The sequence below is a fragment of the Dyadobacter sp. CY343 genome (genome assembly GCF_021390335.1).
Taxonomy (GTDB): domain Bacteria; phylum Bacteroidota; class Bacteroidia; order Cytophagales; family Spirosomataceae; genus Dyadobacter.
On the sequence record NZ_JAJUXK010000001.1, the window covers coordinates 461,371 to 692,056 of the forward strand.

The 230,686-nt window shown below is 46.2% G+C and carries 190 protein-coding genes and 1 riboswitch (1 of these 191 cut by a window edge); of the genes, 110 read left to right on the plus strand and 80 right to left on the minus strand.

Annotated elements, in window-relative coordinates; genetic code table 11:
- Window positions 1-5: 5 nt before the first annotated feature.
- From LZG94_RS01830 to LZG94_RS01840, 3 genes are all read right to left on the minus strand, one after another.
- A complete protein-coding gene (locus LZG94_RS01830; RefSeq protein WP_233790275.1) occupies window positions 6-908 on the minus strand; it encodes a glycosyltransferase in 903 nt (300 codons plus the stop codon).
- Window positions 908-1,522: a methyltransferase domain-containing protein gene (locus tag LZG94_RS01835; protein ID WP_233790276.1), complete on the minus strand. Its 615-nt coding sequence runs from the start codon at window positions 1,520-1,522 to the stop codon at window positions 908-910. The genes LZG94_RS01830 and LZG94_RS01835 overlap by 1 nt, the downstream gene beginning before the upstream one ends.
- Before the next feature lie 86 nt (window positions 1,523-1,608).
- Window positions 1,609-3,132 carry a lipopolysaccharide biosynthesis protein gene (locus tag LZG94_RS01840; RefSeq protein WP_233790277.1) on the minus strand — a complete coding sequence of 508 codons (1,524 nt, stop codon included), beginning with the start codon at window positions 3,130-3,132 and terminating at the stop codon, window positions 1,609-1,611.
- 51 nt (window positions 3,133-3,183) lie between these two features.
- On the opposite strand from LZG94_RS01840, the gene wecB reads away from it, so the two are divergent.
- Together wecB and LZG94_RS01850 are read left to right on the plus strand one after the other, a co-directional pair.
- The gene (gene wecB, locus LZG94_RS01845; RefSeq protein ID WP_233790278.1) at window positions 3,184-4,284 is read left to right on the plus strand and encodes a non-hydrolyzing UDP-N-acetylglucosamine 2-epimerase; all 1,101 of its coding nucleotides are present in this window, start codon (window positions 3,184-3,186) and stop codon (window positions 4,282-4,284) included.
- Between the two features lie 34 nt (window positions 4,285-4,318).
- Window positions 4,319-4,963 (plus strand): FkbM family methyltransferase, encoded by a 645-nt coding sequence (locus LZG94_RS01850; protein WP_233790279.1) that lies wholly within the window; start codon window positions 4,319-4,321, stop codon window positions 4,961-4,963.
- Between the two features lies 1 nt (window position 4,964).
- Here LZG94_RS01850 and LZG94_RS01855 read toward each other — a convergent pair whose 3' ends face one another.
- Complete coding sequence (locus LZG94_RS01855; protein WP_233790280.1) at window positions 4,965-5,624, minus strand: GNAT family N-acetyltransferase; 660 nt, start codon at window positions 5,622-5,624, stop codon at window positions 4,965-4,967.
- A 565-nt stretch (window positions 5,625-6,189) separates the two neighbouring features.
- Here LZG94_RS01855 and LZG94_RS01860 point away from each other — a divergent pair.
- From LZG94_RS01860 to LZG94_RS01870, 3 genes are all read left to right on the plus strand, one after another.
- Entirely contained in the window at window positions 6,190-6,810 is a 621-nt protein-coding gene (locus LZG94_RS01860; protein ID WP_233790281.1) for a response regulator transcription factor, read from the plus strand.
- A gap of 97 nt (window positions 6,811-6,907) precedes the next feature.
- Window positions 6,908-7,438: an RNA methyltransferase gene (locus LZG94_RS01865; RefSeq protein ID WP_233790282.1), complete on the plus strand. Its 531-nt coding sequence runs from the start codon at window positions 6,908-6,910 to the stop codon at window positions 7,436-7,438.
- A gap of 88 nt (window positions 7,439-7,526) precedes the next feature.
- Entirely contained in the window at window positions 7,527-7,961 is a 435-nt protein-coding gene (locus tag LZG94_RS01870; protein ID WP_233790283.1) for a histone H1/H5 family protein, HCT subfamily, read from the plus strand.
- A 41-nt stretch (window positions 7,962-8,002) separates the two neighbouring features.
- Here the strand turns inward: LZG94_RS01870 and pgeF are convergent, their stop codons facing one another.
- Entirely contained in the window at window positions 8,003-8,779 is a 777-nt protein-coding gene (pgeF, locus tag LZG94_RS01875) for a peptidoglycan editing factor PgeF (RefSeq protein WP_233790284.1), read from the minus strand.
- A 197-nt stretch (window positions 8,780-8,976) separates the two neighbouring features.
- Here pgeF and LZG94_RS01880 point away from each other — a divergent pair, with 197 nt between their 5' ends.
- On the plus strand, window positions 8,977-9,972 hold the full coding sequence (locus tag LZG94_RS01880; protein ID WP_310589844.1) for a glycosyltransferase family 2 protein: 996 nt from the start codon (window positions 8,977-8,979) through the stop codon (window positions 9,970-9,972).
- Window positions 9,973-10,011: 39 nt separating this feature from the next.
- Entirely contained in the window at window positions 10,012-11,241 is a 1,230-nt protein-coding gene (locus tag LZG94_RS01885) for a metallophosphoesterase (protein WP_233790285.1), read from the plus strand.
- Window positions 11,242-11,267: 26 nt separating this feature from the next.
- On the opposite strand, the gene LZG94_RS01890 is transcribed toward LZG94_RS01885, so the two are convergent.
- On the minus strand, window positions 11,268-11,474 hold the full coding sequence (locus tag LZG94_RS01890) for a hypothetical protein (RefSeq protein WP_233790286.1): 207 nt from the start codon (window positions 11,472-11,474) through the stop codon (window positions 11,268-11,270).
- 190 nt (window positions 11,475-11,664) lie between these two features.
- Here LZG94_RS01890 and LZG94_RS01895 point away from each other — a divergent pair, with 190 nt between their 5' ends.
- Window positions 11,665-13,122, plus strand: coding sequence for a gluconokinase (locus tag LZG94_RS01895; protein ID WP_233790287.1), 1,458 nt, complete (start codon window positions 11,665-11,667; stop codon window positions 13,120-13,122).
- Between the two features lie 71 nt (window positions 13,123-13,193).
- Here LZG94_RS01895 and LZG94_RS01900 read toward each other — a convergent pair whose 3' ends face one another.
- The 5 genes from LZG94_RS01900 to LZG94_RS01920 form a co-directional block, all read right to left on the minus strand.
- Window positions 13,194-15,593, minus strand: coding sequence for a TonB-dependent receptor (locus tag LZG94_RS01900; RefSeq protein ID WP_233790288.1), 2,400 nt, complete (start codon window positions 15,591-15,593; stop codon window positions 13,194-13,196).
- Window positions 15,594-15,781: 188 nt separating this feature from the next.
- Window positions 15,782-16,192, minus strand: a complete 411-nt coding sequence (locus LZG94_RS01905) for a cytochrome c (RefSeq protein ID WP_233790289.1) — start codon at window positions 16,190-16,192, stop codon at window positions 15,782-15,784.
- 7 nt (window positions 16,193-16,199) lie between these two features.
- Window positions 16,200-17,369, minus strand: a complete 1,170-nt coding sequence (locus LZG94_RS01910; protein ID WP_233790290.1) for a PQQ-dependent sugar dehydrogenase — start codon at window positions 17,367-17,369, stop codon at window positions 16,200-16,202.
- Window positions 17,370-17,412: 43 nt separating this feature from the next.
- Window positions 17,413-18,426 (minus strand): aldo/keto reductase, encoded by a 1,014-nt coding sequence (locus tag LZG94_RS01915; RefSeq protein ID WP_233790291.1) that lies wholly within the window; start codon window positions 18,424-18,426, stop codon window positions 17,413-17,415.
- A gap of 268 nt (window positions 18,427-18,694) precedes the next feature.
- A complete protein-coding gene (locus LZG94_RS01920; protein ID WP_233790292.1) occupies window positions 18,695-20,977 on the minus strand; it encodes a GH92 family glycosyl hydrolase in 2,283 nt (760 codons plus the stop codon).
- 254 nt (window positions 20,978-21,231) lie between these two features.
- Here LZG94_RS01920 and hslU point away from each other — a divergent pair, with 254 nt between their 5' ends.
- Window positions 21,232-22,626, plus strand: coding sequence for an ATP-dependent protease ATPase subunit HslU (gene hslU / locus LZG94_RS01925; protein WP_233790293.1), 1,395 nt, complete (start codon window positions 21,232-21,234; stop codon window positions 22,624-22,626).
- 88 nt (window positions 22,627-22,714) lie between these two features.
- On the opposite strand, the gene LZG94_RS01930 is transcribed toward hslU, so the two are convergent.
- From LZG94_RS01930 to fmt, 4 genes are all read right to left on the minus strand, one after another.
- Window positions 22,715-23,803 (minus strand): alpha/beta hydrolase, encoded by a 1,089-nt coding sequence (locus LZG94_RS01930; protein WP_233790294.1) that lies wholly within the window; start codon window positions 23,801-23,803, stop codon window positions 22,715-22,717.
- Between the two features lie 42 nt (window positions 23,804-23,845).
- The gene (locus LZG94_RS01935; protein WP_233790295.1) at window positions 23,846-24,346 is read right to left on the minus strand and encodes a dihydrofolate reductase; all 501 of its coding nucleotides are present in this window, start codon (window positions 24,344-24,346) and stop codon (window positions 23,846-23,848) included.
- A 448-nt stretch (window positions 24,347-24,794) separates the two neighbouring features.
- Window positions 24,795-25,256 (minus strand): IS200/IS605 family transposase, encoded by a 462-nt coding sequence (gene tnpA / locus LZG94_RS01940; RefSeq protein WP_233790296.1) that lies wholly within the window; start codon window positions 25,254-25,256, stop codon window positions 24,795-24,797.
- A 46-nt stretch (window positions 25,257-25,302) separates the two neighbouring features.
- On the minus strand, window positions 25,303-26,223 hold the full coding sequence (gene fmt / locus LZG94_RS01945) for a methionyl-tRNA formyltransferase (protein WP_233790297.1): 921 nt from the start codon (window positions 26,221-26,223) through the stop codon (window positions 25,303-25,305).
- A gap of 233 nt (window positions 26,224-26,456) precedes the next feature.
- Between fmt and greA the strand changes: the two genes are divergently transcribed.
- From greA to LZG94_RS01970, 5 genes are all read left to right on the plus strand, one after another.
- On the plus strand, window positions 26,457-26,939 hold the full coding sequence (gene greA, locus LZG94_RS01950; RefSeq protein ID WP_215233795.1) for a transcription elongation factor GreA: 483 nt from the start codon (window positions 26,457-26,459) through the stop codon (window positions 26,937-26,939).
- Between the two features lie 85 nt (window positions 26,940-27,024).
- Window positions 27,025-27,354, plus strand: a complete 330-nt coding sequence (locus LZG94_RS01955) for a hypothetical protein (protein ID WP_233790298.1) — start codon at window positions 27,025-27,027, stop codon at window positions 27,352-27,354.
- Between the two features lie 58 nt (window positions 27,355-27,412).
- Window positions 27,413-28,483 (plus strand): M42 family metallopeptidase, encoded by a 1,071-nt coding sequence (locus LZG94_RS01960; RefSeq protein WP_233790299.1) that lies wholly within the window; start codon window positions 27,413-27,415, stop codon window positions 28,481-28,483.
- Window positions 28,484-28,574: 91 nt separating this feature from the next.
- Window positions 28,575-29,627, plus strand: coding sequence for a PA0069 family radical SAM protein (locus tag LZG94_RS01965; protein ID WP_409013239.1), 1,053 nt, complete (start codon window positions 28,575-28,577; stop codon window positions 29,625-29,627).
- 58 nt (window positions 29,628-29,685) lie between these two features.
- Complete coding sequence (locus tag LZG94_RS01970; RefSeq protein ID WP_233790301.1) at window positions 29,686-30,951, plus strand: exo-beta-N-acetylmuramidase NamZ domain-containing protein; 1,266 nt, start codon at window positions 29,686-29,688, stop codon at window positions 30,949-30,951.
- Here LZG94_RS01970 and LZG94_RS01975 read toward each other — a convergent pair.
- From LZG94_RS01975 to LZG94_RS02005, 7 genes are all read right to left on the minus strand, one after another.
- The gene (locus LZG94_RS01975; protein WP_233790302.1) at window positions 30,942-31,583 is read right to left on the minus strand and encodes a hypothetical protein; all 642 of its coding nucleotides are present in this window, start codon (window positions 31,581-31,583) and stop codon (window positions 30,942-30,944) included. The two genes, LZG94_RS01970 and LZG94_RS01975, sit on opposite strands and share 10 nt — an antisense overlap.
- A 3-nt stretch (window positions 31,584-31,586) precedes the next feature.
- Window positions 31,587-32,630, minus strand: coding sequence for a hypothetical protein (locus LZG94_RS01980; RefSeq protein ID WP_233790303.1), 1,044 nt, complete (start codon window positions 32,628-32,630; stop codon window positions 31,587-31,589).
- A 10-nt stretch (window positions 32,631-32,640) separates the two neighbouring features.
- The gene (locus tag LZG94_RS01985) at window positions 32,641-33,351 is read right to left on the minus strand and encodes an NRDE family protein (protein WP_233790304.1); all 711 of its coding nucleotides are present in this window, start codon (window positions 33,349-33,351) and stop codon (window positions 32,641-32,643) included.
- The gene (locus LZG94_RS01990; RefSeq protein WP_233790305.1) at window positions 33,339-33,824 is read right to left on the minus strand and encodes a DinB family protein; all 486 of its coding nucleotides are present in this window, start codon (window positions 33,822-33,824) and stop codon (window positions 33,339-33,341) included. The genes LZG94_RS01985 and LZG94_RS01990 overlap by 13 nt, the downstream gene beginning before the upstream one ends.
- 433 nt (window positions 33,825-34,257) lie before the next feature.
- Window positions 34,258-34,992, minus strand: a complete 735-nt coding sequence (locus tag LZG94_RS01995) for a LytTR family DNA-binding domain-containing protein (protein WP_215233787.1) — start codon at window positions 34,990-34,992, stop codon at window positions 34,258-34,260.
- Window positions 34,993-35,221: 229 nt separating this feature from the next.
- Complete coding sequence (gene eat, locus LZG94_RS02000; protein ID WP_233790306.1) at window positions 35,222-36,523, minus strand: ethanolamine permease; 1,302 nt, start codon at window positions 36,521-36,523, stop codon at window positions 35,222-35,224.
- Between the two features lie 28 nt (window positions 36,524-36,551).
- The gene (locus LZG94_RS02005) at window positions 36,552-37,334 is read right to left on the minus strand and encodes a phosphatidylinositol-specific phospholipase C/glycerophosphodiester phosphodiesterase family protein (RefSeq protein WP_233790307.1); all 783 of its coding nucleotides are present in this window, start codon (window positions 37,332-37,334) and stop codon (window positions 36,552-36,554) included.
- Window positions 37,335-37,530: 196 nt separating this feature from the next.
- On the opposite strand from LZG94_RS02005, the gene LZG94_RS02010 reads away from it, so the two are divergent.
- On the plus strand, window positions 37,531-39,219 hold the full coding sequence (locus tag LZG94_RS02010) for an amino acid permease (RefSeq protein ID WP_233790308.1): 1,689 nt from the start codon (window positions 37,531-37,533) through the stop codon (window positions 39,217-39,219).
- A gap of 2 nt (window positions 39,220-39,221) precedes the next feature.
- On the opposite strand, the gene LZG94_RS02015 is transcribed toward LZG94_RS02010, so the two are convergent.
- The 3 genes from LZG94_RS02015 to hxpB all read right to left on the minus strand — a co-directional run bounded on the left by LZG94_RS02015 (window position 39,222) and on the right by hxpB (window position 41,792).
- Complete coding sequence (locus LZG94_RS02015; RefSeq protein WP_233790309.1) at window positions 39,222-39,677, minus strand: hypothetical protein; 456 nt, start codon at window positions 39,675-39,677, stop codon at window positions 39,222-39,224.
- 72 nt (window positions 39,678-39,749) lie between these two features.
- A complete protein-coding gene (locus tag LZG94_RS02020) occupies window positions 39,750-41,090 on the minus strand; it encodes a PAS domain-containing sensor histidine kinase (RefSeq protein WP_233790310.1) in 1,341 nt (446 codons plus the stop codon).
- A gap of 27 nt (window positions 41,091-41,117) precedes the next feature.
- On the minus strand, window positions 41,118-41,792 hold the full coding sequence (hxpB, locus tag LZG94_RS02025) for a hexitol phosphatase HxpB (RefSeq protein WP_215233781.1): 675 nt from the start codon (window positions 41,790-41,792) through the stop codon (window positions 41,118-41,120).
- An 89-nt stretch (window positions 41,793-41,881) separates the two neighbouring features.
- Window positions 41,882-41,977, plus strand: a riboswitch (TPP riboswitch).
- 95 nt (window positions 41,978-42,072) lie between these two features.
- On the opposite strand from hxpB, the gene thiM reads away from it, so the two are divergent.
- The 7 genes from thiM to LZG94_RS02060 all read left to right on the plus strand — a co-directional run bounded on the left by thiM (window position 42,073) and on the right by LZG94_RS02060 (window position 49,152).
- A complete protein-coding gene (thiM, locus tag LZG94_RS02030; protein WP_233790311.1) occupies window positions 42,073-42,870 on the plus strand; it encodes a hydroxyethylthiazole kinase in 798 nt (265 codons plus the stop codon).
- Between the two features lie 17 nt (window positions 42,871-42,887).
- Window positions 42,888-43,541 carry a thiamine phosphate synthase gene (gene thiE / locus LZG94_RS02035; RefSeq protein WP_233790312.1) on the plus strand — a complete coding sequence of 218 codons (654 nt, stop codon included), beginning with the start codon at window positions 42,888-42,890 and terminating at the stop codon, window positions 43,539-43,541.
- A 43-nt stretch (window positions 43,542-43,584) separates the two neighbouring features.
- Entirely contained in the window at window positions 43,585-44,403 is an 819-nt protein-coding gene (gene thiD / locus LZG94_RS02040; RefSeq protein ID WP_233790313.1) for a bifunctional hydroxymethylpyrimidine kinase/phosphomethylpyrimidine kinase, read from the plus strand.
- Window positions 44,400-45,050 carry a TenA family protein gene (locus LZG94_RS02045; protein WP_233790314.1) on the plus strand — a complete coding sequence of 217 codons (651 nt, stop codon included), beginning with the start codon at window positions 44,400-44,402 and terminating at the stop codon, window positions 45,048-45,050. Before thiD ends, LZG94_RS02045 begins: the two co-directional genes overlap by 4 nt.
- A gap of 137 nt (window positions 45,051-45,187) precedes the next feature.
- Complete coding sequence (locus LZG94_RS02050) at window positions 45,188-47,506, plus strand: TonB-dependent receptor (protein ID WP_233790315.1); 2,319 nt, start codon at window positions 45,188-45,190, stop codon at window positions 47,504-47,506.
- A 152-nt stretch (window positions 47,507-47,658) separates the two neighbouring features.
- On the plus strand, window positions 47,659-48,153 hold the full coding sequence (locus tag LZG94_RS02055) for a pyridoxamine 5'-phosphate oxidase family protein (RefSeq protein WP_215233775.1): 495 nt from the start codon (window positions 47,659-47,661) through the stop codon (window positions 48,151-48,153).
- An 84-nt stretch (window positions 48,154-48,237) separates the two neighbouring features.
- Entirely contained in the window at window positions 48,238-49,152 is a 915-nt protein-coding gene (locus LZG94_RS02060) for an LEA type 2 family protein (RefSeq protein ID WP_233790316.1), read from the plus strand.
- A gap of 9 nt (window positions 49,153-49,161) precedes the next feature.
- On the opposite strand, the gene LZG94_RS02065 is transcribed toward LZG94_RS02060, so the two are convergent.
- Together LZG94_RS02065 and LZG94_RS02070 are read right to left on the minus strand one after the other, a co-directional pair.
- On the minus strand, window positions 49,162-51,108 hold the full coding sequence (locus tag LZG94_RS02065; protein ID WP_233790317.1) for a glycoside hydrolase family 127 protein: 1,947 nt from the start codon (window positions 51,106-51,108) through the stop codon (window positions 49,162-49,164).
- 104 nt (window positions 51,109-51,212) lie between these two features.
- Window positions 51,213-52,580: a sigma-54 dependent transcriptional regulator gene (locus tag LZG94_RS02070; protein ID WP_233790318.1), complete on the minus strand. Its 1,368-nt coding sequence runs from the start codon at window positions 52,578-52,580 to the stop codon at window positions 51,213-51,215.
- Between the two features lie 478 nt (window positions 52,581-53,058).
- Here LZG94_RS02070 and LZG94_RS02075 point away from each other — a divergent pair, with 478 nt between their 5' ends.
- Entirely contained in the window at window positions 53,059-54,306 is a 1,248-nt protein-coding gene (locus LZG94_RS02075) for an efflux RND transporter periplasmic adaptor subunit (protein WP_215234297.1), read from the plus strand.
- Window positions 54,307-54,386: 80 nt separating this feature from the next.
- Here LZG94_RS02075 and LZG94_RS02080 read toward each other — a convergent pair whose 3' ends face one another.
- Window positions 54,387-54,746 (minus strand): four helix bundle protein, encoded by a 360-nt coding sequence (locus LZG94_RS02080; protein ID WP_233790319.1) that lies wholly within the window; start codon window positions 54,744-54,746, stop codon window positions 54,387-54,389.
- Between the two features lie 89 nt (window positions 54,747-54,835).
- On the opposite strand from LZG94_RS02080, the gene LZG94_RS02085 reads away from it, so the two are divergent.
- The 10 genes from LZG94_RS02085 to LZG94_RS02130 all read left to right on the plus strand — a co-directional run bounded on the left by LZG94_RS02085 (window position 54,836) and on the right by LZG94_RS02130 (window position 71,607).
- Entirely contained in the window at window positions 54,836-55,513 is a 678-nt protein-coding gene (locus tag LZG94_RS02085) for an ABC transporter ATP-binding protein (protein WP_233790320.1), read from the plus strand.
- Between the two features lie 60 nt (window positions 55,514-55,573).
- Window positions 55,574-56,011, plus strand: coding sequence for a hypothetical protein (locus LZG94_RS02090; RefSeq protein ID WP_233790321.1), 438 nt, complete (start codon window positions 55,574-55,576; stop codon window positions 56,009-56,011).
- A gap of 12 nt (window positions 56,012-56,023) precedes the next feature.
- Window positions 56,024-58,453 carry an ABC transporter permease gene (locus LZG94_RS02095; protein WP_233790322.1) on the plus strand — a complete coding sequence of 810 codons (2,430 nt, stop codon included), beginning with the start codon at window positions 56,024-56,026 and terminating at the stop codon, window positions 58,451-58,453.
- Window positions 58,454-58,645: 192 nt separating this feature from the next.
- The gene (locus tag LZG94_RS02100) at window positions 58,646-61,027 is read left to right on the plus strand and encodes an ABC transporter permease (protein ID WP_233790323.1); all 2,382 of its coding nucleotides are present in this window, start codon (window positions 58,646-58,648) and stop codon (window positions 61,025-61,027) included.
- A 66-nt stretch (window positions 61,028-61,093) separates the two neighbouring features.
- Window positions 61,094-61,333, plus strand: coding sequence for a hypothetical protein (locus tag LZG94_RS02105; RefSeq protein WP_233790324.1), 240 nt, complete (start codon window positions 61,094-61,096; stop codon window positions 61,331-61,333).
- The gene (locus LZG94_RS02110) at window positions 61,327-61,638 is read left to right on the plus strand and encodes a type II toxin-antitoxin system RelE/ParE family toxin (RefSeq protein ID WP_233790325.1); all 312 of its coding nucleotides are present in this window, start codon (window positions 61,327-61,329) and stop codon (window positions 61,636-61,638) included. The genes LZG94_RS02105 and LZG94_RS02110 overlap by 7 nt, the downstream gene beginning before the upstream one ends.
- A gap of 178 nt (window positions 61,639-61,816) precedes the next feature.
- Window positions 61,817-64,276, plus strand: coding sequence for an ABC transporter permease (locus LZG94_RS02115; protein WP_233790326.1), 2,460 nt, complete (start codon window positions 61,817-61,819; stop codon window positions 64,274-64,276).
- A 4-nt stretch (window positions 64,277-64,280) separates the two neighbouring features.
- Entirely contained in the window at window positions 64,281-66,695 is a 2,415-nt protein-coding gene (locus LZG94_RS02120; RefSeq protein ID WP_233790327.1) for an ABC transporter permease, read from the plus strand.
- Between the two features lie 42 nt (window positions 66,696-66,737).
- Window positions 66,738-69,152, plus strand: a complete 2,415-nt coding sequence (locus LZG94_RS02125) for an ABC transporter permease (protein ID WP_233790328.1) — start codon at window positions 66,738-66,740, stop codon at window positions 69,150-69,152.
- A 79-nt stretch (window positions 69,153-69,231) separates the two neighbouring features.
- Window positions 69,232-71,607, plus strand: a complete 2,376-nt coding sequence (locus LZG94_RS02130; protein ID WP_233790329.1) for an ABC transporter permease — start codon at window positions 69,232-69,234, stop codon at window positions 71,605-71,607.
- Between the two features lie 2 nt (window positions 71,608-71,609).
- Here LZG94_RS02130 and LZG94_RS26505 read toward each other — a convergent pair whose 3' ends face one another.
- Window positions 71,610-72,005: a type II toxin-antitoxin system VapC family toxin gene (locus tag LZG94_RS26505; RefSeq protein ID WP_409013234.1), complete on the minus strand. Its 396-nt coding sequence runs from the start codon at window positions 72,003-72,005 to the stop codon at window positions 71,610-71,612.
- A complete protein-coding gene (locus tag LZG94_RS02135) occupies window positions 72,006-72,278 on the minus strand; it encodes a DUF2281 domain-containing protein (protein ID WP_233790330.1) in 273 nt (90 codons plus the stop codon).
- A gap of 172 nt (window positions 72,279-72,450) precedes the next feature.
- On the opposite strand from LZG94_RS02135, the gene LZG94_RS02140 reads away from it, so the two are divergent.
- Both LZG94_RS02140 and LZG94_RS02145 read left to right on the plus strand, forming a co-directional pair.
- A complete protein-coding gene (locus LZG94_RS02140) occupies window positions 72,451-72,819 on the plus strand; it encodes a hypothetical protein (protein WP_233790331.1) in 369 nt (122 codons plus the stop codon).
- A 218-nt stretch (window positions 72,820-73,037) separates the two neighbouring features.
- Window positions 73,038-75,479 carry an outer membrane beta-barrel family protein gene (locus LZG94_RS02145; protein ID WP_233790332.1) on the plus strand — a complete coding sequence of 814 codons (2,442 nt, stop codon included), beginning with the start codon at window positions 73,038-73,040 and terminating at the stop codon, window positions 75,477-75,479.
- Window positions 75,480-75,483: 4 nt separating this feature from the next.
- On the opposite strand, the gene LZG94_RS02150 is transcribed toward LZG94_RS02145, so the two are convergent.
- Window positions 75,484-76,692 carry an ATP-binding protein gene (locus LZG94_RS02150; RefSeq protein ID WP_233790333.1) on the minus strand — a complete coding sequence of 403 codons (1,209 nt, stop codon included), beginning with the start codon at window positions 76,690-76,692 and terminating at the stop codon, window positions 75,484-75,486.
- A gap of 261 nt (window positions 76,693-76,953) precedes the next feature.
- On the opposite strand from LZG94_RS02150, the gene LZG94_RS02155 reads away from it, so the two are divergent.
- From LZG94_RS02155 to LZG94_RS02200, 10 genes are all read left to right on the plus strand, one after another.
- A complete protein-coding gene (locus LZG94_RS02155) occupies window positions 76,954-79,365 on the plus strand; it encodes an ABC transporter permease (protein WP_233790334.1) in 2,412 nt (803 codons plus the stop codon).
- 166 nt (window positions 79,366-79,531) lie between these two features.
- Window positions 79,532-81,934: an ABC transporter permease gene (locus LZG94_RS02160; RefSeq protein ID WP_233790335.1), complete on the plus strand. Its 2,403-nt coding sequence runs from the start codon at window positions 79,532-79,534 to the stop codon at window positions 81,932-81,934.
- A gap of 151 nt (window positions 81,935-82,085) precedes the next feature.
- On the plus strand, window positions 82,086-84,470 hold the full coding sequence (locus tag LZG94_RS02165; RefSeq protein ID WP_233790336.1) for an ABC transporter permease: 2,385 nt from the start codon (window positions 82,086-82,088) through the stop codon (window positions 84,468-84,470).
- Between the two features lie 124 nt (window positions 84,471-84,594).
- Window positions 84,595-87,027 (plus strand): ABC transporter permease, encoded by a 2,433-nt coding sequence (locus LZG94_RS02170; RefSeq protein WP_233790337.1) that lies wholly within the window; start codon window positions 84,595-84,597, stop codon window positions 87,025-87,027.
- Between the two features lie 157 nt (window positions 87,028-87,184).
- Window positions 87,185-89,560, plus strand: coding sequence for an ABC transporter permease (locus LZG94_RS02175; protein WP_233790338.1), 2,376 nt, complete (start codon window positions 87,185-87,187; stop codon window positions 89,558-89,560).
- A gap of 46 nt (window positions 89,561-89,606) precedes the next feature.
- Window positions 89,607-91,979 carry an ABC transporter permease gene (locus LZG94_RS02180; protein WP_233790339.1) on the plus strand — a complete coding sequence of 791 codons (2,373 nt, stop codon included), beginning with the start codon at window positions 89,607-89,609 and terminating at the stop codon, window positions 91,977-91,979.
- Between the two features lie 293 nt (window positions 91,980-92,272).
- The gene (locus LZG94_RS02185; protein WP_233790340.1) at window positions 92,273-93,769 is read left to right on the plus strand and encodes a capsule assembly Wzi family protein; all 1,497 of its coding nucleotides are present in this window, start codon (window positions 92,273-92,275) and stop codon (window positions 93,767-93,769) included.
- 167 nt (window positions 93,770-93,936) lie between these two features.
- The gene (locus tag LZG94_RS02190; RefSeq protein ID WP_233790341.1) at window positions 93,937-96,336 is read left to right on the plus strand and encodes an ABC transporter permease; all 2,400 of its coding nucleotides are present in this window, start codon (window positions 93,937-93,939) and stop codon (window positions 96,334-96,336) included.
- Between the two features lie 67 nt (window positions 96,337-96,403).
- Window positions 96,404-96,691 (plus strand): hypothetical protein, encoded by a 288-nt coding sequence (locus tag LZG94_RS02195; RefSeq protein WP_233790342.1) that lies wholly within the window; start codon window positions 96,404-96,406, stop codon window positions 96,689-96,691.
- Window positions 96,692-96,795: 104 nt separating this feature from the next.
- On the plus strand, window positions 96,796-97,998 hold the full coding sequence (locus LZG94_RS02200) for a hypothetical protein (RefSeq protein ID WP_233790343.1): 1,203 nt from the start codon (window positions 96,796-96,798) through the stop codon (window positions 97,996-97,998).
- Between the two features lie 43 nt (window positions 97,999-98,041).
- Here LZG94_RS02200 and LZG94_RS02205 read toward each other — a convergent pair whose 3' ends face one another.
- From LZG94_RS02205 to LZG94_RS02220, 4 genes are all read right to left on the minus strand, one after another.
- Window positions 98,042-98,974: a serine hydrolase gene (locus tag LZG94_RS02205; protein ID WP_233790344.1), complete on the minus strand. Its 933-nt coding sequence runs from the start codon at window positions 98,972-98,974 to the stop codon at window positions 98,042-98,044.
- A 6-nt stretch (window positions 98,975-98,980) separates the two neighbouring features.
- The gene (locus tag LZG94_RS02210) at window positions 98,981-99,898 is read right to left on the minus strand and encodes a carbohydrate-binding family 9-like protein (protein WP_233790345.1); all 918 of its coding nucleotides are present in this window, start codon (window positions 99,896-99,898) and stop codon (window positions 98,981-98,983) included.
- Between the two features lie 65 nt (window positions 99,899-99,963).
- Window positions 99,964-100,434, minus strand: coding sequence for a GNAT family N-acetyltransferase (locus LZG94_RS02215; protein WP_233790346.1), 471 nt, complete (start codon window positions 100,432-100,434; stop codon window positions 99,964-99,966).
- 9 nt (window positions 100,435-100,443) lie between these two features.
- A complete protein-coding gene (locus LZG94_RS02220) occupies window positions 100,444-101,721 on the minus strand; it encodes a hypothetical protein (RefSeq protein WP_233790347.1) in 1,278 nt (425 codons plus the stop codon).
- 235 nt (window positions 101,722-101,956) lie between these two features.
- On the opposite strand from LZG94_RS02220, the gene LZG94_RS02225 reads away from it, so the two are divergent.
- The 3 genes from LZG94_RS02225 (at window position 101,957) to LZG94_RS02235 (ending at window position 106,764) form a co-directional block, all read left to right on the plus strand.
- Window positions 101,957-102,544 carry an RNA polymerase sigma factor gene (locus tag LZG94_RS02225; RefSeq protein ID WP_233790348.1) on the plus strand — a complete coding sequence of 196 codons (588 nt, stop codon included), beginning with the start codon at window positions 101,957-101,959 and terminating at the stop codon, window positions 102,542-102,544.
- A 748-nt stretch (window positions 102,545-103,292) separates the two neighbouring features.
- Window positions 103,293-105,281: a T9SS type A sorting domain-containing protein gene (locus tag LZG94_RS02230; RefSeq protein ID WP_233790349.1), complete on the plus strand. Its 1,989-nt coding sequence runs from the start codon at window positions 103,293-103,295 to the stop codon at window positions 105,279-105,281.
- A 97-nt stretch (window positions 105,282-105,378) separates the two neighbouring features.
- Complete coding sequence (locus LZG94_RS02235; protein WP_233790350.1) at window positions 105,379-106,764, plus strand: GH1 family beta-glucosidase; 1,386 nt, start codon at window positions 105,379-105,381, stop codon at window positions 106,762-106,764.
- 40 nt (window positions 106,765-106,804) lie between these two features.
- On the opposite strand, the gene LZG94_RS02240 is transcribed toward LZG94_RS02235, so the two are convergent.
- Window positions 106,805-107,026, minus strand: a complete 222-nt coding sequence (locus LZG94_RS02240; protein WP_233790351.1) for a hypothetical protein — start codon at window positions 107,024-107,026, stop codon at window positions 106,805-106,807.
- Window positions 107,027-107,253: 227 nt separating this feature from the next.
- Here LZG94_RS02240 and LZG94_RS02245 point away from each other — a divergent pair, with 227 nt between their 5' ends.
- Window positions 107,254-108,294 carry a DUF4097 family beta strand repeat-containing protein gene (locus tag LZG94_RS02245; RefSeq protein WP_215233741.1) on the plus strand — a complete coding sequence of 347 codons (1,041 nt, stop codon included), beginning with the start codon at window positions 107,254-107,256 and terminating at the stop codon, window positions 108,292-108,294.
- A 115-nt stretch (window positions 108,295-108,409) separates the two neighbouring features.
- Complete coding sequence (locus tag LZG94_RS02250; protein WP_233790352.1) at window positions 108,410-109,381, plus strand: ComEA family DNA-binding protein; 972 nt, start codon at window positions 108,410-108,412, stop codon at window positions 109,379-109,381.
- Between the two features lie 6 nt (window positions 109,382-109,387).
- Here the strand turns inward: LZG94_RS02250 and LZG94_RS02255 are convergent, their stop codons facing one another.
- Window positions 109,388-110,158, minus strand: a complete 771-nt coding sequence (locus LZG94_RS02255) for a TIGR00730 family Rossman fold protein (protein ID WP_215233739.1) — start codon at window positions 110,156-110,158, stop codon at window positions 109,388-109,390.
- 127 nt (window positions 110,159-110,285) lie between these two features.
- On the opposite strand from LZG94_RS02255, the gene rpiB reads away from it, so the two are divergent.
- Window positions 110,286-110,717 (plus strand): ribose 5-phosphate isomerase B, encoded by a 432-nt coding sequence (rpiB, locus tag LZG94_RS02260; RefSeq protein WP_215233738.1) that lies wholly within the window; start codon window positions 110,286-110,288, stop codon window positions 110,715-110,717.
- Here the strand turns inward: rpiB and LZG94_RS02265 are convergent.
- Window positions 110,714-112,126 (minus strand): hypothetical protein, encoded by a 1,413-nt coding sequence (locus LZG94_RS02265; protein ID WP_233790353.1) that lies wholly within the window; start codon window positions 112,124-112,126, stop codon window positions 110,714-110,716. The two genes, rpiB and LZG94_RS02265, sit on opposite strands and share 4 nt — an antisense overlap.
- A 204-nt stretch (window positions 112,127-112,330) precedes the next feature.
- Between LZG94_RS02265 and rbfA the strand changes: the two genes are divergently transcribed.
- The 3 genes from rbfA to LZG94_RS02280 are packed head-to-tail and all read left to right on the plus strand — an operon-like array spanning window position 112,331 to window position 116,633.
- Window positions 112,331-112,711 carry a 30S ribosome-binding factor RbfA gene (gene rbfA / locus LZG94_RS02270; protein WP_215233736.1) on the plus strand — a complete coding sequence of 127 codons (381 nt, stop codon included), beginning with the start codon at window positions 112,331-112,333 and terminating at the stop codon, window positions 112,709-112,711.
- Between the two features lie 17 nt (window positions 112,712-112,728).
- A complete protein-coding gene (locus LZG94_RS02275; RefSeq protein WP_233790354.1) occupies window positions 112,729-113,955 on the plus strand; it encodes an FtsX-like permease family protein in 1,227 nt (408 codons plus the stop codon).
- A complete protein-coding gene (locus LZG94_RS02280; protein ID WP_233790355.1) occupies window positions 113,847-116,633 on the plus strand; it encodes a M1 family aminopeptidase in 2,787 nt (928 codons plus the stop codon). The genes LZG94_RS02275 and LZG94_RS02280 overlap by 109 nt, the downstream gene beginning before the upstream one ends.
- An 11-nt stretch (window positions 116,634-116,644) precedes the next feature.
- Here the strand turns inward: LZG94_RS02280 and LZG94_RS02285 are convergent, their stop codons facing one another.
- From LZG94_RS02285 to rplU, 6 genes are all read right to left on the minus strand, one after another.
- Window positions 116,645-117,709, minus strand: coding sequence for a LacI family DNA-binding transcriptional regulator (locus LZG94_RS02285; protein ID WP_233790356.1), 1,065 nt, complete (start codon window positions 117,707-117,709; stop codon window positions 116,645-116,647).
- A 443-nt stretch (window positions 117,710-118,152) separates the two neighbouring features.
- Window positions 118,153-119,205, minus strand: a complete 1,053-nt coding sequence (locus LZG94_RS02290; protein ID WP_233790357.1) for a ferredoxin--NADP reductase — start codon at window positions 119,203-119,205, stop codon at window positions 118,153-118,155.
- Window positions 119,206-119,227: 22 nt separating this feature from the next.
- On the minus strand, window positions 119,228-120,319 hold the full coding sequence (locus LZG94_RS02295) for a hypothetical protein (RefSeq protein ID WP_233790358.1): 1,092 nt from the start codon (window positions 120,317-120,319) through the stop codon (window positions 119,228-119,230).
- 70 nt (window positions 120,320-120,389) lie between these two features.
- On the minus strand, window positions 120,390-120,986 hold the full coding sequence (locus tag LZG94_RS02300) for a NifU family protein (RefSeq protein ID WP_215233731.1): 597 nt from the start codon (window positions 120,984-120,986) through the stop codon (window positions 120,390-120,392).
- 142 nt (window positions 120,987-121,128) lie between these two features.
- Window positions 121,129-121,422 (minus strand): 50S ribosomal protein L27, encoded by a 294-nt coding sequence (gene rpmA / locus LZG94_RS02305; protein ID WP_233790359.1) that lies wholly within the window; start codon window positions 121,420-121,422, stop codon window positions 121,129-121,131.
- A gap of 72 nt (window positions 121,423-121,494) precedes the next feature.
- Window positions 121,495-121,806 (minus strand): 50S ribosomal protein L21, encoded by a 312-nt coding sequence (rplU, locus tag LZG94_RS02310; RefSeq protein ID WP_215233729.1) that lies wholly within the window; start codon window positions 121,804-121,806, stop codon window positions 121,495-121,497.
- Window positions 121,807-122,156: 350 nt separating this feature from the next.
- On the opposite strand from rplU, the gene LZG94_RS02315 reads away from it, so the two are divergent.
- The 6 genes from LZG94_RS02315 to LZG94_RS02340 all read left to right on the plus strand — a co-directional run bounded on the left by LZG94_RS02315 (window position 122,157) and on the right by LZG94_RS02340 (window position 126,333).
- Window positions 122,157-122,807 (plus strand): thioredoxin family protein, encoded by a 651-nt coding sequence (locus tag LZG94_RS02315; RefSeq protein WP_233790360.1) that lies wholly within the window; start codon window positions 122,157-122,159, stop codon window positions 122,805-122,807.
- 25 nt (window positions 122,808-122,832) lie between these two features.
- Complete coding sequence (locus LZG94_RS02320) at window positions 122,833-123,744, plus strand: SMP-30/gluconolactonase/LRE family protein (RefSeq protein WP_233790361.1); 912 nt, start codon at window positions 122,833-122,835, stop codon at window positions 123,742-123,744.
- A gap of 97 nt (window positions 123,745-123,841) precedes the next feature.
- Complete coding sequence (locus LZG94_RS02325; protein ID WP_215233726.1) at window positions 123,842-124,519, plus strand: DUF1361 domain-containing protein; 678 nt, start codon at window positions 123,842-123,844, stop codon at window positions 124,517-124,519.
- Entirely contained in the window at window positions 124,494-124,868 is a 375-nt protein-coding gene (locus LZG94_RS02330) for a diacylglycerol kinase family protein (RefSeq protein WP_233790362.1), read from the plus strand. The genes LZG94_RS02325 and LZG94_RS02330 overlap by 26 nt, the downstream gene beginning before the upstream one ends.
- 34 nt (window positions 124,869-124,902) lie before the next feature.
- Entirely contained in the window at window positions 124,903-126,012 is a 1,110-nt protein-coding gene (locus LZG94_RS26445) for a hypothetical protein (protein ID WP_310589845.1), read from the plus strand.
- Between the two features lie 24 nt (window positions 126,013-126,036).
- Window positions 126,037-126,333, plus strand: coding sequence for a transcriptional regulator (locus LZG94_RS02340; protein ID WP_233790363.1), 297 nt, complete (start codon window positions 126,037-126,039; stop codon window positions 126,331-126,333).
- Between the two features lie 58 nt (window positions 126,334-126,391).
- Here LZG94_RS02340 and LZG94_RS02345 read toward each other — a convergent pair whose 3' ends face one another.
- Window positions 126,392-126,892 carry a DUF2911 domain-containing protein gene (locus LZG94_RS02345; RefSeq protein WP_233790364.1) on the minus strand — a complete coding sequence of 167 codons (501 nt, stop codon included), beginning with the start codon at window positions 126,890-126,892 and terminating at the stop codon, window positions 126,392-126,394.
- Window positions 126,893-127,079: 187 nt separating this feature from the next.
- Here LZG94_RS02345 and recG point away from each other — a divergent pair, with 187 nt between their 5' ends.
- Window positions 127,080-129,200 carry an ATP-dependent DNA helicase RecG gene (recG, locus tag LZG94_RS02350; RefSeq protein ID WP_233790365.1) on the plus strand — a complete coding sequence of 707 codons (2,121 nt, stop codon included), beginning with the start codon at window positions 127,080-127,082 and terminating at the stop codon, window positions 129,198-129,200.
- 2 nt (window positions 129,201-129,202) lie between these two features.
- On the opposite strand, the gene LZG94_RS02355 is transcribed toward recG, so the two are convergent.
- The 8 genes from LZG94_RS02355 to LZG94_RS02390 form a co-directional block, all read right to left on the minus strand.
- A complete protein-coding gene (locus LZG94_RS02355; protein ID WP_233790366.1) occupies window positions 129,203-130,546 on the minus strand; it encodes an FGGY-family carbohydrate kinase in 1,344 nt (447 codons plus the stop codon).
- Window positions 130,547-130,672: 126 nt separating this feature from the next.
- The gene (locus LZG94_RS02360) at window positions 130,673-131,368 is read right to left on the minus strand and encodes a GDSL-type esterase/lipase family protein (protein WP_233790367.1); all 696 of its coding nucleotides are present in this window, start codon (window positions 131,366-131,368) and stop codon (window positions 130,673-130,675) included.
- Window positions 131,369-131,444: 76 nt separating this feature from the next.
- Window positions 131,445-132,140 (minus strand): hypothetical protein, encoded by a 696-nt coding sequence (locus tag LZG94_RS02365; RefSeq protein ID WP_233790368.1) that lies wholly within the window; start codon window positions 132,138-132,140, stop codon window positions 131,445-131,447.
- Window positions 132,141-132,145: 5 nt separating this feature from the next.
- Window positions 132,146-132,826: a hypothetical protein gene (locus LZG94_RS02370; protein WP_233790369.1), complete on the minus strand. Its 681-nt coding sequence runs from the start codon at window positions 132,824-132,826 to the stop codon at window positions 132,146-132,148.
- Window positions 132,827-132,989: 163 nt separating this feature from the next.
- Window positions 132,990-134,300 carry a TolC family protein gene (locus LZG94_RS02375; protein ID WP_233790370.1) on the minus strand — a complete coding sequence of 437 codons (1,311 nt, stop codon included), beginning with the start codon at window positions 134,298-134,300 and terminating at the stop codon, window positions 132,990-132,992.
- Window positions 134,301-134,315: 15 nt separating this feature from the next.
- The gene (locus LZG94_RS02380; protein WP_215233715.1) at window positions 134,316-134,978 is read right to left on the minus strand and encodes an ABC transporter ATP-binding protein; all 663 of its coding nucleotides are present in this window, start codon (window positions 134,976-134,978) and stop codon (window positions 134,316-134,318) included.
- Window positions 134,979-135,245: 267 nt separating this feature from the next.
- Window positions 135,246-136,154, minus strand: coding sequence for a winged helix-turn-helix domain-containing protein (locus tag LZG94_RS02385; protein WP_233790371.1), 909 nt, complete (start codon window positions 136,152-136,154; stop codon window positions 135,246-135,248).
- Window positions 136,155-136,167: 13 nt separating this feature from the next.
- Window positions 136,168-136,416, minus strand: a complete 249-nt coding sequence (locus tag LZG94_RS02390) for a hypothetical protein (RefSeq protein ID WP_233790372.1) — start codon at window positions 136,414-136,416, stop codon at window positions 136,168-136,170.
- A 189-nt stretch (window positions 136,417-136,605) separates the two neighbouring features.
- Here LZG94_RS02390 and LZG94_RS02395 point away from each other — a divergent pair, with 189 nt between their 5' ends.
- The 5 genes from LZG94_RS02395 (at window position 136,606) to LZG94_RS02415 (ending at window position 139,221) form a co-directional block, all read left to right on the plus strand.
- Complete coding sequence (locus LZG94_RS02395) at window positions 136,606-137,850, plus strand: MFS transporter (RefSeq protein ID WP_233790373.1); 1,245 nt, start codon at window positions 136,606-136,608, stop codon at window positions 137,848-137,850.
- A gap of 52 nt (window positions 137,851-137,902) precedes the next feature.
- Window positions 137,903-138,133: a DUF433 domain-containing protein gene (locus LZG94_RS02400; RefSeq protein WP_233790374.1), complete on the plus strand. Its 231-nt coding sequence runs from the start codon at window positions 137,903-137,905 to the stop codon at window positions 138,131-138,133.
- Window positions 138,130-138,474: a DUF5615 family PIN-like protein gene (locus tag LZG94_RS02405; protein ID WP_233790375.1), complete on the plus strand. Its 345-nt coding sequence runs from the start codon at window positions 138,130-138,132 to the stop codon at window positions 138,472-138,474. The genes LZG94_RS02400 and LZG94_RS02405 overlap by 4 nt, the downstream gene beginning before the upstream one ends.
- 101 nt (window positions 138,475-138,575) lie before the next feature.
- A complete protein-coding gene (locus LZG94_RS02410; RefSeq protein WP_233790376.1) occupies window positions 138,576-138,803 on the plus strand; it encodes a hypothetical protein in 228 nt (75 codons plus the stop codon).
- A 4-nt stretch (window positions 138,804-138,807) separates the two neighbouring features.
- The gene (locus tag LZG94_RS02415; protein ID WP_233790377.1) at window positions 138,808-139,221 is read left to right on the plus strand and encodes a putative toxin-antitoxin system toxin component, PIN family; all 414 of its coding nucleotides are present in this window, start codon (window positions 138,808-138,810) and stop codon (window positions 139,219-139,221) included.
- A gap of 6 nt (window positions 139,222-139,227) precedes the next feature.
- Here LZG94_RS02415 and LZG94_RS02420 read toward each other — a convergent pair whose 3' ends face one another.
- Window positions 139,228-141,630, minus strand: coding sequence for an ABC transporter permease (locus tag LZG94_RS02420; RefSeq protein WP_233790378.1), 2,403 nt, complete (start codon window positions 141,628-141,630; stop codon window positions 139,228-139,230).
- Window positions 141,631-141,729: 99 nt separating this feature from the next.
- A complete protein-coding gene (locus LZG94_RS02425; RefSeq protein ID WP_233790379.1) occupies window positions 141,730-144,123 on the minus strand; it encodes an ABC transporter permease in 2,394 nt (797 codons plus the stop codon).
- A 206-nt stretch (window positions 144,124-144,329) separates the two neighbouring features.
- Between LZG94_RS02425 and LZG94_RS02430 the strand changes: the two genes are divergently transcribed.
- A complete protein-coding gene (locus tag LZG94_RS02430) occupies window positions 144,330-145,814 on the plus strand; it encodes a glycine--tRNA ligase (RefSeq protein WP_233790380.1) in 1,485 nt (494 codons plus the stop codon).
- A gap of 72 nt (window positions 145,815-145,886) precedes the next feature.
- On the opposite strand, the gene LZG94_RS02435 is transcribed toward LZG94_RS02430, so the two are convergent.
- On the minus strand, window positions 145,887-146,144 hold the full coding sequence (locus tag LZG94_RS02435; RefSeq protein WP_215233707.1) for a helix-turn-helix domain-containing protein: 258 nt from the start codon (window positions 146,142-146,144) through the stop codon (window positions 145,887-145,889).
- 151 nt (window positions 146,145-146,295) lie between these two features.
- Between LZG94_RS02435 and LZG94_RS02440 the strand changes: the two genes are divergently transcribed.
- A complete protein-coding gene (locus LZG94_RS02440) occupies window positions 146,296-147,771 on the plus strand; it encodes a nicotinate phosphoribosyltransferase (protein WP_233790381.1) in 1,476 nt (491 codons plus the stop codon).
- Between the two features lie 34 nt (window positions 147,772-147,805).
- On the opposite strand, the gene LZG94_RS02445 is transcribed toward LZG94_RS02440, so the two are convergent.
- The 3 genes from LZG94_RS02445 to LZG94_RS02455 form a co-directional block, all read right to left on the minus strand.
- Window positions 147,806-150,616 (minus strand): pitrilysin family protein, encoded by a 2,811-nt coding sequence (locus tag LZG94_RS02445; protein WP_233790382.1) that lies wholly within the window; start codon window positions 150,614-150,616, stop codon window positions 147,806-147,808.
- A 153-nt stretch (window positions 150,617-150,769) separates the two neighbouring features.
- Window positions 150,770-151,486 carry a lipocalin family protein gene (locus LZG94_RS02450; RefSeq protein ID WP_233790383.1) on the minus strand — a complete coding sequence of 239 codons (717 nt, stop codon included), beginning with the start codon at window positions 151,484-151,486 and terminating at the stop codon, window positions 150,770-150,772.
- Between the two features lie 159 nt (window positions 151,487-151,645).
- Window positions 151,646-154,621, minus strand: coding sequence for a DNA polymerase III subunit alpha (locus LZG94_RS02455; protein ID WP_233790384.1), 2,976 nt, complete (start codon window positions 154,619-154,621; stop codon window positions 151,646-151,648).
- A gap of 115 nt (window positions 154,622-154,736) precedes the next feature.
- On the opposite strand from LZG94_RS02455, the gene LZG94_RS02460 reads away from it, so the two are divergent.
- On the plus strand, window positions 154,737-155,036 hold the full coding sequence (locus LZG94_RS02460) for a HigA family addiction module antitoxin (protein ID WP_233790385.1): 300 nt from the start codon (window positions 154,737-154,739) through the stop codon (window positions 155,034-155,036).
- A gap of 8 nt (window positions 155,037-155,044) precedes the next feature.
- Here the strand turns inward: LZG94_RS02460 and dinB are convergent, their stop codons facing one another.
- On the minus strand, window positions 155,045-156,274 hold the full coding sequence (dinB, locus tag LZG94_RS02465; RefSeq protein WP_215233701.1) for a DNA polymerase IV: 1,230 nt from the start codon (window positions 156,272-156,274) through the stop codon (window positions 155,045-155,047).
- A 131-nt stretch (window positions 156,275-156,405) separates the two neighbouring features.
- Here dinB and LZG94_RS02470 point away from each other — a divergent pair, with 131 nt between their 5' ends.
- Window positions 156,406-157,167, plus strand: coding sequence for a LexA family transcriptional regulator (locus LZG94_RS02470; RefSeq protein ID WP_233790386.1), 762 nt, complete (start codon window positions 156,406-156,408; stop codon window positions 157,165-157,167).
- A gap of 1 nt (window position 157,168) precedes the next feature.
- Here the strand turns inward: LZG94_RS02470 and LZG94_RS02475 are convergent, their stop codons facing one another.
- The gene (locus LZG94_RS02475) at window positions 157,169-158,950 is read right to left on the minus strand and encodes an ABC transporter ATP-binding protein (protein ID WP_215233699.1); all 1,782 of its coding nucleotides are present in this window, start codon (window positions 158,948-158,950) and stop codon (window positions 157,169-157,171) included.
- A gap of 229 nt (window positions 158,951-159,179) precedes the next feature.
- Here LZG94_RS02475 and nusB point away from each other — a divergent pair, with 229 nt between their 5' ends.
- From nusB to coaE, 6 genes are all read left to right on the plus strand, one after another.
- Complete coding sequence (nusB, locus tag LZG94_RS02480; RefSeq protein WP_233790387.1) at window positions 159,180-160,346, plus strand: transcription antitermination factor NusB; 1,167 nt, start codon at window positions 159,180-159,182, stop codon at window positions 160,344-160,346.
- Window positions 160,347-160,442: 96 nt separating this feature from the next.
- Window positions 160,443-160,745 carry a YtxH domain-containing protein gene (locus tag LZG94_RS02485; RefSeq protein WP_233790388.1) on the plus strand — a complete coding sequence of 101 codons (303 nt, stop codon included), beginning with the start codon at window positions 160,443-160,445 and terminating at the stop codon, window positions 160,743-160,745.
- A gap of 9 nt (window positions 160,746-160,754) precedes the next feature.
- The gene (locus tag LZG94_RS02490; protein WP_233790389.1) at window positions 160,755-161,192 is read left to right on the plus strand and encodes a DUF1573 domain-containing protein; all 438 of its coding nucleotides are present in this window, start codon (window positions 160,755-160,757) and stop codon (window positions 161,190-161,192) included.
- A gap of 57 nt (window positions 161,193-161,249) precedes the next feature.
- Window positions 161,250-161,552, plus strand: coding sequence for a preprotein translocase subunit YajC (gene yajC / locus LZG94_RS02495; RefSeq protein WP_233790390.1), 303 nt, complete (start codon window positions 161,250-161,252; stop codon window positions 161,550-161,552).
- 11 nt (window positions 161,553-161,563) lie between these two features.
- On the plus strand, window positions 161,564-162,253 hold the full coding sequence (locus LZG94_RS02500; protein ID WP_233790391.1) for a hypothetical protein: 690 nt from the start codon (window positions 161,564-161,566) through the stop codon (window positions 162,251-162,253).
- Window positions 162,254-162,273: 20 nt separating this feature from the next.
- Complete coding sequence (coaE, locus tag LZG94_RS02505; protein WP_233790392.1) at window positions 162,274-162,879, plus strand: dephospho-CoA kinase; 606 nt, start codon at window positions 162,274-162,276, stop codon at window positions 162,877-162,879.
- Here coaE and LZG94_RS02510 read toward each other — a convergent pair.
- From LZG94_RS02510 to LZG94_RS02520, 3 genes are all read right to left on the minus strand, one after another.
- The gene (locus LZG94_RS02510; RefSeq protein ID WP_233790393.1) at window positions 162,876-164,624 is read right to left on the minus strand and encodes a DNA polymerase III subunit gamma/tau; all 1,749 of its coding nucleotides are present in this window, start codon (window positions 164,622-164,624) and stop codon (window positions 162,876-162,878) included. The two genes, coaE and LZG94_RS02510, sit on opposite strands and share 4 nt — an antisense overlap.
- A 35-nt stretch (window positions 164,625-164,659) precedes the next feature.
- A complete protein-coding gene (locus LZG94_RS02515) occupies window positions 164,660-165,484 on the minus strand; it encodes a family 16 glycosylhydrolase (protein ID WP_233790394.1) in 825 nt (274 codons plus the stop codon).
- Window positions 165,485-165,626: 142 nt separating this feature from the next.
- Window positions 165,627-166,064, minus strand: a complete 438-nt coding sequence (locus LZG94_RS02520) for a DUF6934 family protein (RefSeq protein ID WP_233790395.1) — start codon at window positions 166,062-166,064, stop codon at window positions 165,627-165,629.
- A gap of 114 nt (window positions 166,065-166,178) precedes the next feature.
- Between LZG94_RS02520 and LZG94_RS02525 the strand changes: the two genes are divergently transcribed.
- The 6 genes from LZG94_RS02525 (at window position 166,179) to LZG94_RS02550 (ending at window position 175,098) form a co-directional block, all read left to right on the plus strand.
- Window positions 166,179-167,180, plus strand: a complete 1,002-nt coding sequence (locus tag LZG94_RS02525) for a GSCFA domain-containing protein (protein ID WP_233790396.1) — start codon at window positions 166,179-166,181, stop codon at window positions 167,178-167,180.
- Between the two features lie 59 nt (window positions 167,181-167,239).
- A complete protein-coding gene (locus LZG94_RS02530; protein ID WP_233790397.1) occupies window positions 167,240-168,346 on the plus strand; it encodes an Mrp/NBP35 family ATP-binding protein in 1,107 nt (368 codons plus the stop codon).
- Between the two features lie 69 nt (window positions 168,347-168,415).
- Window positions 168,416-168,673 (plus strand): NifU family protein, encoded by a 258-nt coding sequence (locus LZG94_RS02535; RefSeq protein ID WP_215233688.1) that lies wholly within the window; start codon window positions 168,416-168,418, stop codon window positions 168,671-168,673.
- A 114-nt stretch (window positions 168,674-168,787) separates the two neighbouring features.
- A complete protein-coding gene (locus LZG94_RS02540; protein ID WP_233790398.1) occupies window positions 168,788-170,503 on the plus strand; it encodes a D-alanine--D-alanine ligase in 1,716 nt (571 codons plus the stop codon).
- Window positions 170,504-170,614: 111 nt separating this feature from the next.
- A complete protein-coding gene (locus tag LZG94_RS02545; RefSeq protein ID WP_233790399.1) occupies window positions 170,615-173,305 on the plus strand; it encodes an MGH1-like glycoside hydrolase domain-containing protein in 2,691 nt (896 codons plus the stop codon).
- A gap of 29 nt (window positions 173,306-173,334) precedes the next feature.
- Window positions 173,335-175,098, plus strand: a complete 1,764-nt coding sequence (locus LZG94_RS02550) for a phospho-sugar mutase (RefSeq protein ID WP_233790400.1) — start codon at window positions 173,335-173,337, stop codon at window positions 175,096-175,098.
- A gap of 53 nt (window positions 175,099-175,151) precedes the next feature.
- On the opposite strand, the gene LZG94_RS02555 is transcribed toward LZG94_RS02550, so the two are convergent.
- The 5 genes from LZG94_RS02555 to LZG94_RS02575 form a co-directional block, all read right to left on the minus strand.
- The gene (locus tag LZG94_RS02555) at window positions 175,152-175,421 is read right to left on the minus strand and encodes a Txe/YoeB family addiction module toxin (RefSeq protein WP_233790401.1); all 270 of its coding nucleotides are present in this window, start codon (window positions 175,419-175,421) and stop codon (window positions 175,152-175,154) included.
- Complete coding sequence (locus tag LZG94_RS02560) at window positions 175,412-175,609, minus strand: DUF2683 family protein (RefSeq protein ID WP_233790402.1); 198 nt, start codon at window positions 175,607-175,609, stop codon at window positions 175,412-175,414. The genes LZG94_RS02555 and LZG94_RS02560 overlap by 10 nt, the downstream gene beginning before the upstream one ends.
- 91 nt (window positions 175,610-175,700) lie before the next feature.
- A complete protein-coding gene (locus LZG94_RS02565; RefSeq protein ID WP_233790403.1) occupies window positions 175,701-176,552 on the minus strand; it encodes a hypothetical protein in 852 nt (283 codons plus the stop codon).
- A gap of 29 nt (window positions 176,553-176,581) precedes the next feature.
- A complete protein-coding gene (locus LZG94_RS02570; protein WP_233790404.1) occupies window positions 176,582-177,436 on the minus strand; it encodes a M56 family metallopeptidase in 855 nt (284 codons plus the stop codon).
- Window positions 177,437-177,468: 32 nt separating this feature from the next.
- Window positions 177,469-177,837 (minus strand): BlaI/MecI/CopY family transcriptional regulator, encoded by a 369-nt coding sequence (locus tag LZG94_RS02575; RefSeq protein ID WP_215233682.1) that lies wholly within the window; start codon window positions 177,835-177,837, stop codon window positions 177,469-177,471.
- Window positions 177,838-178,030: 193 nt separating this feature from the next.
- Between LZG94_RS02575 and LZG94_RS02580 the strand changes: the two genes are divergently transcribed.
- The 4 genes from LZG94_RS02580 to LZG94_RS02595 all read left to right on the plus strand — a co-directional run bounded on the left by LZG94_RS02580 (window position 178,031) and on the right by LZG94_RS02595 (window position 184,378).
- Complete coding sequence (locus tag LZG94_RS02580; protein ID WP_233790405.1) at window positions 178,031-181,147, plus strand: SusC/RagA family TonB-linked outer membrane protein; 3,117 nt, start codon at window positions 178,031-178,033, stop codon at window positions 181,145-181,147.
- A gap of 4 nt (window positions 181,148-181,151) precedes the next feature.
- A complete protein-coding gene (locus LZG94_RS02585) occupies window positions 181,152-182,579 on the plus strand; it encodes a SusD/RagB family nutrient-binding outer membrane lipoprotein (RefSeq protein ID WP_233790406.1) in 1,428 nt (475 codons plus the stop codon).
- A gap of 27 nt (window positions 182,580-182,606) precedes the next feature.
- Window positions 182,607-183,083, plus strand: a complete 477-nt coding sequence (locus tag LZG94_RS02590; protein ID WP_233790407.1) for a hypothetical protein — start codon at window positions 182,607-182,609, stop codon at window positions 183,081-183,083.
- A 146-nt stretch (window positions 183,084-183,229) separates the two neighbouring features.
- Window positions 183,230-184,378 (plus strand): carboxypeptidase-like regulatory domain-containing protein, encoded by a 1,149-nt coding sequence (locus LZG94_RS02595; RefSeq protein WP_233790408.1) that lies wholly within the window; start codon window positions 183,230-183,232, stop codon window positions 184,376-184,378.
- On the opposite strand, the gene LZG94_RS02600 is transcribed toward LZG94_RS02595, so the two are convergent.
- Window positions 184,379-185,926, minus strand: coding sequence for a VCBS repeat-containing protein (locus tag LZG94_RS02600; RefSeq protein ID WP_233790409.1), 1,548 nt, complete (start codon window positions 185,924-185,926; stop codon window positions 184,379-184,381).
- Window positions 185,927-186,139: 213 nt separating this feature from the next.
- Between LZG94_RS02600 and LZG94_RS02605 the strand changes: the two genes are divergently transcribed.
- The 3 genes from LZG94_RS02605 to LZG94_RS02615 all read left to right on the plus strand — a co-directional run bounded on the left by LZG94_RS02605 (window position 186,140) and on the right by LZG94_RS02615 (window position 194,829).
- Window positions 186,140-189,385 carry a SusC/RagA family TonB-linked outer membrane protein gene (locus LZG94_RS02605; RefSeq protein ID WP_409013235.1) on the plus strand — a complete coding sequence of 1,082 codons (3,246 nt, stop codon included), beginning with the start codon at window positions 186,140-186,142 and terminating at the stop codon, window positions 189,383-189,385.
- Window positions 189,386-189,442: 57 nt separating this feature from the next.
- Window positions 189,443-191,182: a RagB/SusD family nutrient uptake outer membrane protein gene (locus LZG94_RS02610; RefSeq protein ID WP_233790410.1), complete on the plus strand. Its 1,740-nt coding sequence runs from the start codon at window positions 189,443-189,445 to the stop codon at window positions 191,180-191,182.
- Window positions 191,183-191,283: 101 nt separating this feature from the next.
- The gene (locus tag LZG94_RS02615; protein ID WP_233790411.1) at window positions 191,284-194,829 is read left to right on the plus strand and encodes a VCBS repeat-containing protein; all 3,546 of its coding nucleotides are present in this window, start codon (window positions 191,284-191,286) and stop codon (window positions 194,827-194,829) included.
- A 76-nt stretch (window positions 194,830-194,905) separates the two neighbouring features.
- On the opposite strand, the gene LZG94_RS02620 is transcribed toward LZG94_RS02615, so the two are convergent.
- The 5 genes from LZG94_RS02620 to LZG94_RS02640 all read right to left on the minus strand — a co-directional run bounded on the left by LZG94_RS02620 (window position 194,906) and on the right by LZG94_RS02640 (window position 196,868).
- Window positions 194,906-195,307 carry an Hsp20/alpha crystallin family protein gene (locus tag LZG94_RS02620; RefSeq protein WP_233790412.1) on the minus strand — a complete coding sequence of 134 codons (402 nt, stop codon included), beginning with the start codon at window positions 195,305-195,307 and terminating at the stop codon, window positions 194,906-194,908.
- A gap of 31 nt (window positions 195,308-195,338) precedes the next feature.
- Complete coding sequence (locus tag LZG94_RS02625) at window positions 195,339-195,539, minus strand: hypothetical protein (protein WP_233790413.1); 201 nt, start codon at window positions 195,537-195,539, stop codon at window positions 195,339-195,341.
- Window positions 195,540-195,542: 3 nt separating this feature from the next.
- A complete protein-coding gene (locus LZG94_RS02630) occupies window positions 195,543-195,800 on the minus strand; it encodes a hypothetical protein (RefSeq protein ID WP_233790414.1) in 258 nt (85 codons plus the stop codon).
- 127 nt (window positions 195,801-195,927) lie between these two features.
- Window positions 195,928-196,308, minus strand: coding sequence for a hypothetical protein (locus LZG94_RS02635; protein WP_233790415.1), 381 nt, complete (start codon window positions 196,306-196,308; stop codon window positions 195,928-195,930).
- A gap of 11 nt (window positions 196,309-196,319) precedes the next feature.
- Window positions 196,320-196,868, minus strand: coding sequence for an RNA polymerase sigma factor (locus tag LZG94_RS02640; protein WP_233791112.1), 549 nt, complete (start codon window positions 196,866-196,868; stop codon window positions 196,320-196,322).
- 436 nt (window positions 196,869-197,304) lie between these two features.
- On the opposite strand from LZG94_RS02640, the gene LZG94_RS02645 reads away from it, so the two are divergent.
- On the plus strand, window positions 197,305-197,670 hold the full coding sequence (locus tag LZG94_RS02645; RefSeq protein ID WP_215233670.1) for a hypothetical protein: 366 nt from the start codon (window positions 197,305-197,307) through the stop codon (window positions 197,668-197,670).
- Window positions 197,671-197,745: 75 nt separating this feature from the next.
- Here the strand turns inward: LZG94_RS02645 and LZG94_RS02650 are convergent, their stop codons facing one another.
- Window positions 197,746-198,783 carry a Gfo/Idh/MocA family oxidoreductase gene (locus LZG94_RS02650; RefSeq protein ID WP_233790416.1) on the minus strand — a complete coding sequence of 346 codons (1,038 nt, stop codon included), beginning with the start codon at window positions 198,781-198,783 and terminating at the stop codon, window positions 197,746-197,748.
- A gap of 61 nt (window positions 198,784-198,844) precedes the next feature.
- Window positions 198,845-199,798 carry a sugar phosphate isomerase/epimerase gene (locus LZG94_RS02655; protein ID WP_233790417.1) on the minus strand — a complete coding sequence of 318 codons (954 nt, stop codon included), beginning with the start codon at window positions 199,796-199,798 and terminating at the stop codon, window positions 198,845-198,847.
- A gap of 122 nt (window positions 199,799-199,920) precedes the next feature.
- Here LZG94_RS02655 and LZG94_RS02660 point away from each other — a divergent pair, with 122 nt between their 5' ends.
- The 8 genes from LZG94_RS02660 to LZG94_RS02695 all read left to right on the plus strand — a co-directional run bounded on the left by LZG94_RS02660 (window position 199,921) and on the right by LZG94_RS02695 (window position 209,679).
- Window positions 199,921-201,207: a Gfo/Idh/MocA family protein gene (locus tag LZG94_RS02660; protein WP_233790418.1), complete on the plus strand. Its 1,287-nt coding sequence runs from the start codon at window positions 199,921-199,923 to the stop codon at window positions 201,205-201,207.
- 116 nt (window positions 201,208-201,323) lie between these two features.
- A complete protein-coding gene (tsaE, locus tag LZG94_RS02665; protein WP_233790419.1) occupies window positions 201,324-201,755 on the plus strand; it encodes a tRNA (adenosine(37)-N6)-threonylcarbamoyltransferase complex ATPase subunit type 1 TsaE in 432 nt (143 codons plus the stop codon).
- 32 nt (window positions 201,756-201,787) lie between these two features.
- Window positions 201,788-203,014 (plus strand): alanine dehydrogenase, encoded by a 1,227-nt coding sequence (locus LZG94_RS02670; RefSeq protein WP_215233665.1) that lies wholly within the window; start codon window positions 201,788-201,790, stop codon window positions 203,012-203,014.
- Window positions 203,015-203,153: 139 nt separating this feature from the next.
- Window positions 203,154-203,558 carry a hypothetical protein gene (locus tag LZG94_RS02675; RefSeq protein WP_215233664.1) on the plus strand — a complete coding sequence of 135 codons (405 nt, stop codon included), beginning with the start codon at window positions 203,154-203,156 and terminating at the stop codon, window positions 203,556-203,558.
- 142 nt (window positions 203,559-203,700) lie between these two features.
- Window positions 203,701-204,138 (plus strand): hypothetical protein, encoded by a 438-nt coding sequence (locus tag LZG94_RS02680; RefSeq protein WP_215233663.1) that lies wholly within the window; start codon window positions 203,701-203,703, stop codon window positions 204,136-204,138.
- Window positions 204,139-204,290: 152 nt separating this feature from the next.
- Entirely contained in the window at window positions 204,291-205,205 is a 915-nt protein-coding gene (locus tag LZG94_RS02685) for an ABC transporter ATP-binding protein (protein ID WP_215233662.1), read from the plus strand.
- 29 nt (window positions 205,206-205,234) lie between these two features.
- Window positions 205,235-206,560 carry an ABC transporter permease gene (locus LZG94_RS02690; protein WP_215233661.1) on the plus strand — a complete coding sequence of 442 codons (1,326 nt, stop codon included), beginning with the start codon at window positions 205,235-205,237 and terminating at the stop codon, window positions 206,558-206,560.
- A gap of 143 nt (window positions 206,561-206,703) precedes the next feature.
- Entirely contained in the window at window positions 206,704-209,679 is a 2,976-nt protein-coding gene (locus tag LZG94_RS02695) for a DUF2723 domain-containing protein (protein WP_233790420.1), read from the plus strand.
- A gap of 188 nt (window positions 209,680-209,867) precedes the next feature.
- Here the strand turns inward: LZG94_RS02695 and LZG94_RS02700 are convergent, their stop codons facing one another.
- From LZG94_RS02700 to LZG94_RS02710, 3 genes are all read right to left on the minus strand, one after another.
- Window positions 209,868-211,034 carry an endonuclease/exonuclease/phosphatase family protein gene (locus LZG94_RS02700; RefSeq protein ID WP_233790421.1) on the minus strand — a complete coding sequence of 389 codons (1,167 nt, stop codon included), beginning with the start codon at window positions 211,032-211,034 and terminating at the stop codon, window positions 209,868-209,870.
- A gap of 112 nt (window positions 211,035-211,146) precedes the next feature.
- A complete protein-coding gene (gene dnaJ, locus LZG94_RS02705) occupies window positions 211,147-212,313 on the minus strand; it encodes a molecular chaperone DnaJ (RefSeq protein ID WP_215233658.1) in 1,167 nt (388 codons plus the stop codon).
- A gap of 44 nt (window positions 212,314-212,357) precedes the next feature.
- Window positions 212,358-212,990: a nucleotide exchange factor GrpE gene (locus tag LZG94_RS02710; RefSeq protein WP_229254634.1), complete on the minus strand. Its 633-nt coding sequence runs from the start codon at window positions 212,988-212,990 to the stop codon at window positions 212,358-212,360.
- Window positions 212,991-213,101: 111 nt separating this feature from the next.
- Between LZG94_RS02710 and queG the strand changes: the two genes are divergently transcribed.
- From queG to ppk1, 12 genes are all read left to right on the plus strand, one after another.
- A complete protein-coding gene (queG, locus tag LZG94_RS02715; protein ID WP_233790422.1) occupies window positions 213,102-214,049 on the plus strand; it encodes a tRNA epoxyqueuosine(34) reductase QueG in 948 nt (315 codons plus the stop codon).
- A 78-nt stretch (window positions 214,050-214,127) separates the two neighbouring features.
- The gene (locus tag LZG94_RS02720) at window positions 214,128-214,541 is read left to right on the plus strand and encodes a DUF1761 domain-containing protein (RefSeq protein ID WP_215233656.1); all 414 of its coding nucleotides are present in this window, start codon (window positions 214,128-214,130) and stop codon (window positions 214,539-214,541) included.
- A gap of 758 nt (window positions 214,542-215,299) precedes the next feature.
- Window positions 215,300-218,428: a SusC/RagA family TonB-linked outer membrane protein gene (locus tag LZG94_RS02725; protein ID WP_233790423.1), complete on the plus strand. Its 3,129-nt coding sequence runs from the start codon at window positions 215,300-215,302 to the stop codon at window positions 218,426-218,428.
- Between the two features lie 19 nt (window positions 218,429-218,447).
- Window positions 218,448-220,031, plus strand: a complete 1,584-nt coding sequence (locus LZG94_RS02730; RefSeq protein ID WP_233790424.1) for a SusD/RagB family nutrient-binding outer membrane lipoprotein — start codon at window positions 218,448-218,450, stop codon at window positions 220,029-220,031.
- Window positions 220,032-220,160: 129 nt separating this feature from the next.
- Entirely contained in the window at window positions 220,161-220,913 is a 753-nt protein-coding gene (locus tag LZG94_RS02735; protein ID WP_233790425.1) for a hypothetical protein, read from the plus strand.
- 35 nt (window positions 220,914-220,948) lie between these two features.
- Window positions 220,949-221,152 carry a hypothetical protein gene (locus tag LZG94_RS02740; protein WP_233790426.1) on the plus strand — a complete coding sequence of 68 codons (204 nt, stop codon included), beginning with the start codon at window positions 220,949-220,951 and terminating at the stop codon, window positions 221,150-221,152.
- Entirely contained in the window at window positions 221,149-221,598 is a 450-nt protein-coding gene (locus tag LZG94_RS02745; RefSeq protein ID WP_233790427.1) for a PIN domain-containing protein, read from the plus strand. Before LZG94_RS02740 ends, LZG94_RS02745 begins: the two co-directional genes overlap by 4 nt.
- Window positions 221,599-221,811: 213 nt before the next feature.
- Window positions 221,812-222,684, plus strand: a complete 873-nt coding sequence (locus LZG94_RS02750) for a ThuA domain-containing protein (RefSeq protein ID WP_233790428.1) — start codon at window positions 221,812-221,814, stop codon at window positions 222,682-222,684.
- Between the two features lie 44 nt (window positions 222,685-222,728).
- On the plus strand, window positions 222,729-225,902 hold the full coding sequence (locus tag LZG94_RS02755; protein ID WP_233790429.1) for a PVC-type heme-binding CxxCH protein: 3,174 nt from the start codon (window positions 222,729-222,731) through the stop codon (window positions 225,900-225,902).
- A gap of 200 nt (window positions 225,903-226,102) precedes the next feature.
- Window positions 226,103-227,800, plus strand: a complete 1,698-nt coding sequence (locus tag LZG94_RS02760; protein WP_233790430.1) for a hypothetical protein — start codon at window positions 226,103-226,105, stop codon at window positions 227,798-227,800.
- A 197-nt stretch (window positions 227,801-227,997) separates the two neighbouring features.
- Window positions 227,998-229,953: a DNA topoisomerase (ATP-hydrolyzing) subunit B gene (gyrB, locus tag LZG94_RS02765; protein WP_215233648.1), complete on the plus strand. Its 1,956-nt coding sequence runs from the start codon at window positions 227,998-228,000 to the stop codon at window positions 229,951-229,953.
- Between the two features lie 163 nt (window positions 229,954-230,116).
- Window positions 230,117-230,686: the 5' end (the start) of a polyphosphate kinase 1 gene (gene ppk1 / locus LZG94_RS02770; RefSeq protein ID WP_233790431.1), read on the plus strand. It continues 1,740 nt past the right edge of the window; the window shows 570 of its 2,310 coding nt (coding positions 1-570); its start codon is at window positions 230,117-230,119; its stop codon lies off the right edge, out of view.

Sequence of the window (230,686 nt, forward strand, 5' to 3'; positions counted from 1 at the left end):
GGAGGTCAGATTCGGTACTTGACCCAATTTTTTATTTTGACAGAAAAAGGTAAATCATAATACGCCCGGAACAGTCGGATTACGCGCTCGTCGGGCTGAATATCAGGTTTCATTTCAACTTTGCCGGTATTCATTTCGTGCCCGTAACTTCCGGATTTGAAGGTAAAATTAGTGCCGCTCCCGTCTGTTCCAATGTTTTTTATTTTGGAATGAACCGGGTACAAACCGTAAGCTTGCTGCTGCGACTGCGTAAAAGTCCACCGGATCGCCCAGGAATCGATGATACCCCGTTGCTGCTTCACAAGCATTGGCCAAAGGTCATTTCCACCTTTTTCCAGCCTTTCACGAATAGGAGCAACTGTTTCAGAATTTGTCAATTCCTCCGCATTCCAGTCGGCTTTTTTCCATTTTTCCGCCCAGGTACCCCAGCCCCAGGAGCTCGCTCTTGGCGCGAGATAAACGTCGTTTTTATAGTTTATTGGAATTGAAATCGGTGGTGTGTAGGCAGTTACCGTAAATATATCTTTCCGGGAACGGTACACTTGCAGAGCCTCATTCATATAGTCCAGGAAATCGGGCGTAGTGAGCATATCATCTTCGAGCACAATCACTTTTTCGTAACGCGCAATTACCTCGCTTACGCCCTTTATCACAGAAAAAGCAAGCCCCTGATTTGTTTCTGACTCCGTAATATTGATTTTTTTAAAACCGCTTAATTGGGAAATATAAGCCCGTATTTTGTGAATCGCAGCCCGATCCGATTCCTTTTTCGGGCCGTCGGAATAAATGTATAATTCACTCTCCGAAGCCAGGGTATTAGCCTGCAAATGTTCCAGTGTCTGCCGCAAATGCCCGGGCCGGTTGTAGCAGAATAATACGATAGGAGCTAGCGGTTCCGACTGATTCATCAGTTTTTATAAGCGTCAATGATCAGGGAGGTGTAGCCGAGTTTACCGCCTTTGTTGCGGTCGTCGTGATCGGCGGATCGCCTGACCATTCCGTCTTCGGTCCGCCAGGGATTTTTGTGGAACTGACCATTTTCGTCGAAATATTCAAGCGGTTTTACGGTAAAACCGATCTCTTCGAGGAAACCTGACATGATCTGGTAGTTGTACAAAATCTTATGATCGTCGGCGCCTTCGCCGGTCCCGCCGGGCTTGACGTAATTAATGTAGTTTTCGTCTGTATGGTAGCCGTCGGGTACTGCAACTCTCAGAAAGCCGCCGGGTTTCAAATACATATAGCAATGCTTGAAAGCCAGCTTTCCTTCTTCGGGAGTCAAATGTTCCCAAACGTGCTCGGCGAGAATGCGGTCAATGCTGTTTTCTTCAAAGTACTTAGCCCAGTCGCTCTCTTTCAGTAAGTTAAGTGTTTCAATATCAGAGTGTATCCAGCCTTTGTAAACGGAAAACATCGAGCCAACCACCATATTGATCGGCTTGCTACGGTCGTAAGTTGTTAACTGAAACCGGCTGAACGGTTCTTTCAGAAGGCCGGCTACTATTTTTTGTTTTAAAGACATTGATCAGGCTGATATGTAAATACTCCCGGGTTACAGGACGTTTTTACCCAAAGATAATAAACTTAGAATATCCGCTTCAATCCACCTTATTTGTGTCTGAGCAGACTTGTTTTGAAAAACTGCCAGCCCAGATTGAAGCCGGCCGAAATATCCTCCGAAACCTTCCAGACCAGAATTCCGCCGCCAAAAATGGTGGTTACCAATACGGATCTCAACAAAATATCGAATAGTACGGTGCTTAGAACTCTGGAGTCTGTGGGTGCTGGAATAAAATAAACGGACAAATAGGCTACTGCAGCCAAAAAAGCCACTTTTATGGTACCAACCGTAAATGGTTGAATGCCCATTTTATTTTTGATAAAAAACAGTTTCAGAAAATTGTAAGTAATCGTAGAGAATAGCGCAGCGGCGGCAGCTCCGTTATAACCGTATAGCGGGATCAGTAACTGGTTGCTTAACAGTAGCATAACCGTGAAAAATAGCATAAATACGATATCGTACCGATAGAATTTGGAGTTGGTCAATATCTCCGTATTCAGTCCCGTGGCCATATCAAAGATCTTTGAAACGCCCACCATAAACACAACCCATTTTCCCTGCGAGTAAATGTCAGATTTCGGGATCAGTCCGAAGATCGAATCAATATTGCACCAGATACCCAGGAACAGGAAGGTGCCGATAATAAAAAGGTTTAGGGAGGATTTCTTGTAAATATTGTCAATGTGCGCAATGTCATTTTTCGCGTAAGCTTCTGAGATAATCGGCGCGCTGATCATTACGATGCTGTTTCTGGGAATGGAAATAACCAATGCGATCCGCGATGCAATATCAAAAATCGCGGTGTTGCTCAAACCCCCTTCAAATGCCGGAAGCAGCACTTTTTCGATATGCGGAAGTAAAGCTGCACTGGCGCCGCCCAGCAAAACCCAGAGCCCGTAACGGTACATTTCCCGGAATGCGGGATGCTTGATAAAACCGAAATCCAGCGAAGTATAGAGCCTTTTCTGGAAATATAAATAGATCAGCATTGCCGCGATCGCCAGTGCATAACTCAGTACCGTGAGCCAGACCAGCGTATCAAACGAGATGATTTTAAACCCAAAAAGAATAACCAGCAAACTATTCAGCAAACGCAAACCGACCTCACGGATCAGCGAAGGAACTGCAATGCGCAAATTGATGCGGGAATAGGATTCCAATGCCAGTAAATAAACCATCCCTACCGTTAGGGGAATGAAAACGTAATAGTACTTGACCAGCAAAGGAGAATGGTCGAGATATAGGTTTAAATAAAGGGGCTTAAAAAGCAGGTAGAGCGAAACAAATGCAGCGAGCCCTACCAGCGGCGTGACGATAATGAAGGTAAAAAGCTGCCTACGCGACGCATCGTCCTGAAACCGGCTATGGAATCGCACAGCCACCGAGGGTACGCCGAGCAATGCGAAAGACATGTAAATCACCGGGAAAGTGAGCAGGGTAGAAGCATACAAACCCAGCTGCTCCTGCGTCATGAACTGGTTATAGAGGATCAGAATGTTGAAAGTTCCTATGATTACCCCGACGTAGGAAACAATAGAACTTTTTAAACCCTGACGAACAATAATCCCCATTGAGTGAACTTGATTGGATTGCGAAATAAGCCAAAAAGCAGGAGATAGCCTATGAAAATACTGACAGTAGCCGGTGCGCGTCCGAATTTTATAAAAATAGCGCCATTGCACCGCGCTTTCAACGCTTGCGGGGATTTTGTCTCGCGGACAGTACATACCGGTCAACATAGCGACTTTTCAATGTCGGGCATATTTTTCCGCCAGTTGGGATTGCCTGGGCCGGATCATTTCCTCGGCATAGGAGCGGGAACACAAACAGAGCAAATTGCGAAGATTATGCTGGCTTTTGAACGAACTATCAAGAAGGAAAAGCCGGATTTGATAGTTGTTGTCGGCGATGTGAACTCTTCTTTTGCTTGCGCTTTGGTAGCTGCTAAGCTACACATCCCGATAGCGCACGTGGAGGCGGGTCTGCGTTGTGGTGACCGGAAGATGCCGGAGGAAATAAACAGAATATTGATCGATGCGATGGCCGATGTGCATTTTGCAACTGAGTCTGCTGCCGTGGGAAACCTGCTCAATGAGAATATCGATCTGGATCGTATTCATTTGGTAGGAAATGTCATGATCGATTCGCTGTTGTATTACATGCCTGATATTGAAAGGATTACTTTATTGCAAACGCTTGGCATCACCCAGCCCTATCTTTTGCTCACTATGCACCGGCCGCAAAACGTAGATAGCAAGCCGGCACTTGAGAAATTGCTGGATCTGATAAATGCATTGGCTTCCACCCGTCTCGTGATTTTCCCGGTGCATCCCAGAACCCTTAATAATATCAATCATTTCAACTTACTCACAGCATTTAACAATATTAAGAACCTGCGTTTACTGGTGCCTGCGGGCTATTTCGAGTTTGTTCATCTGACCAAAAACGCGGTATTGGTGTTAACTGATTCAGGCGGGGTTCAGGAGGAAACTACATTCTTACGCATTCCATGCATAACCCTGCGTAAGGAAACCGAGCGACCGGTGACGGTTTTGGAAGGGACGAATCATTTAGCAGGAGATTATTCGGTAAAGAAAGTTGTGGCACTAATAGATGGTATTTTGTCAAAACCTCTAAAAGATACCCGAATTCCGTCTGGCTGGGACGGGAATACAGCTACCCGCATTACTGCTATTCTGAGAGAAAAGTACATTAATTCGTAGGTTTGTAGCCGACAATATCCGAGCAGCAATATCAATGTTGAAACAAATTAAAAATAGTGCGTGGGGTTTGCTTAATAAAATGGGCCTGGGCGGCAGCGTTCAACTTTTCATGGGCGGGGCTTTGAAACAATATGGCTGGTTTAAAAGCTATCATACCAAACAGTCTGTCGATGCCAGCGGAAACCCGCTTCCGTGGTATACTTATCCCTTCATACTTTTTCTGAAACCGCGTTTAAAGCCTGAGTTTACCGTTTTTGAATATGGTTCGGGGAATTCTACAATCTGGTATGCCGGGCAGGTTCGGTACATTACTGCGGTGGAACATGAAGCCGGCTGGGTCAAACTGATTGCTCCAAAGCTGCCTGCTAATACTACCCTGCTCGAAAAACCGCTCGGGGACAGTTATATAAAAGCGGTACAGTCAACCGGTGATCTGTACCAAATCATAATCGTCGATGGCCGGAACAGGGTTAAATGCGCCATTTTTGCCTCTGATTTCCTTACTGATGATGGCGTGATCATTCTTGATAACTCTGAAAGAACCTGGTACACACCTGCCAAAGAATACCTCGCGACCAAAGGTTTCAGGCGGCTGGATTTTATCGGAATGACGCCGATTGTAGGTATTGAAACGTGTACGAGCGTTTTTTACAGGGACGGAAATTGTCTTGGTATATAGCTTAGAAGGCCAAATGGTAGGTGACTTTCTCACAAGTTTCAGCCCCCAGGTTGCGTTTGAACCGGCTCAGTGATTCCTTATGGGCTCCTAAATGATCCAGAGAAGTCCCGAGGTCTAATATTTCAAAACCATTCCGCTGACCATATTCATAGATTTTTTGAGTCAGGAAAACGATCGGGCTGAATGCGGCGAAATCCGGCCGGTAGGAAGAGAGGAATGTATACAATATCTTTTCATTAACGCGCACTACGATAACCAGCGCAATGATTTCGTTGTTTTTTGTTGCTGTGAAGGTCAGAAAGTCGTTGGGGAATTGAGTTAGCAACACTTGCAGCTCATTTTCCGAAATAGAAATGTAGTAACCTTTTGTTGTTCTGCATTGAAGCAAAAAGTCATAGCATTGTTTAGCTGTCGGCTGATTTGTCAAACCCGCCTCAAAGCCAGCATTTAAACACTTTTTGAGTCTTCGCTTTTCCGACAAATGTATGCCGCTTAGAAAATCGGAGGGCGTGATAGGAATATGTTGATTTGAAATGGTACATAATTCGCAATTGTCAGTATTATTGTATACGTCATGTAGTACCGTGTGTATGCCGGGGTCGTAGCAAGTAGGAGCGGTTTTGATGGTAAGCTTCTTCCCCGATTGAGTTTTAATCCACATCTTTATAGTATTCAGGAAGAAGGACAGATCGGTATTTGCACAACATTTATACAACTGTATTCCGCCAAACGGAGACCTGGGAGGGGATACCCAGTTGACACCATCCGGTGACGAACAGTGAAATTCTGCTACAACGTCCGGAGAGTCGTTTTGAAGCAAAAAACAGGAGAAAATGGGCTGATCGGTTTGCGTAACAAGGTGTTCGGGCGTGTAATAAAGATAGCGGCCCGGCCGGTAGTCAGCTGCTTCTGGAAAGTGCTTGTCGAATATCAGGACAGTATTTCGACCATCGTCCAAAGAAAATACGGTGCTTTTCCGTAAATCGCGTATAAACAAGTGTGTGTAATTGTAATTGTGAATATAATGGTATACTAATTTGATATTTTTTATGTTTAATACAATGCAGATTGCTATTTTTGTTAATTATTCAAACAGTCCGGATTGAGAGGTTGAGAATAGCACTGGTTGGTAATCAACTCTTTGAGCCCCGCGAGCGACCGCGCAAAGATGAAAGCTTAACATTAATTTAACCAGATTTTTACATTTTATTGGCCCCAGCCCATTCATGAAACACATACTTATTGCCGAAGATCATGCAGTAGTGAGAATCGGTACGAAGCACCTCCTCAAATCCCTTATTCCGGATTCCACAATTTCGGATGTTGATGATTTTGATAAAATCTTGCAGGAGATCGAAGTGAAGTCTTACGATCTGCTGATACTGGATATTAATATTCCGGGCGGAAATACAACCAAAATGGTTGAAACAATCCGCCAGAAATCTCCGGGAACCAGGATATTGATGTTTTCAAGTTACGACGAGCAACTCTACGGACTCATGTACCTGCAAGCAGGTGCCGACGGTTATCTGTCCAAAGACGCTCCCGAAGAAGAATTCAAAACAGCAGTAATGAGCGTTTTGAACAATAAAAAATATATGAGCGAGGATATGCAGCAAATGAATATCAATCGCCTGATCAATCCAAAAGAATACCTGCCGGATCCCATCGTCAGCCTGTCGCCACGCGAAACGGATGTGATGAACTTGCTGAAAGAAGGGTTAGGTACTGCCAAAATCGCCGAAAAACTGAATTTGCAGCTTTCGACTGTGAGTACCTACAAAGCGCGGATTTTTGAAAAGCTTGGTGTAAAGAACATTGTTGAGCTGATCACGAAGATCAAATAACGAATTAGCATGATCAAAAAAGCTCCTGGATATACTTCGGGAGCTTTTTTAGTTTATAGTAGGCCGGAATGCAAGCCGGAAATCGCTTTTTTTAAATATGAGAAAATTAGAAGTAGACGAAATGAACCGCCTCAGTGTCGAGGAATTCAAGGAATCGGAAAAATTTCCTTTTGTAATTGTACTGGATAATATCAGAAGTCTTAATAATGTAGGTTCATTTTTCCGGACCGCGGATGCATTCCGGGCCGGAAAAATTTATTTGTGCGGTTACACCCCGCAGCCGCCCCACCGCGAAATTACAAGAAGCGCACTCGGCGCGGAGCTGGCTGTGAGCTGGGAGAAAGTTGAAGATATCTCAGACCTGATGATCCGATTAAAAAGTGACGGATACCAGATATGGTGCGTGGAGCAAGCTGAGGGAAGTGTCTTATTGCAGCATTTCAAAACCGAGCGTGGCAAACCCTGCGCCTTTGTATTCGGAAATGAAGTAGAAGGAGTTGCCGACCAGGTGATCGCTGCGAGTGACGGTTGTGTGGAGATACCGCAATTCGGGACGAAGCATTCATTTAATGTTTCCGTTTCGGCAGGAATCGTACTTTGGGAGTTTTTGCGGGAAAATATAACATAAATATAACACTGGAAATTTGGTCTTTACCAATTAATAAACGGTAATTGCAGGTTACAGCATTGATCCTTTGTACTAAGAAAATAACCTTATGAAATCCGCTACAAAAAAGTTATCCAGCGAAATTGCCGAAACGATCACAGGTAAAATTGAGGCCGTTTCAGCCGGTTCAAAAAAAATAAAGAAGTCGATTGAAAAAGCGGCTGCGAAGCTTGCTAAGAAGGTCGCTAAGTTCGAAAAGGAAACTTTGAAGAAGAAAGAGAAAGACACAAAGAATGCTGAAAAGAAGATAAAGGGAAAAGGAAAAGACAAGAAAGACGGCAAAAAAGGTAAAGCTGAAAAAACTGAAAAGATCGCGGCGCTCGTTGCAGCTGCATCTTCCAAAGCACCGGTAGCAGCTCCTGCGAAGCCGGTTGTTAACAAAGCAGTTGCCTCAAAATCTGTCGCTCCAAAAACCAGAGTTTCGAAACCAGCGGTTCCTAAACTGGCACCAATCACGCCGGAACCAGTTTCCTCTGAACAATAGTCAATCGAAATAAAGCCAGCCCGCAAGCTGGCTTTATTGTTTTACACCTTCGGGAAATAGCCGATCGTTGCCAGCAGGCGGCCGGTTATGCCATTTTCCAGCCGGTAGGAAAAGTAGTCTTCATTGTGCAGTACCGTGGAATAACGAGATATCTCTATATTTTCCTGCAATAGCCCGGCTGCGAGAAGTTGCTCCCGGTTAGCGTTTTTTAAATCCACAAAAAACTTTCCTTTATTCTCATCCCAGCGCTTGAATGCACTGGTGAAATGCTGCGCCACATCTTCACCTACCTCAAAAGAACATTCATCAATACAGGTACCGACGTACGCGAAACAGTTTTTCGGGTCAGTGCCGAAGGAGCTTTGCATAGCCGCGATCGTTTTACTCACAATTCCACTCACAGTTCCGCGCCAGCCCGCGTGAATGGCCGCCGAAGCCTTATTGACAGCATCAAACACGAGAATAGGCGTACAATCAGCGACCGTTACAGCCAATTGAATACCCGGAACATTTGTTATCAATGCGTCAAAACCTTCAAATCTGTCGGGTGCTTTTACATTGATAATCTCATTTCCATGCACCTGGTGGGATTTGGCGACCTGCTCAAATGGCACGCCTAGCGCCGCGAAGAACAGGTGGTTATTAGCCAGAATATGCGCATGCGAATCTTGCGAGCCGCCCAGATTAAGCGAGTTGAATGGAGCCGGACTTACCCCGCCGTGCCGCGTACTTTCGGCAGCTATCACGTGTTCCAAACCTGCAAATATCGACGGTTTGCGAAACAGTGGTTTTTGATTTGTTGTGCTGAAATCGGTCATTTCTTAATTCGTGTATTTTTTCAAAAGTAGGCTAATAAGCTTTGGAGCGGAAAAGCTGCTGAATTTATTTTACGCAGCAGTGGTTTGAAGATTGGGCCGGAGGATCGTGGGCCGGTAATTGCCGCAAGTAAGCGGACAGCCCGATATTTGTAATAAATGAATAAATTTGCCCCGGGCGAACAGCTTAAAATCAATGCATGAGTGATATGATAAAAGTGAGTGTCTGCGTAGTTACCTATAACCACGAGAAATTTGTAGCTAAAACGCTGGATTCTATATTGATGCAGCAAACTACATTTCCCTTTGAAATTGTGGTGGGCGACGACAACTCCAAAGACAATACTGCCGCGATCCTGAAGGAATATCAGCAGCGTTATCCCGACAAGATCAGGCTGTTGCTTCATCCCAAGAATATGGGGCTGAACGGAAAATACAATGCATTGTCCACATTTGCCGCCGCGAAAGGTGAGTACATTGCGCAATTTGATGGTGACGATTACCTGACTTCCCCGCATAAGCTGCAAAAACAAGTGGAAATGCTCGATGCAAATCCGCATTATTCCGCCTGCTATCATAATGCGCGTGTTATTTTCGACGATAATGCAGCGCCTCCTTACCTGGTAAATTCTCTTGATAAACCTGAGATAACGGTCGACGATCTGATCGGGGAAGATGAATTGTGCTTTATTGCTACTTCCAGTCTGATGTTCAGGAGAGAGGATTTTGCAAAACATCCAGATCCTGAGTGGACTAACCTCTCGACCAGCGGAGATATTCCGCGCAATATCATGCTCGCCACGCGCGGACCGATCGGTTATATTAATGAAGAAATGTCCGTTTATCGGAAAAACAGGGGCGGGGCGAGCTTTGCTGACAACCATTACGGCGCTGATTTCCTTTTTAACCGTATTCAAATGTATTCGAATATTAATAAGGAATTGGGGTATAAATACGATGACCGGATCAAGAAAAATATCTCGGTATATTACTATAAGTTGCTGTTTTCCAGGGAGTACGGTCACACTTACTGGCCGAGGCTGAAATTTGCGCTTAAATATCTTTCCCTCGGCGACCCTGCGCCGGATCGAAGAAAAGAAGTGATCAGGGATTTTATCATTCCCGGCTTTGCAATGAAAATTTACAGCTTTCTTGCTCTCAACCTTTATAATCTGAAATCGAAAGCGAAAGCTTAAAACTTAAAAAGGGCCGCTACTGGCCCTTTGCTTATTCCTATGCCTGAATCTCCAAAAGAACGAGCTGAAAAATACCTTGACCTTGGTCACAGTGAAGCTGAGAACCACGCGAAAACGCAGCTCGAACTGTATGAAAAACGCGTAAAAGATACCGCATCGGCCACGAATGCGATCTCAGAGTTTTTCAAAACCAACCTGATCGATTTTGCTTGGCATTACCTGCGCAGCCGCTTCGGTCCCCGGCACCCTTATCAGGCTTATCCAAGAAATGGCGATACCGGCATTTATAAACTGCAATCCTCCATTCCCAGCCGCACCGAAATCAGCCTCGCTTTGCTGTCCGACTGGGCCAGCGATACGGAGGAGTCTGACAAGATAGCCAACCTGGTTTCCAGGTATACGCCCGATTATTCCATTCATATGGGCGATATTTACTTTGTAGGTACGCCGAAGGAGATCGAGTTAAATTTCACAGCGCCTTACGCTTCCTGGTATTACGGCGCGTCGGGCAGTCTCGCATTGTCGGGTAACCATGAAATGTATTCGAATGGAAATGCTTATTTCCAGCATTTGCTGCCCGCCATGTACGCGATGGAGGGTGAAATCAAGAAAACGCAGCAAGCCGGTTTTTTCTGTCTGGAAAATGACGACTGGCGGATTATTGGGATAGATACCGCCTACACTTCGGTGGGCCGCCCGCTGCTCGAAATCATTTCACCGCCCGATTGCCATTTAAAAAGGGAGCAGGTGGAGTGGCTTCGGGATGTTGTAAAGTTGGGAGATAAAGAAGATAAAAGAGGACTGGTTTTTCTGAGTCACCATCCTTATCTGTCCGCATTCCGGGAAGAATATCCCAAGCCAGGCGCTCAGATCAAGGAATTATTGGGCGAAGCCGACAGGCCGATCGTCTGGATATGGGGACACGATCACCGGCTTGTGATTTATGATATGGTCAAAAATGGCGACGGGCCGGTTGCCTACGGAAGATGTATCGGCCACGGTGGATTGCCGGTTGAAATTAAGCTGCCCGACGCGACTGATATCAAGAAAATTAAATATTACGATACGCGCGTGCGGACTGTAATTAAAAGGCATTCACTGGGTTACAATGGATTTGCAAGGGTATTGATCCAGGGGAAGGAGTTGAAGATCGAGTACCGGGATATTGAAGATACTTGCGTGTATGAAGAAGCCTGGGAGGTTGATAAACAAAATGGCCAGCTCTCCTGGAAAATCAATCACGTGATTCCGGAGCTGGCCATTCAGTAATATCCGGCACGTGGCCGGCAAGCAAATTAGTGATGGTGATCGGCGTCGTGGCTATTATCGCGGTAAAACGCTGCAAATGTGACGATCAGCCCAATTGTTCCTAATATAAATGTGAACAAATCGCCGAATATCGCAAGAATAGCAAATAGGATTACGAATGCTGCAATGTAAACAAAGCTTGATAATTTGGTTGATTCGGTATGTTGCGTTTCAGACATTTCTATATCGGTCATGTAATTGATTCCTTCGCGAAAATAATAATTACTCCTCAGGTTTCAGTTTTTCGGCTCGTTTTTTTAGGTGAAAAGCAGTGAATAGCAATCTGACTTGCAGCTTATTCTAAAATCAATACATTTGTTTTAATAAAATTCGCGGTAAAAAGGGTAGTGTAATCCACCTTTTCCAAGACTAAAATTCGTTCCAATGCCCTATTTGATCGGTTGTGATATCGGCACAACAAATGCAAAATCCGTCGCTTTTGATTCCGTTTCCGGTGATATTCTGGCTTCCCACAGTGAAGGTTATGAAATGAACCATCCTCAGCCCGATTGGAGCGAGGAGGATCCCGAAGAGATATTTCAGGCGGTTTGCAAAACGCTGCAAAAAGTAGTCGAGGAAGTAAAAGATAGCGAGCTGCTCGGCGTGAGTTTCAGCGCGGCTATGCACGCAGTGCTTGCATTGGATAAAAATGGAAAAAAGCTGACAGAACTGGTAATTTGGGCCGATAACCGCAGTTCCAAGATTGCTGTTAAACTACATGCGTCTCAGGTTGGCAAGAAAATATACAACAACAATGGAACGCCCATCCATGCGATGGCGCCGGTTTGTAAACTACTCTGGTTCAAGGAAAATGAACCCGGGCTCTACAAAAAAGCCAGCAAATTCATTGGAATCAAAGAATATGTGATTCATAGATTGACCGGGCAATATCTCGTGGATTATTCTATTGCTTCGGCTACCGGGATGTTCAATATCAGGGAATTGCAGTGGGATACTTATACTTTGAAAAAGCTGGGCTTAAAGTCTGAAAAGCTTTCCAGGGCAGTTTCTCCCTACCATATTGAGAAAGTACCTGCGGGTAACGAAGCAAAATTGCCGGCGGGGACTTCGTTGATCATGGGCGCGAGCGATGGTTGCCTGGCTAATCTGGGCAGCGGCGCAATTCATCCCGGTTCAATGGCCGTCACGATCGGCACCAGTGCAGCTGTGCGGATTTGTTCCAATAAGCCTTATTCTGATCAGTTAATGCAAACTTTCTGCTACGTACTCGACGAGCAAACCTATATAGTTGGCGGGCCTTCCAATAATGGAGCGGTGATTTTTGAGTGGCTTGTTAATACCTTTTATCCGAACGACGAATTCGATACAGTTGTCAAAGAGGCTTCTGAAATTGAACCGGGCGCCGATGGTCTGCTTTTTTATCCGTATTTACTCGGTGAAAGGGCGCCGCTTTGGAGTTCGATGGTCCGGGGCGGCTTTTCGGGGCTCGATATCCGGCATACCCGTGCGCATTTTGCCCGTGCCGTGATGGAAGGTATTATGCTGAATTTGTACAGTATTGGTAAAATTCTACTGGAAATGGGAAAGATCCGGACGATTTATGCAAACGGCGGATTTGCCCGCAGCCCGGCCTGGGTACAGATGCTGGCGGATGTTTTCGGTATTGAAGCAAAATTGAATGAAACCGTCGAAACCGGTGCGGTAGGCGCAGCGATGATGGGATTGAAAGCGCTGGGAGTTTACAATAGCTTCTCCGAACTGTCGTCTTTCACGACGGTAGGACAGGAATTTGACCCTGTCCCATCTGTTCACAAAATATATGATTCGCAGCACGAGCGTTTCAGCAAAGGTGCGCAGCTTATGCTTTCTCACGCGATCTGATCTTTTACATTTAAATACAAAAAATGCCCGACTGATCAGCCCGGGCATTTTTTGTATTGATGCAATTGAACCTAGAACTTGTAAGCAATGCTTAATCTGTAATTTCTCGGAGGCTCAGCCTGCCAGTAATAGGATGTGATCGGGTTACCTGCTTCGGTTGTGAAATTATAGGTACCACCGCTGTACAGGTATTTATCCAAAATATTAAACACATTGAGTGTCAGACGGATTTTGTCTTTTTCCCAAAACACACCACCATCAAGTTTGAAATAATCAGGAAGGTTGTAAGTGTTATCAGTATTGCTCCAAGTAGAAGTGGCGCGGTCGCCCTGGTAAGTGAAACCGCCGGATATTCCAGCACCTTTCAGCGCACCTTTCTGAGCTTTATAGCTCAGCCAGCCATTTGCAGTATGTTTTGCAAAACCCGGCACAGGATCTCCAACTTTGGCTACTTCCACTCCTTCGGTAACCTTGGTTACTTCTGAGTTGGTGTACGCATAATTGGCTGTCAGGTTCAAGCCCGGCCGGATCGTTCCGCGCACGTCGAACTCGATTCCCTGCGCCCTTTTCTGACCTAGTTCTACACTGAAACCTGAGTTTGCAGGACGCGTTGGGTCGCCGGTAAGCTCATTATTTTTAAGGATGCGGTAAAATGCCAGGGTTGTATTCCAGCGTCCGTCCGCCCAATCTCTTTTCAAACCAAATTCTGTATTGTTACCTGTGATCGGCTGCACCTTTTCGCCGCTGCTCAAACGTCCCGATTGCGGCAGGAACGCCTGGTCGTACAGCGCGTAAACTGAAGTGTTTTTAGTAAGTGAAATGCTCAAACCAAGACGGGGAGTAAAATGACTCGCTTTGTCGGGTGCCGCACCCCATTGTGCCTGGCTCAGGTTGGTATATCTTCCAGCAATAGTCAATCGGATCTTGTTGTCAAGGAATCCAAGTTCATCCTGCAAATACAGACCTGTGTACTTCTGGTCCATCAAACCACCTGCCTGTACAGCCCGTGCTTCGAGATTGAGGGTGCGGTCAAATACCGGGTAACCCGCGTTTGGCCTGCCGTAAAATGGAGCCTTAGGATTGAAGAGGCCGCCCAGTGTATCCAATGGAGCCGATTGTGCCCAGTCGGCAAGATATTCTTTTGAACCTACATCAATACCTCCCAAAAGGCGATGTACAACACCTCCCGTGGTTACTTTACCATTCACAAATACCTGTCCAAGCGTCATTTCGCTTTTTGCATCCCAGATACCCACACCACGCTGCATGGTCGCGTCCGGGTTCACCAGCCACGGCCACTGGCTGCTGCCTGCCATTTTGTAGTTCAGGTAAGCCAGCTGACCGGTAATTTTCCAGTCTGCATTGATTTGGTGTTGAAGATTAATAAAAATACTGTGGTCCGTGATCTTGGTCGGGCTAAGTCCCGGAGGCGTCGAGGTGTAATCTCTTGGCAGGGTAGCATATCCCTCTGGCGAGAAAGCGTAGTAAGAACCCACATCCGACATTTTGGCGTATTGCAGCGCGTATTCGGCGGTCAGTTTCGTTTTTTCGTCGATCTGATAAGTGATTACCGGCGCAACGCTGTAACGGTTATTGTATTCATTCGGGCGGAAAGATCCTTTATTTTGGCCTGCCAGGTTGAGGCGATACAGGAATTTCCCGTCTTTGCTGAGCTTACCATCCAGGTCGAGCGTAGCGCGGTACAGGTCGAAACTTCCTATTGTGAAGCTTGCTTCTCCTTTGGTTTCACCGGTTGGTTTTTTGGTAACTACATTATAAAGTCCGCTTGGGTCGCCATTTGCAAGCATAAATCCAGCCGGGCCTTTCACGAACTCAATGTGATCTACAAAACTCATATCCTCAGTCAATGGACCCCAGAATGAGTTTACGATATTAAAACCGTTACGAAAAGCCTGGATCTGCGAACCGCGCATGCTGATATTGGCATACATATCTCCCCAGTGTTCGAGGCGGGTTGCGCCGCTTACATTGCGGATCAACCCATCGCTCATACTGATAATCTGCTGATCTTCAAGTGCTTTTGAAGTTACTACCTGTACATTCTGAGGGGTTTCCAGAATAGGGGTCATCAGTTTCAGGCTGGGGGAGAGGTTTTCATTGCTATATACATTTCCGCCCTTTACGATCACTTCCTGCAATTGATTGGCACTTTCTAAAAGTGTAATAGAAATCTCGGCAGTTTCGCCAGCCAGAATATCAATCGGTTTTTCCAGCGTTTCGGAGCCAACGAAGCTAATAAGCAAAGTATATGCGCCGGCTTTCAGTCGCTCAATTGTGAATTTTCCTTGAGAGTCCGAAATGTCACCCTTCGAAGATCCTTTGATACCCACGGAAACAGATTGGGCCGGCTGCCCGTCAGAACTTAGTATTTGCCCTGTAACTCTGCCCGTTTGCGCAAAGGCAGCGGCAGTTGTCAGCAGCAACAGAAGGAGCGTGTAGATTTTTTTCATTTCTTATGAATTGGACTTTGGAGTTAATAAGCGCGCAAATATGAAACGGGTAATTTTGCGATACAAGTTTTTATTTAGATTTATTTAAAATAACGATGATCAACCGATCGCTCCCAATTATTAAAAGGGCATAAGAAAAGCCGCACAATCCAGGATTGCGCGGCTTTCAAAATTTGCGGGTTGCTATGCTATTTTTTCTCTTCCACAGCCTCGACCATTTTCTCGGTGATCATTTTCTTCTCAGAAGAGTTACCCCAGGAGTTCATGATATAGTTCATCACATCGGCGATCTCGTCATTTCCAAGTCCGGGACTCGGCATCATATTGTCGTATTCAACTCCATTCACTTTAATCTTGCCCATTAAACCGAATTTGACAGCCTTGATCCCGTTTTCCGGATTTTCCATAAAGTAATCAGACTTTGCCAAAGGCGGGAAAGTGGCAGTTACGCCCTCGCCGGTACCCATGTGACAACTGATGCAGTTTTCTGAATAGACCATTTTTCCGCGTTCAATGCTCTTCGCCAGTTCGTCGTCCTGAGTAGGAAAAACAGCGGAGCAAAAGACAATCCCGGAAAGTAAAACCAATATAAGTTTCATGTATTAATTAGCTTTTTGGGCTGATACGCACCACTTTACCCGAATTTTCAAGTACCACATAAATGTTACCGTCCCAGCCCTGGCGTACGTCACGAACGCGGCCGATTTTATCAAAAATCACTTCGCGCTTGGTAACCTTATTTCCCTTAACAGTAAGGTGTTGCAGTTGCATAAACTTCAACGAACCTACTATCAGGTCACCTTTCCAGTCTTTGAATTTATCGCTGGTTACGAAAGTCATTCCGCAAGGTGCGATCGACGGTCTCCAGAAGATCACTGGCTGTTCCAAACCAGCTTTTGCAGTATCTTTTGAAATAATGCTATTGTCATAATCGATACCGTAAGTGATCAGCGGCCAGCCGTAGTTTTTGCCTTTTTCGACAATATTAAGCTCGTCTCCGCCTTGTGGGCCGTGTTCGTGCTCCCAGATCACGCCGGTAGTCGGATGAATAACCATTCCCTGCGGATTACGGTGACCGTAAGTCCAGATCTCAGGTTTCGCGCCAGCCGTCTTCACGAAAGGATTGTCAGTAGGGATCTTTCCGTCTTCAAACAACCGCACCACTTTTCCCTGGTCTTTACTCAGGTTCTGTGAGTTCTCCTTCTGGCCTCTTTCGCCCAGTGAAAGGAATACGTAACCTTTTTTATCAAAAACAATACGTCCGCCGAAATGGACATTTCCTTTTACATTAGGAAGCGCCTTGAACAAATGCTGAATATCAGTCAGCTCTTTGCCTTTCAGTTTTGCGCGCATCAATGCAGTATTTGCACCGCCGTCGTCGCCTTCTTCACCATCTTTCTTAGGAGAAGAATAGCTGATATAGATCCAGCCGTTTGTTTTATAATCCGGGTGCAAGGCAATATCAAGCAAACCACCCTGACCTTTGTACCAAACTTCGGGAATACCTGCAACTGGGGTAGCATCGAGCTTGCCTTTTGAAACTAGGCGCAACTTGCCGCCGCGCTCAGTTACCAGAATATCGCCGTTTGGAAGCAATGCAGAAGCCCACGGCATGGTGAGGCCGGTTGCTACTGTGTCAACTTTCAGGTCGGATTCGGCCAGCAAACTTTTGCCCGGACCATTATTGTAGCTCATTAAGCCCACAGAGGCGGTTAGTAACATCCCTCCCAGCGCGAGCGGAAGGTATTTCTTGAAAACGGAAGAGTTCTTGTTCATAATTTATGGTGAATAAAGCTTGGTTAAAATTTAGAAATGCCCACTATTTAACTAATTCCAGCTCATTTAAGTGTGCTGTGATCGTTTTGATTTCGTCTGCGCTCAATGAAATATCCATTGCCGCAGCGTTTTGTAGAGCCTGTTTGGAATCTCTTGCGCCTGCCAGCGCAATCGTAATGCCCGGTTGCTCGACAGTCCAACGTAACACCAGCTGGCCTAGTGTCGCATTCTTCTCGTCCGCAATCGGTTTTATTTTGTCCAAAAACTCATTAACCCTTTTTAGATTTTCGTCTTTGAAAAAATAAAGAGAAGCGCGGTGATCGTCAGGTGCGAATTGGTGACCAGGTTTCATTTTGCCGGTCAGTAACCCGCGTTCCATTGGACTATATGCCAGAATAGACTTTTCGTGCTCAATGCAATAGGGTACCAGTTCTTTTTCATTTTCCCTTTTCACCATACTATAAGGAACCTGATCCGAAACCAGATTGATGTATTTCGAGGCCTCGCGCATCAGGTTAGCGTCGTAGTTACAGACACCTGCAAAACGCACCTTACCTTGCTCAATCAGCAAACTTACTGCCTCCATTGTCTCCTCGATCGGCGTTGTTTTATCGTGCCAGTGGATCTGGTAAAGGTCGATATAGTCGGTACCCAGTCGTTTCAGGCTGTCTTCGCATTCTTTAATAATGCTGTCTTTCGCGGCATATTTATAAATGTCAATATCCTGACCCTCGTTGTTTTTGCTGTGCATCGCAAAATCGCCGGTCGTCACATCCCAGCGCATTCCATATTTGGTCAGGATCTGGACTTTATCGCGGGAAATATCTTTAATAGCCTCACCCACAATTTCTTCGCTCAATCCCTGCCCGTATACCGGCGCAGTATCAATGGAAGTTACGCCCGCATCGTATGAATCGCGTATCGCTTTCACAGCGTCACTTCGCTCCGAACCTCCCCACATCCATCCCCCGGCAGCCCAGGCGCCGAATGTGATAACAGAAAGTTCAAGATCAGCTTTTTCAGGGTTGTCGGAATTACCTACTTTTCGATATTGCATGGTTGTTGTTGGCTTTTAGCTGTTAGCGTTTAGCTATTAGCTTTTTTAGTTTGATGAAATAAATGTTGTTTGGAACTCATAAATAAACGCAGCAATTACTTTAACAGCTAACAGCTAACAGCTAACAGCTAACAGCTAACAGCTAACAGCTAACAGCTAACAGCTAACAGCTAACAGCTAACAGCTAACAGCTAACAGCTAACAGCTAACAGCTAACAGCTAACAGCTAATAGCTAACAGCTAATAGCTAACAGCTAACAGCTAACAGCTACTTGCTCAAAGAAAACGGCGCGGCTTCTGGCTTGGTTCCCCACGTTTTGGATGGTTTGCTGCCCATATTAAATTGCACTGTGCCGCCTTTTTGAATATCAGCGTGTTCGAGGTACGTATTTCCGTAGCTTTTTCCATTCAGGTTCGCAGCCTGGATGTACATATTCTTGTCGCTGTTCGCCGGGGCTTGTACTACAAATTTCTTGCCATTCTCCATAGTCAGTGTTGCTTTTTTGAAAAGTGGCGAACCGATCACGTATTGCGTGGTCCCCGGCGTGACCGGATAGAAGCCTAGCGAAGAGAAGACGTACCAGGCGGAAGTTTGTCCATTGTCTTCGTCACCACAGTATCCGTCGGGTGTAGGTTGGTACAATCTGCGCATTACTTCTCTCGACCAGTATTGTGCCTTGTCCGGTGCGCCAGCGTAGTTATACAAGTAAATCATGTGCTGGATCGGCTGGTTTCCGTGTGCGTAATTTCCCATATTCATGATCTGCATTTCGCGGATTTCGTGGATCGGGAAACCGTAATAGCTATCGTCGAAGATCGGGGGTAATGTGAAAACGGTATCCAGTTTCTGAACAAAAGCCTCGCGTCCGCCCATTAAACCGATCAAACCTTTTACATCCTGAAAAACGGACCAGGTATAGTGAATGCTGTTTCCTTCGGTAAATGCATCGCCCCATTTGAATGGATTAAAAGGCTTTTGAAACTGTCCGTCTTTGTTTTTGCCGCGCATCCATTTGGTTTCCGGGTCAAAAAGGTTGCGGTAGTTCTGGCTTCTTTTCAGATAAAGATCAACTTCCTTTTGGGGCTTTTTCAATTCTTTGCCCAACTGAGCAATGCAGAAATCTGCGTAAGCGTATTCCAGCGTTCTGGCCGCATTTTCATTGACTTTCACGTCGTAAGGAACATAACCCAGCTCGTTGTAATATTCATGACCAAAACGGCCAACTGAGCTCACCGGGCCAGCATTCTCGGTATTTTTTAAGATCGCTTCGTATAGTTTATTGATGTCGTAGCCGCGGATTCCCTTCACGTAAGAGTCGGCGATGAGCGAAGCGGAATTGGAGCCGATCATACAATCTCTGTGACCCGGACTTGCCCATTCCGGCAGAAAGCCACTTTCATCGTAAGCGTTTGCCAAACCTTCCATGATCTGCCCGTTGAGAGTAGGGTACATTAAGGTAAAGAATGGGAAAACCGCCCGGAATGTATCCCAGAAACCATTGTCTGTAAACATATATCCCGGCCGCACTTCGCCGTTGTACGGACTGTAATGCACTACTTTATTAGCTTTATCAAATTCATAAAACTTCCTCGGAAATAGCAGCACGCGGTAAAGGCAGGAATAAAAAGTGCGGATCTGGTCGATATTGTCGCCTTCGACCTGAATACGGGAAAGCTCCTGGTTCCAGACTTTTTCACCTTTGTCTTTGGTAATATCAAAACTGTCATTACCCAACTCGCGTTGCAGGTTAAGCTCAGCCTGTTCCGGGCTGATAAATGAAGATGCTACTTTCAAACCCACCTTTTCTCCCCGTTTTGTTTTGAAACCGATCACAGCTCCAACGTGGTTTGCTTTCAATTCAAGGGTATCCTTTGCAAGCTGTTTGCCGCGGAATGCGGAGTTGAATGTGAATGCTTTATCAAAAATTAATACAAAATAGTTCTTGAAATTGGCCGGGACGCCGCCGCTGTTTTTGGTGGTATAACCGATGATTTTCCGTTCTCCGGGGATGATTTTCACATAAGACCCTTTATCGAATGCATCAACCAAAACATAGGAACTGTCTGACTCAGGAAATGTGAAGCGGAACTGGGCTGCTCTTTCAGTCGGCGCGATTTCTGTCGTAACGTCATAGTCGGCCAGGTACACCTTATAATAATGCGGCCTGGCAGTCTCTGCTTTGTGCGAAAACCAGCTCGCGCGGCTCTCTTCGTCTATTTTCAATTTTCCTGTGACAGGCATAATGGAGAACTGGCCGTAATCATTTATCCATGGGCTCGGCTGGTGCGTCTGTTTGAAGCCGCGGATCTTCTCAGCATCATACATATAACTCCATCCGTCACCCATTTTTCCGGTCTGCGGCATCCAGAAATTCATGCCCCAGGGTAATGCGATGGCCGGATAAGTATTCCCCGCCGAGAGACTGAACTTCGACTGCGTTCCCATCAGCGGGTTCACGTAATCGACCAGTTTTGGCTTTTCAGCCGTTTGTCCAAATACAATGGAGGTATTTAAAAGAAAAAGTATCAGGTAGAGGCAACTTTTTTTCATTGAGCTGGTATAAAATGATTCAGAAAATGCGTGATCGCGACAAATGTAATGCAAGGTTGTGGAAGAAGAATCAATCGAATCAAGAATTGCAACCGTTTGCGGTATGACATTTTGTACCGGCATAGTTCTTTTCGGAACCGAGGCAGAGTTCCATACTTTCCGGCTTAATCATATCCTAAAAGATCACCGGGACCGTTCCTTATAACAGAACTGGTTTGAAACACATATTATCTTACATATTGATATAAAATACGATGACTGAACACTTAAATCGCCTGACCCCCCGGCAAATCGTTTTTGAGCTTGACCAATACATAATCGGACAAAATGACGCGAAAAGGAATGTCGCGATCGCATTGCGGAACAGGTGGAGAAGAATGAACAGCCCGGCGGACATTCAGAAGGAAATTATTCCAAACAACATATTGATGATCGGCGCCACGGGTGTCGGAAAAACAGAAATAGCCCGTCGGCTTGCTAAAATTGCCGACGCCCCATTTGTAAAAGTGGAGGCTTCGAAATTTACCGAGGTAGGTTACGTGGGTCGCGACGTGGAAAGCATGGTACGCGATCTGGTTGAACAGGCTGTGGGCATGGTGCGGATGCAGAAAAAGGAGGAAGTGAAGATTAAGGCTGAACAGGCCGTGGAAGATATTATTCTCGACGCGTTGATCCCGCCGGTGCACGTATCCGGTACGCCGCGCGTGAAGACCGAGAATGGAAATGACGATATGCCCGATGATGACGGCGAGCTTAATCAAAGGACGAGAGAACGTTTTCGTGAGAAAATCAGGAATGGAGAGTTGGATAGCCGCAAGATTGAAATTGAAGTACAGCAGAATCAAGCACCGAATGTGGGAATGATCGGTGGTGCTGTGGATGATGTTTCGATGATGAATATCCAGGAAATGATCGGTAATATGATGCCGAGACGCGGCAAAAAGCGAAAAGTGACCGTGGAAGAAGCGCGCAAAATCCTGCTTGACGAAGAGGCTTCCAAACTGATCGATATGGATGAGGTGAAGGTAGAGGCGATCAAAAAGGCAGAAAACCTCGGGATTATTTTTATTGATGAAATTGATAAGGTAGCATCGAGCCGCTCAGGCGGAGGCGGCGGCCCCGATGTAAGCCGCGAAGGTGTGCAGCGGGATTTGCTTCCTATTGTGGAAGGCAGTGCGGTAAATACCAAGCACGGCGTAATCAATACCGACCATATTCTTTTTGTAGCCGCAGGTGCATTTCACGTATCAAAACCTTCCGATCTGATTCCCGAGTTACAGGGACGTTTTCCGATTCGTGTTGAGTTGAATAGTCTTACAGAATCAGATTTTTACCAAATTCTGAAAACTCCAAAAAATGCGCTGACCAAGCAATATGAAGCGATGATGGAATCAGAAGGCGTAGAGCTGATCTTCGAAGACGGCGCATTGCGCGAAATGGCTAAAATTGCGTTTGAAGTAAATAGTGAAGTTGAAAATATCGGTGCAAGACGTTTGCAAACCGTTATGAGCCTGCTACTGAACGATTTCATGTTCGATATCCCCGACGTAATCGGCGCAGATTCCCAAATCACCGTCACCGCAGATATGGTAGGAGAGAAGCTCTCGCATTTGGTGAAGAATCGCGATTTGAGTCAGTATATTTTGTAAATGGGAGGATGGAGGAAGGGAGGATGGAGAATGTTTTCTTTCTCCTTTTCTCCTTCCTCCTTCCTCCCTTTATTCCCTTTCCTCCCTTTCAAAAAAACAACCACTTCAAAGCAATCGAAAATTCTTTGCTCCATTGGCTTTCGGAATGTTGTCCTTTTGGGTCGATGCTGGTTTTGATCTGTACGCGGTCGTAGCCAAATCGTTGTGTTTCGAGCGTTTGGGTCAACTTCGTAAAGTTGGCTAGCATGTTCGGGCCTTCTTTTCCGCCAGCGTATAAATAGATCCGTGTTTCGAATGGTTCGAAAAAGTGTATTACATCGAAATAAATGCGTTGGGAAATCCAGAGGGAAGGTGAGAATGCCATGATCCTGCCAAATACCTGAGGGAACATCAATGCCGCATAGATGCTCAGCAAACCTCCCACAGAACTTCCACCTATTCCGGTATTCAACCTGTCGCGTTTCGTACGATACTTTTTATCGATCTGCGGTTTAAGCGTTTCTGAGATAAACCGCAAAAAATGTTCGCCGCGGCCTTTGCCGAGTTTTGTATTGACATAAGGCGAAAATTCTTCAATCCTGTCCTCCTCGGCATGATCAATCGCGACGATGATAACGCCCGATTTACTTTCCTTAGCCAGTTTTTCAAGGCTTTGGTCAATATTCCAGTTACCATATTCGGATCCTTCGCCAAAAAGGTTCTGGGCGTCGGTCATGTAAAGCACAGGAAAGCTCAGGTCGGGTCTGTCGTAATAATCGTGCGGTAGCAGCACCTGTATCTTTCTCGTCCTTCCAAATTGAGGAATTTCGAAATTTTCGGAGACTAGCTCTACGATCGGTGATAGATCAGTTTTTTCCAGAATACCTGTCTGCCAGCGTTTTACAATATCCTGGATCACGTTATCTTTTTCTGGAATACTGCGATTGGCGTAAGGATTGCCAAATTCATCCAGTTCTACCTGGTCCCATCCGCCACGGGTATATTTGTATTCGAGGGGAAAGGTGAGTTCCGCTTCTTCGGGGAATTGAAAAATGTACTGGCCTGGTTCCACTAATGTCATCTGGTATTCTTCCAGATCGGGAAGCCATTTGCAAAAACTTCCGGTGATGTAAACCGGGCGCTTATCAACTGGTGTGGTACTTAGTTCAATGGTGAGTGTTTCAACTTCAATTTGCATTACTTGTAGAGTCACATTTGGGTTACGTCAATGCAAAAGTACTTAATTGTCAGCTCTTCTAGCGTAATTTACAAATTCGAATTTCAAAGAATGCCTTTCGTCGTGCTCGTGCACACTACGCTCGGTCTCCTGCCACTTCTCCGGTTCAGCTATTTGAAAATACGTGTCGCCGTCAATCTCGGTATCTACTTCGGTCACATACAAGCGATCGGCCAGCGGCTGGGCCTGTTTGTATAACTCTCCACCTCCGATCACAAAAACTTCTTCACTCTCAATTTCCGCTGCCAATGCAATAGCCACTTCGAGTGAATGAGCCACAATTATTCCCTCATAATCAAAATCTGGATTTCGGGTAACCACAATCGACGTTCGGCCAGGTAGCGGCTTCCCGATCGATTCAAACGTTTTCCTTCCCATAATCATCGGGTGATTCAACGTCAATTGCTTAAACCGCTTTAAATCGTCCGGCAACCGCCACAACAACTGATTGTCTTTTCCGATAACCCCGTTATTGGATACCGCCACTATGATCGCTATTTCCATTTCTACAAATGTTTCATCCCTCTGGGATTTGCTTTTTCTGTGATTTACCTTTTTTTCTACCGATGTTTTGTCGCGCTGCGACTTTTGTTTTATTTATAAATGATGACATTTCCGAGAAATCGCGTAGCGATGTCAGATCTGTACCCCACCTGCCTGCCACTAAACTTTTCTAAAATCGCGTAGCGATGCAATGTCTGTAAGCCGTAGCGACGCAATGTCTGCACCCCACCTGCCTGCACCTAACCTTTTCTAAAATCGCGTAGCGATGCAATGTCTGTAAGCCGTAGCGACGCAATGTCTGCACCCCACCTGCCTGCCAACTAACCTTTTCTAGAACCGCGTAGCGATGCAATATCTGTAAAGCCGTAGCGATGCAATGTCTGTAAAGCCGTAGCGATGTAATATCTGTCGACGTAGCTGTCCGGCCGGAACTGCCTATCGAAATTTTTTATTTGGGCTTTTCAAAAATGTATGCCTCGTTGTAATCAATTGCGAATTCTTCTAGGATTGTCATGTATTCATCCAAAAATTCGACTTTCCTGTGATGTTCTTTTTGATTTTGAATATAGCGGATCACGTTGTTTACTGCCGATTTACTATACGAAAACACCCCATACCCGATCTGCCACTCAAATCTCGAACCGCAATACTCGCGACTATTGATCCATTGCGATGAATCGGCTTTCACATCCTGCATTAAACTTGCGATACTTTGTGTGGTCTGAAATCCGATAAACATATGAACGTGATCCTCCGTGCCGTTAATCGCGAGCATTTTGTGCTTGTTCTTCTGCACTATGCCCGTGATATACTTGTAAAGGTCGGTTTCCCACGTAGGATCAATCAATGCAGCGCGGTATTTGGGAGTGAAAACGAAATGCAGGTGGACTTGCGAATACGTGTTTGCCATTTTTTAAGAATTATAGTGTGTTAAAATTTCTTCGTTCGACTCAATCTCAGAGCTTATATCCCCGCAGGAAATCCCCGACCGCCATTTTCTTCTTCCCTTCCAATTGTAACACTTCCACTGCAACCCAGCCGTCACCGGTTTTGAAATGCAGAAATGATTTTTGGTCTGTATTAAATTCTCCCGGAGTACCTGCCTCACTCAGATCCAGTACTTTCGTTTTGAAGACTTTGCAGGAAAGCCCGTTCAACGTGGTCCAGGCGGCGGGGTAGGGAGATAAGCCTCGTACGAAATTATGTATTTCGATGGATGTCTTGTTCCAGTCTATTTCGCAGGTTTCACGGAAAATCTTGGGGGCTAGTTTTATCTCTTTGGATTCATCCTGCGGCTCCTGCGGATATTCTCCGGCTTCAATTGCTTTCACCGTTTTCACCACTAGCTTCGCACCTTTTTCCATTAGCCTGTCGTGCAACGTACCCGCATCGTCGTCCTCCGAAATAGGTTCTTTGTCCTGAAAAATGATCTTGCCGGTGTCAATCTCTTTCTCGATAAAAAAAGTGGTCACGCCCGATTCGGTTTCTCCATTGATCACCGCCCAGTTTATCGGCGCTGCGCCACGGTATTGAGGCAGTAGCGAGCTGTGGAGGTTGAATGTACCCCTCGGCGGCATATTCCAGACTACCTCCGGAAGCATACGGAACGCGACTACCACCTGCAAGTCGGCTTGGAACGATTTCAGTTGTTCCAGAAATGCCGGATCGCGTAGTTTTTCAGGTTGTAAGACCGGAATTCCCTGAGATTCTGCATAGATCTTTACCGGGGAAGCAGTCTGTTTCTGACCTCTTCCCGAAGGCTTGTCGGGCACGGTTACTACCGCCACAACATTAGAATTGCTTTCGACCAGACTTTGTAAACTCGGGACCGCAAACTCGGGCGTTCCCATGAAGATTATCCTGAATGTATTTGACATAGTCACTCTACTGCTTTTCACAAATATGGTGTTACCATTCGCAAATATTATTATTTTTGTCGTTCTTAAACGCAAATTATGTTGAAGTCTAAGTTACATAGCAGCCCAAAAGACAAGGTCTTCTAGCCTGATTCTACGAGTGTAGTTACTCTTGTAGAGCGGTCTTTGAGCCGTTCTTTTTTTTTATCTGGAAATCAAAAAAACATTAAGACAAAAAACCAACAATTAAGGTCATGGCTAAAATTTCATACTATACGGAGGAAGGATTAAACAAGCTGAAAAATGAGCTGAATGATATGAAAACCAAAGGCCGCACGGCCATTGCTGCCCAAATTGCAGAGGCCCGTGATAAAGGAGATTTGAGTGAGAATGCTGAATATGACGCGGCAAAAGATGCGCAGGGAATGCATGAAATGAAAATTGCAAAGCTGGAAGAAATCCTTTCAACGGCGCGGGTGATCGACGAATCTTCTATTGACAATTCCCAGGTTTCGGTGCTCTCGAAAGTGAAGATCAGAAACCGGAAAAACGGAATGGAAGTAACATATATATTGGTTTCAGAAGAAGAAGCCGACCTGAAAACTGGTAAAATATCAGTAGGTTCTCCGATCGGGAAAGGTTTGCTGGGTAAAAAGATAGGGGATACAACCGAAATCAAAGTGCCTGCCGGCGTGATGGAATTCGAGGTCCTGGATATAAGTCGTTTCAGCGAATAGATATTGTTTATAAGAAATTTGGATCGTGGGCCGAAGTGGCATTCACGGTCCAATTTTTTTGTTTCAAGGTACATACAACGGCAAAATGAAAATCAAAGGATTCATACTCAGCATTTCGTTTCTCTGGGTGGAAGGTATGGCGATATTTCCTTTTATTTTACTCAAAACCAAAAATCCTGGCCGCTTCCTGATCAACCACGAAAGGATACATTTGAAACAGCAGCTCGAACTCGGGCTGATCCTCTTTTACGCCTGGTACTTCATCGAATATTTAATCCGGCTCGCCCAATACAAAAAACATTATTTAGCCTATCTTCATATTTCGTTTGAACGCGAAGCTTTTCAGCATCAGGCTGATCTTGAATACCTCAACAAGCGTCCATTCTGGGCTTTTTTGAGGTATTTGAAAAGATAAAGAGCATTGGGCGAAGCACTTCAGACAAATCAATTTCAATACATTTTTAAATCGATTTATGGCAGACAAGAACACAGAGTTTCTTTATAAGTATTTAAATAATGCATCCCCAACAGGCTTCGAATCAACAGGTCAGCAGATCTGGCTGGACTATATCAGGCCCTATATTGATGAGGAAATTATTGACACGTACGGTACCGCTGTCGGCGTTATCGGGGCCGGGCAAAATTACAAAGTGGTGATCGAGGCGCATTCGGATGAGATTTCCTGGTTTGTAAATTACATTTCTGACGACGGCTATATTCACGTGCGCCGCAATGGCGGATCCGATGCTGCGATCGCGCCTTCTATGCGCGTTAATCTGCATACTGCAAAAGGGATTGTTAAAGGCGTTTTCGGGTGGCCGGCGATTCACGTACGCGAGGTGGCCAAAGACCAGGTTCCCAAAGTGCACGAGCTTTTTATAGATGTGGGCGCGGCGAAAAAGGATGAGGTTCTTGAAATGGGCATTCACGTTGGGACCGTTGTGACATTTGCAGACGGACTTGACGAACTGAACGAAAAATACTATGTAGGCCGCGCGCTGGATAACAGAATGGGCGGCTACATGATCGCGGAAGTGGCGCGTATGCTGCATGAGAACAATGTGCGTTTGCCTTTTACATTATATGTAGTGAATGCAGTTCAGGAAGAAATTGGATTACGCGGTGCAGAAATGATCGCTCGCCGACTGAAACCCGACCTGGCGATTGTAACCGATGTGACCCACGATACACAGTCTCCGATGTACAATAAAAAGGAGCAGGGCGATTTGAAGGCTGGCAATGGCCCTGTGATCTGCTACGGTCCGGCGGTTCAGAATAATGTGCGTGACCTGCTGATCAGCGTGGCCGACGAAAAGAAGATCCCTTTTCAGCGCCAGGCAGTAAGTCGCTCGACCGGAACTGACACCGATTCGTTCGCCTATTCAACCGAAGGAATTGCATCTGCATTGATCTCATTACCATTGAAATACATGCACACAACGGTAGAAATGGTGCACAAGGAAGATGTGAAAAACGTAATTCAGCTGATGTACGACGTACTTTTGTCGCTTAAAGGCGATGAAGATTTCAGATATATTAAGTAATTTAGATTGCGCTTCCCGGACGAAAGTCCGGGAAGTTTTTAAGACCCATACAACCCATTTTAACATCAACAAATATGAAAATCACTACAAAATGGACAACCGGGCGCGGGGTAGGGGAGCCGCCATCAATCCCCACAACAAATTCTTCAAACAATCCACCGAGTATACTTCCGAGGACTGGCAGCAATGGGAAGACCCTGAGGTAAATCCCAAAACCCAGTTTATTGAAGAAGAATCCAAAACCTTACTAAGCGTTTCCGACAGTCCCGATCTCGGGAACTTCCATTCCGTAAATCCCTACCGGGGCTGCGAGCATGGCTGTATTTACTGTTACGCGCGCAATTCCCACGAGTATCTTGGCTATTCAGCCGGACTTGATTTTGAGACAAAAATCGTAGTCAAAAAGAATGCGCCCCAGCTGCTTGAAAAGCTTTTTAACTCTAAAAAGTGGGAGCCTACCAGCATTCACATTTCGGGGAATACGGATTGCTACCAGCCGGGCGAAAAGAGATACCGCATTACCCGACAGCTGCTGGAAATTTGTCTGCGCTACCGGAACCCGGTTAGTGTGCTGACCAAAAACGCATTGATACTGCGTGATCTCGACCTTTTTGAAAAGCTGGCAAAGCTCAATCTCGTCCACGGCGCTATTTCCATCACATCTTTAAATGAAGACCTGCGGCAAAAGCTTGAACCGAGGACTGTAACCGGAAAACGGCGGTTGCAAGTGGTGAAAGCATTAACCGAAGTCGGGGTACCGATGGGTGTGATGACGGCGCCGATCATTCCCGGATTGAACGACCACGAAATTCCTTCGATCATCGAAGCCGCTGCCGAAAACGGCGCGCTTTGGGCTAATTATACGGTTGTGAGATTGAATGGAGCGATTGGTACTATATTCGACGAATGGGTGCACCACCATTTTCCTGACCGTGCTGCCAAGGTTTTGAACCAGATCAAAGAATGTCACGGCGGGAATGTCAACGATTCGCGTTTCGGGTACAGAATGGTGGGCGAAGGGAATTTTGCGGAGCATATCAGGCAGCTGCACAATCTGGCTTGCCGAAAACATTTCAAAGGTGGAGAAATACCAGAGCTGGATACCACGCAGTTTATGCGGGCGGGGCAAATGCGGCTGTTCTGATTTTTTAATGCCACGAATACACGAATGTAACACGAATGAAAACTTCAATTCCGATATTATGAAACTGTCATTATATGCGTTGTACCTCGCCGCCAACATGCTGCTGTTCAATAATTGCGTCAATACCTCCGCCAGTAAAAATCCGGTATTGACAGGAAATGATACGATCAGCACACCAGGTGCAAATGCGGGCGTGAATGTACCTGTCACCGGCGCGGACCAGATTTCAGAATATATTCCTTATCTGAAAGGGAAAAAAGTGGGAATCGTGATCAACCAAACCTCCATTATCGGCAGCAAACCGATGGTAGATAGTCTGGTGGCACTGGGCGTAAACGTCGTCGCGATTTTCGGCCCGGAGCATGGTTTTCGCGGAACTGCGAGCAATGGCGATAAGGTAAGTGACAGCGTTGACGAGAAAACGGGCATCCCGGCAATTTCACTTTACGGAAAATTGAAGCGACCTACGAATGAACAAATGGCCAAACTGGATGTCATGCTGTTCGATATTCAGGATGTAGGCGCGCGTTTTTACACCTATATCAATACCCTCGGCCACGTAATGGAAGCCTGCGCCGAGAATAATAAGGAAATGCTGATTCTTGACCGGCCTAATCCCAACGGTTTCCTCGTCGACGGGCCGCTATTGGAGGATCATTTGCATTCAGGCATTGGTATGTACCGCATTCCTATTTCCCACGGATTAACGATCGCCGAATTGGCGCAGATGATTAATGGGGAAGGCTGGCTGAAAAACAAGATGCAGTGCAAATTGAAGATCATCAAAATCAACAACTATACGCACGATACTCCGTACACTTTGCCGGTACTGCCCTCGCCGAACTTGAATACGCAGCAGTCGATCATGCTTTATCCGCATATCTGCATGTTTGAAGGAACGATCGTGAGCCAGGGACGAGGTACTTACATGCCATTTACTGTATTGGGTGCGCCGTTACTGAAAGACAAATACGCATTTTCATTTACACCAAAAAGCATAAAAGGAATGAGCGAAACGCCACTGCACCAGGATAAAGCGTGTTTTGGCCTGGATCTCCGGGAATATGATATGAAAGAGATCCGCAAATCCGGGAAGCTGCATCTGGGTTGGCTGATTGAAATGTACAAAGCTTATCCTGACAAAGAGCGCTTTTTCGACAGATCGCAGAGCAAGCAAATGGGCAATTTCGATTTGTTGTCAGGAACTGAAAATTTGAGAAAACAGATCATCGCAGGTACATCGGAAGAAGAAATCAGAAAAAGCTGGGAGCCTGGACTTTCGCAATACAACGAGGCGCGCAAAAAGTACCTTCTTTATCCCTGAACCCGGTATTTCCTGAAAAATTTGAGCGACTGCATGAGCGCGAGCAGGATGAAAATGAGTGAAAAAATGTGCGTCGATAGCCAGGGACTGGCGGTGGAAGTTTTCTGTAATATCTTTTCAAAAACCATTACAAAAAGAAAAACGCCTGTAAATGTGCCTGTCGAAGTACCGAAAATATAGGCATATTTCTTACTGTCTTTTACTTCAATCAACTCGGCATTAACCAGATACAGGTTCCAGCCCAGCCAAAACGGTACTTGAACCAGATTGATGCAATTCAGGAAAATGCCAAGCAGGAACGGGGAATAGCCTGATAAATAATCAGGTATTGCCTTATCTCCGACTGCCTCCTGCCCATTGTAAAACGAAACTGCCAACACCAACATAAACAGGATCGACAAAATTTCGGTACTTTTTGTAAACCGCTTATGCCGGTGAAGCCAGTTTGCAGCTTTCAAAGTGAGCAGGATAAGCAGGAATTCGACGATCACGACACCCAACAAAAACAGGGTGAGGCTGCTCATTCCCTGTGTTTCGTAAATTTTCAGTGCGATTACGTTGATATAACCCAGTGGCAGCGAGCCCACCATACTGACTATAAAACCGACAAGCAAATTTTTCAGATGGACCATTTGCTAAAACCTTTCGAGCTTTTTTACGTGCAATTTATTTTGTCTCAGCATGTCCAGACCTTCCAGAAAAGTCAGGAATCGATGTCCGTTTGCATGGTTGAGTTTGCTGATTTTGAAAAGCATTGAAAAGTGGCGGACGATCTCTTTCCAGGCTGTGAATATGGACTGACCCGGATCGTAAATGTGGGTAGGCTCACTTCCGGCACCATTTAGTTCTATAATAGAGAGATTCTGGCCGTTTTCCAGCTCCTCGATCGTATTGTATTTTAAATCAAGCCGGCCGTAGTAAAAGTGGGGCACTTGCAGGCAAATCCGGTTCAGGACAGCAGTCATTTTTTCGTTGGCCCAGCAAGTCGCATTCACGAAACGGGAGCCGCGGGCGTGATTTCCGTAAGGTACCAGATTGATCCGCTCGCCATCGGCTGGAATTTCCATCAACTTCGTTCCGTACATTTTCTGCAATGCATTCATTTGCAAATGGTAACGCGGATTTTTCTCGATCAATTGGTGAATGGTAGAGCTTCCGTCTCCGGCTACGATCAGAAACTCTTTGGTAACTATTCCCGTAATTTTCCCGGCTTTCTGATCCGGGAAACGTACATAGAAAATCCCTATTTCATTGGGCAGTTCAATATACTCCTGTATTAAAAAATCAAAATCGACCTTCTGAATATAGGCAGCCAGATCATCCTCGTTTTCAAGCTTTTGAACCGCCATTCCGCGCATTCCGATATCCGGCTTGGCGATCATCGGAAATGAAATACCGGAGGCAATGCATTTTTCCCGGATAGCAGCGACCGGTTCTCCGGGCGTGGCGAGAATGGTTTTAGGATAAAATCCGGCGGGTAGCAGATCATAAATCTCTTTCTTCGATTCCATCAAAAATCCTCCATTCCTGATGGAAGGATTGGAGGCATTGAAAAAGAAAAAAGACCTCGCACGCAGCGAATAGTAAAACCAGACAAAGTACATCGGAATATAAACGATCCCGAAAGGCCAGTATTCCCAATGTGTCAATTTATGGAACAGGAGCGAGTACTTTTTCAAAAGAAGCCTGTTAAACAGTTATGAAAGAATGTGACAACTGCTTTTCTTTCAATAAATCGTAGTGAAACATTTCAGCTTGATTATCTTCCACAACAGCCTGGGTTATACTAAATGTTTTTACACCACTATCTCTGTTGATGATCAAACCGTTATCCGGGTTTTCGCGGGCTGTCTGAGAATGGAAATGCCTGATATCTTCCATATCAGCCTCAGGATTTTGTTTTCGGAAATGATCAAACCATTGTACTCTCTGCCGCTGAATATCAGGCGCATATAAGGTACAGGAAGACCAGATATGGTCCCGGTCCGCAGGTAGCTCGACATATTCTTTATTGTATCCATCCCAGCGCAGCTGAAAAAGCGACTGCTGTTGTTTAAGTATGATCGTAAAAGGCTCGATACCCCGCAAGTCATAATTTTCCCACCCGGTGAGCGGGGAAATTTCAGCTATTATATCCAGCAAGACCAGCCCGCGGCTTTTGCGGTATTGCAATGCTCGCTGGTGGGCGAGAAATGCGCCGTTCAACAAAACGGCTACATTTCCCAAATCGTCGGCTGCGAACCACGTGCCGCCCGCTTTCGGGTCTTTTGGAAATGTAATGTGCTTTTGTCCGATCAGGTAAGAAGCGGGTGGCAGCGATGCCGGGCGGTCGCGATGTTCGTCACGGTTCGAGGTCAAAATCGCCTTTTTGCCCCTCGCGACATAAGTTACTGTGCACATTGTCTATATTCGATAGTGGCAGGAGCGAGTCCAAAATTTTCATCAACCTCCACATTATCCATATCCATGACCGCGACCCTGATCAGCGCCTGGTGGTGAATGCAATGTTCAAGGTTATATAGTATCTCCCGGTAATAGTTAGTAGCGATTTTGATCTCCCTACCCGCTACTTTTTGATATAAAGCCAAAAATTTATCAGGCTTGTCAACCGTTTCGCGGATCATTTGAATGCAGCTTCTTGCATAAGAAGGCAGCGTTTCGATAGTAGCATTGCGCTGGCGGCTGTCATAATTGATCTCGCCCCGATCGTACTGAATGAGCAGACATTGAAATACTTCAATAATATGGCGCGTATGCTGCCCGATACTGGACCCGCTCAGTTCGCGGCACGGGAAGTTATATTGCTCGTGCGTGAGTTGACTTAAAAAAGAATCTATTTCGCCTAAGGTATGCCTGACGGATTGGATAAGCATATTGGTGTCAATTTTTAAGGTAAGTGATTTCCCGGCTAAAAAATTATTCCAGCGCCCGGACCTGGCCTGTATCAAAACGAAACATCCCGGGGATAGCTTCCCAGGGATGTTTAATTATTCTCAACGATATTTAATTTAAAGCAAAGTGATTTAGTTTAGGTTATATAATGTGTGCATAATGCAATTTTTTATGCACAAATGCCAATTTTTATCTGATGTACGTATAGCGCAACGAAACAGATTTCTCCAAGTGAAATTCCTGAAAAATAAATTGTGATTCCTTGATTTTTTAGGACAGAAAACAGGCAATTGCCTTAACTAAAAATAGTTCGACAACGCCACTCTCCCAAATTAATGGGGCGAAAGTCAGATTTTCAGGGGTGAAACGGAGAAATCTGTGGGTAAGCGACCAAAAATAGTCGGATAGTCAGTCTTACGAGAATGTTTTCACTTTGCTGAGCAACTCATTCCGGTTATCATTTGTAATAGGAATTTCAATGTCATTGATCATTACATGTACATAATCAATCGCTGTGATCGCTTCCAGGTTGATGATAAATGATTTGTGTACCCGGAAAAACAGATTGGCCGGTAACTGCTGAAGCATGTTTTTCAACGTCTCGCGGATGGTGTATTTTTTACCTCTTGTATGCAGTTCCAGATAGTTATCGTCGCTGCGTATGTACAGGATATCTGAAAGCTGGATCTTGGTGAACATCTGCTTCTCTTTGATAAAAAGCGAATCCTTGATCACCGTCGTATCCTCCTTTTCTTTGCTGCTCGACTCGCCTGCCAATGCGGCCAGCCGATAGTTTTTCAGCGCCAGCTTCACGGCTGTGTAAACAGTAATTTTTTGGAAAGGCTTTTGTAAAAACGCGTGCGGAGCGGATTGCAAGGCTGCATTAACAACCGCAATATCGTCGTGGCTGGAAAGGAACAGGAAGGGAATACCCAGAGTCTCGCGGATATGGTCGGCCAGGTCTATTCCCGTCTGATAGCCATTCAGGTTGATATCAAGTACTGCAAGATGAAAAATCTTGTTGTTCAGCAACTCGATAGCGGTAGGGTAATCGGTAGCAATATCGTTTGCTTCATAACCGAATCCGTTCAAAAGAAATTGAAGGTGCCTGGCTATGATAAAATCGTCTTCGACAATTAGAATATTCATTTTTTTAAAAAATGCGCCCGTTATCGGGCGTTGGACAGTGAACTTAATTAGGATTTACGGTAACTGTCTTAAAAATAGCTAGTACTCAGGTATTTATCGAATTAATAGAGCGCATTGACCAAAAAATTCTATCTCCGCTTTTGAGGGTAGACAAAGATGCAATGAATATGTAGGAATAGCAGGTTAAAATTTATAAGTTTTTCAATAAAAATGCCCTTTTTTTAATTGCTCAATGCGTTTTGTGGCGCCCGGTTGCCAGGAATAGAATTGTAACTATAATAAGCCCCGAGAAGAACCATAGACTTAATACTACATTGTAGTAGACGATGGCGATCAGGCACACGGACGAGAGTAAAAGTGCTACGGCGGGGAAGAAAGGGTAGGCGGGAACCATGAACGGACGTTCCAGTTCCGGTTCTTTTTTTCGGAGCGCAAACAGGGCCGCCATACTGATCATGTACATCACCACCGCACCCAGTGCCGCCAGTATAATAACCTGATCGGTCGTGCCCAGGACCAAAGCGAGACAACCCGCCACTCCCCCGGCGATCAGTGACCAGTGCGGGGTTTGGAAACGACGGTTTACAATGCCGAGAAACGCAGGCAGGTAACCGCTTCTTGCCAATGCATAAATCTGCCGGGAATAGCCGATGATCGTTCCGTGAAAAGAAGCGATCAGTCCGAAAAGTCCGAGGCTCGCAAAAAGTTGCGTCAGGTTATTGTCCCGCCCCAGCACGATACCCAACGCGGCCGGCAGCGGGTAATCGATCTCGCTCAGCGACTGCCAGGGTGCGATGCCGCCGGTCACGATCATCACAGAAAGTGCCAGCACCACGAGTGTGAGAATACCATATATATAGCCTCGCGAAATCGTTCTTTTAGGATCTTCGACTTCCTCGGCCACCATCGCCACGCCTTCGATCGCGAGGTAAAACCAGATCGCAAAGGGCAATGCAGCAAATACACCTGGCCAGCCAAATGGCATCGGGTCTGTCACGAAAGTTGTATATGAAAAGCTGGGCGCTACGATACCGATATAGACCAGTAACTCTCCGACAGCGAGCAAAGTCACGACCAGTGAAAAAAGCGCAGATTCCTTGATACCGAGCAGATTGATCAGGATAAAAATACCATAACACGCGAATGCAACGTGCAATACTTCGAGCGACGGGTACAAAAAATGGGCATAACTGCCCAATGCAAAAGCAATAGCCGGCGGCGTGACGAGAAATTCAATGAGCGTCGCATAACCGGCGATCAGCCCGCCCCACCAGCCAAATGCCCGGTGCGCATAAGCAAATGGCCCGCCAGCATGCGGAATAGAGGTAGTAAGCTCGGTAAAGCTGAAAATGAAAGTGACGTACATCAGCGTTACCACCAACGTCGCGATCAGAAAGCCGATCGTCCCCGAAACGCCCCAGCCGTAATTCCAGCCAAAATATTCACCCGAAATAACCAGTCCGACCGCAATTGCCCAGAGGTGGATCGGCTTTAAAACTTTTTTAAGCGAGGCACTTTGTTCGGAGGACATGCAGGGTTGGGTTAGCGTTACATAATGCTTAGCGGGGCGCCGTTCGCAGGTAATCGCCCATTTCTCTCACTTTGTCTGTATTCAGATAATCAACGCCCATCGACATGAGTGTGCGCCACGAATTGATATTGTCAGGAGTCGCCCATAACCTTACTTTCTTGCCTGAATCGTGGACCTGGCCGATCACTTTTTGTAAAATCTTCTTTTCTTTTTCGGTTAAAGGGCCTTCTCCGTTCCATTTGGAATACTTCTGAAAAGACTGACTGATCAGCCCGATCCTTTTCAGCTGCTCCGGCGTGTAGGTATTTTCGGGGCGGCCATCGAAAAAAATGTAGGAAGGATATTCGCCAAACTGAGCCGGGGCAGGCACGTTACCGCTGATCACGATTTTCACGGAACCCGACGGGGCAAAGATCTGCTTGTGCGGGTCCAGTAATTTCACCAATGCAGCCAGCGTCTCAGGCCCCGATGTTTTCAGATCGATCAGCAATTGTAGCGGCACGTTTTGCTGCGGGTAGATATTGCCACCGTTTTTCTGAGTGTGTTCCAGGATCGGTTGAAGGTATAAGGCCGCAAACGTCCGTTTGCGATTGATCTCTTTCTGATCGTGCGCCACGTACAGGCTGTCGTCTACTAAAAAAAGATCCGCTTCGATAGATCCGAACTGCTGCTCGTAAGCATCAAAAAATGGCTTTTTTCTCGTGTAATCATTATGCGAATGCGCCTGAGCAGTCGTGTATGCTTTGATATTTTGTGTAAAAGCAAGGGGTGCAAAAAGTAATACAAACAGGGTGGTGAAGGTCAATCTCATATCGTTGTTACAGAACAGGTAAGCCCAAATCTGATTGAGAACACAATCTTCTTCGGTTTCATTTATAAAGCAAGAATTTTCTTCGGAAATAGAAGCCCAAATCAAACAAATTTGCAACGGGCTCGGAGATGCGTTGAGAATATCATTATTTTAGCCAAACTTATCGCATTCCTGCACAAGGTAAATCAGCTCCTTCATGAAACAAAATTCTTCTCTATTTCGTAAAAAAACAGTTGAACAAATTCTGAAAGATGCCAATTCCGGCGAGCACGGCGGACTGGCCAAGATACTCGGTGTGCGGGATCTGGTGTCTCTTGGAATAGCTGCAATTGTCGGAGCGGGAATTTTTAGTACGATCGGGCTGGCGAGTTTCAATGGTGGTCCTGCTGTGTCACTGCTTTTCGTTTTCACCGCGATCGCCTGCGTATTCACTGCCTTATCCTACGCACAGTTTGCGAGTACAGTGCCAGTCTCCGGTAGTGCCTACACGTATGCTTATGTTGCCTTCGGAGAGCTTTTTGCCTGGATCATAGGCTGGGCGCTGATTCTCGAATATGCGGTTTCCAATATGGTCGTCGCGATTTCCTGGTCGGAGTACTTTGTAAGTATGCTCAAAGGTTTCGGGATTACATTACCCGGCTGGCTCACGATCAATCAGGAAACAGCGTCGGAAGCATTTGCCAAAATGCAGTCTATGGGCGTGGCGGAGCTTTCTGCCTACGAAAGATTCGCTGCGAATGCGTATGAAACTGCGCCACGGATCGGAGATTTCGCGATTATGCTCAATCTGCCAGCCGGAATCGTAACCCTGCTGATCACTGCATTGGTATATATAGGTATCCGCGAATCCAGGACAGCGAGTAATATCATGGTGGTTTTAAAGATCGGCGTGGTGTTGTTAGTGATCATCGCGGGAGCATTTTACGTAAAGCCAGAAAACTGGACACCCTTTGCACCCAACGGAGCAAAAGGCGTTTTGAGCGGAGTAGCGGCTGTTTTCTTTGCATTTATAGGTTTTGATTCTATTTCCACAACAGCTGAGGAATGTAAAAATCCGCAGCGGGATATGCCCAAAGCGATGATCTACTGTCTGATCATCTGCACAGTTCTATATGTACTGATCACACTTGTATTGACTGGAATGGTCAATTATACAGAATTGAAAGTAAGTGACCCGCTCGCATTCGTTTTCCAGCAAAATGGCCTGGATTTCATGGCAGGCGTCATTTCTGTAAGTTCTGTAATTGCGATTACCAGTGCATTGCTCGTTTACCAATTGGGGCAGCCGAGGATCTGGATGACGATGAGCCGCGACGGTTTGCTGTGGAAACGTTTTTCAAAAATCCACCCCAAATACCAGACTCCCTCTTTTGCTACCATCGTCACAGGCTTTGTGGTAGGTATTCCCGCATTGTTTTTCAAGATGGATTTCTTCGTCGATCTGACTAGCGTAGGTACCTTCTTTGCATTCATCCTGGTGTGCGCTGGTGTACTTTACCTGGATCACAAAGGGATTTCCGCACAGTCCAAATTCCGCGTTCCTTATCTGAATGGAAAGTATCTGGTCGGGATATTGCTAGTTGTTGCGATTATTGGTCTGTCCATATACGGTCAGGAAGTAGTGGCTGAATGGGCTGCATTGTCTGCTGCCGAAATAGTGGAGCACAAGCTGCTTACCATTATTTTCTGGATCACCTGGGCGGTACTGTCAGTGATGAGTTTCAAATACAACTTCTCGATATTACCGGTGGCCGGGATATTGACAAACCTCTACCTGATGACGGAACTGGGCTCTTCCAACTGGCTGATCTTCGCGATCTGGCTGGCGATCGGGTTGGTAATCTATTTCAGCTACGGGTACAAAAGGAGCAAGCTGGCGCAGTAATCTTATAGTTTTTCAACCGAAAGCATAATCCGGCGATCTTCTTTTTTGAGAATATCCGTGGATTTCCGGGCCGGCGTCAGGGACGAAAGTACGAATCTGTATTGCTGTCCGGCAAAGGACTTGAGCACAGTGTCACCCACCATGCGGGGCGCCTCGGTCGAATCTTTGCGGACAAAGCCACATGTTCCCAGGCACATTTCGACGTGTTCGGTAATCCCGCCTTCCGTTGTTACACTCGATAATAGCAAATCGACCAAAGCATAACCTCCCCAGATACAGTTGACATCTTCCGGGCAAAGGCCGTCTGAGAAATCGAAGAAAGTAAGGGTGGCTCTTGGCACATCGTTGATTTCGATCGTTTCCTTGTAGGCAATGCCATTTTCCTTTTTATCAACCGAATTGTTCTTGCAGGAAAAAATGCAGCATATTCCCGAAATGACCAGTAGCAGCTTTTTCATAAGATCTGTTTAATTTCTTTGAAAGACCTGCAAAGGCTGGAAAAGGTTGGAAGTGAATTTTAGTAATATCAACTAAAAAACCAGGGTGAAAGTAGTGCCTTTCCCAACTTCCGAAACCACATTGAGCTGGCCGTTATGCTGTTGTAAAATCTGGCGCGAAAGGCTTAATCCAATACCTGAACCCGTTTTTTTAGTAGTGTAAAATGGGATGAAAATATTCTCAATCGCCTCCGGTTCAATACCGTCTCCATTGTCTGCAACCTCTATCATCACTACATTGTCAGTTTGATAGGCTGATAGCGTAATGAGTCGCTCGGTTTGCGTGGAAAACGATTCGGCGGCATTTTTAACAAGATTGATCAATACCTGCTGGATCTGGCTCGCGTCGGATTTCACGATCAGGTTTTCCGGTTTTACGGACAATTTCCAAAGCACGCCCGACCTGTTCAGATCGGTTTGCAGCAGCTGTAATACTTCCTGTAAAAGCTCGGCTACGTGATTATTTGCTATAACCGGCTTGGGTAATGTGGTAAAATCGCGGTACGCATTCACAAATTGCATCATACCCTTGCTCCTTTTTTCGAGGGTCGATAATGCCTCTTTCAAGTCATTTACAGCCTCCTGATCCGTCGTGGATTTTTCGATATCCTCATTCACGATCAGCCGCATGGTACCTACCAGCGAAACGATCGGCGTCATAGAATTCATGATCTCATGACGCAAAACGCGCGTCAGGTTTTGCCACGATTCCACTTCCTGCTGCTGTAATTCTGTTTGAATATTTTGTAAAACCACAATCCTCACCCACATCCCCCGCAGCTGGATCGCGGCGCCCTGCAATGCAAGCGGCTGGTCGGAAGGTGTGCGGTACAGCTCGCGCACGCCGCTGTTGAGATTCGAAAGCAGCTCGTAAAGTCTTGGGTGCTTGTCTTTTAGCTCGATCAGCTGGTGCAGCCTGTAAATACCCAGCATACGCAAAGCCGCATTATTGATCAGGTTCACCTGCCCGGTACTATCGAACGTGATCAGCCCGGTACCAATATGCTGAACGATGGTATTCAGGTATTGCAGATTCGCCTCTTTCTCCGCCCGCGCCTGCCTGAATGCATGCAAAACTTCATTGAACTGCTGGTTCAATTCCTTGAAAGTCCGGCCCATTTTATTGTCCGAGCGGAAATTGATCGTGAAATCAGAGTACCGGACGGATTCAAGAAAGTAGGTCAGTTTGCGGTTTACATTCGTCACATACTGGTACAGCAGCGACGCCTGCACAAAAATGAATATCGTCCCGAGCACATACACGAGCATTTCGTTGGTATGCCTGGCAGCCAGCCACGCCAATGCGATCACACTTAGGATAATCACAGCTATCCTGATCATGATCATAATACTGAAATGCCGGAGTCCGATCATGGGAGGGTGACGAAGATTAGGAGAGGATTAATTTTCGAGGATATTCTGAGGTACCCCCGACATTTCGCTCAATATATATTTTTCCAGCGAACTGATCTTGTAATGCGCCATATCAAATTTCGGATCTTTGAAAACTTCCGCCGCAGGTACCGATATTGTCACCATTCCCGCTGCGTGCGCCGACCGTAACCCGGCGTGGGAATCTTCAAATGCAATGCATTCTTCCGGTTTCACGCCCAGCTTTTTGGCGGTTGTCAGATACACCGCCGGGTGCGGCTTGGTGAATTCTTCCAGTTCGCCCGAATGCCAGGTATCAAAATATTCAGTGATATTTAACCGTTCTAAAACCCCTTCGATCAGCTCCATGTGCGACGCCGAAGCTACTGCGAGTTTCAAACCTTCGGCTTTCAGCGTTTTCAGTATTTCAATTGCGCCGGGCATAGCAGTTGCGTTGTTCAGGATCAGCTTATGCGCTTTTTCAAGGATCTCTTTTTCCAGCTGTTCAAAACTTGGGGTGTTCCAGGGCTGGATCTGGTGACAAAAATCGAGGAACAGCTTGATAGACAAGCCCGTTGTTTGCAGTTTCAGTTCCTCTGTCAGTTTAAAATTCACTTTTTGCATTACTTCGTTCGCCGCCTGGTGCCACATTGGCTCGGAGTCGATAAGTAATCCGTCCATATCAAATATTGCTGCCTTGATCATTATATGTTGTCCGTAAATAGAAATCTACGCTTTTTGATTAAATGAAATGTTTTTTAATAACTCCTTAAAACTACTACTTTCGCAAATAAGAATGGCTTTGGGGGTGTCCGAAATGCGGACTGAGATTCATACCCTTTGAACCTGACACAGTTGATACTGTTGGAGGAAAAAGCGTGCCGGGAATGTACTACCCGTTCTTTTACTCAATTGCAAAACCAGAAATCAGCCGCCAAAAGCGCCTTGGTTTGTCCGTTCCATCAGTCCGATTAAAAAAATTGATATGGATTTTCATTTAGAACAAAATCTTTCAAACCTTAGGAATACTGTCCCGCTGGTGCATAATATCACCAATTTCGTGGTGATGAACTATACAGCGAATGCTTTGCTGGCCGCAGGAGCTTCGCCGGTAATGGCGCATGCGGTGGAAGAAGTAGAGGAAATGGTGTCGATCGCAGGTGCTTTGGTAGTGAATATAGGAACACTTTCTGCCCCCTGGGTAGCGGGAATGAAGGCGGCGATCGTAGCGGCAGCGCAACTTGGCAAGCCTATTGTCCTCGACCCGGTAGGCGCAGGCGCAACATCTTACCGTAACGAAACGCTGACCGAGCTGCTCGATGTGGCTTCCCCGACGATTATCCGGGGAAATGCGTCCGAAATTCTGGCGCTGGCCGGGGCTAGCGTACAAACGAAAGGCGTGGATAGTACCGCAGCGTCAGATCTGAGCCTCGAAGCTGCCTGGGCGCTGAGCAAGAAATTTGATTGTGTAGTGAGCGTAAGCGGGGCTATTGACGTGATTGTGAGAGGAAATCAAACCGCTTTTGTTTCAAATGGCGTGGCGTTAATGACCAAGGTAACCGGAATGGGCTGCACAGCCACAGCCATTGCCGGCGCGTTTGCAGCAAATGTGGCAGATCCTTTCGAAGCGGCAGTATCGGCAGCGGTGATGATGGGCGTTTGCGGCGAACTGGCTTACCGGAATGCAAAATCTCCCGGCTCTTTCCAGATTGCATTTCTCGATTGCCTGTCCGAAATTACGCCGGCGCACCTGGCAGAACTGGCCAAAATCAGAATATCCTGAAACATTACGATTAGAATATGACAACTCCCGATACGAATATTCAGCTCTACCTCGTAACCAACGAAGCCGCCTGTCTGGGCCGCGACTTGCTCTGGGTGGTTGAAGAAGCAGTGCAGGGAGGTGTTACCATGGTGCAGCTGCGTGAAAAAACGCTTGGTACCCGCGCATTTATAGAAAGAGCCAGGCGACTGAAAGATATCCTGCTGCCTTATCAGGTACCATTGATCATCAACGATCGGGTGGATGTGGCACTGGCGGCAGATGCCGACGGCGTGCATGTGGGACAAAGCGATCTGCCTTTTGAGATATTGAACAAAATGCTGCCGCCGGAGAAAATTATAGGTATTTCGGTTGAAAATGAGCGGGATGTGCTCGAAGCAGAGCAGTGGGACATTTCCTATCTGGGCGTAAGTCCGCTGTTTGAAACTCCCACTAAAACAGATACAAAAGCGCCGTGGGGCCTGGAAGGATTGCGCAGGATAAGCGAGCAAAGTAAACATCAGCTGATCGCAATAGGAGGTATAAATCTGACCAATGCAGGATCAGTGATGCAATATGGCGCGAGCGGGATTGCGGTAGTATCTGCCATTTGCAGCGCCACATCCCCCTACGAAGCCGCTTTCCGCCTGAAATCCATGCTTCAATCCCAGGCTATCAGTGACAACACCTGACAATAAATGACGACTTCTGACCACCCTGACCACTCCAAACACCATGACCCGATATCCAACCGTTCTTACCATCGCAGGCTCCGATAGCGGAGGAGGCGCCGGCATTCAGGCCGATTTGAAGACGATCGCTGCCTTGGGCGCTTACGGGGCTTCGGCCATTACGGCACTTACTGCTCAGAATACGCTGGGCGTGAGTGCAATACATGCAATACCGCCTGCTTTCCTGAAAGCGCAGCTGGAAGCGGTATTCGAAGATATTACCGTGGATGCGGTTAAGATCGGAATGGTTAATACCATTGAAGTGGCGCTTGTGATCTCGGAAATTATTGAAAAGTATAAGCCCGGCTTCGTCGTTTTCGATCCGGTAATGGTTTCTACGAGCGGTTCCCGGCTGATTCAGGAAGAAACAGTTGCTGTTCTATGGGAGGCGCTTTTTTCAAAAGTTAATTTAATAACCCCCAATCTCGACGAGGCGCAGATACTGATCTCGAAACAGATCGAAACGGTGGAAGCCATGAAAGCTGCGGCCGAAGAAATGGTCCGCCGGGGTTGTAATGCGGTTTTGTTAAAAGGCGGACACCTGGTAGGGCCGGTGTTGTCCGATATCTTTGCGCAAAAAAATGAAGATACGCTGATCTTCGAAAGTGAATATATCGAGAGTCCGAACGTGCACGGGACCGGCTGCACATTATCCTCGGCGATCGCATCATTTATTGCAACCGGCTATTCCCTGCCTGAGGCGATCATTTTTTCAAAAGAATACATTTCAGGCGCTATTGAAGCCGGAAAGAATATCACCACAGGAAATGGGCCCGGGCCGCTGAACCATTCATTTTCCCCAGTTCCAATGCAAACAATATGACCAAGTTCACCGACCAGCTCTGGGAGCAGGCACTGCCCATTTACGAAAAAATAAAGCAACACCCTTTTAACCAGGAGCTTAAAGAAGCTACCCTGCCGCTCGAAAAATTCAAATACTATATTTACCAGGATTCACTTTACCTCGCCGACTTTGCCCGCGCACTCGCAATGACCGGGACTAAGGCGGGGAATAGCCACGAACTGCTTGATTTTCTGGAATTTGCTCAAAATGCGATCCTGGTAGAAAGAGCTTTGCATTTGGGTTATTTTAAAGAATATGCGATTGAATTTGATTCGGGAAAGGGTTTAGGCTGTTTCGCATATACCAATTATCTGCTCGCTACGAGCGCATTCGAATCCTATGAAGTTTCAGTAGCCGCACTGCTTCCCTGCTTTTGGATCTACAAACAAGTCGGCGATTACATTTACGCCAATCAAACTACCCCCAATCCTTACCAAAACTGGATAAACGCCTACGCCGGTGAAGATTTCGCCCGCTCGGTACAAAAAGCCCTCGATATCTGCGACCAGTTAGCAGCTTCCGCATCCGAACAAACCCGAAATAAAATGACCGAAGCATACGTAAAAGCAACGGAAATGGAGTATTTGTTCTGGGAAGGAGCATATGAGGGGGCTGTTGGTTTTTAGCTTTTAGCTTTTAGCTGTTAGCCGTTAGCTAATAGCCAATAACCAAAACCTCCTTCCTCCTTCCTCCCTTTCCCCCTTCCTCCCAAAAAAAATTAGGGTAACCCTCAGCTAAGTTGTCAATATCGAAACAACTAGCTATGAAAAATTTATTCTTCACTTTCATTGCCGCCGCGTTGGGCGTTGCGGCTTTTGGTCAACAGCCGACGCAAACTGTAAAAGGTCGGGTAGTGGACACCGAATCACAGCAGCCGGTGATCGGCGCGAATGTAATTATTACTTCTCTCAACCCTATTCTGGGCGGAGTCACCGATACGGAAGGATATTTCCGGATTCCGCAGGTGCCTGTCGGCCGGCATGCAATCAAAATTACTTCCATTGGGTACGACGATGCGTTTCTTCAGGAAATATCGGTAGGCTCGGGTAAAGAGGTGGAACTGAATCTCAAACTGACCGAATCTTTCAGGGCTTTGGACGAAGTGGTGGTGAAAGCGCAAAAAGAAACGGGCGCGCCGCTAAACGATATGGTAAGCGTCAGCGGGCGGTCGTTTACTGTGGATCAGACCAAACGTTTTGCGGCTGCGGTCAACGATCCGGCGCGGATGGCGCTTTCGTTTGCGGGTGTTGCTACTAATGATGATGGTGGTAATCAGATCATTATCCGCGGAAATAGTCCCAAAGGCTTATTGTGGAGAATGGAAGGTGTCGAAATTCCGAACCCCAACCACTTTGCCGCCGAAGGCTCAACTGGCGGGGGCATCAGTGCATTGAGTGCGAATGTGCTCGGCAACTCGGATTTTCTGACCGGCGCATTTCCGGCCGAATATGGCAATGCTACCTCCGGTGTTTTTGATTTGAAACTCAGAAAGGGAAATAATGAAAAACGCGAATATGCATTGCAGGCGGGCGTTTTAGGACTTGATTTCGCTGCCGAGGGGCCGATCGGAGCCAAAGGCGGCGCTTCTTACCTGGCGAATTACAGGTATTCAACTTTGTCAATTTTAAGCAAGATCGGCGTGCAGGTAAGCGGCGACGCGGTGAATGATTTCCAGGATGGTGCATTCAAAGTGTATTTGCCTTATGACGAAAAAGCGGTCGTGTCGGTTTGGGGAATGGGAGGGATCAGTACTACTACGATCAACAATGCGGATACCAAGGAGAAATTCACTTCCAACAGAAGTATCGTGGGCGTAAACTACCTGCGTTACCTCAGCAATAAAGCGTACATGGAAACGATCGTTTCTTACGCGGCGACCAGCCAAAGCGGGGATTTTGTGGATAAAGAAGATGGTACGGCATTTCAGCAAAACTTCATCAACCAGACTTTACGCCTATCCTCCCTGCTTAATTATAAACTGAATGCGCGGAATACGATCCGGGTAGGGGCTATTATTAATCACCTCGATTTCAATCTTTTCGATCAGGATAACGAAGCAGGTTCCTGGGTTAAGAATGTGGATCAGCAGGGAAATACGCAGCTTTTTCAGGCTTACGCACAACTGAAATCACGCCTGTCGCCCGATGTGACCATGAATGTAGGTTTGCATGCGATGCTTTTGGGATTGAATAACCAGCATTCCATTGAGCCGCGTGTTGGTTTAAAATGGGCGGTTGCGCCGAGGTCGACAGTTAGTTTCGGTGCCGGACTGCATAGTAAGACCGAATCTATCTCAACCTATTTTACCCAAATAAAGACCAGCGATGGTAAAGATGAGCTGATCAATAAAAACCTGAAACTGATGAAATCCGCGCATTTGGTAGCAGGATACGAATTCCGGCCGTCGGCTAGCTGGCGGATATTGGCGGAGACTTACTATCAGCATCACTATCATATCCCGATCGGTCCGGCGAATACGACTACCCCATTTCTTTTGCACAATTCGCTGATGAACGAAATCTCCGGATTTGTGAGCGATTCGCTTGTAAGCCAGGGAACGGGCCGGAGCTATGGTTTGGAATTGACAATCGAGAAATCGCTGACCGCGGGCATTTACCTGATGAGCACTACTTCCTTATATCAATCCAAATACACGGGTCGCGACGGGGTGGAACGGGATAGCCGGTTCAATGGTAAGTTTGTGCAGAATTTTCTGGCGGGAAAAGAATGGCGCGTCGGGAAAAATAAGACGAATATTTTTGCGGCGAATATTAAGTTGCTGGCGGCAGGAGGGAATATGTCCACGCCGGTGGATCTGGAAAAATCGCGCGAAAAAGGAAGGACTGAACGTGATTGGTCTAAAAGTTACTCGGAGCAGCTGCCGCATTACTTTCGGGGAGATTTGCGTGTGAGCTACACCAGAAATAAAAAACGCACCGCATCCACGATCTCGCTCGACCTGCAAAACGCGACCAACCGGCTGAATGCATTTGATAAGTATTATGATAAAAAAACAGATCGGATAAAATTGATCACACAAACGGGACTGATACCGGTATTGAATTACCGGCTCGAATTCTAACATGAATTCGCATCCGCGGAATTAAAATGGGAGCCGGAAGTCAGCCAGGATCTGGCCCGCTTTTGAAGCAATATTCGTTTTTCGGATTGGGATGGAATGGTTGTTTTAGCAGTCTTGAAATAGTTGATTTGAAATACAAACTAACGACAATCATGGAAAAGGACTTTGAAAATAAGGATGCGATAAAAAAACTGAAATCGCTGGCTGAAGACATTCGTTTTTGTATGTATACCACTTACAAAAACGGTCGGATCGAATCGCGACCGATGACCACACAACAGATTGATGATGAGGGAAATGTCTGGTTTTTTGCCAGCCGTAACACCGAGCCGGCTTCCAACAATGGAGAAACGGTTACTTTGATTTATTCTGAGCCCAAGAACAACACTTACCTGAGTATTTCCGGAAATGCGGAGCAGGTGAATGATGAGGCGAAAAAAGAAGAACTATGGAGTGTAATGTCCAAAGCCTGGTATCCCGAAGGAAAAGATGATCCCAATCTGGTGATGATCCGGGTCGTAACCGAGGATGCAGCTTACTGGGATGCCACTTCTTCGCAAATGGTCGTTTTCTTCTCGATGATAAAAGCCGCCCTGACCGGTACGACACCCGACGGAGGTGACCACGGAAAGCTGAATCTTTCTTAGGATCAATCACTTATAATAGTAATAAAAGTGGTGACTCGCATTGGCGGGCCGCCACTTTTTGTACTTTGAAATCTAATCCGCTCTATGAAAAATCGTAAACCGCTCATTATTCTCGTCGTTGTTATCGTACTTATTGTTGCTGGTTGGATCGGGTGGAAAGCTTACAGAAAAGACAATGCAAATCCAGTTTCGGGTCTGAAACCACGCGTTGAAATGGGTATCGGGCATATTTCCAATATCACTGACAGTACGATCGATCTTTCCCTGAAATTACTGGTTCACAACCCACTGCCGGTTGAGCTCGGTATCAAGCGCTTCGATTATTTTGTTCAAATGAATGGCGTTACTATTGTGGAGGATGAATATGCGAAACCGCTGCTGATCAAGTCGCGGGATAGTACGGTGGTAAGCATGCCGGCGCAGCTGAAAATCAAGAAATTAAAAGCAGAAGGAGACTCAGAAGCAAAGCAGGGCGAAGACAGTGCCGACTACCATTTCGAAGGTCGTTTTACACTGAATAAACCTTTTTTGGGTAAAGATACAGTTACCCTCGATATGGATAAAAGGCTTCCATTATACAGGCTGCCGAAGGTGGAAATAGTGGATTTCGACCTCACGAAGTTCCGTTTAGGTAAATCCGAAGTAATGTTGCAGTTGAAATTTTCGAACCAAAATCCTTTCCCGGTTCAGTTCGAAGATCCATCTTACGTGGTCAGTCTCGGCACGCAGGAGCGGCTCGCAGAAGGCAGCGTGAAAGGTACCACGAAGGTGAAGGGGAAAAGCAGCGAAATATATCAGATCCCGCTCACCGTGGAAATGGGTAAGCTGCTGAAAGCTGCCGGACAGGTAGTTACGAAAGGAAAGTCGATTCCATTTACTTTATATTTCAAAACTAAACTGGTGTCCGACAATGACATTTTCAAGAAAAGTGATGTCAATGTCATTGTCGCTGGAGAGCTGAAAGATCTCGACACCGTGAAGAAGAACCTGGCGAAGTAAATGCAATATTTACTTCGCTGCGGTGAACCAGACCGTCATTTCGTTCGCGCCGCGGTTTGCCCAGGCGTAATAGGGGATGAGGGTGAGGTTATCCTGTGATTTCAATACATTAATACCTCCCAACAAATCCTTCCTGAATTCGGGTGTAAAGGTTTGATCCGGTGCAATAGCGATCGATAATGCTTTTCCTTTGTTGTCGTGACCTTCCGCGCAATATAAAACCGGCCCGCGCTCAATCGCTACTTTTCCCTGATTGGTCTTGATGTTTTTGCTTGAAATAACCTGACGCACAGGCATATCCAGGTTAACCTCAATTACATCACCCTTTTTCCAGTTACGTTCAATGCGAACGTAGCCTTTATCAACAATCGATTCGATTTTCTTGCCATTTACCAGCAAGGTAACCGGCTTTGGCTGACCAGCAGTGTAGGTATACAGATCCCCGGGAATCGCCTGTCCGGTCGCCCAGCCAGGGATTCTTACAGAAATTGGAAAGGTGCCCGTTTTTTCAGGACTTACCGATATTTTCACTTTGCCTTCCCAGGGATAGTTGGTTTCCTGAGTTAGTTTTATTGCATTGCCATTTACATTCAGCGTCGCTTCATTTCCTGTAAATAAATTGACAAACAGCTCCTTATCTTTTACCGCATAAATATATCCCGGCATTGAAGGAAGGAATCGTGATACATTGCTTGGGCAGCAGGCAGTACCAAACCACGAACTCCGCACAGCGCCGGTTCCTTTTCCGAAGTCATTTTTTCCATCGGAAGCCATTGGATTTACGTAAAAGAATTCATTCCCTTTTACCGACATTCCGCCTAAAAAACCATTGTACAATACCCGCTCAAAAACGTCCAGATATTTGCTCTCTCCTGTATTCAGGTACATTTTGTGGTTCCAAAGCATATTGGCAATTGCCGCGCAGGTTTCCTGGTACGCATTGTCGTTGGGCAATACATAAGCTTTGTCAAATGCCTCTCCATCCTCCCGCGCACCTACTCCGCCTGTAATATATTGCTTTTTGTAAGTAGCGTCCTGCCAGATCGAATCGAGTGCAGTCTGGTATTTTGCATCGTTTTCTACCATCAACATATCTGTGACCGCGGCATACAGGTACTGTGCGCGCACCGCGTGACCTACTGCTTCGCGCTGTCTCACAAATGGAACCTGATCCTGGAAATAGGCTGGTCCGAGTTTGTGCTCGTCAAGAAACAATGTCCGCTTGTCGGAGCGGCCGCGCATCGCGATGAAGAATTTCGAAAGTTCGAGGTACTCCTTTTTTCCGGTCGCGTGGTAAAGGCGGATCAATGCAGTTTCGGTTTCCTCGTGGCCGGGCACTACTACTAATTGTCCAGGTTTTGGCCCAATGGTTTTGACGAGGTGATCCGCGTTTTCGATAGCTATATTCAATAAATTTTTCTTTCCTGTGGCCTGGTAGTGTGCAACAGCCGCTTCATAAAGGTGCCCCACATTGTAGAGCTCGTGGCTTCCGTTTTCGAAAGAATAGCGGTAGGGCCCCGCGATCCAGTCGTAGGAACCGGTGGTGTCTTTGTTGATCGTTCGGATTGTATATAAATAACCGTCGGGCTCCTGGGCTGCGGCGAACAGGGTGATCAGGCTGTCAACATATTTGTCCAGTTTGGGATCAGGGTGATTTTGTAATACGTAAGATGCGCCTTCCACGATTTTGAAAACGTCCGAATCATCAAAGCGGGCGCCCCTGAATTTCCCTTCTTTCAACCCACCTGCAACAGCGAAATTGTCGAACCGGCCCGATTCCTCGCATTGATGCAATGCGTGGGGCAGGGTTACGGTACGGGCGGTTTCAACTCTGTCGTGCCAGAAACCTGTGGTCGTTTTGACGTTCTTTAAAGGAACCGGCGTCATTTTTCCGGTCTGTGCAAATGTGGATATAGAATAAATGGATAGGAGAAAAATCGTAAGGTATTTTGTCATTTTTATGCTTATTGAAGGTAAATCTTCTTTTTGTCTTAAATAAATATACCAGCCCGGGCTGCGGACTGGTACAGGTCATTGTCACGAATTACTTTATTTGTAGCCTACAAACCGTATTTTTCCATTCTTCTGTACAATGCGGCGCGGCTCAGTCCGAGCTCGCGGGCAGCATCGGTAATATTGCCGTTAAACCGCTTCATCGCTTTCAAAATCATCGTTTTTTCCATGTCTTCCAGATCGAAGCCAGTGGCGGTTGTAGGTTGTCCGGCAGAACTTTTCAGGAAAAGATCGTCAGGTTGCAGGGTTTTTTCTTGAGATAAGATGACAGCGCGTTCTACCGCGTGCTGTAATTCCCGGATATTGCCTGGCCAATTGTACTGCTGCATTTTCTTGATCAATGCGCTGCTGATGTCGTTGACCGGCCGGTTGTATTTTTTTGAATATTGTTTGAGATAATAGTCTGCAAGTGCGCTGATATCCTCGGGCCGCTCGCGCAGTGGCGGCAGATCGAGCTCGATGGTATTGATCCTGTAAAGCAGATCCTGGCGGAATGTTTTCTCGGCCACCATTTTTTCGATATTCATATTGGTAGCACAAACGAGCCGCACGTCCAGCGCGATAGGTTTGTTGGAGCCCACGCGCGTTACCCGGCGTTCCTGAATTACTGTCAGCAGTTTCGCCTGCAATGCCAGCGTCAGATTCCCGATCTCGTCGAGAAATATGGTACCTCCTTTTGCTTCCTCAAACCTGCCCGCGCGGTCTTCCTTTGCGTCCGTGAATGCGCCTTTTACGTGTCCGAAAAGTTCGCTTTCGAAAAGTGATTCGCTCAATGCGCCCAGGTCTACCACTACAAAAGGTTTGTCGGCGCGTTTGGAATGCTGGTGAATATGTTTGGCTAACTGCGTTTTACCCGTTCCATTCTCTCCCAAAATCAGCACATTAGCATCGGTACCTGCCACTCTTTCGGAGGTTACCAGCAGCTGGCGCATGATCTCGCTCGTCGCGACGATGGTATCTCCCGAAGTTTTCGCTTTTTTAGGATCTTCTTTCGCTTTTTCCTCCTGAATTACCGCCGGTTTATCTTTCCCGCTTTCCAGTGCAACAGCGATCGTCGCAAGCAGTTTATCGTTTTCCCAGGGTTTGAGTACAAAATCGATAGCCCCGGATTTGATCGCGCGGATCGCCATTTCAATATCTCCATAAGCTGTGATCATGATCACTTTGGCCGCAGGATTAATGTCAAGAATACGGTCCAGCCAGTGAAAACCTTCTCTTCCGCTGTTTACGTCGCGCGTGAAGTTCATATCCAGCAGGATCAGGTTGTAATCGCCGTTGGTTACGAGAAAAGGTAATTTTTGCGGATTTTTTTCGATGTCGACGGCTTTCGCGTGGCGTTTGAGCAGGAGCTTTGCGGCGCTCAATACATCCACATCATCATCTATGATCAAGATTTTAGCTTCGGAGAGTTGCATGATTATTGGGAATTGGCATTTCCGTCGACTGAAGTCGACGGGTATTGATGTTTTGGACTTGACCTTCGACTGAAGTCGACGGGTATTGATTGTTTGACTTGCACTTGACGAAGTCAAGCAGCTCTAATCCATTGCAGTCGACTTCAGTCGACTGATCTTGAATGATTGGAAAGATAGCGGATACAATTTAAAAATTCATTTTCTAAGCCGCCAAAAACTCAGTATTTTCCCCAAAAGCGATGAAAAAATGGCTTGTCCGCCGCCGAACAGAAATGTCCGATAACGAACATTGAAAGCTTATTCTTAATATGTAAGGCGTTTGGTAATCAGTACTTTATAGGCAGAAATCTTCTTTGGCATAGGGATTGGATAATCAGAGGAAACTATAAAGGCGAATTTTTCAAAAGCACATATAATGGAAGTCAGGACACCTAACTCAACAAGCACCAATAACAACGGTTTCTCCGGAGGTTCATCAATGGATAAAATAAAACCAAAGAAATTCTGGACAACCCAGCGTATCGGTATCATCGCCGGCAGCACATTGCTGGTCGCTTTTCTTGTATACCAGTTTTTTTACGCCGACAAGCGCAGCAAGCTGAATGTAGAACAGGATAAACTCACCGTATCAACAGTGAAAACGGGTCGTTTTGATGAATTTATCGTGGTAACCGGTGTCGTTCAGCCACTCAAAACCATTCAGCTGGATGCGATCGTGGGCGGTTATGTGACCGAGAAACTGATCGAAGGCGGTAATATGGTGAAGCAGGGGGACATTCTTTTAAGACTGGAAAACCAAAACCTGAAACTCAGCTTCCTGCAATCAGAAACAGAAGCGAGCCGACTGGTGAATGATCTTCAAAATACTCGCCAGGGACTAAAAATAGCCCGGTTTAACTTGCAAAAAGCATTAAGTGATCTTGATTTTCAATTGGATCAGGCGAAAGATGCACACGATCGGAATGTGAAATTGTACAAGGATAAAGTGATCCCGGAAGCTGATTTTCTTAAAACAAAAAGGGACTATGAAAAGCTGGTACGTCAGCGCGAGATTGAGATAGAATCGCAGAAATACCAGGAAGAAAACTCGAGAATGACCATCACGCAACTGGAAGGAACATTGGCGAATACCCAGAAAAACGTGAGCTTGTGGCGACAAACTTTGGATAACCTGGTTGTAAAAGCGCCGGTTTCAGGCTTGCTATCTTCCATGAATGTTGAAGTCGGCTCGAATATCAATCAGGGTCAAAATATTGGTCAGATCGATGATTTGAATGGTTTTAAAATGCGGGTAAGTGTGGATGAACACTATATTTCACGGATTTTTGCCGGCTTGCAGGGTTCTATGGAATTCAATGGAAAAGATTACGGATTGAAGATCATTAAAATATTCCCCGAGGTACTGAGCGGCCGTTTTGAAGTGGATATGCAGTTTGACAAAGGGGCGCCGGAGCTGATCAAAAGAGGCCAGTCCGCACCGATCCGCCTGCAACTGGGCCAGCCTTCGCAGGCTACATTGCTACCTGTTGGCGGCTTCTTCTCTGAAACTGGCGGTAACTGGGTATACGTAGTCGGCGAAGACGGCAAACGCGCCGCCAAACGCAGCATCACCCTGGGCCGCAAAAACCCCGAATATTTCGAAGTACTGGAAGGATTGAAACCGGGCGAAAAAGTGATTACGAGTTCTTATGAGAATTTTGGGGAGAATGAGGTTTTGGAGTTTTAGGGGAAGGGAGGAAAGGGAGGATGGAGGAAAGGGAGGATGGGTGGATGTAGGAAGGGTGGGAATGAGGAACGTTGAGGGATTTAGAAGCTGGCCTCTCTTGTTTTGATTAGGTTTTGGAGCATTGCAGAAATGATTTGGGTCTTGTTGATTAGTTCGTTTCCTTTTTGCTCTGCGATGATACCAATGCCCATAGCAATATAGATTTGAGTTCTTAGTTCCCCTGATGAGCCTTTTGCAATTCTTAAAAACCGTATAAACTCTTTATTGTAATGACGTTCAAATCCTTCGGCTACATTAGAAGCAATCGATACAGCAGATCGGCACATTTGGTCTTTCAAAGCGAAGTCCCGACAACCTGCAAGCGACTCATACACCAGAATGGACAGTGAAAGGCTGGCTTGCCAGATTTTTAAATCTTCGAATTTTTCAACTTTTGACATACATAAAAAGGAATGGTACAAAGAGCAAGGTAGCCTAAAATTTCCTCCCTTTTCTCCTTCCTCCCTTTCCTCCAAAACAAAAAAAACCAATGATCAAAATTACCAACCTTCATAAGATCTTCTCTACGGAGGAGGTGGAAACTACGGCCCTGAATGGGATTGACATGGATGTCAAAGATGGCGAGTTTGTGGCTATCATGGGACCTTCCGGATGTGGCAAATCTACATTGCTGAATATCCTTGGCCTGCTCGATAACCCGAGTGAAGGGTCTTACGAATTTTATGGCACAGAGGTGGCCAAAATGTCTGAACGCCAGCGTGCGCAGATCCGGAAAGGGAACATCGGTTTTGTATTCCAAAGCTTTAACCTGATCGACGAACTCACTGTTTATGAAAACGTTGAGCTTCCATTGCTTTACCTGAAAACGCCTCCGACCGAGCGTAAGGAAAAAGTAGAAGCGGCATTGGCCCGAATGAATATGATGCACCGCAGAAACCACTTTCCCCAGCAGCTTTCAGGTGGGCAGCAGCAGCGTACTGCCATAGCCCGGGCGGTGGTGGCTACGCCGAAAACAATACTTGCCGATGAACCGACAGGTAACCTCGATTCTAAAAACGGGGAAGAAGTGATGAACCTGCTCAGCCAGCTCAATGCAGCAGGAACAACGATTCTTATGGTAACGCACTCGCCTTACGATGCCGGTTTCGCACACAGAATTGTCAACCTGTTCGACGGAAAAATCGTGACGGAGAAGGTGCATGTTTAGATGGCAATTAGCTAATAGCTAACAGCCCCAAAGCCCTAATTCATTTAGCCAAATTTAACCATGAAAAAGATCCTTACCCTTATGCTGGCGTGCACCAGCGCATTTTCGCTCGCTCAGAAAAAAAGTACGCTGAGCCGCTGTATCGACGGGGACCGCATTACAATGGCGTCGCCAAAACCTATGTTACCCCCCGCTCCGCCAGTTCCTATGGAGCCGGAAGTGTATGCTTCTGTCGATATGACACCGGAAATACCCTGGTCAGGAGATAGCCACGGCAGGACATTTCAAGGACTGGATTCTGCCGGCTACCGCAAACACGTGAAATTCAATCCGCAGACTGGTGAGCTGTTTCTTCAATATCATTTCAAAAAGAATGACGAGGAATTCGTTTACGAAAAAACCGTCAATGCGGCTGAAAAGTCGGATACCGAGCGTCAGCGCATTATCGATCGGTTTGAAAATGAAATAGAATTGCCGGGTAAGGGGATGGAAATGTAACGGGAAGAAACTATGCTTCAGAACTATCTAAAAATCGCGTGGAGGAATCTTCGTAAACATAAGTTCTATTCATTTTTAAACATTTTTGGCCTCTCGCTTGGTCTGGCGAGCTGCCTTCTGATCACGCTTTATGTGATCGACGAGCTGAGTTACGACCGCTCTTTTTCGGATGCTGACCGCATTTACAGGGTAAATTCAGATATCCGTTTTGGCGGGGCAGATATGAAGCTCGCCGTTGCGCCAGATCCGCTGGCTTTTACATTATTGAAAGATTACCCGCAACTGGAAGCTGTTGCGAGATTGCGGGAAGACGGAAGTTACCTCGTGCGCAGGAAAAGCTCGACCGAAAACCTCAGAGAAGACGTCGTAAGCTACGCCGACTCCACGTTTTTCGATGTATTCTCAATTCCCCTCATTGCCGGAGATGCAAAGCGCATTCTCAGAGAACCGTTTACGATGGTCATTTCTGAGCGGCTGGCAAAAAAATATTTCGGCTCCGAAAACCCGATTGGCCAGATCCTGGTGCTGGACAATAACCTCAACTATACAGTTGCGGGCGTAATGGAGAACATTTCCGAGCATTCGCATATGTCGAAACTGAATATGCTGCTGGCAATGACTGTAAACTCCGAGAGCCGGGCAGACAATTGGGGAAGCCACAACTTTCTGACTTACCTGAAACTGAGGAAAGGTGTAAGTGCCGCGCAGTTTGAAAAGAACTTTGAAACCATTCTTCAAAAATATACCGGCTCGTGGGTCAAACAGATCATGGGAGCCACTCTGGATGAAATGCGGAAGTCGGGCAGTTACATTAAATATACCCTCATTCCACTGACCGACATTCACCTGCATTCAGACCGTAAAGCTGAGATCGGTGCGAACAGCAATATTCAATATGTATACATTTTTGCAGTTGTGGCTATTTTCCTTTTGGGAATAGCCTGTGTTAATTTTATGAACCTGGCCACGGCGCGCTCTGCCAATCGTGCCAAGGAAGTAGGAGTTCGTAAGGCGCTGGGATCCAGGCGGTCGTATCTGATGGGACAGTTCCTGACCGAAGCGATCATGCTGAGCTTTTTCTCCCTGCTTTTTGCGATGATATTAGCTTATGCGGCACTTCCTTTATTCAATAATCTGGCTAACAAACAGATCGGGTTTCCATTTGAGAGTGTATCTTTTTGGATGATTGCATTACTCACAGCAGTTGTCGTGGGCGTTCTGGCTGGCAGTTACCCTGCTTTTTTCCTGTCTGCATTCACGCCGCTGAAAGTTTTGCGAGGCGCCGTGGAACAGGATGGGAAAGGGGGATATCTGCGAAATGCGCTGGTCGTATTTCAATTTATGGTTTCGGTCATGCTCATTATTGGCACCGGCGTCATTTATAATCAGCTGAACTATATTCAAACTAAAAAACTGGGCTATTCCAAAGACCAGGTACTGATCATCAAAAATGCTTATGCGCTTGACACCAAGGCCCGCGCATTCAAAGATGAAGTAGCGCAGTTACCCAATGTGCAAAGCAGCACATTAACGAGCTTTTTGCCTACTCCTTCGTCCCGCACAGACAATACATTTTTTCCAGAGGGAGAAATGCAGCAGGAAAAGGGGATCAGTATGCAGCGGTGGGCGGTTGATTATGATTATGTCAAAACGCTTGATCTGAGCATGAAGTCGGGCCGTGGTTTTGAAAAGGAATTTCCATCCGACTCTTCCGGGATCATCATCAATGAAGCTGCCGCTAAAATTCTGGGTTTTAAAGATCCGGTCGGTAAGCGTATCTATGATCTGCTTATGGATTCTACCAATTCAAAGAGAACGTATACTATCCTGGGTGTTGTAAAAGACTTCCATTTTGAGTCACTCAGAAAGAATATCGGAGCGTTAAGTATGGTACTGGATCGCAGTTACGGGTTAGTGGCAATAAGGCTTAAAGCCGCGAACTATCCACAAACCGTCGCGCAGGTGGAGGCATTGTGGAAGCAAATGGCGCCTGGGCAGCCGTTTAACTACCGTTTTATGGACGAAGACTTTGACAACGAATACCGGAGCGAGCAGCGGGTAGGGCAGATATTTATCACATTCGCGGTTATCTCGATTATTATCGGGTGCCTTGGGCTATTTGGCTTGTCGGCCTACACCGCCGAGCGGCGAACCAAGGAGATAGGTGTGCGTAAAGTGCTGGGTGCCAGTGTTTCGAACATTGTCACATTATTATCCAGAGACTTTTTAAAATTAGTACTGATATCAATTATTATCGGCAGCCCGATCGCCTGGTACGCGATGAACACCTGGCTAAAAGATTTTGCCTATCACGTTGAAATTTCGTGGTGGATGTTCGCCGCAGCCGGCCTGCTTTCCATCCTCATCGCATTGCTAACCGTCAGTTTTCAAAGCATCAAAGCCGCACTGACGAATCCGGTGAAGAGTTTGAAAAGTGAGTAGGGGGAGGAAAGGGAGGATGGAGGAAAGGGAGGAAAGGAGGATGGAGGAAGGAGAAAGGAAGAATTTAGCGAAATAAATTATTCTGTGTTAAATTCCGTAGTCTCTCTTTTTTCTTCCATTGTCCGTTCCTCTTTCCTCCCTTTCTCCATCCTCCCTTTCCTCCGTTCCTCCTTCCTCCCAATTTTAAAAACAATGCTAAAAAACTATCTAAAAATCGCGATTCGGACGCTTTGGAAGAATCGGTTGTTTACTGCTATTAATTTTCTGGGTCTGTCGCTTGGGCTGGGCAGTGCTGGTGTGCTGATCCTGTTTATACAGCGCGGGGTCACTTTTGATACCTTCCATGAAAATAATGACCAGATCTATTTTGTGCAGACTGAAACAAAGGGCGAGCGGTATAATGCGACTGTCCACCCGATCATGCAGCAGTTGATCAGGACTTTCCCTGAGATAGAAGCCGGCACGCATTTTCAGGGTTGGAACGATGTGTGGCTCACTTATAAAGGCAAAAATATTCAGGGGAATACCAAATATGTGGATTCCAGTTTCTTCGATATTTTTTCTTTCAAACTAAAATACGGAGACCCTAAAACTGCATTCAAGAGCAGACAATCGATCGTAATTAACCAAAAAATAGCACTGGCACTTTTCGGTGACAACAACCCGGTAGGTGAAACGGTTTCGGTAAGTGATACACTCAATTTCACGGTAACTGGCGTGCTGGACCGTGTTCCCGAAAACTCTTCCATGCAGTTCGAAGTATTAGTGCCGATCTCGCTTTTGGAAGCTAATGAAGGTTTTCGAAGTGGCGCCGACTGGTACAATACCTTTTCCTCGGTGTATCTGAAAATCAAAAAGGGGACGGATATTGCAAAGCTGGAAGCGCAGTTCCCCCAATTTGGAAAAACCCACTTTGATCCCGCCGCAGGTGAGCGGCAACTTCGCATTGAAAAGTTGGAGAACTTCATTCACTATGATAATCCGGGCTTCAAATGGATGATCTACGGAGCAATAGGGATCGTTATTTTTATCCTGCTGATTATCAGCATTAATCTGATCAATCTGAATACTGCAATCGCATTTACGCGGGCAAAAGAAATTGCAGTTCGAAAGGTTACCGGCTCCAACCTAAAGCAGATTCTAGTGCAGTTCTGGACCGAGTCGGCAATTGTTCTGATCGCGTCGCTTGCATTTGCATTGATCCTGGCCGCCTCTTACCTGGTACCCCAGTTCAACGAATTCAGGCAGGGCCGGATGCAGCTCACGTTGAGTTGGGAGCAGGATTACATGACTGTGATCGCGCTTGGCGGTATTATTACGTTTATCGCTCTCATCGCAGGCACTTACCCGGCGGTTTATCTCAATCGGCTGGACTTGCGCGACACGATCAAAGGCAAGCTTTCCAATAAAACGCATTCCCGGAACTGGTCGAGGGGAACGATGATCGTGGCTCAGTTTGTGATCGCTTTCGCACTGGTGATCGGCGCGATCGTGGTGCGTAAGCAGGTGAGTTTTATGCGCGAAGCGAAAACCGGTTTTGATAAGGAGAATGTGGTTGTGGTGCAGTCGGATCTGGAATATAGGGACACAAAATCGGCCTCGATCCAGTTCAAATCCATTTTGAATGAGCTGCGTCAGGATTCGCGGGTGCAAAGCATTGCCACTTCTGCGGTGGTACCTTCCAAGTATTGGAGTAATTACAACACTTATATGGCCGATGGAGCCGCTGGGGCTGAGGTTCGTATCAAACACTCAGGCACGGGGCCGGGCTATTCTAAAACCTACGGAATCAAGATGCTGGAAGGTCGCGATTTTTCGGAAGAGATCGACAAGGACGGGAAAAATCTGCCGGTAGTTATCAACGAATCGGCTATGAAAGCGCTGGGCTGGAAAACGGCTGTCGGGAAGCGTATCAGGCAAAAAAGTAATCCGGAAGTGTACACGATCATCGGTGTGATGCAGGATTTTCATTATCAGGAGTTGAAAGAAAAAATAGAGCCGCTATTGCATTGGTACAATGGCCCCGCCGGATTGAGCAGCTACCTCAGTATCAGGCTGAACGATATCGGACAGGCCAAAAGCGTATTGGCTGGACTCGAAGGTAAAATGAAGAAAATCCCCGCCAGAAAGCCCTTCGGCGCATTTTATATGACTGATGAAATTAGCAGACAGTATAACCATCTCGACGGTATTTGGAAAATGGTCAATTTCGTGGCTATCCTGGCAATTGTGATTGCACTGGCCGGTATTTTTGGCCTGATCACGCTCGCTGCAAATCAGCGCATGAAAGAAGTCGGTATTCGGAAAGTACTCGGTGCGTCGGTTCAGGAAGTTACGTTTTTGCTTGCGAAAGACTTCGTGATCCTTGTACTGATCGGCATTGTAATCGGCGTGCCAGTAGCTTACAGCTTCGAGAGCCGCTATCTGGAAACCTTCACCTACCACACGCGCCTCGGTTGGTTTACTTACTTACTGGTCGGCTGCACGGCACTGTTATTAACATTTCTAACCGTAGGTTTCCAAAGCATCAAAACCGCAGTAATGAATCCGGTTGATAGTTTGAAAAGTGAGTGAGGAAGGGAGTTGGAGATTTAAATTGGTTTTAGTTAAATTGAGTTGTTTTTAACAGACAAACCAGACATGGAGGCACAAACTATTGATTCACAAATATTGAAATATCTTCCTTTGCTGGGGGAAGACGAAAAGCAATCCTTGTTAGGTGTGATCAAATCTTTTTTGAGTCTGAGGAAAGATGGCAAGTCGACAGGAACCGCTTTTATATTAGATTATAACAGAGAACTGGACGAGGCACTGGCAAGAATAAATGAGGGTAATTTCATGACACAGGAAGAAGTTGAAAAGCAGTCAGCGGAATGGTAGACGAAGCTTACACTGTGGTTTGGGATAAAATAGCAGTGAGTCAGTTACGCGAAATCTATCTCTATATTCGAAATAGTTCTTATCAAAACGCAACTTCTGTCAGAGACCAGATAATCGAAAATGTCAGTAAGTTGAAGGCTAATCCGAGAAGATATAATGCGGATAAATTGAGAATCGACTGTAATCCAGATTTTCGGGCATTTGAAACTCAAAAGATCCGAATCTCATACTACATTAACGAAAGCACTAAGACCGTGAATATCATCCGTGTGAGGAGCGTCAGGCAAAAGCCGTTCGATCACTGATATTGATAAATTCATCCAAGTCCAATTGTGAACAAAAGTGTCCGAAAGCGGACACTTTTTTAGGTTAAAAATGGGCTTAAAGAATTGATTTATAGTCAGTTATTGCGGATTAGGTCGGTCTGGTATAATAATTCATTCAGGTTAACTGGATTTGCAAACGACGCTCTATCTATTAGCCATGATCAAAAATTATTTCAAAATCGCTTGGAGAAATCTGCTGAAAAGCAAGATGTTTTCGGGCATTAACGTTTTCGGCTTGTCAGTCGGGATGACGTGCTGCATGTTGCTGCTGCTGTACATTCTCAGCGAAATTTCCTTTGACAGGCACCACGAACACGCCAAAGACCTGTACCTGCTCCGCAGCGAAAACGTGCAGCCTAATGGTGAGAAAATGGATAACCCCCGCGCGCCTTCGCCGTACGCACAGGCCGTAAAAGCAGAGTTCCCCGAAGTGGTTCAGGTAACCCGGCTTTGGCAGAATTTCCTGGAAGATAAGACTTTACTCAAAGTTCAGGGCGAAGGGAACAATGCCAGGGCCTTTTACGAAACCAAAGGTATTCACGTAGATTCTACTTTCTTTGACGTCTTCACTTATGATTTCATCGAAGGCGATGCCAAGACTTCCATGCGCGACCCGCATTCGATCGCATTGTCGGAGGAAGTAGCAAAAAAGCTGTTTGGTAATGAATCCGCGTTGAACCAAACCATTCAGGTAGGGGGCAAAACCGGCAATAACGAGAATTTCAAAGTGACCGGCGTTTTTCGTGACGAGGCAAGGCGCTCGCACATCGATGCACGCTACTTTATCCCTATGCAGGCGGGCTGGGTAGGAACATACCTCCGGGAGTCGGAGCAGAATTTTACCAATAACAATATGTTTTACAGCTATTTGAGACTGCGTCCGGGCACAGATCCCGACAAGTTCAGCAAAAAGCTGCCTGCATTCATCGACAAATACGCCCGCGCCGATCTGAAATTTGCAGGGTATGACAAAAAACTCGCGTTACTGCCGGTAACCGGCATCCATTTGTTCAGCCTGATCGACAACATTGTGACGCCCACCACCAGTACAACTTATCTGTACGTGCTGGCTTCCATTGCGATATTTACACTATTAATAGCCTGCATCAATTTTATGAACCTGGCCACTGCGCGCTCTGCAAAACGGGCGGCGGAAGTGGGAATCCGGAAAGTGTTGGGCGCAGGTAAAAATGGGCTGATCGGCCAGTTCCTGGGGGAATCAATGGTACTTACCTTCGTAGCGCTCGGGCTCGCATTCGTGTTCGTACTGCTATTTTTACCGTTTTTTAATCAGCTGGCAGATAAATCGCTACTGATCAGCGACCTGCTGGATCCAAAGATCATTCTCGCATTTGTAGTACTCGCATTGCTGACCGGCGTTATTTCGGGCAGTTACCCCGCCTTTTATCTTTCACTTTTTAATCCGCTGGATGTGGTGAAAGGTAAGTTCGTCAATTCGGTTTCGGCGACGACTTTGCGGCGGGGTTTGGTTGTGTTTCAATTTGTGATCTCAATCGGTCTGGTTGTGGGCACTTTGGTGATCCAGGAACAGATACGTTTTATGCACGAGCAACCGCTGGGATTTAACAAAGATCAGCAGATCGTGATACCTTTCCGCAGCGACGAATCCCGGAAAACTTATCCCGCATTGCGTAACGAACTTTTACAAAATAACCAGATCACGGCCGCCGCGGGCACTTCTTATTACCCGGGGATCATCAATCCCAGCGACATGAGCGTCTATGTTAGTGGCCGGCCGGTGAAGGAAGACGGACTTGTGAAAACGAACTGGGTTGCGCCGGAATTTATGAGCACGATGGGCTTCAAGCTGGCGGCGGGCAGGATGTTTTCCAGCCAGTTTCCTGCGGATACCAATATGAAAATCGTGGTCAATGAGGCTACGCTGAGGAAATTCAATATCCCGCTCGAAAAGGCGATCGGGCAGAAACTGAGCTTCGACGATCGGTACGATAAACAAACAAAGGGTATTGAGATTATTGGCGTAGTGAAGGATTTTCACTTCCAGGATTTGCACCAAGCCATTGAACCCTATGCATTTTTTCTTCAAAATGAACCCGTTCACAACTATGTGATCGCGCACGTCAATACCAGCGATGTTGCCAAAGTTTTACCTTTTATCGAATCAAAATGGAAGAGGCTGAACCCGGACGAGCCCTTTACTTTCAGTTTCCTGAATGAGGATTTTCAAAGGAATTATACAGCCGACGCCCGCACTTCGCGGATCGTTAATTCATTCACGGTCATTTCAATTCTGATCTCCTGCCTCGGTCTTTTCGGACTGGCGGCATTTGCTGCGCAGCAGCGGATCAAGGAAATAGGGGTCAGGAAGGTGCTGGGGGCTTCTATCGGCAGTATCGTCGGTTTGCTTTCCGGTGATTTTGTTAAACTAATCTGCATTTCAATCATAATCGCCACGCCGCTGACGTGGTATGTAATGGACAAATGGTTGCAGGATTTTGCCTATAAAATCAGTATTCAATGGTGGATGTTTGCGCTGGCGGGCATACTGTCGGTCGTCGTCGCCATGATCACAGTAAGTACCCAGGCTATTAAAGCCGCTATGACAAATCCGGTGAAGTCACTCAAAAGTGAATAGGATCATGAAAAAAAACTACCTTAAAATCGCGCTTCGTAACCTTTGGAAAAATAAGGGTTATGCTATGATCAATATTGTTGGCCTTTCGGTGGCTTTCTGCATTAGTGTCTTTCTGTTTCTCACAGCCTATTTTGTGCTTTCATTTGATAAGTTCCACGCGGATAGAGACCGGATCTTCAAGACCTATTTTTTCGCCAATGAGCCTCAGAAAGCGAGAAAAGCAGGTTCTATGCCGCACCCGCTTACGCCCGCTTTGAAAGCAGAATTCCCTGAAATTGAGGGAGCCGCACGAATTTTAAATGGCGAGTATGTGGTGGTTTACAAAGGCAAATATTTTGATAAGGATATCAAATACACCGACGCTGACTTTCTTAAAATATTCTCTTTTCCCCTTTTAAAAGGCAATGCAGGCTCTGCGCTCAGCGATCTGAGCAATATTGTGATCAGCAGGAATATGGCTGAGAGTATTTTCGGTAAGGAAGATCCGCTGGGCAAGGCGCTTCAGCTGGGGATGGATGCCAATAAGAAGCAATACATCGTCACCGGAGTGCTGGCCGATTTTCCCGAAAACTCTACGATAAAATATGACGCGTTCATCCGTGTGGAAAATGCAGGCGGCTACCAGCGTGAAAAAGACCAGTGGGACGCGCATTCGCACGCGGTCTTTGTGAAATTGAAACCAGGTATCGACAAAGATGCTTTCGAACAAAAACTGAAACCTTTTACCAAAAAATACTTCGCCGAAAGCTTTGCCTCTCTTAAAAAGCAAGGCGCCAAGCCCGACGAGAAGGGAGATATTTTTGCGCTAAGGCTAATGAAACTTACCGACATTCATTTTGATTCAGATATGTCTGGCGGCGCGCCGATCGGGCTGGTGTATGCATTGATGGCGATCGGTACGTTCATTTTGCTGATTGCTAGTTTCAATTTTATCAATCTCAATGTGGCGCGCTCATTTATCCGGGCCCGTGAAGTGGGGGTGCGTAAATCGCTTGGTGCATTGAAGCAGCAGCTATTTTTTCAGATCTGGGGAGAAGCCGGCATCATTTGTCTGGCCGGTTTTCTAGTAGGGATGACGCTGACGATTCTGCTTCTACCTACATTTAACAGCACCTTTCAGTCGAAATTGAACCTTGACTATATTCTGCAGCCGGGCACGATATTGCTCGTTTTCGGCCTCTTTTTGTTCGTAGCGTTGATTGCGGGCGGCTATCCGGCGTGGCAGATGTCGCGGTTCAATGCAGTGGAGGTTTTGAAAGGGAAGGTTTCCATGAAAAAGCCAGGTTTGTTGCGTAACTCGCTCATTGTAGCCCAGTTTACATTATCAAGCCTGCTGATCTGCTGCACGATTATCGCGGTACAGCAGGTGGATCATTTGAAAACACAGCCGCTCGGATTTCAAAAAGAGGAGGTGATCAGTATTCCGGTTGGAAATAAGGTCGACGGTCAGCAGGCATTGCGTCGCCTGCGAAATCACCTGAAAGACGATCCGAGCATACTAAGCATGACGGGCAGCGGTGTAAATCTGGGAATAGGAGCGGATCGCAGTTCGTCCCGGAGTGTCCTCGGATTTACATTCAACGACCGCGAGGTTTCGACGGACTGGCTTCACATTGATTATGATTATCTCAAAACACTCAATATAAAACTACTGGCCGGCCGCGAGTTTGATCCCACGTATTCCACTGATTCGATAGGCCGCGTGATCATTACCGAAAGTATGGCAAAAATGATCGGTGAGAAGGATCCGGTGGGTAAATTCTTCCAGACCGACACGGCGGGTATCAAACATCAGATTATCGGCCTAGTTCCGGATTTCAATCTCTATTCTTCCAAAAACGAGAAGAAGCCGATTACCATGTACATTTCACCGTCGGGCCCGATCAGCTATATTTTCGTGCGGGTGACACCGCAAAGTCTGGCGACTTCGATGGAGAAGTTGAAGGAAGCCTGGAAAGAAATAACCCCGGAATCGGAGTTTACCGGCAGCTTCGTGGATGAGAATACGAACTCCTGGTATCGCGAGGAAGAGCGGCTTTCGAAGGTTTTCAGTCTGGCTTCCGGCGTGGCGATTATGCTGTCCTGTCTAGGCTTATTTGCAGTCGCATTGATCGTGATTGAGCAGCGGACAAAGGAGATCGGTGTTCGTAAAGTGCTGGGAGCGAGTATTTCGAGCCTGGTTCTGGTATTGTCAAAAGATTTCGTAAAGCTCGTAATAGTAGCAATTGTCATCGCCTCGCCTCTGGCCTGGTTTGCTACGCAGGCCTGGTTGGACAATTATCCATACCGGATCGAGATCAACCCGATGATTTTCGTTTTCGTAGGATTGGCAGCAATTGTGCTGGCAGTAGGAACAGTGAGTTTTCAAAGTGTAAAAGCCGCATTGATGAATCCGGTAAAGTCGCTTAAAAGTGAATAGTAGGCATGTAGCTTTTAGCTAACAGCCAAAAACCATCCAGCCATGATCAGAAACTATCTCATTACTTCATTCCGCAACCTGCGCCGGAACTGGAATTTTACAATTATCAATATGACCGGCCTAACACTGGGGCTGACGTGCTGCCTGCTGATCTTCTTTACGGTCAGGTATGAACTCAGCTTTGATACGCATAACAAGCATATTGACAGGGTTTACAGGCTATCGATCCATAATAAGGCGAATGGAGAAAAAGGGTATATGACCGGAATGCCGCTGCCGGTGCTCGCCGCACTCAGAAGTGATTATCCGGAGATAAAAAACCTGGTAACCTACATTTATGGTATCCGCGAGGTACTGGTGACGATCGGCGAGGGAAAGAATCTTAAAAAGCTCACTTCGCCCTCTTATGCATTAGGTTTTGTCGGACCTGAGTACTTTAATCTGCTGGATTATAAGTGGTTAAAAGGCTCTCCGGCTACTTCGCTCAGTAATCCCGGGTCAGTGGTTTTGACGGCAAGTCAGGCGACAAATTATTTTGGTCCCGGGAATGCAATGGGCAAGACGATCCGGGTGGATAACAAAATGAACTTTGTAGTAACCGGTATCATCCAGGATCCGCCGGTAACAAGCAGTTTTCCTTTTACGACGATGCTCTCATTTTCGTCACTCAAAGAATATGGTGCTTTTACGAGCTGGGACGATTGGATAAGTACCTACGGCGGCGGACAAATGTATATGCGGCTTCCTGAGAATATGACCGAGCAGCGTATGGAGCGGAATCTGGCGGATTTGAGTAAAAAATACAGAGATCCGAAAGCTGCGGCCGAGACTGACCTGGTGCTGCTGCCTGTGAAAGACATGCATTTCTTGACGAATATGCAGAATTACGCCGGCCGGACAATCAGCAAAGGAATGATCTGGTCGATGGTATTGGTTGGCATATTTATCCTGATCACTGCGTGCGTCAACTTTATCAATCTGGCTACGGCGCAGGCTTTGAGACGTGCGAAGGAAGTGGGCGTGAGGAAGGTTTTAGGCAGTACGCGCGGGCAGTTGCTGCGTCAATATTTCTCGGAAACAGGTGTACTGACGTTTGTTTCGGTATTGCTGGCACTTGTTCTGGCGCAGATCGCGCTGCCAGGTGTTGCTGAAACCTTGAATATCAGTTCGAAGGGTGTCATGTTTTTCGCTGATCCGTCGATCCTCGTGTTTTTGCTGATCATGGCGGTTGTGACGACTTTCCTGGCCGGTTTTTATCCTGCGCTCGTGGTTTCGGGATACCAGCCGATTCTTGCATTAAAAGGTAAAATGAGGGCTTCTGGCGGCGGTCAGGCGAATTTGAGGAGAGGGTTGATCGTACTTCAATTTACGATTTCGCAGGTTGTGCTGCTGGGTACGCTGATCGCCTACATGCAAATGAAGCATTTCCGGACGATGGATCTTGGGTTTGTGAAAGACGAAATTGTGAATGTGCCTGTACCCGAGCAGAATCCCGGCCAGCTTGAAAAGCTGCGTGCCCAGCTTGAAAATGAGCCTGGTATCAAAAGTATGAGTTTCAGTTCATTTACACCGATGTCCGGTAGTAACTGGCAGACTGCCTTTACCTTTGAAAATGACACGGAACTTCTTGATTTCGAGGTAGTAATGCGGCCAGCCGATACTTCTTATGTGAAAACTTACGGCCTCGCGCTGGTAGCCGGCCGGATGTACCTGCCAGCAGATACGATCCGGGAATATGTGATCAATGAAGCTTTTGTTCAAAAGCTGGGGTTCAAAAATCCGGAAGATATACTTGGTAAAAGGCTTACGATCGGTGGCTCCGATCACAAGTTGCCTATTGTGGGCGTGGTGAAAAATTTCAATACGTATAGCCTGCATCGTGAAATTATTCCGTGTGTGTTGACGAGCCTGCGAAGCAATTACAGCACACTGGGAATGAAGCTGGCAGTGGGAGCAAGTCCGGCGCTGATCAGCAAGATCGAAAATGTATGGTCGGCCACGTTTCCGGATTATTTATTCAAATACACTTTCCTGGATCAGACCTTGAACAGCTTCTATCAAAAAGAGGAGCGTTTGTTCGAACTCTTTAAAATACTGGCCGGTATCGCCATTTTTATCGGCTGCCTCGGGCTGTACGGTGTAGTTGCATTTATGGCGGAATCCCGTACTAAGGAAATGGGAATTCGAAAGGCAGTAGGCGCGTCTGCACTGAATATCTTTGGCTTATTTTCCCTGGATTTTGTCAGGTTGGTGATGGTTGCTCTTGTGATTGCATCGCCGGTTGCGTGGTATTTTATGAGTGAATGGCAGCAGGATTTTACCTATAAAGTAAATGTGAGCTGGTGGATTTATGTACTGGCAGGCATATTTGCGATTGTCGTAGCTATGATCACAGTCAGCTTTCAGAGCATCAAAGCGGCGCTCACTAATCCGGTAACTGCGTTGAGAAGCGAATAAGTTTTTGTGCCTGGCTTTGTGCATGCAACTTCCAGGTAAAAAAACAATCTGTTAGATATGATTTTAAACCCTATTAGCTGTGATCAGGAATTATCTTAAAATTGCCCTCCGGAACCTTTCCAAAAACAAGGTTTACTCTTTTATTAATATCATTGGACTGGCAGTTGGTATTGCTGTCGCCATGCTGATCGGGCTTTGGGTGTGGGACGAATTGTCGTACAATAAATATCATAAAAACTATGACAGGGTAACGCAGGCGTGGATCAACCAGACTTTCAACGGTCAGACGTTCACGGGGACAGCGGTTTCTATCCCGGCTGTAACCGAAATGGCCACGAAATATGGTTCCAATTTCAAATTTACCTCGCTCGCGTCCTGGAATTATGGGCATTTGCTGGCGAATGGAGATAAAAAAATCAATAAAACGGGGATGTTCGCGGAGCCTTCGCTACCGGAAATGCTTTCTTTAAAAATGATCAAAGGCGATTACAGCGCGCTCAAAAATCCCGGTTCCATTATGATTTCAGAGTCCCTCGCCAAATCACTTTTTGGAAACGAGGAAGCGCTCAATAAGACCCTGCAACTAGATATCAAGAAGAATGTCAAGGTAACGGGGATTTATGAAGATATTCCCTTCAACTCTAATTTCCACGAATTGTACCTGATCCTGCCGTGGAACGATTATCTGCAAGCTGAAAATTGGGTGAAATCGGCGCAGCAGGAGTGGGGCAACCACTCGTTTCAGTTTTTCGCACAGGTGGCGGATAACGTCGATATTGCAAAGGCTTCGTTGAAGATCAGGGACGTGGAAATGCCGCACGCGTTTTCCAAAACGGACAAGCCCCAATACTTTTTACATCCGATGAGCCGCTGGCATTTGTATTCCGATTTCAAAAATGGTCAGAATGTAGGAGGCGGTATCCAATTTGTGTGGCTGTTTACGATCATTGGCATTTTCGTACTGCTGCTGGCTTGTATCAACTTCATGAACCTGAGCACGGCGCGTTCGGAGAAGCGCGCGAAAGAAGTGGGGATACGCAAATCGATCGGTTCTTTGCGGAGCCAGCTGGTGTTTCAGTTTCTAAGCGAATCGTTTCTGGTGGTTTGTTTTGCGTTGATCCTGGCCGTTTTATTTGTGCTCATTTGTTTGCCCGCCTTCAATGAATTATCCGGAAAGCAGGTCGAATTTCCATTCCTTTCTCCGCAATTCTGGCTCGCGCTGATCGTTTTTTCGCTGTTCACCGGGTTGGTTTCGGGCAGTTACCCCGCATTCTATCTGTCTTCTTTCAACCCTTTGTCTGTACTTAAAGGGACGTTCAAAGTTGGGAAATGGTCGGCTGTCCCCCGGAAGGTGATGGTGGTGATGCAGTTTACGGTTTCTATTACTTTGATTATTGGTACGATCATCGTTTTTCAGCAAATCCAGCACGCCAAAAGCAGACCGGTCGGGTACGACCGGCAGGGACTATTGCAGATCGATATGTCGCCAAATTTGTATGGAAAATACTACCCGCTGCGCGACGACCTGATGAAAACGGGCGTCGTGCACGAAATGAGCGAATCTTCCAGTCCGACTACCAGTATCAATTCCAATCAGATCGGTTTTGAATGGGACGGAATGGAAGCTGGCTCGATGCCGCTTTTCGGCACGATCGCCTGTACCCACGATTTTGGAAAAACAATAGGGTGGAAAATCATTGACGGACGGGACTTTTCGCGGGATTATTCTACGGATACTTCCGCTTTTGTGCTCAACGAAGCTGCTGTGAAGTTGACTGGAATCAAGGATATTGTCGGCAAAACGATCCGTTACAATAAAAAACCAATGCAGGTAGTGGGTGTGATCAAGGATATGGTGATGCAATCACCGTACGAGCCGGCTGTGCCTACCATTTTTATGCTTAATTATGAATGGGCTAGTCTCATTAATGTCAAGCTGCTGCCCGGCAAGCCGGTTGATCAGGCATTGAAAAAAGTAGAAGCAGTGTTCCGCAAACACGATCAGGATTCGCCTTTTGCATTTAAATTTGCGGATGATGAATACGATGCGAAGTTCAGAGCGGAAGAGCGGATCGGAAAACTGGCGCGGGTATTTGCTGTGCTGGCGATCATTATTTCGTGTCTGGGATTGTTCGGACTTGCCGCATATACAGCAGAGCAACGCACAAAGGAAATCGGTATCCGCAAAGCGCTGGGCGCCAGTGTGGCGCAAATGTGGGCGATGCTGTCCAAGGAGTTTATCTATCTTGTTCTGATATCCTGCGTCCTCGCTTCACCAATCGCCCTGTATTTTCTTAGCGACTGGCTTAAAAGATATGAATACCACATCGAGCTCAGCTGGTTCGTATTCGCAATTTCCGCCTTCACTGCCATTTTAATCACGCTGTTAACTGTCAGTTTTCAGGCTATTAAAGCGGCACTGACGAATCCTGTGAAGTCGCTGAGGAGTGAATGATTTCACCAGATAACCTGGACTATTGTGCTGTAAAAGCGAAATTTCGGGTCTACGGAAATTAATTGGTATCCCTCGGTGATTGCTGTCGCTAGGATCATCCTGTCAAAAGGGTCTTTGTGATTACCAAATATTGGAAGTTTCTGATAAAATATCGTGTGATCTTGTGATATACCAACCGTCGTTATTCGATTAAAAGTTGATTTGGCAATGGTGTCTGCAAGTGAATCAGGTAGTATTAGCTTTCCGATTGTAAGTTTGACTGAAATCTCAAACCAACTTGTCACACTAACATAAACATCGTTATCAACCGCCTCGATAAGACTTTTTGTCTTTCTCGAAAGCTTCGCATTATCTTCTAGAAACCACAATAATGTGTGTGTGTCAAGTAAATATTTCATTTACATATATTCTTTGAATTCATCCAGAGGTTCGTCAAAATCATCTGACATAATTATTTTTCCACTCAATATGCCAGCCACTCGTTTCGTCAGTGGCTGCTCTAATTTTATGTCTTCAAAAAAAGTGACCACAACCTCTGTTTTTTTATTGACAGGCGGGATTTCCATTAGCGTCACCTTACCGTTCTCGAAAATTCCTCTTACAGTGGTTAGCATAGCTTTATTGTTTTGCTGATAATCAAATATACAAAATACTAATAACTGAAATTTCATACGAGCATCGGCAATGGACTAACGGCAGCGTTGAACTTCCCATTCGTCGATAAAAATTACCAGACGGTCTGTTGATTGGTGCAGTTCGCAGATTGGTGGTTAGAGCGCGTTAAACGCACGGGCGAAATCTCCCTCTAACCACCATAAACGAACAAATTAAACATTAGAAACCATGAAAAAGACCATCTTAGCAATCGCAACAATAGTAACATTGACCATCGGAAACGGCTTCGCACAAAGTTACAGAGGACACCAGTCGCCGCGCGAAAACGCCAGAATGGAGAATGCTTACGAGGAGTTCCAGATCAACAAGCTGGACAACATCGTGAAGCTGACCCGCAAGCAGGAAAATCAGATCAAAAGGATCGAGAACAAATATGATCGCCTGGCGCCGCGTAACCAGAGAGCTCACACCTACCAGGGTGCAATGAGATTGGAACAACAAAAACAAAAAGAGATCCTTTCAGTTCTCAACCCGGTGCAGCGCCAGCGCCTATTCGCTTACCAGAATGCGAGCAGAAGAGGTAATTGGAGAGGATAAGTAGTAAAATTTAGCCATGAAAAATACATTAGCCAGGTCGTAGAGATCTGGCTAATTTTTTTGCATTAAGGCAATCTTCTATTCTTTAAATTTCCTTTCAAACCTGCAAATGCACCGCTCATCACGAAACAAGGATATTTCCATATAGTACCTTGCATAACAAAGTACCTTACTATACATTTGTTCTCTGCATCTATTAGCCATAAAAATAAAAAGCCATGAAATCGTTACTATTATTCCTACTGTCGCTCTTACTCTCAGGGTTGATCTGCATTCAGGATTCTTTGGGGCAGTCTGTACTTTCCGGCCGTCAGGTCAGGGGTATTGTCACCGATTCACTGAGCGGCAAGTCGATGGATTTTATCACAGTGAATTTACTGGTAGACAAGGTTATTGCTGTAAAAGCCGATTTCACCAAAGAAGATGGAAGTTTTGTTTTTGACAAATTAAAACCAGCGAACTACACGGTCGCGATCGTGGGAGTAGGCTACGGTGCCAAATTGCTGACCGCCGATCTGAGCGACAGTACCCAATCCGTGATCGATCTGGGCCGCATTAAGCTGAGCCCGAATACCGTTGGATTGAAGGAAGTGACGGTAACGAGTGTGAAACCTATCGTTCAACAGGAAGTCGACCGGATTTCTTATGACTTGCAAGCCGATCCGGAAAGCAAGATTTACAGTGTACTCGATATGATGCGCAAAGTGCCTTACCTGGCGCTCGACGGGGACGATAATATCCAGCTGAAAGGGAATACCGATTTCAAGATCCTGATCAACGGAAAACCTTCGAGTATGATGGAACGGAGCTACAAGGAAGTGCTGAGAAGTATGCCGGCCTCGTCTATCGAGCGCATTGAAGTGATCACTACGCCGCCAGCCAAGTACGATGCCGAGGGGCTTGCCGGGATTATCAATATCATCACCCACCGTAAAATCGACAACGGTTATAATGGTACAATCACCCTCAGCGAGCGGTTTCCGGTAGGCGGCCCGGGCGTGGGAGGTACGTTTGCTGCCAAACTCGGTAAGGTCGGTATGACGGTTTTGTTGGGCGGGAGCCAGTACCGCACACCGTCGACCGTGAATGGGGTGAACCGGAGTACTTTCGGCGAGCGCAATACCAATATGTTTCAGGAAGGATCGTCGCGGTCGGAGAATAACAGCGGCTATGTGGGCTACGAGATCAGTTATGAGATCGATACGCTGAATCTGCTGAGCGCGCAGTTCAATATCAATGGAAGCTATTCGGATGGTTTGGGTTATCAAAGCTCTCGTTTAAGCGGAAACGGTAAAATTCTGGAAGCTTACCGGATCAATAACGACAACAATGGAAATGGAAACGGAATGGATGCGGCGGTCAATTTTCAGCGGACTTCCAAAGCGGATAAAGGCCGGTTGCTGACCCTTTCCTACCGGTATTTTGGATTTAATAATAAACAAAAAAACAACCTGGATATTACTGACCAGGTCAATTTTGAGCTTCCTGATTACCGGCAGGTAAATGACCAGGGATTTTCGGAGCAAACGTTTCAGGTGGATTACGTTTATCCCGTCAAAAAGCTGAGTATTGAAGCAGGTTTAAAGGGGATTATGAGAGATAACCGCAGTGATTTTCAATATGAAACGTTCGATCCGGAAACTGGTCAGTATCTGATCAATAAAGATATGAGCAACAAGTTCAGCAACATTCAAAACGTTTTCGGCGCTTACAATACGTATCAGTACAATCTGAAAAAGTGGTCACTGAAAGCGGGCGTGCGGATTGAGCAAACGATCGTGGATGCAGATTTTATTTCAACCGATTCAAAGGTGCGCCAGAACTATTTTAATGTGATCCCGTCGGTATCGGTGAACCGGAAATTGAAGAACAACAATGCGCTAAATCTGGGTTATTCGCAGCGCATCCAGCGGCCGGGTATTTGGCAGCTGAACCCGTTTATCGACCGATCTAATCCTAGTTTTGAAAGGACCGGGAACCCCAACCTGCGTCCTGCCTTCGTCAATGACATTTCTCTGAATTATAGTTTGAACAAAAAAGTTTCTGTGAATGCAGGCGTGGGCCTCACTGCATTTCGCGATCTGATCTTTGGTGTGGCTGTTTACAATCCTGAAACCAATATCACCCAAACTTCTTTCGAAAACTCAGGTACCGCGCGGCTTATCACGGGGATGCTGAATGCCAATTATCCGATTACCAAAAAATGGAATTTCAGTCTGAATGCGAGGGTGGCGCACGGAAAGGTGAAGGGGACGGTGAATAATATACCGGTTACTAATCAGGGTATTATGTCGCAGGTATCGGCATCGACGGGTTATCGTCTGGAAAAGGATTGGCGGCTCAATGCGAACCTGAACGTAAATGGCCGGAATATCAATTTGCAAGGCACTAATAATGCTATGACCAGCTATTCATTTAGTATCAGCAAGGATATTATGAAAGATAAATTATCGCTTTCTGCCGCCGCCAATAATCCTTTCACGAAGTTCAGGAACTGGCGCAGAGAGACTTACGGCCCTGATTTTAATCAACTTGACTACCGGAGAGATTACTTCCGTACATTCAATTTCAGCCTCAACTACAAATTCGGTAAGCTGAAAGAGGCGATCAAAAAGAACAAAAGAGGAATCCGCAACGACGATGTTCAGAATGGAGGTTAAAGGGTTACTCCGCGAGGAATCGAAAGGCCGGAATTGCTTTTATAACTTTTCCGTCCCTTTCGAATTCTTCGGTTTGGTGTAGTGTAACAATGGTGCCTTCACTTAATTTGAAAAATTCCATTGCTTCAAACAAACCATTCATCTCGCGATCCAGATTATCGGGTGTGAGTTCGTAACAAACTTGTAACAGTTTCTTTGCTGCACCTTTTTGAAAGACCACAAAATCACATTCATTCTTTTCTGAGAAGTAATATATTTCTTTAAAATCCCTGCGTAAATGAAGGAATATCATATTCTCAAATTTTCGACCAAAATCATCAGTAAATGATCCTGAATTGGCATTGATCATACCTGTGTCGGCTGCATATATTTTACGCGGATTAACCAGCTGCTTTCTTGCGGAGTAACTGAATTTTGGGATAAAATGGAACAGATATGTATATTCCAGATGTGACAAATAATCCATGATCGTGCTGGTGGACCCGATTTCGAAAAGCCCTTTGAGCCGGTTGCCGGTAACCAGTTTACCCACATTTGAGACCAGGTACAATGCAAGTCTTTGCAGCGTTTTAACATCACGAACGCCGTAACGAACCGCTATATCGCGGATTAATATGTCTTCGAAAAGGTGATGCAGCACTTCTTCCAATCCTGATTTTACATATTCAGGAAACCCGCCGGTGTGCAGGTATGCCATCACGGCTTCTTCGGAAGGCTGCCACTTTCTGTAATTTATAAATTCAGTGAAAGAAAAAGGGAAAAGCTCTTTTGTAATGTGCCTGCCAGTCAATTTTGTGCCCAGCTCGCGGCTAAGTAACGATGCATTGGAGCCCGTGATTACCACTTTGCAGCCTTCATCGAGTTTTTGCCTGACATAAGTTTCCCAACGATCGATGATCTGTATTTCATCAAAAAAAAGCACATTGGTCTTTGATTCTTTTATGATCGCGTCCAGCCGCGAAAAGTCATTTGGCTCAAAATTGTATAGCCGGGTATCTTCAAAATTCAGGTAAAGTGCTTCGGGGTATTTTTCTTTCAGTAACTGATACAGCAATGTGCTCTTCCCCGAACGCCTGATTCCGGAGACTATCAATGCGTGGGATGTTATATCCGGCAATATAGCCAGCGCACTTCGCCGAAGCCCAAGGTCGAGATCATGGACGTTGGACTTCTGGGCTTCCACTACATTCGCTAGTACAGATTGCAGTATCATAACAGATCTTTTGATACAAAAATATACTTTTGTTCATTAGTATCAAACAATGTTGTTCGTTACTATCGGACAAGTTTGTTTATGGACAGCTGTATATGTAAAATAACCAAGCGAACACTGAACACAAATGTCCGAAATCGAACATTTTATATATCATAACTAGTTGAAAACTTAATAGTTAAGCTAATGGCACAAATTTAGAGCCGGGTTTCTATCACAACCTAACAGCCAAAAGCTAACAGCTATAAGCCGACAGCCGCTATGCTAAAAAACTATCTCAAAATCGCTTTCCGCAGTCTTTGGAAATATAAAACCAATACTTTCATCAGCGTAACCGGACTTGCAATCGGTGTCAGTTGCTTTTTGCTGCTGGCTACTTATGTGCTGCATGAGCTGCGTTATGACCGTTTTCAGCCTGGCTCTGAGAGAATTGCGCGGGTAAACCTGTTTTATCAGTCGGGGGAAGGGGAGTCGGTTTATATTGCGATGACGCCGACTGCGGTCGCGCCGGTTTTTTCAAGGGAATTCAGCGAGATAGAAAGTGCAGCGCGTATTTATCCGTACAGCGCCGACGGTTCCGTTTCTGTTCAATATAACGATCAGTTGTTTAGTGAGCGGAAAGTCGTATTTGCGGATTCTTCGTTTTTCAAAGTTTTTCAATATCCTTTTGTGGAAGGTAACCCCGCTACGGCACTTTCCCAGCCCAATTCGGTGGTGATCGATCAGACTACGGCGACCAAGATCTTCGGAAAGGGCAGTGCGATCGGTAAGTCTGTGAAAATGAACGAGCGCCTGACCCTGCAAGTAACCGGGGTTATTAAAGATGTACCTTCCTATTCTCACCTTAAATTCAATTGGGTCGGTAGTTATAGCACTTTACCCCGCTCCAAAACGGAAGCTTTTGACTCAGCCAATGATTTTTCCTATGTCCTGCTGAAACCCAATGCGGATCTTAAAACATTGCAGGCCAAAGTAGACAGATATGTAAGCAAAAACCTGGCAGACCCACGGAATCCGAGTTTCAAAGTGAGGCTGGAACTCGAACCGTTTCATGCAATTCACCTTTATTCCAAAGCTACAAATGGTACCGAAGCTTCGGGTAACTACAAATACATTTACATTTTATCCGGCATTGCGGTACTGATCCTGCTCATCGCCTGCATTAATTTTATCAACCTGGTAACAGCCCGCTCAGCAGTTCGGGCGCGGGAAGTGGGTGTGCGGAAAGTGATCGGGGCACTGCGTATGCAGCTTTTCGGTCAGCATATATTTGAAAGCGGGATGATCACATTCGTCGCTACGGTTATCGGGTTCCTGATCACCATGCTTACATTGCCCGGCCTCAGCAGCCTTACCGGGAAAGTGCTGGATCTGGGCGTTTGGCCAGCGCTCTCTTTTGAAGTCACGCTATTTGTTCTTTTTCTTGTTATTACAATTTTGTCCGGGGCATATCCGGCTGCGGTTTTGTCTGGTTTCGAGCCGGTTAAGGTATTGAAAGGAACTCCGCTTTCCAGCAATAGCGGCGGCGGGCTGCGCAACTTTCTGGTTGTGTTCCAATTTACGATCTCCATGCTTTTCATTATCGCTACGCTCATTGCCGGTCAGCAGTTGAGATTTATCCAGAATAAAAACCTGGGCATCAATCCCGACCAGATCATTGTGCTGGATATCAATTCGGGTATTTCCAAAAGCAAACTGGCTGCGATGAAAGGCGAGCTGCTCAATAACTCAGCTGTGAAATCGGTCACCGCCTCCTACGATTCGCCGCTGAATGTGCAGGGCGGCTACAACATTACCGCGGCCGACAAGCCCGCAGGTTTTGGAATGAATATCACAGCTATACCAGTCGAAAAAGACTTTGTGCCTACCATGGGAATGACGCTTGTTACAGGCGAGAATTTTAATGAGACCGATATTGTACAAGCCACACAAGACAGTTTTCAGCTGAGGAGCTACGCTTTTATACTGAACGAATCTGCGGTTAAAGGACTTGGCTGGACACCTGCAACTGCAATTGGTAAGATGGTCAATATGAATGGCAGGCAGGGTAAGGTCAAAGGAGTTGCGCAGGATTTTCATTTCAGGTCGCTGCACGAAAAGATCAGTCCGATCGCCATTCTGCCTGAATACGATTTTTTTGGTAAAATGATTGTCAAAGTGACTGGCAGGGGGGCTTCTGAGGCAGTGGAAATACTGGGAAAAAGCTGGGAATCGAATTTTCCTTTGCGGCCATTTGAGTACCATTTCCTGGATCAGGAGTTTGAAGAAATGTACAATGCCGAGAACAAGGTTTCCGCGGTTCTCGAAATATTTTCATTTGTAACAATCCTCATCAGCTGCCTCGGCCTCTTCGCATTGATCGCCTTTATAGCCCAGCAACGAACCAAGGAAATCGGTGTGCGGAAAGTGCTGGGCGCGTCGGTAACAAGTATCGTGATGCTGCTGTCAAGGGATTTTGTCAAACTAATAGTAATTGCCATTATCATCTCGTCGCCCATTGCCTGGTATTTCATGAATGAGTGGCTGAAAGATTTCGCCTACCGCATCGATATCAGCCTGTGGGTTTTCATGGCCGGCGGAGCCATCGCAATACTGATCACATTCATCACAATCAGTTTTCAAACAATTAAAGCAGCGTTAATGAACCCTGTTCAATCGTTGAGATCGGATTGAGGGAGGGAAGGGAGGAAAGGGAGGAAAGGGAGGAAGGAGAAAAGGAGGAAGGATTTTTGCACTCATTTTTTATTTCTCCATCCTCCATCCTCCGTTGCTCCATCCTCCATCCTCCGTTCCTCCATTCCTCCATCCTCCCTTTCCTCCATTCTCCCAAAAAAAAGCCATGCTTCAAAACTATCTCAAAATCTCGCTTCGGAATCTGCTGAAACACAAGGCTTTCAGTATGATCAATATTTCTGGTGTGGCGATCGGGCTTGCCTGCTTTTTGCTGCTGTCGCTATACGTGAAAGATGAACTGAGTTATGACAGGTTCCACACGAATGCGGAGCGGATTTACAGACTTTCGCGAACTTTCATTTCAAAAGATGGTACCGAATCGCTTCGGCTGGGACAAGCCGCGCCGCCGTTTGGCCCATTGATCAAACAGGATTTTCAGGAGGTGGAAGAAGTGGTGAGGCTGCTTGATATAGGTGCGAATCTGAGGTATGGCGAAAAGAATTTTAATGAAGATGATCTCTTCGCAGCCGAGCAGAACATTTTCAAGGTATTCTCTTTTGATGTGAAGCTGGGAAACCCGCAAACTGCGCTCGTCAACCCATTTTCCATCATGTTTTCCAGACCAATGGCGGAAAAGTATTTTGGAAAAGAAAACCCGCTGGGCAAGATCATCAGAATGGATAATCAGCTCGATTACACAGTTACCGGCGTTTTTGAACCACTACCTGCACAATCGCATTTTCATCCCCAATTTCTGGTCTCATTTTCCACTTTGAACGACAGCCGCGTTTATGGCGCGGAAGGTTTGCGGACCAACTGGGGAAACAATTCTTTTTCTACTTTTCTGCTGCTTCCGAAAGGTTACGATGCACAAAAGCTGGTTAAAGCATTTCCGGCTTTTCAAAACAAACATATCGATGCAAACGCGTCGAGTTACTCGCGGCTGGACCTGATGAAACTGACCGATATTCACCTGCATTCGCACCTGGATTCGGAGCTGGAGGCGAACGGAGATATTCAGTATGTGTACCTGTTTTCGGCCATTGCGATGTTTATCCTGCTCATCGCCTGCATTAATTATATGAACCTGGCGACTGCCAAATCTGCAACGCGGGCGAAGGAAGTGGGAATGCGCAAAGTGATCGGCGCGGTGCGTCACCAGCTGGTGCGGCAGTTTCTGAGCGAATCGATGCTGCTGGTCGTCGTGTCCTTGTTTTTTGCAGTCGTGCTGGTTACGCTTTGTCTGCCGCTTTTGAATGAATTTACCCAAAAGCAGCTCTCTTTCAATGCATTGCTTGATCCGGTGTTTCTCTCCATCCTATTGGGAATTACCCTCTTCACCGGGCTGATCGCAGGGAGCTACCCGGCTTTTTTCATGACTTCCTTTCACCCGCTCAGCGTTTTCAAAGGGAAAGTTTCTTCGGCATTAAAAAATGGAAAACTGCGGCAGGTATTGGTGGTAACACAATTCGCGATTGCCGTCGTACTGATCGTGAGCACGACGGTGGTTTATAAGCAAATGCAATATGTGCAAAATTACAAGCTGGGTTATTCCAAAGACCAGGTGCTGCTGCTGCGGGCCGGCGGAGACTCTGCTGTCAATTATGAAAGCATCCGGCAGCAGCTCAAATCCAACAGCAATATCGTGGAAGTTGGCCGCTCCTCGCGCATTCCGTCGGGTAGGCTACTCGATTCCTGGGAAGCTTATGTAATGAAAGGAGATTCGCTGGCGCCCGCAGATATCAATATCAAATCGCTGGGTATAGACGAGGATTTTATCCCTACCTACAAAATTGAAATGGCAGCTGGCCGCAATTTCTCGCGCGATTTTCCTACTGACAAAACGAATGGATTTATCCTCAACGAAACCGCTGTCAAATTACTGGGCTGGAATAATCCCGCGGACGCGATTGGCGCCAGGTTTGGCTATGGGGAAATCCGCGGCCAGATCGTTGGGGTAACAAAAGACTATCATTTTGAATCGCTTCACCAGAAAGTGTCGCCGGTGGTAATGTTTGCGCAGCACGGGCGGCTGGGCTGGATGTCAGTGAAAATTTCAGGAGGAAATCTCAAAAATGCATTGGCGCACGTGGAATCCGTTTGGACCCGCCAGTTTCCGGGAATCCCTTTTTCCTACGAATTCCTCGACCAGCGATTTGGGAACCTGTATGCCCGCGAGCAAACGCAGCAGCTACTTTTTGGGATATTCGCAGGAATAGCGATTTTCATTTCCTGCCTCGGCTTGCTCGGTCTGTCGATGTTCATGGCCGAGATCCGTACCAAAGAAATTGGCGTGCGTAAAGTATTGGGCGCTTCGGTAACAAGCCTTGTCATCATGCTTTCCAACGATTTTCTCAAACTGGTAATAATTGCAATCCTGATCGCATCACCGATTGCCTGGTACGCGATGACCAACTGGTTGCAGGAATTCGCTTATCATACCAGTGTCAATATCGGCGTATTTATCTTCGCCGGCGTAGTCTCAATTGCAATCGCGTTGTTCACGGTGAGTTTCCAAAGTGTCAGGGCGGCACTGATGAATCCTGTGAAGTCTTTGAAGAGTGAGTAGAAAGGCAGGAAAGGGCGGCCCGCGTAGGGAGGATGGAGGAACGGAGGAAAGGGCGGCCCGCGTAGGGAGACAGTCTTTATAAATAGTAGTCTTTAAAACTAAATGCTAAAAGCCGATAGCTAACAGCCAATAGCCAACAGCCAACAACACTATGCTTCTAAATTATCTCAAAATCGCGTTTCGAAATCTTGCTAAAAATAAAACCTATTCGGCGATTAACATTGTCGGGCTTGGGATGGGAATGGCGGTGTCGATCTTGATATTGCTGTTTGTAATGCATGAGTTTAGCTATGATAAATTTCATGAAAGGCACGAGCGGATTTATCGGATTTTGGGCAGGATAAAGATGGGTGAGAGTAGTTTTCAAATGACATCGTTTTCTCCCAAATTCGGACCTTCTCTGAAAGAATCAGCTCCTGAAATAGAAGAATATGTCAGAGTATTACCATCTTTCAATAAGGTTATTATCAGAAATCCGGAAAAAGGTACTGAATCATTTTATGAAGCTAATTTCATATTTGCCGATCCTTCCTTTCTTAAAGTATTCTCATTTAAACTAAAAAACGGAAATCCCGACAAGGTTCTCGACGATCCGAATAAAGTAATCATCTCTGAACGCATTTCGGAAAAATACTTTGGGAATGCCGATCCGGTTGGTAAAGTATTGATGTACGAAAGCAAGCACCTGATGCAGGTTGCTGGTGTTATTGAAAATCCCCCGTCTAATTCTACGATTCAATACGATTTTATAGTTCCTGTTTCCGCCTATCCACGCCTTAATGAAAAGGTGCCGGCAGATTGGGAGAAATCGGATGGCGGAAACTTCACTACTTATCTGCTGATCGATTCGCTGGGCTCGGCGGAAAAGCTGGAAAAAACACAGCTTAGTAACCTGAAATATGCTCGGGGAGAAGTGGACGGAACAATTTCCTATCATCTCGACAAGCTAAGCTCCATCCATTTAGGTAATAATTTCCAGGAAACCGGGAACACTGGTTTGATCTCGATTTTTGCATTGGTGGCTGTATTGATCCTTTGTCTGGCGCTATTCAATTACATGAGCCTTACTACGGCAGGCGCTACCTTGCGGGCAAAAGAAGTGGGTGTTCGTAAGATAATCGGATCTGGTAGATTGGGCTTGATAAAACAATTTTATACGGAATCGGCTCTTATAACAATTGCCGCATTTGCATTGTCATTTATACTGGTATTGCTGCTTAAACAACCGTTTTACGATCTGCTGAATTTGCAGATAGACGATTCGTTTTTGTTCTCGCCTATTTTCGTCATAATACTGATGATTTTACTCCTTTTCACAATTATTGTAACCGGAAGCTATCCCTCACTTGTGCTTTCCGGATTTGTTCCGATTGAAGTATTAAAGGGAAAATTTACAGCTGGCCAGAAGGGTGTTTCTGTAAGAAAGGTGTTGATGGTATTTCAATTTGCAGTCTCCATATCACTGATCATATGCAGCTTGGTTGTAAAAAATCAATTGTCTTTTATGCAAAGCAAAAAATTAGGGCTGTATAAAGATCAGATATTAAATATCCCATTAACGAAAACAGCGGCAAATGGCTTTCACGCGCTAAAAAACCAGATCATCGAACAATCCGGCGTAGAGAATGTAGCTGTTTCTGACGTGGGACTTTTTAAATCTTATAATATGCGTTTTGTCAAACATCAGACCAGTAAGGATGATATTAGTCTCGTTCAAATGACGGTTGATAAAAACTTTGTAAAAACACTAAGTCTGGAATGGAAGATTAAGCCGAATAAGGGAACTTATGAAAATCACAAGTATGTACTACTTAACGAAACAGCTGTTAAAGAGTTGGGTATTAAAGGTAACCCGATAGGTCAGAAGATTGATGAGAGCAATGAAATTGGAGGAGTAATACGAGACTTCAATTTTTCTTCCGTCAAAGATGGCGTTAGAGGGATTGGTTTATTTGTGGTAAATGATACTACTAATCTATTGAAGTTACCGCACGCAAAAGCCATGCTTTACGTGCGCCTCAATCCCAACTCAAATACCCAAAGCAACGTCGAAGCAATTGGCAAAATCTTCAAAAAATACGAATCACAAAAACCTTTTGAATACTACTTTCTCGACGACGCTTTTAATGAAACTTTCAAAACTGAAATGCGTATGTCCGGGATGTTCTCGGCGTTTACCGCAGTTGCGATTTTCATTGCGTGCATGGGACTTTTTGGATTGGTAACATTCACTGCCGAGACGCGGACCAAGGAAATCGGGATCCGTAAAGTACTCGGCGCGTCGGTTGCGGGAATCGTCTCATTGCTCTCTAAGGATTTTCTCAAACTGATCCTGCTTTCCATTCTCCTATCACTCCCTATTGCTTATTATTTTATGGAAAAATGGTTGCAGGATTTCGCCTATCGCATTCAAATCCCAATCTGGATTTACGCGACAGCCAGTGTTGCCGCTATTGTTATCACACTTATCACTATCAGTTTCCAGAGTATCAGAGCCGCATTGATGAATCCGCTGAAATCGTTGAGGAGTGAGTGAAAGGGGGAGGAAGGAGGAAGGAGGAAGGGAGGAAGGGCGGCCCGCGTAGGGAGGAAGGGTTAATTAAATAGTAACATTTTAGAACTAATAGCCAAAAGCTAATGGCTAATAGCCAAAAAACACCATGCTCACAACCCATTTAAAAATCGCTTTGCGCACTTTGTTGCGGTACCGGAATTATACGATCCTGAATGTGATGGGTCTTTCGATCGGGGTGGCGGCTTGTTTGCTGCTGTATGTTGTATATAATTATGAATCTGGTTTCGACCGGTTTCATGCCAAGCAGGACCGGATTTACCGGATCGTGCGGCAAACGCAATACCCTGGCGGACAGATCGATTACACGCCTGGTAACCCGCTTCCTTTTGCGCCTGCATTGAAAGTGGACCTGCCGCAGCTCGAAGAGATCGTTTCCGTATACGGTACCATGGATGCACAGGTGACGGTTTTGGGTAAAAATGCGAACAATCAATCCGCCGATAAGAAATTCAGGGAAGAGGACGATGGGCTGATGACCGAGCCCGCATTCTTCGAACTCTTAGATTTTCCGTGGCTCACCGGTACCAAAGCAGTTTTGAAAGATCCTAATGTAGTAGTTCTCTCGCAACGCAGGGCGGAAAAGTATTTTGGAAGCTGGGAAAATGCAGTGGGTCAGTATTTGAAGATTAATAACAAAACCGTAGTGAAAGTGGGCGGAATTATTGCCAATCCTCCTATTAATACTGATTTTCCGGTCGATATGGTCGCTTCCTATGAAACCAAGCGGCAGCATCCTTTGCTTTTCGGGTTTGGGGATTTTGAAAACTGGGGCTCAACCAGCAGCAATGACCAGCTTTTTGTGCTGTTGCCAGAGAATATGACCGTTGAAACTGTCGACAAGCTGCTCGCCAGGTTTGCCAGCAAGCATTACAATAATAAGGATGATAAAAAGAAGATTTCCCTCTTCCTGAGCCCGCTGGCTGACCTGCATCACGACAGTCGTTTTAATAACTTTTCGGCACATCAAACCAGCCGGACCGTATTGTGGACGCTCGGTGTGATCGGCGTACTGATCATTTTTATGGCCTGCGTCAACTTTGTCAATCTCGCGACCGTGCAATCTGCGCGCCGCTCGATGGAAGTAGGCGTGCGGAAAGTGCTGGGCAGCAGCCGGCGCGAATTGATCAGGCAGTTTTTTAGCGAAACGATCCTGATCGTCAGTTTTTCGGTGGTCCTGGGCGCTGTGATCGCAATGCTGTGTATCCCGCTTCTTGGCAAAATATCACAGGTACCCGCCGAGCTGCCGGTTATTTCTAACCCTCAAATATGGCTGTTTATAATTGGTATCACACTGTTGATCAGCCTAATAGCGGGATCTTACCCGGCGCTAATTATGTCTGGCTTCAAGCCGATCGAGGCGATTAAAAGTAAGGTGACAACCCGCTCGCTGACTGGGATTTCGTTGCAAAAAGCATTGATCATCATTCAGTTTGGCGTGTCGCAGATATTGGTAGTAGGCACGATTGTGACGATTACGCAGATGAATTTCGTGCAAAGTCTCGACCTGGGTTTTGTCAAAGAAAGTGTTTACACGCTGGTTTTGGACGATTCTTATGCGAGTCGGAATCAGGCATTTAAGAATGAATTATTACAAAACCCGGAAATAGAATCTGTCAGTTTCGCGTCTGATGTGCCTTCATCTGACGATAAATGGTCTGGCAACTTCGCATTCGATAACCGCGGCAAAGACGAAGAATTCCAGTTGTTCCAGAAATTCGCCGATGAAGACTATCTTGAAACTTACGGTATACAACTTATAGCGGGTACCGGATTCCGTGCAGGCGACTCCACCAAATCCTGCGTGGTGAACGAAACATTGCTCCGAAAACTGGGAATCCGCGACGCTAATGCAGTAATCGGAAAAAATATCAGAACGGGCGGCAGCGACTGGCGGCCGATCGTGGGTGTTGTGAAAGATTTCAAGTCTAGCTCCGCGCGCGAGGCATTGCAGCCGATCGTGATCATGCCGATGAAAGAGTTTTACTGGCAGGGCGGGATCAAAATTCGCACCCAGAACCTGTCAAAAGCAGTAAGTTATATTGAAAAGGCGCATGCAAAGATATTTCCCGAGGTAGCATTTCAGGGGAAGTTCTTTGACGAAACGATCGAGGATTTTTACAAACAGGAAAAACAAATGAGCCGGCTGTACCAGATCTTCGCCGCGTTATCCATTTTCATCGCTTGCCTCGGATTGTTCGGCCTCGCCACTTTCATGGCGCAGCAGCGGATGAAAGAGATCGGCGTACGAAAAGTGCTCGGCGCGTCGGTTGGCAGCATTATAGGATTATTGTCCAAAGACTTTCTAACACTGGTTTTCATCGCCATCGTGGTCGGCTCGCCGGTCGCCTGGTATTTCATGAATAAGTGGCTGCAAAACTTTGAGTACAAGATCGGTATCAGTTGGTGGATGTTCGCCGCCGGCGCTGTACTGGCGATCATCATCGCATTTATCACAGTCAGTTTCCAGAGTATCAAAGCAGCGTTGATGAATCCGGTCAGGGCTTTGAAATCGGAGTAGGGGCGGCCCGCGTAGGGGGGAGGGGGGAGGAAAGGGAGGAAGGCGGCCCGCGTAGGGAGGAAGGAGGAAGGAGGAAGGAGGAAGGGAGGAAGGAGGGAGGTTTTGCGATAGGGGGCTAGTCGAGCTGATCTTAGATATTAATATTAATACTTAAAATATGATCCGGAACTACTTTAAAATCGCATGGCGGAATTTCCTTCGGAATAAGGCATTTTCGGCTATTAATGTGCTTGGACTTGCTTTTGGCATGGCGGCCAGTTTGCTTATTTTCCTTTGGATCAGCGATGAATGGAGCATTGGAAGAGGGTATCAAAATGCATCACGCATTTACAGGGTGATGGAGCGAGAGTTCACCGACGGGAAGGTGGTGGCTGATGATGATACGCCGGGAATCCTGGCTGACGAACTCAAAAGACAGTTTCCCGAGGTATTATATGCCGCAGGACTTTCCTGGCAGGAGGGGCATTTGCTGAGCCTGAACGAAAAGTCAGAACGTTTTAACGGTTGTTTTGCAGGGAGCGACTGGTTCCATATTTACAGTGTGCCTCTCCTTGCCGGCACGCCGAAAACTGCATTGAGCGCGCCGGGAAGCCTATCTATTTCCCGAAAAGTGGCTGAGCATTACTTCGGTACGCCGGCTGCCGCACTTGGAAAATCCATTCAATTTGATAATTCAAAAAACTACCAGGTTACTGCGGTTTTCGAAAACCTGCCGGCCAGTTCTTCCGACCAATACGATTTCCTGTTAAGCTGGGACCAATTTATTGCGCGCGAACCCTGGCTGAAAGAGTGGACCAATGCGGGGCCGAAAACGAGATTAATGTTGCGTGAGGAATCAGACAGATCAGTGGTGGATGCGGGCCTCAAATGGTTTCTGAAAGGCAGGAATACTGATTTTGGTAAAACATTTCATATTAATCTCTTCCTTCAACCCGAAACCGAGGCTTACCTCTATTCGAACTTCAAAGACGGATACCTGCACGGTGGCCGGATCGATCACGTGAGGTTGCTTGCTGTTGTGGCCGGTTTTCTGCTGCTGATCGCCGTAATTAATTTTATGAACCTGGCAACCGCAAGGGCGGGCCGCAGGGCACGGGAAGTGGGCGTGCGTAAAGTAGTAGGCGCCGGGCGACCTTCGCTGATCGGCCAGTTTATGGGAGAAGCAATGCTGCTCACCTGCCTCGCCATGCTGCTCGCTATTTTGACGATCATTCTTGTACTCCCGTCATTTAATCAATTAACAGACAAAGCATTGGTATTGCCTTTTAAACAGTCTTATTTCTGGGCGATTTTAGTGGTAATGCTTCTTTTTACAGGCATTCTGGCGGGCAGTTATCCGGCATTATTTCTATCTGCTCTCAACCCGCTCAAAACGCTTAAAGGTATGTTGGCTGTACCCGGGAGCAGCTCCGGTGCGCATTTGTTCCGGCGTGGGTTGGTTGTATTCCAGTTTGTAATGTCTATGTTACTCATAGTCAGTACGACGATCGTGTACCAGCAGCTGGAATTTATCCGGAATAAAAATCTGGGATATAATCGTGAAAACCTGATCATTCTTGCGTCAGACGGCGAGCTTCCGAAAAATTACCAGACGTTTAAGCAGGAATTATTGAAAACGACGGGTATCCAGTCTGTTACGAATATGTATACCAATCCGGTAGGCAATGGAAATACGACCGAAGGTATTAAGTGGCCTGGCAAGGATCCGCAGGCGGCAATATCATTCAATAATACGGCGGCAGGCTATGATTTTGCGGAAACTATGAAAGTGAAGTTGATCGATGGCCGCGACTTTTCTCCCGAGTTTGCTTCTGATTCAAGTAATTACCTCATTAATCAAGCCGCTGCGAAAAGGATCGGGTACAAGAATCCGGTTGGACAGCCGCTGACGATGTGGGACAGGCCCGGCAAGATCGTGGGGTTGTTGCAGGATTTTCACTTCAATTCCCTGCACGAACCTATCCGCCCGTTGATTATCCGGCTCGCCCCCGGGCCCTATGGCAATATCCTGATCCGCACCGAGCCGGGGCAGACAGCCCAGGCGCTGGCAAGCTTGGAGCGGCTTTACAAAAAGATCAATCCGAATTTCCCCTTCAAATACAGTTTTGTTGATAGCGATTATGAGTACGTGTATAGGAGCGAAAACATCGTAGGAAAGCTCTCAACGATATTTTCCGGCCTTGCGATATTTATTGCTTGTCTTGGTCTTTTCGGTCTGGCGGCATTCACGGCCGAGCAGCGGATCAAGGAAATTGGGGTCCGCAAAGTGCTGGGTGCCTCAGTAGCCAGTATTGTTGCATTGCTTTCGGGTGATTTCCTCAAACTGGTTTGTGCCGCTATCCTGATCGCTACGCCTGTTTCATGGTTTGTGATGAATGAATGGCTGACTACTTATGCCTACAAGATCGAGATCGGATGGTGGGTATTTGCGCTGGCGGGCATGCTTTCGCTGGGTATTGCGCTCTTCACGATCAGCTTTCAGAGTATTAAGGCGGCATTGATGGACCCGGTGAAAAGCCTTAAAAGTGAATGACGAAAATTTCAATCATTATTGATTTAGTAAGCTGATAAGCAGCAATATGTCTCTAAAAATAACATTGCGGAAGCTGATCAGACAGCGGGTGTATTCGGCCATCAATATCACCGGCCTGGCCGTGGGAATGGCGGGAGCGATCATTATTTTTCAGCTGGTTTCCTTTCACCTTGGTGTAGACGGGTACCATCGCAATGCAGACAGGACCTACCGCGTTGTGGTGGATCTGCATCTTGAAGACGGTCAGGTTGAAAAGGAGCGGGGCTCTGCATTTGTGCTCCACCAGACTTTGAAGAAAGAATTCAGCTACGTGGAAAATGCTGCGTACCTGGCCGGTAAGGAGCTCACACTCGATATTAAAAACGGCAGTCAGTCGACCAAGTATCTTGAAAAAGACCACGTTGCATTTACTAACTCCGATTTCTTCAACATTTTTGATTATCAATGGGTTGAAGGAAATGCAGCTACTCTGAACGCGCCTAACCAGGCGGTAATCACCGAAAGTTATGCACTGAAATATTTCGGAAAGGCAAATCCGGTCGGGCGATTCCTACGCATTGAAAACAAAGAAAATATACGGATTGCGGGCGTGATCCGCGATTATCCGCAACAGACGGATTTTAAGAAAGATCTATTTATTTCTCTTCCTACCATCCGGAAAATCGTTCCGGAATATGGTTACGAGGACTGGGGCTGGATCGACTCGGGACGCGAAACTTACGTGACGCTCCGGTCGGAAAAGGACAAGGAAACCTTTGAAAAGCAGATGCCCGCATTTGCCCAGAAATACTATGGCGCCAACGGGAAGATTTTCCAATATCACTTGCAGCCGCTCTCCGACGTCCATTTCAATATCGATTATAATGGAAAGATCAAATATACCACGATCGCGATCTTGGCTACGGTGGCGCTGCTGATGGTACTGATCGCCTGCTTCAATTTTATCAACCTGTCCACCGCGCAGGCATTCAAGCGGAGTAAGGAAGTGGGTATCCGCAAAGTGCTGGGCGTATCGCAAATGCAGGTCTTCTGGTCTTTTATCCGCGAAACGGCCGTATTGACGCTGGTATCTGCATTGTTTGCGCTCGTACTTTCTATTCTATTCTCTTCAATTCTGAACAACTGGCTCGGGTTACAGATCGAGGTAAATTATGTGGCTGACTATCGCCTTCCTGTTTTTAGTGTTCTGTTGATCTTGCTGATCCTCGTACTGGCGGGCGTATATCCTGCATTGATCGTATCGAATTTCAATCCGCTGAGGGCTATCAAGGGTTTATTAAAAGAAAATAACCGGAACCTGTTTTCTGTGAGAAAGGGACTGGTTGTGGTTCAATTCGGCATTTCATTCGTGCTCATCGCGGTCGCATTGCTGATCATGCTGCAATCCGACTATATCAGTAAAAAGGATCTAGGAATGAACCGCGACCTGATCATGCACGTGCGGTTGCCGGCGGCGGAAACCGATAAGATCGCAGTGATCAGAAACGAGATTGGTGCGTTGAATGAAACGGAACATTTTGCCCTTTTACGCGGCGCGCCTTCTTCCCAGGAAGGTTACGGTGGTAGTGTGAAATTTGAAAACCGGGATTGGGAAAAGTTTGCTGCAAGATCGAAGGTAGCAGATGAAAATTATGTCGCTACTTATGGTTTGAGGCTGGTTGCGGGCAGGAATGTGACGCAATCGGATACAGTTCGTGAACTGCTGGTTAATCAGAAAATGGTGCGGGCACTTGGGTTAAAATCGGCCGAAGAGGCACTGAATAAGAATCTGATGATAGGAGAAATAGGCAAAACCGGTCGTATTGTGGGTGTTTTGGCCGATTTCAATAACACCGATCTCTATTCCGCCATCGAACCGACGGTGATTTTTCAAAGCAAAGCATTTTACCGGTACGCGGCTGTCAAACTCAATCACCTGGAGAAAGCTACCGTCAAAAACATCGCAGCGATCTGGCAGCGGCAGTTTCCTGACCATGTATTTGAATATAGTTTTTTCGATGAGGAGCTGGCCGGTTTCTATAAAAGGGAGGAACTGGCTTCGGGCCTGATTTCCTTATTTGCCGGCGTTTCGGTGTTTTTGTCTTGCCTTGGACTTTTTGGTTTAGCTATATTTTCTATTGAACAACGCACCAAAGAGATCGGGATCCGCAAAGTATTGGGAGCTTCGGTGGCCGGGATCATTGGCCTATTGTCTGCCGATTTCCTGAAGCTGGTCCTCATAGCCGCGGTGATTGCCACTCCGGCCGCCTACTATTTTATGGACAAGTGGTTACAGGATTTTGCTTACAAAGTAGAGATTCAATGGTGGATATTTGCCTCCGCCGGACTCACAGCCGCAACCATCGCCCTGCTCACGATCAGTTTCCAAAGTGTAAAAGCAGCATTGAAAGATCCGGTAAAAAGTTTGAAGAGCGAGTAGGGCAAACGGCTGTTAGCTATTGGCTTTTAGCTATTGGCTGTTAGCTTTTAGCTATTAGCTATTAGCTACTAGCTATTGGCTACTAGCTATGGCTATTGACAATTGGCTATCTTTTTGGAATGATTTGATTTTGCTGATAAATGAAAGAGCGACAGCTAACGGCTAACGGCTAACAGCTAACAGCTAACAGCCAATTCAAAACCTGAGGGAGTAAGCTAGCGTTTTTGCGAAATGCTGCGATAATTATCTGCCGCAAGGTCTTATCTTGCAGTATCTTACTTCATCTTCCGGAAATGCCGTTGCCCAAAACCTTTACGTTTCTTGCTTTACTAATTGTCTGTATTGCTTCCGCCCCTTCCTTCGCTCAGAAAAAGTTGGTCTCAGGCCTGGAAGCGAAAGCAGAAGTGGGAGGACTTGTCTCGTCCAATGAGGACACGCCTTTCTGGCTTCGTACCAATCAGTTTGGTATCATTCCCACCGAATCGCCGGCTGTGATTTTATCGGCAGGAGTTCGTAAACGTTACGTCTTCTTTGATAGCCTCAACAATGAGCGCCGCAAATTCGACTGGAATGCGTCGGTAAATCCTGTTCTCACCTACAACAAAACCAACTCGGCAAAAGTATTGCTTCCCGAAGCCTACGCGAGTGTCCGGTTCAAAAATGTGGAACTGTATGCGGGCAGGAGAATGGAATTAATGGGCCTGGGAGATTCTACGCTCACTTCCGGCTTTTATTCAGGCTCGGGAAATGCCTTGCCAATTCCAAAAATACAGATTGGTACCATTGGGTTTACCCCACTCCGTTTTACCAAAAATTTCGTCGCGATACATGCAGCATTTTCTCACGGCTGGTTTGGTACCAACTACCTCGACGGTGTGCGGCTGCATCAGAAATTTATCTATATCAGGCTGGGAAAGCCTAAGTCTGCGACCAAGTATTATTTTGGTTTAAATCACAATGTACTCTGGGCTGGCGAGGGAGACTATTTAAGAGAAAATCCCACGCTGGCGATCAATGGTAAATTACCTTCCTCCTGGAAATTGTTTCCCAATGTACTTTTAGCTTATACTCCTAAAAACTGGTATGAAAAAAACGGCTATGGCGGATTTGACAGTTACAGACTGGGCAACCACCTGGGAAGCTATGATTTCGGTTTCGAGACAAGAATACGCGGACACAAACTCTTTGTTTATCACCAGCACCCATTTGAAGATGTTTCCAGTATGATTTTCCTCAATCTTCCTGACGGATTATATGGGGTGAACTTGAAACCGGCAAGTACAAATAACACAACCGGTCTCAGAGTTACACACCTTACGCTTGAATTTTTAACTACAAAAGACCAGTCGGGTCCTACATTCTACATTCCCGGCAGCAAATTCCAGGGCGCCGATAATTACTTCAACCATTCGCAATACATTCAGGGCTGGTCTTACCAGGGTAGTGCAATAGGAACTCCTTTTATCGCTCCTGCTGCCGATATGGACCAGAGCAAGTTGAAGAATCCTCGTTTCTATCCCAATACCCGGGTCAACGTGTGGTATGCAGGTGCATTAGGCAAATTGGGTAAAAGCTGGGAATTTGGGCTGCGAGGTTCGTTCAGTCGGAATTTCGGAATGCCGGGCGCCCGCTTCAATCCCGTTCGCAGCCAATTGTCATTAATGGCATCTTCACAGTACCAGTTACCAAAGCTGCAAAAAACGAGCATTATCCTTCGGCTGGGCGGCGATCAGGGCCAGGTTTTCACTGGAAATTTCGGAGGTTACCTCGGGATCAGCAAGCGCTGGTAATCGTGCGTTTATAGCTTTAAGTTATAATGTCCAAAGGTGAACAAAACTTGTCCGCTTTCGGACATTTTTTGTGTTTAAATCAGGTTAATATCCTGTGGATCAGCCGATTGTTTTGGGTGGCATAAATTTGTTATTCCGAGTTTCAACAAGCCTTTCTACTTTCTCCTATGCTGAAAAACTACCTTAAAATCGCCTTTCGAAATATCTGGAAAAACAAGGTTTTTTCAGCCATCAATATAGTCGGGCTTGCCGTGAGCATGGCCGCCTGCATTGTCATTATGCTTTTTGTTTCCTACGAAAAGGGTTTTGATAAAATACACACTAAAAATGTGTATCGCCTCGACGAAGTGCAAAACTACGAGGGCATGGTAGCGCCGCAGAAAGTGGCTCTTTCCATGTTTCCGATGGGGCCGACTTTGAAACAGGATTATCCCGAAGTACTCAATTTCGTTCGTATCAATGCGTGGAACGATATGATGGTCGTACATGACGACAAGAAGGTAGAACTTTCAACGATCCTGTGGGCAGATCAAAGTTTTTTTAACATTTTCGACTTTGAACTGAGCGAAGGCGACAAAGCAAATGTGCTTAAAGAACCAAACAGCGTCGTTTTATCACGCGAAAGTGCTACGCGTATTTTTGGGCAACAAAACCCTGTGGGAAAAACGATCATGCATTACGGCACTGATACCCTCGCGCTCAAAGTGACCGGAATTATGGAAAATGTGCCGGCCAACTCTCACCTGAAATTTGACGCACTATTCTCTTTCAGTACCATCACCCGCCCCGACTATATGGATAACTGGGGTGGAAACTGGGTGGTAACCTACCTCGAACTGGCGAAAGGGACCAACGTAGCCGCCCTTGAAAAGAAATTTCCTTCGTTTTTGAAAAAACACATGAAAGGCGACGGCTGGAAATATTACGAATTGTTCCTGCAACCCATCAAGGATATTCACGCCCGCTCAACCGACATTACGCACGACTATATTAACTATCAGAAATTCGACCAGAAATACACCTATATCTTCTCCATTATCGCAATTATCGTGCTGGTGATCGCCTGCGTGAATTTTATGAATCTTTCTACCGCACGCTCGGCAGGGAGGGCAAAGGAGGTTGGGATCAGGAAATCGATTGGCGCGCAGCGGTTCCAGCTATCCGCCCAGTTTATCGGCGAATCGATTTTGCTGTGTTGTATTTCTCTGATATTGGCGCTGGTACTGGTACAACTCGTGATCTCGCCCGTGGCTAATTTCAGTCAGCGGAAGCTCGAATTTTCGCTATTCTCCAATCCTCTACTGCTTCTTGTCATTCTGGCGGGCACGGTGCTCATCGGAATTTTCTCAGGCTTATATCCCGCCGCATTTCTTTCTTCTTTCGAGCCGATCAAAGTACTGAAAGGGACATTGCGTACCGGAAAAGGCACATTCAGGAATGTTTTGGTGATTACGCAGTTTACAAGTGCAGTGTTTTTGATCATCGCTACTGGCTTTGCAGTCAGACAGTTGCGGTTTATGGTTCATAAAAATCCAGGGTTCGACAAAGAACAGGTAGTGATCGTTCCCCTTAATTCTAAATCGGATAAGAAATACGATGCGCTGAAACAGGAATTACTGGCTACACAGCAATTCACTGCCGTGACCGGCTCGCAGCAGCGGCTCGGAAACAATTTTCACCAGACCGGCATACTTTTTCAGGGAACAGGCCCGGTTAAGTCGATTGCATCGTCGCAGGTCGTGGTGGATGCCGATTACCTGACCTTGTACAAAATCAAACTGGTAGCCGGGCGGAACTTTACCAATAGTGTGGCGGATAACGCAAAAACGTATATCATCAACCAATCGCTCGCTAAAAAACTGCTTGAAGAAGAGCCGACTTTGACAATGCAAACCCTGATCGGAAAGCGTTTTGGATTTGCCGGCATGGATTCGCTGTCGACTATTATCGGGATATCCGAGGATTTCAATTTCAATTCGCTGCACCACAAGGTCGAAACGCTTTGTCTGTTCAATCAGAAAGACTGGGGTTACTCCGAAATGTCGGTGAAAATCAAAGGCGCACAGACGAAAGAGTCGGTTGCCCTGATCAAATCTATCTGGGAAAAGACCGTCCCTGATCAGCCGTTCAGCTATTCATTCCTAGACGAGCATTTTGCAGATCTCTACCGCGCCGATAGTCAGGTGAGTGAAATAGTGGGTATTCTGGCTGGATTGGCCATTCTTATCTCCTGTCTTGGACTGTTCGGGCTTGCCTCTTATTCTGCCGAAAGAAGGTTTAAGGAGATTGGGGTCAGAAAAGTGATGGGCGCATCCATCGCAGGGATTGTCGCATTATTGTCAAGAGATTTTATCCGGCTTGTACTGATATCCATTCTAATCGCCTCGCCGATCGCCTGGTGGGCAGTTGCTACCTGGCTGCGGGATTTTGCTTACCGGATCGATATTGAATGGGGTATTTTCCTGACCGCCGGTTTGCTGGCTATTGCAGTTGCGATGCTCACGATCAGCTTCCAAAGTATCAAGGCGGCGCTGATGAACCCGGTGAAATCGCTGCGATCAGAATAGCACTGACGGTCGCGGCCCTTTCTGTATTCCGGAAATTTTTAGTAATAAACTTTAATAAAACGATCTCATGAGCCACATTGCCATTCCTATTCCACCGCTTCCAGGTAAGCAGGAGATTAAAGTTGAGGTGACTATTAATGGAATCAAACAAAACCTGTTCTATCGGGTAGAGCTGTTTTATTGGGAGGACTGCTCAAACCCCGTAGCTCACCGCGCCGATTGTATCAGTGAAATGCTGTCCCACCACGATCCGGAATGGACAGTCTATTATATCGGAGCGCCTACTGATGAGTTTGTTCCGATCACTTTTGTAAAAAAAGAAAGCAGAAACTTTTTACGGGAAGCTATCGCCTGACAACTACACTACTGAAAATCTATTAAAATCTTTATTTGCATCATTGTTGCATTTTTAATCTTCGGGATTATATTTGCAACATCGATGCATTTAAAGATTTTTTTATGAAAAAGTATTTATTAAAAACAATTTTGATCACCGCCTTCGCGGTAACAGCCTGCGACAAGGACAATGAAAATCCCATTGAACCGGTAGCAGAACAGGAGTTCACCTTCATTCGTATTCTGGTGAACGATGAGCTCACCAACGAACTTTCCCTGATCGATCCGCAGAAGCTTTCTGCCGAAAAGTTTGAAGCTAAATTCCCGAAATCTGCATTATACGGTACTGAGGCCGGTCGTTTTGGTGCGCTGGTGAACGGAGCAAACAATAGTTTGCAACTATTCGATACCGGCCTGGAAGGACACGGCGACCACGTTGACGTGAAAGGTACCCCGAAGTTCGGCGCGCTGATCGGCGACGGTAACCGGCCAACGCATTTCAAAAGCAAAGGCGACGAGATCATCACATTCAATGATGGGGACGGAACTTTGAGCACAGCAGTGCAGGCGGATTTTCACACTGCCGGCGCCAAAATGAAACTGATCAATGCAGGTAATGTGGCGCATCACGGTGCGATGACCAAATTTGATAACGGCAGTTACGCGATCACCGAAAAAGACGGTTCTGTTGCTGGTACGCTGCCCGAGCGTGTTAAAATTATAGACGCTTCCGGCAAGACAATCCACGCCTCGACCATTCAAACCAAAGGAATCCACGGAAATGCAACGAATGGAAAAGTATCCGTTTTTGGCTCGGCTAGCGGGATTCTGGTGGTCGACCAGAGTGGAACCCAGAAGCTGATCCCGCATCCGGCTGATTTCGGAGATGCGTGGTTCGGATCCATATTGGAAGCTGGCGCAGCCGGGAAATTTGTTGGATTTACAGCAGCCAAAGGAGCGTACGTAATTGATATTGAGAAAAGTACCGTCACTCCGGCTGCACAGAGTACGGATATTATGCAGGCAAAAGTGGATTATGCAGGCAAAAACCTGATCGTTCTAATGCATTCCGGCGAAGTCCAGGTAATTGATCTTGTAAGTAATTCTGTGACCACAAAAGGCTCGGTGATTTCGGCGGTAGCGAAAGAAGAAACGCAGAAACCACAGCTGGAAGCGACTGCCAGGTACATTTACATTACCCAACCCAAATCGGGGGAAGTATTGCAGATCAGCACGCAGGATCTTTCCAAAAAGCAAACAATCAAAGTTTCGGCGACGCCTTACCGGCTTGCAATCCTGGGTCTGGAATCCAGCGAGGGACATTGATTTACGCAGCATTCTTTCCGGGGCTTGTTTCCGGAAAGAATGTTCAAAACCAGTACTTATCAGAGCCAGCGGCGGGCGTCCATTTATTTTTCGGTTCGAAATGCTCCCAGATAATCGCCGAAACCTTCCTGATCAGCGCATAGCCTTCATTCTGCCGCTGCCAGCTCTCGTCCTTCTGGTTTTTGGTAGTAATGCAAAAAACATATTCTCCGTGCGGTGCATGCACAACAACTACTTCCGATCTTGACTGGTTTACTGCCCCGTTTTTCGCGGCGGTACTGATATATGGGGGAATTTGGGAAAGCGCCTCTCCGTCCCAGAACTGCATTCCAAGGTAGCGGTACATTCTGGCGCTCACAATCGGGTCGATCGCTTTTCCGGCACGGATCATCGCCACCAGTTCGGCCATTTCCCGCGGCGAGGTCTGTCCCCACCCGTATTTCGCCTGCCCCTCCTTTCGGCCGGGCGTTCTCGAATTCACGCGCGTTATCGCAAATCCACTATTTGAAAGCCATTCATTGATCGCGGCACCGCCGCCTGCCATCGCCTGCAACCAGAGGCTGCCCGTGTTGTCGCTGATGGAGATCATCAGGTGTACGATTTTTGGCAGGGCGATCTTGGTGCTGTCGCGGAAAGAACCTACTATACCGTTGTCGTACTTAAGCGAATCTCGGTAAGTGAGCTCCTGGTCAAACCTGATTTCTCCCTGATGGATCTTATTGAACAGCCCACACAGGATCGGGACTTTGATCATGCTGGCGGTAGGAAATATAGAATCTGCATGGACGGCAGCTACCCGGTTTGTTTTCAGATTTCTCACATAAACACCCACATCGCCGCGAAATCCTTCCAGCGCTTTCTCCAGTTTGGCAGTCAGCTTTTTGTCGGTTTTTGTGTTGCCGATAGCGCCGGGCTGTGCCGCTAGAAAAGCGGGCAGCGCGAGGAAAAGCAGGAGAGACAGGATAATTTGCTTCATATTGACTCAATTTTGCAGTGTTTCAAAACCCTTTGACTTGCTGACCGGCTGCGCTTTAAAGTGCAGGTAACCCCAAAATTCGGGGTAATGCATGTTGATAATGCCCTGTGGCGACCACACCCAGTTGTATTCAGGAATTACTCTATTCGTTTCGGGATCACGTTTCCGCGCATACTTTCCGTCGGTACCAACTGTATGCTGCCAGTTGACACGCGAGAAATTGACCCGCCACTGTGAGCCGTTTTGAGGAATAATAGCAGGGACGTTTTCTGTTGATAGACTCGTAAAGGGAATCGCAATCTCTACGGTCCAACGCTTGTCCCGGTCTGCTGCATTGTTGATGGTACCGTCAATGCTTACAGCCGATTTCAGCCCCGCGATATCCCACTTAATCTGCGCTTTTCCGCCTTTTTTGTATGTTTTTGGTAAAAAAAGATCGAAGATATTGTTGCGTGCGTTGATTTCCAGCTCGTAATAATTTTCAGTATCTCCATCGGGATCTATGAAAACTTCGAAATCATTTTCCAGGTACACGATCTGGTCTTTTTTATCCTGATACGCCCAGATATGCTCCTCTTCGATCACAGCGGCAATGTAGAGATAGTCGCTGTCCCACAACATTTTAGCCCGTGCTAGTTGTGTGGGTTTAGGTTTTTTATCGCCTTCAATATCCTCGAACGGAGTAGTCCACGCAGCTTTTTTCCAGGAAGCCTCACTCAGTTTCCCGTCGATGGTTATTTTTTTATCGGGCTGAAAGCAGATGTAGCTTTTAGGCTGCGGCGGGGCTTGTGCAGAAATTTTTCCAAAAGCAATCAAACAAATGGAAAGCGACAGAAACAGATACCTTATAGGAAGCGAAGTGTAACTGCCGGAAATGTGCTGAAATCGGATTGAATGATAATTTTTCAAGGTCAGGAAGGGCATTTTTTGAATATCCTCAATATAACCCTAACCTGTGAAAATCGAAAAGAAGGCGCTTGAAGTTTGTTTCAGAGTTGCTTTTCGAAATACAATATCCCTTCATACGGATTAAAATTATACGGGGCCGTTTCCATAAAGCCAAATGATTTGTAAAGCTTCACGGCAGCCGGCATTTTAGGTCCGAGCGTATCCAGCTTGACGGTTTTGTAACCCAGCTCCCGCGCTTTTTCGATCAATGCATTCAATAATGCTTTTCCTATTCCCGCTCCCTGAAACCCCGGCTGAATATACATGCGCTTTACTTCGCAGGTAACATCGTTCTCAATCCTGCGCAGACCTGCAACACCAATATATTCGCCCTGTTTTTCAACTAGTAGCAACGCGCCGGTGGGCGGGCCGTACATTTCCGGCAATACCTTTAATTCATCTTCAAAACTCTGGAAAGACAGTGAAAAGTCGAGTGAGGACGCATATTCGTTAAACAACTGTCCGCCGGCGCAGTAATCTTCTTCTGTGGTGGCTTCGTTAATAGTAAACATACTTTTGGTCTAATGCTTTTTCAGCAATTCGCTTGCTCTGGATTGTTTACTTAATAATTCCTCAAAAAGTTTCCACCTGCGCTCCGGCGCGTCGGCCGTTCCTCCCTGCGACTCAATATATTGCTTCACCAGATCCTGTCCATAATTGTAGTTGATCACATAGCTGCGGTATTTTTTGATAAACCGTAAATAGTCGCTCGCGCCCTTGCTGGTAAGCAGGCAGTAATCCGTAAGCCAGCGAAGTGCCTCTTTATCATCCATTTTGCTACTCAGTACACCACGCGCAACTTCGTTTCTTGCATAACCAAGACCAGATTTAATAGATAATACCTTGAAATACGCGCTGGTCCCGGTTGTATCCAGTCCAGCCAGCGGCAGCAGCGTTTTTTTACAAAACACCTCCTGTTCATTCCCCGGAAACGCAACCGAAATACCATAATTCGCGCTGCCTTCCGCAATAAGCGACTGCGGACTGAATAGGGGATAAAGTGAAATCTCGACCCAGCCGCGATCGCGAAAAAGGGTTTTTTCCAGCATTGCATTGTAAACGTGGTGGCCCGGGTAACCCTCGTGGCAAGCCAGGTCTATGGCGCGCTCGATGAATATCGGCTGGCTTATATTAATCTGTATCAGACTGTTATAGTTTCCTTTGTACCAGTTGTAGCCCGACCAGGGTTTGCCTTTCACATATTCAAGCTTGAAACTTTCATTAGCAGGAAGCTGGTAATGCGCCAGCGTTCGCTTGCGCGCCTCCGCAATCGCGGTTTGGAAAACGGTGTCAATCTTATTTTCGGAGATAATAAACCGGCTCGCCAACTGCTGATAGCGTTCAGGCAATGGTCCTTTTCCGGGAAGCAGATGTTCCAGTTTTGCTATCAATTCTTTGAAATGCTGCTCTGTATAGACAGGAGCGGTAGCATCAAAGAGTTCCTTCGATTCCTGTTCAAACGGCGCATTTTCACCTGAAAAAATCCTGATCCGCCTTTCAAATGCAGTTAATTGGGAAGTGAGCCAGTCGGCGCGGGCTTTCGTTGTATCGTTTACCTGGCCGGTGGAAAGTGCTGCGAGCTGTTTTTTAAGGCTATCCGCTTTTGCGAGCAACTGATTTTTGGGAAAAGAATCGGATTTTGAAGCAGCCGGTTTGAGTGAATCCGGACCATAATATGCATCCACAAAGTCACTGTCGTAAACGCCGATTTCTAATCCAAGTCGCACATAGTCCTCAGCTATTTTATTAATAGCCGGGGTATTTTCAGTTTGCTCGTCGGAAGTTGAACATGCGAGCATCAATAACGATAAAAGGACGGGGAGCAGGTTTTTGCAATACATACTTGTAACCGTTTGGTGCTTAAAACATTGTTTCTCAGTCAGTCCCAGGTTGTGGAAAAGCTTCTGACGGATAAATATCCGAAAGTGCGGAATCCCCAATATGCGCTTAAAATACACAAAATTTTAGCGCAAAATACTGGAATGAAATTGATATTCAGAGGCTGTAACCCTAACGAATCGCTGCGCGGTAATTATGACAACGAGGAAAGCCAATGTATTTAAGAAGGCTAAATATGCAGAGCACCAACTGGTTTATCTGCTGAAAAGCAACAATCGGGAGGCATTCGAATTTTTGTACGATAATTATTCACCTTCACTGTACGGGGTTATCCTTAAAGTTGTAAAAAGTGAAGAAACTGCGGCAGACGTTTTGCAGGATACATTCCTCAAAATCTGGAAAAACATCGACACTTACCATTCCGAAAAGGGTACATTGTTCACCTGGATACTGAATGTAGCCCGCAATACGGCAATCGACAAGCTTCGGGTTGAAGTGAAATCGGAAAAGCTGGTCAAGTTGCATTCGATAGACGAAGAAGTATATTCATCCCTGTCATTTTCTCCTGCGCACATTACGATGGACCTCAAATCCATTGTAGAGGGGCTGCTTCCTGAGCGCAGGGCGCTGATTGATCTCGTTTATTTTCAGGGATATACGCATGAGGAAGCCGCAGAATATCTATGCCTGCCGCTCGGCACTGTCAAATCCCGGATTCGCAAGGCATTGCAGGAACTACGGGAAATTTTCGCTGTTCAGAATCTCAATCTGAATGCAGCCTGACTAAAATATCTTGCATTAAACCTTTCGTCCAGGTCACAATCCGCTTCTTATTCTGTTCAAAATTCTGTATATCAGAAAGTTGAAAAACTAAAATTTAAATCGGGTATTGCGCAATAAAACCGTGTAATAGTTGTAGAAGTGGGAATTTCCCGAAAAAAAGATTTGTCGAAATTCTTCAGTGATAAATTAGGGTTCTCCACATTGTATAGTACATAAAAATCCGTGTTAATTACAATGCGGATTTGCATTTCCAGCATGTGTTCTTCGGCCGGTTCCGCCCGTCACGGTTGAAATTATTTTACTCGGAATTATCATACTTATTCTTCGCAAACTGTACTCCCTAATCTGCAATGAGGGGCAACTGGCAGCGACTGTGTATGTTGAGCTCTTAAATCCAGTGAATTAACTCTTATCATAATTACCATTCAATGCTGAGTATATCGGATCGGTGTGAGTATTACATTTGAATAGTTATATCGGTAATTGTAGAGAATAGTTAGAAGTAAGTCAGCTCTTGAAGAGCAATTATATTTATTTAAAATGCTGATTTGTAGCTACTTATTTTTCATTTTTTCACGAAAATAACTTCTATTATTTCTGTAATAATAGTTCAATTTTTGAGGTAAACCTAGTTGAATTTTCATTGTAATATAAAAATAGTGATATTTTTGAACGGATAGCAATGGTACATTTGTCGACATTTTATTGACTCACGTATCAAGCTAACCGATTAAAAATCAATCACGTTATGAAAAACTTTACAGTACTGGTTATGTTATTCCTACTAAACCTGGCGGCAGTAAGCCCCGGGTTTGCTATGACCGGGGGAGACTGCGGTTGTACGGATTCCGAAAATGGCCTGAAAAACGGAAGTTTCGAATCCGGGACTAACAATTGGAGTAAAACTGAGGGGACAGATTTTCAAACTAATAGGTCGTACAATGTATGTGGCGACAAAAACGGTGTGATCAACGGATCTGGTATCGTCTATCAGGTTGTTGATCTCGCAGGAGGCAGCCAGGTGAACCTGTCCGTATATGGAGGAACGCACAATGCGGCTCGTAATCACCAGTTCAAAATCAATTTCTATACAAGTGACAATCGTTTGATAGAAGGAAGAGATAACCGGGTGGAGATCGATATGAATTACCAGGTGACGGATAGCCGGCTCAGACAATACAATGCTTCGATCACTGCTCCCGCCAATGCAGCGAAAGTTGTATTTTCTATCGTATCAGGTGGTGATTATTTCAAATTCGATGTGGCTTGTCTGACGATCACGCCGCCCGCACCATCGGATTGCGGCTGCCCTGACGATCAGAATGCGATTAAAAACGGAAGCTTCGAGTCAGGCACAGACCACTGGTCTAAATCTGAGGGTACCAACTTTATCAGCGAGCCTCCATATAGTGTATGTGGTCACAAAAACGGGTTGATCACTGGTCACGGTACAATTTTTCAGGAAGTGAACGTAACGCAGGGTAGTGTGGTGAACGTAAAAGTTTTCGGCGGCACGCACGATACCGGTCTCAACCACCAGTTTAAGCTTGAATTTTACAACAGCGCTGGTGCATTGGTTGCTATCGAAATTAACGATGATAATACCAGGCAAATGGATTACCGCGTGACCCAGCTGCATAAGTTGCAGGAATATAACCTGTCGGCTACCGCGCCGCTTGGTGCAGTGAAGGTTCGTTTCTCGGTGATTTCGGGTGGTAATTACTTCAAAATAGATGGTGTTTGTATGGGCATTACGCCTCCTCCGACGCCGGTTTGCGAAACTTGCAACAACAACAAGCTGACGAACGCAAGTTTTGAAGAAGATGCAGCTGGCTGGGAAACTACGGGTAACGTAATAGCAAACAATGCGATCGCAAACTGCGGGGAGAAAAGCCTGATCCTGTCCGGCTCGTCAACTTTCCGTCAGGATGTACCTATGCTGCCGACTTACGGCAATACGGTGACGCTTATTTTCTGGGGAGCTGTGCTTGAAGACAGAGACCAAAAAGTTGAGATCGTATTCCTGGACGGTTCTTCGAAAGTATTGGGTACCCTGACGCAGCAAATCGACAAACTGGTCAATTCTAGTCCCTGGGGATTAGAGCGTTACACTTTGAGCGGCGCGGTTCCGCAAGGCACGGAGGTTGTGCGCGTTCAGGGATCTCAGTCGGATAATTACCTGGCCATAGACGGAACCTGTCTTACTTTCGCAGGCCCGCCACTTCCGGTGACATTGGCTTCTTTCAATGCTAAAAAAGAAGGAAATACTGCTTCACTGGTGTGGACAACGACATTTGAAAGCAATTCTGACCACTTTGATGTGCAGCACAGCGGCGATGGGAAAAACTGGAAGGTACTTACCTCTATCCAGGCCCAGGGCGAGAGTGCCGACGATGTTACTTACACCTATACGCACACTAATCCTTTCGCTATCAATCTGTACAGACTCAAAATGGTGGACGCAGACGGTACGTTTGCTTTCAGCGAGATAAAAAGTCTGAATTTCGATGCAGCTGAGCAAATGAATATCTATCCAAATCCTGCCGTAGATCGCATCAAGTTTGAAGGTGCCCAGCAGATCAACAATGTGAAGGTTTACAACCAAAACGGTGTGTTGATCCTGAATACCAAACCGGATGCAGCCAACGAAGTGGATTTGACCAGACTGGTTCAGGGAACCTACTTTGTGAAAGTGAACGATGGCGCAGTAACCCGGAAAATCCTGGTTGTCAGATAGTCAAAATCGAAGGTTCTTATTTGAAAAACCCTTTGTCCTGCTCGGGCAAAGGGTTTTTTATTATATGTTTATACCTTTTAGTAAAACGGGTTACATTTTGGCAGCAGCTACAACGCATATTTCCGGTATTTCAGAACAGGATGAAAGTCAATTTAGCCGCGCCGATTTTGGCGCCGATTTTCAGTGGGGAGTCGCTACTGCTGCCTACCAGATCGAAGGCGCTGTAAATACCGACGGGCGGGGCGACTGTATCTGGGATACTTTTGCAAAAAGAAAAGGGAAGATCAAGTTAGGTCAAGATGCGACCGAAGCCTGCGATTTCTATCATCGATATGAAAGTGACCTGCAACTCGTCAAAGAGTTGGGCTTCAAGCAATTCAGGTTTTCCATTTCCTGGTCACGCATTTTGCCGCAAGGCACCGGCACTGTTAATGAGGCCGGGATTTTATTTTATAATAACCTCATCAATAAATGCCTGGAACTTGGGATAGAGCCCTGGATCACACTTTATCACTGGGATCTGCCGCAGGCGCTGGAAAACCGGGGCGGTTGGATGAACAGGGATATTGTGAGCTGGTTTTCGGAATATACTGCCGTTTGTGCCAAAGCATTCGGCGACCGCGTGCGCTGCTGGATCGTATTAAATGAACCGATGGCGGTAGCCGGGCTGGGTTACACAACCGGCCTTCACGCGCCTGGGAGAAAGGGTATCTGGAATTTTCTCCCAGTAATGCACCACCTTGCATTATGTCAGGCGGAAAGCGGACGTATTCTGCGGGCGGAGGTTACCAATGCATATATTGGAACGGCCGTTTCGTGTTCGTATGTGTATCCGAACAGCAGCAGCACCGCCGACGTGCGGGCCGCAAGACGGGCAGACGCATTGATGAACCGGCTTTTTGTAGAACCTGCATTAGGGCTGGGATATCCTGTCGATGCATTTCCGTTTTTGGCCAAAGTGAAAAGATATATGCAGCCCGGCGATCTGGAAAAGCTCAGATTTGATTTTGACTTTATCGGTTTACAAAACTATTTCAGTGTGGTGGTCAAGCACTCTTACCTCGCTCCGGTTCTGTGGCTGAAAGAAGTACCGGCAAGTTTGCGGAATGTGAAGGTGACGAGTATGGGCTGGGAAATTGATCCTGACGGAATGTTCAAAATCCTGAAACAATTTGCTGCGTACCCGGGTGTACGAGATATTATAGTATCTGAAAACGGGGCTGCTTTTGAGGATATTCGGCGAGAGGACAAAGTAGATGATCCCGATCGCACGGTTTATTTTCAGCAATATTTAAAAGCTATTTTGAGAGCGCGGAAAGAAGGGATTAATGTAAAAGGATATTTCGCCTGGACTTTGATGGACAATTTTGAATGGGCAGAAGGTTACCTTGCGCGATTCGGATTAGTATTTGTAGATTTCAAAACCCAGAAACGCATTGTAAAAAGCTCCGGTCGCTGGTTCAGTCAGTTTTTGAAATCTTAAATGCTAGTGGCTCATCCACAAGTGATTATTAGTTTTAACCTTACAAATTAAGAATGTCCTTCGCTTCCTTTTCCGAATAATAGGGGGCCAGTTCTGCTTCATCAATAATTTCCTGAACCTGCTCGTCTGTAGCGGGTGTCGCTTTTTCCGCATCGACGTGATCCCCGGTTTTGAGCGTGATCAGTCCCCTTTGTTCGAGCGTTTGCAGGATTTTCCATACAAGATCATTATCGGCCTGGTCAACTACTTCAATCTGATACATATTCATTGGGTTAATAATTGGAATAATAGAAGTTCAAAAACCGTACCTGTACCCAATAGTCGCAGCAGTTCTTATTTGCGGTTTGTACCAAATGTCCGTAATTGAACAAGATGTTATATTCAAATGGCTGATAATCAGTATTAAAACTTCTGGCTTTATTCTTTCTAACTATTTCACGCAACCTAACCTTTTATTTAAGCATCATTAAAAAACAAATTCGACCGATCATGAAAACAAGAACTTTACTATTAGCTGCACTGAGCCTGCTGTTGCACACGGCGGTGATTGCCCAGTCCGACGATGAAAAGCCTTACGTTAGCAAGAAATTTACAAATGCATCTTTAAAAGAACTGAAAGTCGAAACATCGGGCGGCTCTATTGCTGTAACAGGCGGCCAAAACGATGGTTTTCGGGTGGATATGTACGTGCGGCCTAATAATTGGAATGGAAAAAAAGAATTGTCGAAAGAGGAGATAGAAGATAGGCTGGAAGATTTCGACATTCTGATCGGGACAGAGGGGAACAGGGTAGTGGCTACCGCAAAGCGTAAAAACGGTGTGAAATGGAATGATAAAAGCGTTTCTATCGGCTTCAAGGTTTTTGCGCCAAGAAATATTGCTACCAATCTTAAAACGAGCGGCGGCAGCATTAAAATCGCTTCATTGACGGGCGAGCAGAATTTTGCTACCAGCGGCGGGAGCTTGAAGGTGGACGATCTGAGCGGGGTGATCCGCGGCCGCACATCCGGCGGGAGCATTGACGTCGCAAATTGCAGGGATGAAATTATCCTGGAAACGAGCGGCGGAAGTATCAAGGCGCTGGAATTGAAAGGAAAAATCGAGCTGAATACCTCCGGTGGCAGCATTCATTTGAATAATATCGACGGGGAAATTATGGCGCATACGAGTGGTGGAAGTGTGAAAGGCGAGAATATCAGCGGCGCGTTGGATACCGGCACTTCGGGCGGTTCTGTGAGGCTGGCCAACGTTTCGGGCAGCATCAAGGCAAGTACGAGCGCAGGGAGTGTGGAAGTGGAGTTGACGAAGCTGGGCAAGTATGTTGATATTTCAAGCTCGGCCGGCAGCGTTCGTGTAACAATGCCGATGGACGCAGGTATGGATCTGAATCTGAGAGGAAATAAGGTGAATATCCCTTTGAGAAATTTCAACGGTCGCGCAGAAAAGGAACATGTAAGCGGAACGATGAATGGCGGCGGAATTCCCGTTACTCTTTCGGCCAGCGCGGGCAGCGTCTACGTCAATCAATAAGTTTTTTGATTACCGGGAAGGCGTCGCGTGCATGCGTGACGCTTTTTTTATTTGCAAAATCTGATACCAAATCAGGGAAGTGACGTCAAAAGAGAAATTCTCACTCTTTTGACTTATGTACAAAAAACTGACAGCGCTTTTCCAGGACTACTTTGGTGTTTCCAAAAAAGAAGCGCGGGGCGCGTTGGCGCTCATTCTAATTTGTGTGGTGCTGATCTGGACACCTTTTGTGTTCCGTCGTTTCATTTTGCCACTAATGCCGCCTTCCACCGAGCCGCTGACCGCGCAGAAGCTGGATAGTATTGTCGCGGGAATTGAGACCGAGAATGCATTGAAGCGTGAAAATGACCGCGGATTTTCGACAAGAAACTTGGAATCGAAAAGTAAAAAACCGGTCAGGCTTTTCCGTTTTGACCCAAATACTGCCTCTGTGGAACAGCTGACGGAACTTGGTATCCCAGCTTTTCTGGCAAAGAGAATTGACAAGTTCAGATCGAAAGGCGGTAAATTCAGGAAGAAGGAAGACCTGCTCAATATTTACTATTTCCCATCCGACCTGTATCAAAAGCTGGAAGGTTACCTAGTACTGCCGGCAAATGAAAATGCGCAAGCCAATACAAAATTTGGTGAAAGTGCAAGAAGACCAAATGCGACCGGAGCTTTACCCAAGTACCGGACACCCACAATAACCGCGTTTGATATTAACACTGCGGACACGACTCAATTGGTAAGGCTCAAAGGTATTGGAACAAAGTTGTCACTAAGAATTTTGAAATTCCGGGATGGACTCGGTGGTTTTCACTCCCAAAATCAGTTTTCTGAGATATTCGGCCTCGATTCGCTGGCATTGGCGGAACTGCACAAGTACGCATCGATCTCGGTGCCGGTTACGAAAATCAATATCAATGTCGCGACGGCGGAGGAACTGGGCAGACACAGCTATCTGAAAAATAAAAAGCTGGTTTCGATCATTATTAATTACCGAAACCAACATGGGAACTACCGGAATAGCGACGATTTGAAAAAGGTAAAAGCGATCGACGAAGAGTTGATCCGGAAACTGGAACCTTACCTTTCGTTCGACTAATACCAATCAAAAGTTCGGTTTCAGCAGGTATTTCGAATAGAAATTGTCAATTACCTGCACCGCCTCGTCGGGCGTATCTACTACGCTGATCAGTTTCATATCTTCCGGATTGATGTTTTTTTCTGTCAGCATCGTTCCTTTGATCCAGTCGAGCAGGCCGGTCCAATACGAGCTGCCCACGAGCACAATAGGAAAGCGGCCGATTTTCTTGGTTTGAATCAGCGTCATCGCTTCGAACAGTTCGTCGAGTGTACCGAAACCGCCGGGCATGACGATAAAACCCTGTGAATATTTGACGAACATCACTTTGCGTACAAAGAAAAAATCGAAGTTGATGCTCTTATCGTGGTCGATGTAAATATTGCTATGCTGTTCAAAAGGCAGTTTAATATTCAACCCGACGGATTTACCGCCCTGCTCGAATGCACCTTTATTACCCGCTTCCATGATACCCGGTCCGCCGCCTGTGATCACACCATATCCGTGACGAACCAGCTTGGCCGCGATTTCCTCGGCTGTTTTATAATGCGGGTTATCAGGCAATGTGCGCGCCGAACCGAAAAGGGAAACGCAGGGGCCAATCTTGGCTAGCTTGTCGAAACCTTCCACAAACTCGGCCATTACCTTGAATATAACCCACGAATCTGCACTTTTTATTTCACTCCAGTTTCTATCTTCAAATGCTTCTTTAATCCTTTTTTCATCTTCCGGAACAGCCGGATTGAGAAGGGATACATCGACTAATTCTGCATTGGTTGGCTTATTTTCTTCACTCATATTCTCTTGCTGCATTTAATTGTTAAATGAGATAGTGGTATTTTTGTAATACTAACGTCCAAAACAGAGAACGTTTTCTACTAACTTTCCGTCCTAAACCAGACGGGCCTTAATTAACAGAAAAGTAATGAGAAAAATTGCTATCGGCTCAGATCACGCCGGATTTCCATATAAAGAACCTATTGTTGAGTGGCTGAATGCTAACGGTTTCGAAACCAAGGATTTCGGGACTTACAGTGCAGATTCTGCCGATTACGCCGATTTCGCGCATCCGGTTGCGAGTGCTGTCGAGAGTGGGGAGTATGAAAAAGGGGTATTGCTGTGCGGAAGCGGTCAGGGCGTTTGCATTACCGCCAATAAGCATCAGGGAATCCGGGCTGCATTGGTTTGGGATTTGCCGCTCGCTGCACTTGCGCGCCAGCATAACGATTCGAATGTGATCTGTTTTCCTGTTCGGTTTATTGAACTGGAAACTGCGCTCGCGAGTCTGGAAGCTTTTTTGGCGACTGAATTTGAAGGCGGCCGCCACCAGACGCGGGTTGATAAAATATCCTGCTAGTTGATTCGCTGATAAATACCTTTCCAGGGGCTGAGCTCGTATTGTTCTTTCAGAGCCGGCACCCTGCTCAACAATTTTGGCATCATATTGACCTTGTCGATCACATAATCGGGCGGGTCTTTCTTGAAATTGTCGTACACGTGGATCACGCTGTCGAAATTGTCGAGATTTCTTAAATCGTAACTGGCGAGCTCCCAGTTGAGGTACGGTGTAGCGGTGAAATTATTCATGTATTCGCCGCTGTGACTGCCCAGTACCAGTATCCTTTTCCCGTTGATCTGCTCGGGAAGGTTAGCCTGCTTTGTCCTCAAATTTTCCAGCTTACCCATTGAAAGACCAGGGATAATGCCCCTCAATCCCTGGTATTGGATCAATATGATCACTGCGCCCATTAATGTGAATTGCAGCTCATCGGCCCAGCTGTTTTTCTTAAAACTTTGAAAATAATGCGTGGCAAAAAATGCGGCAGGCGGTATGAAGATCACAAACTGCATTGGCGCCAAAAACTGCATTAAGGGTATCGTAAAAACGGCTACTATAAACCACAGCGCCATAACCTGCTGAATGCGAGTCTGATAGTTGACAAAGCGCAGGGTAGTGAATATCCGCATAAAACCCATTATTCCAAACCCAAGCGGCAAAAGCAGCGAGGCCAGGAGCGACGAGAAATCGTTGAGGTTATATTGTTTTACCTGAAATACAGAAGTGAGCAGGTTTCTGTTGAGACTTTCCATTCCATTATTTAAATAGAAAAACAGCACGACCATCATCAAAGGAAATATCGAACCGAAAAGACCCAGTAAATGGTGGCGGAATGTAGAGCCGGTGTAAAAAAGCAAAGCCAGAAACGCCCAGACAACAAAAAGGGAAGCTGGCAGATAGAATAGGGTAGCAATACCTACATACAAGCCCATTTCAAAAACCTGCGTAGTAACCTCGCGCCTCACTAGGATTTTTACGATTGAACCAAAAGCAAATAACAAAAAGGTATTCGCCATCAGCATCGGTGAAAGCGTTCCCATATCGAAGGAGATATTGAGAAAAAGCGCATACAGCGCGCCGGGCAGGAAAGTGCGTTCCGGGAAAACTTCCCGTGAATGTATTACGTAGTTGAAATAAAGAATCTGGACCAGTGAAACGGTAATCGCGGCGATCTGGTAGACCCATTGCGTGCGGCCGAAAAGGCTGTCGATGAGCCAGTAGGTAAGTCCCGAAAACGGGCTTACGTTGTCCCACACATCCCGGTAGAGCATAAAGCCGCGCCCCATTTGCTCACCCACCAGCATCCAGCTCAGTTCGGGGATCAATAGGGGAGATCCTCCCAGGAAAAACGGCAGGCGCAGCAGCAGGAAGAATACGACCAGGCTGATCGTCTGATACCTTGCGTTGACTCGGAAAAAACTAAGCAAGAAGTATGCGGATTATGTAACTTACGGGATAACTTTTACGAAATTACAACGCTGTATTCTACAAAAACAAAATAAGTACGGATATTTGTATTTATTGGAAAACGTGGAAGGATGATTTGGGAATGTAAGTTTGCATATCCTAAACTGAGAAGCAGACAAGCCGATAAGTAGCGTGCGAACCCTTCTCCGATAATGAAATAACACATGGAATCGAAAAGACAACAGAAAGTAGGCAGGCAGATACAAAAGGACCTGGGCGAAATTTTCCAGAAAGATGCGCAGCATCTGATCAGCGGGTCGATCGTTACTATCACTGCAGTGCGCGTCACTCCCGACCTGAGTATTGCAAGAGCTTACCTGAGCTTTCTGCCCGAAAAAAATAAGACCATTTTACTGGACACGATCAAGGAGAATACGCGTTTTATCCGTCAGAAACTGGCTGAGCGCGTTCGTCACCAGCTTCGCATTGTTCCACATCTGCAATTTTATATGGACGATACTGCTGAATATGCTGCCAAAATGGAGCTGCTATTCTCGGATATCGTCATACCTCCGCCGACCCCGGACGAGGATGAAGAAAATTAATTTCTAATCTTCCCGTCATGGATCTTTCGTACCGAATCGCTGTTCGATACTTTTTCTCGCGTAATAAAAGAAGTTTTATTAGTCTGATAGCCCGCATTGCGATGGCGGGAGTAGCGGTTGGTACAATGTCGATGGTGGTTGTATTGTCGGTTTTTAATGGAATGGAAGAGCTGAACCGGCGGATCTTCAAGACTTTCGACGCGGATGTGAAAGTAACGCCGGCAGAAGGGAAGCGATTCAATGTGACCGATGGGATGCTCACAACCATAAAAAAGGTAAATGGGATCCGGGGTGTGACGCAAATCATCGAGGATAATGCATTGGCCCGCTACGGAAATCAGCAGACGATTGTGCGTTTGAAAGGTGTGGACAGGAGTTTTGAGGCACTTGGCCGACTGGATACCGCGCTCATCGAAGGTTCGCTGCGATTGACCGGAGCCAACGGAACGCCTTATGCGATCGTTTCGGAAGGTATCAGGAATGCACTTTCAATTGCATTGGAAGATATTACCGTCCCGCTCGAATTTTTATATCCCAGTACGGACAGCAAGCAGCTGAACCTTGCTTCGTCTGATGCATTCAATCACCTTGCATTGCGGCCGGGCGGCGTTTTTTTTATTGAAACCCGCTACGACGATTACGTGATCGCGCCGGTTGCGCTGGTGGATTCGCTCATGCAATACCGCGGCGACCGGTCGGCACTGGAAATCAATATCGCGCCGGGATTTCGGGAACAGGATGTGAGTAAAAAATTAGCCGAAGTGCTTGGCAGTAAATTTGTAGTGAGAGATCGCGACTCTTTGAATGCGGATTTGTTGCGGGCGATCAAAATGGAAAAGCTTTTTGTGGCGGTAACCCTTTCGCTGATTATTTTAGTTGCGGCCATCAATATCTTCTTTTCGCTGAGTATGCTGGCCATTGAAAAGAAAAAGGATGTTTCAATGTTGTATTCGCTCGGTGCGCAACCTGCGCTGATAAAACGGATATTTCTTGCGGAAGGTGCAATTGTGGCACTTTCCGGTGCTGTCGTGGGTCTTTTGGGTGGAGTTTTGATTTGCTGGTTACAGATAAAATATGGTTTCGTTTCAATGGGAATGACAACCTCGCTGGTTGACGCATATCCCGTCAAATTAATATGGGAAGATATACTCTACACAGGCATTATCGTCGTTATGATAACTATGGTGGTATCCTACATTCCAGCCCGCCGCGCCGCAGAAGCGGGATTGATCCTGAAAGTGTAACCAAAGGCTGGGCAGCCAGACATCGTTTATTTAAACCTGACAATTTGATTAACTTACTAGCACACAACCTTAAAGCGGATATGGCCGGTCACAATACCAATGTTTTTCGCCGATTGGTCTTCACCTTTTTCGGATTAATATTTTTACTACCCTTCAACTCGGAAGCTGCCGCCAGCTTTTTTCAATCCGATACCCTTTACAGACGAAATCCCGGCACGGTCACCAAGAAAGGACCCTACCGCCCCGAGCGTACCAAAAAATCGGATATTCTCTACACGCGGCTGGATGTGCAGTTCGACTGGGCGAAGCAGCAGGTACCCGCCTCTGCGATCGTCATGTTCAAGGCGCATTTCAAGCCACAGAATACCCTCGAACTGGACGCGAAAGGATTTGATATCAAAAGTGTTTCACTGCTCGATACAGTAGGTGACTACGGTTCACTCAACTCCGAAGAAATCGCAGCGAAGATTACCAAAAAGCTCAACTTTACGTACGAAGACAAGCGGAAGCTCATCATCAAGCTGGACAAGGATTTTACAAGAAATGATACCCTTTTTGTGAAAATCGATTACGTAGCCAAACCAAACGATGTGCCGCGTAACAAGCCAGACGACAGCCAGACCGACAAAGGATTATATTTCATCAATGCAGATGGTCTCGACGAAGGTAAGCCGCGCCAGATTTGGACGCAGGGCGAGACCGAGGGCAGTTCCTGCTGGTTTCCGACGATCGACTCACCTAACCAAAAGTTCACGCAGGACATTTACATTACTGTTGACAGTACATTCAAAACGCTGTCAAATGGTCTTTTGATCTCGCAAAAAGAAGGTAAAAAAGGAATGCGGACGGATCATTGGAAACAATCGCTGCCGCACGCACCATACCTGACGATGATCGCCGTCGGTGATTTTGTGATAGCCAAAGATATGATGCCGAACGGAATGGAGCTGAGCTATTATGTGGAGCCCAAATACGGCGCTGACGCACACGCGATCTTCGGCCGCACGCCCGAAATGATGGGTTTTTTCTCCAATATCTTCGGTGTAGAATATCCCTGGGAAAAGTACGCGCAGGTCGCTGTGCGGGACTTTGTGGCGGGCGCAATGGAAAATACAACGGCTACCGTGCACGAAGAGGGCGTTCAGAATGATGCTCGCTCACTGGTGGACGGAAACTCGGATGCAGTAATCGCACACGAACTCGCGCATCACTGGTTTGGTGACTATGTTACCTGTGAAGAATGGGGTCAACTGCCTTTGAATGAATCCTTTGCAAATTATTCTGAGTATCTGTGGAGTGAATATAACGACGGGAAATACGAAGCCGATTGGGGTAATTTGCAGGAAATGAAATCGTATTTACTGGAATCGGAAACGAAACAGGTTCCGATGATCCGCTATTTCTATAGGGATCGGGAAAATATGTTCGATAGCCACTCGTATGCAAAAGGCGGCAGGATCCTGCACATGCTCAGATCTTATGTAGGCGACGACGCTTTTTTTGCTTCCCTGAAACATTATCTGCGTAAAAATGCATTTGGAACTACCGAGATCGATGATCTGAGAACTGCATTTGAGCAGGTTACCGGCGAAGACCTTAACTGGTTTTTTGATCAGTGGTTTCACCGGCCGGGCCATCCTTCTCTGAAAATACAACAGGAATACCTTGCGAATGCAAGTAAGGTGGTTTTGAAAATAAAACAGGCGCAGGATACATTGGCTACCACGGTGTACCGGTTGCCGGTGAAGGTAGATGTTTGGGTAAATGGGAAGAAAAATCAATACAATGTCGTGGTCGACAAAGTGAATCAGACACTTGAATTTCCGGCTACAAAAAAACCTGATCTGGTGGTATTTGATTCCGACGCGCAGTTACTGGCTGTGGTTGAGCATGAAAAGAACAGGGTCGAGATGGAATATCAATACCAGCACAGCGACCGTTTTTTGCATAAATATGATGCTTTATCGCAGCTGGAAGGCGCTTTGACGGACACTACCGTCAAGAATATCCTTGAAAAGGCAATGGACGATCCATTCTGGAAATTCCGTCAAATGGCAGTAAGTAACTTCTCGGAATATGCAGGAGCGGGTTTTGTGGATATTGAGAAGAAAATTCAGAGTCTGGCACGAAAAGATCCGCACCCGCAGGTCAGGTCAGAGGCAATTATTACGCTTGCTTCATTCGGGGACAATAATAGTGACTCGATTTTTAAGGAGGCTTTGACGGACAGTTCTTACCAGGTAGTGTCGGTTGCGATCGAGAAATACCTGATGTCGCAGCCAAATGATGCAAGCGAGATCGCAGCTGAGTTTGAGAACTCACCCAACGACGCGATCGTAACTTCTGTCGCAAACTACTACGCCGGCCTGGCACAGCCTGAGCGGTTTAGCTGGTTTCTGGAAAAAATGAAGGCGATGAAACCGACCGACAAATATAATTTCTTGCAGGTTTTTGGTAAGTACCTTATTAAATCCAAACAGGATGTGCAGCGGCTGAGTATTCCTGTGCTGGAAGGTCTGGCCCGCGATAATTCCTCTTATTTTGTTCGTTTCGGAGCATTCCAGGCACTTGGCCTTCTCACCGACATTCAAGGCGTATCTGCACTTAGAAAAGACATTCGCGCAAAAGAAACCGAACCTAAGCTGAAAGAAATGTACAGCCAGTTTGGCGATTTGTAGTAAACCAATTCCTATTGCGGATCGAGGTAGTAGTCCAGATTTTCCTTTGTAATAATATCCAGAGGCAAAAACTTGATCGCGGCAACTTCTTTTTTGAATACCAAATGATTGGCGAGCTGGTGAATACCCCAATAACCCTGACCCAGCGGGTTTTGGTTGATCAGAAAGTGGATCACCTCTTTGTTGAGAAAATGCAGATTACGCTCAACCAGATCGTATCCTACCAGCTTAATATCCTTCAACTTGCGCTTTTCAAGATAAGCAGCTACTTCAAATGCTTTTGAATTAGTAACATAAATCGCATTAAGGTCGGGATATTGCTTCCTGATTTCATCCAGTCCAGCATCGGGGCTGGACCCTTCCGCGAAATGAATTTCCTGACTGACAATATTGAAGTTCTTTTCGCCGCTATGGTGCTTGAAATAGTCTTTAAAACCTTCTTCTTTCGTGATCAAATGCGCCGAGTTCGAAATATCCTCATTGATGTGCGCAACCAGAATAGTACCCGACGATTGCAGCCCAAAACTCAGGATCTTCGCAACAAGCGACCCGCTTCGGTACGAATCCTGGCCAATATAGCACAGTGGATTCACGTGTTCGATCTGCGTATTGAACAGTACATAAGGAATTTCCATTTCAAACCATTCCTTAAAAAACGGAAGTGCCTCTTTATAGAAAACCGGCGCGATAAGTAATCCGTCGGGTTTTTCTGCTGTCACATCCTTCGCGCGGGAGATGAACGACTGGTCGTCGTGCGGGTCAAAATTGAATTGCGTAATGGACACGCCATATTGCCGCAGCTCCTTCTCAGCCTTTTCAAGTCCAATCTTGGGAGCCTGCCAATACGGATCCAGCTCGGGATCAGGGACGAGGACAGCCAGATTGTAGGTTTTCTGCGATTTGAGGGACTGCGCTATAAAATTCGGCTCGTAGTTCAGCTCTTTGATAATACCCAAAATCCGCTCCCTAACATCGTCTGCCACGCGCCCACGGTTATGAAGTACCCGGTCAACTGTTCCTTTGGAGGTTTGTGCCTTTTCAGCTATGTCTTTTATTCTTACAATTTTCTTTTTCACAATCTTTTGGAGGTCATTGCTTTTTGCAAAAGCAAGCAAAAGTAATAATTACCATCACTTGCCAGAATAATACTTACGGAAAGGATAGTCGCGACAATACTATTCGAAGCTTATTTATAATAAATTTTATATCGGTTGATATCTACATCTGTTCTTGTGAAAGGAAAGTTGGCTCTGTTTATTAAATCGTGTACGATAACGTTAAGCAAATTCTAATGCGTGTTCGAACACTTTTTGTGTAAAATTGCTTTGTTAATTTAATTTTCCAACTAATTTTGTAAAACCTTTAAGCAATGAAAGATTATTCTAGTCTTTTAATCTTTCACAGTAGAAATTTCAGTCCTAAAACCACCTTTAACCTTTTCCAGTTTTTTTAATCCAAAGTACCCACTAATCCTAAATCCTGAAAAAGCGTACGCATTGCTGTGTGCGCTTTTTCGATTTTACTGATGCGGGATCTCAATCACCACATCGTCAGTGTCCACGTAGGACGAGCAGGTCAATATCCAGCCTTCCGCAAGATCTTTGTCAGTTAGTACCTCGTTTACGCTCATGTGAACTTTGCCATTCTTGCAAATGCCCGCACAAGTCGAGCAGCGGCCTCCTTTGCAGCTGTAAGGCAACTTAATACCCTGGCTGAGCGCAGCGTCGAGAACAGTGAAATGCGCGGGAACATGCAAGCGGTGCAGCTGCCCGCCAAAGTTTAATAGGATATTGTGCGGATGAGAATCGGGTGGGGGCGGCGGAGGCGAGGTGATCACAAAGTTTTCCTTGCGTATCTGATCTTTCCTGAAACCCATGAAATGCAGCGTGATCTCTGCCGAGCGCATTAAGTCAAACGGCCCGCAAATAAAAAATCGCGCGTCCGTTCTGTCGAATTTCAAAGATTTGGTGACGAGCTGTTCCAGCCGCGTATTGTTGATCCTGCCGCGAATCCCATTCCATTCGTCCGAAGGCTGGCTGTGCACGTGAATTACATGGAACCGTGTGGGGAAATTGTCTTGCCATTTCAGTATCTCATGCGAGAAGAGGGTATCTCTGATATTTCGACTGGCGTAGATCAGCGTGATGTGCGATCTTTCGTCTTTTGTAAGGGCCTGTTTTAAAATAGAAAAAAGGGGCGTAATGCCGCTTCCCGCTCCGATCAAAACTATATCACGTTCAACAGGAAGCGAGTCTTCCAGCACAAACCGGCCGGAAGGTTGCAGTGCGGTAAAAATCTCTCCTTCTTGAACCAAATCAATCCAGAACCTGGAAATCTCTCCGTTCGGGACGCGTTTTATGGTAATTGCTGGAAATTGATCCACCCCGGGCGCGGAGCTCATGGAATAGGAGCGGCGCACCTCGTGTCCGTGCAGGTTGATGAGGAAGGTTAAAAACTGGCCCGCCTGGTACACCAGCGGCTGGCCGTCGGTTCTTTCAAAGACAAAAGTCTTCGCGTCGTTAACCTCGGGGATAATTTGTCGAACCTGTAACGATATGGTTGAATCTGACATTTTTAATACTGCTTTGTTTCTATTACGCATTCACATTTTCGGATATTGCCCACACCGTTTCATATTCAGCCAGCAAGGTCCAGCAATGGGCTTCACACAGCCAGTACATGTGAAAAAGCGGGAGCACCGAAATTTTGTAGAGCAGCGGATTTTCGTAGGCTGTAAGCAGGCCCGCTATAAAAAAAACGAACCCGTCGAAATTTTTGGCAGTGAAATTCTCCACCGGCACGCGCGCGGGCTTTTCTCCCAGCCGGAGCAATGCGGTACTCAGGATCACTTTGTCCATGTCAGAAGTCGTGGTACTCAGCAAATCCTGCGTGTCGCGGATCAGTTTCGCTTTCACAGACTCCAACGCAGGCGGCGAAAACGCAGCGATCAGCCGGGCGACGTGATAGATAATCAGTGGAGTGCGGGGATATTGGTGCGCACAGCGGAAAGGTACCTGGCGATAGCGATCAGTCGCAATAACAGACCGGATATATTCCAGGCTGGCCTCATCGTGTTCATTCAAAGGTAGTTGTGAGTCAAACAAACAGTATAACATATTGCTTAGCACACAAACATCAAACTCTACATACATATTTTTACCAAACCAGGTAGAATACGCTTTCAGTCGCCGGTACTCGGGATAGGTATTGCGGATCCACTGTTTCGCACCATTGGAATGCATCGCCAGCTTCTCTTTCAGCCACACCAGCTCCTCCTTCGAACGCTCCGTAGTAAGGTAAATGAATGCAGTATCGTCAATATCGTCAGGAATGCGGAAATGCTCGTAACGGTGGAAAATATGCCCGTTGGGGAAATGCTTCGAAGGTTTTGTTTTCCAAAAATTATAGGTGTCTAAACCGTCCTTGTTCCTGAAATCGGGATAATTAGCAATGATTTTATTGCAAATGCTGTCTATCAGTTCCTGGGTTTGCGGATCTGCATTTTTACGGATGGATTTCAGTGTGAAACAGCTAATTGCCGAGAAGAAAATCGTCGTATCCGGCCTCTGGTAACCGATCAGCGGATTAGCCCTTTTTGCTGGAAAAATGCCGGGCGGGAAGAACTCGTCGCCTTTGGATTGCAGGCTTTCTATTCGTTCAATAAATCGTTGCAGCAGCGGCTTCATATCCCGAAACTAATAAAAAAATAAAACCCTGTCTCTCGGCAGGGTTTATATAACTATCGTATTTGAATGCTTAAACTCCTTCTGCAACCACTTCTTTTACATCAGGAACCATTCTGGTGAGCAGGTTTTCAATACCTGCTTTCAATGTCAATGTAGAAGACGGGCAGCCGCTGCAAGAGCCTTGCAGCAATACCTTAACCCGGCCAGATTCTTCATCAAATGAATGGAAATTAATAGCGCCTCCGTCAGATTCTACCGCCGGGCGAACATATTGGTCGAGCGCAGCTTTGATCTTCTGAACCGTGTCTGAATCGCGGGAGTCGACGATTACTGTATTTTTATCAATAGTTCTTTGCTCAAAAACAGGATGATTTTCTTCAAAATAGATCTTGATAAATTGCTTTGTATCTCTCAAAACCTCTTCCCACGCAATACTTTCATCCTTAGTGATCGTGATGAAATTGCTCGCTATAAAAACGCGCTTCACGTGTGGGAACTGAAAAAGGTCCGAAGCGAGTGGAGACGCTTTTTCTTCTTCCAAAGCAGCTTCCAGCGAAGGGTAATCAAATGAAAGTCCGTCGGGTACAAGCTCAAAGTTCAGAACGAACTTCATAGAGTTTGGATTCGGGCTTAATTCGGTATATACAAAAACAGGACGTGTTAACATGTCAGTTGAAATAATGGAAATAAGGGATATAATGGACAAACAAGCAAAGTGTGCTTTTGGTTTTGCGGGCGCCGATTTATATAAATGAAAAAACCCGCAAGACACTGGGTCCAACGGGTTTTTTAAATGCTTTCAGCTGAAATTATGCTTCCGCCGTAGCTTCAACAGGAGCAGCAGCAACTGCGATCGGTTCGATGTGAACGTAAGATCTGTTTTCACGGGTTTTGCGGAAAACCACATTACCTGCAACCAATGCAAACAAAGTATGGTCACGACCGATACCTACGTTTTTGCCTGGGTTGTGCTTGGTGCCACGCTGACGAACAAGAATGTTCCCTGCTTTGGCAACCTCACCACCGAATAATTTTACTCCAAGACGCTTGCTTTCTGACTCACGTCCGTTTCTCGAGCTACCTACACCTTTCTTATGTGCCATGATATCTTAACTTTAATTGTTATTTCCTGATTGATTAAACACTGATTTCGTTGCCGAAAAGAAAACGAAGCATTAAGCTACGATATCGTCAATGCTGATTTTGGTCAAATACTGACGGTGACCATTTTTAACCCTGTAACCCTTACGTCTCTTTTTCTTGAAGACGATCACTTTTTCACCTTTAAGGTGTTCAAGAACAGTTGCTTTTACTGAGGCTCCTGCCACCAGGGGCAGTCCTACCTGTACTGTGCCTCCGTTATCAACGAGAAGGACTTTGTCAAATACAAGTGCAGCGTTCACGTCACCTTCAAGCCTATGCGTGAAGATTTCGCGACCCTTTTCAACCTTAAATTGCTGACCTGCGATTTCTACGATTGCGTACATGTTAATAAATTAAGTATTCTGATTTTCTAAAATGAGGTGCAAAGATAATCAGCTAATCACAGAAACACAATCTTTTAGCGAGTTTATTAGGCAGATCTGCCGGTTCTTTTCTGTTTAATTTGAATGCTAAATAGGGAAACGGACGCATTGATTGTCTTTATGTTAAATCTGTGGATCGGCCCGGAAGGCGGCTCGCCCGTTGCGACAGATCCTACTATTATATAATTACGGGGTGGGTAAACGTTTTGTCAAAGCAAAGATTTATTAGCTTAACAAACTTTAACTTCTCAGATTGTTACTTTCATGCCAAAAGTGCGTCTAAGCATAGAATGAATACTAAAACGAACAATATGAAAATTTGTTTATGGGTTTCTCTGATTCTATGTATAGGATTGGTTAATATCTCAAATGCCGGAATAGTGCCCGATCCTGAAAAAAATGAGCTGCTGCAAAGCCAGGGCGGATATCAGATAGGGGATGCGGTTGCCAGTTTCAGGTTGAAGAATACAAATGGCGGAATGGTTTCCCTAGCGGATTACGGCAGTGTGAAAGGTATTATCGTGGTATTCACCAGCAACCATTGTCCTTTTGCGAAAGCTTATGAGGACCGCATTATCGCATTAAATAACAAATTCTCGTCGCAGGGATTTCCTGTCGTCGCCATCAACCCGAGCGATCCGGGCACGCACCCTGACGATGCTTTTGAGAAAATGAAAGAGCGGGCGCTGGCAAAAAATTACAGTTATCCATATCTTGTTGATGATTCGCAGCAGGTTGCAAAGGCATTTGGTGCGAGCAGAATGCCGCAGGTTTTCGTGATCCAGAAAACCGGCGCCAAATTTGTGGTCCGGTATATTGGAATGATAGACGATAATCCGCAGGACGCTGGCGGGGCAACCAAATTTTATGTGGACGAAGCAGTAAGTAATCTGGTCGGCGGAAAACCGGTGGTTACTACCATTACCAAACCGGTGGGCTGCGCGATCAAGTGGAAAAACTAGTAACTGTTTGTTTTCAAATATTCCGATGAATAAATCTCTCCCTCTGCTCATTATCGTGTCGCTGGTAGTTTTGCAATCAGCTTTTGCTCAAACTAAAAGCAAGAAATTTTCTAATGAAGGCGAGTTTACCAGTAATTGCGAAGGCCCGGCGGTAGATAGTGATGGAAATGTGTATGCTGTCAACTTCGCCCGCGACGGTACCATTGCGATCATGAGCAAGAAAGGCAACGCGAGTTTTTTTGTAACACTACCAAAAGGCAGTACGGGCAATGGGATCCGGTTTGCCGACAAGAATACGTTTTTCGTAGCGGATTTTACAGGCCACAATATTCTTAAAGTCGACCTGATTACCAAAGACATTTCGGTGTTTGCGAATGAACCGAAAATGAACCAGCCAAACGATCTGGCGATCACCGCTGGCGGACATATATTCTGCTCCGATCCCAACTGGAAAGACGGAACCGGCCAAATCTGGCACGTTTCACCCGACGGGAAAACCCGGCTTGTGGCTGAAAATATGGGTACCACAAATGGTATCGAGGTCAGTCCGGACGAAAAGAAATTGTACGTAAATGAGAGTGTACAGCGGAATGTGTGGTCATTTGACCTTGCCGCGGACGGTACTTTGACTAACAAAAAGCTGGTGCATCAGTTCGCAGACGGCGGAATGGATGGAATGCGCTGCGATGTAAACGGAAATCTCTACATTGCCCGCCACGGGAAAGGAGAAGTTGCGATACTTTCACCGGAAGGCAAGATTATCCAAACTATTCAGACAATAGGCAAAAAAGTATCCAATATCTGCTTCGGCGGTAAAAATGGTAAAACCTGCTACATTACTTTGCAGGATCGCGGCTGCCTGGAAACCTTCAAAGCGCCTACTGCCGGCCGCGAATGGGCTATGATGAAAGCCTTTGAGCAAAACAACAAAAAATAATCTACGGATTTCAAGAGTTTGCGTGCGTAATGCATGGAGAGTTCACTTTTTGTAACTTACTTTGTATCTCAAAGTACTTTATAAAAATCATTTTTCAATGGAGAAACTGGCTCGCTACCTTCAAAGCAATCAGAAAGTCGCATTGCTTGCATTTGTTTCATTCGCCGCGATGACGCTCCTGCTCATCAGAATGCTGATCCATGACTGGGATTTCATTTTTCTCGCCTGGAATTTGTTCCTTGCCTGGGTACCGCTGATCTTCATCAAAGCAGTCTGGGAAATGGAACGCAGGCAAAACGCACCGTTCTGGCTGCTGATTATCTGTTTGTTTGTCTGGCTATTATTCTTCCCCAATGCGCCCTACATCATCACTGACCTGAAACACCTTCGCGGCATTGCCGACAATATGATCTGGTACGATTCGCTGATGATCTTCACGTTTTCAGTTGCCGGTTTTCTGACTGGCCTGTACAGTATCAGGATAGTGCACCGCATTGTAACAAAACGCTGGAATGAACAACTTGCCTGGGCCTGGATACTGTTCGCGATGATTTTGAGTGGATTCGGCGTATACCTGGGCCGGTACGGAAGGTGGAACAGTTGGGATATTCTGACTCAGCCAGGCTCGCTGCTCCGCGGTATTTTAGAGAGTGCACAGAATCCGCTTGCGATAAAACACACCCTCTCGTTTTCGTTCGTGCTGATGTTATTGTACTTTGCGTTCCACATTTTTGCAGAATTAAAACAAAATGAAAGGACCCGTAGATATCCGTAAAGCGTTGCGGAGCTTCACCTTTGCCGGCGCTGGAATCTTTAATCTGTTCAGGTATGAGAACAATGCGCGGATCCACCTGATTGCCTGCATCGCAGTAGTGATCGCTGGTGTGGGTTTTCACATATCACCGATGGAATGGATCGTGATCGTTATTCAAATCGCATTGGTCTGGGCCGCAGAAGCATTTAATACCTCCATCGAGAAGTTAGCCGACCTGGTATCAGCTGATTATCATCCGGTTATTAAAGTTGTAAAAGATACTGCTGCTGCCGGGGTACTTATCCTGGCAATATCCGCAGTAATAATAGGCGGGATCATTTTCGTGCCAAAAATCATATTATTGTTCTGATTATCAGCCTAGTATTCTATACTTCTAAGCCTTTATGAACTCCAACCAGGACTCATTACATACGCTCCACGAGATCCGCGATTTGATGGAGCGATCTTCCAAATTTCTGTCGCTGAGTGGATTAAGCGGCGTTTTTGCCGGAATTTTCGCATTGATAGGAGCAGGCGCAGCTTACCTGCGCTACAAAACGGACTGGTTCGCAGAGATTTTAAGCCCATTGGGCGCATACCATGGTACTTCCAGAGAAGGTCTGATCGGATTTCTATTCGCCGACGGGCTGATCGTTTTGATACTTTCGCTGACGGTCGGTATTATAATGTCGGTTAGAAAAGGCAAGAAAAGGGGCCTGACGTTGTGGAATGGCAGTTCCAAGAGGTTACTCGTCAGTATGCTGATCCCATTGGGTACCGGCGGGGTATTCTGTCTGGCGATGCTGCATTACGGATTTATCTGGCTGGTATTCCCGGCTACACTCTTGTTTTACGGACTTGCGCTCGTGAATGCGAGCCGATTTACCTACCCGGAGCTATTTTATCTGGGCATGTCGGAAATAGCAATTGGTTGCCTTGCGCTATTTATGACAGGCTATTCACTTGTCTTCTGGGCGATCGGTTTTGGGGTGCTGCATATCGTTTACGGATTAACGATGTATAATAAATATGATAGAGAGAAATCCGGCGGCAAACAAACTTTTGTTAAATGCCTATTGGTATTGATTTTGTTTGGATCGGCTTCGCAGGTGAAAAGTCAGCTCGCGCAGGACAGTGTCACCAGGCAGGCGGTGAAATGGTACGATAGAGAGACCATTTATTTGCGTGGAGGAAATAGTTTTGTTAAAAATAATGTAGTGTACTCGGGACAGCGGGCGCTGGCGAAGGAGTTTCTGGTTTCGGAAAGGGGACTAAATCTTTATTTGAAATCGCGTCGTATCCGTAGTATCGGACTGGTAATATCGCTTGCCGGCTCGGCGGGTTCGGTTATTTCGTTGCTTTCGGGTAGCCGGGACAATTGGAAAACATTTTTTTGGGTATCAGTCGGGACGGGAGTTGTGTCCTCGATCATGACGGTACAGGCGAATAGTCTGCGTGACGAGGCAGTATGGACGCGAAACCGCGATGCAATGCAATTTATGCAGGCTAATTAGTAGCGGAGGAGGGAAACTGTAAATATGGAATGGTTAGAAAAGTTTAATAAAGTTTTTGAAAGTAAGATCAGACTTGGCCTGATGTCGGTACTTGTTGTGAATGATTCTGTCAGTTTTAATGAATTGAAGGACCTTTTACAATTGACCGACGGCAACCTTGCCTCTCACCTGAAAGCGTTGGAGGAGGCTAAATATGTAGTATTCCAGAAGCAGTTTTCCGGCCGGAAGCCACTCACCACCTACAAAGCCACCGACCAGGGACAGAAAGCATTCTCTGAACATTTGCAGGTTTTGGAGAATATGATAAGAGAGAACTTATAGCAAAAAAAACCGGAAGCTGGGCTGGCCAACTTCCGGTTTTTTATTTGTATTAAAATCCTCAGAACTTCACAGGAACTGAAAATCCTTCTTTATCCCACTGAAAATCAACTGAATTGTCTTTCACTGTAAAAGTCAGTTTTTCTTCTGATGTCGGGTATTTCTTAGCAGGTACCGTTACTTTCAAAACATCTTTGCCTTTGTTTTTTTCGTAATCATAAGCGCCTGATTGTTCCAGAACAGAGTTCAGGATAATCGACCATTCTTTTTCGCCAGGTATTGTAAACAGGCTGTAAGTACCAGCTTTTACACTTTTACCAGCAAATGTTCCGTCTTTTTTGAAAGTGATTTCAGTGGATTTGTTTGCTCCAGTCCTCCAAATCTTGTCATATTTTTCAAGGCTTTCGCTACCTTCTTTTCCAAACAGAACGCGGCCCTTTTTAGATGGTTGACCGTAAGCGACACTCACATTTTTGCCTTCGGCTGTAACTCTCGGGCTTTGTGCGCAGGCTGTCGTCAATGCGATCAGGGATACGAAAAGTGCTAAGAATGTTGTTTTCATAAACTTAGATTTTAGTAAATTGAATTAGGTGATTGGGAAACTTAAATTTCAACGAAATACGTAAATCAAATGTTGTTAACCAAGCCGGTCAGTCGAGAAAGTAGCTACATCGTGCGACATTAACTTTGATTAACATATTGCGCCATGTTAATCCGCGTTTTAACGATTTGGCGCTATATTTGAAACAATGACGCCAGACGCTATTTCATCAGTAAGGACACGTTTCTTCGACACCAAGATCGAATTTTTAAAAGGTGTCGGTCCGCAAAAAGCTGCCTTGCTGAACCAGGAACTGGGTATTTTTACATTCGGCGATCTTATTCAGCATTATCCTTTCCGCCACGAAGACCGCACCGTTTTCCATCAGATCTCGCAGTTGAACGAACAGCTTCCGGCCGCCCAGATCAAAGGCAGGCTGCGGGAAATCACTACCGTAGGGGAAGGCAATAAGAAACGTTTGGTAGCCTACTTTTCTGACGGTACCGGCTTGATGGAACTTGTTTGGTTTCAGAGTATTAACTGGTACGAAAAAAGCCTGCGGGCTAATACAGAATATATTGTCTACGGCAAGCCGCTGTCTTTCGGCGGGCGGTGGAGCATTACGCATCCCGATATTGACCTGCTCACAAACGAAAATCAGGGAGGTGGATTCTGGCAGCCCATTTACCCGCTTACAGAGAAATTAAGGCGAAAATTCGTCGACAGCCGCGCGATCAGTAAAATGATGCGGAGCCTGCTCGAAATCTCCCGCTCGCATATCCGGGAGACGCTTCCGGAAGACCTTACCCAGAAGTACCGGCTCATTTCCAAGGCCGATGCCCTCTGGCATTTTCATTTACCAGAAAGTCAGAAATCGCTGCACCAGGCGCAGCGGAGGCTAAAATTTGAAGAGCTCTTTTACAATCAGTTCCGGCTGATCAAGAATAAGCTTTTGCACAAAACCGAATATCCGGGAATGATATTCAGTCACACCAATCTGGTCAAAATATTTTACGATCAGTTCCTTCCTTTCCAGCTTACCAATGCGCAGATCCGGGTACTCCACGAAATTCACGAAGATCTGAAAACGGGCAAGCAGATGAACCGTTTGTTGCAGGGCGACGTAGGTTCCGGAAAAACGATCGTGGCATTTATCAGTATGCTGTTTGCATTGGATAACGATGCACAAGCCTGCTTAATGGCGCCGACGGAAATCCTGGCCGATCAGCATTACCAGGGTTTAAAGAAATTTGCAGAAGTACTCGGTGTTAATATTGGAAAACTCACCGGATCGACCAAAAAGAAGGAAAGAGAAGTTATTCACAGGCAACTGCTCGACGGTTCCATGCAGATTATCGTCGGTACGCACGCGCTACTGGAAGATATTGTACAGTTCAAAAATCTGGGACTTTGCATTATAGATGAGCAGCACCGTTTCGGCGTAGCACAACGCGCCAGGTTGTGGGCCAAAAACAGCCGCATTTACCCGCACATGCTGGTTATGACTGCTACACCAATACCAAGAACGCTCGCGATGACACTCTACGGCGACCTCGATATTTCGGCGATCGATGAACTCCCGGCAGGCAGGAAGCCGATCAAAACGGTGCATAGGTACGACGCGCACCGGACTTCTGTTTTTGGTTTTATCAAAGATGAAATTGCAAAAGGCCGCCAGATCTACATGGTTTATCCATTAATAGAAGAATCCGAAAAAATGGATTTGAAGGATCTGATGGACGGATATGAAAGTGTTTCCAGATCTTTTCCCGATGTCCCGATCAGTATCCTGCACGGAAAAATGAAGTCGCAGGATAAAGACTATGAAATGGGCCGTTTTGTGCGCCATGAAACCAAAATCCTGGTCGCAACGACGGTTATTGAAGTAGGTGTGAATGTGCCGAATGCTTCGGTGATGGTCATTGAAAATGCGGAAAGATTTGGTCTCTCTCAGCTTCACCAGCTCCGCGGTAGGGTGGGCCGGGGCGCCGAGCAATCGTATTGTATTTTAATGACGGATTATAAAATCTCAAAAGATACGAAACTGCGGATCGAGACAATGTGCCGCACCAATGATGGTTTTGAAATAGCGGAGGTTGATCTGCAATTGAGAGGCCCGGGGGATATTTCGGGCACGCAGCAAAGTGGGCTTGTGGATCTTCTGGTAGCTAATCTGGCGCAGGATGGGGAGATATTAAAAGCAGCGCGCCTTTCGGCAGAGGATATTCTGGGAAGAGATCCTGATCTGCTCCAGCCCGCTCATCAGCCCATCAAATTGCATCTCGACAATCTGAAAAAGGAAGAAACGAACTGGAGTAGGATCAGTTAGTATCAGAGAACGATCTCTCTTATTTCGTCAGAAAACTCGAAACTTTGCGGTCTTGTCACGTGCAGAGCCGCGCCGAGCGATGTCGCATAAGGCAGATCCGTGGCGTACACTTTATGGTTAGGATAATGCCGCGCGATCAGTTTGGAGAAGATCTCATTTCTTGCAAATCCTCCATCAATATAAATCGACTGTACATCATTTACACCCACCAGATCAAGCGAAATGAACAGCAGTTCTGTAAGTCCTTTCAATAAATGGTGGTAAGCAATCTCAGCCGAAGCAAATGCGCTCACCTGCCATTCCTGCGTATTCGGTTCGGGGGATGGACCATTTCCGGTCATGCAGGCAGTGTAAAATGGGGGCGTATCCATCGCCAGCAAACTTTCATCGTAGGCTACTCTTTTATAAAAATCACCATCTACCCGGAAATATTCGGCGATTCTTGCAGTCTGAAAATCGTGTTCACGACCCAGGAACAGCCTTGAAGCAGTTACCCCACTTCCTTCCGGCGTGAGATAATTCATGCAATCGCGTTCCAGCTGGTAGGAGGTAAGCGGTTTGGATGCGAAGGAATTAAAGTTAATACACCAGGTACCCGTCGACAAGAGCACAAAAGGCTTCTTAACCGCCATTCTGTATGGAATTAATGCAGACGAACTGTCGTGCAACCCAAATCCCGACTGAATTCCCTTATCGCCGTGGCGGTAAATGAAGGAAGACGAAGCCAGTACCGGCGCCAGTTTTTTGTGAATACCTTCTGCTTTAACCCACTCGTGATAATCCCACATTTCAAAGCTCCAAAGACCTGTGTGACAGCCCAGAGAAGTGTAATCACTCACTTTGCGGCCGGTTAGCAGGTAAAGGATATATTGGGGAAGATGGAGCGTTGTCGCGATTTGTTTGTAGATCTCGGGGCGGGTATGTTTCAGCCAGTAAAGCTGCATACCCGAATTGAGCATTCCCATTGCCGGTGAACCTGTTTGCAGCGAAATTCGCGTCGGGTCTCCGTAAGTACTGTAAAACTCTTTCAGCAGGTCTTCCGGGAAAGGCTTTAAATAGGAATATAGCGGAGTAAGCGGCTTATTGGAAGCGTCGAGATGGACGAGGCTCGCACCGTAACCGGCTACATTGACAGCTTTGATATCGTAAGCAGGATCAGCGAGCAGCTCGGCCCAGCGATCCTGGACCCATTTAGTCAGCAATTCGCAATCCTCTGTCGGGAATCCGTCCTCGTCCGTCGTTTCCGGCAGCGATTCGGCAAATTCCTTTACTATCTCGTACTTTTCATTGAAAAGTACGTACTTTTTGTTAGTCCTTCCAATGTCAAAAACCGCTGTTACTTTCATTATTCAAAGTTGTGTCACTTTTTTACCGGAATGTATTTTTTCGGTTAATATAGTGACTTTACGTTAAAACCAATACCCTTAGTTGTTGTTTGTAAAATGTTTGACATATCCCTCAATATGCGCAAACTAGGCTGTTTTTTGAAGGATCGGTTTAAAAACCTGCGTCCATCTGCGGTAACCTTCTTCGTTCATGTGCAGGCTGTCGCTGGTGAAAATACTGCCGTCGGGGCGGCCATTTTTCAGCATCACCGGCCACACGTCGATATACTTATGATTTTTGTCTGATCTGATAAAATCCTGAATCAGCTTATTAGCCCTGATCACCTCGTCTTTTCTATCCCAGCGGGAAGGCGATGGTTTCAGGGAAACGCCGTAAAGCAATACATCGGGCTGCTTGTCGCGGATCTTTTTGGTAAGTGTTACATAAGCGTCGCGCACCTGTTCCGGCGTTTTCTTTTTCTTGCCGAACATATCGTTTTCGCAATAGATCACGATCGTTTTGGCCTGGTATTTAGTAACAGCGCGGTCGGCATAATGGATAACTTCCGGCAAAGTAGAACCGCCAAAGCCGCGGTTAATGATCGGAAGCGGCGCCAGATCCTTGGCGGCATCCTGCCATTTGGTGAACGAAGAACTTCCTGTAAATACAATCCCACCGGGGGCAGGCATTTTCTCGGCATCCTCTTTCTCAAATTTCAGTATTGCATTTTCAGATCGGTCTACCTTGTAATCAGGCTCCCAGGGAGCGCCAAGGCTGGTATAGTTGGGCTTGTGGCAGGCCGTGAGTCCGACGATGAAAAGGAGCAGGAAGTGTTTTTTCATTCTAACTAAAAAGTGGATATGCCCAAAAAAGGCATATCCACTGCGTTTTTAATGTATTTGCTGCAATTATCTTTTTTTATTTCCCTCCGTAAAAATAACGGAACCCTAACCCTATACTACCGGATGAAAGGTTCGGAGAAAAAGCATAAGTGACCGCATTTCCCGTCGATTTGACGTTCTCACCATTCGGATATTTGTTCTGAAAATTTTCTGTTTCTGAGAACTCGTAGCCAACACTGATCGGGTTCAGAAACGCAAATCCGCCGTATAACGCCCATTTTGGTGATACCCGCCAAACAACCCCGGCGCTAATGCCCGCACTTATGCTGATAGTATTAATTTTGCTTTCGTACACCACCAGATTTTGCTCGACCGCATTGCTATTTTTGAATGCGTACCCCAGGTTCAGGGCCGGGCGTGCATATAATGCAAACTTATCATTCAGTGATTTGTAATATTCTGCAAAACGCTCAATCCCAAAGCTTATATCTCTCAATAGCGTTGGCTCGGGTTGTAACGCGCTATTGCTTGCCGTCGATAACGAATGCGTCAGTCCCCAGCCAAGCGCCCGGTTATCGCGGACAAACTTTCCGACTGAGAGATTGATATAATGGTTATATGCATTAAAACGAGGCGTGTTATCGGTCCGACTTACGCTATTTAAATTGTTAAAAAAGCTTCCGCTGACGAACGATTCCCCTGACTGAAATTGGGCTGTTGCGATATTTGTCAGGAAGATTATGAGCAGAAATGTGAGTATGGAATTTTTCATGGCTATCAGTTTTTAGGGAAGATGTATTTGGCGATACGGAGTGTGATCAGGTTTGGAAAGCTCGTCGATATGCCGGTATTAAGCATAAACACACGTCCCGCATCATCTTTGGAAGGAACGTAATTGGCGCTCAACGAAAGAATATTCGCATAACCTTCAACAGCCCAGCCATTTTTCTTTGAAACATACGCAATACCCGGCTTGATGCTCAAACCATACTGCCAATACTCTCTTTTTTGCGTAACCGGCGTACTGCCCTGCGTTGAAGTTGTTTCTACAGATTGAAATTGTGGCCCTATTTCGCCGTGAAGAAATACGGACCAGTTGCTGCTTCCCAGCGTCTTGTACTGGCGGATAAATGGTAGCAATGCGATCCCCTGAGATAGCTGTGTATTTGTGAGATCGGCGGCTTCATACCTGTAACGATTATATTGCAGGTTGTATCGTACGCCCAGGCCAAGCATGGTACGTTCGCCGATCATTTTTCCGAACTGGATCTCTGGCGCAATGCTTTGCACCCAGTTGCTGGAAGTATTCAGTGCTTCGGCCTTTTCTTTGTCCTTTTTTGTTTGACCTTCGAAACTGATCGTGCCGCCCACATATCCGGTTCCCTTTTGTATTTGTCCATAAACATTCCCTAAGGAGAGCCAGGTCCCCATTAAGGCAAATAGAAGAAGTTGTTTCATGACTGTTGTATTTAGTTAGACGGCGGCAATATACAGATCAATGTGTAACCCCGGAATCATTTAATTTTTTTTAACAAAAACCATAAAAAAAGAGGCGGCCCCAGGAAGACCGCCTCTTAAAAATTACCGATACCAAATTTAACCTAACAAGATTTTGGGGGTCTCAAAACACCCCTTCCCAGTTTCCCTGGCGGTAATATTTTAGCAATTTCTGCTGCATTAAAAAATCATATTGAGCCTGAATAGCATTTGCCTGCGCTTTGCCCAGGTTGGCTTTGGCCAGCGTGTATTCAAAACTGTTTGCTATGCCTGCATTCAGCTTGCTTTCAACGATTGCGAACGAGGCGGTGAGCGATTCTACCTGCTGCTGGGCTGCGATATACCTGTCTGACATTGCACTCAGGTTCAGTACCGCCACTTCGATCGCTTGCCGCAGCGCCTGATTCGTCACATCCAAAGTATTCTGAGCCTGCCGCTCCTGCACTTTGGCCAGCTCCACCCGAGGCCGGGTTACCCACCGACCCATGATCGGGATATTGAGACCGAGACTGATGTAACCATTCCTGGTTGCGTTCAATTGGTTAAAGTAACTCAGATCTTTGTTGGAAGTAGCATAAAACGCCCGCATATTGCCGCCCAGCGAAAGCGAGGGAAAATTGTCTGCTTTGATCGACTTCACCTGAAAAGCGAAACTTTGCCGGTACAATTCTGCACTTTTGATTTCAGGAAATGCCTTGCGTGCGTCTTCATAAAGTGTCAATGCATCCGAGGCGGGAACAACAGCATCTTTGGAAATAAGCGGCTCGAATTGAATATTATCGTCTGGCGGGATATTGATCCTTTGAAACAATGCAAGCCTGGCTGTGCGATAATTGTTCAGTGCCGTCACTTCTGCAAATTTGTCATTCGCCAGCTGCGCCTTGATTTCATAAAGTAAGTTGGCGCCGATCGTACCTGCATTGACCTGCTTCTCAGTCCGGTCTACCTGTTCCTGGGAAGATACTACCAACTGGCTCGCCGCTTCGAGCAGCGCCTTTGTTGCCAGGATATTCACGTATCCCTGCATTAATAATATGGTTTGATTATTCAGGATCGCAGTGCGGTTGGCGAGTGCTGATTCTTTCAGGAGTGTACCCTGGCGGATCTGATTCTGCAATTTGAAGCCCTGAAAAACGGGCATCTGGAAACCCACTCCGAGGATATTGTTAGCATAAACCTCATCTATATACGCATTGGTATATTGGTCGATGCTTCGGCCGACATTGATACTCTGGTCCGCGCCGATGGAGATTTGCGGCAGGATCTGCGACCGCGTTTGCCGCAACTGGGCCTGTGCCGCCTCCGCTTGCAGGTTTCCCGCCTGGTAAGTCAGGTTGTTTTTGATCAAAAGATCCACGCATTGGGACAGAGTGAGCGTGTTCTGCGCCCGGACGAATGCCGGGAGCAGGCAGAGCATTATGATGATACGTTTCATGGCTAATAGGTATTTTCAGGCTAACCAGCCGTCTTTCAGGCGGACAACCCTGTTGCCGTACCCGGCATTCGTTTCTGAATGAGTTACCTGTACAATTGTTACTTTATCTTCCTGATTGAGTTTTTGAAATAATTCCATAATCTCGATCGACTGTTCCGAATGCAGGTTACCGGTCGGTTCGTCGGCGAATATCACTTTCGGATTATGCACAATTGCCCGCGCTACACCTACCAGCTGTTGCTGGCCTCCCGATAACTGGTGAGGGAAAAGGTCCTTTTTGGCGACCATATTAAAACGGTCCAGCAGCTCTGCAACCCGACTTTTCCGCTCCGATGAACCGGTTCCTTTGTATAAAAGCGGCGTTTCGATGTTTTCATAAACCGTCAGCTCGTCGATCAGGTGATAAGCCTGAAACACAAATCCGATATGGTGACGGTGCAGCTCTGTACGTTTCTTTTCCGAAAGTTTCTGAACAGGTTCATCGAGAAAAAGATATTCGCCTTCCGAAGGTTCTTCCAGCAAACCTAGTATATGTAGCAGGGTAGACTTTCCGGAACCCGATGGGCCCATGATCGAAACGAATTCACCTTCTTTAATATGTAAATCAATGTGACGCAAAACGTAGGTTTTGCCAAATCCTGCCGGGTAATACTTTGATATCTTTTCTAGCTTAATCATAAAAGTTTTGGATTTGAGATTTCGGGTTATAATTACGGACAAGCTGTTTGAAAAACAAAATCCGATCACCCGGCATCTCTTATGCCAATCCTATTTTAAAAAGCCTTGCCAAGAATGTAAGGTGTTGATTTTGAATAGGATATTTATTGTTCGCAAGTAGTGACCGTTCAAAAACGTACAAATGTGTACGGTTTCGGACGAAGATGCATAAATCCTGGTCCGCCAAAGGTGGCGTAGCCCGATTTTTAAAAAAGTTTGGAACATAATTCAGGAATGAATTTCCATTTTGTACCCCACCCCATGAATGGCGGAGATTTTGATACTGTTGTCGGTGGCGAGCAGTTTTCTAAGTCTTGACACAAATACATCCACGCTCCGGCCAACCGTAATTCCTTCATCTTCCCAAACCGATTTGAGGATAAAATCACGTTCGAGTACCTGGTTGCGATGGCGCACGAACAAGTCTAGCAGCTTGGCTTCTCGGTAAGTGAGCTGGTGCTGGCTGCCTGAGGTTGTCAATGTGAGATTTTGGCTATTGAAAACCGAATTCCCAAAGCTGGTCTCAAATGCAGAAGTCGGTTTATCTTCGATAGGTAAGGCGCTGCTTTTTCTGGTTCTGGATCGTTTCCAGGCAAATAACCCCAACCCGGCGAGGCCGGTGCCGAAAGGAAATATCCACCAAGCGCTGAAAGGCTCAGCCGCTGCTTTTTGTAGATTAGGCTCAAAACTGACCTGCACGACAAAACAGCCAGCTTTTCCGTCGCGATTTTCGCAGGGCACGCCCCCCGGCTGGTTCAGGTCGAGCATATTATAACCCAGTTGCAGCGCGCCGGTTTCGCAGTTGAAGACCATCACATTATAACTCCGCTCTATCTTTTGAACAGTAAGTGACTGTTTCAGCAGTTCCGGCAACTTCCGGTACTCGGCAAGGTTTTCAATGCGGACAGAAAAGGTATTGGCATCGATCTGGTTTACAGCAGGGATATTGGTCAATGAATCGCCATTTAGCAGCAATAAATGATGCGCAGTGCGGCGCAATGCCAGATTAACGTGCTCAGCAAAACGGATCGATTCATTATTTGCAAAAGCATTTTCTATACCCGACAACAGTACAACCACCGCCCAGATGAATAGGCGTTTTTGCAGGAATTTGAAACTGTTGCCGGATATGTCCATTAGCTGCATTCGATTAGCACTTGTCTTTACCTGATGGATTTTTCTTGTTCAAAGACGGCCCAAACCAGTGGATTGCAGGGTTTACCATATTCGTTTGAACTGAGTCCGCCGCCTTTGCCGGTTCCGCTGCCTTTGTGGGTGTTGCTACCGCTTTTGCTTTCGGTTTGCGGGCTTTCTTATCATCCGCATCGTCCGAAGGCAGCGCCGCAGAAGTGGTTACAACCAGCAAAACCACACAAATAAAACCCCATGCATTTTTCATAATTTCCGATGTTTTAGTGAAGGAAACAAATGTATCCGCCAATGGAGTTTTTGAGGTAAAACCGCTGTAAAACCTTGTTAACGAAATGTAAAAGCGCGTTGATAAGACAAACTTCATTAATTTTCCATTAAAACAGAACATAATACCTACGCTGGCGTGTTAGGTCAGCATAACACCACCACGTCCGATTTGAAAACAGTTTCTTCCCAGGATCCATACGCAGCGCTGCGCTACTCTGATTTTCGTTTTTATATCTCAAATACATTTCTTTTTTCCGCATCGATCCTCATTCAGGAGGTAATCGTAGCCTACGAATTGTATAAAATGACGCACGATCCGCTGGCTTTGGGGCTGGTTGGGCTGGCTGAGGTGATCCCGTTTATTATGACTTCGCTGTTTGGCGGGCATATTGCCGATCAGAAGAACAAGATTACGATCATGCACATTAGTCTGGTTGTAATATTACTGGGATCGGTGATATTATATGCCGCTTTTCAGCCGGGTATTTATAATTCGCTTTCGCAAACGGAGCATTTGATTGTGATCTACTCCGTTTTTGCATTGATTGGTTTTGCAAAAGGGTTTTACTCTCCGGCATCCAGTTCGCTGAAACCGTTTTTGGTACCAAGAGCAATTTACCATAATTCTTCCACTTGGAGCAGTTCCTTTTGGCAGGCGGGCTCCATTACCGGGCCCGCGATCGCCGGATTCCTGTACGCCTACGTCGGACTTACGAACACACTGCTGATCGTGATCGCCAACTTTGTGGTCTGCTGGATATTGTTGGGAATGATCAAAACGCGACCTGAAATGGCCAGGATCACTACTCCTATCATGGAGAGTTTAAAGGAAGGGTTTCGGTTCGTATTTCGCACCAGGATCGTGCTTTACGCGATTTCACTCGATTTGTTCTCCGTGTTATTCGGCGGCGTAGTCGCGCTTTTGCCCGTTTTTGCTGAGGATATTCTGAAAGTCGGGCCGGAAGGGTTGGGGTTACTGCGCGCTGCACCTTCGATCGGCTCGCTGCTCACCATGTTTGCGATGGCCTACTATCCGCCTACGCACAATGCCTGGCGCAATATGCTCATTGCGGTTGCCGGTTTCGGGATATTTACGATCGTTTTTGCATTGTCTGAAAACTTCCTGCTCTCCTGCGGCGCACTTTTCGCGACGGGGGTTTTTGACAGTGTAAGTGTGATTGTGCGACAAACAATCCTTCAAATTTACCCGCCCGATGAAATGCGGGGCCGCGTCGCGGCCGTCAACGGAATGTTCGTCAGCTCCTCCAACGAATTGGGCGCCTTCGAATCCGGCGTCATGGCCAAAGCATTCGGCACCGTACCCTCTGTGGTAATAGGGGGCGTTTTCACGATTGTAGTAGTCACCTGGATCTATTTCCGTTCGAAGGATCTGTTTTCGGTAAGGTTGAGTTAGGGGTTCCGGTTTAATAGTTAAAATGGTATTTTTGTATCTAAACATCACAGCTATGTACATCTACAAAAATATTATTAGTGTGGAAACTGGCAAGAGAAGCGGGAAGCCGTGTATCCGCGAAATGAGGATTACCGTTGAAGATATATTACTTTGGCTGGCGTCAGGTATGTCTTTCGACGACATTATTTCCGATTTCCCTGAACTCACGAAAGAAGATATCAGCACTGCGATGGAATTTTCGGCAAGTAATCAAAAGCGGATTTTCTACGATGTTGCTGCATGAAATTGCTGATCGATCAAAATATTTCGCACAGAATCGTTCAGCAGATTGGTGATGTATTCACATCCATATACCATATCAGAGATTTCAATCTGATCAATGCCGATGATCATGAAATTTTTATTTCCGCCAGGCAAAATGTGTTTGATGCCGTCATAACAATAGATGATGATTTTGTAAAATTGCTAAATCTGTTTTCGTCTCCTCCAAAAATTATTTGGGTGAGAACAGGCAATTGTTCCACGTGGGCTCTTTCTGAAATCCTTATTTCTAAATTTGATTCTATCAAGCTATTTGTAGCGAGCGAAGAATATGTTCTCTACGAGGTCTTCAAACCTGCTTGATTACGCTAACAGCCAACTTGTCGGCGGATTCATTTGAAGAAACGTTTGAAATATATTTTCGCGTTTTTTATTTATATTTCGTTAGAATAAAACACTGAAATATGGTAAGCGAAGCAAAACCAAGCTCTGGCAATAGATTGAGTGATATTCAAATCAGCCTGCTGCGACTATTTGATCAGAATCTTAGTGAGCGCGAAACGATGGAACTCCGTAAAATGATGATGGACTATTTCGACGGCCGGCTTCGCAATGAATTGGATGAGGTGCTGGAAAAGAAGAAATACACGGAAAGTGATTATCATCGAATGCTTTCTGACGATAACTTTTGATCTGGTGATTCGAGTAGTCATTGATACTAATTGCCTGAGAGCCTCAATTCCTCCCAAAAGTCCCTTTTATCAGTTGTATCTGGATTTTACAGCTGGAAAATTTGAATGGTATGTCAGCAATGAGATTCTGCTGGAATACGATGAAATCCTCACTCGTACATATTCTCACAACACCGCTCAATTCGTTCTGTACCAGCTCGCTGTCTCTCCAAATGTGGTTTATTCGGAGCCTGCATTCAGGTGGAATCTGATAGAGAATGATCCTGATGACAACAAATTCTCCGATCTAGCGATCAGTTCAAATTGTGATTACCTGGTAACAAATGATACTGATTTCAATGTGTTCAAAACGTTGCCTTTTCCCCGACTGACAGTAATTGATCTGCAATCCTTCCTGAAAATCACCCGAGAACTTTAAGTACTTTCAATCCGATTTCAAACTCTTCACCGGATTCATTCGCGCAGCTTTATAGGTTTGAATGCAAACCACAAAGCCAATCAATACTGTGAAGCCGAACCCAATTGCTGCGAATGTGACCCAGCCTGGCGTGATGCGGTAGGCGTAGTTTTCTAGCCAGTTTTTCATAACAAAAAATGCGGAAGGGAAAGAAATTAGCGTTCCGATCAGCATGACGATCAGAAATTCTTTCAGGAAAAGCATCACTACACTCATTTCCGAGGCGCCGAGCACTTTGCGGATCCCCAGCTCGCGCGTTCTTCTGGCTACATTCAGCGATACCATTCCTGAAATACCAAGCAATACGATAATAACTGCCAGAATAGTAGCGAGTTGCGAAGCCTTTTTTAGCTGGATTTCTGATTGATATAATTTCTGTAAAGTCTGGTCAATAAAGTTGTATTCAAATGGTGCGTCGGGCATTACTTCGTGCCATTTTTCTTCCAGCGCCGCCATTGAGCTCACCATATCCGAACCCAGGTGGAAAGTAAGAAAACGATACGCATTACCTCCGCGGACGTGAAGAAATGCCAGCGGCTTGATCGCGTTATGCATCGATTCGAAATGAAAGTTAGCTGTAACACCGCTGATCGTGAGCGGCTGAGGGAAAGTGTGGATCCTGATTTGTCTGCCGACTGCTTCACCGGGATTTTTGTAGCCCAATGCTTTTGTCAGTGATTCGTTTACCACAATGCGGTCGGTTTGCGGGGCGATATCTGATTTTTGGAAAAAATCTCCCGCGAGCAGCGGAATACCGTAAGTGCTCGCAAAGTGCTGATCTGTGGCCAGAAACTTAGTATGCGTGGCGCTGGCAGAATCCTGGCCAGCCTGATATACGCCATATTCGGCCCCCGAATTCCCATTTGGTATTTCGTAAGACAGACTTACCGAGCTTACTTCTATCATACGCCCGAACTCACTCCGGATCGCCTCCATTTTGGCCAGTCCCTCCGGTGTCCAGTCGCGCGGCACAGCGACAGTAACGCGCGCATTTTTATTGAAACCCAAACTTTTATTAAAGAAATAATCTACCTGCTGAGAAACGATCGCCGCGGCTGCAAATACGAACAATGCGATCGTGAACTGTACCGCAAGCAGCATTCTGCGAAATCCGATATTTTCCTTTACTGACTTGAATTTTCCCTTCATCGACTCCACAGAAGGTATCGCCGACAGTACAAATGCAGGATAGGAACCAGCGAGCAAGCCTACCAGCAATGCAATAAGCGGTGCAATCAGAAACGACCAGCCCGGAAGTTGCGGCAGCGAAGCAAGTTCCGTACCGATAATATTCCCAAAGTAGCCTCTGGCTAATACATAAAACCCAATAGATAACAGACTAGCAAATGCCGCAAGCAATACAGACTCCGCCAGGAATTGTCCGATGATCTGCTTTTTCAGGCTACCCAATACCTTCCTCACACCAATTTCTTTCAACCGCGATGCAGAGCTGGCGACGGAGATATTAATAAAATTCACAATCGCCATCAGCAATATAAATGCGGTGATAGCTGACAAGGTGTAGATCATTTTTTGAACCAAACCGTTATTCGCCTCCCGATAATAGCTTTTTAGCGGAGTAAGATAGGCGCGCAGGTTGTTACGCAGCTGCGGCGGGGTATTTGTGGCAAGCAATCTGGCGATCGGCTTTTCAAGATCGGCTGGTTTTACGCCTTTTTGAAGTTGAATAAAAGTGAGCATGTACGGGAAATTCCAGTCGTTTTCTGCGCCTTTCCGGCCGTCGAGTGAGCTCAGCGGAATGAAGACTTCACTGGTATTTCCTGACAAATGATTGACAGAGTTGTTGGAAAGATCGTCCATCACGGCAGTTACTTCATATTCCTGTTTGCCGCCGATGAAGTTATGCAGCGTAAGATTTTCACCCACAACATCCGTCTTACCGAAATATTTCAGTGCTTTTGCACGCGTGATCACCACCGCATTCGGCTGTTGCATTGCCGTTTTTGCGTCGCCGTGAAGGAGCGGGAAACCGTACATCGTTAGTAGCGTCGAGTCGCCGGTTTGCACCTCTTCACGGAAATGTTTGTCGCCTTTGGAAACCGCTACCGTAATTCCGTCGTAACGATAATAGCCTGCAACCAGATTGGGATATTCGTCGCGTAAAGCTTTTCCGAGCGGGCCGAGGGTCGCCAGGTCGATCCCCATATCCGGATTTTTCCAGTCACTGCGGATAATGTACTGGTTATCAGCATTCCGCAAGTCAGCATTGACCTTTAACTCTCCATAGATGTAACTCCCCACCAAATAGGTGAAAGTGATCCCGACCGAAAGCCCAAATATGGTCAGTAGTGAATAGAACCTGCGTTTTAGCAAGTTGCGTAATGCAATTTTGAAGTAGTTATGCAGCATCAAATCCCGGTATTAAGTCAGTGCGACAAAAATAGCCGGGATTGATAGAGGTGATTTCGCTTTAACTTTTTTTAACCTCAACCGAACAGTGAGCGCATATTATTCGCTCCGCAAACTTTTGACAGGGTTCATCGTAGCCGACCTTAATGCCTGCGCGCTAACCGTCAATAGCGCGATAATAATCGCGAGTAGTCCGGCTGAGGCGAATATCCACCAGGAGAGGGTTTCTTTATATTGAAAATTTTTCAGCCACTCTGTCATCGCAAAAATGGCGACGGGTGTCCCGATCACGATCGCCACCAGCACCAGTTTGATGAAGTCTTTGGATAACAACAAAACCACACTTTGTACGCTGGCTCCCAATACTTTACGAACCCCAATTTCCTTCGTCCGCGACTCGGCTGCAAATGCGGCGAGCCCGAATAAGCCGAGGCACGCTATCAAAACGGCAAGTACTGCGAATGTAAGCATTACATTTCCCTGGCGCTGCTCCGACCTGTACTGCTGCGCGAAATTTGCATCCAGAAACTGGAATTCCAATGTAGCTTCCGGGTCAAATTCCCTATATGCCTCCCGCATAAATGCCAGGGCTTCTTTCGTTTTGCCTGCGCTGATGCGGACATAAATATTATCGCGGTCCGAAGAGGCAGGCAGTTGTAGTACCAGCGGCTCTATTTTATGTTGTAGTGAATAAATGTGAAAATCATTGACAACTCCCACAATCCGGGCTTCCTTCGTGTTACCCTGTCCATCTATAAAATATTTTAGCCTTTTGCCCACCGGATTTTCCCATCCCTGTTTTTTCACCAAAGATTCATTGACCAGCACTGAGCCAAACCGGTCAGCTTCGGACTCCGAGCTAAAATTTTTGCCGGATGACAGCTTGATTTGCATCGTTTTGAGGAAATCGCTATCGACCGAAAATTTTTGGACCTTCTGTGTGTTTTCTCCCATTTGCCCATTTTCCTTTTCAAAAAACATGCCCGCAGACCCGATATAGTTAGTTCCGATCGAATTGCCGGAAGATGCTGCACTTTCTATCAAAGCACTTGTTAACAGCTTTTGTTTCAGTGCACTTACCTGCGTTCTAACTTCGTCTTTGTCAATATGGAATACCAGTACCTGACTTTTGTTAAACCCGAGATCCTTACTATTTACATAGTGCATTTGCCTGTAAACTACCGCCGAGCAGGCGATCATAACGACAGTCGCCGCAAACTGGAATACGACCAGCGATTTGCGGAAATAGCCGCTGCCGGTTTGGCTGCCGATCTGTCCTTTCAAGGCAGTGACGGGGCGAAATCCTGAAAAGCGCAATGCCGGGTACAAGCCGCTCAAAATACCAACAAGGCTGATAAATGCTATTGCAAAGAGCGCGCTGAACATATTGTTCCGATACCCGATCGATAGTGTTTTTTCGGCCAATGCATTAAACAGTGGCAACGAAATGACGACCAGGAGGTAAGCCACCGCACCCGCGAAAAACGTCATAATCAGCGATTCGGTCAGAAACTGGGCAATCAGCTGTGAGCGTTCCGAACCTATTGCCTTGCGAACGCCTACCTCGCGGATCCTTTTCATTGACCGGGCGGTATACAGGTTTACGTAGTTAATGCAGGCGATCAGGAGGATCAGCGCGGCTATTGCTCCGAATACATAAACGGTATTGATATTACCGTTCGCGCTGATTTCAAATTCGAGGTCCGAGTGCAGGTGAATGGAGGTAAGAGGTTGCAGCTCCATTTGATAGGCCACATTACCCATCTCTTTTTTCAGGTATTTTGGGAAAAAACCGGCAAGTTTCTTTTCAAATTTCTGGCGGTCCGTCCCGTTTTTGAGCAGCATATAAGTATACAGTTCAAATTGCTGCCAGCCTGTTGTGTAATCTTTTGGTAAAGAACGTATCGCGCTGAATTTTAAATGTGAATTCGCAGGCACGTCGTCAATTACCGCGGTGACTACATTGGGATAATCGTTACTGAAAAAAACCGTTTTTCCCACCGCAGACGCAGGGTTTTTGAACAGACGCTCGGCCAGCGTTTTGGTGAGGACAATTTTCTGAGGTTCGCTTAAAGCAGTTTTCGCATTACCATATAATACAGGAAATGTAAAAACGTCGAGGATCGCAGCATCGGCAAAGTAAATATCATTGGCGACGACTTCATTTTTACCATATTTTACCCTGCCGCCGCCTTCCTGGCTGATCCGAACTGTTTTTTCGATTTCGGGATAATCAGTTTGCAGTGCTATGGCGAAGGGCGCAGAGGTGAGCGGAATGTGAAAACTGCTTTCGTCCCAGGAAGCGCGATGTACCACACGGACGATCCTGTCGGCTTTTTCGTGAAATCGGTCGTAGCTCAACTCGTCGGCCACGTACAGCACCATCAGCCAAACCGCCGCCATTCCGATACCCAGTCCGAAGATATTGAGGCCGCTGAAAAGCCTTTGTTTTCCGAAGTTCCGGAAGCTGATTTTAATATAGTTGAGCAGCATGGCAGTTTAGGTTTGTTTGTTCTCGCTGTTTAAAAACGTATGCCAATTCCGGTAGTGATTCACTGTCAGTAAGTTAGCTCTCTAAATATAGATAATTTGTCCGGTTTCGAACATTGGGTTTACGTATGTCCGGTCAAAATACCTAATTTTACCAACTTCCATATTTTGGATGCATTAACAGTAATTTCTCTTTGATTTTTAACTAAATGAACCCATCACCCGCTACCTCTTTACAAGACATCGTAGGGCACGCCAAAGAATACGGCTTCGTTTTTCCTTCTTCTGAAATATACGACGGTTTACAGGCCGTTTATGATTACGGTCAAAATGGTGTAGAGCTTAAAAATAACCTCAAAGCAGCGTGGTGGAAAGCCATGACGCAATTGCACGATAATATCGTGGGCATCGACGCGTCGATTTTCATGCATCCGCTTACCTGGAAAGCTTCCGGTCACGTCGACGGATTTAATGATCCGATGATCGATAACAAGGACTCCAAAAAAAGGTACCGCGCCGATCAGCTGCTGGAAGGCAAGGCTGAACAATATGCAGCCGAAGGTAATGAGGCAAAATCGCAGGAATTGCTGGCAGAAATGGGGCGGCTTTTGAGTGCTGAGGATCTGAATGGTGTACGTGAGCTGATCATTTCTGAAAATATCAAATGTCCGGTTTCAGGTACTGCCAATTGGACGGAAGTACGTCAGTTCAATCTGATGTTCAGTACGCAGGTAGGCTCGGTAGCTGAGGATTCAAACCTGATCTACCTCCGTCCCGAAACTGCGCAGGGTATATTCGTCAACTTCCTGAATGTGCAGAAAAGCGGTCGGATGAAAATTCCTTTCGGTATTGCGCAGATCGGGAAAGCATTCAGAAATGAGATCGTAGCGCGGCAGTTCACCTTCCGTATGCGTGAATTTGAACAAATGGAAATGCAGTTTTTCATCCGCCCCGGCACTGAAATGGCCTGGTACGAGTCGTGGAAAGAAGCCCGGATGAAATTTCATAAAGCGATCGGGTTACCTGCTGAAAAGCTGAAATTCCACGATCACGAGAAGCTGGCGCATTATGCAAATGCAGCCGTAGATATTGAATATCAGTTTCCATTCGGTTTCCGTGAGATGGAAGGTATTCACTCGCGCACCGACTTTGACCTGCGTAACCACCAGGAATTATCGAAGAAAAAGCAGCAGTACTTTGATTCTGACCTGGATGAAAATGGCAAACCTTACGGAAACTACATTCCTTATGTAGTCGAAACTTCGGTAGGAGCAGATCGCCTTTTCCTGGCTGCTTTCTGCAATGCGTACACGGTCGAAACAGTAGGCGAGGGCGAGAACCAGAAAGAACGTACTTATCTGAAATTGCATCCGGCGCTGGCGCCTTTCAAAGTGGCAGTACTTCCATTGGTTAAAAAAGACGGACTGGCTGAAAAAGCGCAAACTATTGCGAATTCGCTTAAATCTTCCTTCAGAACTACTTACGATGATGGTGCGGCAATTGGAAAACGTTATACCCGCCAGGATCTGATCGGTACCCCGTTTTGCATTGCCGTGGATTATCAGACGATGGAAGATGATACCGTTACAATCCGTCACCGCGATACGATGGAGCAGGAGCGGGTTGCGATCAGTGAATTGAAAGAAAAAATTGGCTACCAGGTTTCTATCGAGCGTATTCTGGAAGCGATATAAGTAAATGCATTACAAATGAAAAAGGGCTGATTCACATGGAATCGGCCCTTTTCAGTTTTAACTTGTTGATGTTTAGTCGGAGGTGTGTAATCTCACCAGTTCTTCCGAATTTCCTTTAATCAGGTCTACCGAGTCAACTTCCAGGATTTGCGCGATCTGGATCAGTCTTTCCAGTGTGATTCGCGTGTAAGCAAGCTCGATTTTACTGTAAGCATTTTGTGAAATGCCTAGTTTCATTGCGAGATATTCCTGAGTGTAATCCCTATACTCCCTGATCTTTCGGATGTTCAGTGCCACGGATCGGATCTTAGCCTCTATCGTTTGCTCCATGAAACTCCATTTTTAGTGTCGTTGAAAGTCTGTTCTCGAAACATACGTTCGACAGCGGGCAGAAAGATCAATTTGTGTAGAAAAGTGGAGTTATTTATTAATTTCACAACCTACCAGATAGTCGCTTCACTACAAACTAACACTGACATTGATGATCAATAAATTATATGATACTTCCCTGAGCCTGCTCACCGACCTGTACCAGCTCACTATGGCATACGGATATTGGAAAGCCGGAAAAGCAGAGCAGGAGGCTGTTTTTAACCTTTATTTCAGAAAACATCCCTTTCAGGGCGGGTTCACTATTGCCTGCGGGCTTAATAGTGTGATCGATTACATTCAGGAATTCCGGTTCAGCCCCGAAGACCTGGCCTATATTGGTTCGTTAAAAGGGAATGACGAGAACAAGCTTTTTGAGCCGGGTTTTCTGGATTATCTGGAAAAAATGGAAATGCAATGCAGCATTGACGCAATTCCCGAAGGGACCGTAGTATTTCCAAATGAGCCGCTACTGAGAGTTCAGGGGCCGATACTGCAATGCCAGTTACTCGAAACGCCGCTGTTGAACCTGGTCAATTTTCAGTCACTGATCGCCACAAAAGCGGCCCGGATGCGGCTGGTTGCCAAAGATGATGTGTTGCTGGAGTTCGGTTTGCGACGCGCCCAGGGCCCCGACGGTGGGGTTACTGCCAGCCGTGCTGCCTATATCGGCGGTTTTGATGCAACTTCCAATCTGCTGGCGGGCAAATTGTATGATATTCCGGTGAAAGGAACACACGCGCACAGCTGGGTAATGTCGTTTGATACCGAGCTGGAATCGTTTGAAACCTATTCGCAGCATCTTCCCAATAATGTCACTTTGCTGGTCGATACCTACGATTCGCTGAATGGCGTGCGCAATGCGATCGAAGCGGGGAAATCGTTGCGGGCACGGGGCTACGATCTCGGCGGGATCCGGCTTGATTCCGGTGACCTGGCCTATTTAAGTGTCGAATCAAGAAAGCTATTGGACGAAGCCGGGTTTGAAAAAACGAATATCGTTGCGAGTAACGACCTCGACGAATACATTATGGACAGTCTGAAAATCCAGGGCGCTAAAATCAACGTGTGGGGAATAGGTACCAAGCTGGTGACAGCCTACGACCAGCCGGCCTTGGGAGGTGTGTACAAACTGGCTGCCATTAAAACCAGCAGCGGAGAGTGGGATTACAAACTCAAATTGTCGGAGCAGGCAATCAAGGTTTCGACGCCTGGTATTCAGCAGGTTAGGCGGTTCAGCGATAATAAAGGTTTTGTGTCAGATATGATATTTAATATCGAAAATCCGCTGATCGGTAAGTCGACGATGATCGATCCTTATGATTTTACAAAAAACCGCTCATTTGCAGAGAATACACATTTTGAAGATCTGCTGGTGCCTATTTTCGCAAATGGAAAATTGATTTACAGTCTGCCTTCGATTCATGAAGCGAAAGCGAGGGTACAGGATCAGCTCGCGCATTTTTACAAAGGAATTAAAAGGTTCGTGAATCCGCATACTTATCCGGTTGGGCTGGAAAAGCATTTGTTTGATATGAAAACTGAGCTGATCATGAAGCTGAGACAAAAAGAGCCCGAAGCTTTGTAAGTGCTCCGGGCTCGCTTTAAGGGTGGTATTTTGATTATTTCTTTTCAGGCATCAATACCACTTTGATAAAATTGCCGTCGTCGAAGTACTTTTTGGCGGCGGCTTTTGTACTGGCTACCGTGATCGATTTAAGTAATTTCTCCTGCTGGAAAATTTCGTCCAGATCGTCGCCCAGGAAAGTATTATCGTCCAGGTAATTCAGCCAGAAATTGTTCGTTTTAACTGCCAGCTCCGTTTTGCGCTGCGTTTCAGCCACAAACTTTTCAATGTCTTTCGGATCAGCGCCATTCTTTTTAATCTTCTCGATTTCTTCCTGCGTCCGCTTTACCAGCTTATCCACGTTTTCCGGGGCACATCCAAAACCAATGCTAAACCGATAATGTCCGGTCGGGAATTTATCCGTCGATTCTGAAACGCCCACCCCGTAAACGCCGCTTTCCTCTTCCCGCAAAGCCTCGATCAGCTTGATCTGAAGTACCTCCTGCAATGCTTCGATCTGAATATTATTTTCAGGATTATATTCATATTCTCCGCTTGAAACCAATGTAACGCGGCTTTTTGGCTCTAACCCTTTGTAAATGGTTTTTTCTATTTTTCCTTTCGGCGGGAAGATATTGGGATGTTGGAAGTCATCATTTCGCTCGGTACTAGGCAAGCTTCCCAGGTATTTTTCCAAAAGCGGCTTGATCGCATCCACCTTGAATGCACCTACAAATGTGAATACGAAGTCGGATGCGTCGGAGAAGCGATCCTTATACATTTCGGCGGCGCGATCCAGATTTACTTTGTCCACACTTTCGGGTTTCAAAGGCTGACGTTTCGGGTTATTGCTTGTCAAAACTGCATTCAGCGAGTCAGAATAAACTTTTTCCGGAGTTAAAGTCTTCTGCATATTTTCCAGGTAAGCTTTCTGATTGGCCAGAATTCCTTTCACCAGCTCCGCGTCTTTTCTAGGCGCCGTGAAATATGCATAGATCAATTGCAGCGTAGTTTCGAGGTCTTTTGGATTGGTGCTACCGCCGAACCCTTCGGTTAGTTCGCTGATATAGGGTCCCGCGCTGGCCGTTTTTCCAGCAAGGAATTTCTGCAACTGCGTCTGCGTATAAGGTCCCACGCCGCCTGACTGGATCAGATAACTACTAAAAACACCCGTTTCGCGCTCGTCTGGAAATAATGAATATCCGCCTTTTCCGGTCGCTTTAAGCAGGATTTCGTCGTTTTTAAACTCGGTCGGTTTTAATAATACTTTCACACCATTAGACAATGTAAGCTCCGTCACCCCGAGTTTTTCAAGGGATTTTTCAGCCGTCACCTTACCTGCGACCGGTTCGCTGCTCAACAGCGGCGTATCGAGCACATCATCCACATAAGCCGTCACATCTTTGCCCGCATCTTTGAGCAATGCTCGGATATCAGCCTCTGTCGGCAATGCACCCTTGCTTTGTTCGGGCCCCATTACCACTACTGCGCGGTTTTGGTCGGTTATGTATTTCTTAGCAAGCGCATTGATCTCCGCCAGATTTACACTTTCCAGGTTTTTCCGTACAAATGCATAATACGCTTCAATGCCCATGAAAGGCTTGTCATGCAGGAAATGGTTAAGGTATTCCTGCACATAATTGGCAGATTTGGTCTTGTCGCGCTCCTTATAGTACTGTTCAATGCTATTCAGGAAGTCCTTTTTCGCGCGATCCAGCTCAGGCTGGGTAAATCCGAATTTTTGAACGCGCGCATTCTCTTCCAATAACGCGGTCAATGCAGTTTTCATTGAAGCGGCATCTTTCGAAAGTGCAATGGAAGTGTAGGAATCAAGATTACCCAGAAAGTCGCCATATTCACTTCCCCCGTATAGAAACGGCGGGTTTGGTTTCTGGGTAAGTTCCTGCATACGCTGGCCCATCATCGCATTATACAATTCCTGCGCGAAGTTATTTCGCACGTCCAGCAGGTTTTTCTCCTTGCTGTTAGGTTGTTTGTAAATCAGCTGGATCAGGTTCTGGGGATATTCGGGATCTGTCACGATCGCAACCTGTGTGCTGCCATCGAGCGGAATCTCGTATTTCGTTCTCTTTTTTGCATTAACCGGCGGCTTGATCGAGCTAAATTTCTGAGTGATGATCGCTTCCACTTTGGCTACATCGAAGTCACCAACTGCGATCACCGCCATCAGATCCGGGCGGTACCAGTCCTGGTAAAATGCCTTGATCGTCTCCGGTTTGAAGGATTTCAGGATACTATCTTTACCGATCGGAAGGCGCTCCGCATAGCGCGAATTGTTCAATATCACTTTCAAAAACTTGTCACGCATACGTTGCTGCGCGCCGCGGCCCATGCGCGATTCTTCCAACACCACCCCGCGCTCCTTTTCAATTTCAGCCGGGTCCAGCAATGCGCCGTGTGCCCAGTCTTCCAGAACCTGGATACCCTTTTCAAGCAGCCCGGCAGAGTCGGTAGGTATCGGCAGCATATACACCGTTTCGTCAAATCCGGTGTATGCATTCAAATCCGCCCCAAACCTTACGCCGGTCTTTTGCAGGAAGTTAACCAGTTCATTCTTAGGGAAATTGGTTGTTCCATTGAAGTTCATGTGCTCCATAAAGTGGGCAAGTCCCTGCTGCGCGTCTGTTTCCAGCACCGATCCGGCTTTAACGGCAAGCCTGAGCTCGGCTCGGTTTTTTGGTTCGCTATTCCTTCGGATGTAATAGGTAATTCCGTTTTTCAGTTTGCCTGTTTTGACATTCGGATCAAGCACAACTTTCTGCGAGGCAAGGTTCTGAGCCGAAACAGTGGGAATGAGGTAAATTCCCAGAGCGGCGAAGTACAAAGCCAAAAATGCCTTTTTCATTATTTTTATTTTAAAATTGATAAAATCAAGGATAAACGAAATATATAGTTAAAGATCGCGATTGCAAAGCAGAAGCTGCAAATCTTCAACAAAAAAGCCGGGACGATTCCCGGCAAGTATGAGCTGAATAGTAAATTGCTTAGAATTACAGAATTAAGGACATCTGATTCCTTTAAATGCAAGTCCATTCTTGAAGTTAAGCTTTGATCGGTCCTTGAAAACGGTAACCCCGCGTTTTTGTTTAATATCTCCAAAACCTTCCACCCAACCCGAGCCGTTTTTTAGAAACACCACCTCCCGCGTCGATTCAGAGCCTTCGGACATAAATTTATATTGACCCAGCAAAGTATCTCCCCGCATTTCACCTTCCAGTTTCCCCTTATTCTTATCTTTTTCGTAAAAAGCATAGAAGAGTTCGCCCGTCACTTTCTGGCCTTCTACTTCAATATGCAGGAATGCAGAATCTTTGGCAGCGGTGTAAACAAAGCAATCGTGGGTTTCAAAATCTGCAATATACTTGCTTGGATTCGCCGTTTTTGAATAGCGGACCTGCTTGCCGCGGTTTTCAAGTACCAGCGAACTGTCGCCAGCAGAGACTATTTTCAACGTGTCAGTCACCAGGCTGCCACCTTCTTTGCTTTCATCACTTCCTTTCAGGATCAGGAGGTTATCGACCTTTTCCCAAGAATCGTACCGCTTTGCATTCAGGTTGATGGACGATGCCTGGCCGTCGTCGTGCAATGTAAATCCTTGTTTGTGAATAGGTTGATCTGCTATTTCAGTCACCCAGTTGCCGGTAATTGAAGTTGAATCGTGTGTGCAGTCGAGAAAGAAAATAAAGAGCAGAAATAAGAAAGTGTGTTTCGTCATAACGTTGATGTTGATTGCTACTAATAGTTTTGCGGCACAAACCGGCAAACTCTAAGAGAAACGAAAAAGCGCAATTGTAATTATTCAAAGCCAAGCTATTAATCAATTGCCGGGGACATCAATTGCCGGGGACTTCAGTCCCCGGACAAAATTGATGTGCTATTTCTCTCTTGTAGCCGAGTCCATTCTGGTAATCTCTGTCACATCGACACTGAGAAAGCCAAATTCTTCACTTACAATCCCCCGGATCTTATAAACGCCTTTGACTGAGAAGTTGGATTTAACTTTCACCGACGGGAAATGAACCGTGTCGATAAACTGACCTTCCTGATCCAGAAAAGTCCCGAAATGCATGGTTTCACCGCGGGCAGTGCGCGTATTTTTCACCGCGACCAGGTAACCATATTGCACGATTTCCTGATTCACATACTTATGCAAATCCTTGCTCATCACGCTCGGCGGCAGCGGATATTTCACAAGGTCAAATGGACTGCAAAGCGGATAACCTAGCAACTCAATCTGATCATAAGCGTCGTCGATAGGAGAAGAATGGAAAACCGGAAGCTCGTAATCTTTGATCTCAGACTCAAAAAGCTGCCTTTGCGTCACTTTCACTGGCGTAGTACTGAGCCGAAAATGTGCTTTCCAAAGTAATGTCTTTTTGTCAATCCCGGTAAACCGCAATGCATCGATCCGGATCAGGATCGTGAGCTGTTCGATGGAAATGACTACGCGGTCCAGGAAATCGTTAAGAGAAGTGAAAGGGCCGTCGGTCTGTCGCGCCTGGATGATCCGGTCGATGGTTTTTTCTTCCATTTCATTCAGAAACTGCATTCCGATGTAAATATCCTTACCCTCGATCACCGTTTGCGCCAGACTGTGGTTGACGCAAGGAGGCAGCACGTTTCCACCCAGCATCCTGGCTTCGTGGATATAGAGTTCCTGGCCGTAAAAGCCGCCGCCGTTATTCAATACCGCCACCATAAATTCCAGCGGGAAGTAGGCTTTAAGGAAAAGTGTCTGGTAACTTTCCACCGCATAGGAGGCAGAATGCCCCTTTGCGAATGCATACCCGGCAAAACTGGCAATCTGGTTCCAGATCTCCTGCGTCATGGTCTCATCATAGCCCTTCTCGCGACAGTTCGTGAAATACTTTTTCTTGACCCGCTCAAATTCGTCCCGACCGCGAAATTTTCCACTCATTCCTCGCCGGATTACATCAGCTTCACCCAGATCGAGACCTGCAAAATAATGTGCTACCTTGATCACGTCCTCCTGATACACCATAATCCCGTAAGTATCCTCCATCAGTTCGAGCAACCTGGGATGCGCCTCGCCGCGGCGCTCGGGGTTGCGGTGGCGCAAAATGTACTCCCGCATCATCCCGCTTTTCGCTACGCCCGGGCGGATGATCGAACTTGCCGCCACAAGCCCGAGGTAGTTGTCGACTTCGAGCTTTTTCAGCAACATTCGCATGGCAGGCGATTCCACATAAAAACACCCGATGCATTGCGCCTGCCGGATCAGGTTGTTGATATTCGGGTCTTTCTTGAATTTTTTTACATCGTCAATATCAAATTCCGGTGCGTCGGGCCGGTTGTAACGGATCACTTCCAGCGTTTCTTTGATCTTCGCAAGCCCGCGCTGGCCGAGGATATCGTATTTGTTCAAACCAACATCCTCCGCGATGACCATATCAAACTGCGTAGTCGGAAAGCCTTTCGGCGGCAGGTCGGTTGCAGAAAAATGGTGAATAGGCCGCTCCGAAATCAATATGCCGCCTGCGTGGATACTGAGGTGATTCGGCTGGTTGTTTTTCTGGAAATAATTGGCATAACGAATGACCAGACCTGCATACTGATCGAGCTTTTTCGGATCGTATTTCCCATTGCTGAGTGCTTCAATTTCATAAGCAGGTAAACCAAAAACCTTCCCCAGTTCCCGTACTGCGGCACTATGTTGGAATGTGCTGTAAGTTGCCAAAAGAGCTGCCTGCCCTTTTTTGCCAAATGTGTCAAAAATATACTGGGTAACATCCTCGCGGTCGCGCCATGAAAAATCAATGTCGAAATCAGGCGGGTTTTTGCGGTAAAGGTTCATGAAACGCTCGAAATACAGATCGAGCTCGATCGGATCTACATTGGTGATATTGAGCAGATAAGCGATAATGCTATTCGCGCCGCTCCCTCGCCCGACGTAGTAATAACCTTTCTGCCGGGCATAACTGGTTATCGAATGGTTGACGAGGAAAAAGGGAATGAAGTTTTGTTTTTCAATCAGTTCCAGTTCCATATTGAACCGGTCGAGGATCACGTCATTTACATTCGACCCGTAACGATGCCGCAGCCCGTCGCAGCCGAGCTGGAAAATACGCTGATAATCGTCCTGTTTACTTTCGCCGAATACTTGCAGGTTCTGGTGCTCGCGGTCGTCACCAAACCGGAAGTGAATGCTGCATTCATCTATCAGCTTTTCGGTATTGTAAATGATCCGGTCAAAATCCTTTTGGTTAAAATGATACGTCAGGACTTTTTTAGGCATCATTTGAGCAGCTTCCTCGGCAGTTTCGTCCGCATAGAGTTTACTAAGCATCGTATTCCGGTCAATCGCCCGGAGCAGCCGGTGCGCATTGAAATCCTTTTTATGCCTGAAACTGACCGGCTGTTGGATAACCAGTTTGTCTTTGTGTTTAAATAAAGGTGAAAACTGCAACCTGCTCAGGTCTTTTACTGAGACGCCGATGTATTCGTTTGGTAAAAATAGCTCCTTCCTTTCCTGACGAACCCGTTCAAAGGGGTAAATAAAAACAGTGTTTTCCAGCCACGGTGCATTTGCAGGAAAGTCGGTTTTTGCATTCAAATGCTGCGATAAAAACGTATTCAGAGCCTGGAAACCAGCATTGTTTTTCGCTAATCCTACATATTGCTGCGCAATTCCATTCCTGAAATCGATCCCGACCACAGGTTTCATATCGTATTTCGAGGCGAGCCGGATGAAGTTGAGGCAGCCCGACGTATTGTTAATATCCGTCAGCGCCATGCATCCGTATCCATTTTCCCTTCCCAGACTCAACAATTCCTCCTCCGGTATCGTCCCGTAGCGCAAGCTAAAATAAGAGTGACAGTTGAGTAGCATGATGTTTTGAAAAACTATTGGCTAATTTGCAACCCGGAAAATCGGTCGAATATTTAATCAGTCAATGGCATCGACAATAGATTTAAGAAATTATCGCACTATTATTTTGCTTCAAATGGAAAGACTAGCTAACATACATCCAGGGGAGATTTTGTCGGAAGAATTTTTGATTCCGATGGGCATTACTGCATACAAACTCGCGAAAGATACTGCGATCCCTCAGACGAGGGTGAGCGAGATCATTAAAGGCAGGCGACGGATTACTGCGGATACTGCGCTGAGACTGAGCAAGTACTTTGGCACTACACCAAAATTCTGGCTTGGATTGCAGGATGATTACGATTTGGAAGAAGAGCAGCATTTGATTTTCAATGAGTTGAGTAACATTAAAGCATTGGAACAAAATATAGCCTGAATTCGCATTCACGCATTCCGGTGCGCGGGAATGATTGGGGGATCTCCGTTGAAGGGGTTTCCCATACTGGATATATTGGGGATGCCGAGGGTGGTCGCCCAGCTGAGTATCGAGTTGCCGCGGTCGTCGATCCCGTACTTGTTGCGGATATGATCCATGGCGAGGTAGAGATTCAGGCGCTCTTCTGAATCATCGAACATATTGATCTGGTGATTGCCTGTTACGAGGTCGCTGAAATTGACGCCGACCAGCCGCACCATCATCCGCCGGTTATGCAGCTGGTCGAAAAGCCGCTCAATGTGCGGGATCAAAATATGGTCCGCTGACGTGTACGGAATTTTCGCCTGTTTAGAAAAGGTATTAAAGTCGGAATAGCGGATCTTGACTGAAATGCATGAGGTAAGCTTGTTACCGGTCCGCAACTGGTATGCCAGATTTTCCCCCATAGCCCGGATCATTTCCCGCATCCGCTTTATGTCGCCGGTATCTTTCCCGAATGTCCGCTCATTAGAGATGGATTTGCGTTCGTGGAAAGGCACGATAGGAGAGTTATCGAGCCCATTTGCCCGGTTCCAAAGCACAACGCCATTTTTGCCCAAAACCTGACTCATTACCTGCACAGGCATTTCCTGAATGGTTTTCACATACCTGATTCCCATATTTTGCAGGATTTTGTCCGTTTTCTCACCGACCATCGGGATTTTGTTCACGAGCATCGGCGCCAGAAATGACTTCTCCATTCCCGCGTCCACTTTCCTGTAATTATTCGGCTTGGCTTCTTCGGTAGCCACTTTTGCGACTATTTTATTGGTAGAAAGTCCCAGCGAAATAGGCAGCCCGCTTTCCTTTCGGATCCGCTCGCCCAGGTTTTTCGAAAGCTGGTAGGAGCCCAGAAACTTATCCATTCCTGACAAATCCGCATAAAATTCATCAATACTCGCTTTTTCGAAAACCGGAACTGTTTCACTGATAATCTCCGACACAATTTTGGATTCCTTGGAATAAATACCTGCCTCGCCACGGATCACGATCGCCTCGGGACAAAGCATCCTCGCTGTTTTCATGGGCATACCTGAATGCACGCCGAATGCCCGCGTCTCATAACTACAAGCCGCCACCACGCCCCGATCGCCCGTTCCGCCTACCATCACCGGCTTTTTTTCAAGCCTGCTATCGTGCTTTCTCTCGACTGATACGAAGAAAGTATCCAGGTCAAGGTGTAGTATCGTGCGGTCCATTGCTTGGAATATTTACTGGTTACTGGATTTATTCCAAATATATGGATTGGTTCCAGTATAAAAAAGGAAATATTCCAAAAAAAATGTAGATTTGGAAAAGGATTGATATTGTGCAATTTGACAAGCAGAAAATGCCAGCAGACGAAGAATTCAAACGGTTTAAGCAAATACGCGAAGAGCTCAACCTGACACAGGCGGCTTTTGCCGAGGAGCTGGGAATTAGTTCCACTACGGCTGATATTGAAAGGGGGCGAACCCGAATTCCCGGGCAGGTGGTGAAAGAGCTGCTGAAAAAATACCATATTAACCCGCTCTGGCTTTTTGGCGAGAGTACCCAGAAGTTTCTGCATTCGGACAAACTATCGGTGAACCCGAAAGTGGTGACGGTGGATAATGAGGGAAAGGAGAATATCGTGCTGGTGAATGCAAAGGCGGCGGCAGGTTACCCTAGCAATATCGGGGATGCGCAGTGGTTTGAGAGTCTGCCCGCATTTGGAATTCCGCTTCCTGAATATCGCAATGCCACTTTCAGAGGATTTCAGGTCGATGGGGATAGTATGTCGCCGGTATTGGAATCGGGAGAATGGATCGTGGGTAAGGCGGTGGAAGATATGGAAAATCTAAGCAACCGGCGAATGTATGTGGTCGTGACAGCCGACAGTGTATTAGTCAAGAAAGTGCAGAAAGAAAACCAGTCCGGTTACGTCAATCTTGTCTCCCTTAATCCCGATTATGCCCCGATCCGCATCGATCAGAATGAAATCCGGGAAATGTGGCTGGTGAGCAGCAAGTTATCATTCAACCTGGAAGCGAATACGCAGCAGGTAAGTCTGCAAAGTCTGCACAATGATATGAGGGAATTGAAGGAAGAAATGAAAAAGCTGACCAAATAGGCTACACTTCTTCTGCAATGAGCTGTTTTTCGTAAAGTTCTTTATAAGCTCCGTTCAACTCCATTAAAGCGGCGTGGGTACCTTGTTCGATGATCTTTCCTTCATCCAGTACCACAATTTTATCAGCCAGTTTGGCAGAAGAAACGCGGTGTGAAATGATCACGGACGTGCGCTGATCCATAATCCGCTTCATATTATTGAGGATGATATTCTCAGTATTGGTATCGACGGCCGACAAGCAATCGTCGAGCACGAGAATCTTCGGATCACGTGCGATAGCGCGGGCTATTGAAAGTCGCTGTTTTTGTCCCCCTGAAAGTGTGATACCTCTTTCCCCCAAAACGGTATCGTATCCCTGCGGGAAATCTTTGACATTATTATAGAGATCCGCATCCTTAACCGCCTGCTCAATCCGCTCGAAAGGCATATCCACGGTTCCGAAACGCACATTATTTTGGATTGAATCAGAAAAAAGGAAAACATCCTGCGGAACGTAACCTATCTGACGCCGATACGCGTGCACATCGTAATCTTTCATCGGCACATTATCGACCAGTATCTGGCCGCCGGTAGGATCATACAACCGACAAAGCAAATGCGCGAGCGTACTTTTTCCTGAACCTGTGGTGCCCAGGATCGCAACTGTTTCTCCCGGTTTTATTTCAAGGTCAAAATTTTGAAGTGCCTGAATGCCGGAATCGGGGTAGACGAAATTTACATTCTGAAATCTGATCCCGCCTTCGAGCTGTGTAACCAGGTTTTTCTCGGATACAAGGGTGGTTTTTTCGTTCAAAAATTCATTGATCCTGGTTTGGGAAGAAGCTGCGCGCTGGATTTGACTAGTAGTCCAGCCGAGCGCCATCACCGGCCACGTAAGCATATTGACATACAGAATAAACTCGGTGATATTGCCCGGGGTTAACCTGCCGCTGATGATTTCCTGGCCACCCACATAAATGATCAGTATGTTACTGAAACCGATCAGCATGATGATCACAGGATAAAAAAACGCATCAACCTTTGTCAGATTCAGCGACTTATCTTTAAAAATCTCCGCTTCTTTTTCGAAATTTTCAAAAGAGTGTTTTTCCTGAACGAAAGATTTAATAACCCTGATTCCTGAAAAAGCTTCCTGTACATAGGTCGACAATGCCGAAAGTTGCTTCTGTATTTCCTGCGAGCGTTTCATGATCATACTATTGACCACATAAACACTGATAGAAAGCACAGGCAGCGGTAACAGTACATAAAAGGTAAGCTGCGGACTCACCGAGACCATATAAGTAATCACAAGCACGAAAAGTACGAGGAGGTTAATCCCGTACATCAGCGCCGGACCTACATAGATCCGCACGTTGCTCACATCTTCCGAGATCCGCGCCATGAGATCTCCGGTACTGTGTTTCCTGAAAAAGCTGGCCGGTAGTGTCTGGTAATGCTGGTAAATATCGTTTTTAAGCGCAAACTCAATATGCCGCGACATGACGATGATAGTCTGTCGCACCAGGAACAGGAAAATTCCCTTTAAAAGCGCCATTAAAAGGATCAGCAAGCCGTAGAGCAGAATGCTGAAAGCAAAAATATCATAGATTTCACTTTGCAGTGAAACGCCATTGAAGAGGTAATAGATATCAAGGGTCTCAATAACCAGGTCGAGCGCATATCTGACCAACTGAGCAGGAATAATCCCGAAGAGATTGGAGATAATCGTAAAAAGTATCCCGAGAATGAGATACCATTTATATTTCCATAAGTACTTATTGAGGTACTTTAATGCCTTCACAGGGTAAAGTTTGGGTAAGAAAATGTGGTCTTGCAATAGGCAACATCCTATTTATTCAAAACGTTGCAAAACTAGATGAACGCATTTCATTTTTTCGATTCTGAACAAAATAGTCTAATTTTGCGCTAAATTTTAGACATTCTCGCAAGGGTAAAAGATGTAGCCTTGCTTTATATGAAGAAACGTTCTTTGAATTACAGTACTTTTTTTTCAATTGTTACCCCGGCTTATGCTGAATAGGAGATTACTAAGGACCAAGGCTGTTCAGGCACTTTACGCTCGGCAATTGACTGCTGAGGCAAACCGCCTGCTGGCGCTGGATCACATTGAAGAGGCTTTTCTACCGAATTTGAATTCGATGGAGTTTCAGGATAAGCCGAAGCTGGCCAGCTTGAACAAGATGGCGAATATGGCACTCGACGAGTTTATCAAAAATGGCGAGCTGAGTGCGGATAAGGATCTTCCTGAACAAGTAGTGAGAGTCGCCCGAAGTGCCTATCAGTCTTACGACAGGCAAACCAAAGGTGACGGAGAGAAGCTGGTGCGGAGGGTTTTGAATGAAACTGAGCTGATTTACACCGATTTTATCAGGATACTTTCCATGCTGATCGAATTGTCGCATCAGTCGAAGATCGACCGCGAGAGAAGATATGAAGATCCGGAAGCGCCTTTTCCAAAAAGTTCTGGTCTTAATTCAAACCGCGTTATCCAAGTTTTGACCGGAGATAAGGCGCTGGAAGAAGAGATTATCCGTAGTGGGATCAATTGGAGCAATGAAATGGGCGTGATCCGGAAAACTTACAAGGAAGCGTTGCGGAAAGATGAAACCTACGAAGCTTACTGTCGCGTACCGGAGCATACGCCCGAAGAAGATCAGGCGCTGATCCAGCATATTTTAAGACAGATCATTTTAAAACACGAAGTTCCGCTTGAATACCTTGAACAACGTGATCTCTACTGGGCCGACCACAGCGAACTGATCCGCGGATTGGCTATCAAAACCCTGAAATCAGCTGACAGCGCAGATACTTTTCAACTCGCTCCGTTGACGAAGGATTGGGAAGAAGATAGGGAATTTGTGGAAGAGCTTTGTCGGATCGTGGTTGCTGAAAACGACCAATATGGTGTTTATCTGGAAGATCAATTGAAAAACTGGGAATTGGAAAGGGTAGCTCTCGTGGACCTGATTATTCTGAAAACCGCTTTGGCTGAGCTCATTCATTTCCCTGGTATACCCGTTAAAGTTACGATCAACGAGTTTATCGAAATTGCAAAAAGGTACAGTACCCCAAAAAGTGGTAAGTTTGTGAATGGCGTCCTGGACGTGTTGTCCGTTAAACTTGCCAAAGAAGGCGTGATACGGAAAAGCGGAAGGGGATTGATTGACAATAAGTAGACCCGGAAACAGCCCCGGGGTTTTAAATGGAATAGTTTTTGGAGCTGTCAAACCATAGGAAGCTTTATGGCGACCAACAGCTAAAACAAAGAAATCATGAGTAAAACCAGTAACAGTCTGATTGCATTTTTGACCGGTTGTGTCACAGGTGCTGCATTGGGAATTCTTTATGCACCCGATAAGGGAGAAGTACTCAGAACACAATTAACTTTTCGTTTGTCTAAATACCGCGAAAGACTTCAGGAAGTGGTTCAGGACTTAGTTGATAAAAAAGACCAGCCTGAAAATTTTACCCGTTCCGAAGGCGAAAGAGTAGTGAACGATGCCCGTGAAAAGGCGGAAAAACTACTGGAAGATGTTGACCGCCTGATGGCCCAGATCAAAGGTCAGGCCAGCTAAGCTACCAACATGAAAAAAATATCCGCTTGCATACTATTGGGAATTACACTTTCCTTTTTTAATTGTTCAAATGAAAAAGGAGACAGTGAAAAACAGGCATCTTCAAAAATGCCTGTTTTTGCATTGCTTGACAGTGCTTCCCACGATTTCGGGACAGTTCAGGAAGGTGCGGTAGTGGAGCATGATTTTAAGTTTAAGAATGAGGGAGAATATCCTTTGATCCTGAACAATATTTCTTCTTCCTGCGGCTGTACTACTCCGGAATGGCCAAAAGAGCCGATCGGACCGAATGAAACTTCGAGTATCAAAGTTCGTTTTGACACAAAAAACAAAACGGGCCCGCAAGTGAAAACGATCACAGTTTACGCCAACACTGAGCCGGCATATTCCGAACTCAGGTTGAAAGGGATTGTGAATGCTGCTTCAAAACCAGCAACAGCCAAATAGCCGACTATCTTGGAATGACCGGAATCCGGTTTAAATTTTACTAATCAACCTCTTAATATGAAGCTTTCTCTCTTAGCCCAAGCGGCATCCGACGGTTCACAAACCATGATTTATCAGGTCGTAATGTGGGTCGGTATTATCGGCGTATTTTACTTTTTCATGATCCGCCCGCAGCAAAAGAAGCAAAAAGAACAAAAAGAGCTTCTTACCAATCTTAAAAAGGGCGATCAGGTTGTAACGATCGGTGGAGTTCACGCCAGAATTTACACCGTTGAAGATGCAACCGTAACGCTTGAATTGGATAAGGGAGTGAAATTAACAGTCGATAAATCGGCGATCGCACGCACCATAGCCGGATAAACTAACAGGCCGTGAATCACGTACCACAAAACCAAAACAGAATCAAAACTTTTATTGGATGCTTGCTGGCTGCGTCTTTCTTTTGGCTGATGAATGTGCTGAACACGGAGAATTATTCGATCAAGCTCAATTATCCGCTTGAAATCGAATACGATAATTCGTCTTACGTTCCTATGCAGCCGCTGCCCAGGAGAATTTCGGTGAATGTATCGGGTGATGGATGGAGCCTGCTCCAAAAATCCTGGCTGAATTTCAATGCAAACCCTGTGGTATACAAGGTTTTAAATCCAAATGAAGCCAGCTTTATCAATTCTACGACACTTACGGATCAGGTAACGGAGCTTTTCCCGAACCTGCACGTAAACTACGTGGTAGCTGATACATTCGAGCTGAGTTTCGAACCCAAGATCAGGAAAATAATTCCGATCCGTATCGACAGCGTAGGGATTGATATTAAGCCGGGATACGTGATTTCCAGTGTTATCAACGTGTCGCCGTCGCTTATTTCTGTGGACGGGCCCGTTTCCCTGGTGAAAACTTATCCGGATACAATCCGCATTTCCGTTCCGACTCCGAAGATCCAGGGGAATTACGACGAAAGTCTACCCATTCCGCTTCCCGTTTCCCCTCTGGTGGATGTCAGCCACCGCGACGTATTCGTCAGTTTCGAGGTGGCGCAATTTCTAAATGTTCCTTTATAGTATATCCTAATTTCGACCCCATGTCAGCCCCTCTTCAGATTGGTGTTACCGGTGGAATAGGGTCGGGGAAGAGCGTGGTTTGTGATCTGTTTTCCTGTCTCGGAATTCCGGTTTACAATGCGGATTCTCGTGCTAAATGGTTGACTAACAATGACCAGAAGGTTAGAGCTGACATTATTCAGCTACTCGGTGAGCGCGCGTATAATAGCGAAGGTAAATATGATACTGCGTTCGTGGCCTCCTTGGTTTTTAAGGATGAGATTCTGTTGAAAAAGTTAAATTCAATTGTTCATCCCGCTGTGTTGAAGGATACGGCAGATTGGGTAGGAAGACAAAAAAACGTGCACTACGTGATCAAAGAAGCCGCGATTATGAATAAAGCCGGCGAGAATAATTCGCTTGATTTTGTAATTGTAGTAGAGGCAAATATTGATTTGCGAGTTGCCCGCATATTGAAAAGGGATCGTCGCAGTGAGTCAGATATCAGGGCAATAATTGAGCGGCAGGTGTCGGATGAAGAGAGGAGGCAGGTTGCTGATTTTGTGATCACGAATAATACAAACTCCACATTGATCCCGCAGGTAATGCAGCTGCACAAGAAGTTTTTGAGTATTGGTAAAAATTAAAAATCCACGTCAAGTCCAAGTGCCTGTTTGAGTTCAAGGAGATAGGGGTTTTTCTCAGCCATATAATTGAATTTCTCCGCCGGTGTGTAAGGTAACCGGTTCACTTCCTGAGGTGCTACTCTTGCATTAATATCCAGTTTCGGTGCATCCAGCCTGCTTTTTAAAAATCCGAGCAGATCATAACGTGCATTCTGGATCGCTTCCAGTTGGTGGGCATTGTCCAGCGGGATTTCAATCGTTGAGCCTTCGAGCCTAAATTCCTTTTTCAGTGAAATCTCTTCGGTCGTCGAATTACCTTCTTCTTTTCTTTTTTCTGCAAATTCATACCACAGCCGCTGCAAGTTTTCCAGCGTCAAAGCTTCTTTGCGAATTTGTGTCGCAGGTTCAATTTCCTGCCTGTTCGAAGTAACACTTTCAGCGACGGCACCCACGGGTCGGGTCATTGCCAGGGGAATTGTGTTCTTTAATTTCGACGAAACAACGGTGGGCGTCGAAGGTTGCTGTACGGAAGCTGCTGCATTCCCATTTGAATAAGCAGGAGGAATCTGTTCAGGAGCGGGAGGAAGCTCGTTTTTTACGGGCTCGGGTTCAGGCTCAACTTTTTTTTTTGCCGTTTCATCAACGGCTCCCAGCGAACTTAATTGAAGAATATGTGGCAGGTTCGCCAGTTTGATCAGACAGAGTTCCGCATGCAGCCGCTGGTTTTTTGCTGCTTTATAATTGATATCGCATTGCCCTGTGATACTCAACGCGGATAACAAAAAACTCATATCCGCCGCGGCCGACTGTTCAACATACTTGCGCTCTGCCGATTCCGAAACCTGTAATAACGTGACTGTTGCGGGATCTTTGCAGACCAGCAGGTTGCGAAAATGTTCCAGCAAGCCAACTACGAATAAATGTCCGTCAAAACCCTTTCTCAGAATTTCATCAAATAATATCAGCGATTTTGAAATGCTGCCAGCGAGCAATGCATCTGTGATCTTGAAATAATAATCATAATCCAGAATATGCAGGTTTTCAAGAACAGCCTCGTAAGTAAGTCGGTTGTCGGTCGAAAATGTCACATTGAGGTCGAACATCGAAAGTGCGTCCCGCAAACCGCCGTCCGCTTTCTGTCCGATCAGTTCCAGTGCCTCTTTTTCAGTCGTAATTCCTTCTTTCTGAGCGATATCTGCTAAATGGTAAGCTATATCTTTCGACTGAATGCGATTGAAGTCGAAGATCTGGCACCTTGACAGAATCGTCGGTAATATCTTATGCTTTTCAGTGGTAGCAAGAATGAATATTGCGTAGCCCGGCGGTTCTTCCAGTGTTTTCAGGAATGCATTGAAAGCAGCCTGAGACAACATGTGCACCTCATCAATAATATAGATCTTGTACTTGCCGGTTTGGGGCGGGTAACGTACCTGGTCGATCAGGTTACGGATATCCTCGACGGAGTTGTTGGAAGCTGCGTCGAGTTCATGGATATTGAAGGATGCATTGTTTTGAAAGCTGACGCAGGATTCGCATTCCCCGCACGCTTCCACATCGTCTCCCAGATTTTGACAATTGATCGTTTTCGCCAGAATTCGCGCACATGTGGTTTTTCCGACTCCTCTTGGGCCACAGAATAAAAAGGCCTGCGCCAGGTGATTTGTGCGGATTGCGTTTTTTAAAGTAGTTGTAATGTGTGATTGCCCAACCACCGAATCAAATGTAACCGGGCGGTATTTTCTGGCGGAAACAACAAAATTATCCATGATGCAAGATAACCCTGTGCACTGGATTTTCAAAGCTACTTTTTCTCGCTGAGGGGGTAAAAGCGCACGTAATCGATCTCCATTTTTTGAGGGAAAACGCTGTTATCCACGCCCTTTTGACCACCCCAATTGCCTCCGACCGCAATATTCAAAATAAGGTGAAAAGGTTTGTCAAACGGCCACTCAGCCCATTTGTATCCCGATTCTTTGGGGAATGTGAAGTAAGGTTTGCCGTCAACAAGAATGGTAACCGACTCGGGTGTCCATTCGCAGGCGTAAAGGTGAAATTCCTCCGAAGCCTTTTCGACAATTGTGCTATTGCCTTTATTGGTTTTGATAACGTGATTGAAAGCTTTGGTATGCACATTCCCGTGAACCCGGTTCTGGTCGAAACCCACATGCTCCATGATATCTATCTCTCCATTGTCAGGCCAGCTTTTATTGCCGTAATTATTTTCACTGTAAAGCATCCAGATAGCAGGCCAGGTGCCTCGTCCGGCAGGCAGTTTTGCCTTTACTTCAATCTTACCATACAAAAAGTCACCCTTTCCCTTCGATACCAGCCTCGCCGAACTGTATTCGGCTTTCCCGGATTTCTCCTTTATGGCTGTGATGATCAAGTGGCCATTTTCAACTTTCGCGTTCCCGATCTCATCTGTATAGTTTTGCAGCTCATTGTTTCCCCACCCATGATCTCCGAGCGCGTAAGACCATTTCGCAGCGTCAGGCTTGCCGGCATAATCGAATTCATCCTGCCAGGAAGGAGTTTGGGCGAAGGAGTATGATTTGTCTGATAACGCTGCATCCGGCTGGGAGCAGCATAATAGGAAAACGAGATGAGAGATAGTAATGCAGCTCATCACTTTGAGTTTCGGCCTTTTAATAGCGATTCAAGTTTTGACTTGTCTATTGTTCTGAGTACCGCATTCGCCTCGTCCAGCTTCCTCTGTACGATAGGATTTTTGGATATATCATCCAAATCGACTTTTTTTTGACTCGGTTTCATAGCTTGTTACTGATAATATAGTGATCGTATATATGATTTGGCTGAAAACGCTCAGCGTGCCCTTTCTTAAGTCCTAAAATAAGATATTTTCCAGACAACTCGGTTAGGTTGGTGGATACTGCAATTCGATAAAGCCTCTGCCTTTTTTCTTCGCTTCCAGAAAAAATGACGCTGAAAGCTTTATTTAGCTCAAGAAAGCACTTAACTGTATCATATGTGGTAGCAATAACTTTACGCATATCTTGATTTTTCGTTTCTGACTTATCACAAAGCTCTCCTGAATCAAGCACATCCATTAATGCAAGATTATATAAGTTTTCATTTTCGGTCTCAGTAAACAGGACCACTTTTCGAACGCTTTTGTTTGCACTCACGCTCGTAAATTCGTAACGGTATTCAGTCGGGTTATTGTGAGGGTAAGTTTCGTCCTGCATATTATGGATAGTGTGTATGATCAATTGCTCAAACCTAATCCTTTCTACAATTACGACCACTATGCAATTCTCCAGCGGCTGGATATTACCTTTGTATACCGCATTTGACTTATCATGAGAGAAATAAAGCTTAGTACAGAAGTTGCCATCACCCCTTCCGACTGGAAAATGGATCACCAGTCCAAAATTCTGACTGTCGGCTCGTGCTTTGCCGAGGTACTCGGGACGCAGCTGGAAGGCTATAAATTTGACGTACTGAACAACCCGCTGGGTACTATTTTCAATCCGCTCACCATTTGTAAAACGCTGGATCTGGCGCTGGATGAGAGAGGGCCGGCACCTGAGCTTTTTCTCAAAACACCAGACGATATCTGGCTACACCACGATTTTCATTCGTCCCTCTGGAGCAATAGCCGGAAGGATCTGGAAGTTCAGCTTTCAGGGAAATTAGAGAATTTACGCGCATTCATCACCGAAGCTGATGTGCTTGTGATCACTCTGGGCACTGCCTACGGGTACCGTCACAAAGCAACGAATATGGTGATTGGGAACTGTCATAAGCTGCCTGCTGAGCATTTCATCCGCGAATTATTGCATCCCGATCAGATCAGTATGGCGATGGAACAATTGATCCAGAAGCTGCTGATGTTCCGGCGGAACCTTCGGGTGGTATTGACCATCAGCCCGGTTCGCCACACGAAAGATACTTTGCCGCTAAACCAGGTAAGTAAGTCGACGTTACGGCTGGCCTGCCACCGGCTTGCCGAAAAATACAAGCATATTGCCTACTTCCCTTCCTACGAGATCATGATCGATGAGTTAAGGGATTATAGGTTTTATAAAAGTGACCTGATCCACCCGAACGAACTCGCTGAGGAACATATCTTCCAGATTTTCGCCAGATCGTTCATTTCGCAGGGTTCTGTTGAATTGATGGAGGAATGGGACAAAATCCTGTCTACAATCAATCATCGGCCGTTACATGGATTTACGAAAAGTCATTTAAAATTCCTGAAATCGGTGTGGAGCAAGCTGAACGAAATTTCGCGAAAAATGAATGTCGCAGATGAAATGGAAGAGATAGAAAGGCGAATCGGAGAATTTCCGGTTTTGTAACAAACTCATCAGGGGATTTTTGCGTTGCATAGTATTAGTCAAGGTCCTCAGCCAGTATAATGGGAGAATTTACAATCAATAAAGAAAAAGTATTACAGGCACTGAGCACTGTGGAAGAGCCAGACCTGAAAAAAGATCTTGTGACCCTTGGAATGATCCAGGATATTGAGATCGGAGTGAATCAGGTGCGTTTTACAGTTGTTCTTACTACCCCCGCGTGCCCACTTAAAGAGTTGATCAGGAGAAGTTGCGAGAATGCAATTCATGAGCATTTAAGTCCTGATGTTGAAGTGATTATCAAGCTTACTGCAAACGTCACTACGGCGCGTCAAACCGGCCCGCTGATCCCCGGAGTTAAGAATGTGATTGCTATTTCCTCTGGAAAAGGCGGAGTTGGGAAGTCGACAGTTACGGCCAACCTCGCGATGGCATTGCACCGTTCGGGAGCGAAAGTTGGTATTATCGATGCAGATATCTTTGGCCCGTCCATCCCTGTGATGTTTGGTGTGGAGCATATGCAGCCGACGATTACGCCGAAAGACGGAAAAAATTTCATTAATCCGATCCGTCAGTTTGGTATTAAAATGATGTCGATCGGTTTCCTTACGCCGCCTGATAGTGCGGTAGTATGGCGCGGACCGATGGCGAGCCAGGCATTGAAGCAGTTTTTTGCGGATACAGACTGGGGCGATCTGGATTACCTGCTGATAGATTTACCGCCTGGTACCAGCGATATTCACCTTACCCTCGTGCAGACGGTGCCCGTAACCGGCGCAGTGGTGGTTACTACGCCTCAAAAAGTGGCATTGGCGGATGCTGTAAAGGGTTTGTCCATGTTCCGGCAGCCGCAGATCAATGTTCCGATTTTAGGTATTATTGAGAATATGGCATGGTTTACGCCAGAGGAGCTTCCTGATTCCCAGTATTTCATTTTCGGAAAAGGAGGCGGGCAATCTTTGGCGGATAAATTTGATGTGCCTTTAATAGGGCAGATCCCTCTTGTACAGAGCATTAGGGAAGCAGGGGATGAAGGGAGGCCGGCTGTAATGGACACTAATCCGATCGTAAACGATGCCTTCCGGGATGCCGCAGAGTCACTTGCACAGCAGGTTGCGATCCGGAATGCAAGCAAAAACAAGACGCAGACCGTCGAGATCCAGGTTTGATTTCGGGGCTGATCAGGATTTGATTTTTTGAATATTATCTTGCATCTTAGCAAATACATAATTGAAACAATGGATTCCAAAGAAAAAACAATAGAATTGATCGAGCAGGCACTGGAATCAGTGCGGCCGTATTTGCATGCTGATGGTGGTGATGTGAAGCTGGTGGAGTTGACTGACGATAACATTGTCAAGCTGGAATTGCAGGGATCCTGCCAGAGCTGCCCGATGAGCGCGATGACGTTCCGTGCAGGACTGGAAGAGTCGATCCGTAAAGCGGTTCCGCATGTTAGTAAAGTAGTAGCAGTGAACGTTCCGGCGCTGGCTTAGTTTCGGATCATATAAAACTTAAAAAAGGCAGTTCTTCGCGAGGAGAGCTGCCTTTTTTGCTTCATCCCGATTAGTCCCTTATCTTGCGATCTTTGAATGAAAACCGGAATTACTATGCGTATCGGAATATTTTTTGGAGGCCCTTCACGTGAAAGAGAAATATCATTTGCAGGTGGAAAAACAGCATTTGAGTACCTGGACAAATCTCTTTTCGAGCCGGTACCTGTCTTTGTAGACAGCTTTGGCAGGTTTATATTACTAGAAAAACAACTGATGTATTCCGGCGAGATCCGCGAATTTTATCCTCCGAAAAATATCCAGAAAGCTGGTTTCAAAACATATATAGAATCTTATCCCGAGCTGGCTAGCGAACCTGTCGACAATGAAACGGGCACACTGATCACACCGGAGCAATTCAAAAATTATTTTGACTTTGCATTCCTGGCGATGCACGGGCCTGATTGTGAGGATGGTGCAATACAGGGTTTGCTGGAATGGTACAAAATACCTTACAGCGGACCTGGCTTAATGGGGTCGGCTGTCGGAATCGATAAGATCCTGCAAAATGATATGATCGCCCTGGTGAACGGGCAGGAGAAAAAAAGCTGGACGCTGACTTATAAGAATTGGGTTCCGGAAGAATATGCGCTTCTTTTTCAGGTACTTAAAAAACACCTTGGCCTTCCTCTGGTAATCAAAGCGCCGCATCAGGGCTCTTCGATCGGTGTAGCTATTGTGAAAGACGATTCGCTCAAAGCGTTTATTTCGGCTGTAAACCAATGCTTTTTCCGGATCGAATTGAAAGCTGAAACCTGGAAATCGCTTGATACTGCCGAAAAGCAAGCGTGGGGGCAGAAAGTTGCGAATCTTGATGAAGGTATCGGCTTTCCGGTTGTGCTGTCAGGAAAGACCATTTATCACCCGGCAGATCTTCTTCCTGAGCTGGATAACCATTTCATTGCCGGACATACAATAGCCGTTTTGAGCAGTTCGAATTCGGAAGATCAGGTCCTGGTAGAGGAATTTACAACCGGTCAGGAATTCTCCTGCGGCTGCATTCAGTTTGACGATGGGAAACCGCTTGCATTGCCGCCGAGCGAGGTGATCAAAATGGTACAGGTTTTTGATTTTAATGCAAAATATAAGCCCGGAGCCAGCCGAAAACGCATTCCCGTAGATACTTCACTTGAAAACAACCAGGCTATCCAGAAAGTAATCGCCGAAGTTTTTGAACAGCTGGGAATTAATGTGTGCGTGCGTATTGACGGGTTTCTGACAGAAGAAGGCCGCATTATTCTGCACGATCCGAACACGATTCCAGGTATGTCGCCTACCTCATTTATATTTAAGCAAATGGCCGAGATTGGGCTGAATGTGACGCATGCGCTTACTTACCTGATCCGCCAGTCAATCCGCGAGCGTATCAGGAGTGGGAAAAATACCTGGGCGCTCAGAACTTTGCTGGATGAGTTGGATCAGCGGATCAATACAAATAATGCCATCTCAAAACCGGTGGAATATATTGTTTTTGGCGCAACTGATGAGGAATATATCAATGCCCGCCTGCGTTACGGCAGGTTAAATGCAGAAGGGAAAATTCAGCCCGTACCCGTTTTAAAAGGGAGTGACGGACAATTCTATAAACTCACTAATCCGCTGATGTTCAAGGAATACGTGGCGGATGTAGAAGTGCTGCTTAGTTCTGAACGTCACCCGCTGCTGACTGAGACATCGGAAAAAGCGGACAAGCTGACCAGATTTTATGCAGGTAACGTTTCCTTTAATGTAACCGCCTATCCCGATCTGGCTGCATTGCAAGTGACCGCCTGACACATTCCTGATTTTCAATTTTTAACCGGTTTTTGCTGTTTTTGGAAACCGGTTTTTTAAATTGGGTAGATTTTAAAGTGAAATTCATTCCTTTCGATAATCAACATATTAATGGCAAACGGCGCGGAAAAAGTAAGATTAAGCCTTCAAAAAGATAACAAGGGTTGGAAAAAGTGGGGGCCTTATCTGTCTGAACGCCAATGGGGTACAGTACGAGAGGATTATAGTGGCAATGGTGATGCCTGGAACTATATTACCCACGAAATGGCGCTTTCCAAGGCCTATCGCTGGGGCGAAGACGGGATCGGCGGATTTTCGGACAACAAGCAGCATATATGCCTTTCCTTTGGATTCTGGAATCACAAGGATAAAATCTTGAAAGAAAGGATTTTCGGCCTCACGAACCGCGAATCCAACCACGGCGAGGATGTGAAGGAAATGTACTATTATCTTGATAGCACGCCCACGCATTCGTACACCAAAATGCTTTACAAATATCCTCAGCAGCTTTTTCCATACGACAAGCTGCGTCAGGAAAACGGCCGTCGCGGAAAAGAAGACCAGGAATATGAGATCATGGACACCGGGGTTTTCGAAAACGATGAATATTTTGACATTTTCATTGAGCACGCGAAAGCCGACGAGGAAGATATTCTCATGAAAGTGACGGTTTTTAACCGCGGCCCTGAGGATGCGCCGATCACGGTGCTGCCGACGATCATGTTCCGCAATACCTGGTCGTGGGGTTACGAAGCTTTCAATTACAAACCTATTATGAACGGTATCTCAAACCGTTTGATAGAGGTAACTCACCGCAAACACGGTAAATACAACCTTTACCTGGATAATGCCGACGAGCTGTTGTTTTGTGAAAACGAAACGAATTTCAAAAAGCTTTACGGTACAGCCAATAATACCAGCTACCCGAAAGACGGTATCAACGATTTTATCGTGTCGGGAGGCAAATCCAATACGGTTAATCCCAATCATATTGGTACAAAGGCTTCGGCGCGATTTACACGCACAGTGAAGGCGGGGACCAGTGAGGTTTTTCGTTTACGTTACGTAAATCACGCGATTTCGGAGCCTTTCGGGGGTTTTGAGGATTTATTTGCCAAAAGGATCCGTGAAGCAGACGAATTTTACGATGACCTGCAACGCGACGTTTCCGACGCAGATCTGCGCTCTATTCAGCGCCAGGCTTATGCGGGAATGCTCTGGAGCAAGCAGTTTTACTACTATAATGTATACGAGTGGCTCAAAGGCGACCCAGCGCAGCCGGGTCCGAATCAGGGTCGAAAGTGGGGCAGGAACTCGGGCTGGAAGCATTTATATGCAGCCAATATCATTTCGATGCCCGATAAATGGGAATATCCCTGGTTTGCAGCCTGGGACCTGGCTTTTCACTGCGTACCGCTGGCCAGGGTCGACGCGGATTTTGCGAAAAGGCAACTCGAAATCCTGCTCCGTGAGTATTATATGCACCCGAACGGGCAGATTCCGGCTTATGAATGGAATTTCTCAGATGTAAATCCGCCGGTTCACGGGTGGGCTACGTGGAAAGTTTACGAGATCGACCGTGAACAAAATAATGGGGTAGGGGATATTCAGTTTCTTGAAAAAATATTTCATAAACTGCTGTTGAACTTCACCTGGTGGGTAAATCAGAAGGACGATACCGGAAATAACATATTCAGCGGCGGGTTCCTTGGGCTGGATAATATCGGTGTATTCGACCGGTCTACACCAATGCCTTTCGGGGGCAAGTTGCAGCAGGCCGATGCGACGGGCTGGATGGCGATGTATACCTTGAATATGCTTCGTATCTCGGTCGAAATTTCACTGGTACATCCTGTGTATCAGGATATGGCGTCGAAATTCTTTGAGCACTTCCTGCATATTGCCGGTGCTATGGAATCGATCGGCGGGAAGAATTCTTCGATCAGTCTGTGGGATGAAGAAGATCAGTTTTATTATGATGTGATCCATATTCCGAACGGTCAGAGCATTCTGTTGAAAGTGAGGTCGATAGTCGGTTTGATTCCGCTTTTTGCAGTTGAAATCCTGGATCCTCAAAATTTGGATAAACTGCCTGTATTTAAAAGGCGCGTCGAGTGGGTTTTGGCCAACAGGCCGGATCTGGCGCGGTTGATATCGCGATGGTTTGAATCCGGGAAAGGTGAAAACAGGCTGCTATCTATCTTGCGCGGTCACCGGATGAAAATGATCCTGAAAAGAATGCTGGATGAAAGCGAGTTCCTGTCGGATTACGGCGTGCGCGCATTGTCCAAATACCACGAGGAGAATCCGTATAAATTTTATATCAACGGGGAGGTTTTACAGGTAGATTATACGCCTGCGGAAGCTCTTACAGATATTATGGGTGGAAATTCAAACTGGCGCGGACCTATCTGGTTTCCATTGAATTACCTAATATTCGATTCGCTGATGAAGTTCCATGCTTATTATGGCGAGGATTTTATGGTGGAATATCCCACCAATTCCGGTAATCTGGTCACGATCAAGGAAGCGGCCGTAGGTATCGCCTGCCGCCTGATCGACATTTTCAAGAAGGATACAGAAGGCAACCGCGCAGTATACGGGCACGATCAGAAAATGCAGAAGGACGATAATTTCAACGATCACGTGCTCTTTTACGAGTATTTCCACGGTGATAACGGGCGCGGCTGCGGAGCAAGTCACCAAACTGGCTGGACAGGACTTGTAGCCGAGCTGATCTTGAAAACAGCAAAAGAAACAGTGCGCAAGAGCGAAACGCAGGAAGCTGAGATCATTAAATAAAATCTAAATTAAATATACTTCAACTACTTATGACTGCAAATCTGGAACCGAACGTCAAGGCCAAAATAACCACCTGGCTAGACGGTGATTATGATATCGATACGAAACAATCTATTCAGCAACTGATTGACGAAGGAAATGACACTGAACTGACAGACGCATTCTACAAGGACCTTGAATTCGGAACAGGCGGTTTGCGCGGGCTGATCGGTATTGGCTCAAACAGGATGAACCGCTACACGGTAGGTACTGCCACGCAGGGACTTGCAAATTACCTGAACAAAGCGTTTCCAGGTGAAGAAGTAAAAGTGGCGATTGCGTACGATAGTCGCATTAAATCGGATGAATTCGCGAAGATCATTGCAGATATTTTCTCGGCAAACGGGATCAGCGTGTACCTTTTTGAAGCGCTGAGACCTACTCCTGAGCTTTCTTTTGCAATTCGTTTGCTCGGCTGCAAAAGTGGTGTTGTTGTAACTGCCTCGCACAATCCCAAAGAATATAATGGTTACAAAGCCTATTGGGACGATGGTTCGCAGGTGGTTGCCCCGCACGATACCAACATCATCGGCGAGGTGAATGCGATCCAGTCGATCGATGACGTGAAATTCGATGGCGACGCTTCAAAAATTACAAAAATAGGAGCGGAGGTAGATGAGAAATATATGGATCATATTCTGTCTCTGTCAATTTCAAAAGATGCGTTGGCTCGTCAGAAAGACCTGAAAATAGTTTATACGCCGCTGCACGGTACCGGTGTTACGCTGGTTCCTGCGCTGCTGGCGAAAATGGGTTTTGAAGCTGTGACTGTGATTGAAGAGCAGGCTGAGGCGAAAGGCAATGGTCAGTTCCCGACGGTGGTTTACCCAAATCCTGAGGAAGCGGAAGCAATGTCGAAAGCGGTTGAAAAAGCGAAAGAAATCGATGCAGACCTGGTATTGGGAACCGACCCGGATGCTGATAGGGTTGGTATTGCTGTTAAAAATCACCACGGCGAAATCCAGCTTTTGAATGGAAACCAGACAGCCAGTGTGCTGATCTATTACCTTCTGAATGCATGGAAAGATGCGGGTAAGTTGACCGGAACCCAGTTCGTTTGTAAGACGATCGTGACTACCGACCTGATCGATAAAATGGCGGAAGCTTACGATGTTAAATGTTATAACACATTAACCGGTTTTAAATATATTGCCCAGGTAATCAGGGAAAAAGAGGGTCAGGAGCAGTTTATTGGTGGTGGCGAGGAAAGCTACGGTTACCTGATTGGTGACGCGGTTCGTGACAAGGACGCGATCGCTTCCTGCGCGATGATCGCCGAGCTGACTGCTTACTCGAAAGACAAAGGTCTGAGCCTTTTTGATATGTTAATGGAGATATACAAGCAATTCGGTTTTTATTACGAAGGCTTGATTTCTTTAACCAAAAAAGGAAAAACGGGAGCTGACGAAATCCAGCAGATGATGGCGGATTTTCGTGCAAATCCTCCAAAAACGATTGCCGGCTCGCCTGTGATCAGAATGGACGATTACAAAGCGCTCACAAGCGTTGATTTCACCAGCGGCACTTCGCATTCAATTCCTTCGGGCGAAATGGGTATTGAATCTTCGAATGTACTTCAATTCTTCACCGAGGATGGTACAAAGTTCACGTGCCGCCCGTCGGGCACTGAGCCAAAGATTAAATTCTACGTCGGTGTGCGCGAAGCTTTGGAGAAAAATGAAGATTTCGACAGTGTGTATGCTTCTTTGCAGCAGAAAGTAAAAGCAATAGGAGAAGAGCTGAATCTGAAATAGCATATCTGATTTCTATAAAAGTAACGCGGCCGCCAGATTCCTGGCGGCCGCGTTTAGTAGTGTCCTTTTAAAGATTCAATTTTTATAAATTCATCATTTACCTGATACACTATTCTATGTTCCCGATTTATCCTCCGGGACCAGGACCCTGCCAATTCGTATTTCAGGGCTTCCGGTTTTCCTATTCCATGAAAGGGCGTCTCGATTATTGACCTTATTAATTCCTCAATTTTCTTTTGAATACTCTGGCTGCCGCTTTTCTTCCAATATTGAAGATCTTCCTGCGCTTTGCTTGAAAAAATGAGCTTTCTGCTTATTTCCAAAGATCTTCGACTTCAATAACCTTGTACTCGCCATTTTCAAACTGTTTTCTGCTTTCCTGGATTTTGGCTACAAACTCCGTATCGTAAGATTCAGGCTTTGACACGAAAGTTATTTTCAAAGCTTTTGCGAAAGCTTTCAGCGCTTCCAATTGTTCCTTATTCTCAGGACGAAATACCAGTGTTTCCATAATAGCTAATGTTTACGTAAAGATACTTTAACTGGCAACGTTTGGCAAGATGTCGGGACCAGTGGTATCTCTGTGTTATCCTGTGACGTTATCACCTGGTCGAGACCAATACATACTTCTTCTTCTGCTGGTCCTCGATGATTTCTACTTCCGTGATACTTTTAACAGGAAGTGCATTGAGATCTTCCAGTGTGGTTCGCTGGGCGTCGAGGTATAAATCTGCTCCCTGGTAATCCGATTCGCGGATCACGAATGTGCCTTGTTCGGATTTGCCTATACCCGACCTTTTAAGAATAGCAGGGGCATATTGGCCGTCGAAGGATTGTGGTTTGTACGATGTACTCGAATTCATTCCAACTTCCTTGCTCAGTCTGACTTTAAAGTACTTCATTTCATTTTGCCTGAATAATCCCAACGCTTTTTGATAATCTGCGTCAGTTTCTCGTTGCAGTTGTGCAGGGATTGATAATGATCCGACCCCAATCCCGTTTTTGATCATGTGGCCCGAGTAGCCTTGAATAGGCTTAAAACCTTGTCCGCCCGTAGAGCCTTCCCCCTTTGAACCCTTCGCGGTCACAACAATACCGACGGAAGTAATGAATTGCTGCAATGGATCATATTCTACTTTGTTAACCACAAATTCACCACCGAATTTATTAGCCGCTTTGCGCATCCGGACGAAATCTTCCAGCGCCATCATAGGCGAAACCGACCAGAAAAGTGTGTCATTCCGGATCAAAATACCTCTTACAACTTTTTTATTCTGATCTTCTATAACGGTTTCAGAAGCAGGAATTACAGGCTCATTAATCTTCTCCGGCGCTTTCGCAGCCACTTTTTCGGCGGGTGCCGTCTCCGGAACTTTCTCCTGGATCAGACTTGCGACGATGGGCTTAACAGCCTTTGGCGCCAGCGTAACCAGCTTATGTTTGAAGGGTGCCACAAATGCGGAGGATAAATAAAGTACGGCGATCAGCGCGCCATATTTACCCAGGCTAAGTAATGCGAAGGTTTTCGGTTCATCATTTTAATGCGGTTTTTGAGTAACGATTGTGCAAATGAAGTAGTCAGAGGCAACTCCCTGCCCTGCATTGCGGCAGAGAGCAAACTGTATTGATATTGCTTTTTCCCAATTCCGCCCTCTAATACTGCCCGATCGGCGAGGTATTCAAGATTAGCCTGCACCTGTTTTTGATGATACCATGCGAAGGGATTGAACCAGAGTACAATACGTTGCAATTCGGCGGCTAACAGGTCTATGCTGTGCCATTGAAGCGCATGCTCGGTTTCGTGGGCCACAATATGTTGGAGTTCCTCCCTTGAATGATTTTCAGGATTGATAACTATCCATCGGAAGAAAGAATAGGGCGACTTAATATGCTTATTTCTGACAAAATGGAGCTTCTGGTCACGTTCAATATCCGATTGTGAGAGTAAACGGAATATCCCGCCAACTTGAAACAGAAAGAAAATCGATAGCGCAGTTACGCCAGCAAGGTAGATAAGCAGCATGCATTCCATGATGTCCTGGCTGGAAAGATTCTGTCTGGTCGGCGTTACGAACGTGGGATTATATGGTGCTATCTGCTGCTTTACGGCAGGAAATGCCTCCGCTAGTTTCGGAATAGTCTGATGAAACTCAGTCTGCACTTTAACGGGGCCCCAGTCCGGCATCGGGATCAGAGGCAATGTCCAGGCGGCGATTACATTTAACCAAAGCAATGCCCGGTTCAGTTTGGAGAATGTTTCGAACTGTACCATCCAGCGATAGCCCAGCGTGAGTACGGCCAGCAACAAGCTGACTTTCAAAAGGTAAGGAAATAACATTAGTTGCGGATTAATGGTGGTACATCAATTCTTTACTCTCCTTCTTCAATCATTTTGATAATCTCCCGAAGCTCATCGGGACTCACTTTTTCATTCTTTGCAAAATAGGCGACCAGATCTTTGTAGGAATCATTGAAATAGCTGCCAACCACTTTGTTCAGCACAAAATGGTTTTGATAATCATCCTTTTTTACGACCGGGAAATACTCATAAGTATTCCCAAACTGCCGGTGGTTTACATACCCTTTTTCTTCCAAATTCCGGATAATGGTCGAAAGGGTATTGTAATGCAGCTTAGGCTCAGTGAACAGCGGGAGCATATCTTTCACAAATGCACTTTCCAGGTTCCAGAGCACCTGCATTACCTGTTCTTCCTTATTGGTCAACTTTTGAAATTCCATGTGTCCAAAGTATAAACTATTTTTATAGTTAGCAAACTATTTTTCTAGTAAGTAAAATTTTCGAGGATTTCTTTTAAACAATTCAATACCATTTCATCCCCAATAAGTGACCGCAGGATTATTTACTGGGTATTTAATGTTAATTTTTAAAGAGAGAATATTAAATTACACGTATCTACATAACAAACCTATTATGATGAAAAAGTTACTTCACAATTCGTTGAGCGTCTTCGTGCTCTTCGTCTCGCTTTCCGTGCGAATGGTAAATGCGCAGAACGGAATGGTCACGGGCAGGGTAACCGATCAGGACGGCTCCGAGATTCCGGGAGTGAGCGTGAGTGTAAAAGGTACTTCGGTCGGTACTCCCACCAACGAAAAGGGCGAATATGGTATCTCCGTCACGTCGGGAGGAACGCTCGTTTTTAGCTTTATCGGCTTCAAACGGACCGAAGTGAACGTGACCAGCCAGCCGGTTATCAATGTGACATTACAATCCGAAGCCTCTATTTTGGATGAAGTCGTGGTGACCGCACTCGGGCAAACGCAGGAGAAACGGGCAATTGGTTATTCGGTGCAATCCATTAAATCGGACGAGATCAAAGAGTCGGGCAACCCGAATATGATAGGTGCATTGCAGGGAAAAGTGGCCGGGGCCGTGATCACAGGCTCGGGCGGCGCGCCGGGAGCGGGTGTCAATATCATTTTGCGCGGTATTACCTCACTGAGCGGAAGTGCTGATAACCAGCCGCTTTTCGTGATCGACGGGATTATTATCAGCAACGCCACCACAGCCGGTAACCCGCTGCCAAGTGCAGGCTCGGCTTCTCCGGGTGCTTCCGAGCAATTTGCAAATACGAACAGGGCGGCCGACATCAATCCCGACGATATTGAAAGTATTTCAGTATTAAAAGGTCCGGCCGCGACGGCACTTTATGGATTGCGCGCTTCAAACGGAGCTATTATTATCACTACAAAAAGGGCCAAAACGGGAAAAATGAATGTATCTGTCTCGCTTTCTGGTGGGGTAGATGTGCTTGGGAAGTCGCCTGATATTCAAAAGCGTTTTGTCCAGGGAAGGTTTGGTGAATTTATTTCGCCCACCGAAGTCAGGCAGCGGACTCCCTACCAGTCTTTCGGGCCATCGATCATCGATAATTCCACAGACGAGATCATCGACAATTTCCGGGGATTTTATCAAACCGGCTTTCGTACTAATAATACAGTCACGATCTCAAAAGGAACTGAAAAAGGGAACATTTACTTTTCGGCTGGTAACAATTATCAGCAGGGCATTGTGCCAACTACTGATTTTTCGAGGACTTCGGGAAAGCTGGCGGGAATGTACAAGCTGACCAAGAACTTCTCGGTGTCAGGATCCTTTAATTACATTCGGTCGGGAGGGAAAAGGCCACCGGCGGGCGATAAGTCTATTTTTAGCGCATTGTCCTATTGGCCAAATACTTATGATGTAAATGATTACCTGAATCCTGATGGTTCCTATAAAAACCTGTTGCCCGGCTTTACGGACAATCCACGGTACCTCGTCGAGAAAAGTCCGCGGGTAGATAAGGTCAACCGCTACATCGCGGATCTGACCTTAAACTACGACATAGCGCCCTGGCTGACAGCCAAGTACCAGCTTACTTACGATGCATTTAATGAGCGCCGGTTCCGGCAGGTCGACAGCACTTTCGACGTGGGTACAGCCGTGAAGGGTTTTTTGATCAAAGAATATATTAACTACCGAGAGATCAACTCAAACTTGTATGTTACTGCGACAAAGGCATTCAACGAAAGCTGGACCGGCTCGCTGATGGTCGGTAACTCGGTGGTAGACAGCAAGCGGCCTGATAGCTATTACGAACGCGGCGAAGGCTGGCGGGCACCTTTTACAGATGATATCGGCAGCTACCGAAATCAGCAAACTCGACCCTATTCACCACTTCAATACCGGATTGTCAGCTTTTTCGCAGACGCGAAGTTGAGCTATAAAGATGTGCTTTACCTGAATGCAACGGGCAGAAATGACATTGTTTCAACGCTGCCGGTCGCCAGCAACTCCTTCTTTTATCCTTCATTTAATGCAGGCTATATTTTTACCGAAAACCTCCCCAAAAACAATGTGCTTTCTTACGGGAAACTGCGTGCTTCCTGGGCGCAGGTCGGAAAGGGGACGGATCCTTATGTAATAGGAGCTTATTATGAGATCGCCGATAATTTTCCCTACGGAAATACGGTACCCGGCTTTATCCGCCGCTCCACAACGGCCGCCGATAATCTGAAACCCGAAAGGACCACTTCCATTGAGTTCGGTACTGAGTTGCGTTTTTTCAAAAACCGCCTGATGGTCGACGCAACTTATTTTACGATGGATAGTAAAGATCAGATCGTGCGGGCGCCTGTTTCCAATGTGTCCGGCTACTCTTTCTATTATACCAATATCGGGCTGATCCGGAATAAAGGCGTCGAGCTTTTGCTTTCGTTGAAGCCGGTTCAGACTTCGGCCTTCAACTGGGATATTTCATTAAATTTCACCAAAATGTCGGGCAGAGTCGTGGAAATGCCTGATGAACTGGAAGAGATTTCCTATTTCGACAATGGTAGCCGAGGTGTATTGAAAGTGAGGGAAGGAAGCAAGGTCGGCGACCTGTGGGGGCTCGATTATATGCGCGCGCCCGACGGTCAGAAATTGATCCAGGCAAACGGATTTCCATTAACCAGCTTAATTACAACTCAATACGGAAACGCGCTACCCGACTGGACAGCAGGTTTGACCAACTCTTTCAACTATAAAGGTATTGGCCTATCCTTCCTGATGGAATGGCGGAAAGGCGGGGATGTGGTCGATCTGGGAGAAAGGAATGCATTTCGTGCGGGCTCGATCAAGATCACCGAAAGAAGGTACGAGCAGGTGGTTTTCAAAGGCGTTGTAGAGCAGACATCGGAGGATGGCCCGACTACTTATGTGCCTAATACCAAGGCAGTGGTGCTCGACGATGCTTTTTACAACCCTTCCACGGCGCGCTACATGGGAAATGCGGCCGATTTTAATATTCAGGACGGTTCGTGGATCAGGCTGCGGACGGTGAGCCTGAACTATGCATTGCCGAAAAGTTTGCTGGCCAATTCTGTTTTCGCGGGTGGTGTCCGGTTTACTTTGACAGGTACTAACCTTTTCCTGAATACTCCTTTCCGCGGGTATGATCCTGAGGCGCTTACGTTTGGTTCGGGTACTAACCTGATCGGTTTTGTGGGGCGGAATAACCCGGCCACGAAGAGTTTTCAATTTGGCGTCAATGTTAACTTCTGATTTTATGAAAAATATAAAAAGACTTTTGTCGGTCTGCATCGCAATGCTGCTGCTGACGGGTTGCAATAATTTCCTTGATGTCAATATGGATCCGACTTTAAAGGCGGATGCGACCATGCAGGAGCTGCTGCCGACAGCCCAGTTTTACACCGGCGAGGCCAGCTACCAGCAGGCGTATGTGGCTTGTCAATATGCACAGCAAATAGGGAATGCAATTGGCGAGAATGGGATTGATACCTATGCAGAAACGGACAATACGCTGGGCTGGTCGAATATGTACCTGTATGTGGTTCCGCAGCTGAATGCGATCATTTCAAAAGGGCAGGCTGAAAATGCGCCGGTTTATACCGGAATTGCGAAGGTTTTGATGGCGTACAATCTGGGTATTGCCACAGTGAACTGGGAAAATGTGCCGTATTCACAAGCTGACCAAAAGAACTTTTCTCCCGCCTACGACACCCAGGAGCAGATTTATGCGACTATTCAAAAGCTGCTGGACGAAGGTATTGCAGAGCTTGGCAAGAATACGGGAATGCTGCCCACGACTGATGATCTGGTCTATAATGGCGACGCCGGGAAATGGACCCGATTGGCATATTCACTGAAAGCACGTTACGCAATGCATTTGTCGCGCAAAAACCCGCAACAGGCTGCGCAGGCTGCTGTTACAGCTCTGGAAAAAGGTATGAAAGACAATTCGGACGATTTTCAGCTTCAATACAATTCCAAAAACCTGAACCCGTGGTACAGCCGGGTCGCGATACCGAATACGACGAGTAATTTGTCCGTCACTTTCACGAATACATTTGTTGATCTGATGAATGGGACCGCGCAGGGTATTACAGATCCAAGGTTGTCAAAAGTGATTTCTCTTAAAAATAACCAGACAGTATATTCCGGCGTGATTCCTGGATCGGGCAGCGGCTCCACGGTCGATCTGACTGCCAAAGCCTGGCATTCCAATATCAATTCCCCTTTGGTGATGATGACCTACTCGGAAACTGCAGGTATCAAGGCAGAGGCACTTTTCTTACTGAATGGAGGCACGGCGACTTCTGCGGGAACGTCAGCGGCAGGTTATGGCGCCTATCTGGAAATGATCTCTTCGAATATGAAAAAAGTGGGTGTTACTGATGCGGATATCGCCAAATATCTCGCTTCTGCGCCTGTGAATGTAGGTGCTGCCAAGCTGACCGCAAAGCATATTATTATCGAAAAATTTAAATCCATGCTGCTGATCGGCGATATCTGGACGGACGTGAGGAAATATAATTATCTGGATTTTCCGATGCCATCGAATGTAAATCCCGATCTGGCCGGAAACCGTATTCAGCGAATGCGTTACCCCGATTCGGAGATTACGCGTAACTCTAAAACGGTTCAGGCGAATCAGAAAGATCCGGAAGTACCTATGTGGTGGGTGTCGAAATAATCAGCGTTTTATCAAAAATTGACTGTCATGACTAAAAATATGAGATTGATCTTACTATCGTTTGCAAGTATATTTCTGCTCGCCGGCTGCTACGAAGAGCCGGACTTATTTGACGATCTCCTGACAAGCAACGGGAAAGTAGCACAGATCGCGGTGCTCTGGCTGGGTGATACCAAGGTATATTCGGCGGCGGGCGTCTTGCAGCCCGGGATTACGGTGGACTCTGCGACTACTGTGAATGTCAATATTGAATATACCTCTGAAATAGCGGTGAAAGAGTTCAGGATCTATTCTGCTCCGACTACAACCGGCGCGCAGACACTGGTCACGACGCTGCCGGCCGGTACCCAGAAGTACGATGCCGAATTACGTAATTATGTGATAAAAGTGCCGGTGAAAGCGCCTTTGACCCGAAATGCAAGTGTGGTACTCTTTGCCGAAGTGATTGCCGAGAATAACCTGCCTTCTTCACAGCGGAACGTGACTTTGAAAACAAATCCTTAATATTTCGATTGCATGCCGCCTGCGCGTAACTGATTTGTCGGGTAAGTGCAGGCGGATTTGTTTTTGGTCAAATTAGAAAGCAGTACGATTTGAAGTCGATCTTTGAGTGCTTCACTTTATATTTGACCAAAAGAATAAAACTATAAATGCGGCTGATCTTCTGTGTCGAATATTTGAATGTTTGGAAAAGGGTTGGTTTACCCTGCCTGTTACTGCTGCTGATCACATTTCATGCGATTGCGCAAACAGGTACAGTTACGCTGGTTGGGAAGGTTACAGATGAAAAAACGGGCAAGCCGCTGCCATTTGCCAACGTTTTTATCAATAATTCTTCCATAGGCACCAATGCGGACGAAAACGGAAACTACAAACTGCCTAACCTGACAATCGGTAATCTTGAAATGGCGGTTTCGTTTCTTGGCTATGAAACGATCAAGCAAACGCTGCGTTTCGAGCAGCCGGGTACCAAAACGGTACTGTTCAAATTGAAGGAGGGAATGGAGCTGCAAGGGGTTACTATTTTCGCTAAAAAAGACAAAAAACGGGAGCGGTACCTCAAAATTGTGACACGTGAGCTCCTGGGTACCAACCAGTTCAGTAAGCAATGCAAGCTGATTAATCCGGAAGTACTGCGCATTTCATTGGACGATGACGGGCATTTGACGGCACAAACCAAGAGCCCGCTGATCATCGAAAACCATGCACTCGGCTATCGAATTCACCAGGACCTCGACGATTTCGACTATTTCGCTTCCACGCTTTATTACGGCGGCAGCACCAGATTTGAACTACTTGTGCCGAAAGATAATGCGCAGAAAAAGCTGTGGCGCGCCAATCAGAAAGCTGCTTACCAGGGTTCGCTAAAACATTTGATTGCGAGTATGGTTTCGGATAGCTTGCAGGAGCATGGCTTCAAAGTTTTCCAGGAGATCCCTGACTCGCTCCGCATTTTCAAGAATGTAAGAAGTCAGAATGGGTATAATACGATCAAGAATCATCTGCATACGCGCATTGAGCAGGTGAGGGGAATGCGGCTGGTACAACCCGGCGAACTGGAAACGGAGCGCCTGATCGTGTCGGGTACCCGGCTTGAAATATTTAATATGCAGAAAAAAGGACGTTCGCCGTATTCGGATATGGGCTATTCTTACACGCAAATCAGCTTTCCGAGCGGGTACATGGTGGTGACGCCGCAGGGTTGGGTGGTAATGCCGATGGGCTATCAGATCTCGGGCGAGCTTGGTAAGGATCGTTTCGCTAACCTGCTTCCAGCCGATTGGAAGCGGGAAGACTAGCTACTTCGATTTGGAGATCGTATTATTTTGTAAGATCACAAAAGGCATTTTCACATTCCAGTCCGGCTGTATGCGCTCCTGGTTCAGGAAACCCCTGGAAAAATTTCCCAGTGCAATATCCATATCCCCATCTCCGTCCCAGTCACCTGCGTCCATACAAATCCACCGGCCCATTTTGTCCGGCAACGCGATAAACGGCGCGAAGTTCAGTGGTTTTAGTGGATCACTTTTGAAGTAAAGGAATTTTTCGTAGGGTTTATTTTTAAGATCGGCGAAGAATGCGATGGTGGCCATTTCCACTTTTCCATCCTGGTCGAAATCGGCGGCGACAGCTTTGGTGCAGCCGTTGATCGGGTAGAAAAATGTCTGTTTGAATGTCAGATTCCCGGTATTGGTGAAGACATAAACTCCGTGGTAAGGTTTTAAAATCCTCGAATAATCGCTGTTATCGCCTGCTGTGTAAAGAATATCCTCTTTTCCGTCAGCATTCATATCCATTAACTGAAAGCTGCTGGATCCGTAAACCGGCGGAAACCGAAGGATATTGCGTTCTTCAAATCCGCCTTTTTTGTTATTTAAAAACACCCATATTCCCTCGTCGCCGTGGGCAAAGAGTGCCATAATATCCGGCCAGCCGTCGTTATTGAAGTCGCGTATAGTGGTATGCGTTGCGCCTGGTACCTCTTTCACGACCACTTTCTGGAAAGTGTGATCAGGTAATTGTTTGAGTAAATACAATCCGCCCAGGTTATGGCCAAATGCGCAGACCAGATAATCGGTCAGGTTGTCTTGGTTAAAATCTACTGGTGTCGTTTCAATAGGGCGGATCAGTTCTCTGGAAATTTGAACTATTCCGGCTTGTTTGTCTTTGCTTATTAGTGAAATCTGCCCCCTCGTCTCATCCAGTGCGCGCATTCCGCCCATGGCCGTTATAATGTATTTTCCACTCTTTTCGGCTGAAAAACTGATATTGACAGGTGGTGAAATCAGTTTTTCCAGGAAGGTTTTGTCTAATTTCTGATTATAACTATAAAGTGCTGGCTCACTGGCTGGGCCAACCAGTAATTCCTTTACCAAAGTATCGAATTTGACAACCATCGTACTCGCTATCGCAGAATCTTCCGCTGGTTTTAGCAATTTGAAAAGTTCGTTTTGCAGTGCATTCGGTGCGGTTTGTCCGGGTTTGGTAAGGGAATCGGGCGCCAGGGTTTCGTAATATTTCAGGAGCTTTTGCCAGTCGGGCGAGGAAATAGTCGATTGCTGGCTGTGGAGGTACATATTTCCTTCCAAAACCTCAACACCCAGCCGCTCCGCCATCGCCGGAAGAACGTTTTCCCGCCAGGTAACTTTGTCAAGTAGCTCAGGACCGGGGGTGAGATGACAATTTCCGCAATATTTAGTAGCAAGTTGCTGCCCCTCAGTCAGCAATGTTTCGTCTTTGCTTGGCCCGCAGGAAATAAGTGAAATCACCATTATCAGACAGCCCAAAGCGATTTTCAGATTACCGGCGGATCGGTAACATCCTGTATTCAGGGTAAAAAGCGTCATAAATTTTTATATCAATATCGTACAATGATTTTTGTGAAGATAGGACAGAAAGAGCGTCCGGAACTGGTCGAAAATCGGCTGAACTAACACTATTTTATCCGTTTCTAATACTATTATATATCAAAATAAAAATATCAATGAAAATGGGTCAATAATTTGTGCGAATAATGATAGATTTGATTGCTTAATAAATTATTAACCTAAAAGGAAACTATGAAAAGAATCTACAAGAGCTCCGCATGGGGTGTCTTATTCTGCTTCATGCTAAGTTTTGCAACACTTGCAGTTGCACAAGATCGAAAAGTTACCGGTAAAGTCACAGATGTCGCAGGGGTTGGCATACCCGGCGCAACCGTAGTCGTTAAAGGTACACAGAGCGGCACCAACACAAATGCAGACGGTGAATTCTCGATGAACGTCGCCTCGTCAAATGCCACGCTGATCATCAGCTTCGTAGGGTACAAGACCATGGAAGTACAGGTTGGAAATCAAACTTCGCTCGACATTAAAATGGACGACGACGTTTCGGCACTGGAAGAGGTAATCGTAACAGGTTACTCTGTTGACAGCCGCCGTGAAACAACAGGAGCGGTTTCTACCGTTAAATCAAAGGATTTGACTGCGTCGCCTTCGGGTAACGTGGAACAGCAGCTTCAGGGTCGTGTGGCCGGGGTTACCGTAATCACAAACGGACAGCCAGGTACGACCAGCCAGATCCGTGTGCGTGGTTTTGGTGCTTTCGGGGGTAATGAGCCTTTGTATGTAGTCGATGGAGTCCCGACAGGTTCCACAGATTTTCTTAACCCGGACGACATCGAGTCGACCACCGTACTGAAAGATGCTGCTGCTGCTTCCATTTACGGAGCGCGTGCTGCGAACGGTGTAATTGTTTACACTACCAAAAAAGGAACCAAGAAAGCGAAAAAATTATCTGTCACTTACGATGGACTTTTCGGTATCACAACTCCTGGAAAAGGCCAGCCGATGCTTAATCCACAGGAACAGGCTGAATGGACGTGGCAGGCGATCAGAAATGACGCATTTCAGGGTGATTCACTTCCTAAATTCAACAATGTAGCGAGTGGCCAGTACGGTTCAGGAGATACCCCGGTATTGCCAGACTATATCAACGTAGGCGGTGCGACGGGCGTACGTGGTACTTTGGACCTGGAAGCTGAAAGAAAGAAATACAATGTAAATCCAGCAGCTGGTACTATTTATCAGGTAGTTAAGGCAAACAAGCAAGGTACTGACTGGTACGATGCGATCACCCGCAACGCGCCGCTTCAACGTCACACGCTTGGTTTTTCAGGTGGTGGAGATAACAGCCGCGTTTATGCTGGTTTCAGTATTCAGGATCAAAAAGGTATCCTGGAAAACAACAGCTTCAAACGCTATGCTTTCCGTATCAATTCCGAATTTGATGTGTTGAAAAATCTACGGTTCGGTCAGAATGCACAGTTTACTTACTTGCAGGTACTTGGCTTGAACGGTGGAAGTGGCGGTAGAGGAGTTGCTTCGGAAGAAAATGACATTCTTTCTGCATTCCGTATGCCTTCCATTATTCCTGTTTACGATGAATTCGGCGGGTATGCAGGTACTGCTGCAAAAGGTTTTAACAACCCGAGAAACCCGGTTGCGAGCCGTGACGGTCTGAAAGACAACAATGCATTCGCAGGAAATGGTTTTGGTAACTTCTATGCAGAACTGGATGTGATCCCGGGATTGACATTGAGGTCCAGCATTGGCGGACAATACAGCAATTACGCCAACCGCGGATTTAACAGGTTACAATACGAAAACTCTGAGAACAACTCCGCATTCGGCTACAACGAAGGATCCGGACACCGCTTTTCCTGGACTTTCACAAATACACTTAACTTCAAAAAGCAGCTTGGACTGCACAATGTAGAGGTTTTGTTAGGTCAGGAAGCGTTGAACAGCGGAGTTGGTAAAAATCAGAATTCATCTGGTTTGAATCCTTTTTCCACGGATATCAACTACATTAATATGAACAATGTGGGGTCGAGGATCGTAGGCAGCGATTTCTATAAAGGGGTTAATTTCTATTCCCTTTTTGCAAGAGCTAACTATACGTTCAACGACAAGTATATCCTGACAGGGGTTGTTCGCCGTGACGGATCTTCCAGATTTGGTTCTAACAGCCGTTTCGGGGTATTCCCTGCATTCTCGGCAGCTTGGAGAGTATCTTCTGAGAACTTCATGAAAAGCGTTCCTTTCGTTACCGAGCTGAAAGTTAGGGGTGGATACGGTTTGATGGGTAACTCGAATAACGTGGATCCAAACAATCAGTACAGCCTTTACGGTGCGAGCCTTGGGCAATCTTCCTACGATTTGAATGGTACCAACTCCAGCGCGCTGGAAGGATATTACCGGACCCGTATCGGAAACAAGGATGCGAAATGGGAAACCAGTATCACCAAGAATATCGGTATCGACGCGACTTTGCTGAAAGGCAAGCTGGACATTATCCTCGATTTCTGGCAAAAAGATACCAAAGACCTGTTATTCCAGGTTCCGGTAACTGCTACTGCCGGGTATGATGCCGCTGTTCCTTCTGTGAATGTGGGTAAAATGTCTAACAAAGGTATTGACTTGCAGATCATTACACGTGGCCGCATTACAAATGACCTTGGTTACGAAGTGAATTTCACGGCTGGTATTCTTAAAAACAACATTGAATCCCTGGCTCCTGGAATTGACTATCTGACGGTTAACCCGGATTTCCGCGGCATTAAGCCGATCAGAAACCAGATCGGATATGCGATTTCTTCTTTCTACGGTTACAATGTGGTTGGTCTGTTCAAGGATAGAGCTGAGGTAGATGCTGCCGCAACTCAGGAAGGTGCAGCTCCGGGCCGTTTCCGTTATGAAGATATCAATGGCGACGGTGCGATCAATGCTGACGACCGTACTTATCTTGGCAGCCCGGTTCCTAAATTTACAGGCGGTATCAATCTGCGGTTTACATTCAAAGGTTTTGATCTTGAAACCTACATGTACACATCGGTTGGTAACAAGATTTTCAACGTATCGAAATGGTTCACAGATTTCTATCCTTCATTTACGGGAGCGGCTGTTAGCTCACGTGTGAAAGATTCATGGTTGCCAGACCGTACCAATACTGAAACGCCGATCTTCGAAAGCACTTCTAATTTCAGTACCAACACCCAGTCGAACTCATTTTATGTAGAGGACGGTACTTTCTTCAGAATGCAGAACGTGACACTCGGCTATACGCTGCCAGGTAACCTCCTGAGCAAGATCCGCATGCAAAAAGTTAGGATTTTCGCTTCGACCAATAACCTGTTCACAGTGACCAAATATCAGGGACTTGATCCAGGTGTAGGCGGAAGTGCAGATACCAACTTCGGTATTGACCTTGGTAACTATCCGATTACAAGAAGCTATACAGTTGGAATCAATTTAGGCTTTTAAGAAACAGTGAAAGCAGATTCAGACCAGTTTAGACACATGAATAACATTTCTGAAAATATGGAAAAATTAAAATCAAAGGGAGGTATAGTTCTGTTGGCGCTAGTGATGCTGATTGGCTATTCCTGCAAAGAAAGCTTTTTGGAAATACCAGCTACCGGTCAGCTTGATGAGGGCCAGTTGTCTACCAAAAAGGGAATAGAAGGAGTGCTTGTTTCCGTGTACGGACAGTTGAACGGCCGTGCAAACAGGATGGCGAGCGCAAGTAACTGGGTGTGGGGAAGTATCCGCGGCGGCGACGCAAACAAAGGAACTGACCCAGGCGATTTCAGTGACATCAACCCGATCCAGCGTTTTGAATATCAGACGACGCAGGGTGTTATTGTTGACAAATGGAAGGGTAACTATGAAGGTGTAGCCCGTGCAAACCTGGTTATGAAATTGTTGGGTATTGCGCAGGCCGACGTTACGGACGAGGATAAGAAGAGAATTGGCGGCGAAGCAAGATTTTTGCGCGGCCACTATTACTTCGAACTCAAACGCGGTTTCAATAATACGCCTTATGTAGATGAAACGATGGATTATGGAACCGGAATTGAGAAGGTTTCAAATACATCTGAACTGTGGCCGATGATCGAAGCGGATATGAAATTTGCTTACGAGAACCTGCCTGAAACACAGACTGCTGCGGGAAGGATCAATAAATGGGGTGCTGCTGCATATCTCGCGAAAGTGTATATGTATCAGAAAAAATTTGCCGAGGCAAAAGCACTTTACGACCTGATCATGGCTAGTGGAAAAACGACCAACGGAAAGAAATATGCGCTGGTTCCTCGTTTTCAGGATGCATTTAAAGCTTCAAACGATAATAGTCCGGAGTCTGTTTTTGCGATCCAGGCTGCTGCGAATACGGGAAGTGTTAACAATGCGAACCCTGATTTCGACTTAAACTGGCCTTATAACACAGGCCCGAATGGTCCGGGAAACTGCTGCAGTTTCTTCTCTCCAAGTTTCGAGCTGGTTAACTCATTCCGTACCGATGCGAACGGGCTTCCATTGCTGGACGGTTCTTACAACGTGGGAGCGAATGAAGTGAAATCTGATATGGGTATCAAAAGCAATGCTACATTCGTGCCAGACGCTGGTCGCCTTGACCCACGTTTGGACCATTCAGTAGGTCGCCGCGGTATTCCTTACCTGGACTGGATCAAACACCCGGGTGCTGACTGGATTCGTAACCAGGCTAATGCCGGACCTTATTCGCCTAAAAAATATGCGTATTACAAAGCAGATGTAGGTTCCTTGCAAGACAACAGCTCATGGACACCAGGTTACACTGCGATCAACGTGAATATCATCCGTTTTGCTGATGTGCTGTTAATGGCAGCAGAGGCGGAGATTGAAGTAGGTTCACTCGAAAAAGCGCGCGAGTATACCAATGTCGTTCGCGAAAGAGCTTCGCTGCCTGCCAGCTTTGTGAAAATTGATACATTAAATGCTGCAAACTATGTAATCGGTCTTTACAAAACTCCGTGGGCTTCCAAAGACGATGCGCGTAAAGCTGTTCGGTTTGAAAGAAAATTGGAGCTTTCAGGCGAAGGTCACCGCTTTTTCGACCTCGTTCGCTGGGGTACTGCTGCAACTGAAATCAATGCTTATCTTACCTACGAAGGTAAAAAGCTGAGCGGTGCATTGGGTGGTGCGAAATTTACTCCTAACAAAAACGAGTATCTTCCATTGCCGCAGGAACAGATAGATTTGGTCGGGAAGGATGTACTTATACAGAATCCGGGCTACTAAGAGTAATTAATTTTTAAATTAAAGGAGATGGTATTCATTTGCCATCTCCTTTATTAATTTCGAGTAATCCCTTGCAACAATTTTTACCTCGCTTAACGTCTGTGAAACATTTCCTCCTGGCAACCCTCTTTTCATCCCTTCTGTTAGCTTGCAAAAAAGAGGTCAAAACATTTACCCAGCTCGACCCGGATGGGACCGGCATTTCATTTGCTAACCGCATCGCCGAAAATGATACGATGAACATACTGGCTTTTGAGTATGTGTATAATGGCGGCGGCGTGGCTTTGGGAGATTTTAATAATGATAGTCTTACCGACGTATACTTCACAGGGAATACCGTCGAAAACCGCCTTTATCTCAATAAGGGAGATTTTAAATTTGAAGATATTACAAAACAGGCAGGCGTTGCTCCTAAGAACAAATGGTCTACCGGAGTGGCTTTGGTGGATATTAATAATGATAACCTGCTGGATATTTACGTTTGCGCCTCGGTAAGGGAAGTTGCTGGCGAGCGGGAGAATCTGCTTTATGTAAATCAGGGACTGGATAAAGACAAAGTGCCCGTTTTCAAGGAAATGGGAAAGGAATATGGCATTGCCGACACTACACACACCACCAATGCAGCTTTCTTCGATTATGATAATGACGGAGATCTTGACCTTTTCCTACTGGTCAATGAAATGGACGATAATAATTTTCCCAACAAATACCACAAAAAGATCGTCGACGGCTCGTCGCGCCGGACGGACAGGCTTTACCGGAATGATTGGAATGCCGATTTGAAACACCCTGTTTTTACAAATGTATCCAAGGAAGCAGGTATCCTGATAGAAGGTTATGGACTCGGAGTTAATGTAACCGACGTGAATCAGGACGGTTGGAAGGACATTTACGTGACAAACGACTACCTGACCAACGACCTGCTGTATATCAATAACGGCGACGGAACCTTTACAGACAAGGCGGCCACCTACTTTAAACATACGTCCCATTCTGCGATGGGGAACGATATTGCCGACATTAACAACGACGGGCTCGTGGATGTGATCGCGGTGGATATGATGCCTGCGACCAACAAGCGGAAGAAAATGATGACGCCCGCAAATAGCTACGTCACTTACCAGAATAACGAATTATTCGGTTACCAATATCAGGTTGCGAGGAATACTTTGCAACTGAATCAGGGAGCGCCAGGAACTAGTAAACATCCGGTATTCAGTGAGGTAGGTTTATTGAGCGGCATTGCCGAAACGGATTGGAGCTGGACTCCTATGGTAACGGATTTTGATAATGACGGTTTACGGGATATGATTATTACCAATGGTTTTCCGCGCGATATTACCGACCTGGATTTCATAGCCTACCGGAATGAAGTTTCAAGTGTGATGGAACCGATGATGATGCTGGACTATATTCCGGCGGTGAAATTGAAAAATTTTGCATTCAAAAATGAGGGTAATCTGGGTTTCAGGGACGTGACCGACGCCTGGGGTATTGAAACGCCGGGCTTTTCAAATGGCGCAGCTTACGCGGATCTGGACAATGACGGCGATCTGGATTATGTTGTGAACAATATCAACGATTCTGCGGCTGTTTTCCGAAACAATAGCATCCAGATCAAGGCTGATGAAAGCAATTATTTACGGGTAGGTTTCAAGGGTGACCGGTATAATCAAAAGGGTATTGGTGCGATCGTAGAGATCACTTATGCAAATGGGCAGAAGCAAATAGCCGAAAATTCACCTTACCGCGGGTATTTATCTACTGTTGAGCCGGTTGCGCATTTTGGGTTGGGGAAAGTTAAAACCGTCACCGAACTGAAAGTGACCTGGCCGGGCGGCAATACGCAGATATTGAAGAATATCGCAGCCAATAGGGTTTTGGTATTAAATGAAAAAGATGCAAAAACACCCGCTGAAACAGGCGGGGCGCCAACTGGGAAAACGTTATTTCAGGACATTACCAGCGTGCTGAATGTACCTTTTGTGCACGAGGAAAACGACGTGATCGATTTCAATGTACAAAAGCTGATCCCGCATAAGTTATCCCAATTCGGCCCGTCGCTCGCAGCGGGCGACGTGAATGGTGATGGACTGGACGATATTTTTATCGGCGGGGCCGTGCAGCACAAAGGTCGTTTTCTGATCCAGCAGCCGGGCGGCAAGTTTAAAGTGACCGATCTGCTGCCAGGAATGGACGGATTATCCAAGGATACCGAGGATATGGGCGTGCTGCTTTTCGACGCGGACAACGACAAAGATCTGGATCTGTTTATCGTGAGCGGAAGTTATGAGCTTAACAGGGATTCGCCCGGGCTGCGGAGCATTTTATATATCAATGATGGAAAGGGAAAATTCAGCCTGGACACGCCGGCTTTGCCGCAGCTTTCGATAAATGGTTCGTGCGTAAAAGCGGTGGACTTCGATAAGGACGGTGATCTTGACCTGTTTATAGGCGGCCGGGTTGAGTCGGGCATGTACCCGAAACCCGTTTCCAGCTATATTTTAAGGAATGATACCAAGAATAATGTCGTGAAATTTTCAGATGCAACCGCCGCAGTAGCTCCCGAACTTGTGAATATGGGCCTGGTATGTGACGCGCTCTGGACAGATTTTGACAATGACGGTTGGGTTGACTTAATGGTGGCGGGTGAATGGATGCCCCTGACTTTTCTCAAAAACGAAAAAGGGAAGTTTAAGAAAGTGATTTCCGGCCTGGAAAATAAGAAAGGCTGGTGGGGAAGTCTGGTCGCCGGCGACTTTGATAACGACGGAGATATGGATTATATCGCCGGAAACCTGGGGCTGAATTCACTGAGCCGAGCTTCTGAAACGCGACCGGTAAGTATGTTTGCCAAAGACTTTAACAATGACGGTTACTTTGATGCGATACCGACCGTTTTTTACAAAGCCGAAGACCAAACCTACAAGGAATTTCCATACAATACCCGTGACGATCTTGGTAAGCAGATTATCCAGGTTCGCCAGCGGTTTCAGGAATACAGCAAGTTTGCACAATCTTCACTTTCCGATATTTTAAAACCAGAAGAATTAAAGGACGCGCTGCAAGTAACCGCTAACTGGATGAAAAGCAGCTACGTTGAAAATCAGGGAAATGGAAAGTTTATCATCCGCGAACTGCCGCTGAAAGCACAGTTTGCACCCATTTTCGGTATGGTAGCGGACGATTTTGATCAGGACGGAAATCTGGATGTGATGATTTCAGGTAATGATTATGGTTCCGAAGTATCTGTCGGAAGGTACGATGCTTTTTATGGATTGGTGTTGAAAGGGAAAGGCAATGGGCAATTTGAACCGCTGAGCCACGCACAGAGCGGATATTTGACGAAAGGTAATGCAAAAGCACTGGTACGTTTGAATGCAGGAAATGGAAAGCAAATCACCGCTACTTCACAAAATCGCGATTCGATACGGTTTCACCAGAATATGCTGACTTCCCGGATCGTACAGATTTCTGCAATGGAAACTTCTGCTATTTTGAAACTTAAAAACGGAAAAACCCGGAAAGAAGAGCTGAATTTTGGTTCCTCGTTTTTGTCGCAATCGGCCCACTCGCTTGCATTACCGCCTTATGTGAAAGAAGCGGTTATCGTGGATTCAAAAGGAGCGCAGCGGGTAGTGAAATAATATTATCACACAGGATATTTGATTGGCATCACATTAAAAAGCCTCTTTGCGAAATGCATTGAGGCTTTTACTTATACTAACCAACTCGGATTTCTTTCTCAGGCTTTTCAGAACCCGGAATAATCGGGAGCGTAAGTTGCAGGATCCCGCCCAGATATTCTGCACGGATATTTTCTGAGTCTACGCTTTCGTCGATCAGGAATGTTCGCTCAAAGGAAGCTTTCCCAAATTCGTGACGGATCCAGTTGCGTTTTTCAGCGGCATTTTCTTTCAGTTGATACGCAATACTTAGTTCGTGTCCTTTGATATTGATCTTGAAATCCTCCTTTTCCCTGTCGGGCGCAAAAACGTGCAGTTCGTAGCTGCCTTCGTTTTTAACAATATTCACAGGAACGCGATACCCGCGATTTTCACCTGTAAACCGGCTGTACTGATCGTGGCGCATTCCAAAGCCGCGATTTCCATGTCTGTTACACATATTTTGGTTTGTTTTAAAGTGTCTGATTTATTTAAAATTGGCGCTCAGGCTCCGGTAGCGGCGCTTCCGGTTTCTGATCCTGATTTCTATTTCCCCAATGCCCGTCACAGCGACCGGCATTGAAACGCCCGAATGCGCGGTGGTGAAAACGGTCGCCCAATGCAAAATGCAGGCTGCCCGCCGTGAGCAATGCGACGCTGGCGCCGAGTAATATTCTGCTTCGTCTGTTCATGGTTTAGATTTGTTTTGGTTGTTGATTAAAATGATCGCTCAGCGTTTCCTTGTCGGGATACGGACTGTAACTCTCCTGAAATTGCCGGGGATACTCATACCTGCGCCATTGTCTAAAATGACGTCTCCGCCCGGCCAGACGGAATATCAACCCGATAAACAGAAAGAGAAAGAGTGCTTTGATAAGCAGAAACGGGATCGCGAAAAGCAGGAAACCTGCGAGGATACCTGATAAAATGACTTTTAAAACGGATACGAACATGGCCAGCTGACTTTAGTTGAAACTTGAATTGATATACAAATTGGTGTATACAATCGCTGACGTCGGGATCTGGTTTTTACTTTAAAACTTTTGAAATAAAAAACCCGGCTGTCGGGCCGGGCTGTACTTACATATTCTCTGGCGGCTTTCCGCAACGCCGCCGCATTTCCTGTTTGAAGCGGATTCTGTCTTCCGGCGTCATTTCCTTCCATTTGTTTCGCCAATAGCCAAACCGCGCCCCGCCGCCCGGCATTTCCGCGCTGCCGTTTTTCCAGTTTCCCCAGTTGCGCGGACCTCCGCCCGGCCTGCCGAAATTTCCGAAAAGAATGCGGCAAAGCACCAGCAGACCAACCGCCTGCCAGTAAGTGATGTAGTTAACGTCCAAAAGCGCGGGCAAAATGGCATTCCAGAGCCACCTCACCACCGCCCCGAGCAGGAGTGCTGCAAGAAGCGCGAATAGGGGAAAGAAAAATGCAAGTCGCCGTCGGTCCATACCTCGCTGGTTCATGATTGACAAATTTAATAATTTACAAACTCCCGGTAAACCGTTTCGAGCCGCTCGCGCAAATGCTTGACTGCATATCTTTTCCGGGAAATTAATGTCTTGATATTTTCGCCCGTACGGTCGGCGATTTGTTGAAAAGTCTCGTCTTCCAGCTCATTCCATACAAATACCTGCCGCTGGTTCTCGGGAAGTTCTTCCAATGCAATGGTAAACTGCTCCCAAAACAGCTCTTTCAGGTAGGTGGTTTCAGGTGAGTTATCGTCTGCAAGCAGAATCTCCTTGAAACTGAACTCGCCGTCTTCATCTTCGTAACCATAATCTTCCAGGAAATCGGGCTTTTGTTTCCGGTATTTATCAATGATCCGGTTGCGCGCCACGCGGTACAACCAGCTTCCTACCTGCTCAATCGCCTCGATCTCGGGTACACTGCTCAGCTGGTACCACACATCCTGCAAAATATCCTCCGCATCCTCGTCCGTATTGACCCGCTGACGAATGAAACCCAACAGCTGCTTGCTGTACGCGGTGACGGTTTGAATGATATTTGGCTTTTTCTGCGACAAGACTTTGGATATATGGATATACAGACGGATAGCTGGCGGAATTACTTTAATGTTTTTGCCACGAATGCACGAATGTCCACGAATATTCGTGCGCATTCGTGCATTCGTGGCATTAATAAAGATTTAAGTTTATTCTATTTCTAGAAAAAATGCAAAGGATAAGAATTGCACTATTTAAGTCTATCTGTCAAATTTCGAACGACTTGTTGCACATTTATTATAATCATAGGATTATTCTAATGTTTATAGATAACTACAAAAAGAACTTTTACCAACTCAAAACCAGCCTGTTGACATTGGATAGCATTGTAGTGTACCTTTGAATCATCAAAACAGAAAATAAGAGCAATCGGAATTAGTTTTGAAAGTCAGAGTAGAGTAAAAACATTGAAAATATAAATAGTACAATTTACTATCACATTAAACATTCAAAAAAATGAAAAAGACAATTTTGGCAATCGCAGTTTTGGTGGGAGTATCAACTGCAAATTTTTCGGTAGCTGCTGACAAAGCAAAAGAAGCAAATGCATCTATTGAAGTTGTTGCTGCTGGTGAGCTTAAATTCAAATTGAAATTAGACGGCGTTAAAGAAAGATCTACGGTATCTATCAAAGATTTCAGTGGTACAACAGTTTACAGCACTTCAATCCCTAAGTCTGAAAGCTACACGAAAATTTTTGACCTGTCTAACCTTGCTGACGGATCTTACAGCTTTGTGATCAGCAACGGAAGCGAAGTTTCTACAAAACCTTTCTCTATCTCGACTGAAACCAAACGTCAGGTTACAGCGGTAGTAAAATAATATTAAGATTTGTTGATCAAGTTATTGAAAAGGCAGCCCGGTTTGAGGCTGCCTTTTTTCGTTTAATGCTCGTTATCAGTAATTGAGCACCTTTTTCTCTTCACTGCTCTGAATCGCAAGATCGATTACCCGCGTCGTGCGAAGGATTTCTTCCGGTTTCACGGCCAGCTCTGCATCGTTAACGATCGCGTCGTAAACGTTTTGGTAAAATGAAGCGTAATCTCCGGCTTCGCTTTCGATGATGCCCGTGAACTCATGGCTGTGAAGCTTGCCCCAGCGGTCTTCCGGTTCAACGCCCCAGGGTTGGGTATCCGGTAAAATATCTTTCCGTAAAGTCTCTTCCTGCGGATCCAGGCCGCCTTTTATAAAAGAACCTTTCGTTCCGTGAAGCACATAGCGCAACTTGTTCTCATAGACCATCAGACTTGATTTGACGATCACCAGTTTGTCTTTGTAACCCAATCTGATATCAAAATAATCGTCGATCTCACTATTCGGGCGCACTGCTCTCACATCGGCGGTAACGGTTTCGGGCTCGCCGAACAAAACGAGCGCCTGGTCGATCAAATGCGGGCCGAGGTTGTACAAGTTACCACCCACCGGAACCTTCTTTTCTTTCCAGGATTCGGTGGGTACCACTTCGCGGAAGCGGTCGTAGCGGCTTTCGTATTCGACAATATCACCGAGTTTACCTTCGGCAAGTATTTTTTTGAGCGTTAAAAAATCAGAATCCCAGCGCCTGTTCTGGTAGGCGGTCAATACCAATCCTTTTTCTTCTGCCTTGGCGAAAAGTTGCCTGGCTTCTTCTTCTGTGGCTGCAAAAGGTTTTTCTATTACTACATGTTTCCCATTTTCCAGCGCATCCATCGCGTAGGGAAAGTGGGTTTCGTTGGGGGTGCAAATGAAAACAAGGTCAATCGATTCGTCGCTCAGCAGCTCGTCTACGGATCTTGCATTACCGATCTCGGGATCAAATGCCTGCGCATCGTTTTTAGTTCTTTCAACAACCGTTTTGATTTTAAAGCCGGGGTTGGTACTCAGGAAAGGGGCGTGGAAATACCTTCCCGACAAGCCGAAACCAATTAAACCGACATTCAGGATTTTTGAAGACATAGTTGTATTTAATTATTTTAGACTGAATGCAAATGTAATGCTGGTGACGATAAAACACAGGCTAAGCCTCCGCCCACAGGTCTTTTGCTTTTTGAAGATCCCTTTTCATCGCGTCAAAAACGACTTTTTTGTCAACTGTAATATTGAATGCGCCCTGATCTGCGCCGCCGAGCGGATATTCGAGATGCAGGCTGATCGGTACGTCTATTTGATTGTCTTTCAGTAGTTTAAAGTAGGTTTTAAAATCAACCATTCCTTCTCCGAGCGGTACACTTTTCGGTCCCCATTTTCCATTGTTTTTCTCCCAAATAAAATCTTTGAGCACAATGGTTCGGATACTTGGCTTGATCAGATTGAAGCCGGTTTGCCAGGATAAACCGCCTTCGAGCGTGGCGTGCCGAATATCATATTGAGCGCCCATAGTTTTGGGATTGGCTTTTTGAAGGATTTGCCAGATCTCAAACATCGATGCGCCTACCAGCCTTCCTGCGTGGTTCTGGTAGCAGCCAACAAGGTTCAGCTTCTCATTCAATTTCCCTAATCCCGTCATTTTTTCCTGGTATTGTTCCAAAAGCTGCGGAATGGTTTGCTGCTCGTTGTATTTGTACCAGTTCATCCGGTAGTATTTAAAACCCAGTTTGGACGCAGTTTCCAGCAATTTTTTGTCAATCGGATTGGTCGGATCTTCCACAGCGGTGCAAAACATCAATGGAGAAAATCCCACTTTTTTCATCGCTTCGGCTGCCAGCGGAAGGTCGGTTTCCACTTTTTCAGGCAATACGTGACCTTTCGGGCGTACAGTGAGGTCAATTCCATCAAACCCGATTTCCTTCGCCACTTCCGACATATCCTGGAAATTCAGGAATTGCAGGTGTTTTGAGAAGATATTGATTTTAAGATTTTCCGCTGGCCGGCTCAGTGGCGCGGCTACGGTTTCATTTAGTATTAATGGCGCTGCTGCTCCTGCAACAGCCGTTTTTATCAAAAATTCACGGCGGGAAATAGATGGGATCATGGATTTTTTGGATTAACAAAACAACATAAAACTGCTGGCACTTTACAAAGACGCGCTTTTCAGTAGAAATACTGACTTTCAGCTTTATTTTACTTGGTATCAGGACATTTCGACTAAAAAATATGAATGCAGAAAGTCTAAACAGGAGAGATTTCTTAAAGGCGGGCGCGGTCATTTCGTCTTTCATGATCGTGCCGCGGCACGTTTTAGGAAAAGGTTTTACAGCTCCGAGCGACAAGATCGTTTTCGGATTCATCGGATGCGGTCGGCAGGCGGGCGGGTTGAGAAACCGTTTCACGGCATTGCCCGATGTGCAGGTCGTGGCGGCTTCGGATGTGTACCCGGTCAAGTTGGAAACGTTTGTGGCTCAGGCTAATAAAAGCTATGCAGAGAAAACCGGGAAAGCGGATTATAACGCCATCCAGGGTTTTGCTGATTTCAGGGAGATATTAAACAAAAAGGATATTGACGCTGTCGTAATCGCTTCGCCCGATCACTGGCACGCACCCATGTCAGTAATGGCGGCAAAAGCGGGTAAGGATATTTATTGTGAAAAACCACTTTCGCTGACCGTCAGAGAGGGCAGGGCAATGGTGGACGCGACCCGAAAGAACAAGCGCGTGTTCCAAACCGGCAGTATGCAGCGGTCTGCGCCGGAATTTACGATGGCGGTTCAGCTCGTGAGAAGCGGGGCGATCGGCAAAATCGAGAAAGTATATATTAATGTAGGCGGGCCGCCAAAAGTCTGGGATTTGCAACCGGAAACTGTGCCGGCTGGTCTTGACTGGAAAATGTGGATGGGGCCGAATACCATCGAGCGCCCGTATAATAACCAGCTTGCGCCTGCAATGGATGCGAAATTTTGGCCAGCGTGGCGGAATTATGAAGAATTCGGCGGCGGCGGTATGACCGACTGGGGCGCGCACATGTTTGATATCGCGCAGTGGGGATTAGACATGGACAATAGCGGACCGGTCGAGCTCATTTACTCAGACCCTCAGAAGGGAATGATATTTAAATATGCAAATGGCGCCGAAATGATCCACCGGCCGATGGAAGGAAAGCAGCATTGTCATTTTGTAGGAACGGATGGGGAAGTGTTTGTGGCGAGAGGAGAGCTGAAAACTACGCCGGAAACGCTGAAAGACAAGACTTTTGCAGAGGGTGATTCCAATGTGTATGTGAGTGCCAGTCACTATCAGGATTTTATCAATGCAATTCGCAGCCGCAAGCCGCCGATCTGCGACGTGGAAGTGGGGCATCGGACTGCGTCGGTCTGCAATATCGGGAACATCGCGTACAAGCTGGGCCGGTCGCTGAAATGGGATACTGCCAAAGAAAATTTTATAAAAGATAAAGAGGCGGATCAGCTTTTAGGGAGACCTATGCAGAAAGAGTGGAAAGTGTAGCTGCACCCTAGATATTCAAAAACCGGAGACTCCTTGGGGCTCCGGTTTTTTTGTTTTAACACAACAACACATTTCCGAATGTGCCCCGGTTCTTTCAAAATGTGTATTTTTGTAAAATGAGCAATCTGCCTGTCACGATCCAATTCAGTACCCTCGACGAGCTGGACCAAGTATCTTCCGAGTTGATGAAATTGGGCAGGGATATTCCTGTCTGGCTGTTTGACGGACATATGGGCGCAGGGAAGACCACTTTGATCAAAGCACTTTGCCGGTACCTGAGCGTCACTTCCCACGTGCAGAGCCCGACTTTTTCACTTGTAAATGAATATGCGGCGGGGAAAAACACCATTTATCATTTTGATTTTTACCGTATCAAAGACGAAACCGAAGCGCTGGATATGGGCGTGGAAGAGTATTTCGATTCCGGATCCTATTGCTTCGTGGAGTGGCCGGGAAAAATCGAGTCGCTCTGGCCGGCCAAATATCTGCATCTCAACCTGCGTGCAGAAGAAAGCGGCACCAGAATATTAGAAGTATCAAAGGCATAGAAGGTTATATATAGATTCACTTTCTTCATTCAATGGCGCAACCACAGATTACCGGCTTTGAAGAGCTAGCCAAACAGTCGATTTTGTATCCCCAGGAATCGTTAATGGCTGTTAAAAAGGATCAGAATTCATTGCATATCGGCTTGCCGAAGGAAGTTTCTTTACAGGAAAACAGGATTGCGCTGACGCCTGATGCAGTGGGTATCCTGGTCAGGAACGGGCATGAAGTGTGGGTGGAACGGGACGCGGGCAAAGGGGCTAATTTGTCGGATCATGAATACAGCGAAGCGGGTGCCAAGATCGTCCAAACGCCCGAGGAAGTGTACCAGGCGAAGGTTATCCTCAAAGTGGAGCCTTTGGTAGAAGATGAATTCCGGTATGTAAAATCGGGTACTACATTAATATCAGTTTTGAATCTGCCGGTTCTTGAAAAGAAATATTTTGAAAAACTGAATGAACTTAAAATAACCGGAATAGGCTACGAGCTTATTGAGGATAAAGTGGGCGGCAAGCCTATTATCCGTGCAATGGGCGAGATTGCAGGAAGTACTGTTCTGCTGATCGCCGCGGAGTATTTATCTACTCCAAATGGCGGGAGAGGCATTATCCTGGGTGGTATTACCGGCGTGCCGCCGACCAAGATTGTGATCCTGGGCGCAGGTACCGTTTCCGAATATGCGACGCGCGCTGCGATCAGTGTCGGGGCAGATATCAAGGTTTTTGACAAACATATATACAGGCTCCAGAGACTGAAATATGCGATCGGGCAAAATCTTTACACTTCGATTATTGACTCGGATATTCTGGCTGAAGCGATTGCCAGGGCAGATGTCGTGATAGGCACAATGCGTGCCGAAAATGGACTTAGTCCGCTCGTGGTAACCAAGGAAATGGTGTCGAAAATGAAGCCGGGCTCGGTGATTATCGACGTGAGCATTGACCAGGGTGGATCTTTTGAAACTTCCAGAATGACCACACACAAAAACCCGATTTTCCGCTATAACGACGTGATCCACTATTGCGTCCCGAATATCCCGTCTCGCGTGGCACATACAGCGAGCAATGCATTAAGCAACGTTTTTCTTCCATTTTTACTCCAAACCGGCACAATAGGCGGGATTGAGGAAATGATTTATGCCAACCGATGGTTTATGAAAGGAGTGTATTGTCACAAAGGCACCCTGACCAATTCCCACATTGCCAGAAGCTTCAATATGAGGTACAAGGATCTGACATTACTGCTGGCAGCGAGGATGTAGTTAGTTATTGGCTGTTAGCTATTAGCTGTCGGCTGTTAGCTATTAGCTATTAGCTTTTGGGGAATACTAAGCGAATAGAATTTAATGTACAATATAAAGGCTGATAGCTAACAGCTAAAGGCCAACAGCTAATCAAAAAATGATCAACAACAGTAACGAAAACTCCCTGATGGATGATGCCAATTCTCCGGAATTGAATCGGAAGTTGATGGGAAATATATCTCAGGATTTCATTAAAGTGGCCGATCAACTTAAAGAGGCTTCTTACCAGATCCGCAAACGCGGGTTTTCCGAACATCCGATTTTTGCAGTTACCAATAATGAAGTGGAACTCGGCGCATTACTGATCGATTCGCAGGAGCTATCGAACGTTTTTTCGTACCGCGCTTCCTTTATGCAGGAGTTTGTAGACAGGAAACTGATCGGGGAGGAGTCGGTGCCATTATTTACCGAAAACTTCAAAAACCCCGACGAATACTGCTGCCTTTTTGCATTGATCGGCGAGTTTTCCGGTTTCGTATTTGTTCCTTATCCCGAAGACTGATTAGCGGTTTCCGGTACTTTATCACGGTTTTACGCCGCTAAGTAAACAATAGCGGTAGGTTGCAGAATGTGGCGGTTGGTTTGGGAATAATATGATTAGTTTTAATCACTGTTGTTTAAATAACCATTTCAGATATTACCCTATGGAATCAAAACTACCCCTGGAAAAAGAACTGGAACCTATCTTCCTTGTCAAATTTCCCCCTTTCTCAGAATCCGTTAAAGAGTTTCTGGTACAGTACGGTCCTTATTTCATTCTTGTTCTATCCGTCATCGCGGTTTTCGGCCTGCTTGTCGCTTTTGGTGTAAGCGGCGCGGCGCTTGGAATGGGCGCGGTGGCTCCCGGCATTGGTTTCAACTTTTACCTTAGTATTGCCTTAGGGATAGTTACCCTGATCATGTATCTGATGTCGTTTTCTCCGCTGCGGGCGAGGAAGCGCGCGGGCTGGAACCTGCTTTATTATGCATTATTAATAGGAATAGTGAGTAACCTGATCCAGCTCAGTATCCTAGGTGCGTTGATCGGCGCGGTACTTGGGTTTTGGGTTTTATTTCAAATCAGGGAGAAATACATATACTGACAATATCCGGAGGTACATTTCATCGAGCGAGCGGTTTTCCGCCCGCTTTTTTATTTTGCCACTAATCAGTCAAAATGCGCTTTCTTACTTGTAACTTTAATCATACCCCTCTACTTTGCATATTTGGGGCCTAATCACGGATTTCTCAACTTATGAATATTATTGAAGTCAGGAATGTCACCAAGGAATATTCCAACCATATTGCCCTCGACGACGTGAGCATTTCTATTCCCAGAGGACAGATTTTTGGTCTTCTCGGGCCAAATGGTGCCGGCAAAACTTCGCTGATCCGTATTATCAACCAAATCACAGGTCCGGATAAAGGCGAGATATTATTTGACGGACAAAGGTTGAACGACAGTCATATTTCCAGGATCGGCTACCTGCCAGAGGAACGAGGACTTTATAAAAAAATGAAAGTTGGGGACCAGCTGCTGTACCTGGCACAGCTAAAAGGGTTATCCCAAAAAGAGGCACTTGAAAAGCTGAAAGTCTGGTTTGTTAAATTCGATATTAAAACCTGGTGGGATAAAAGCGTTTCCGATCTCTCCAAAGGAATGCAGCAAAAGGTGCAGTTCGTTTCAACCGTGTTGCACGAGCCCGATCTGATCATTCTCGACGAGCCTTTCTCTGGTTTCGACCCTATTAATGCGAACCTGATCCGCGACGAGATTTTAGAACTGAAACAAAAAGGCAGTACGATCATTTTTTCCACCCACAGAATGGAAACCGTGGAGGAACTTTGTGATCATATTGCATTGATACATAAGTCGAAAAAAGTGCTTGACGGACCGAAAAACGTGATCAAGGAGCAATTCAAGACACATACCTATTTTGTAGAATACCGCGGTTCACTTACCGGTCAGAATGGTTTTTACGAAGTTTCTGCTGAAAAAGAGCTGGAAAACGAATACCGGCGCGCTACCATTCACCTGGAAGAAAACAGGAGTCCGAACGAACTGCTGGCCAGCTTGTTACCTTATGTCGAGATCCGGTCTTTCGGAGAAAATATCCCGAGTATGAGCGAAATCTTCATGCGTTCCGTCAACGAAATACCCGAGGCCTGACCGTCGCTTTATCATCTAAAACCTTCACAATGCGAAATATTTTCCTTGTTATTAAAAGAGAATACCTGGTTAGGGTCAAGAAAAAGTCGTTTCTGATCATGACCCTGCTCGGCCCTTTGCTGTTTGTAGGCTTTTACGCCACGGTGATCTGGGTTGCGATCGGTTCGGTGGATACCAAAACAGTACAGGTACTCGACGAGAGCGGGCTGTTCCGCAATGAATTCAAGGATTCTGAAACGCTCCATTTCGATTTTATCAATGGCAATATAGATTCTGCCAAAACGGATTTCAGGAAAACGGAAGCGAGTGCATTGGTATACATTCCCAAAAACGTGATCAGGGAACCTAAAACGGTGCGGATATACGCTTCTAAAAACGTAAGTCTCGACTTGAAATCGGAGATCGAAAAGGTGATTGAGAAGCAGATTGAAGATATTAAGCTTTCAGAAGCTGGGATTACGCACAAGATTCTCGAAGATTCGCGGGTTAATGTAAGCTCCGAGACGATCAGTCTGAGTGAGGAAGGGGAGAAAAACAGCAGCTCGGCCGCGGCTACCGCGATCGGCGGCGTTTGTGCGTTTCTGATCTATATGTCGGTTTTCATCTATGGAACACAGGTAATGCGCGGGATTACCGAAGAAAAAACGAGCCGCATTGTCGAGGTGATCATTTCTTCCGTAAAACCTTTTCAATTAATGCTGGGTAAAATCATCGGTGTCGCCCTGGTGGGACTGACCCAATTTTTACTCTGGATCATATTAACGGTTGGATTGACCAGCGCCACTTCGGCGATCGTGAGCAGTCAAATGTCAAAGGAATCGCCTCAGGTACAGCAGGAAATCGAGAAAATGCAGAACGGAATGCCGGGAAGGGGAATGCCGGGAAATGCGGTTGAAAATCCGATGGCTGAGATCCTTGGTGCGGTTAACAGCCTGAATATCCCGCTGATCCTGGGCTGTTTCCTTTTTTACTATCTGGGAGGCTATTTATTGTACAGTGCATTGTTTGGCGCGGTGGGGGCGGCCGTGGATAATGACGCGGATACCCAGCAATTTATGCTTCCTATTACGCTGCCGATCATATTCTCATTCGTATTCGCCCAGTTTGTACTCCGCGATCCCGACGGCAGCCTCGCCTTCTGGACATCCATTATCCCGTTTACATCACCGATCATCATGATGGTACGGATACCATTCGGGGTGCCCGCCTGGGAGATCGCCTTGTCGATGGTTTTACTCGTGATCGGTTTTATGGGCACCACCTGGCTTGCGGCGCGTATTTACCGGGTTGGTATCCTGATGTACGGAAAAAAGGTGACCTACAAAGAGCTCGCCAAGTGGATTTTTTACAAATAGTTCTTAACACTTTTTAAGAGACGGAAAATCTTGACCTTGTAGTAAATTTGCTAATTTTGGCCGATCATTGATAAAACTGCTCCAAAAGAGTTACCATCTTTGCATATTTTGCATATAACCTTTTCAAATTTACCGTCTTTCAGATGACCCGTTTTAACCGTTCCAACAACCTTGCGGGTTGGATTGTATTCGCAATAGCATTCATCACATACGCACTTACAGTTGAACGAACCGCCAGTTTTTGGGACTGCGGCGAGTTCATTGCCTGTGCATTTAAATTACAGGTGCCCCATCCTCCGGGAGCACCATTTTTCCTTTTAATAGGCAGGCTGTTCTCACTTTTCGCATTTGGTGATCTTACCAATGTAGCTTATTGGGTCAATATGGTATCTGTACTGAGCAGTGCATTCACCATCCTTTTCCTGTTCTGGACCATTACGCTGCTTGCCCGCAAGTTTGTTGCGAAAACTGAAATTGAAATGACCAATGCCGATACGATCCTGGTGATCGGTGCCGGTTTGATCGGCGCGCTGGCTTATACCTGGTCTGACTCGTTCTGGTTCTCTGCGGTTGAAGCGGAAGTGTACGGAATGTCGTCGTTTTTTACGGCTATCGTAATCTGGGCCGTATTCAAATGGGAGCGTGTGGAAGATCCTGCTGCTGAAAACCGCTGGCTGATCCTGATCGCATACTTGGTAGGACTTTCAATCGGTGTCCATTTGCTGAACCTGGTTACGATCCCGGCGCTTGCACTGGTTTATTATTTCAAGAAATACCCTAAAACAAGCGTTTTTGGCGGTATTATGGCATTTGCAGGCGGATTGGTTATCCTGGGTATTATCAACTCTGGTATCATTCCCGGCTTACCGAGTATTGCGGGTAAATTTGAGATTTTCTTTGTCAACTCACTTGGAATGCCCTATAAATCGGGTGTGATATTCTTCATCATTATCTTTATCGGCGCCCTGATCTGGGGGATCCGCTATTCGCACCAGAAAGGAAATGTGTTGCTGAATACCGGCTTGCTTTCACTTGCTTTTGTATTGATCGGCTATGCCAGTTATCTGATGGTACTGGTTCGTGCAGAATACAATCCGCCTATTAATGAAAACAATCCGAATGACGTACTGAGCTTCGTTTCTTACCTGAAAAGGGAACAGTATGGAAGCCGGCCTTTGCTTTTCGGACCTTCTTTCGTTTCCCGGCCGGTAAGCCAGAAACGCGGTGCACCTATGTACCGGAAGCAGGACGGAAAGTACGTTATCTACGATTACCGACCTGAATACGAATACGAACCAGGCAGCAGCATGCTCCTGCCGCGTATGTACAGCACCCAGCCCGGCCACCCGCAGCTATACCAGCAAATGACCGGCCTGGCCGAAGGCCAAAAACCGACGATGGGGCATAACCTCTCTTTCATGTTTTCCTACCAGATCGGGCACATGTACTGGCGCTATTTCCTCTGGAATTTCGTAGGCCGGGAAAGTGACGAGGAAGGCGCGGGCAATATGCTTCCGTGGGATGCCGGTAAGAAATATCCGGAGCCGATCGCGAACAATAAGGCACACGATAACTTCTTCATGCTGCCGTTTCTGCTCGGTCTTTTTGGCGTGGTGATGATGTATTTCAGGCAAAAACGTGACCTGCTTGTATTGGGACTGTTATTTGTACTGACTGGCGTGGCACTTGTAGTGTACCTCAATTCCCCGCCGACTGAGCCGCGTGAGCGTGATTATATTTACGTGGGTTCGTTCTATATTTTCTGTATCTGGATCGGATTTGGCGTATTGGCTATTGCCGATGCGATCAGCAAGTTTGTTTCAAATGCATCTTCAAGAGCCGCGATTGCGACTGGTGTTGCGCTGGTGGTGCCCGTGATTATGGGCGTAAAAGGTTGGGATAACCACAACCGCAGCCACCGTTACCATTCTGTTGATTTTGCCAAAAATCTCCTTAATTCCTGCGCACCGAATGCGATCCTATTTACGGGCGGGGATAACGATACTTTCCCTTTATGGTATGTTCAGGAAGTGGAAGGTTTCCGTACCGACGTGCGGGTTTGTAACCTGAGCTTACTCGGTACCGACTGGTATATTGACCAGATGAAGCGCAAAACGTATCTGTCGGAGGCGCTGCCTATTTCTTTGGATAAAAACAATTATGCTTTCGGTAAAAATGATATCGTGCCTTTCTATGAAATTCCGAGCGTAAAAAATGGCATTAACCTGAAAGAATATCTTGGGTTGGTGAAACAGGAAAACAAAGCGATCCAGGTTCCGTTGACCAGCGGGGATATGACTTCGATCCTGCCTTCGTCTGTATTATTCCTTCCTGTGAATGCGGAAGCGGTGAAGAAAATGAATATCATCAAATCTGACCTGATACCGTTTGTAAGTGACTCTATCAGCTGGACGATCGGTAAAGGTGATTTGTATAAATCTGATCTGATTATGCTGGATATCATCGCAACCAACGACTGGCAGCGTCCGATTTACTTCTCTTCTACTTTGGGTGGATCGAGTTATCTGAACCTGAAAGAATACATGCAGCTGGAAGGTTACGCCTACCGTTTACTGCCCGTAAAAGTGCCGGGTGCAACCGACGGTTACGTGAATGCAGATGTGATGTACAATAATCTGATGACGAAAATGTCGTGGCGTGAGCTAGATAACCCGAACACGTATTACGATAATACATATCTGGGTTCGCCGGTAGCAACCGCAAGAATTGCGTTTTTAAGATTAGCTGGTCAGCTTTTGGCTGATGGTCGCAAAGATGAAGCTAAGAAAGCGATCGACAAATCATTGGCGACCATGCCGGACAAGAGCATTCCTTATGATCAGTTCTCAGCCAACTTTATCGGACCGTTATTTGATCTAGGTGAAGCTGCACGTGCATTGAAAATCGCGGATACGATGGCACTTCGCGCCGACGAAGTGTTGACGTGGGCCAAAGAAAACGGTACCACCAAGCGCCGCGACAGCAATGTTTACCTGTACATCCTGCAAATCATCGTGCAGGAATGCCGCGAAGCGAAACAGGAAGTCGCTGCTAAAAAATACGAAACGATATTCCAGAAACACCTGGCCGCATTCAATATGTACGGCGGCGGGCAGTAGCACTTCGGCTTCGCTCAGTGTGACAGGGCGACTTGCCTAAGTCTGTCTGAGCGCAGCCAAAGATCACCTACCACACTGTCAGTCTGAGCGCAGCCGAAGATCACCTACCACACTGTCAGTCTGAGCGCAGCCGAAGACCTGTCCGACCGCGCAACCCAAGACCTGTCACCCTGAGCGCAGTCGAAGGGCTAATCCAGCTCGACTTTCACCCAAACCAAACGGTGATCCGAGCTGGATTCTCTTTTTTCTACCAGCTCAGCCAACGGTTCCCCCACTGCGGGCCAGAAAACGCCGCTCTTAATAACCTTAAAGCCTTTTTTGGAAGGAAGTACATAGTCGGCACGCATGCGCCAGAATGCTGTGTGGTTTTTAGCAAATATACTGGAACTGCTATGCTGCGCCCCGCCGCTGCTTGCTGGCGGCATTTCATTGTTGACTTTCGGATGTGCTAATAAAGCACGAATTCCCTCACCAATCGCATTGCCTTCGTCGGGAGAAGCATTCTGATCGCCTAGAATTACGAATGCAGCATCGGCAGCCAGCCCGCCTTTTTTACCCTTATCATCATAAATATAAGCGCCGTCGCTGATGTAATCTTTCCAGAAACGTATCTCATCGTGGTTCCGCTTCCCGTTCCGATCTTCCTCGCCGTCGAAGGAAGGCGGGGTAGGGTGGCTGGCCAGGAAATGGACCGTCTTTTCTCCAACTTGTACTGGGATATCCCAATGCGATTTGGAAGAAAGCGGGAAAAGCGCCCAGGCTTCGGGAGTATACCAGTCGGAACCATCGGCATTCGTCGTTTTCAGCGCGCCGGGCATATCTTTCCATTTAAAATGTTGGAAAGTTCTGACGTTCGCAGTGTCAATTGGAAAGCGCGAAAGTAACACCATTCCGTATTGTCCGGGATAATTCCCAAAGCCCCACGCATCGGCACCATATTGCTCAGCCTTCCCGTTCCTGTCCAGATCGAACGGACTCGGCTGGCCGGTATTGACGGTTGAATAGTAATAATAGGGATAGTCGATTCCTTTTACACCTTCGGAATCGCTTTTTAGGTAATTCCTGATAAATGCGCCTGCGCCTGCATTGCCGTCCTGGATATAGTCAAATTCGTTCAGCAGAATTACATCCGGTCTCACAGTCTTGATAATCTTCGCGATATTCCTGATCTGCTGATTAGTCCCTGACGCAAGTTCTTTTACCAAAACCTGCTCGGAAAGTCCTTTTGTACCTCTTGGAAAGTAATTTTCGGCTTCCATACTCACATTGTAGGTAGCGAAAGTAAGCTCGGCGGATTGCGCCTGCATGATAATCGGGCTGGCAGTAAGCAAAAGTGAAAGGAGTGAATTTTTCATTTATTTAAAAAACGTAATGATTGTCAACGAAGCGTTAATAACTGCTTTATGAATCTGGAAACAAAAAAAGCCGCCTCAGGTTCAGAGGCGGCTTAGTATTTTTTGTATGATATCAATGAAAAAAGTCTTTCATTTTGTCAAAAAAGCCTTTTTCATTCTTGCCCGGCTTAGGCTGGAAGTTTGGTGAGTGACGCAATGCTTCCAAAGTTTCACGCTCGTCAGAAGACAATTGCTGCGGTGTCCACACATTAATATGAACCAGCTGGTCGCCTTTTCCGTAACCGTTGAGGTCTTTAACGCCCTTACCTTTCAAACGAAGGATTTTCCCAGCCTGCGTGCCCGATTCAACGGTAATACGCGCTTTTCCGTCGATCGTCGGTATCTCAACAGAAGTACCCAGCGCTGCGTCGATAAAGCTGAGGTGCATGTCGAAAATGACGTTGTTTCCATCACGTTTCAATAATGGATCCTCTTCTTCTTCGATCACGATCAGCAGGTCGCCTGCCATTCCGCCACGCGTAGGTACATTACCTTTGCCCGACATCGATAGCTGCATTCCTTCTGCCACGCCACCCGGGATATTCAGGGTGATCAGATCGTCCTGCAACAATCTGCCTTCGCCTGCACAGGAGTCGCACCGTTCGCTGATAATCTTCCCGTCGCCGTTACAGGTCGGGCAAGTGCTCGTCGAAACCATCTGGCCCAGCATCGTGCTAACCACTTTACGAACCTGTCCGGTACCGTTACAGCTGTTACAGTTCGTAAGGGAAGTACCGTGTTTCGCGCCATTTCCACCGCAGGTATTGCAGGTTACGTGACGTTTTACTTTAATTTTCTTCTCAACACCATTGGCAACTTCTTCCAGGTTCAGTTTCAGCTTGATCCGCAGATCCGAACCTTTACGAACCCGGCGACCGCCGCCTCCGCCCTGGCGACCGAATATGTCCCCAAACGGACTGCTGTCACCAAATATATCTCCGAATTGAGAGAAGATATCGTCCATCGTGAAACCGCCGCCGCTGAATCCGCCTGCGCCGCCTCCACTCGCTCCACCCACGCCCGCGTGACCAAACTGATCATAGCGTGCACGTTTATTTTCGTCGCTGAGAATGCTGTAAGCCTCCGCTGCTTCCTTAAATTTATCCTCCGCGGTAGGGTCCTCCGGATTTTTATCCGGGTGAAACTTGATTGCAAGCTTTCGGTAAGCTTTCTTAATGTCCTCTGCCGCTGCCTTCCGGTCTACGCCCAGTACCTCGTAATAATCTCTTTTCTTTGCCATTATTTCTTGTAATGTATCATGTAAAGCGGCTGTGCAATCTTGTATCAGGCGCCCACGATCACTTTCGCGTAGCGGATCACCTTATCATTTAAATAGTATCCTTTTTCAATTTCGTCGATTACCTTGCCTTTCAAGTCCTCAGATGGAGCAGGGAACTGTGCGATCGACTCGTGAATTTCAGCATCAAAGGTTGCACCCTTAGATTCCATTGGTTTTAATCCTTTGGATTCCAGCGCTTTGAATAACTTATTGTAGATCAGATCAACACCTTCTTTCAATGCTTCCACATCCGTTGAAGAATCGAATGAAACCTTTGCTCTTTCAAAATCATCCACTATCGGGAGGATCAGCTTCACCGTGTCTGCGCCTGCGCCGGAGATCATTTCCAGTTTTTCCTTTGCAGTTCTTCTACGGAAATTTTCAAAATCGGCGTAAAGGCGAATGTATTTATCCTTCAACTCGGCGATCTCGGTTTTAGCAGCTGCCAACGGATCGGTGTCAGCAATTTCGGAAGGTACTTCACCTGTTATTTCCTGTCCTGCATTGTCCAGCGGGACGGAATTGGAAATTTCATTGTTTTCACCTGTTGCCGTGTTGTCAGTTTCTAATGGCGCATTTTCCTCGTTCATTTCGTAATTTTTGTCTTGATCTATATTAAATTCTTTGTTTTCAGCCATAATTCTTAGCATTAACGTGACTTATGCAATGCCCCATTAAGAGTAAATTATTTTGCCAGAGCTAAATTACTGACAAGATGGCATTTTACAATCAATTTGTAAATTTGCAAGATGACGACCGCAGATTTAGTAAGCCAGGAAAGGAGTGAGTTCGTGAAGAGGAAGGCGACGGAAGTAGGTTTCGACTTCTGCGGGATCTCCAAAGCCGAATTTCTGAGAGACGAAGCGCCGAGGCTGGAAAATTGGCTGAAAAAAGGGCAGAATGGCGCGATGGGCTATATGGCCAACCATTTTGACAAGCGGCTTGATCCGACCAAACTGGTGGAAGGTGCTAAAAGCGTTATTTCCGTACTCCTCAATTATTATCCTGAAAAACGCCTGCCCGAAGGAGACGAAGACCTCAAAATTTCCAAATACGCTTACGGGACAGATTACCATATTGTATTGAAAGAGAAGCTGGCCGCATTAATGCTTGCGATCAGCGAAGAGGTGGGCGAAGTAAATGGACGCGTGTTTACCGATTCGGCGCCGGTGATGGACAAGGTATGGGCTGCAAAAAGCGGACTGGGCTGGGTGGGCAAGCATTCGAACCTGCTGAACCGCGACATGGGCAGTTTCTTCTTTATAGGGGAAATCATTTGCGACCTCGAACTGGCACCCGACGGTCCGGTCCAGGATTATTGCGGAACCTGCACCCGCTGCATCGATGCCTGCCCGACCGATGCGATCACGGAACCGTTCGTGGTAGACGGTAGTAAGTGCATCAGCTACTACACGATCGAACTGAAAGAGGCAATACCGGAGGATGTGCGCGGGAAGTTCGACAACTGGATTTTTGGCTGTGATATCTGCCAGGATGTGTGTCCCTGGAACCGGTTTTCGAAGCCGCATACCACACCCGAATTCAACTTACCGGAAACGGTGGCAGGCTATCAAATGAGCGATTGGCTGGAAATTACGGAGGAAGTGTTCAAAGAAATTTTCAAACGGTCGCCTATAAAAAGGGCCAAATTTGATGGTTTGAGGCGGAATATAGATTTTGTTATATCCTCTAAATAAAAAGCACAACTAATAGGTAATCCTTTTATATTTGGGCTCGGGAGTTCCTTTCGATGGCTGAAAAACACACTCAATATTATGAGAAAACAATCTGTCAATCTTTGGGCCGTGCTGGTGTGCGTAGTGATAGGGCAAGTGATTCCGGCTTTATGGTATGGCGCATTTTCTGATACCTGGATAGCGTTGAACGGATTCACACCGGAGCAGATCAAAGCAGCTACAAGCCCGGCTCCCTATCTTGCAAGTATCGTTTCTTCTTCTTTCACGGCGTATACGATCGCCTGGGTTTTTACTAAAATCCCCGTTAAATCGTCATTCGCCGGTCTTCTGATCGGGCTGCTCTTTGGGGTAGTCTTCGTCTTGCTGGAAACCGTCGTGAAGGATATGTTTTCTTTCAAACCTCTGCTATTATCATTGATCGACGGCGGTGTAAGTGCTATCGTTTATGGTATTACCGGTAGCATCCTTGGTGGCTGGCGCAAATACGAGTAGGCAGCGATTCTGTCTCTTAGCTTTATCTTCTTTTAATACTAGTTCTGGTAATCACCGCATTAATCCGACAGCTTAATCTATGCTGTTTTAGGTGGAGTTTGTATTAACATTGCCTTATTATCACATAATCTATACAAACCATAGATTATGGAGCAGCGTCTTCGAGCACGCAGTTACAATATTCCGTACTTATAAATGTTTCTTCGACAAATAATATTTTACGGCAATGGAAAAGTTCAGGTTTTGATACCTGAAATTGCATTTCAGCCGGAATATTAGTTTAGTGCAATTAAATTTTTCGAAATAAATTGTTAGTGTTGTGAAATACATTTAAATTTCACCGAATTAAAGAATGCCGAATATTCTATAAGGTCGGTATACTTGATAATAAACCCGGATTCTCTCAACAAGAATATTACACAACCTTCCAGTATCCCAGCACGGGTAGCTCACTACGAAGGTTAAACAGAGCAAAATTCACTTACGCCGAATGATAGTCCGTCCAAGAATTCGGTAGAGGAAGAAATTAAAATATTTTAAAATATTGCGCTGCGCATTGCAGGTGAAGATCTTATTTAATCGATTGTTTAACCTCTAATTTGCCAAAGTACCGCTTGCCTATGATTTAATACTCTACGTCCCCTAACAGAATAAGTGCTTTATAGCTAACCACTTTAAGGCTTTCAACGCTTCGATCATCCTTCCGGATGTATGGAGCCTCCATGACAAATTTTTCTTAACATTTAACAACAATCATTATGAAAAGAAAGCAAGAAGTAAAGTGTCCCATGTGGATGAAACTTACTTTTTACCAAATGGTCCTTCTTTCAGCCTCCGTGGGCGCATCGTTTGCTGCACCCATGTCGCTGGGGAACAATCTGAAAGTAACCGTTAAACCACGCCTGAATGTAAAACCTGTTACAGGTAGAGTAACCGACAGCAAAGGCGAGGCTGTGCCGGGGACTACTGTGTTGATCAAAGGAAGCGAAACAGGTACAATCACCGATGCCGAGGGTAAATACACGCTCGACGTTCCGAACGACGGGACGATTCTGGTGTTTTCGTCGATCGGTTTCAATAGCAAAGAAGTTACAGTTGGGGCGCAAAGTACATTGGATGTGGTTCTCGAAACATCCTCTGCTGTGCTTGAAGAAGTAGTGGTAACAGCACTTGGTATCCAGCGCGATAAAAAAGCACTGACTTATGCAACCCAGCAAATAGGCGGTACCGAATTGCGCCAGGCTGCCAATACCAACTTTGTTGATGCCCTTAACGGTAAGGCAGCGGGTATTGATATCAAGGTAAGTAGCTCAGGAGCAGGCGGTTCTACGCGCGCTGTTCTTCGGGGAAATAAATCGTTACAGGGTTCCAGTGAGGCCCTTTATGTAATTGATGGTATTCCTATGGTGAATAACAAAGGCGGGCAGCCGGGTTCTTACGGCGGAACAGATGGAGGAGACGGACTTTCTGCTATCAACCCTGCGGATATCGAGAGTATCAGCATTTTGAGGGGAGCGAATGCGGCTATTCTTTATGGTAGCCAGGGAGCAAATGGTGTTATTTTGATTACAACCAAAAAGGGACAGGAAGGAAAATTGTCTGTGGATTTCAATTCCAGCGCAGTTTTGGAGCAAGTATCCGGTCTTCCTGATTTCCAGTATCGTTATGGTACAGTGGGTGGAGATTACAGCTGGACTCCGGTAGGAACTCCTGAGGTTAAATCAGACAGTTACCAGAAAGATTATATCAAAGATTTCTTCCAGACCGGGGCTACATTTACCAACTCGGTATCAATCACCGGAGGGAATGCGAAGACGAACGTTTATTTTTCTTACGCTAATATTTCGTCCAAAGGTGTAATGCCAACAAACACCTACAATAAGAACAACTTCTCGTTCAGACAAAGCACCAGGCTGCTGAAAGACAAGATCACGATCAGTTCAGGGGTGATTTTATCTGCGGAAACATCCAAAAACCGTCCGGGTGCAGGTTACTACAACAACCCGCTGACGGGACTGTACCTGTTTGCCAGAGATCGTGACTTCAATAGCTTCAAAAATGGGTACTCCGTATTTAACGAAGAACGGAATATGGATAAAATGAACTGGTATTCGACCGAAGAGAAGCAGAACAATCCTTACTGGGAATTGAACAAAAACCCGAAGCTGCAAACGTACAGAAGGATCATCGCCAATATGAAGCTGTCGTACGACATTCTGGAAAACCTGAAATTCGAGGTAAGGGGTAATATCGATTATAATAATGTACTGGACGATAAGCGTTACGCGGCGGGTGGTAACTCGGTGAGCGTGAGCCCGAACGGTACATGGGCTTATAACAAATACACAGATCAGGCAATTTACACAGATGGTATCCTGAGCTACAATACTAATTTTGGAGATTTCAGTGTGAATGCATTGGCTGGTCTCAGCTTCCAGAAAAATACGTATTTCGATGGACTGAGCGTTGCAAACGGTACCGTATCGCTTCAATATCCGAACGTATTCACATTTGCGAACATGCCTTATAACGTGATTTTCAATAATCACCCGGATTATAGCAAAACCGTTAAACAAGGCGCATTTGCTAACTTGTCACTTGGGTTCAAGGATTTCCTCTTTCTGGATCTGGCCGGACGTAATGACTGGGCTTCTACGCTGGCTCTTACCGGAAACCAATCTTACTTTTACCCATCGATCGGTGGATCAGCAGTAATCAGTCAGATGATTGATCTGCCTCAGGCGATTTCATTGCTGAAAGTAAGGGCTTCGTTCTCGCAAACTGCCAACGAGGTACCATATAACAGGGTGCTTCCATTGAGCACCATCGGCGGAGCGGGCGGACCAACGGGTATTGGTGGTATCAACAGACCTACGCAGGTTCCGTTTACCAACCTGAAGCCTGAAAAAATCGTAGCGAATGAATATGGTCTTGAAATGAAATTTTTCAAAAACAGGTTAGGTGCTGATTTTACTTATTACAATGGCGCGAGTACCAATCAGTTCCTTTCGCTTGCAGCTCCGTCGGGCTCAGGATATACGACCTATTTTGTGAATGCAGGAAGGATCGAAAACCATGGATTTGAGTTTACACTGAATGCTGAGCCTTTTCGTACCGACAATTTTAGCTGGAACACGACAGTAAATGCTTCTCAAAACAAAAACAAGATCGTAGAACTGATCACTTCAAACCCTAATTATCAAGTGGGCGGCGACGATGAAGGTTTTGCGTCGATCATCAAAGCGGGTGGTTCTTTCAATGATGTATACATTTTTAAGTTTGCAAGAAACGATGCAGGAGCGATCATTCTGGACAAAAATGGCGTTCCTACCAAAGCTGCCAAGCAGGAACTGGTGGGTAATGTAAACCCTAAGCTTCTTTTGGGATGGACCAACAATGTGAGCTATCGCAACTTTTTCGCAAGCGTTCTCGTAAATGGTAAATTTGGCGGTGTCGCATTCTCCAAAACTGAGGCATTCCTTGATTCTTACGGTGTAAGTGAAAAATCTGCCGAGGCGAGAGATGCGGGAACAATGGCCATTAATGCAGTTACACCTGAGGGTGCAGCGGTTACTTCCATTGCTCCGTACACGTACTACTCTGCGATCGGTGACAGAAACAAGATCATGGAACCTTATGTGTTTTCAAGAACTAATGTCAGACTGGGACAATTTGTAATAGGCTACAACCTGAAAAGCAAAGCTGCAAACCCTGTATTTAGAGATGCTTCTATCTCATTCGTAGGCAGGAACTTGTTCTTCTTCTACAAAAAAGCACCTTTCGATCCGGAACAGGCGATGACTACCAACAATGCGATGCAGTCTACCGACGTGTTCGGTTTGCCCGCAACAAGGTCTTACGGCTTGAACCTAAAGGTTACATTCTAAAAACTCTAAAATCATTGATATGAAAAAAATATTCATTGCCCTGGTATCACTGATCGCGTTCGCGGCGTGTACAGACAATTTTGAAGAGATAAATAAAAACCCGAACCAGATCTCAGACGAGTTGCTGAAGCAGGATTTCAACCTGGTAGGTTCACCGTTTTCCAACATGATCTTCAATCTGAACGGTCACCAGATCGAAGAAGATCTTTGGGCCGACAACTGGATGGGATTCATGGGAACACCTACGGATTTTGTTGGTAATGTAAACAATACCACTTACTACATTCGCTGGAACACCTATTGGGACCGGGTATATGGTAGTGTAATGTCCCCAGCAAAACAGGTGATCCAGCTAGCGGCTGACAATAACCTGCCGCTGTTTGCTACATGGGCTAAATTGATCCGTATTGCTGCAATGTCCAAATTGACGGCTGCGCACGGGCCGGTCATTTATTCTCAATATGGTACTACCGCCAATTCTATTTTGTACGATAAAGAGTCTGAGCTTTACCCGATGTTTTTCAAGCAGCTCGATTCTATCCAGGTTGATCTTGCAGCAAATAAAGAGTACACCGGGTTCAGGAAATTTGACCCGACAGCTTACGCAGGCAGTATTCCGCGGTGGCAGAAAGTGGTTAACTCGCTTCGTTTGAGATTGGCAATGCGCCTTTCAAAAGTAGATCCTGCGCTGGCGAAAACCGAGGGTGAAAAGGCTATGGCTGATCCTGCCGGCTTGATCACGACCAATGCTGACAATTTTATTAATTCCCTGAACGGTGCAAAAATTCCCGTGGCTCAGATTTCTTATGAATGGGATGATACCCGCATGGGTGCGCCGATGGAATCTTTCCTGGTGGGTTTAAAAGATGGCCGGATCTCGCAATTCTATGCACCTATGTCTGCGGCGAACGCTGCGTTGTATAAAGATCATCCAACTGTGCCCTACAAAGGGATCCGCAATGGTGCTTTTATCAAGGCGAAAGCAGATCACGTACCTTTCTCGAAAGTGGCTGAAAGCTTTCAGACTGTCCAAACCAGAAGGAATTTTACGGCGGCCGAAGTTGCTTTTCTGAAAGCGGAGGCTGGACTCAGGGGCTGGGCAGGTGCAGGCGATCCGAAAGCCAATTATGAAAATGGTGTGAGATTGTCATTCGCTGACTGGGGTGCAGGCGGCGTAGATGCTTACCTCGCGGACGCAACGAGCAAGCCGATCAATTACGTTGATCCGATCGATGCCCGTAACAACTTCACTGCCTCTTCCACCATTACCGTGGCCTGGAACAATGCAGATTCGAATGAATTGAAACTGGAAAAGATCATTACCCAGAAATACATCAATACTTTCACCAATACGATGGAAGCGTGGGTGGATTTCAGGAGAACCGGTTATCCGAAAATCCCACATGTCGCCAAAAATGACAGCAATGGAGATTGGGGTGTTATTCCGGCGAATGAATGGATCAAAAGAATGCCTTTTGTGAATGCAGAAAGAAATGGCAATACAGCTGCCGTTGCAGATGCGGTAACCAAAATGGGCACGGGCGCAAAAGATGATATTGCAACGCGGTTGTGGTGGGATACCGGTAAAGTTGCCAACTTCTGACACGCAGCAACTCAGTATTTAACTCATTTTTTAATATGCTTAAAAAGCGGCAGGGGATCCAACTTCCCTTGCCGCTTTTGTATTTATTATGCTACCTGGTAATCGATATTGACCTAAAATTGGATAGTTTTGGCAACACAATTCCTGATGCGCTCAACGATGACCAAAGCACTGATCCTGCTGATTTTGACCCTTACGCTGCCTGTTTTGCATACTTATGCGCAAAATCGGGCGGGTGCGGAGTGGAAAAAAGATAGGGTTGAAGATACGGTGACGGTCAAGGAAAAGGACGCTGAAAAGCATTATGTGCCCACGTGGCAATTCGGGTTGAATGGCGGGTTGGCGAAACGACTTTTCAGGTCGGGAATAATCCCAACTTCGGCAGAGGAAAAATACATTGATGATCTGAAATCGGGTATTTCTTTTGGCGCAAATGCCTCCTACTTTTATTGGAAGCAGATCGGTTTCGGGTTGGTTTTTGATCGGTATCAGAGTAAGGCTACTTCGGAAGACGGCCTGACGGAAAGTGTACTGATCCAGCATTTAAGCGGCGCGGTGAGTTACAGAAGTGTTTTGAAAAGCTTAAAAACTTCCGTGATCAGTTCCTTTATGCTGGGTTACCAGCCTTATCGGAACAAGGCGATAGCAAATGCGGAGCAGCTCACATTTTCCGGAAATACGATGGGGTGGGGGCTGAGTGTTGGCATCGAGCGCAGGCTGGGTAATCGCCTCGCATTAAACCTGACCGGCAGCGCCATGATGGGAGCGATTTACCGAATGAAAAAAGAAACCCCTCTTCACACAACAATCCTGCATTTATCGAAAGATGATCACGTAGATTTATCCAGAGCGTCACTGACATTGGGGCTGCGGTTCTTTTGAGTTATTTTGTTAAATTTGATTAAAACAGATTCATCATGGTAATTGAAAGAACTGACAAAGAAGTAATAATCAGGCTGCCGGCTACTGTTGACATTGAAGATCTTCAGGAGTTCGTTCATTTCGCGCGCTATAAAGAACTTACTTCCAAATTCCGGGTAGACCAAGAGGAAGTTGACGACATGGCGAGCAGTATCAATGCAAGCTGGTGGAAAGAGCACGGCAGCCAGCACAGCAAATGAGGATCGTCGTAGACACTAATATTGTTTTCAGCGGAATATTAAACTCTTCAAGCCGGATTGGCCATATTTTGATTAATTCGAAGAAGCATTTCGAATTTTTTACCTGCAATTTTCTGGAAGCTGAAATATCAAAGCATCAGGGAAAGCTATTAAAGCTTACTAAACTGGAACCTTACGAGTTAGCCGAACTACAAAAACTCGTTACCGCAAACATTATATTCATAAATGAGCAACTCATTCCGCCGGTAGAAATGCTGAGGGCTGAGACACTTTTAATGGATATAGATATCAACGATACGCCGTTTGTTGCCCTCACCAATTACCTCGATTGCAAACTATGGACCGGCGATAAAGTGCTGATCGAAGGGCTTCGCGACAAGGGGTATGAACATACGATCACTACTTCCGAACTTTCTCAATTACTGTCGGAACTCGAAATACGCTGAGGCACTATCCTGTTTTTTGCTTTCAACCAGCAATAACTTGCATGCGTATTTCTAATCAATATTATCACTAAGTAACGGAAAAATTGGATTTGCGAGTCTGATGTAGGGAGGCTGCGGAGTTGGGACAATCTTAAAATTACTGAAAGGTGTGCCGCAACCCGGGTAGTATTCCGTTATTTTGGATTTATAATTCTAAACTCTTAATAGCCTGACATGAATAAATTGCGTACCTGCCGCCTAATATGGCTTCTGATCTGTGCATTATCAATAAATATCTTCTCAAACAGCGTCGCTCAGGCGCAGAAAAAGAAGCCGGTAGTTGTGTTCGTTACTGGCGATCATGAATATAGCGGAGAAGAAACCCTGCCGATCGTAGCAGCAGAGCTGGAAAAAAATTACGGGATGAAAACCATTTTCCTGAAAGCAAAAGACGGTCCTAATGATGAAAAAAATATCCCGGGGCTGGAAGCATTAAAGGATGCGGATCTTGCCATTTTCTATCTCAGATGGAGACAGTTACCAAAGGATCAGCTTGCTCATATTGATGCTTACTTGAAATCCGGGAAACCGTTAATGGGTTTCCGGACAACCACGCACGCATTCAATTTTCCAAAAGGACACGAAAGTGAAAAGTGGAATGCATTTGGAGAGTTTGCATTGAATTCGCCTCCGGGATGGGGCGGCGCAGCCAAGCACACGCACTATGGACACGAAAGCAGCACGGATGTAACCGTAAATCCGGACCAGGCAAATAACCCTATATTGACCGGAGTAACTGGCCCGTTCCACGCCAGATCGTGGCTCTACCGCGTCCTGCCGGATTATCCTACCAAAGGTTCTACATTACTTTTGACAGGTAAAGCTGTGAATGCAGACAAAGAAGCGATTGAAAATCCGGTTGCGTGGACAGGTACCAATTCATTTGGGGCCAAAATTTTCATGACAACCCTTGGGCATCCAGACGATTTTAAACTCGAACCTTTCCAGCGACTGATTATCAATGCAATACACTGGGAGCTCGGTAAGCCGATCCCGAAATGGAAAGGCAAAATGAATATCGACGTGACCTACCGCACCGCAAATTAGTACCCGCATACTTCCTAATCCCAACCTAAGAATTACGAATTAAAATGTCTAAACCCAGGAAAATCAGCGTTCACGTATCGCTTATTGCATTTGGATTGGCGTTGATCGCATTCAGTGCATTCAAATTCAATCAAACCGCTTCCATTGCTATTCAGAAAGGCTCTCACATTGTTTTGCTAGGAAACAATCTGGGCTCCAGAATGATGAATTACGACAACTTTGAGACGGAGCTCCACGTACGTTATCCGCAGAACGAGCTTTTTATCCGCAATATGTGCGACGGCGGCGACACGCCCGGTTTCAGGCCGCATTCGAGCCGCAATTCTCCCTGGGCTTTTCCGGGAGCTGAAAAGTTTCAGACAGAGCTGGCTAATCCGTCACAAAGTGAAGGTCATTTTGATACGCCCGATCAATGGTTAACCCGCCTCAAAGCCGACGTGATCATTGCTTTTTTTGGTTATAATGAATCTTTTCAGGGTAAAGAAGGGCTGGCAAACTACAAGGCTGAGCTGGATGCATTCATCAAATACACATTAACCCAGAAATACAACGGCTCCACGGCACCCAAGCTGGCGATCGTTTCTCCTATCGCATTTGAAGATCTGTCTGGTACTTATGATTTACCCAACGGTAAAAAGGAGAATGAGAACCTGTCCCTCTATTCGAAGGCAATGAAAGAGGTCGCGGACCAGAATAAAGTCTTGTTCGTGGATGCATTTACCCCGTCTCAAAAATGGTATGCAGATACCCAGGAGCCACTTACGATCGACGGTTCGCAGCTGAACGCCGAAGGTTACAAGAAGTTGGGCGTATTGCTGGCTGATCAGGTATTCGGAAAAGCTGCACCAAAAGCACAGGCGAACAGAAAGCTGATCCATGATGCGGTAGACGAGAAAAACTGGATGTGGCACAACGATATCAAGGTCCCGAACGGCGTGCACGTTTATGGCAGAAGGTACAATCCGTTTGGGCCTGACAATTATCCTGCGGAAATAGAGAAGATCCGGGAAATGACGGATATCCGCGACAAGGCGGTGTGGCTGGCAGCTTCAAAAGGACAGAAAACGGATCTGGCCGCAGCGGATAAAAATACAAAGCCGCTTCCTCCGGTTAAGACGAATTTTAACCCGGAAAAAAATGGCAGTCTTGAATACCTCTACGGCAAGGATGCATTAGGTAAATTGAAAGTGCCGGAAGGTTATAAAATCGAGCTTTTCGCTTCGGAGGAGGAGTTCCCGGACCTTGCTAAGCCTATGCAAATGTCTTTCGATAACAAAGGCCGCCTTTGGGTTGCGACCATGCCGAGCTACCCGCACTATAAGCCGGGTGATACCAAGCCTGACGACAAGATTATCATCCTGGAAGATACAAATAACGATGGTAAGGCAGACAAGCAAACGGTTTTTGCCGACGGTCTGCATCTACCGCTGGGTTTCGAGATAGCGCCGGAAGGCGTCTACGTTTCGGCCGGTACCAATTTGAAATTTTTCACCGATACGAATGGCGATGATAAGGCGGATAAAATGGAGATCCTGCTGAGCGGATTCGACGACCATGATACGCACCACAACAGCCACGCATTTACAGTTGATCCATCTGGCGCTATTTACTCCGGCGAGGGTGTTTTCCTGCATACCAATGTGGAAACTTCTTACGGCCCGGTGCGTGCGACCAATGGCGGTTTTTACCGATACGCGCCGCAATTAAAAAAACTGGAACGTACTGCGCAGCTTTCAATTCCCAATCCCTGGGGTATTGCATTTGACGATTGGGGACAGCCGTTTTTTGCCGAAACATCAAGCCCCGATGTGCGCTGGATGATGCCGGGCTCTGTATTGCCGAGATATGGCGAGTCTACGCACAAGTCGGTGCAATTGATTGAAGAAAAACATCGCGTGCGTCCTACTTCCGGCCTTGAATTCGTATCCAGCCGCCATTTTCCCGACGAACTGCAGGGAGATTTCCTGATCAATAACACGATCGGATTTTTAGGAACAAAAGAACATACTTTGGTTGACGACGGGACTGGTTACAAAAGCCGCCACCGCCAGGATCTGGTAGTAAGTGAGGACCGCAACTTCCGACCTGTGGATATGGAGTTTGCGCCCGACGGATCGCTGTATGTGATCGACTGGCACAATATCCTGATCGGCCACATGCAGCACAATGCGCGCGATCCTTTGCGTGACCATTCGCACGGCCGGGTTTACCGCATTACTTACCCTTCCCGCCCGCTGGTTACGCCGGCAAAAGTTGACGGGGCGAGTATTGAGGTGCTTTTGGATAATTTGAAACTGCCTGAATACCGAACCAGATACCGCACCAGAAGAGAGCTTCGAGGTCGTAACGCGACAGAAGTTTTAGCCAAAATGAATACCTGGATCGCCGGCCTGGACAAAAACGATCCAAGATATGAGCACCATTTGCTGGAAGGTTTGTGGGTAAGCTGGGGATTGAATAAAGTGGATCAGAAACTGCTGAAACAACTCCTGAAAGCCAAAGATTACCATGCACGTGCTGCGGCGGTGGAAGTGGTGCGTTACACGGGACACCAGGTGCCTGATCAGGCCGAGTTACTAATGCAGGCTGTAAAAGATGAGAACAGCCGGGTGCGCCTAGTTGCGATTGTGGCTGCTTCGTGGATTGGCAAGGAAAAAGGATTGCCGATCCTGGCCGAAGCCAAAAAAATGCCGCTTGACGATTGGACAATCCACGCTTTTGAGGCAGCAGAGGCACATTTGAAAGGAGAAAATGTTAAAAAAGAAAAAGAGGATGTTGCCAAAACCTCTCTGAAAGGAAACGATCTGATCCTTTTTAATCAGGGAAGGCAGATTTATGCCAAAGAAGGCTATTGCGCAACCTGTCACCAGCCCGATGGAAAAGGGTTGGCCGCAGCCGGATTCCCGCCGCTTAATAATACTAACTGGGTATTGGGAAGCGATGAAAGGCTCATCAAGCTGGCACTGAAAGGTCTGCTGGGGCCGATAGAAGTGAGTGGTAAAAAGTACCCCGGGCAGGTCCCTATGACGCCTTTCGGCGGTCTGCTGAAAGACGACGAGATCGCAGCGGTACTTACTTATGTCAGAAATTCATTTGGCAACAAAGGGGCGGCAATTTCACCTGAAAAAGTGAAGCAGGTACGTGCTGCTACGGAGAGCAAAAAGGATTTTTATTCCCCTGAGCAGCTTTTGAAAGAGCATCCGATGGAGAAGATGTAATAGAATAAAAGAACAGGATTGAGCTAAAACGAGCTGCCGGAAGGCGGCTCGTTTTGCATTTGCAGTGTTTAGTAACCGGCGCTTTAAGAAATGCAGGAAAATTTGAGAATAACTACTAATGGATTATTTTTGCCTGATACCGGCCAGCTGATGGTTATTTCTTCAAGGACCGGAATACTCCTCATCTATTTGTACGGTTTATGCAGCGAATCCTAGCGGTGGCGGTTATTTTCTTTGTAGCATTCATTTTTGTTATTTATAACTACTACTACGCAGTCAATTTTCCATATCAGGACGACTTTCTTCTAATCCAGTTTATCGAAACGATCTCCCAGGGGGGATTAGGTGTCGCCGGCGTTTTGAAAGAAATGTTCAGGACGTTTAACGATCATAAGGCAGCTGTTCCGCGTTTTATTTCATTAATGGAATATTACGCGACGGGCCGGCTCAATTTCCGGTTTTACATTGTCCTGGTCTCCGTCAACCTTATTTACATCTTCTATTTTCTGTACTTACAGTTCAAAAAGTCGAGGCTACCGCTCATTTATTTCCTGCCCGCGCCGTTGTTGTTTTTTCAGCCGCTTTACCACGAAATTTCCAATTGGGCGCTGACAGGAATGCAGCATTCTTACCTTACTGCGTTCACAGTCACTGCAATTATCCTGGTTTCCCGCCGCAGTAACCCAGCATTCTACGGAGCAATGTTCTGCTGTTTCCTGGCCACTTTTACGCACGGAAATGGCATATTATCCTTTCCCGCCATCGTTTTCTATTTTCTGTGTCTAAAGGATTTCAGACGTGCGATCCTGACGACTGTGTTCATGATCACCTGTTTTCTGATCTACATCATAGGCTACGAATCCGGGCAGGCAGGAAGGTTACCGAACGATGTGATCAGCTTCCTGTCCTCACTTTTTGGTTTTATCGGATCGAGTATGTCGCTTTGGTCTCAGCCGATATTATGGTCGGCAGTTTGGGGTATTGTTATGGTGGCGTTCATGGTGTTTATTGTGTTCAAAATTGCGCGCACTTACTTCAATGAGCCTGTGACTATCAAGCCGGGTACTGTCGAATTACTGGCACTCTTCGCTTTTATTTTTGTCACGAGCACAGTGATCGCGATTTTCCGGTCGTGGGCCGGCAGCACTATTGCCAGTCGCTTCCAGATCTATGCGTCACTGGCGACAGTAATCTTCTACCTGATGCTGATCGATTACGCCGCTTTTTTCAGGAAAAAATCAGTACTCACGGTGGTGATCGGACTGAGTTTTTTTTACTGCGCCTATTCGTACTACAAATTCACGGGTATGGTGGCCGGGCAGAAAACGACGTATCTGGCAGATGTATATAACTGGAAGACTAATCGCAATATGTTTTCGGTCGAGAAATCGATCACGCGCAATGCAGATTTTTATCTCACACCGGGCTACGAAAAGGGCTTTTTCCATTTACCAGAACCGGTTGTAAAAAAAGAGCAGCTTGATTCCATGTTTGCCGCCGCTCCCCGCCCAGTAGCGGATTGCGAAATGTATGTGGAGGAATGGCAGATGGAGCGACTTTCAAGAGAGAAGGTCGAGATACTGACCCATTATTACATTTCCAGCATTGTGCTTCCTGCACGTAAAGGACTTTTGGGAGACCGTTTCCTCGTTTTGAAAGACCGGCAGAACGGGCAGCTGCACCTGGCGAATGCCAATCCGAAAGTGGAGGCCAGGGAGAAGATCGTCACGGACGGGACCTACTATAAACCGGGTTTTCACTCATTTTTCCGGAAAGATGATCTCGCTGCCGGAGCTTACGATCTGGGTATCCTGGATGTGAGCGACAAAGCTGAAAAAGCGTTCTTTCTGCTTGATAAATCGTTGCTGGTAACCACCGCGGGACTTACTTTACAGTAGGTGGCGCGGCGATATTTCCCGACTTAATTTACCGTTTGATTACTCAGCTGCAATATTGGTTATTTAATATTTCCAGATGCTCTTGCGACGCGCATTAAATCGCGTCGGAAGGCTGGAATCCTGCGAAAAAAATCGTATCTTTGCATGCTTAAAAGGCCGGAAATTGGCACTTTTTATTCAGGTGAAAAACAAACAATATGTCAAACGAAACAGTGCTTGAAGTGAACAGCTATTCAGCTGAAAATATCCAGGTTCTTGAAGGTTTAGAGGCCGTTCGTAAACGTCCGGCGATGTACATCGGTGATACCGGCTTCAAAGGGGTTCACCATTTAATTTGGGAGGTTGTCGATAACTCCATTGATGAGGCAATGGCCGGCTATTGCGACACGATCAATGTGACGGTTGAGAAAAATAATTCAATTACAGTTCAGGATAATGGTCGCGGGATTCCAACCGGAATGCACCCGAAAGAGAAAAGATCCGCTTTGGAGGTCGTACTGACCGTTTTGCACGCGGGTGGTAAATTTGATAAAGACACTTACAAAGTTTCAGGAGGTTTGCACGGAGTAGGTGTTTCCTGCGTAAATGCACTTTCTATACACCTTCGCGCCGAAGTTCACCGGGAAGGAAAGATATTTGAACAGGAGTTTAGCGAAGGGAAACCTTTGTATGCAGCCAGGGTAATTGGTGACTCTGAAAAAACAGGGACATTTATCCACTTTTTGCCGGATGCAACCATATTCACGGTAACCGAATTCAAGTACGAAACCATCGCGACGCGTTTGCGGGAATTGTCCTATTTGAACAAACGCATCCGCATTACGTTGGAAGACAAGCGTGAGGAGGACGAAGATGGCAAATTCCGTGGGGAAGAATTCTATTCGGAAATCGGTCTGAACGAGTTTGTAACCTACCTGGATGCAACACGCACGCCGCTTATTCCCGAGCCGATCCACATGGAAACGCTGAAAGGAACAGTGCCGGTTGAAGTGGCGATGATGTACAACACCTCTTACAGTGAGAACGTGTTTTCGTATGTTAATAACATCAATACGATCGAAGGCGGAACGCACGTATCGGGCTTCCGGGCTGCGTTGACGAGAACTTTGAAAAATTATGCGGAGAAATCCGGCGTTCTTGCTAAAGAAAAGATAGAGATAAGCGGGGACGATTTCCGCGAGGGACTTACTGCTGTCATTTCTATTAAAGTGCAGGAGCCGCAGTTCGAAGGTCAGACCAAAACCAAGCTGGGTAACTCGGAAGTTACCGGAGTAGTAAGTCAGGTGGTTTCTGAAATGCTGGATACTTACCTCGACGAACACCCAAAGGAAGCGAGGGTAATTATTGAAAAAGTAATCCTGGCCGCCAAAGCACGTATTGCCGCGAAAAAGGCACGTGAGATGGTGCAGCGTAAAAACGTGCTGACAGGCACCGGCTTGCCAGGAAAGCTCTCCGACTGCTCGGAAACCGACCCTAACATATGCGAATTGTACCTGGTCGAAGGGGACTCGGCGGGTGGAACTGCAAAACAGGGCCGTAACCGCGCTTACCAGGCGATATTGCCGCTGCGTGGTAAGATCCTAAATGTGGAAAAAGCACAGGAATACCGCATTTACGAAAACGAAGAGATCAAGAACATGTTCACCGCGATGGGCGTGCAGATCGGAAAAGACGGTGACGAGCGTGCTTTGAATATCGACAAACTGAGGTATCACAAGATTGTGATCATGACGGATGCGGATATTGATGGTAGTCACATTCGTACCCTGATCCTCACATTCTTTTTCAGATATATGAAGATTTTGATCGATCACGGTTATATCTACATTGCCCAGCCACCTTTGTATCTGGTCAAAAAAGGAAAAGAAGAAAGATACTGCTGGACGGAACTGCAGCGCGAAGAAGCGGTAAGGGCGATTGCTGCCGGTCGCGAAGAATCGGTGCATGTGCAGCGGTACAAAGGTTTGGGTGAAATGAATGCAGAGCAGCTTTGGGAAACAACCATGAATCCTGAAAGAAGAAGCTTAAAGCAGGTTTCGATCGAATCGGCGGCTGAGGCGGATCACCTGTTCTCTATGCTGATGGGCGATGAAGTAGCTCCGCGGCGCGATTTTATTGAGAAAAACGCAAAGTATGCACGTGTAGACGTATAGCCTTTGATTCATACCGGATTTCTTGAAACGGGTGGCTGTCAATGGCAGTCATCCGTTTCTTTTTGTTCCAAAATTTAACAGAAACTTCATCCGGGTGGAAACAATAGATTATTTACATTCGTTGGAATTATAGCAAGTTTTTTACATTATTAATATAGATTTTATGTCCGATTCAAGCGACCATACATATAGCAGTGAAAAGAAAGGCAAACTGAACAACCTGCTTGCCTTTTTCAAAAGCACCAAACAAATAGCCCCGACAGAAGAGCACAAGATCGTCAGCTCGACGGAAAAGGTACATACCCAGGTGCAGCAAAGCGATATGATCAGTCGCGACCTGAGCTGGCTTAAATTCAACGACCGGGTACTGGATCAGGCGCTTGATGAAGAGAGAAACCTGTTCGACAGGCTTAAATTCCTGGCCATTACCTCTTCCAATCTCGATGAATTTTTCACTATCCGGGTTGGTAGCCTATATAATTACCTCGATTTCGGCAAAGAGCGTCTCGACTATTCCGGCTTGCGGGAGATACCTTTCAGGAAGGTAATGATGCGCGAGATCCATGAGTTCGTGCGCCGGCAAAATGAATGCTATACCAGCCAGTTGGAGCCGCTATTTACCAAACACGGTTTCAGGATAGTAGGTCTGGATGAAGTGGTGGACGAAGAAAAAATTGCTGTCGAGGAGTATTTTGAGCGTACGGTTTACCCGATGCTCACACCAATGCTCTTC

Excerpts from the sequence above, each read along its gene's own strand:
- LZG94_RS02740 (WP_233790426.1), top strand. The coding sequence starts at position 220,949 with ATGGTAATTGAAAGAACTGACAAAGAAGTAATAATCAGGCTGCCGGCT.
- LZG94_RS01850 (WP_233790279.1), top strand. The coding sequence starts at position 4,319 with ATGTTGAAACAAATTAAAAATAGTGCGTGGGGTTTGCTTAATAAAATG.
- LZG94_RS02065 (WP_233790317.1), bottom strand. The coding sequence starts at position 51,108 with ATGACAAAATACCTTACGATTTTTCTCCTATCCATTTATTCTATATCC.
- LZG94_RS02210 (WP_233790345.1), bottom strand. The coding sequence starts at position 99,898 with ATGCCCTTCCTGACCTTGAAAAATTATCATTCAATCCGATTTCAGCAC.
- LZG94_RS02280 (WP_233790355.1), top strand. The coding sequence starts at position 113,847 with ATGGGAAGATATACTCTACACAGGCATTATCGTCGTTATGATAACTAT.
- LZG94_RS02620 (WP_233790412.1), bottom strand. The coding sequence starts at position 195,307 with ATGTGTAACAGACATGGAAATCGCGGCTTTGGAATGCGCCACGATCAG.
- LZG94_RS02250 (WP_233790352.1), top strand. The coding sequence starts at position 108,410 with ATGTACAAAAAACTGACAGCGCTTTTCCAGGACTACTTTGGTGTTTCC.
- LZG94_RS02530 (WP_233790397.1), top strand. The coding sequence starts at position 167,240 with ATGGGAGAATTTACAATCAATAAAGAAAAAGTATTACAGGCACTGAGC.
- LZG94_RS01835 (WP_233790276.1), bottom strand. The coding sequence starts at position 1,522 with ATGTCTTTAAAACAAAAAATAGTAGCCGGCCTTCTGAAAGAACCGTTC.
- LZG94_RS02090 (WP_233790321.1), top strand. The coding sequence starts at position 55,574 with ATGAAAAAGATCCTTACCCTTATGCTGGCGTGCACCAGCGCATTTTCG.
- hslU (WP_233790293.1), top strand. The coding sequence starts at position 21,232 with ATGACTGAACACTTAAATCGCCTGACCCCCCGGCAAATCGTTTTTGAG.
- LZG94_RS02325 (WP_215233726.1), top strand. The coding sequence starts at position 123,842 with ATGGAGAAACTGGCTCGCTACCTTCAAAGCAATCAGAAAGTCGCATTG.
- LZG94_RS02055 (WP_215233775.1), top strand. The coding sequence starts at position 47,659 with ATGGAAAAGGACTTTGAAAATAAGGATGCGATAAAAAAACTGAAATCG.
- LZG94_RS02625 (WP_233790413.1), bottom strand. The coding sequence starts at position 195,539 with ATGAACAGACGAAGCAGAATATTACTCGGCGCCAGCGTCGCATTGCTC.
- LZG94_RS02010 (WP_233790308.1), top strand. The coding sequence starts at position 37,531 with ATGAAACAAAATTCTTCTCTATTTCGTAAAAAAACAGTTGAACAAATT.
- LZG94_RS02185 (WP_233790340.1), top strand. The coding sequence starts at position 92,273 with ATGCCGTTGCCCAAAACCTTTACGTTTCTTGCTTTACTAATTGTCTGT.
- LZG94_RS02015 (WP_233790309.1), bottom strand. The coding sequence starts at position 39,677 with ATGAAAAAGCTGCTACTGGTCATTTCGGGAATATGCTGCATTTTTTCC.
- LZG94_RS02510 (WP_233790393.1), bottom strand. The coding sequence starts at position 164,624 with ATGGATAATTTTGTTGTTTCCGCCAGAAAATACCGCCCGGTTACATTT.
- LZG94_RS02215 (WP_233790346.1), bottom strand. The coding sequence starts at position 100,434 with ATGTTTACTATTAACGAAGCCACCACAGAAGAAGATTACTGCGCCGGC.
- rplU (WP_215233729.1), bottom strand. The coding sequence starts at position 121,806 with ATGTACGCAATCGTAGAAATCGCAGGTCAGCAATTTAAGGTTGAAAAG.
- LZG94_RS02360 (WP_233790367.1), bottom strand. The coding sequence starts at position 131,368 with ATGAAAAAACACTTCCTGCTCCTTTTCATCGTCGGACTCACGGCCTGC.
- LZG94_RS02095 (WP_233790322.1), top strand. The coding sequence starts at position 56,024 with ATGCTTCAGAACTATCTAAAAATCGCGTGGAGGAATCTTCGTAAACAT.
- LZG94_RS02520 (WP_233790395.1), bottom strand. The coding sequence starts at position 166,064 with ATGCAGGACGAAACTTACCCTCACAATAACCCGACTGAATACCGTTAC.
- LZG94_RS02420 (WP_233790378.1), bottom strand. The coding sequence starts at position 141,630 with ATGCTGCATAACTACTTCAAAATTGCATTACGCAACTTGCTAAAACGC.
- LZG94_RS02060 (WP_233790316.1), top strand. The coding sequence starts at position 48,238 with ATGAAAAATCGTAAACCGCTCATTATTCTCGTCGTTGTTATCGTACTT.
- LZG94_RS02005 (WP_233790307.1), bottom strand. The coding sequence starts at position 37,334 with ATGAGATTGACCTTCACCACCCTGTTTGTATTACTTTTTGCACCCCTT.
- LZG94_RS02365 (WP_233790368.1), bottom strand. The coding sequence starts at position 132,140 with ATGAAAAATTCCATACTCACATTTCTGCTCATAATCTTCCTGACAAAT.
- coaE (WP_233790392.1), top strand. The coding sequence starts at position 162,274 with ATGTCAGCCCCTCTTCAGATTGGTGTTACCGGTGGAATAGGGTCGGGG.
- LZG94_RS02410 (WP_233790376.1), top strand. The coding sequence starts at position 138,576 with ATGGTAAGCGAAGCAAAACCAAGCTCTGGCAATAGATTGAGTGATATT.
- LZG94_RS02145 (WP_233790332.1), top strand. The coding sequence starts at position 73,038 with ATGAAATCGTTACTATTATTCCTACTGTCGCTCTTACTCTCAGGGTTG.
- LZG94_RS02485 (WP_233790388.1), top strand. The coding sequence starts at position 160,443 with ATGAGTAAAACCAGTAACAGTCTGATTGCATTTTTGACCGGTTGTGTC.
- LZG94_RS01985 (WP_233790304.1), bottom strand. The coding sequence starts at position 33,351 with ATGTGCACAGTAACTTATGTCGCGAGGGGCAAAAAGGCGATTTTGACC.
- yajC (WP_233790390.1), top strand. The coding sequence starts at position 161,250 with ATGAAGCTTTCTCTCTTAGCCCAAGCGGCATCCGACGGTTCACAAACC.
- LZG94_RS02590 (WP_233790407.1), top strand. The coding sequence starts at position 182,607 with ATGACTAAAAATATGAGATTGATCTTACTATCGTTTGCAAGTATATTT.
- LZG94_RS01975 (WP_233790302.1), bottom strand. The coding sequence starts at position 31,583 with ATGGTCCATCTGAAAAATTTGCTTGTCGGTTTTATAGTCAGTATGGTG.
- LZG94_RS02400 (WP_233790374.1), top strand. The coding sequence starts at position 137,903 with ATGTACATCTACAAAAATATTATTAGTGTGGAAACTGGCAAGAGAAGC.
- LZG94_RS02375 (WP_233790370.1), bottom strand. The coding sequence starts at position 134,300 with ATGAAACGTATCATCATAATGCTCTGCCTGCTCCCGGCATTCGTCCGG.
- LZG94_RS02750 (WP_233790428.1), top strand. The coding sequence starts at position 221,812 with ATGAATAAATTGCGTACCTGCCGCCTAATATGGCTTCTGATCTGTGCA.
- LZG94_RS01880 (WP_310589844.1), top strand. The coding sequence starts at position 8,977 with ATGAGTGATATGATAAAAGTGAGTGTCTGCGTAGTTACCTATAACCAC.
- LZG94_RS01915 (WP_233790291.1), bottom strand. The coding sequence starts at position 18,426 with ATGCAATATCGAAAAGTAGGTAATTCCGACAACCCTGAAAAAGCTGAT.
- LZG94_RS02525 (WP_233790396.1), top strand. The coding sequence starts at position 166,179 with ATGAGAGAAATAAAGCTTAGTACAGAAGTTGCCATCACCCCTTCCGAC.
- LZG94_RS02675 (WP_215233664.1), top strand. The coding sequence starts at position 203,154 with ATGATCAACAACAGTAACGAAAACTCCCTGATGGATGATGCCAATTCT.
- fmt (WP_233790297.1), bottom strand. The coding sequence starts at position 26,223 with ATGTCAAATACATTCAGGATAATCTTCATGGGAACGCCCGAGTTTGCG.
- thiE (WP_233790312.1), top strand. The coding sequence starts at position 42,888 with ATGACAACTCCCGATACGAATATTCAGCTCTACCTCGTAACCAACGAA.
- LZG94_RS02390 (WP_233790372.1), bottom strand. The coding sequence starts at position 136,416 with ATGAAAAATGCATGGGGTTTTATTTGTGTGGTTTTGCTGGTTGTAACC.
- LZG94_RS02585 (WP_233790406.1), top strand. The coding sequence starts at position 181,152 with ATGAAAAATATAAAAAGACTTTTGTCGGTCTGCATCGCAATGCTGCTG.
- greA (WP_215233795.1), top strand. The coding sequence starts at position 26,457 with ATGGCTAAAATTTCATACTATACGGAGGAAGGATTAAACAAGCTGAAA.
- LZG94_RS02435 (WP_215233707.1), bottom strand. The coding sequence starts at position 146,144 with ATGGAGCAAACGATAGAGGCTAAGATCCGATCCGTGGCACTGAACATC.
- LZG94_RS02385 (WP_233790371.1), bottom strand. The coding sequence starts at position 136,154 with ATGGACATATCCGGCAACAGTTTCAAATTCCTGCAAAAACGCCTATTC.
- LZG94_RS02580 (WP_233790405.1), top strand. The coding sequence starts at position 178,031 with ATGATGAAAAAGTTACTTCACAATTCGTTGAGCGTCTTCGTGCTCTTC.
- LZG94_RS01895 (WP_233790287.1), top strand. The coding sequence starts at position 11,665 with ATGCCCTATTTGATCGGTTGTGATATCGGCACAACAAATGCAAAATCC.
- LZG94_RS01905 (WP_233790289.1), bottom strand. The coding sequence starts at position 16,192 with ATGAAACTTATATTGGTTTTACTTTCCGGGATTGTCTTTTGCTCCGCT.
- LZG94_RS02170 (WP_233790337.1), top strand. The coding sequence starts at position 84,595 with ATGCTCACAACCCATTTAAAAATCGCTTTGCGCACTTTGTTGCGGTAC.
- LZG94_RS02490 (WP_233790389.1), top strand. The coding sequence starts at position 160,755 with ATGAAAAAAATATCCGCTTGCATACTATTGGGAATTACACTTTCCTTT.
- LZG94_RS02655 (WP_233790417.1), bottom strand. The coding sequence starts at position 199,798 with ATGATCCCATCTATTTCCCGCCGTGAATTTTTGATAAAAACGGCTGTT.
- LZG94_RS02380 (WP_215233715.1), bottom strand. The coding sequence starts at position 134,978 with ATGATTAAGCTAGAAAAGATATCAAAGTATTACCCGGCAGGATTTGGC.
- LZG94_RS02600 (WP_233790409.1), bottom strand. The coding sequence starts at position 185,926 with ATGACGCTTTTTACCCTGAATACAGGATGTTACCGATCCGCCGGTAAT.
- LZG94_RS02680 (WP_215233663.1), top strand. The coding sequence starts at position 203,701 with ATGGAATCAAAACTACCCCTGGAAAAAGAACTGGAACCTATCTTCCTT.
- LZG94_RS02190 (WP_233790341.1), top strand. The coding sequence starts at position 93,937 with ATGCTGAAAAACTACCTTAAAATCGCCTTTCGAAATATCTGGAAAAAC.
- LZG94_RS02200 (WP_233790343.1), top strand. The coding sequence starts at position 96,796 with ATGAAAAAGTATTTATTAAAAACAATTTTGATCACCGCCTTCGCGGTA.
- LZG94_RS02115 (WP_233790326.1), top strand. The coding sequence starts at position 61,817 with ATGATCAAAAATTATTTCAAAATCGCTTGGAGAAATCTGCTGAAAAGC.
- LZG94_RS01870 (WP_233790283.1), top strand. The coding sequence starts at position 7,527 with ATGAAATCCGCTACAAAAAAGTTATCCAGCGAAATTGCCGAAACGATC.
- LZG94_RS26445 (WP_310589845.1), top strand. The coding sequence starts at position 124,903 with ATGAACTCCAACCAGGACTCATTACATACGCTCCACGAGATCCGCGAT.
- queG (WP_233790422.1), top strand. The coding sequence starts at position 213,102 with ATGACGACCGCAGATTTAGTAAGCCAGGAAAGGAGTGAGTTCGTGAAG.
- LZG94_RS01840 (WP_233790277.1), bottom strand. The coding sequence starts at position 3,132 with ATGGGGATTATTGTTCGTCAGGGTTTAAAAAGTTCTATTGTTTCCTAC.
- LZG94_RS02660 (WP_233790418.1), top strand. The coding sequence starts at position 199,921 with ATGAATGCAGAAAGTCTAAACAGGAGAGATTTCTTAAAGGCGGGCGCG.
- LZG94_RS02710 (WP_229254634.1), bottom strand. The coding sequence starts at position 212,990 with ATGGCTGAAAACAAAGAATTTAATATAGATCAAGACAAAAATTACGAA.
- LZG94_RS02470 (WP_233790386.1), top strand. The coding sequence starts at position 156,406 with ATGCCAGCAGACGAAGAATTCAAACGGTTTAAGCAAATACGCGAAGAG.
- LZG94_RS02440 (WP_233790381.1), top strand. The coding sequence starts at position 146,296 with ATGATCAATAAATTATATGATACTTCCCTGAGCCTGCTCACCGACCTG.
- LZG94_RS02275 (WP_233790354.1), top strand. The coding sequence starts at position 112,729 with ATGGATCTTTCGTACCGAATCGCTGTTCGATACTTTTTCTCGCGTAAT.
- LZG94_RS01855 (WP_233790280.1), bottom strand. The coding sequence starts at position 5,624 with ATGTGGATTAAAACTCAATCGGGGAAGAAGCTTACCATCAAAACCGCT.
- pgeF (WP_233790284.1), bottom strand. The coding sequence starts at position 8,779 with ATGACCGATTTCAGCACAACAAATCAAAAACCACTGTTTCGCAAACCG.
- LZG94_RS02450 (WP_233790383.1), bottom strand. The coding sequence starts at position 151,486 with ATGACGAAACACACTTTCTTATTTCTGCTCTTTATTTTCTTTCTCGAC.
- LZG94_RS01910 (WP_233790290.1), bottom strand. The coding sequence starts at position 17,369 with ATGAACAAGAACTCTTCCGTTTTCAAGAAATACCTTCCGCTCGCGCTG.
- LZG94_RS01885 (WP_233790285.1), top strand. The coding sequence starts at position 10,012 with ATGCCTGAATCTCCAAAAGAACGAGCTGAAAAATACCTTGACCTTGGT.
- LZG94_RS02340 (WP_233790363.1), top strand. The coding sequence starts at position 126,037 with ATGGAATGGTTAGAAAAGTTTAATAAAGTTTTTGAAAGTAAGATCAGA.
- LZG94_RS02645 (WP_215233670.1), top strand. The coding sequence starts at position 197,305 with ATGAAAAAGACAATTTTGGCAATCGCAGTTTTGGTGGGAGTATCAACT.
- LZG94_RS02755 (WP_233790429.1), top strand. The coding sequence starts at position 222,729 with ATGTCTAAACCCAGGAAAATCAGCGTTCACGTATCGCTTATTGCATTT.
- LZG94_RS01970 (WP_233790301.1), top strand. The coding sequence starts at position 29,686 with ATGAAACTGTCATTATATGCGTTGTACCTCGCCGCCAACATGCTGCTG.
- LZG94_RS02545 (WP_233790399.1), top strand. The coding sequence starts at position 170,615 with ATGGCAAACGGCGCGGAAAAAGTAAGATTAAGCCTTCAAAAAGATAAC.
- thiD (WP_233790313.1), top strand. The coding sequence starts at position 43,585 with ATGACCCGATATCCAACCGTTCTTACCATCGCAGGCTCCGATAGCGGA.
- LZG94_RS02020 (WP_233790310.1), bottom strand. The coding sequence starts at position 41,090 with ATGATCGGACTCCGGCATTTCAGTATTATGATCATGATCAGGATAGCT.
- LZG94_RS02175 (WP_233790338.1), top strand. The coding sequence starts at position 87,185 with ATGATCCGGAACTACTTTAAAATCGCATGGCGGAATTTCCTTCGGAAT.
- tsaE (WP_233790419.1), top strand. The coding sequence starts at position 201,324 with ATGAGCAATCTGCCTGTCACGATCCAATTCAGTACCCTCGACGAGCTG.
- LZG94_RS02330 (WP_233790362.1), top strand. The coding sequence starts at position 124,494 with ATGAAAGGACCCGTAGATATCCGTAAAGCGTTGCGGAGCTTCACCTTT.
- LZG94_RS02515 (WP_233790394.1), bottom strand. The coding sequence starts at position 165,484 with ATGAGCTGCATTACTATCTCTCATCTCGTTTTCCTATTATGCTGCTCC.
- LZG94_RS02595 (WP_233790408.1), top strand. The coding sequence starts at position 183,230 with ATGCGGCTGATCTTCTGTGTCGAATATTTGAATGTTTGGAAAAGGGTT.
- LZG94_RS01935 (WP_233790295.1), bottom strand. The coding sequence starts at position 24,346 with ATGGAAATAGCGATCATAGTGGCGGTATCCAATAACGGGGTTATCGGA.
- LZG94_RS02155 (WP_233790334.1), top strand. The coding sequence starts at position 76,954 with ATGCTAAAAAACTATCTCAAAATCGCTTTCCGCAGTCTTTGGAAATAT.
- LZG94_RS02300 (WP_215233731.1), bottom strand. The coding sequence starts at position 120,986 with ATGTTAACACGTCCTGTTTTTGTATATACCGAATTAAGCCCGAATCCA.
- LZG94_RS02570 (WP_233790404.1), bottom strand. The coding sequence starts at position 177,436 with ATGTTATTTCCTTACCTTTTGAAAGTCAGCTTGTTGCTGGCCGTACTC.
- LZG94_RS02255 (WP_215233739.1), bottom strand. The coding sequence starts at position 110,158 with ATGAGTGAAGAAAATAAGCCAACCAATGCAGAATTAGTCGATGTATCC.
- LZG94_RS02760 (WP_233790430.1), top strand. The coding sequence starts at position 226,103 with ATGCAGCGAATCCTAGCGGTGGCGGTTATTTTCTTTGTAGCATTCATT.
- LZG94_RS02110 (WP_233790325.1), top strand. The coding sequence starts at position 61,327 with ATGGTAGACGAAGCTTACACTGTGGTTTGGGATAAAATAGCAGTGAGT.
- LZG94_RS02140 (WP_233790331.1), top strand. The coding sequence starts at position 72,451 with ATGAAAAAGACCATCTTAGCAATCGCAACAATAGTAACATTGACCATC.
- LZG94_RS02355 (WP_233790366.1), bottom strand. The coding sequence starts at position 130,546 with ATGAAAGTAACAGCGGTTTTTGACATTGGAAGGACTAACAAAAAGTAC.
- LZG94_RS02370 (WP_233790369.1), bottom strand. The coding sequence starts at position 132,826 with ATGAAACAACTTCTTCTATTTGCCTTAATGGGGACCTGGCTCTCCTTA.
- thiM (WP_233790311.1), top strand. The coding sequence starts at position 42,073 with ATGGATTTTCATTTAGAACAAAATCTTTCAAACCTTAGGAATACTGTC.
- recG (WP_233790365.1), top strand. The coding sequence starts at position 127,080 with ATGACGCCAGACGCTATTTCATCAGTAAGGACACGTTTCTTCGACACC.
- LZG94_RS02460 (WP_233790385.1), top strand. The coding sequence starts at position 154,737 with ATGGAAAGACTAGCTAACATACATCCAGGGGAGATTTTGTCGGAAGAA.
- LZG94_RS02245 (WP_215233741.1), top strand. The coding sequence starts at position 107,254 with ATGAAAACAAGAACTTTACTATTAGCTGCACTGAGCCTGCTGTTGCAC.
- LZG94_RS02045 (WP_233790314.1), top strand. The coding sequence starts at position 44,400 with ATGACCAAGTTCACCGACCAGCTCTGGGAGCAGGCACTGCCCATTTAC.
- eat (WP_233790306.1), bottom strand. The coding sequence starts at position 36,523 with ATGTCCTCCGAACAAAGTGCCTCGCTTAAAAAAGTTTTAAAGCCGATC.
- LZG94_RS02690 (WP_215233661.1), top strand. The coding sequence starts at position 205,235 with ATGCGAAATATTTTCCTTGTTATTAAAAGAGAATACCTGGTTAGGGTC.
- LZG94_RS01990 (WP_233790305.1), bottom strand. The coding sequence starts at position 33,824 with ATGCTTATCCAATCCGTCAGGCATACCTTAGGCGAAATAGATTCTTTT.
- LZG94_RS02180 (WP_233790339.1), top strand. The coding sequence starts at position 89,607 with ATGTCTCTAAAAATAACATTGCGGAAGCTGATCAGACAGCGGGTGTAT.
- LZG94_RS01865 (WP_233790282.1), top strand. The coding sequence starts at position 6,908 with ATGAGAAAATTAGAAGTAGACGAAATGAACCGCCTCAGTGTCGAGGAA.
- dinB (WP_215233701.1), bottom strand. The coding sequence starts at position 156,274 with ATGGACCGCACGATACTACACCTTGACCTGGATACTTTCTTCGTATCA.
- LZG94_RS02720 (WP_215233656.1), top strand. The coding sequence starts at position 214,128 with ATGAGAAAACAATCTGTCAATCTTTGGGCCGTGCTGGTGTGCGTAGTG.
- LZG94_RS02085 (WP_233790320.1), top strand. The coding sequence starts at position 54,836 with ATGATCAAAATTACCAACCTTCATAAGATCTTCTCTACGGAGGAGGTG.
- LZG94_RS02135 (WP_233790330.1), bottom strand. The coding sequence starts at position 72,278 with ATGAAATTTCAGTTATTAGTATTTTGTATATTTGATTATCAGCAAAAC.
- LZG94_RS02075 (WP_215234297.1), top strand. The coding sequence starts at position 53,059 with ATGGATAAAATAAAACCAAAGAAATTCTGGACAACCCAGCGTATCGGT.
- LZG94_RS02345 (WP_233790364.1), bottom strand. The coding sequence starts at position 126,892 with ATGAAAACAACATTCTTAGCACTTTTCGTATCCCTGATCGCATTGACG.
- LZG94_RS02165 (WP_233790336.1), top strand. The coding sequence starts at position 82,086 with ATGCTTCTAAATTATCTCAAAATCGCGTTTCGAAATCTTGCTAAAAAT.
- LZG94_RS02160 (WP_233790335.1), top strand. The coding sequence starts at position 79,532 with ATGCTTCAAAACTATCTCAAAATCTCGCTTCGGAATCTGCTGAAACAC.
- LZG94_RS02550 (WP_233790400.1), top strand. The coding sequence starts at position 173,335 with ATGACTGCAAATCTGGAACCGAACGTCAAGGCCAAAATAACCACCTGG.
- LZG94_RS01830 (WP_233790275.1), bottom strand. The coding sequence starts at position 908 with ATGAATCAGTCGGAACCGCTAGCTCCTATCGTATTATTCTGCTACAAC.
- LZG94_RS01960 (WP_233790299.1), top strand. The coding sequence starts at position 27,413 with ATGGCAGACAAGAACACAGAGTTTCTTTATAAGTATTTAAATAATGCA.
- LZG94_RS02670 (WP_215233665.1), top strand. The coding sequence starts at position 201,788 with ATGGCGCAACCACAGATTACCGGCTTTGAAGAGCTAGCCAAACAGTCG.
- LZG94_RS02295 (WP_233790358.1), bottom strand. The coding sequence starts at position 120,319 with ATGAAGCCGCTGCTGCAACGATTTATTGAACGAATAGAAAGCCTGCAA.
- LZG94_RS01860 (WP_233790281.1), top strand. The coding sequence starts at position 6,190 with ATGAAACACATACTTATTGCCGAAGATCATGCAGTAGTGAGAATCGGT.
- LZG94_RS01955 (WP_233790298.1), top strand. The coding sequence starts at position 27,025 with ATGAAAATCAAAGGATTCATACTCAGCATTTCGTTTCTCTGGGTGGAA.
- LZG94_RS01930 (WP_233790294.1), bottom strand. The coding sequence starts at position 23,803 with ATGCAAATTGAAGTTGAAACACTCACCATTGAACTAAGTACCACACCA.
- LZG94_RS02575 (WP_215233682.1), bottom strand. The coding sequence starts at position 177,837 with ATGGAATTTCAAAAGTTGACCAATAAGGAAGAACAGGTAATGCAGGTG.
- LZG94_RS02455 (WP_233790384.1), bottom strand. The coding sequence starts at position 154,621 with ATGCTACTCAACTGTCACTCTTATTTTAGCTTGCGCTACGGGACGATA.
- LZG94_RS02050 (WP_233790315.1), top strand. The coding sequence starts at position 45,188 with ATGAAAAATTTATTCTTCACTTTCATTGCCGCCGCGTTGGGCGTTGCG.
- hxpB (WP_215233781.1), bottom strand. The coding sequence starts at position 41,792 with ATGATCAAGGCAGCAATATTTGATATGGACGGATTACTTATCGACTCC.
- LZG94_RS02240 (WP_233790351.1), bottom strand. The coding sequence starts at position 107,026 with ATGTATCAGATTGAAGTAGTTGACCAGGCCGATAATGATCTTGTATGG.
- LZG94_RS02125 (WP_233790328.1), top strand. The coding sequence starts at position 66,738 with ATGATCAGAAACTATCTCATTACTTCATTCCGCAACCTGCGCCGGAAC.
- LZG94_RS01890 (WP_233790286.1), bottom strand. The coding sequence starts at position 11,474 with ATGACCGATATAGAAATGTCTGAAACGCAACATACCGAATCAACCAAA.
- rpiB (WP_215233738.1), top strand. The coding sequence starts at position 110,286 with ATGAGAAAAATTGCTATCGGCTCAGATCACGCCGGATTTCCATATAAA.
- LZG94_RS02610 (WP_233790410.1), top strand. The coding sequence starts at position 189,443 with ATGGAAAAATTAAAATCAAAGGGAGGTATAGTTCTGTTGGCGCTAGTG.
- LZG94_RS02630 (WP_233790414.1), bottom strand. The coding sequence starts at position 195,800 with ATGTTCGTATCCGTTTTAAAAGTCATTTTATCAGGTATCCTCGCAGGT.
- LZG94_RS02230 (WP_233790349.1), top strand. The coding sequence starts at position 103,293 with ATGAAAAACTTTACAGTACTGGTTATGTTATTCCTACTAAACCTGGCG.
- LZG94_RS02290 (WP_233790357.1), bottom strand. The coding sequence starts at position 119,205 with ATGTCAGATTCAACCATATCGTTACAGGTTCGACAAATTATCCCCGAG.
- LZG94_RS02315 (WP_233790360.1), top strand. The coding sequence starts at position 122,157 with ATGAAAATTTGTTTATGGGTTTCTCTGATTCTATGTATAGGATTGGTT.
- LZG94_RS02685 (WP_215233662.1), top strand. The coding sequence starts at position 204,291 with ATGAATATTATTGAAGTCAGGAATGTCACCAAGGAATATTCCAACCAT.
- LZG94_RS01965 (WP_409013239.1), top strand. The coding sequence starts at position 28,575 with ATGGACAACCGGGCGCGGGGTAGGGGAGCCGCCATCAATCCCCACAAC.
- LZG94_RS02430 (WP_233790380.1), top strand. The coding sequence starts at position 144,330 with ATGAACCCATCACCCGCTACCTCTTTACAAGACATCGTAGGGCACGCC.
- LZG94_RS02730 (WP_233790424.1), top strand. The coding sequence starts at position 218,448 with ATGAAAAAAATATTCATTGCCCTGGTATCACTGATCGCGTTCGCGGCG.
- LZG94_RS01995 (WP_215233787.1), bottom strand. The coding sequence starts at position 34,992 with ATGAATATTCTAATTGTCGAAGACGATTTTATCATAGCCAGGCACCTT.
- gyrB (WP_215233648.1), top strand. The coding sequence starts at position 227,998 with ATGTCAAACGAAACAGTGCTTGAAGTGAACAGCTATTCAGCTGAAAAT.
- LZG94_RS02605 (WP_409013235.1), top strand. The coding sequence starts at position 186,140 with ATGAAAAGAATCTACAAGAGCTCCGCATGGGGTGTCTTATTCTGCTTC.
- rpmA (WP_233790359.1), bottom strand. The coding sequence starts at position 121,422 with ATGGCACATAAGAAAGGTGTAGGTAGCTCGAGAAACGGACGTGAGTCA.
- LZG94_RS26505 (WP_409013234.1), bottom strand. The coding sequence starts at position 72,005 with ATGAAATATTTACTTGACACACACACATTATTGTGGTTTCTAGAAGAT.
- LZG94_RS02320 (WP_233790361.1), top strand. The coding sequence starts at position 122,833 with ATGAATAAATCTCTCCCTCTGCTCATTATCGTGTCGCTGGTAGTTTTG.
- LZG94_RS02635 (WP_233790415.1), bottom strand. The coding sequence starts at position 196,308 with ATGAACCAGCGAGGTATGGACCGACGGCGACTTGCATTTTTCTTTCCC.
- LZG94_RS02540 (WP_233790398.1), top strand. The coding sequence starts at position 168,788 with ATGCGTATCGGAATATTTTTTGGAGGCCCTTCACGTGAAAGAGAAATA.
- LZG94_RS02445 (WP_233790382.1), bottom strand. The coding sequence starts at position 150,616 with ATGAAAAAGGCATTTTTGGCTTTGTACTTCGCCGCTCTGGGAATTTAC.
- wecB (WP_233790278.1), top strand. The coding sequence starts at position 3,184 with ATGAAAATACTGACAGTAGCCGGTGCGCGTCCGAATTTTATAAAAATA.
- LZG94_RS02405 (WP_233790375.1), top strand. The coding sequence starts at position 138,130 with ATGAAATTGCTGATCGATCAAAATATTTCGCACAGAATCGTTCAGCAG.
- LZG94_RS02695 (WP_233790420.1), top strand. The coding sequence starts at position 206,704 with ATGACCCGTTTTAACCGTTCCAACAACCTTGCGGGTTGGATTGTATTC.
- LZG94_RS01900 (WP_233790288.1), bottom strand. The coding sequence starts at position 15,593 with ATGAAAAAAATCTACACGCTCCTTCTGTTGCTGCTGACAACTGCCGCT.
- LZG94_RS02745 (WP_233790427.1), top strand. The coding sequence starts at position 221,149 with ATGAGGATCGTCGTAGACACTAATATTGTTTTCAGCGGAATATTAAAC.
- LZG94_RS02220 (WP_233790347.1), bottom strand. The coding sequence starts at position 101,721 with ATGCTCGCATGTTCAACTTCCGACGAGCAAACTGAAAATACCCCGGCT.
- LZG94_RS02205 (WP_233790344.1), bottom strand. The coding sequence starts at position 98,974 with ATGAAGCAAATTATCCTGTCTCTCCTGCTTTTCCTCGCGCTGCCCGCT.
- LZG94_RS02120 (WP_233790327.1), top strand. The coding sequence starts at position 64,281 with ATGAAAAAAAACTACCTTAAAATCGCGCTTCGTAACCTTTGGAAAAAT.
- LZG94_RS02535 (WP_215233688.1), top strand. The coding sequence starts at position 168,416 with ATGGATTCCAAAGAAAAAACAATAGAATTGATCGAGCAGGCACTGGAA.
- LZG94_RS02070 (WP_233790318.1), bottom strand. The coding sequence starts at position 52,580 with ATGCAACTCTCCGAAGCTAAAATCTTGATCATAGATGATGATGTGGAT.
- dnaJ (WP_215233658.1), bottom strand. The coding sequence starts at position 212,313 with ATGGCAAAGAAAAGAGATTATTACGAGGTACTGGGCGTAGACCGGAAG.
- LZG94_RS02425 (WP_233790379.1), bottom strand. The coding sequence starts at position 144,123 with ATGCTGCTCAACTATATTAAAATCAGCTTCCGGAACTTCGGAAAACAA.
- tnpA (WP_233790296.1), bottom strand. The coding sequence starts at position 25,256 with ATGGCAAACACGTATTCGCAAGTCCACCTGCATTTCGTTTTCACTCCC.
- LZG94_RS02725 (WP_233790423.1), top strand. The coding sequence starts at position 215,300 with ATGAAAAGAAAGCAAGAAGTAAAGTGTCCCATGTGGATGAAACTTACT.
- nusB (WP_233790387.1), top strand. The coding sequence starts at position 159,180 with ATGCTGAATAGGAGATTACTAAGGACCAAGGCTGTTCAGGCACTTTAC.
- LZG94_RS02080 (WP_233790319.1), bottom strand. The coding sequence starts at position 54,746 with ATGTCAAAAGTTGAAAAATTCGAAGATTTAAAAATCTGGCAAGCCAGC.
- LZG94_RS02225 (WP_233790348.1), top strand. The coding sequence starts at position 101,957 with ATGACAACGAGGAAAGCCAATGTATTTAAGAAGGCTAAATATGCAGAG.
- LZG94_RS02100 (WP_233790323.1), top strand. The coding sequence starts at position 58,646 with ATGCTAAAAAACTATCTAAAAATCGCGATTCGGACGCTTTGGAAGAAT.
- LZG94_RS02700 (WP_233790421.1), bottom strand. The coding sequence starts at position 211,034 with ATGAAAAATTCACTCCTTTCACTTTTGCTTACTGCCAGCCCGATTATC.
- LZG94_RS02650 (WP_233790416.1), bottom strand. The coding sequence starts at position 198,783 with ATGTCTTCAAAAATCCTGAATGTCGGTTTAATTGGTTTCGGCTTGTCG.
- LZG94_RS01920 (WP_233790292.1), bottom strand. The coding sequence starts at position 20,977 with ATGAAAAAAAGTTGCCTCTACCTGATACTTTTTCTTTTAAATACCTCC.
- LZG94_RS02105 (WP_233790324.1), top strand. The coding sequence starts at position 61,094 with ATGGAGGCACAAACTATTGATTCACAAATATTGAAATATCTTCCTTTG.
- LZG94_RS02150 (WP_233790333.1), bottom strand. The coding sequence starts at position 76,692 with ATGATACTGCAATCTGTACTAGCGAATGTAGTGGAAGCCCAGAAGTCC.
- rbfA (WP_215233736.1), top strand. The coding sequence starts at position 112,331 with ATGGAATCGAAAAGACAACAGAAAGTAGGCAGGCAGATACAAAAGGAC.
- LZG94_RS02560 (WP_233790402.1), bottom strand. The coding sequence starts at position 175,609 with ATGGAAACACTGGTATTTCGTCCTGAGAATAAGGAACAATTGGAAGCG.
- LZG94_RS02195 (WP_233790342.1), top strand. The coding sequence starts at position 96,404 with ATGAGCCACATTGCCATTCCTATTCCACCGCTTCCAGGTAAGCAGGAG.